Raw genomic sequence first — 230,686 nt, forward strand, 5'->3', positions numbered from 1 at the left:
TTGGCGTCGATGTACTGGGGCTTTATTCGCAAAAGCTCGACGGTGGCAAAGGCACCCGTGGCACCCAGCTGTTGCCGGTCCATGATGATGGGCGTCCGGCTGATGATTTTGGTCGGCTGGGGGTTGCCGCCAAGGCCAAGGTTTCAAAAACCGTGGTAAAAGTAGGCGAATTCGTCAGTGCACTGCCGATTCTGCGCTCCGACGACGGTCGTTCGTTGCCACAGACCTTCAGTGGTGCGCAGATTACCTCCCAGGAAATCGGCGGGCTGACCTTGTATGGCGGTCAGATCAGGCAGAACAGCCCACGCAATGACGCCAGCATGGAAGACATGTCCATGAACGGCAAAGCGGCGTTCACTTCCGACCGATTCAACTACGGCGGCGGTGAGTACACCTTCAACGAGAAGCGCACTACGGTCGGGCTCTGGTACGACGAGCTCCAGGACATCTACCAGCAACAGTACTTCAGCCTCAGCCACAGCCAGCCTGTAGGTGACTGGACGCTCGGCGCCAACATGGGCTACTTCATTGGCAAGGAAGACGGTGCCAGCCTGGCCGGTGACATGGACAACAAGACCGCTTTCGGTCTGTTCTCTGCAAAACTGGGCGGCAACACGTTTTATGTCGGCTTGCAAAAGCTCACCGGAGATACCGCGTGGATGCGCGTCAACGGTGCCAGCGGCGGGACCTTGGCCAACGACAGTTACAACTCCAGTTTCGATAACGCGCAGGAACAGTCCTGGCAGGTTCGTCACGACTTCAACTTCGCAACAGTCGGTGTCCCCGGGCTGACGATGATGAACCGCTACTTGAGTGGCGATAACGTGCATATCGGTGCAATCACCGATGGCAAGGAATGGGGTCGCGAATCGGAGTTGGCCTATGTCGTTCAGTCCGGCGCCTTGAAGAACCTGAGTGTGAAGTGGCGCAACTCCAGCATTCGTCGGGACTTCAGCACCAATGAATTCGATGAAAACCGGATTTTCGTCAGCTACCCGATTTCGTTGTTGTAACGCCAGCCTTGTAAACCGGCTGCGACTCATCTGAATGGATGCGTACGCAGCCACGATTGTGCACCATGGACGCCAGTCCATTGCGAACCTCCCTTTCCTGGCCAACGGGCAGGGAGGATTCGTACTTGTGCGGCCAGTCGATCCACCTCTGACTTCGGTCGATCCCCCTACCCGCCCCCCACAGAAAATCTGCCCCGGCTGCACGCCTGGAAAATCTGTGTTTAACACACCGTTATTGTCATGGAATGAAAAGTATTTGTCGCTGAAAGCATGGCCATCTGCCATGTTTTTCGCGTAGAAACGATCGCCAGCAGTGTCGGTGACCACCTGATTGACGCGAGCCACGGTGTCATACAAGTACATGGGGAGGCTGTAGCACAGCGTACTTGTTGGATGCCTTGCGCCATGGTTCCGAATTACATGCTCTGACTCATACTAATAATTCCAAGAGGAATCGCACTCTATGCGTGTGAATTTGCCCGTAACCGAGCATGAAAGAATATTTCCCGCCGACCAACGATTGATCTCCACCACTGACCTCGATAGCCGCATCACTTATTGCAATGACGCCTTTGTTGCCATCAGTGGTTTCACCTACGACGAATTGATCGGCCAGCCCCATAACATGGTTCGCCACCCCGATATGCCACCGGGGGTCTTCATTCACATGTGGCACACCATCAAGCAAGGCAAACCCTGGATGGGCATTGTCAAAAATCGCGCGAAAAATGGTGACTTCTATTGGGTCAGTGCCTACGTCACGCCCATCTATGAAAACGGTCGCATGAGTGGTTACGAGTCGGTTCGCTCGGTACCCAGCCGCGACCAGGTGCGTCGCGCAGCAGCACTTTATGCAAGGATGCGCGCCGGTAAGCCGATCGTTTCGCTGAGCGCGCGCATTCTTCGCCCGTTGCAACACGGCTGGCCATTATTGATGGCAGCCGGTATTTCTCTGTCGGCCTATCAGTGGCTGCCAAAAACAGCGGCCCAGGGGGCCCTGGTGGCGAGTCTGTTTTTCGCCTGGTATTTGATCGAGTCCCGACAACGTAGAGCCATCGAGCGCACTCTGGCCGAACATCCGAAAGCGTTTTCCGACCCGTTGGTCGCGCTCACTTATAGCGACAACCACGGTCCCCAGGGGCGACTGGATATGGCCATGCGAAGTGAGGAAGCTCGCTTGCAGACCGCCTTGAGCCGACTTGTCGATGCCGGGATCAATGTAAAGGCCAAGGCCGCACAGTCATCGGAACTCTCAGGTTCCCAAGCCCAGGCCCTTGATCGCCAGCGCAGTGAGACGGATCAGTCTGCCGCTGCCATCTCGCAGATGGCGGCAACGAACCAGCAAGTCACGCAGAACGTGGTGAGTACTGCCCATGCCGCGTCCGAAGCCGACCAGTTGACTCGCGACGGCAGTGAACTGGCCCGGCAAAGTCTGCTCGCCATGGCAACGATGAAAGACGCGGTCAACGAAATCGGCGAGGCGGTCAACGCATTGGCCAGCGAGACGCAGTCGATCGGCAGTGTCGTGGACGTCATCACCTCGATTGCCGAACAAACCAACCTGCTGGCGCTCAACGCGGCGATCGAGGCGGCCCGGGCAGGCGAGCAAGGTCGGGGATTTGCCGTGGTTGCCGATGAGGTACGCTCACTGGCACAACGCACGCGCACATCCACCGAGCAGATCCACGGCATCATCGCCTCGCTGCATGTCGGTGCCGAGCGGGCAGTCACGACCGCCAGCCGGGGTGAGCAGATCTCCCGCGACAGCATGCAGCGTGTCGAGGCGGTGCAGTCAGCCCTGGTGGGAATCAGCCAGGCCGTGAGCCGCATCACCGACATGAGCCAGCAAATGGCGTCGGCTTCCGAAGAGCAAAGCCACGTGACTGAAGATATCAATCAACAGATCACGCGAATTGCGCAACTGTGTGACGACAGCGCCGCACAGGCCAAGCAAGGCGCCGCCATCAGCCAGGATCTGGAAGCCATGGCCGAGTACCTGCACAGCCTCGCCGAACGCTTTAACCGCTAGCCATCAGCGCCTGTTGCCCCGTCGGGCAACAGGCATCTATCGGCCACGGCATATCCACCGCCTGCCTCCTCCATTGGGACCTTTGCGTTGCACGAGTCGCAGCAGCGCTGACGCTTGCCTGCGTGGCAACACACTCATCCGTGCAATGGATTGCGGAACGCAATTGCGCGCGCTGGTGTCAGCTGTATTAAGACACCCCTGTGTCGCAAGCCAATCGAAACGGAGAGGTGATGCCATGAACAATATTATCTACATCGTCGGTGCTGTAGTGATTGTCCTGTTTATCCTGTCATTTATCGGTTTTGCATAAACCCGGCTTTGAGCACCTGCGCTCCGACATTTCAACCGCCCCACGTTTCAACCGCCCAAGGCTTCGCCTGGGGGTTGTGCGCCGCCGATATCGTCGATGACGCGGTGTATTCGGCGATGGGCGCGGCGATCCTCAAGGCTGAACAGGCGGCTTATCGGCGCCTGTCTGCTGGTGGGTAGGCCCCGTGTTGACGGCGCCGGCCTTCTGCAATCGCCGCACAATTATTCCAACAGCTCGGTGATCCACATGGCCTGCCGGGCGATCTCTTGCACCTTATCCTCGGGCACGGCCTGCCGCGCCCGGGCAAAGTGCGTCAGGGTCCGTTGCTTCACGCGCAACATGCGCTGCCACTTGGCCAGGAACGCCGGGCTGCGTGCCTGCATCTGCAGGGGGCCGAAGTACAACTGCTCGGCGCTGTACACCACCGGGCCGGTACGTTCGGCAACGATGATTTCGTAGTAGAAACGGTTTTCCTGCAGCAGTTCCTCAAAGAGGATGCAGTAGCCGTTTTCCATCAACCATTGGCGCAGTGGCTGCTCGCCGCCGTTGGGCTGCAGGACCAGGCGCTCCTGGCCGCTCAGGTGTGACTTGCCGCTGTCGAGTATGTCGCGGATGGTCTCGCCGCCCATGCCACAGATGCTGATCGCGGTGACCCCGTCTGACGGTTCGATCGCCGCCAGCCCATTGGCCAGGCGCACGGTGATGTGCTTCTCCAGGCCGTTCTCGCGCACGGTGCGCTGCGCCGCGCTGAATGGCGTCAACGCCACCTCGCCGGCCACCGCAGACACGATGGCGCCACGACGCAACATCGCCACTGGCAGGTAACCGTGATCCGAGCCGATATCGGCCAGGCGCGCCCCCGCCGGCACATGCGCGGCGACGCGCTCCAGGCGCATGGACAATGTCTGTTCGTTCAACTGCTGCCCCTTTTCAACGCGAACGTCCGCCAGCGTTGGCCGGATCGGGGGCGATTGTGTCGAGCAATGCCGTTTATTTCAAATTTATGCGACCCGGCCCCCAGGCAATTGTCCAGACCTCAACCGTGAGTCTGCGCAGTGGGATCCGGCATCGGCATGACTGGCACATCCGCCAGACTCGCATCGATGTACGCCAAATCCATCGGCTCGGGCGTTGCAGTACCTGGGTACAAGGGGCTATCCGGTGGCGGCTGGTCATGTGGCGATTGCGCCGGTTCCGGAGTGCTGAGGTGCGCCGAATCCACACCGCCAAGTTGCAGATACACCTCGACTGTCGGTAATACCGGGGCACCTGCATATTCGGCCAATTTGCTGTCGCCAGGCACCTCGCCCCCAGCCGCCAAAGAATCAGTCTCGGTATGGGCAAATTGCAGGTAGTGATCCAGCGGCGATGGCTGGGTCGTTGTAGCGTTCGCCAAATCACCAGCGCTTGTTTGCTGTACCGTCACGTCCGTAGTTGGCTCCGCTGCCTTGGCGTCGAGTGCGTATGCCGAGAGCGCGACAGCCAAATTGGCCAGAGGGACCTCCATGCTTGTTGTATCGTCGCCATCGGCCGCACTCAGGATGCCGGGGTCGGGTACAGCGTCGACGCCGTTCAGGGTGATAGTCACATTGTGCGTGGTGCCATCGGCACTACTGACCGTGAAGGACTCGGTCAGTTGTTCGCCTTCGGCCAATTGCTGCACGGCAACCTGGTTGTTGTCGGCGCTGTAGTGCCAGGCGCCACTGGCGTCGATGGTCAGCGAACCGTAAGCACCCACTAGCGCGTCCGCACCGGTATGCGCTACGAACGACGCTTCGTTGTTGTCGGGGTCGCTGATGGTGAGCTGCCCTGCGGTTTCCAGTTGGCCGCTCGCACTCTGATCCTCGGTGACGCTGCCACTGTCCACCCCGGCAATCACTGCCTCCTGGTTGGTGCCGGTCAGGGTGATGGTCAGCGTCTGCGTGGCGCTGCCGCCGTGGTTGTCAGTGACGGTCAGCGCGATACTCAGGGTTTGCGTCTCCCCCGCCACCAGCCTTTGGTACGTCGGGTGGCCCGGATCGAAATGGTAGGTGCCATCGGGGCTGATGCTGAAACCGTCGACCGTGGCATCGCTGCTGTAGGTCAACGTATCGCCGGTATCCAGGTCCGTCGCCCTGGCATGGCCGGTGATGGCTGCGTCGCCTTCGGCAGCTGTCTCGCCCACGAGCACACTCATCACCGGCAGGTCGTTACTGCCGGTCAGCGTGATGACCAGGTTCTGCGTCGCTTTCGCGCCCTGGCTGTCGGTAACGGTCATCGGAATGATCAGTACCTGGGTCGCGCCTTCGGCGAGGTGCTGCCAGGCCGCATCGGACGGGTCGAAGCTGTAACTGCCATCGGCGTTCAAGGTAAAACCTGCGACGCTCGAGGTGCTGCTGTAGAGCAGCGTGTCGCCCGTGTCGGTATCACTGCCGAGCAACTGGCCAGTGACCTTGGCTCCGTCTTCCACCGCGTTCTGCGCGGTGAGCGCGCTCAGCACCGGCACATCGTTGGTGCCGTGCACCGTCACGCTGATCTGGTACGGCGTACCGTCGGCGCTGGTCAGGTTGACATGATCGGTCAGGGTCGCGCCCTGGCCCAGGTGTTGAATGGCTTGCTGGGCATTGTCCGCCGAGTAGCGCCAGGTGCCGTCACTGTTCAGCTCCAGGGTGCCATAGGCGCCCTGTACGGTCTGCGCGGTGAGAATGCCTTCGCCGGTGTCGACGTCGGTCAGGCGGATCTGCCCGGAAACCACCAGTTGGCCCGCGCTGACATTCTGGTCCTCGGTGAGGTCGCCAGTGCGTTGTCCGCTGATGATGGCGGCATCGTTGGTGCCGTGGACGTCGATGGTAATGACCTGCGTGACTTCGCCACCGTGTTGGTCCCTGCCGTGAGCGGTGAAAGTCTCACTAACGACTTGCCCCTCCTGGAGCGCCTGCACCTGGGGCGAGTTGCCATTGAGCACGTAGCTCCAGGTGCCATTGGCGGACATCGTAAAACGGCCATAGGCGCCAGCGGTGTTCATGCCGGTCCACTGCGTGGTGTCACCGCTATCCACGTCGGTGGTGGTCAATTGGCCATGGGCTTCGACGGTGGTGTCTTCCGTGGTGCTGCCACGCACGTCGCCGGCCACCACGGGCAGGTCGTTACTTCCGTAGATGGTAATGACCACATCTTTGCCCACCGAGACGCCGCTGCCGTCGATTGCCGTGACATGGAAGGTCTCGGTGAGGCTGGCACCGGCATTGAGTGCCTTGACGGTTGGATTGAGCCCATCGAGTGTGTAGACCCAGCGGCCATCGCTTGCGATCTCGAAATGGCCGAGTGCGCTGTCCACAGCCTGCGGTTCGATCGTCGCGACATCGCCGGCATCCGGATCGCTCGCGATCAGCTTGCCAGTGGCCTGCACTTGGCTGCGATCGGTAACGGAACCACTGATAGCGCCGTTGATCACCGGCGCATCGTTAACCCCGCTCACCACCAGATGGATCCGCTCCAGGGCGATATGGCCGTTACTGTCTCTGACCTGCACGGTGAAGGTGTCTGTGAGCTGCTGGCCCGCAGCGAGGCTTTTCAGTGCGGTGTTGGCAGCGGCCTGGTCCAGCTGGTAGTGCCAGCTGCCGTCCGCTTCGATCGACAACGTGCCGGCCTGGCCGTGCGCGCTCGACACCATGCTGAAGCTGAAGGTATCGCCAATATCCGGATCGTCGATCGATATCTTGCCGCTCAGCACTTCCTTGGCACCGGGCTGGGCGATGCCTTCAATGACACTGGGGACCATCGGGCCATCGGCCGTGCCATGCACCGTAACGAGGACTTCATGGGACACTGTCGCGCCTTGACCGTCGGTGGCATTGACCAGGAAACGCTCGACGACGGACTCGCCGGCATTGAGGTATTGCGCCTTGGCATTGTCGAGGTGGTAGGTCCAGTCGCCTTTGTCGTCGATGCTGAAGTCGCCGAGCAGGCCTGTGCCCTGCTGAACGCTCCAGGTCGCACTGTCGCCGGTATTGAGGTCTCGCGCCGCGAGACTGCCAACGGCGGTGAGTTGCTGGTCCTCGATCGTCGTGCCCGTATCCACTCCAACGATGTGTGGCGTGTCGTTGGTGCCATTGATCGTCACAGTGAACTGTGTCTGCACCTTGTTGCCACTGGCGTCGACGCCGTGGACGTTGAAATACTCCTGGACGGACTGTCCGAGATTGAGCGCCTGAACCTGCAGCGCGTCGTTATGCAGGTTATAGACCCACGATCCGTCGGGCCCCAGGGTAAGGACACCGAAGGTGCCGTTGACGGGCGTTACTTGCCAGGTGACCGGGCTGCCTTCGGGCGATGCGCCGACCAATTGGCCAGAACGTACGATGGAAACATCTTCGGTCACACTGACACTGACCGACGGCAGGGTCAGCGGCGGCGTACCGCCACCACCGCCGCCAGCGCCTGTGTCTGGATCGGGCGGCGCGTTGGCGGGCTGGGTGCCGACCACGGTGACATTGACGAAGCACTCTGCGCTGGCGCCGTGGTTGTCGGTCAGTTGCACACGAAAGCTGTCAATCCTCTGCTCTCCAGGCTGCAACGCCTTGGTGTCGGCGTCGTTGATGTCGAGCGTGTAGGTCCAGCGGCCGTAATCATCGAGTGTCAACGTACCGTACACACCGTGCCCCTCACTGAGGCTCCAGGTGGTGCTGTCGATCTGGTCCGGGTCTTGGCCGACCAGCCGTCCGGATGCGGTTTGCGAGATGAACTCGAACACCACGCCGGTGGCGACGCCACTGATGAGCGGCGCATCGTTGGTACCATGCACCGTGACCGTAACCGGCCGGTAAGTGACACCGCCGTTCTGGTCGAGCGCCGCGATAGTGAAGGTTTCAGTGGCTGTCTGTCCCTGGGCCAGGGCCTGAACGTACGCCTGGGAGTTGTACAGCTGGTAGATCCACTGCCCATCGGTATTCAGCGAGAACTGACCGTAGGCGCCGGCGTACTGATTCTCCTCGAAGCTCGTCTGGTCGCCGCTGTCCACATCCCGGGCAATGAGGCTCCCGGTGACGCTGTCCATCTGGTCTTCAGTGATGTCTGCGCTGTCGACGCCACTGATAACCGGAGCATCATTGTGGCCGCGAACCCTGATGGTGATGTCCTTGAAGTCAGTCAAACCATGCGAGTCAGTGACCTGGACGCGGAACGTCTCGGTTGCGCTTGCGCCCTCACCCAAGGCATCGACAGTGGCCGAGCCCGCGTCGAGCTGATAAGTCCAGACGCCCTGCGCGTTGAGGATCAGCGTACCGAGCTGTCCATGGGGGTCGCCAACCACTGCCCAGTTCGCGGTATCGCCGCTGTCCACATCCCCTGGCAGCAACTGCCCACTGACACGGGTGGCGATGTCCTCGGTCACTTCGCCGCTGCTGGTCCCGCCGATGTGCGGGCCGTCATTGGTGCCGTGTACCTGCACCTGGATAGTGGCGGAACTGCGCTCGCCAGCCGCATCAGTGATATTGACGACGAAGCGCTCAACGACTGTCGCGCCCTGGGCCAGCCTGTCTGCTTTGGTGTGATCGAGCGTATAGGTCCAATGCCCGCTCTGATCGAGCGACAGCGTGCCGTAGCTGCCCACGCTCTGTCCGATAAAACCGTCGATCGACCAGGACAGGGGGTCGCCAATGTCCGTGTCCCCACTGGCAATGGTACCTTGGGCTGTGGTCGCGCCGATCTGGTCTTCGGTCACGTCCCCTGTGAGCGCTGGTGAATTGGGGTCGATGGCCGGGCCGTCATTGGTGCCGGTGACCTGGATAGTGACCTGTTGATCGGCATAACCACCGTGGTTGTCGCTGACGCGCACAATGAAACTGTCTTGTGGCGAGTCGCCGGCCTTGATCGACTGAGAACGCGCTTCATCAAGGCGGTAGGTCCAACGCCCGCTCTGGTCGATGCTGAGCGCGCCATAGATGCCTTGCGGGGTGAGCACCTGCCAAGCCCCCAGCTTGTCGCCCGTGTCGATGTCGCTGAATGACAGCGCACCGCTGGCGCTCATGGTCCTGTCTTCGACCACGCTACCCTGGTGGGCGCCGCTGATGCCCGGATTATCGTTGCTGCCGTTGACCTCGATCGAGATCACCTGATTGACCGGCTTGCCAGCCCCATCGACGCCGCGCACGGTAAAGGTCTCGGTGTGTCGCTCGCCAGCTGCCAAGGCCTGGGTCGCGGCGCGTGAGTTGTCGAGGCTGTAGTTCCAGATGCCGGTCGAAGTGTCGAACGTCAAGGCGCCGTAGGTCCCGTTACCATCGACCAGTGACCAGCTGAAGGTATCGCCGGTATCCGCGTCGGCATGGGTCAGGGTGCCGCCAACCACGCTCTGAGGGTCATCTTCGGTCACCGCTGCGGCGCTGCTGCCACTGATCACTGGCAGGTCATTGGCCCCGGTGATGACAATGTCCACGGTCTGCTGAGAGATGGCGCCGTGGTTGTCGGTGACGGTGGCAACGAAGCTGTCATGCACCTTCTGACCGGCCGCCAGGGCTTGGGTTGCCGTGCGGCTATTGTCCAGGGTGTAGACCCAGTTGCCGGTTAACGCATCGAGCGCCAAGCTGCCGTAGTTACCTGCGTTTGACGCCAGGCTCCAGGACAGCTGTGCGTCGGTGTCGACATCACTGGCCACCAGGCGCCCGGTGGCGCTGGATTTGGCGGCATCTTCAGTGACCGCACCTGTAATAACGGAACTGCCGCCGATCTGCGGCGCATCGTTGGTGCCCAGCAAGGTGATCGTGACCTGGTGCGCCGTGCCATCAACGCTGCGCACGGAGAAAGTGTCCGTTGCCGTCGCGCCTTCGCTCAGTTTCTGGATTGCCGCCTGATTGTTGTTGGCGCTGTAGTGCCAGGCGCCGCTGGCATCGATCGTCAGGCTGCCATAGGTGCCCACGAGGGCGCCGGCGCCACTGCGCGGCGTGAACACCGCCTCGCCATTGTCCACGTCGCTGATGGTGAGCTGACCACCGGTTTCCAGCCTGCCGGCGGTGCCCTGATCTTCGGTGACGCTACCGCTGTCCACCCCGGCGATTACCGCGCCCTGGTTGGTGCCCGTCAGGGTAATGGACAGGATTTTCGTCGCCGTGCCGCCGTGGTTGTCGGTCACCGTCACCGCAATGTTCAGCACCTGCTGCGCACCGGCGTTCAGGCTTTGATAGGTCGCGTGGGACGGGTCGAAACGGTAGCTGCCATCCGGCTCGATGCTGAAACCGTCAACCGTCGCTGACGTGCCATAGGTGAGCGTATCGCCAGTGTCGATGTCGGTGGCAAACACCTTGCCGTTGATCGCGGCGCCGCCTTCGGTGGCCACGCGCGCGACCGGCACGCTCATTACCGGCAGGTCGTTGGTGCCGGTAATGGTAATCACCAGGTTCTGCGTGGCCGTGGCGCCGTGGTTATCGGTGACCGTCACCGGGATAGTCAGGACCCGCTGTGCACCTTCGGCCAGTTGCTGGTAAGCCGCATCGCCGGGATTGAAGCTGTAACTGCCGTTGGCATTGAGCGTGAAGCCCGCAGGGACAGAGGTTGCGCTGTAGCTCAGGGTATCGCCGCTGTCGATATCACTCGCCGTCAGTTGCCCCGTCACCTTGGCACCGTCTTCCACCGCGTTTCGCGCACTGATTGCGTTGAGCACCGGTGCATCGTTGGTACCGTTCAACGTGATCGTTACGCTATGCGTGGTGCCGTCGACGCTGCTAATGGTGAAGTGCTCGGTCAGCGTGGCGCCCTGCCCCAATTGCTGCAACGCCTGCTGTCCGGTGTCGGCGCTGTAGTGCCAGGCGCCGCTGGCGTCGATACTCAAGCTGCCGTAGCTGCCGGTCAGTGCCGTGGCGCCGGAGTGCTCGGTAAATACCGCCTGGTCGCTGTCCGGATCACTGATGGTCAACTGGCCGACAGCCTCCAACAGCTGGGTGCCGGGAGATACCTGGTCTTCGGTGACGCCACCGGTGTCCACGCCGGCAATGATGGCGCCCTGATTGGTGCCGGTCAGGGTGAAAGTCAGTATCTGCGTCGCCGTGCCGCCGTGGCCGTCGGTGACCGTCACCGGGATGTTCAGGGTCTGTGTCTCACCGGCATTCAAGTGCTGGTACGCGGCGTTCGCCGGGTCGAACGAATAGGCGCCATCCGCGTTCAGGGTGAACCCCGGGACCTGCGCCAAAGTGCTGAAACCGAGGGTATCGCCGCTGTCGACATCACGGGCATCGAGCTGGCCGTGTTCCACCGCACCGCCTTCCATCACGTTCCGTGGCGGGACATTCTGCAGCAGTGGATAGTCGTTGGTACCCTGCACGCTGATGACGACATCCTGGCGAGCGGACGCGCCATGCTCGTCGGTGACCAGCACGCTGAAGCGCTCGCTGGCCTGTTGTCCCTGCGCCAGGGCCTGGGTGGCCGCACGGCTGTTGTCCAGGGTGTAGATCCACTCGCCGCTGGCCCCGTCAAGGGACAAGGTGCCGTAGGTGCCAGACCCCGCCTCCAGACTCCAGCTGAGCCGGCTGCCGATATCGATGTCACTGGCGATCAGTACACCGCCCAGTGTGTTCGATGTGGCGTCTTCGCTGATCGCACCGCCAGTGATCGAACTCTGGCTGATCACCGGCGCATCGTTGGTACCGTTCAAGGTGATGTCGATGCTGTGCCGGGTGCCGTCGACGCTGGTAATGGTGAAGTGATCGGTCAGCGTGTCGCCCTGCCCCATCTGCTGGACCGCCACCTGGTTGTTGTCCGCCGCGTAATGCCAGGCGCCTGAAGCATCAATCGTCAGCACGCCATAGGCACCATTGATCCCTTCGTCGCCACTGTGGGCGACAAAGCAGGCCTCGCCGTGATCCGGATCGGTGATGCTCAACTGCCCTGCGGTTTCCAGCAGTTGAGAGTCACCGCTACCCTGGTCTTCAGTAACGCCACCGACATCCACACCAGCGATGAGCGCACTCTGATCGGTACCGGTCAGGGTGATGGTGAGGATTTGCGTCGCCGTGCCGCCGTGGTTGTCGGTCACCGTCAACGGGATGCTCAGAATCTGCGTCTGACCGGCATTGAGGCTTTGATAGGCTGCGTGACTCGGGTCGAAATGGTAGGTGCCGTCCGGGTCGATGCTGAAACCGTCGACTGTGACCCCAGTGCTGTAAGTCAGCACGTCACCGGTGTCGATGTCGGTGGCGACAATCTGCTCGGTGATCGCGCCGCCGCCTTCGATGGCTGTGCATGGGGTGAGCAGACTCATCACCGGCAAGTCGTTGCTGCCGGTAATCGTAATCACCAGGTTTTGCGTGGCCGCGGCGCCATGGGAGTCGGTCACCGTCACCGGGATCGAGAGAATCTGTCGTGCCCCTTCGGCCAAGTGCTGGTAAGCCGCATCGCCGGGGTCAAAGCTGTAGCTGCCGTCGGCATTGAGGCTGAAACCTGCGACTGTCGAAGACGTGCCGTAGCTGAGCGTGTCGCCGATATCCACGTCGGTGCCGACAAGCTGCCCGAAGACCTTCGCACCATCCTCGTCAGTACTTTGTTTGGCGATGGCGCTCAATAGCGGCACATCGTTGGTACCCATCAACGTCACGCTGATCTGGTGCGTGGTGCCCTCGACGGTGGTAACGATGAAGTGTTCGGTCAGGGACGCACCCTGCCCCAATTGCTGCACCGCCGCCTGAGCGTTGTCTGCGCTGTAGTGCCAGGCACCACTGGCATCGATAGTCAGACTGCCGTAGTTGCCGGTTAACGCCGCTGTGTCGGCATGGCTCACAAAGTAAGCTTCGTTCTGGTCCGGATCGACGACGACCAGTTGGCCACCGGTCTCCAGCAGGTGTGTGCCGGCGCTGACGCCGTCCTCGGTAACGAGTCCGCTGTCGATGCCGGTGATCACCGCGACCTGATTGGTGCCGGTCAGGCTGAACACCAGTTGCTCGATGGCCGTGGCGCCATGGTTGTCGGTTACGGTGACCGCAATTGTGAGGGTTTGCTGTGCGCCCTCGGCGAGGTGCTGATAGGCAGCATGCCCCGGATCCATGCTGTAGCTGCCGTCCGGGTTGAGGATGAAACCGGCGACCTGGGCGCTGGTGCTGTAGGTGTGGGTGTCGGCGGTGTCGATGTCGGTAGCAATAAGCTGGCCGTGCACGACGGCGTCACCTTCGGTGAGGCTCTGCGCCGGGACCTGCAGCAGTACAGGGGCGTCATTGGTGCCGCGCACACTGATTTCGATTGGCTGTTGCACCACTGCGCCATGCTCGTCGGTGAGCAGCGCAATGAAGTGTTCAGTGACCTGCTGCCCCTCTGCCAGGTTCTGGGTGGCGAGACGACTGTTGTCCAGGGTGTAAGTCCATTGCCCGCTGAGCGGGTCGATGGCCAACGAACCATAGGTACCCTCGGTTGGCGCCAGGCTCCAGTTGAGCCGGCTACCTGAATCGACGTCACTGGCGCTCAGCACACCGACCAGGGTGTTCGCCGAGTCGTCCTCTGAAATTGCGCCGCTGGTGATCGAGTCGTGACCGATCTGCGGCGCATCGTTGGAGCCGGTCAGGGTGATATCGATGCTCTGCCGGGTGCCGTCGATGCTGGTAATCGTGAAGTGTTCGGTCAGCGTGTCGCCTTGCCCCAGTTGCCGGATCACTGTCTGGTCGGGATCTGCCACGTAATGCCAGGCACCGCTCGCGTCAATGGTCAGCACGCCGTATTCACCGCTCAGGGCATCGCCACCACCGTGGGGTGAGAACCGGTTTTCGCCGAGGTCCGGATCACTGATCGTCAGTTGACCACCCGTTTCAAGCAGGTGTGTACCGCCGCTGGTGTTGTCCTCGGTGACGGTGCCGCTGATCACGCCGCTGATGACGGCGCCCTGGTTGGTCCCTGTCAAAATGATGCGCAGATCTTGCGTGGCCGAACCACCGTGTTCGTCGGTGACAGTCAGTGGGATAACCAGCGTTTGCTGAACACCGGCGGGCAACGACTGATAAGTGCTGTGGCCCGGGTCAAAGCGGTAATTGCCTTGCGCGTCGATGGTGAAACCGTCGACGTGGGCTGTGGTGCCGTAGGTCAGCGTGTGGCCGGCATCCACATCAGTTGCGCTGAGGCGGCCGGTCAACGGCGCGCCACCTTCACTGGCTGCGCGGGTAACAAGAGTGTCGAGTACTGGCAGGTCATTTCTGCCGGTGAGGTTAATCAACAAATTCTGCGTGGCGACGCCACCATGGCCGTCGCTGACCGTCACCGGGATGATCAGTTGCTGCGTGGCACCTTCTGCGAGGGAGCGATAGACGGCATTGCTCGGGTCGAAACGATAGCTGCCGTCCGCTGCCAGGGTGAAGCCCGGCACATTGGCAGTGGTACTGAAAGTGAGGTGGTCGAGCGTGTCGACATCGGTCGCGGGGATTTTCCCGTGCACAATCTCACCATCTTGCGTCGCCTGAAGCGCGTCGATGCGTGCGATGACCGGGGCATCATTGAGCCCGACGATGGTGATGGTCAGGCGCGCGGTGGAGGTCGCACCGTGTTCGTCGACCACACTGGCGAGGAAATACTCGCTGGCCACCTGGCCCTCGGCGAGCGCCTGAGTCGACGCGCGGTCGTTGTCGAGTTGATACTGCCACTGGCCGGTGCCAGCATCGAGCGTCAACTCGCCGTATTGGCCGTGCACGGTGTCGACCTGCCAATGCAGCCGGGCGTCCAGGTCCGCGTCCCGGGCCTCGAGCTGGCCACTGGCAAACGTTTGCAAGTCTTCGCGATTGCTGCCGGTGAGTACCGAGCCTGGGGTAATTTCGGGGCGGTCGTTCGTACCTCGCAAGTCAATCCTGATCAGCAGATCGACGGGCGCCATAGCGCCCGAACTGGCGCGCACCACAAACTCCTCGATGACATGCTGCCCTTCGTTGAGCCCCTGAAACGCCGCGCTGTTGGTGTTTGGGATGTAATGCCAGCTGCCATCGGGCGCAACCTGCAATGTCCCATAAACGCCGTCCGGCGCCATCGCGCGCCAGAGGGTGACCACGCCCCTCTCACCACCGCTTGCACTGAGCTGGCCGCTGATCTGCTGTTCGTAGTCCTCGATCACGTTGCCGGCCAGATCGCCAACAGCGAAAAAAGGCACCGATCCATCATTGCCCGCGACCTCTTCGGCGGGCAGCAATGGCGGCACTTGGACGCTGCCGGCAACTGCGTCGGCAGCCGCCAATCCCGACGACCCACCGCCGCGCAGAGCCCTGGCACCGTCAGCGACTGGCACCAGGGTGGCAACCGGCAGCGCTGCAGAGCCATGATCGGCTGCCACAAAAATCCCGGCAGGCTTGTCGTTGCCCGGCAACGACCCATAGTCACCGGCATCAGCAGTGGCGCCAGTCTCGCTGGCTGCAGGCGCATGGGGTACCGGCACCAGGTCAGGACCGGGCCACATCTGCTCGACAACGGCCTCTTGACTGGCCGGCACACCGGCATGCTGTGGCCCCGGGGCGCCACCAGCGGTGGGCTGTTGGCCAGGCAGTGCTTGCCCTTGCTTGTCTTCGGTCCAGCCCAGGGGGTTGCGTTGGTCAACCTGAGTCTGCGTGCCCAGTGGCTGCTCACGCGCACCCAGGCGCCTGGCGGCTTCGTCCTGGCTCATCCGCGGATGTGCGCCCAACGTCGAACCTTCATTATTAATGGTCATGGTCGATTACCTGTGCACCTGGGCCTAGCGTTCGTGGAATGCCATGTCGGCACCGATGAATACGGGCTTGGCAAGGTACTGGAACACCGACTTTCGCCCCGTGACGATATCCGCCTCGCCCGTCATACCGGGGATCAGTCGCCGGTCTGTGTCTTTGCCGACATGGTCCTGATCGAGCTGGATATCCACCTTGTAGTAAGTCGCGCCGTTCTGCTCCTGGCGAAAAGCCGATGGGGAGATGCGTTTGACCTCGCCCGTCACTGAGCCGAACCGGCTGAAATCGAAAGCATCGACCTTTACCAGTGTGGTTTGCCCAATACGCACGAACCCGATATCGCGCGGTGAGACCAGGACTTCCATCACCACACCCCCTTCGCTTGGCACCAGCTCCGCCACCGTACCGCCGGGTGCAATCACAGCGCCGGCGCGGGTATCGGGCAGTTGCTTGATGAACCCGGCCACCGGCGCCACCACTTCGGTACGCCCTTGGCGGTCTTCCAGCGCAACCAACTCGGCATCCAGTTCATGAATCTTCTCGATCATTTCGCTGCGCTTGGCCCCAGCCTTCTGTTTGATCTCGTCCAGCACCTGCTGGTGTTCCGCCTGGGCAACAGCGATGGTCTTGTTCAGCTCGGAGATACGCGATCGCAATTGCGCCAGATTGCGCTCGAGCTCCGCCGCATGCCCCTGCGCCTCGGCCATGCGCACAGCAGAAATAGCCCCCCTGGCGTAGCCATCCTCGTAGCGGGCCTGGACGTTTAGAGCCAGGTCCAATTGATTGCGCATCGCAGGCAACTCGCTCTGTGCGCCAAGCAGTGCCGCCTTCTGCTGTTCGAAGACTGTTCGTTTGGCATCGGCGAGCGAGGTGTTGAGTGCCAGTTCGTTGGCGTAACGCTTGATCGCCTCATCCACCAGACCCTGCTGATCGGCGAAACCTGAAAATTTCGGCTGACGTGCCTCAATGACAGCCCCCCACAGTTCAAGATCGATCTGCAAGGCGGCGCGACGCACACTGGCCTGGGCGCGATCCTTCTGCACATCGGTGGTGGCAAACCGGGCGATGACCTGCCCTGCCTTGACCTGCTCGCCCGACTCGACCAGCAACTCGGTAAGAATGCCGCCTTCCTTCGATTGCAGCAGTTGAATGCGCGACACCGGTTGAACCTCCCCGCGCGCCTTGGCCAGCTCATCCACCTGTGCGACCAGCGTCCAGAGCAGGAACAGCAACACAAGGGCAACAATGGCCAGCAGCATGCGCCGCAAATGCCGGGAACTGCGGCCATCGTTGAGCAGGTTGGCTATGTTGGCACCGGCACGGTCGTCGGCCCCGGTGATGGCAATGATCTTGGGCAGTGAATCGATCTTAAACATGAACCGGTCCTTTTAAGCTGTCTTGCGCCACACCTTTGGGGTTCTGAAGGGCGACTGGTCCGACATGAATCAATTTGCCCTGTTCGAGAATCACGATCAGGTCCGCGGTTTCGATCAGGTCCGCACGGTGGGTAGCGATTACCACGGTGCTGGTGCCGCGCAAGTCGTCGAGCAGACGCTTGAACATGTCATCGAGCACGGGATCGCCGTCACGCAGCGGGTCATCCAGCAACAGCAGGGGCGGATCGCCCAGCACGGCTTCGACCATGCCCACCACGTGGCGTATACGCAGGGCATCGGGGTCTTCGCGCCAGGGATCAAGCTGCATGTTCAGTGCCTCTTGCTCGCCGGTGCAGCCGAGCAAACGCCACCAGGTTTCGCCCGCAACCCGGGCAAAGCAGGCCACGATCCGTGCATCACAGGTAGCTGGATGAGACAACTGGAGGAAGTCACGCACTGACAACGGCAGGTTCTGCAGGGTCTGTGCATGAAAGCCGACCCAGACCCGGTAATCCGCCGGGTCGAACTGGCGGATATCACGTCCGTCGAGCACCACGCGGCCACTTTGAGGCATGCGCACCCCGGACAGACACTGCAATAAAGTGCTCTTGCCAGCGCCGTTGGGCCCGACCACCACCACACGCTGGCCCGGCTGCAACTCGAAGCTGACGCCGTTAAGCGCAGGCTCCTGCTCCACGCTATAGCGATAAAACAAATGGTCCACGGCGATGCGAGGCGCCAGCGGCTCGATCGGCGAATACATCTGCGGGTGCTGCGCCTCGCCAGCGGACTGCATAAGCCGGTCCAGCTGCAAGCGCGATTCCTTGATCTGACTCATGCGCAGACTCAGCGAAAAGAATTGCTGGGCCGGGGTGGTGACGTGCCAGACCAGCATCATCGTGGCGATCAACCCGCCAGCCGTCATGCCCTGGGCCAGGACCAGAGCGATGCCGGCGGCCATGGTGCCCAGCACAATGAACATGCTCAGCGCCTGACCAATGCTTTGCATCAACGCCTGGGCCAGGGCCAGATCACGATTGGCTTGCGCTGCCTGGCTGGACATGTCGCGCATGCGTCGCAGCCAGTGGTGGTTGCCACTGATGCCCTGAAGGGAGCGAAGCCGCTGGATGCCGCTGGCATACTCCTCCAGCAGCCGGTTGCCGACGCGCCCGGCGTGCACCGCTTTGCGCTGCAAATAAGGCTGTACTAACCACGCAGCGAGCAAGAACAGCAGCAGTCCGATGATCGGCACACACACGATCCAACCGCCCAACAGGGCAATCACCACGATGAACACCAACACGAATGGATAGTCGACCAGCGCCACACCGCCAGCGCCGCTCAGGTACTGGCGCACGCCTTCGAGCGAACGCATGCGGGCGAGGTTGTTGTTCAGGCCCAGTCGCGACGAATACTCCAATGGCAAACCGAGGGTCTTGCGAAACGCCGCGGTGCCAATGCTGGCACCTGCCCATGCACCCATGCGTGCGAGCAGTGTCGCGCGTCCCAGGCGCAGCCCCCAACCACAGATGACGGCAATGATCGCCCCCAACCCCAGTGTGGTCAGGGTGCCGGTGGCGCCACTGGGAATTACGGAGTTGTAGACGGTCATGGTGAACAAGGACACCGACAATGCCAGGACGTTAGTGACCAGACTGATCAGCCCGATACCGAACAGTTCGCCCTGAGCCTTGGCCATCAGTCCCGCAAACCAGTCGGGCTGCGGTGCATCGATGGGTATGAACCCCGCTTTGCGCTGGATCAGCAAAAATTCGCTGTCGCTCGACGGCTGCCAATCATGGACCGGGCTTTCCCCGTCATGCCACCAGTCCTGGTTATCCAGACGGCCAAGATAGAGCATGCAACGCTCATCGGTAATTGCCAGAGTGCCTGTTGGAAGGCTTTCCATCAGGTTGTGGCGCTTGCCATGGGGCAGGTAATCGGAACGGAAACCGATGTCCACCAACAGCGTGCGCAGGTCTTCAACGGTAAACCCGGCACCTTGGGCTGGGAGGCTGGGCACCAGATTGCGCGGCGCACCAAACCAGTCCAGCGTCACCAGCAGTGCGGGCAGGCAGCGAGCGATCGCCGAGGCACCCAGTCGTGCCTCGCCCAGCAGCGTGGCGATGCGTTGCATGCGCGCACGCTCACTCCAGAACATATCGAGTCTGTCGGCGGTATCCGTCGGGTCACAAGCGAAGTTTTCAGTTTGCATGCGGGTCGCTCCTGCCTATGCGGATGCTGCGATCGCAGGCACCAATCATGATCGGCTTGTTGCTGGCCACAAGAATCGTGGGGCGTGCGGCCATGTTTTGCAGCAGCATGGCCAGGCGTTTTTGTCCGTCCAGATCAAGACCGCTGCCTGCATGATCGAGCAGCAAAATCCTGGGCTGGCGCACAAGCGCCCGGATCAGCGCAATGCGCTGGTAAAAACCTTCATCGAACTGTTCGGCGCCCAAGGTACCTATTTCCGTCAACGCGCCACTGCGCAGACGGCCGAGAAATGGCAACAGGCCCAACGCTTCGGCATATTCACGGGCCAGTTCGTTGTAGCGCGGATCGAACAGGGTCAGATTGTTGAGTATCGATCCCGCCACCAAAGCAGGATGACGCGGTACCAGGCTGACACTCTGGCGCAGGTTGGCGGCCGAATACTCACGCACCGAATGACCGTCCAGGCGCACTTCCAACCCCTGTTGCAACCCTGTGCCAGCCACCATCGCCAGCAATTTTGACGCCAGCGCCGCGTCGGCAGCATCCAGATGAACCAGCTCGCCCGAGGCAATGTTGATGGTCAAATCGGGATTGCTATCCCTGAGCAGTTCAATGCACCCCTGGGTCACGATGAGCGATGCCGTGGGCTGGTCGGGTGCCTGCCGATAACGCGCTGCATCGCCGACCGGCAGCTCCAGCAAGCGATGGACTTTGGCCTGCGCTTCCCGTGCTTGCGCCTGGCGCGCGAAGTAGCCTAAGCCGAGCATCGCCGGCCCGATGGAGCGACCGGCGAGCAATGTACAGGCAGTCAGTGCGCCGGTGCTCAGTTCGCCATTCATCACGTCGATCGAGCCAAAGATCACGATGAGTACGGTAGACAGCTGGCCCAACAGCGCAGCGTTCTCGCGGACCCAGGCGATGAGCATTTCCAGGCGTGCCGATGCGGCCATGTACCGTGCATTGATCCCTGTGTAGTTGCGACTCAGCCCGGGCTCGGCGCCGCGCGACTTGACCTCGGGCAGCCCGGCGAAGGACGCCCACAACAGGTTGCGGCGACGGATGTCGGCCGCCTCGGCGCGGCTCAGGGTGCGTTCGGTGGCAGTCTTGACCAGCAGGGTCATGCCCACGGCGACCCCGAACAACCCCAGCGGAATGAAGGCCAGCCAGCCACCGATGTACGCCACCAGGCCTATATAAATAGCGATGAACGGCACTTCGTACAGCGCCACCGCGGCATTGCCGGAAGACAAATCGCGCACCTGCGCGACCGAACGTATGCCATCAATCACGCTGGCGGTGCCCATGCCCTCAACGACGTTGATATCCGCCTTGAGCAGTCTGTCAAAAATGCGCGTGGTCGTTTCGCTCTCGTATTGCGCGGCGATGTGCGCAAACAGCGCCGTGCGGCCGTAACGCAAGATAGCTTCGAGGATGATGGCGATACCGACACCAACCACCAGGAACACCGCCGTGCCGTAAGACTGGCTTGGCAGAATGCGGTCGTAGATCTGCAGCAATGCCAGGGGCAAGGCCAGGGCAAGCAGATGGATAACCAGTGAGACTGCCGCTGCATCCAGTCGATGAACGCGAGGGCGATCGTCGGCCACCGGCACGGTTGGACCTGGGGTCGAACAGTTCAACTGGACATCCTCGTGACGGAGTCAAAGAAGGGGCGGTAGGCAGCCGGAGGGGCAAAGGTTGTGCCGCGCGAGCACGACGGGGGGGGGCGGACATAATCGTCGCTTTTGCCGAGTGACAGCAGTAACGCATGCCAATTACATGGGTGTTCTGAAATGCTTTGTGCTGTTCTGCCGGGCGCTGAAAATCTTTGAAAACTTCTGACAAACCCGCTGTAAGCGGCGTGCAGTGCGTGCTGATTGATGTTTCTACCCGCTCATTGAGCCGGTTGGGCACCTTGAGGAGCGCGACTGCCTGCTGCGGGTTCTCGAGTTCCTTGATCAGGCGCAATGACCGCTGCCGATCATGATGGTAAAAGCGTCAGCTGGAGAGTCATGAACACTGCCCACGCTGGAAATCAATCCGGGCTAGACTCATTACCACCTGCCGCGTCGGAGACATCATGAACTTCATTCTCTGGGTCATTCTCGCTACAAACGGCGCTCAGCCGGCCCCGGCAATCGACCATGCCGAGTACACGAATCTGGAGGCCTGTCAGCATGCGGCCGATCAGATCAGGGAATCACTGGCCGGGGTTCAGTTCCAGGTTCACACCATCTGCACCACCTCGGAAAAGACAAAATAAGGTGCGCGGGAACCTTGTCATTTTTGCGACACGGCAAATACCTGCCCCGGTGCTGCGGTCAAACTTTCCCGAACCACTGGTCTACGCTTGCCGGAACATTCCCGGGCAGGAAGAACCATGAGCAACTTCCCCATTGTTGCCACCGTCCTCTCGATGATTCTCGGACTTTCCGTCATTCGCCTTCTTCTTGGGATGCTGACTGTTTTCGCCCCTCTGTGGGAGTGGGCTTGCTCGCGAATGCGGTGTGCCATTCAAAACAGATGGTGACTGACCCGCCCCCTTCGCGAGCAAGCCCGCTCCCACATTTGGAATGCATTTCCCTGTGGGAGCGGGCTTGCTCGCGAAGACGCCCCCCCCAACGCCGAAAAATGCCCTGAAAAAGCCACTAACTCCACGAGGTTTCGATAGGCATGGATTGAAATCCATTTCCCGATCGCGCTGGCCGCGCCCTTCAGCGCCGGTGCCCAGGCTCAGCCACAGCTCAGCGTCTACAACTGGACCGACTACATTGGCGAAACCACACTCGCCGACTTCCAGGCCACGATGGGGATCAAGGTGATCTACGACGTCTTCGACTCCATCGAAACCCTGGAAGGCAAACTACTCGCCGGTCGCAGCGGGTCTGGGCCATTGCCTAAGCTGATATGATTGACGAATAAACAGCCTGGGTAGAAAGACATGAACCGTCGTAAAAAAATCAAACAGCTATTAAAGGCTCACGCCAAAAAGGCCAGCGCCAAACTGGCACCGCAAAGCAAGACCAGGTACATCAGTAAAGCTGACCGCTTGAAGCTCGCTGCCGAGTCCAGCCCTGACTCGACCGGTTCCCCGCAAAGCTGATCCACTTCACTCAATCACTCCTGCATACACCGATCGATCAACATTGCCACCCGACAGAATCACCCCGACCCTTTTCCCTACCATTGCTTCACGCTCCTGGATAAGCGCCGCAAGAGCCGCCGCACCCGCCCCTTCAGCCAGGTTGTGGGTGTCGGTGTAATACACACGCATGGCCTGGGCGATCTCTGCTTCGCTGACAGAAACGATGCGTGCCGCAGCCGCACCGTAGATGGCAAAGGCCTCGGGAATCGGTCTACGCACCGCAAGGCCGTCGGCGAAGGTGTTTGCCGTCGCGGTTTCGAGGATTTCGCCCGCTTCAAACGACAACCTGGCCGCTGCGGCCTCTGTGGAAACCACGCCCACCACCCGGGTTGTCAGGCCCAACGCGTCGCGCGCGGCGATCACCGCACAAATGCCCGAGCCACAACCGATCGGCACGTAGACGGTGTCCAGATCCGGCGCGGCCTGGAACAGCTCCAGCGCATAGGTCGCCACACCTTTGACCAATTCGACATGGAACGGCGGCACCAGGTACAGGCCATGTACTTGCGCCAGGCGCGCGGCCTCTTCCCGGGCCTCGTCAAAATCGCGGCCATACTCGACCACTTCGCCGCCAAAACCGCGCATGGCGTTGTTCTTTTCCGGCGAATTGCCCTGGGGCACCACGATCAACGCCCTCAAACCAAGCTTGCCGGCCGCCAGCGCCAGGCTCTGGCCATGGTTGCCGCGGGTAGCGGTGACAATGCCCTTGACGCCCGGGTGCTCGCGTTTGAGCCAGTGCATGAAGGTAATGCCACCGCGTACCTTGAAGGCCCCGGTAGGGGTATGGTTTTCGTGCTTGACCCATACGGTGCAGCCTAATCGCTCGGCCAGCAGTGGCCAGGCGTACTGGGCAGTAGCGGGCATGACCTGGTAGACATGGCGGGCCGCTTGTTCGATTTCGTCGCGAGTCAGTGTCTGCATCAGTGGACTTCCCAATGTTTTGCCCAGTCTAGACACAGGCACAGCACATCGGCTTTCAGAAAACTGACCTGACTTTTAGGCTCGCTCTTCATTACTATGCTGTTAATGATCCGTCAAAATCGCCCCCTGCTCCCGCTCCCCGCCGAACCGGTCCGTCGTATCGAGGCCGGTCCATGGGCCATCGAGTTGCTGCCCGGCGCCGCCTACGCAACCCGATATGTCGCGGCGCAATCGGCGATTGGCTTTGCCTTCGACAGCCAGCGCGGTGTGCACGCCATTGGCAGCGACCGGGTGCAGCCGTTTGACGCCTTGCCCAATGGCCTGGCATTCGTTCCCGCAGGTTGTGACGTGTTGTCCGAGTCCGCCAGGGGCGGTGAGTACCTGCGGGTCTTGCGCACTGATGGCAGCGCTTTGCCCGGGGACCGTGCCTTCAACAATCGCATTGACCCGCATGCAATCGCCCTCGCGCTGCGAATGCGCAGCGCGCTGCTACGAGCCTCGGTGACGGACGATTGGGAGGCTTGGGCGCTGGCCCTGGCTGAACGGGTGACGAGTCACCAAGCGTTCTCCGCACCGCCCCAAGACGCCATGACCGCTGGCCGTATGCGTTTGCTCGATGAGTTCATTGACGCGGGCCTGGACGGGCCCCTGGGAATTCAGGCAATGGCGGGGCTGCTTGGACTGTCCGAAGGCTATTTCATACGCGCATTCAAGCACGCAACGGGTAAAAGCCCACACAGCTACCTGATCGACCGACGCCTGGCCAAGGCCCGTGCACTGATGTGCGATTCGACAATGCCCTTGGTGGCGATCGCCAACGCCTGCGGTTTCAATTCCCAGGCGCACATGTCGACCACTTTCAGGCAACGCCTTGGCCTGAGCCCTGCTCAGCTGCGCGGGCTCATGTCATAACGCGGCGCCGCACACTAGAAGTAACTGCCTGGATAATTGAGATCAATTGAGTCGCAATCTTGTACTAGAGTGTTACCGTGGGCGCTTTATTGGGCTAGGAGATGCTAAAGGCTTAATTATGCGCATAAAATTCCCCGGCATTGCTGCCCTTGGCGTTTACCTTGCCTTGGCTTGCCTCTTTGCGGGCGCATGGATCACCCACCCTGCACCCATGCATTCTTCCTTTGCCCGGATCACTCCGGTAAAGACACTGGCAGAAACCGATGCAAAGCCCATTTATACCAGCCGATTCGCCTCCTCCGGGCTGGTGGACTTCGTCCATTCCTCGTCGGTAACGGCCATGCCTGACGGTAGCCTGATGGCGGTCTGGTTCGCCGGCAGTCGCGAAGGCGCAGCCGATGTACAGGTGCGCTCCGCCCGCTTCAACGTCAGCACCGGCGAGTGGGGGGAGGAACAGGTCATGGCGACCCGGGATTCGACCCAGCAAAGCACTCGTAGATACATCCGAAAACTTGGCAACCCGGTCGTCGCATTAGCGCCGGACAATCGCCTGTGGCTGTTCTTCGTCTCCGTATCCATGGGCGGCTGGGCGGGTAGCGCGGTCAATGTGATGGTTTCAGATGACTTTGGTGCGCATTGGTCAGCGCCGCGCCAATTGATCACCTCACCCTTTTTGAACATCAGCACCCTGGTGCGTTCGGCACCGGTGTTTCATGTCGACGGCTCCATCGGCTTGCCTGTCTATCACGAATTTCTGGGCAAATTTGCCGAGTACCTGTATTTGAGCCCGGACGGTGAAGTAATCGATAAATACCGCATCAGCCACGGCAAAAACTCATTGCAACCGGCGATCGTTCCGCTGGATGGTCAGCGCGGTATCGCCTTGTTGCGCTATGCGGGCGACACCCACCATAGAGTCCTGGCGAGCCGCACCGAGGATGCCGGACAAAACTGGAGTGAACCTTATCCGGTCGTGCCCTCGAACCCGAACTCTTCGTTGGCGGCCGTGGCAACGCCCGGTCACGGCTTGCTGGTAGCGCTCAATGACCTGCAGGAGGGCCGCTTCAAGCTGAGCCTGTATCTCACCGATGCAAAAATGATCGATTGGCGCTTCTTGCACGATCTGGACAAATCACCGGATCCTGAAGGCGATCCGTTTTCACCCCTCGCCTACAAGGAAATCATCGGGATTGAGTTCCGCGGTTCCAGCGGCAAGCTGCGCCAACCCCTGGAGGCGCAATTCCTCGCCAACCTCGATAACCGAGTCTGTAAAAATGACGGGTGTGAATTCGAATACGAATACCCGTACTTCATCCGCAGTCCCGACGGGATGTATCACTTGGTTTACTCCTGGAACAACACTTTCATCAAGCACGTTACCTTTAACGATGCCTGGCTGTCCGAGCGTCTCAAATGATCAACCTATGGCAAGCCCACGCCACTTTCGCGATGATCATCTTCCTGCTATTGCCCTCGTTCGGGCTGAACAGGGGCTGGCGCATCACGCTGCTGCTTGCGTTGCTGGCGGCCAGCTTCATACCGCTGGGCGGGTTGTCGCTGGCCGCTTACCTGCGCAGCCACATTGATGACCTTGCGATCACCTCAATGGTGTTCATGGGATGGGGGTGTTTGCGCCGTCTGGGGATGCTGCCCCCGGCGCTGCGTGATCGAACAGGCGTATTGATCCTCTTTGCGGTGATGGCCCTGGTGCTCTACCCCGCTACCCTGGGCTTGAGTGAGCTGGACCCTTACCGGCGTGGTTACAGCCCGCGCCCGCTGTTGTTTATCGTCGCACTGCTCACATTTGTCCTGTTTTACCTGCGCAACTACCTGGCCGTTGTGATGTTGACCTGTGCGACCCTGGCCTTCATCGTCGGGATCAAACCTTCCCACAACTATTGGGATTACCTGGTTGACCCGTTGCTGGGCCTGTATTGCTGCCTGGCACTGCTGATGCTGGCCGCGCGCCGGGCGTATAAAAGGTTGATCACGCGGCGCGAGCCGATGATGACCAAGTCCGTTTGAAACTCACCGAAACTGTTTAATAAGGAAAGATGATGGGTTGGCTGAAATCGAGACGTCTGCATTACTGGCTGGGTGCAACAGCGATCGTGTTTGTTCTGTTTGCACTGCTGCGAGTGGTGTTCTTTTTCGGCTTTTCCGGTTTCGACGCCAAAGCCCTGGGCGACGAAAACGTCCTGCAAACCCTGGGCATCGGTTTTCGTTTCGACTTGCGCCTGGCCATTCTGGTCATGCTGCCAGTGGCGTTGCTGGCCTGGATCCCCCGCTGGAACCTGATTGGCAGCCGCCTCCTTCGCGGCGTCGCCCGCCTGTATCTGGTCGCCATCCTCAGCGCCGTGCTGCTTGTCTACATCATCGACTTTGGCCATTACGCCTACCTCGGCGTGAGGATCAACGCCACGGTGTTGCGCTTTATCGAGGATGCGCAAATATCCCGTGACATGGTCTGGCAAACCTACCCGGTCATCTGGATTTCCCTGGGCTGGCTGGCAACTGTCGCGATCGTGACACTGGCCTTGGTGCGTCTGGAGCGCATCACCCTGGATCGCCCCCGCCAAGCCATTCACCCCCTCTCCGCGACCTGGGGTGGTGCGTTGATGGTCGTGCTGGTGCTGCTGGGTATTCTGGGTCGAGTCGAACACTTGAACTTTGAAAACCCGGTACCGCTGCGCTGGAGCGATGCCTTTTTCTCGGGCAATAACCAGATCGCGGCACTGGGCCTGAACCCGGTGATATTCCTCTACGACACCGTCAAGGTCGGCCAGTCGCGCTATGACGAAGCACTGGTACGCGAACATTACGCGGTCATGGCCAACTATCTGGGTGTCGACCAGCCTGATCCGCAAACCCTCAACTTTGTCCGCCACCAGGGGCCGCAACCCTACAAAATTTCCGCATCGCGGCCACCCAACGTGATGTTCATCATGCTCGAGTCGCTGGGCACCAGCGCCGTCGGCGCCTATGGCAACCCGATCAACCCAACGCCCAATATCGATCGCCTGGCCACCCAAAGCTGGTTCTTCAAGCACTTCTACGTACCGGTGACGGGAACCGCAAAAACCGTCTGGGCCAGCATTAGCGGAGTGCCTGACGTTACCCGACAGGAAACCGCGACGCGTAATCCGCTGATCACCCGACAAAACACGCTGGTCAATGCCTTCACCGGCTACGAGAAGATCTACACCATTGGCGGCAACTCCGGTTGGGCCAACATGAATGCCCTGATCCGGCAAAGCATCGACGGCGTTCGCCTGTTCGACGAGCGGGACTGGAAATCCCCGGTAGTGGATGTCTGGGGGATCTCGGATCTGGACCTGTTCAAGGAAACCGACCAGATCCTGCAAGCGCTGCCCAAGGACAAACCGTTTTTCGCCTATGTACAAACAGCCGGCAACCATCGCCCCTTCACAATTCCAGCGACCAATGACGGATTCGAGGTCAAGCACCCTACCCTGGAGCAAGTCCAGGCGGCAGGCTCGCGCAGTGTCGAGCAATACAATGCCGTGCGTCTGCTGGACTTCAACATCGGACGCCTGATGGAAATCGCCAAGGCCGGCGGCTGGTACGACAACACCATTTTCGTGATGTTTGGCGACCACAACACCCGTATCGCCCAAATCCCTTTCCTGCCGCCGGCCTATGAGTTATTGGGACTGGAAAGCAACGCGGTGCCAATGATCATCCACGCACCCGGCCTGATCGGGACGCGCAAGGTCGAGCAAGCCGTTGGCCTGGTGGATTTGCTGCCGACCGTGGCAGGCATGGCCGGCCTTGAGTTTCGCAACAGCGGCATGGGCCGTGATATCCAGCAGCCCGCGCCCGAAGGCGAACGCGTGGTGCCATTGGTGTTACGTGAAGGCACGTTCCCGCTGATTGCCGGCGTGACGCAACACTACATGGTGCAGATGGAGCACGACGGCAGTGCGCCAAGTCTCCATGACCTGGCCTCCCAGACGCCACTGGACAACGTCGCCGAGCAAAACCCCGAGGAGTTCAAGCGCCTGTCACAACTGACCCGCGCCATGCATGAAACCTCTCGATTGATGCTGTACCAGAATGTGCGCAAGTAATGGCTTTGCCGCGCCTCGGCTTGGAGAAGCCTCGCCCTGTTCAGTATTCGAACGATTAAACGATAATCAAAAAACCGCTTAGCCATGGGGACGCCAAAATGGATCAGATTCTCTCTCTTCTCTCCGATACCATTCCCAAAGCCCAGACCCTGGAGCAACTTACGCGTCCCCTGCTGACCCTTCTCAGCCAGGTCACCGGCATGGAGTCGACCTACCTGACGACCATTGATACCGATGAGGGTGTGCAGCGTATCGAGTTCGCACGCAACGTCGGTGACATGGTGATCCCGGAAGGGTTGGTCGTGCCCTGGACAGATACGCTGTGCAAGCGGGCGCTGGAAGAGAATCGCATGTATTCGGATAACGTTGCCGAATGTTGGGGCGACTCGGAAGCTGCCGCGGCCTTGGGCATCAGAACTTACGTGAGCGCGCCCATCAGGTCCCAGGATGGACAAGTGCTGGGGACTGTATGTGCCGCCAGTTCAAATCAGGTGGCCCGCTCTGCTGAAGTGGAACCCTTGCTGATGCTGCTGTCCGGGTTGCTGGGATATTCCCTTGAACGTGGGCTGCTTGTTGAGCGGCTTCAGGCGGCCAACGCCGAGTTGACCAAGCTGGCCCTGACAGATCCACTCACCGGCCTGTCCAACCGCCGTGCCATTCTGAACGATGCCGAGCGCATGTTCGCCCTCGCCCAGCGGGAGAACAAGTACATCCTGATGGGGGTCATCGATCTGGATGGGTTCAAGATAATCAACGACACCCGCGGCCACTTGGCAGGAGACGAGCTACTACGCGGTGTGGCCGCCCAACTGCAGCATGGCCTTAGAACCAGCGACGTCATCGGACGCACTGGCGGTGATGAATTCATCGTGATCGCCCTGGGCACACCCGCTGACCACTCGGAACTGGAAAGTGACCGGCGACATGCCGCCGAACTGCTACAGGAGCGCCTGTCCAAAGCGACGATAGGGCGATATGAGCTGGGCCATGGTCTTGGTGATATTGAATATACCGGCGCGAGTGTCGGGGTCGTGGCAGTGATACCGGGCAACATGACGGTGGACGAGGCCACAAAGCTGGCAGACCGCGAGATGTATAACGTCAAACAGCAGCGAAACCGTCAACGGAAGTAGCAAAGCCGAAGGTCATTTGTCATCAGTGAAACCTGGATAAAGGACGCCAATTGCACGTTATGGCCAAGTATTAAGGCTGCTTGTACAGGTGGGGGCTATAATTTTGAAATATCGCCATCCCATTGTTCTGTGATCCCTATGCCGGAAGATTACGAGTCGAAACCCGGTTCTGAAGTTCTCTTCGACGAAGCTGAATGTGGCGTGCTGCTTACCGCAGAAAATGGCCAGATCGCCCAGGTCAACCTGACTTTCTGCCGCTGGTTAGGCTACCGGCGAGAAGAGTTGCTCGGCCGGCACATTCAGGACCTGATGAGCATGGAGGGAAGGACATTTCATAAGACGTACTGGGCGCCCCTGATGCAGATACAGGGCGTGGTTGCTGACGTAAAGTTCGATCTGACCCACTACAACGGACATTCCATGGCGATGATGCTCAGCGCCATCGCGTGTGAGCATTCTCAAGGCATATTTCATGAGATGACGTTGTTCAAAGCCGCGGACAGGCAAAGATACGAACGCGAGCTGCTCAATGCCCGAATGCTTGCCGAAAGACATCTGGCCAAGCACCTCAAGGACCAGCGCGTACTGGATCTGACCCAGGATAAATTGCGCATCACCTATGCGGCGGCTGAGGACAGAGCCCTGTTCGCCGAGCAACTCATCGGGATTGTCAGCCATGACCTGCGCAACCCCTTGTCGGCCATAAAAATGGCGACGGAACTGTTGGGTCGCCGGGAGCTGGATGCCAAGCAAGTGCAAATACTGGGACACATCAGCCATTCGGCCGATCGCGCTCAGCGTCTGGTTGCCGACCTGCTGGATTTTACCTTGACGCAGGTTGGCCGAGGTATTGCCGTCGTACCCAAACCAGTCGATTTACACGAATTGGTGGCTGACTGCCTGGAGGAGTTGAGCCTGGCTTTTCCCGGGCATAAGTTGACCCATCTGCGCCATGGGCAAGGCGCCTTTACTGCCGACAGTGATCGACTCTACCAGCTCATTGGCAACCTGGTCGCCAACGCATTTGCCTACGGCGCCAGCGAGAGTGAAGTCACCGTGTCCACTGCCTTTGAAGATCAAGCGCTGGTTATCACCGTGCACAATTTCGGCACGCCGATACCCAAGGTATTACTCAGGGATTTGTTTGAGCCGATGATCCGTGGCAGTCATGACAATGCAGAACTCAGAAGTGTCGGGTTGGGCCTGTTCATTGTTTGGGAGATCGCAAGAGCGCACCACGGTGATGTGGTCGTAGACTCTTCTCTCGCAGCCGGTACAACGTTCACGGCAACCTTTCCTCGCACCCTTGACTGACGTTGTACGCAGTTTATGCCTTCTGTATTTCGCCGACGCCTGCCAAGGCGTCGAACGCATCGCTATCCAGCGGCCGGCTGAGGAAATAGCCCTGACCTTCGTCACAGGAAACCGTTTTGAGCAAACTCAATTGTTCGGCCGTTTCAATGCCTTCTGCCGTCACCGTCAGCGCCAAGGCGCGCCCCAAGCCCACGATAGCCTGGATGATGGCCCTGTCGTCCTCGCTTTGATCGAGCCGGCTCAAAAAGCTGCGGTCTATTTTCAGGCCATCGAAAGGAAACGCGCGCAGATAGCTCAACGAGGAGTATCCCGTTCCGAAATCATCCATGGCGATGCGTACGCCGAGGCGTTTGAGGGTACGCATCAGATCCAGGGCGCCAGTGGCGTCTTCGAGCATCACGCTTTCAATAACTTCCAGCTCTACCCGGGCGGGGTCGATGGCCGAGTCCACCAGTGCTTTCTGAATACGCTCGACCAGATCGCCGCGCTTGAATTCGGTAGGTGACAGGTTGACCGACACGAACAGGTTTTGCGGCCAGCGCGAAGCGCAATCGCAGGCGGTATTGATCACCCAGTTGCTCAAGGAAAGTATCAGCCCGGATTCTTCGGCAATCGGGATAAAAGTGTCGGGAGGTATCAGGCCCCGCTCAGGGTGCTGCCAGCGTACCAGCGCTTCGGCACCCACCATGCGACCGTCAGCGATACGGTAGCGCGGCTGGAAGTGCAGGCGCAGCTGTCCGTCCTTGATCGCGAAACGCAGGTCGTTTTCCAGGCGGCGGCGCTCGATGATCCTGGTGTTCATATCGCCTGCATAGAAGCGCCAGGTGTTACGGCCGGCCGACTTGGCCTCGTACAGTGCAATATCGGCATAGCGCAGTAATTCCGCCGCCTCGCAAGCATCATTCGGCGCCATCGCGATGCCAATGCTTGCGCTGACAAACACTTGCTGCTGATCAATCTCTATCGGCCGTTCAACCGACTCGATCAGGCGACGGCACAGTGCCTCGACCTCATCCTGGGAACTCACGTCTGTGAGTATCAGGACAAACTCGTCCCCGCCAACCCGGGCCACAAGGTCGCCGTGACGCACGCACTCGGCCAGGCGACTCGACACTTCATTGAGCACCAGATCCCCCGCGGCATGTCCGAGCAAATCATTGACCGGTTTAAAACGATCGAGGTCCAGGCAGAGCATGACCAGAGGTTGTTCCGGCGTCGGCAAGGCCTTGAGTTTACCGTCGAGAAACTCCTGCAGACGTGTTCTGTTGGGCAGTCCGGTCAGGGCATCATGCTGGGAGAGAAATTCAATACGCCGACGGGCTTCGACTTCCTCGGTGACATCCGTTGCGGTACCTCGAAAGCCTGTGTCTGACATATTCCTGGCCGAGATACGCGTGATTCGTTCGCGGCCTGCGCTATCAATGTAGCGGCACTGCAGGCTGATATCCTGGCGGCGATTGGGAATGCTCAGCCACTGAGTTAATGACCCAGGTTCCGTGCCTAGCAAATCATCGATTGGCGCCCCTATCCAGGCGATCCTGGAGAGCCCGGTCACATCGTCAAATCGATCGGATAAATAGGTGAAACGACCCTGGGCATCTATTTCCCATACCCAGTCCGAGATGGCTTCAACGACGTCTCGAAAGCGCGCTTCGCTGATGGCCAGGGCGTCCTGACTGCGATGCAGCGATGTGTAACTGGCGTCCAGGGCAAGCGCGCTGGCGGTTGTGCGGCGCAAGATGGCCCAGGTCATCAGGCACACCAGCAGCGCGGCGATGCCAATCAACGGCAAGCCTACCCCCAGCAACCGCAGCCCGGGGCGGGAAGGACTCCAACGCAGACTGCCGGCTGCTCCGTTCTCACCCAGGGGCAGGAAATACGTCGCATCCCTTTCCTCAGGCGTGCCAACGTGCAGGCCGTCTACACCGAAATCCTGGCCCATCACCTGGAGTTTGGCGCTGTCGAGAAAGTCTACGAAAATCAGCACCGACGCTGGCCTGGCATCAGCCTCCACTGTCGGGTCGGTTCCGGGGGTAATGGCTGCAGCCGCCACCAGGGCGGGTACACCTGCAATATCGATGAAGGCGGTTATCGGTGTTTCTGCTTGCTCTCCTTCCCGAGCCTTCTCGAGAATCGGTGCAATGGACTGTTTGAGCCAGTCTGCGGCTGCAACACTGCTCAACTTGCCCTCGACCACCGAGTACACGGTGCGATTGTCATCGCTGACGACAAACACTCCCCGAAATCCAAAGTCAGGATAGAGCGAAGGCCCCAGGTTCTGTCGTACATAGGCCCAGTCAGGGTCAACCTGAACATGCAGGTACTTGTAGGTTTCACCCCAGAACGCGTAATCCTTGACGGTCGCGCGCACTGATTTTTCCAACGATTGCACAGCCTTTTTTGTGTAGAAGGCGCTTTCGACCTGTTCGGTATGGTCCAGGTCATTGGCCAGATAAACCAGTGAGCCGCTGGCTAGCACGAACACGCCAGCCAGTAACCCGAGAAACTTGAAGAGTGAGGCCCTTGCCAGCGACACACTTGAACGATTGGAGAGGGAGTTTTCAATAGAGGCGAAACTGTTCGGCATAATTTCCCGCAAGTCGTTGTGGCGAGTCGGATGTACAGCATGCAATCGGCTGCGTTAGCGGAAACATGAATAAGTTCATTTTTCCCTGACCGTGCATAACCCTCTGGCAAAGGTTAGACGAGGATTGCGCTTCCCACTCTAGGCATGAGAGAAATTTATGCTGGATATGAACAGTGACTGAAAGCGATTACAAACGGAGTGCTCTAACTGACGGCTGCAACTTGTGCGCAAGTATCAGAAGACGGGAGATGAAACGAGCTGTGCACCGTAATGGCGCCCTACCTTTGCCCGATTTTCTCCGGTAGTGCCTGACCTGCTGGGCAAGACAGGCACCAGATCTTCGGGAGGTCCGATTACGAAGCACCTGAAGAAGATCGAACTGAACTCAGGCCTGGGTCAGGCCTGAGTTCAGTTTTTTGTACTTTGCCATCAGCTGTTATGGATAGCTGGTACGACTTTTAGAGACTGGCGTTCCGGCTTTGCTCAACCCCTTGGAGTTGTGATCTCCTGGCGTCGAGGCAGCAATAGCACTGGCTTTGCTCACGCCGCGAGTATCTTTGGAGTGTGCGATGCCCGAAGTCGTTGTGCCATGGCCGCGGTCACTGTTGCGTTCACTGCCGTAGTGATTCCCGCTTTCACCATGATCGCGAACGGCCTTGCCCGCATGATCACTGCTCAGTCCGTTGCCTCGACCGTTACTGTCAGCCTTGCCGGAGTGGCCTGAACCGCTATGGCCGCCGCCTGCGCCGCTGCCGTGGCCACCGCCAACGCCACCGCCGTGACCGCCCCCACCGCCGCCGCCACCACCACCACCACCACCACCACCATCCTTGGCAGAGGCAGAGCTCATGATGGACAGATCAGCAGGTAGTAGTGGAGCGGCTGCAAGCATCAGGGTGCACGACAATACTGCAACGAAACTCTTGTTATATAAAAGCATGATAGCTTCCATGGGTTGATATCTCATACCATAAGACTCACCAAGTCCCGGCTAGTTCAGGTCTGGCGACAGATGGAATGCAATGCACCCTGCCCCGATAAACAAGTTGCAAAAGAGGCAAACAAGGATGGTGTTTAATAGTTGAGCTGTTCGCATTCGCAATTCAAATATTAATCAAAGGCACCATTGAGAACTTCGTAAATGAGCCCGGTGGCCAGCGCTACCAGTATCAGGTCGGTGCCCGCCTGCTGCCATTCGTAGCCCTCATAACGAGGCAAGGTGCCGATCAGGCGACCGTCCAGTTTTTTCGCGATACCTGGTGGAAGAGGTTTGCCTCGCGCGAGGTTTTTTTGAATACCCGGTGGCAATGCCGGGCCGGGGCTCCAGTAGTCCCGATGGGTGCCGACAATCCCCAGGATGCTGCCGTGATTGATGCTGGGACCATGACTCCAATCACTGTCCCCGGAGTTCTTGCCGCTGTTGCCCTGACCGCCCTGATTGCCATGAGCCTGGCTGTTGTGCGGATGCGCCTTGCCGTTTCCCTGGCCCTTTCCATTACCTTGATCAGCTAATGCAGTCGCTGAACCACAGACTAGCGCAAGGCTTGTAACAGCTGCGATCAATGCGCGAGATTTGAACATGGGTCGTTCCTTCATCGTGGTGAGTGATTACTATGCATTTTAGACGCAAGCGATGATATCGGCTGGATATCCCCCACCCGCTACCTCTCATGGACTGGAGCGTGGTCAGACGGCAAAGTGATCGCGGGCATCTGAGCAGGAGCGCTTTTGTTACTTGCGCCTGGCTGCTCTCAGCTCATCCAATAGCAACACACCGGCCCCTGCCATAATGGCGATGTCAGCAATATTGAACACACCGGTGTGCAAGGGTCCGAGGTTGAGGATCAGGTAGTCGACCACGTGCCCCTCACGAAACACCCGATCGATCAGATTGGATGCACCACCCAGCGCAATCAAATAGACGGCTGCCGCCCTGACAGGAACCGTCGCCCAACGTGCCAACGCCCACCCGGTAGCCCAGACAACAACGACGGCCACGCCGACAATAAAGATCATCTGTTTAACCCCGGGTGCCAACCCCGCACCCAGGCTCAGAAAGGCGCCCGGGTTCAAGCTCAAGGCGATATCCAGCCAGGCGAAGCTGCCGCCAATCCTGAAACTGTCAGATTGCAGGGAAACCAGTGCCTGTACCTTTACCCACTGCTCCACAGCAATGAATCCCAGGCCAAGCAGAACCGCAAAAAGCCGACTTCTCATTACCGCTTCCATGAACAGTCCTTTTATCCATTCATAACCAGTACGCAACGGTGGCCGCCTTGTTCGGCAGCGGCGGCAAAATAGCCCAGCCTGCTTGCCAGGTCTACCGCCAGAAGTTTTGCCAGCCACGCAGGTTTTGGTCAATCGCAACGTCGGCCGGCACCTGCACACAAAAAAAGACAAATCGCCATGTGTTTCCTTGGTATTTTCCTGCGTCGCACTTTTCACTGCCCGTTCCCGTACGTTTGGAGTCCTTGATGCCCTCGCCTAAATCCCTGCCCGCTGCTCTGCTGGGCCTGGCCCTTGTTTATCCGGCCATGGCTGGCGCTGAAGGCCTGGAGCTGGGGCAAGTGCTGATTGGTGCAGAGGATCTGAGCGACGAAGACCAGCAGATCGAGGACGCCAGAGCCCGGCTTGCGCAGGTGCCTGGTGGCACCAATGTGGTCGACATGCGCCGTCCCTTGCAGGGTCGCGTGGCCAGCAACCAGGATGTGCTGGCTTACCAGCCCGGCGTTTACGCCCAGTCGGCGGGTAATGAGGGCGTGAAAATCTCGATCCGCGGTTCGGGTATCAACCGGGCCCCGGGTGCCCATGCCTCGGGCCTGTACACCATGCTCGACGGTCTGCCGCTGACTGGCCCGGGCGGTACGCCCTATGAGTTGCTGGAGCCGCTGTGGCTCGAGCGCGTGGAAGTGCTGCGCGGCGCCAACGGTTTTGACAGGGGCGCCCTGAGTTTGGGTGGAGCCATCGACTACATCAGCCACACGGGCTACGACTCGGCAAAGTTGCAAGTGCGCTACGCGATGGGCAGCCACGGCTATCAGCAGCGCCAGATCAGCTCCGGGCAGGTGCTGGGCGACTTCGATTATTACCTGGCCATGACCGATGCAAATTCCGATGGCTACCAGGACCACACCGCCAGTGAGAGCCAGGGGGTGATCGCCAACTTCGGCTATCGTTTCAACCCGAACCTTGAGACACGCTTCTACCTGCGCCATCGCCAGACCGACAATGACCTCGCCGGACGGGTGACCAAGCGCTCAATCGAACACGACCCAAAGGCGGCCAACCCCGCCTACGTGGCGCGGGACGACAGCCGCGACCAGCCCGGCAGCACTTTTATCGGCAACAAGACCACCTACTACGTCGATGACGATTCCAGTATCCAGACCGGCCTTGTCTACCATGACTACCCAATGGATTTACGCGAAGGTCCCAACCGTCTGAAGGTGGCGTACACAGACGTCAGCGGCACCTTCGACTACAAACGGCGCGACACGCTCTGGGGTTTGCAAAGCCAGAGCTCTGCGGGCCTGCGAGTGACGAAACACCTGCCCAATTCCGGCGCCAGCGAGTTCGTGCGCATCCCCACCGGCAATACCGCAGGCTATGCGCCGGGCACGCTCATGCGCAACTTCACCTACCAGGGCTCGGACACGGTCCTGCATGTAGGCAATGACCTGGAGATCGCCGACGACCTGTGGCTGACCACTGGCCTGGCGGCTATCTACACCCGCCGTGAAAGTGATGTGACCTATCCGCAGAGTGGCGGCAAGACCAGCCTGCACGACTGGGACTACGCCCCGCGCGTAGGCCTGCGCTACCAACTGACACCAGACCTGCAATTGTTCGGCAATCTCAGTCGTTCGGTGGAGGCGCCGCACCCCTGGTCGCTGATCTACAGCTCCCACCTGCGCTTCCCCGCAGGCAGCGGACCCGCCACGGGCGCCCAGCGCCAACCGGTTGAACTGCAAAACCAGACGGCTACCACTCTGGAGCTTGGCGGCCGGGGCGACAGCACGCTGGGACAATGGAGCCTGGCCTGGTACTACGCCCAAGTGCGGCACGAATTGCTCTCGGTATTGCCAGACGCCAACGCCACGACGCCCTATGAGCTCAACGCCAGCCCCACCGTGCACCAAGGTGTGGAAGCCAGCCTGCTGAGCAGCCTGTGGTCGGCGGGTGATGGCGGCCAACTGAGCCTGCGTCAGAGCTACACCTTCAGCGACTTCCACTACCGTGACGACGAGCGCTTTGGCGACAACCGCCTGCCCGGCCTGCCGATGCATTACTACCAGGGCGAACTGCGTTACGACTGGCCCCAGGGCTTCTTCGCCGGGATCAATACGCAGTGGGTCTCCAAAGTGGCCGTCGATTACGCCAACAGCTACTACGCCGACCCCTACGCGATATTCGGCGCGACCTTGGGCTATAACGCACCCAAGGGTGACTGGCAGACCTGGCTGGACATGCGCAACCTGACGGACAAGCACTACGCTGCCACGGTCACGCCAGGCTACGACGATAAAGGGCTGGACGCGGCAAGGTCGACACCGGGTGAGGGGCTGGCCATGTATGTCGGGGTGTCTTGGAGCCTGCGTTGAAGCGCGCCGGGGTCAGCCAGGACTCGTAGAGCGGCACTGGCAATCCATTGGCCGAGCACTATCGTTGACCTGTATGGTCTATGGGATCACTACCGGCAAACGACAGGGTTCGTCTCATGAGCAAAGCGTCCTACAGTCCTCCCAGGGTCTGGAAACATATCGCTGCGTCTGGCGGCCAGTTCGCCAGCATCAACCGGCCAACGGCCGGACCGACCCACGACAAATCATTGCCGCTGGGCACGCATCCGTTGCAGCTTTATTCCCTGGCCACTCCCAACGGCGTGAAGGTGACCATCCTGCTGGAGGAGCTGTTGGCGCTTGGTCATAGGGGAGCGGAATACGACGCCTGGCTGATCCGCATCAGCGAGGGAGAACAGTTCTCCAGCGGCTTTGTCGAGATCAATCCGAACTCGAAGATCCCGGCATTGCTGGACCGCAGTACGGAACCGGCCACCCGCGTATTCGAGTCCGGCTCGATCCTGCTGTATCTGGCGGAAAAATTCGCGGCGTTTCTTCCCACCGATCTGGCAGGACGCACCGAAACCCTGAACTGGCTGTTCTGGCAAATGGGCGCGGCGCCTTATCTGGGTGGCGGCTTCGGGCATTTTTATGCCTATGCGCCAGAGAAGCTCGAGTACCCGATCAACCGCTTCACCATGGAAACCAAGCGTCAGCTGGACGTCCTCGATCGACGCCTGGCCGAGAGTCCGTACCTGGCCGGTGACAGCTATACCATCGCCGACATCGCAGTCTGGCCCTGGTACGGCCAACTGGTGCGAGACAACGTGTACTCGGCAGCCGAGTTTCTTTCAGCACACCAATACACCCACGTGCAGCGCTGGGCAGAAGAAATCGCCAAGCGGCCTGCGGTGATTCGCGGGCAGCGAGTCAACCGGACCTGGGGCGATGAGGCGAGCCAGGTGCCGGAACGGCATCGGGCCGAGGATCTGGAGGGATAACCGAGTACCCCCCTTTCCAACACGTAGCTGGAAGGGGGTGGTTTCGCTCAGGACGTTGCTATATGTGATTCACTTGCGCCGTCTGCAATACTGACGACAGAGGGTAAACCTGCGCCTTGGCATAATGATTCAAAACACATTGAACGGAATCATTGTAACCATGCGGAATTCCTTGACACTGCCATCGATCTCATTAGGCGTGGCGCGATGCGCTACATAACCTGCCTGAAAAGTACTGCTTTTCAGTGCGCCACTCTGAACAGTGTATGAAGTCAAAAGGCCTGACTCCTGATGCTTTTCACCGTCCAGTTTTCTCGCATTGTAGCTGCTGCCCTGATAGTGAGTACCATCAATGCCCCAGCCACGCACGTTATACAAATAAAGTGTGAAGCCCGGCAGACCGTAGGGGGCAGTGTCCAGGAGATAGGCAAGCTGCACAGACTTTTCATTAGGCCCGTTATAATTGGACAAGAATGAGTTGGCCAGCGCCGTGCCCTTGCTTTCATGGATATAATCAAAGTATTCGTTACCATTGATCTGCTGCCACGCAAATAGCAAACCATGGGCACCGTGACTCATCTTCAACGACAAACTGTAAGCATCATTGTCGATGGGGCCCATTTTCGCCGAGCCCTGATCTGTGGTCTTGTAGTAGTTAAACGATGTATTCAAAGCCAGTGTGGCGCGATCTCCAGCACTGTGCGCAACGCCGAAATAGTATTGATTCCAGAAATCTTCAACCTGGGTCGAATAAACGCTGGTTTTAAGACTTTTGGTTGGCGTGTAAGTAGCCCCCGCAATGTAGGCCTCGTCGCTCGACACACCGCGATTACCGTATTCGGATACGATTTTCGTGGTGCTTTGCTCCGAGCGCGGAGACACCTTATCAAACGCACCCAGATCGAAACTCAAATTATTGAATTCAGCACTGTTCAGATTCACACCTTCGAAACTCGAAGGCAGTGCTCTGTTGGTGTTGTTGGCAATCATCGGCGTCAGCATATCCTGGCGGCCAACAGTCAACGTCGAGTTCGATACTCGCGCCTTGACGTTTGCCAGTCCCAGTTTACTCCACTGATCCACCGCATTGCCGTCACTGTCGGTCAGCGTACGATTGCCACCACCTGCAATGCGCCCCTTGCCCTGTTCCAGAGCAATGGCGTTGTAGACAGCCATTTCAACGCCAAGACCAAACGCACCTTGAGTAAACCCGGAGCGATAGTCCAGGATCGTGCCCTGCACCCAGGTATCACGACGATCCGTCGTCTGCGGTGGACTACCATTTTTCTTGATGAAAAAGGTAGTTTCACGGTCGGTTTGTTCCTTGGACAGGAAATTTTTGGTTGAGCCCGACAACGACTGCCCGGCAATAAGGCCGGTGGCTTCGTCCTGGGCACTGCTGGATTTGAGCTGGGTGGCGATAAAATCCTGGTTGGCATTTTCAGCCAGGGCCGCTGGTGCCGCTACGAGGAAGAGCAAAGGTAAAACGGTACGCTGTATATAAATCATTTTTACCACCTAACGTTTTTATTATTAGATCAGGAATCAGGAAGTACAATTTTTTCAATAAAACCAATTACGCCCGACACCCTGCAACTGGCACCAGGTTTTCCAGAAGACAAAACAAACATGCCAGATCAATGAGTTGAGCAATCTGTAACCCACAGCAAACCCATGCCTGTATGCAGACAAAAAACAGACAAACATGGAACTGCATCGTATTTGTTGTTCAACTACTCATGTCGAATTACTTTCGAACATCTATATTTTTTGACTCAGGCAGGAACAGCATGGCAAGCAAACTCACAACACTTATTGCAGCCAAATACCATGCCGGCGCCATTGGGCTGTTGGTCACGGCAATCAGCCAGGTCACGATAAACTGAGTGGTGCCGCCAAATATGGCTGTGCCCAGTGCATAAACCAGAGACAAACCCGTACTGCGCACTGCGATCGGCAACAATTCCGGAATTTGCACAAGCCCGGCGGTAGCGAACATTGCAGTCAGAGCGGCAATGACGGTATTTACCGTAAAGAGCGTGACCAAATCAGGCGCATTCACCAGCCACATGAAGAGAGGAACAATGGCAAGCGTCAAAATAACCCGGGGAATGAAGTTGGTAATCCTTCTACCAAGGCGGTCGCTGAGCAAACCGCCCAACAGTGCAAAAACAAATGTAACCACACCGCCAACCAGAACACTTCCTTGGGCGATCGGCGCCGACAGCTTGAGGACTTGCACAGCGTAACTGACCATGTAGTTGCCGATCTGCGACGCAACGCCAATAGACGCGAACAACAGAATACCCAGCACCAGTACTTTTTTATGATCGCGCAGCACGACGCCAACGATTTCAGTGCTGGTGCGCTCTTGCGCAGCCTCATGGGTTTCCGGTAACTCTCTACGCATGTAGATAACGATAGGAATCAGTACAAGGCTAAGGAGGAATGGGACGCGCCATCCCCAGGATTGCAGCTGTTCTGCACTCAACCACAGGGACAGGGTAACGCCCAGAACCCCACCCACTGCAACAGCGATCCCCTGACTTGCTATCTGCCAGCTGGAATAAAACCCACGGCGATGAGGCGGAGCTGCCTCAATCAGAAGCGACGTCGCAGGCCCCACTTCACCGCCAAGCGCCAAACCCTGTATCAAGCGACAAATAACGACAATGATCGGTGCGGCAACCCCGATCGACTGATAACTGGGGGTCATCGCCAGACCAATCGTACCAATCGTAATCAGTGCCACAGTGAGAATCATGGCAGGTTTACGCCCTGCCCGATCGGCGTATGCGCCAATCAGAATGCCGCCCAATGGGCGTGCAAAGAAACCAACGCCAAAAGTTGCAACAGCGGCCATCAAGCTGCCGTACTCGCCAGCTACCGGAAAAAACGCTTTGCCGATGTAAACAGCAAAATAGGCATAAATGACAAAATCATAAAACTCAAGAGCATTGCCAGCGACAGCCGCCGCAATCGCTTTTTTATTGATGCTTGCATGACCCACGGCGGTGTCAGTGCCTGAACAGCTCGCGTTGACCGTTTGGGATATTGTTGGATTATTCATATTATAATCATCAGGATAGTTAAAGTTTACAATCAACTGGCACTCTGACTGACGCAGTCAAAATTCTAGACTGCGAGTCCATTAAGGGCCTGTACGACTGCCTGTTCCGCCTGCTGCCAAACCTTTAGCTGCCACTCGGACTCGTCCGGGTAGAAGGTGTCCTTGAGATGACTTGCTATCGCTGATCCCTGTGCTGTCATGCGCATTTCATGACGGTGAGCCCAATGATCGGCCCGAAGTGCAGTAATCACTCGTTCCAGAGGGTAGGTTCCGTACTCAAGACAAATGCCGATGTGTTTGGCGTTCATACACTCTTGAACGATTGCGGTCTGTATCGGGCCACTCATCGGTACACTGGTGGAAGTGCCTGTGTGTACATTGGTCAGTTCGCCCCACCAATCCTGTGCCATGCTGAAAATGCCATGATCATGACCGGCGAATATTTTTTCACCGTAACCATAGGGCCCGAGCCCGGTATGAATATCAATTGAAGCAATTACCTTTGTTTGCCCGGTGTACTTGCGCAGGATTTCTCTAAAGGTATCGTTGCTCCAGGTGGGCGCCTTGCCACCAAACCACATGCCATTTTCAGATGTGTATTGTCCTATGGACATGGCCTTTTGCAGGGCCTTGTCACCATGTTCCAGGCGATAGGTCTCTAATACTTCATCGCTCTCGGGCGGCCACTTGTGCGGAAGCAGGGCGTCATGAATCTGTTCGTAACCCGGGTTCTGCGGCAGGTTGGAACCAAAGTCGATAAAATTTCGATTCAGGTCGACGTTTTCCTGCGTTACGCGGCGCAGGTGCGAGAATCCAAACGGATTGATAGCGTGTACATACAGCACAGCCGTATCGTCAGGTTTTGGCAGTTCCAGCCTCAGCAAACCGGTTTGCACGGCCGAGCCGGTAAACCCTTCGACACCATGAACGCCACTGATGACCATAAGCATTCTGGAGGCGTCCAGCGGACCATCGACCACCACATCGGTGGCGAGCGCCTCACCCTCTGCACCTTTGAGTTGCAGTTCATAACTTTCGACCGCCAGGCCTCTAGAATGCGCAGCGCTCAGGAATTTTTCCCGCGATTGCGCGTAGGTCCGACTGAATAGTTGAGTTATTGTTTTGGTGTTCATTGGAATCTCGTTTTTCACTGACTTGCCTTGCACGATTGCGCGCGAATAATTGCTCGCTGTCGGCATGCAGCCCCAAAGGCCTCGAATATCCCTCGAGCCAGGTCGCTGTCCTCTACTCGCATCTCCGGATGCCACTGCACAGCCAAAGCAAAACCGGGTGCGCCTTCTACCGAGAAAGCTTCAATCAACCCGTCCGGGGCAATCGCTTCAACCTTCAATCCTTGGCCTAATCTCTCTACGCCCTGGTGGTGCAGCGAATTCACCAGCACGTATTTTTCGGCACTTAGCACTGACAAAATTCCGCCAGAGATGATCTCGATCGAATGACAGTCCTCATACCAATCCTTGATGGGTCGGGTCTGATCACCCTCCCGATGGTCGATGGCCCCGGGTCTCTCGTGAACCGCGGCATTCAAGGTTCCCCCCCAGGCCACGTTCATTTCCTGAAACCCGCGGCAAATCCCCAGCACCGGGACACCCTCTGCAACGAGCATTTTGATCAGGGGTAAAACCGTCGCATCGCGGTCCAGGTCAAGCATTGCCCCCGGCGCAATCGATGTCTGTCCATATTGATGCGGGGAAACATTCGACGGGCTTCCCGTCAGCACGACGCCATCTACATGGGCGATCAAACTGGCGATATCGATTGCCGCTTCGTCAGCAGGCAGCGCCAGGGCCATCCCACCGGATACCGATACCACCGCATCCACGTAGCCGTGCAATAGGGCATGTGCTTGATGACCGTAACGCTCCACGCGGTCGGCGGCGATAGCTACCAGTGGCTTGACTGGCGAGAGGGGCAATGCGTTGGTCATGAATTTGTACTTGTATTTGTGTGTATGACCCGAGTGTAGGAGTCAGCTTTATTTAGGTAAATTGCAATTATCCGCTTAATATCTTGCAGATATTGCAACTGGAGATCTCACACATGAACACCCGGCAGCTTCACCATTTTGTGGCGGTTATGGATACCGGGTCGCTCAGCGCTGCTGCCGAGGCTGTCCACTTGAGCCTCCCGGCGCTGTCGCGCAGCCTCAAAGCTCTGGAAGACGAGCTCCGTGTATCGCTTTTTGATAGAAGTAACCGGCGCTTGCGCCCGACTCCTTACGCACTCGAGTACCTGGATCGAGCGCGCCGCATCGTCTTTGACGAGCGCGAGGGTGCGCGGGCATTGAGTCTCATGAAGAACGGTGCCTATGGGCCACTGGCGTTGGGGCTCGGATCCTCCCTGGCGGTAGACCTGCTCGCGCCCTTGATCAACGAATTGATTTCCAATGGCCCTAATCTGAGGGTTCAGGCTCAGGTCGAAAGCACCGATGTGTTGCTGGATTCACTGCGCAGGGAAAAACTTGATTTCTTCGTTGGCGACGTCAGCGCGGCGGCGAGTTCGGCGGATCTGTTGGCCGAGCCATTATATAAATGCACTTACGGCTGGTTTGTAAGGCATGATCATCCGCTTGCCGGAAAAAGGAAAATTACAATCAGCGAACTGGAACATTACCCAATCATTGGATCTGGTTACATTAGCGGTACCTTGGCCTACAAGATTTCTCAGCTGTATGGCTGGCAACTACCTCTTGAAAAAAACTTCTCCGTCAATATAAACAATCTGGAAACTATCCATAAACTCCTCTCCTCCTCCAACATGATCTCGCCCTCAACCTACAACGCAATGCTGCAACCACTGAAGAGCAAAGCCGTTGTAGCCCTTGACGTGTACCCAAAACTTGATCTGGACATGACGCTGGGAATCGTACGATTGGCGCTGCGTACCCTGGTGCCTTCAACAGAACAGGCTTTTGGGATAATAAGAAATTATTTTGTCGAGATAGAAAAGGAAGTAGCTGAATACGCTTTGTAGTTGCCGGCTTTGACCGTATTTTACTGCCGCACATGTCACAGGCATCAATCGGCCAGAAGCGAACAGTTCGATAATATGTCGAGTGCCGGCAGTTACATCTGGATAACTGCCGTTCAGCAGAAGCCTTCATCAGGCCGACGCATCACTCAATGCGGCGCGTTCGGCCACGTAGCGCAAAGTGTCGAAATTGATATTGGCACCGGAGTCGATGGCGACCAGGGTTTGCCCCCGGACACCAGAACGCGCTACGTACTTCCTGATTCCGGCCACGGCCAGGGCGCCAGAAGGCTCGGTGATGGAGCGGGTATCGTCGTAGATGTTCTTTGTCGCAGTGCAAAGCTCATCGTTACTGACGGTTATCACCTCGTCTACGCAGAAGCGACACACTTCGAAACCATGGGCGCCGATCTGCGCCACCGCCACGCCATCGGCGAAGGTGCCTACGTCAGGCAGCACCACGCGTTCATCGGCCTGTAAAGCTGCGTACAGGCAAGCGGAGTGTTGCGACTCGACACCAATGATTCGCACCTCTGGCCGCAGGTATTTGACGTAGGCCGCAATGCCCGCGATCAAACCGCCACCGCCCACCGGGACAAAAATCGCATCCAGCGCCCCTTGATGCTGACGCAGGATTTCCATGGCGACAGTGCCCTGCCCGGCTATGACTTCCTGATCGTCGAAGGGTGAAACAAAGTTCCTGCCGGTTTGCTCTGCCAGTTTCAGCGCATAGGCCAGGGCGAACGGAAAGCTGTCACCGTGCAACAGGGCCTGGGCGCCGCGGCTGCGTACGCCCAGCACCTTCAACTCCGGCGTGTTGCCCGGCATGACGATTGTGGCGTCGATGCCCAACTCCCGTGCTGCCAGCGCCACACCCTGGGCATGATTGCCGGCGGAAGCGGTGATCACGCCGAGTTTTTTCTGCTCGGCATTCAAGTTCACCAGTTTGTTATAGGCGCCACGAATCTTGAAGGAGAACGTTGGTTGCAGGTCTTCGCGCTTGAGCAGGATCTGATTGCCCAAGGCCTGGGACAACGCCGGTGCCGCTTGCAGCGGTGTACACACGGCCAGCTCGTAGACCGGCGCGGCAAGAATCTTCTTAACGTAATACTCAAGCAGGTTTTGTTGGGCGGGCGTGAACATGATCGTCTCCTGACATTGATCAGTGCCCCGAGACAGAAAATGAAAACCCGCCTCGAGGGCGGGTTGGGTGCTGCAGTCGTGAGCTAGCCCGCCAAGTGAGGAATGGCGGTAATAATGCTTGGCTGGCAGCGCAATACGGTGAAAGTCATGCCCGAAAATTAGCCGGGCGACGGGCGCAAGTCAATGGCTTGCAGGAGCCGTCGAGTGAAACGAGGCTGAGATCTTTTGATTTTGATCGGTCCCACCCATGGGAACGATGTGCGTGTTCGATATCGTTACCTGATGCCGCTACGGGTGCCAAGCAGCCGTGCACGGCAGTGCTGCATGCCTTTGGCAATCTGCTTTTCGACGGTGCTTTCGTTGATATCGAGCTGCGTGGCGATCTCGCGCAGGGTGAATCCTTCGCAACGCGATAGCAGGAATACCGCGCGGTATTTCTCCGGTAGATCCCCCAGCGCATCAGCCAGTATTTCCAATTCCTGACGGATGCCGGCAGCCTTGTCCGGTGGTGCCAACGGGCACTCTAACTCTTCCTCCAGGACGCAATCACCGAAGTGACGGATATAGGTCTGGTCATGGCGCTGCTTGTCGAGCAACAGATTGGCGGCCGTACGATAGAGATAAGCGAGGGGTCTTTCGGGCTGCTTGGTCGAATGCCTGGCCGCGCGCAGCCAGGTTTCCTGGACGATATCCGACGCCGTCACCGCTGAGCCGGCCTTGCGCTGGATATACCCCTTGATGTCCTCGTAATGGAGCTCGACCAGTTGGGTCAGGGAGAGACGTTCATGTAGGGCCATTATCGGTTAAAGGTCGCGCCAGAGAAGGTTGCCGACACTATCACGCTCGATAGTGATTCTCAATTACGAAATCACTGCTCGCACACATCGCGTTTTAAGGCGGAGATCACCGATTTTCACAACAAAACACATTTTGTAAACAAGTGTTTAACAAACTATAACATTTGCGTATGATATCGATTCTCAAATAACACCAAATCCCAAATGTGAGTTCGTATGCCCGTCCCTACTCTCCTGTGTTCAAAAAGCTCCGACATGCCGCGCGCACCAATGACAGTGCGTCCCTTGGCTCTCGCAGTGCATATGCTGGCGGCTGGCATCGCCTTCGCTGCGCCCGGAGCGCACGCGGCGCAGCCGAACGAGAAGACCGAGACGGGAAGCTCGGTGACCCTGGCCCCGATCGCTGTTACGGAAGTCACCACGGGTGAACGCCTTGGCGTCACCGAAGACACCAACTCATACACCACCGATTCGGCGCGCACCGCCACGCCGTTGAACATGTCACTGCGAGAGACGCCGCAATCAGTCAGCGTCATCACCCAACAGCGCATTCAGGACCAGGACCTGCACACGATTCTCGACGTGGTCAACAATGCCACCGGTGTGTCGGTCAACCGCTACGAAACCAGCCGTGCGCAGTTCAACGCCCGTGGCTTCGAACTCAACTCGCTGATGATCGATGGCGTTCCCACCATCTATGAACAACCATGGAGCTCGGGAGAAATTTTCAGCAGCCTGGCCATGTACGACCGCGTTGAAGTGGTGCGTGGCGCCAACGGTCTGATGACCGGTGCTGGCGATCCTTCGGCGTCTATCAACATGGTGCGCAAGCGCGCCAACAGCACTGACCTCAAGGGTTCGGTAGAACTGAGCGCTGGCACCTGGGACACCTTTGGCGTAGAGACCGATGTGTCTACGGCGCTGAACCAGGAAGGCACTGTGCGCGGGCGATTTGTCGCAGAGACCAACCAGGGCGATACCTGGATCGACATGAACTCGAACAAGCGCCAGACCCTCTACGGCACAATGGATATCGACCTGACTCCCGACACCACCCTGTGGTTCGGTTTGAGCCACCAGGAAAGCAACGCCGAGTCGCCAATGTGGGGTGGTCTGCCAGTCTGGTACGCTGATGGCAGCCGCACCAACTGGAGCCGCTCGAAGACCACCTCCGCCGACTGGAGCAAGTGGGATACCTCCTACGACACGTACTTCGTCAATCTTGATCACACCTTTGCCAACAACTGGCAAATGAACCTGAGCTACAACCGTGGCGAGCGACACGGTGACTCTTCCCTGCTGTACCTGTCCGGCAACCCGGGCCGCAACGGTAGCGCGCCGATGTCTTCGTTCCCGGCGACCTACAAGACCGAGACCACCCAGGACGACTACGGTATCCGCTTCAATGGTCCGTTCTCGCTGTTGGGTCGTGAGCACGAACTGGCTTTCGGTTATGTGGACAGCAAGCAGGAGTTCGACGCCGATTCACGCGACGCGCAATCAGGTTTTGGCGGCGTGGCCGATTTCGATGGCTACAACGGCAATTTCCCTGAACCGATCTGGGGTGCAAGAACCGACTATGGCTACAGCGAGACCCGTCAGAAGGGGCTTTATGCAGCAACCCGCCTGAACGTGACCGACGAATTGAAAGTGATTCTCGGCGCGCGTGAGAGCTGGTACGAGAAGACCGCTGATGACATTTTCTCGGAAGTGAGCAAGACCGATGTCGATCACGAGCTGACTCCTTATGCCGGCGTGGTCTACGACCTCACCGAAAATCTTTCGGCCTATGCCAGCTACACGGAAATCTTCCTGCCGCAGTCGGTACGCGACGCCAGTGGCCAGCAATTGGAGCCGATCGTTGGCGAGAGCAGTGAAATCGGCTTGAAGGGTGAGTACTTCGATGGTCGTCTGAACGCCTCTGCTGCGATTTTCCAGATCAAACAGGACAATCTGGGCCAGAACACCGGCGTACTGATCGATCCTTCGAACCCTGTCGGCGGCTTCGCCTACGAGGCAAGTGAAGGCGCGACCAGCAAGGGTTTTGAGCTGGAAGTTTCCGGAGAGCTCGCGCCAAACTGGAATGCATCGGTGGGTTACACCCAGTTCAACGCCGAAGATGCCGCAGGCGACGACGTCAACACCCTGTACCCGACCAAGCTGCTGCGCACGTTTACCACCTACCGTCTGCCAGGCGCTTTCAACAAGCTGACCATTGGCGGCGGGGTTAACTGGCAAGACTCGATCTACACCTACGCCATCAACCCGGCGGGCAACTCCGAGAAGATCCAGCAGGACGCCTATGCGCTGGTCAACCTGATGGCTCGTTACGAGATCACCGAAAACCTTTCGGCCCAGGTCAATGCCGACAACATCACCGACGAGAAGTACTTCGACATCTTCGATGCCTACGGTGCCCTGACATACGGCGCACCGCGCAGCATTACTGCTTCGGCGAAGTACCGTTTCTAAGGCATTCGTCGGGGTAGCCCTGCTACCCCCGGGTGACACGATGCAAAGCACAACACCGGCCTGGCGCCGGTGTTGTGCTTTTTGCCTGCAGACATCCGTGGCACTTGGCGCCTCACCAATCCAGAAACTTCAATAACCACAGCGTACCCATCCCGATCGCAAGTGTCAGCAAAGTATTGCGAGTCTTCCAGGCGACCCAGGCAGCAATAAGGGCGGCGGGGATCTGAGGGTTATCCAGCACGAATTCACCATGCCCGCCGGGGTAGACCACGGCCGGTAGCACCAGGGCGGCCAATACACTCGCCGGCACGTAAAGCAGGGCGCGACTGAGCAGCGTCGGGATTCGCAGCCGGCCATACAGCTCGACAAAGGAAAGGCGCATGGCAAAGGTTCCAAGGCCAACCGCCAGGAAAAGCCCCCACAAGGCTAAATCACTCATTGCGTGTCCCTCTCGACGTCATCTGTCAGCGCCTCGCTCATGTTTTTTTGGCGAATAGTCTCAATCAACAGACCCGCCATGACCCCACCAATGGAAGCGCTTACCAACCCGAGGTTATAGGGCATATCCACGGCAAACACGGCGAGCAAACCACCGACCAGAGCAGCGCCCAGACTCGCAGCGCTGCGTATGCCGGGAACCAGAAGCGCCAGAAAAGACAGCGGAATGGCAAAGCTCAATGACCAGGTTTCGGGGATACTTGCACCCAGGTAAACGCCCGCCAATACCGATAATTGCCATGACAGCCACATGGCAACGGCTGTGCCGGCGTAATAGTAGTGTGCGTATTGCCCCAACTCGCCCGAGGAAAGCTTGAGACTGCACAATGCGTAGGACTGGTCCGACAGCATATAGGACACCGGCCACGTCCAGCGTCGGGGTAAATGGTGCAGATGAGGGGCCAATGACGCGCTGTACATGATGAAGCGCAAGTTGATAACCAGGGCCGTGACCACAATGGCCATGGGCACTGCCCCCATGTTCAGCAGTTGCAGTGCGACCATCTGTGCGGACCCTGAATAGAACAGCAGCGTCATGCCCATGGTCGTGGCTGGCGACATGCCCAGATTGATCGCCATCACCCCCGTCAGCAAACCGAACGGAATGACACCGGGAATCAAAGGAATGAGCGCCCGGACACCTCGCGTAAACGCGTCCCTTGCTGTTCGGTCAGGCATTGCGACTCCTGGTTATGGGGTTTGCGCGGCATGAAACCCGGTTGATCTCAGATAAAACCACGCCAGGCACTCACCCCGAACTTTGGATAAAGTATCGATGTGAGTGTACACAAGGCGCATTGTGCCAAGGCTTTACCCTTCGGACACGTCAATCAGGAAAAAGGTGAGCGGTTGAGTCCTGCGAACATCAGCAGGGCAAAGGTTCGCAAGACCCGCATGTTCTATCCTTGGTTGCATCCTTCAACCGCCGGATTAGCAAATGCCCGACCCTGAGTCCACCCTCCTCCAAAGCTGGCACCTCAACGCCCATGCCTGGATCGAAGCCATCCGCAGCGCCAGCATCGAAAGCCGGCACAAGGTCACCGACCAGGCAATCCTGCTGGCGGTGTTGGGCCGGCAACCGCAGCGCGTGCTCGATCTGGGCTGCGGCGAAGGATGGCTGCTGCGTGCACTGAGTGAACGCGGCGTCGAGGTGGTTGGAGTGGATGGCGATGCCGCCCTGGTCGAGGCGGCACGGGCGGCGGGATCTGCACCGGTGCATCTGGCCAGCTATCAAACGTTGGTGGAAGCGAGCGTGGATATCGGCAGGGATTACGACCTGATCTGCGCCAATTTCGCCCTGCTGCACCAGGACATCATCCCGCTGCTCGCCGCCCTGCACGCCCTGCTCGCCCCGGGTGGTGCGCTGGTGATCCAGACGCTGCACCCTTGGGCTGCGGCGGCGGGCGACTATCAGGACGGCTGGCGCGAGGAAACCTTTGCCGGGTTAAAGGGGCAGTGGCAACCCATGCCGTGGTACTTGCGGACATTATCCAGTTGGCTCAATGCCCTGGACATGGGCGGTTTTCAGTTGGTCTGGCTGCAGGAGCCACAGCATCCGCAGAGTCCTGTGCCGCAATCGTTGCTCTTGGTGGCCGAACGGCGGAACTGAATATCGGCTATCTGCAATGCTCTGCCAGGCGTTTCTTGCAGACTGCACGCCACTGTTTTTGCCCGACGCACGCAAGTCATTGAATTTTCAGCACTGGCTCCGATTTCGGCGCTGGCATGGGAAATGCGACTGCATTGAGGAATGCACAACGTCGACCCGCCCGGGTCGTCACTCCGTCAAGAGCAGAGGCCACACCACCATGAATGCCATCGAACTTCTCAAAGCCGACCATGTAAAGGTAAAGAGCATCCTCGCCCAGTTGAGCGAGTCGACGGATCGTGCGATCAAGAAGCGCACCGAGCTCCTGGAAAAACTTGAAATGGAAATTTCAATTCATACCCGGCTGGAAGAGGAGATTCTGTATCCGGCGTTCAAGGAGGCTGGCAGCAAGGAACAGGACATCATGTACTTTGAAGCCAAGGAAGAACACCGCACCGTGGACTCGCTGGTGTTGCCGGACCTGAAGCTGACCGATCCGTCCACGCCGGAGTTCGCGGGTCGCGTCAAGGTGGTCAAAGAGTTGCTGGAACACCATATCGAAGAGGAGGAAACCGAAATGTTTCCTCAGGCGAAGAAGCTGTTGGGCAAAGCCAGGCTTGATGACCTCGGCAGTCAGATGGAGGCCATGAGAGCCAGTGTCAAAAAGGATCGGGCAGCGGGCAACATGGCCGCTTGACCCGTGGTATTTCTGTAGGAGCGAGCAAGCTCGCGATGGTCGATAACGATAACGCGTGTCTACTGGTTAACCACGGCGTTCTTGAGCCCATCGCGAGCATGCTCGCTCCTGCAAGGCCGGGGGTCAGGTGACCATTTTAGCGCCGCCGGCAGTCGCTCCATTCGGGCAACCGGCGCCTCGCGCAACTGCTACTGTCAAATCCCGGCTCACGACATCGCCAGCACCGCGTGTTGATTCCATCCCCTTGTTTCGACTTTCGATTTGCTCAATCGCGAGTCACTTCTATATTGAGGGGGTGCTCTGAATTTCCTGCCTCCTGTCGAGCCTGGCCCATGGCAAATACTGATCAACTGATCATCTGCGAGCACTGCGATTGCGTGTATGAAAAAGTGACGCTCGCCAAACATCAGAAAACCCTGTGTACACGCTGCGGCGGCGTGCTACAGCGCTATAACGGCCTGACGGTGGAACAACGCCTGGCGTTGACCTTCGCGGCGTTGATGCTGTGGATTTTCGCCAATTTCTATCCGGTCATGAGCATCAGCCTCAAAGGCATGAAAAACAGCGCCACCCTGTGGGACTCGGTGCTCGCCCTGACTCTGGGGCCGATCACCTTCATCGCTTTGGTGGCAGCGATCGCGATGATCATTGCGCCGATCTTCCAGCTTTTGCTGTTGATCTGGGTCCTGGGTTTTGCCCTTACCTTCCGGCGAGCGCCCGGGTTCAAATTCTGCATGCGCTGGCTGGAATCCCTCAGGCCCTGGAGCATGCTCGAGGTTTGTCTGTTGGGGGCGATGGTCGCGGTGATCAAACTCGCTGGCCTGCTGGACGTACTGCCAGGCATTGGTCTGTTTGCCCTGGCGGTGCTCAGCCTGATGATGATCCGCATCGCCGGGCGCGACATCCGTGAACTGTGGGACATCGTATGAGCAGGCCTCCAGTCGCCGGCGAACTTAACCTGTGCCTGTGCCACAGTTGCGGGCTGGCCTGCGACATGACCCTGGACCCTCACGAATGCGAGCGCTGCGGCGCACCGCTGCATCGGCGCAAACCCAATTCTTTGATCCGTACCTGGGCCTACATGATCACGGCGCTGGTGTTCTACATTCCGGCCAACCTGTTGCCGGTGATGAACACCGAGATGGTCGGCAACGGGGCGGACAGCACGATCATGAGCGGCGTGCTGGAGTTCTGGGCCGCAGGCGCCTGGGACATCGCCCTGATCATTTTCATCGCGAGCATCGCGGTACCGGGCATCAAGTTTGTCGCCCTCACCCTGCTGCTGGTGAACGTGCAGCGTGAAAGCCGCTGGGCGCGCAAGGAGCGATCGGCGCTGTACCGTTTCGTCGAGGTCATCGGTTACTGGTCGATGCTCGACGTCATCGTCGTCGCATTGGTGGCTTCACTGGTGAAATTTCAAGCCCTGGCCGACATCGAACCGCGTCTGGGCATTCTGTTTTTTGGTCTGGTAGTGGTGTTCACAATGCTGGCGGCAATGAGTTTCGACCCAAGATTGATCTGGGATGCAAAGCGCAAAGAGTCACTAAACGAGGAGGTCAAGGATGCAGTCGAAAGCCACTGACGGGTTACAACCCCCTGGACAGGCACCGATCAAGACCAGTCGTTTCAGCGTATCGCTCGTCTGGATCGTACCGATCGTCGCGGTCCTGGTGGGGATTTCGCTGGTGGTTCACAGCATGTTGCAGGAAGGACCGACCATCACCGTCACGTTCAAGACCGGTAGCGGCCTGACCGCCAACAAGACCGAGGTCAAGTACCGCAATGTGGTGATCGGCCATGTCTCGGATGTGGAACTGAGCAGTGACCAGAAAAGCGTCAATGCCACCATCAAACTGGCCAAACAGGCAGAAACCTTCACTCGCTCGGACTCGCAGTTCTGGGTGGTAAGGCCACGCATTGGCGCTGGCGGTGTATCGGGCATCGATACGCTGCTGTCTGGTGACTATATTGGCGCCGACATCGGCCAGGCCAATGGCCGGGCAAAAAACTTCAAGGGCCTGGAGAATCCGCCAGCCATCACCTACGGCGAGCCCGGAAAGCGTTTTATCTTGCACACTCAGGACCTCGGGTCACTGGATATCGGCTCCCCGGTTTACTACCGCAAGATTCCAGTCGGCCAAGTGGTGGCCTACGCCCTGGACCCGGACGGTAAAGGTGTGAACATCGACCTGTTCATCCATGCGCCCAACGATCAGTACGTCACCGAAAACACCCGGTTCTGGAACGCCAGCGGCATTGACGTAAGCGTCGGCGCCAACGGTTTTGCAGTCAAGACCGAATCCCTGTCCTCTGTGCTGGTGGGCGGCATTGCGTTCCGCGCGCCTGAATACAGCCCTGGCGACAAGGCTGCGGCCGAGGAATACACCTACGAACTCTTCGAAGACCAGCAAACCGCCCTCGCCCCGCCCAACGGCAAGCCCCAGTACCTGGCCTTGCGTTTCGAACAGGCGTTGCGCGGGCTCAAGATTGATGCACCGGTGGAGTTCCTCGGCGTGGAAATCGGCAAGGTGGTGTCGATCAATCTGGATTTCGATGCGAAAAAGCGCAGTTTCCCGCTCAATGTCGGCATCGTGATTTACCCGCAGCGCCTGGGCAAAGCCCACACCGAAATGCTCAAGGCCCTCAATCATGACCCCAATGACGAAGCGGCGGGTGTACGCGTATTCGGCACCTTCATCGAAAACGGTCTACGCGCCCAGGCCCGCACCGGCAACCTGTTGACCGGCCAGTTGTACATTGCCCTGGACTTCTTCCCGAAAGCCGACAAAGTCGCCTTCGATCCGGCCGCGCGCCCGGTCACCATTCCGACGGTGCCCGGTAATCTTGAACAATTGCAGGAAAAGCTCGAGGCCATGGTCACCAAACTCAATCAGCTGCCGATCGAGCGCATTGCCGGCAACCTCGACAGCAACCTGGTGGAATTGCGCAAAGGCCTGGTGCAGTTCAACGCCAAGACCCTGCCCGGTGTGAACACCACCCTGCAGGACGTCAGCAAGACCCTGCAAACCGCCGATACAACGCTGAAATCGGCCGGCTCGACCCTGGCCGAGGATTCACCGCAAAGGGAAAAACTGAGTCAGACCCTGGATGAACTGGGACGTACATCGCGCTCCTTGCGTGACCTGGCGGATTATCTGGGCCGGCATCCGGAATCGCTGATTCGCGGCCGTCCCGATCATGCCGCGCCCATGGACCTGAAAGGGCCACCGAGCAAATGACCAAAGGAGCTACCCCCATGGCTTTTCCGCTAAAGATCACACTGGTCGCTGCGCTGGCTTTGCTCGCCGCTTGCCGCAGCGATCCTATCGAGTTCCATACCCTGACCCCGGTGCAACTCGGCACGAGCGCAAGAACCACCTCGGAGATTGAAATCGAGGTACTCACCGTACCGCCACAGGTCGATCGTCCACAGATCGTTGTGCGCGAAGGCAACACGGGCATGGCCATTCTTGAAACCCAGTGGTGGGGTGCCAGCCTGGTGGACGAACTGCGCAGCGCCCTGGCGGACCAGATGGTCAACAACAATCCTCAGCGCAAGGTGTCAGTACTGGTGGAAGTGCTGCGGTTTGATTCGATTCCCGGGCAATACGGCCTGATTGACGTGAAGTGGCGCCTGCGTGGTGTCAATCAAGGTGACAGTGGCTTAATCACTTGCCGCAGTACCTTGCAGACGCCTTCCGGACCGTCCATCGATGAACTGGTGGCGGCGCAGCAGACCAACGTCAAGCGCCTGGCCGCGCTGATCAGCCAGGCCTCAGCCAGAACACAAGGGGGTTGCCCGGCGGCCTGACCTGCGGGACGGTCATTCCCTCATCGTTCAATGGCGGCTTGCCCCGTCATTGAGCGAACGTCCCAGACACGTCAATTGCTCACGGTAATTAACCAATAATTTGACGTTTTTTTCTCATTTGGCCCTCTACATTCGCGCACCTCAAACATGCAAATGATTCCTATTGTTCTACACTGATCGACGACCTTTCCCGTCGATTCCGTCGAATCTGCGTGCGCGATCCTAACAATACCGGAGCTGCACAATGAGTCCCCAGATCCCTTCGTTGCTGAAAAAAGCCTTGCTGGTCACAGCCCTGCTGAGCGCGGGCCCGGCGTACGCGGCCGACTCCGTTGGCATCGTGGTCTATAACGCACAACACGAAAGCCTGACGAAATCCTGGGTCGAGGGTTTCACCGAGGAGACCGGCATCCCGGTCACCTTGCGCAATGGCGACGACACCGAAATGGGTAACCAGCTCGTGCAGGAAGGCGCCGAGTCCCCGGCCGATGTGTTCCTGACCGAAAACTCCCCGGCCATGGTGCTGGTCGACAACGCGGGTTTGTTCGCCCCGGTCGACGCCGCCACCCTGGAGCAGGTCGATAACGCCTACCGCCCGGCCCACGGCAAATGGGTAGGTATTGCTGCCCGCTCTACCGTATTCGTCTACAACCCGAGCAAACTGGCAGAAGCCGATTTGCCGAAATCGATCATGGACCTGGCCGAGCCAAACTGGAAAGGTCGCTGGGCGGCGTCGCCGGGCGGTGCGGACTTCCAGGCGATCGTCGCGGCCATACTCGAGCAAAAAGGTGAAGCGGCGACCCTCCAATGGCTCAAGGCAATGAAAAACAACTTCACTGCATACCGAGGCAACAGCTCGGTGCTCAAAGCGGTGAATGCCGGGCAGATCGACAGCGGCGTGATTTATCACTATTACGCCTTCGTCGATCAGGCCAAGACCGGCGAAAACAGCAAAAACACAGCCTTGCACTACTTCAAGAACAAGGACCCTGGCGCTTTTGTCAGCATCTCCGGTGGCGGCGTGCTGGACTCAAGCAAGCACAAGGAACAAGCCCAGGCGTTCCTCAAGTACATCACCGGCAAGGATGGCCAGGCGGTGCTCAAGAACGGCAAATCGTTCGAATACGCCGTGGGCAAGAACGCAGAATCGAACCCTAAACTCATGCCCCTGCAGCAACTCGATGTGCCCAAAGTCGATGCCTCGAAACTCGACAGCAAGAAGGCCGTAGAGCTGATGACACAAGCCGGACTGCTCTAATTGATACCTGAAAGCCTGCCAGCGGACGTCGCCGAGGCGACGTCCGCAAACCTGCGTCGACGGTCCCGCGGAGTGTTCGCCGGACGCGGCGGTGCGTGGGTGATCGGTTTATCCGTGCTGGTTTCGTTGCTGGCATTGCTGCCAATCGCCTACGTCATCGGGGTCTCCCTGCAGACTGGCTGGTCGAGCGTGGTGACGCTGGTGTTCCGGCCACGGGTCGGCGAACTGCTGGTTAACACCGTGTTGCTGGTGCTGCTGACGATCCCCCTGTGCGTGGCACTGGGCGTGACGCTGGCATGGCTCACGGAGCGCACGAACCTGCCGGGCAGGCGCTGGTGGTCCTTGCTGGCGACCGCGCCACTGGCCGTACCCGCCTTCGTGCACAGCTATGCCTGGGTCAGTCTGGTGCCACCGATTCACGGGCTGTTTGCCGGGGTGCTGGTCTCGGTCATCGCCTATTTCCCGTTTCTGTACCTGCCAGTGGCGGCGACCCTGCGCCGCCTCGATCCAGCCATCGAAGACGTCGGCGAATCCCTTGGGCTAAAACCCTGGGCGGTGTTTTTCCGTGTGGTGCTCCCGCAACTGCGCCTGGCCATCTGCGGTGGAGCCTTGCTGGTCGGCCTGCATCTGCTGGCGGAGTACGGCCTGTATGCGATGATTCGTTTCGACACCTTTACCACGGCGATCTTCGACCAGTTCAAGTCGACTTTCAACGGGCCCGCCGCGCACATGCTGGCCAGTGTTCTGGCGCTGTGTTGCCTGGCGATGCTGACCCTGGAATCGGCGGCCCGAGGTTCTGCGCGCTATGCCCGGGTCGGTTCGGGAAGTGCCCGGGAGCAACGGGTGCTGCGCCTCAAGACAACGTCGACGGTGCTCGCACTGGCCCTGTTGATCCTGACCTGCCTCCTCGCCCTGGGTGTTCCGTTGATTACCCTGGGCAACTGGCTGATCGCCGGTGGCGTACAAGTCTGGGACATGGCTGAATTGCTGCCGGCCCTGGAACAGACCTTGCTGCTCGCAGTTGCCGGCGCGGCACTGACAACCTGCGCGGCGATCCCGATTGCCTGGCTGTCGATTCGCTACCCCGGCCGTATGCAACGGATGCTGGAAAGCTGCAACTACATCACAAGCTCCCTGCCGGGGATTGTCGTCGCGCTGGCCCTGGTGACGGTCACCATCCATTTCGCCCGACCGATCTACCAGACCACGATCACCGTCTTGCTCGCCTATCTGCTGATGTTTCTGCCCCGGGCCCTGGTGAGTCTGCGCGCAGGCATCGCCCAGGCGCCGGTGGAGCTGGAAAACATCGCCCGCAGTCTTGGTCGCTCACCCTCCCGGGCACTGTGGCTGATCACCTTGCGCCTTGCAGCACCCGGGGCCGCTGCCGGCGCGGCGCTGGTGTTCCTGGCCATCACCAACGAATTGACGGCCACCCTGCTGCTCGCCCCCAACGGCACGCGCACACTGGCCACCGGGTTCTGGGCGATGACCAGCGAAATCGACTACGCCGCCGCTGCACCCTATGCCTTGCTGATGATTGTGCTGTCACTTCCGCTGACCGCAATCCTGTATCACCAATCGAAAAAAACGGCCGGCCGATGAGTACACTTGAACTGCATGCCCTCAACAAATCCTATGGCTCCTATCGCGCCCTGGACAACGTCAGCCTGTCGGTGCCCAGCGGCAGCCGCACGGTTGTCGTCGGCCCTTCCGGCTCGGGCAAGACCACGTTGCTGCGGATGATTGCCGGTTTCGAATTACCCGACACCGGGCGCCTTTCGCTCAATGGCCAGACCCTGGTCGACAACACCCACGAAGTACCGGCGCATCAACGCCTGATTGGCTACGTGCCGCAAGACGGCGCGCTGTTCCCGCACATGACCGTGGCCGCCAACATTGGCTTCGGCCTGTCGATAAAGGGCACGGAAAAACAGCAGCGCGTCGCTGAGTTGATGGACAGCGTGGCACTGGATTCGAAGATGGCCGAGCGCTGGCCCCACGAACTGTCCGGCGGCCAGCAGCAACGCGTGGCGCTGGCGCGCGCCTTGGCGCAACAGCCACGTTTGATGTTGCTGGATGAGCCGTTTTCGGCCCTCGATACGGGGTTGCGCGCCGCGATGCGCAAAATGGTCGCACGACTGCTCGAAGACACCGGCGTCACGACCATTCTGGTGACCCATGACCAGAGTGAAGCCTTGTCATTCGCCGATCAGTTGGCGGTGATGCGCCATGGCCGGCTGGTCCAGTCGGGGCACCCCCTGGATTTGTATCGTTACCCCGAGGATGAGCAAACCGCGCTGTTCCTCGGTGACGCCGTGGTCATGCCCGCGCGGATCGAGGCCGGCTGGGCCCATTGCGACCTGGGGCGGATACCGGTCAACAACCATCGCAACAACAGCTCGGCACAGATAATGCTGCGGCCCGAACAGTTGCAACTGATCAGTATTCTGCCCAATGACGTGGACGCTGGCGGATGCAGAGCTGTCGTCACCGAGCGCGACTTCAGCGGCAACACCTGCACCCTGACGGTGGAACTGCAGACTTCGGCCAGCGATGAACTCCCCGGTCGATCACTGCTGGTACGCAGTTCGGGCATGTACGCACCACCGGCCGGCAGTGCGGTTCAGGTCTCGACCATCGGCCATGCCCATGTCCTGAACGAAGCCTGAGCTAGCAAGTTCAAAGATCGAAACGATCGACCGCCCGCCGCCGCTCATTGTCATCGCGCACATCGTAGTTGGCCGTGGTCTGGATATTGCTGTGATGCGCCAGTTTCTGCGCAATCGACAAGTCATGCTCCTCGATCACGCGGGTAATGAATGAACGCCGGAAATCGTGGGGCATGATTTTCACTCCGACCTGCGTCCCCCGTTGCCGGGCAATGTAGTAGATGGCGTGTTTGGTGATGCGCTCGCGGGTGATATGACTGCCGCGCCGGATTCGGTTGAACAGGAACGGATCGTCCACCTCCCCTTCCTTCAACTGCGAGCGACGCAGCTCCAGCCATGCGGCCAGTTTCTCAAAGGCCCAGGCCGGGGCATATTTGATCAGCTGCTTATTGCCTTTGGCGGTGACCTGCAGGCTGCGCTCGGCGAAATTGACCTGACTCAGTTCAAGGTTGACCGACTCCGACTTGCGCATCCCCGAGCCGTACAGAATCGCGATGATCGCCGCGTCGCGCAGCCCCTGTGGCCGTGGATCGGCCGCACACACGGCCATCAACTCCTGGATCAGCGTGCGGCGCAGATTGCGCCCCTGGGACAGCCGCGTGCCGGCAATGCCCTTGACCGTACGCATTTTCAGCAAATGCTCCTGACTGATCAGGCTCATGCGCCAGGCCTCGTTCATCACCCCGCGCACTGCGTTGACGTACAGCGAGGAGGTGTTGGGCGCGTAGCCGTCCGTACGCAAGGTCGCCACCAGTGCGATGACATCCTCGGGCTGCAGGTGATGCCAGGGGATTTCCTCGATGTCGCTGTCTTCGAAACCGAGACGGTCGGCGGCATCTTGCAGCACATAGCGCATGGTCAACTGGCTTGAGGGCGCCAGTCGCGCCAGGTACAGGGTCAGCGGACTGGTGATGGAATTACGTTTATCAGCAGTAGACAAGTCAATCAAACGGAACAGCCTTGAGAGATAACGACAGAAAGAAAAAATTGATAATTAGAACATTTTTCGGATACAGCTAAAAACTACTGCAGGACTTTTCCCGCTCAATGGCAGGAAATGAACAGCTTGCCAACCTGCTTTCCCCCGGCCGATGTGCGGCGATAACGCATTGCCTTTGTGGCCATCGACGCAGTGCGATGCGCTCTGGATTGCCTTGACTGTCACATTAAAGGCAGCATGATCACTCCGACGACCCAGCCTGCCTGTGAATAAGGACATTCGTTCCAGTGGCCACCTATTCCCTCGTTATTCGCCGGTTACTGATCTGCTCTCTGACCATTGTTGTCAGCCGCGCCATCACCAGCCCGCTGCTCACGATCTTCGTCAGCGACAAGCTTGGCCTGGACCAACAAGACGTCGGCCTGCTGCTTGGCATAGCGGTGTTCATCGCCACGCTGCTCGCCCTTTATGGCGGCTACATCATTGATCGCTTCGAAAAACGTCGGTTGCTGATCCTCGCCATGCTCTCCAGCGCCATCGGCCTGATATTGCTGACGTTTGCCACCAACCTCTACCTGACCACTCTCACCCTGATCGTCACCGAGACTGCCTCAGCGTTGTTCCTCATCGGTTCCAAGGCGATCCTCAGTGAAAACCTGCCCGTGGGTCAGCGTGCCAAGGCGTTTTCCCTGAGCTACACCCTGACCAACATCGGCTACGCTGTCGGCCCGATGCTCGGTGTGGTGATCGCCGGTACCTATACCGCTGCGCCGTTCCTGATTGCAGCGGGCATCGCGTTTTTCAGCATTTTCCTGATGACCGGGATTCCCGGGGATACGCCGCAGGCTCCTGTCATCGGTCGGGCTCAAAGCTTCCTTAAAACCCTGATCACCCTGAAAAACGACCGCACGCTGATCATGTTCACCTGTGGTTGCCTGCTCAGCACCGTGGTCCATGGTCGTTTTACTTTCTACTTGTCGCAATACCTGTTGGTGACCAGCAATCCCGGGCACACCATGCAGATCATGGCCGCTCTGCTGGCTTGCAACGCCTTCAGCGTGATCCTGCTGCAATACCAGATCGGGCGTTTCCTCAAGCGAGAACAGCTGCGTCACTGGATAGTCGCGGGTACTGCACTGTTCATTGTCGGCCTGATTGGCTTCAGCCTGGCAGACAGCCTGATCTCCTGGTGTGTGGCGATGTTCATTTTTACCCTCGGGGAAATCATCATCTACCCGGCCGAATTCCTCTTCGTCGACACCCTGGCTCCGGAAGAACTGCGTGGCAGTTACTACGGCGCACAAAACCTGGCGGCGCTAGGCGGCGCATTGAGCCCGGTGATTTGCGGCTTCCTGTTGATGCACACACCCGCTCCAACGATGTTTTATGCCCTGAGCGCCCTGGCGGCGGTGGGCGGTCTGTTGTGCTTCATGAGCGGGCGTCGCGCTTCGTTAAAGCAAAATTAATGCACTGAAACTTCATTAATATGAATTTGTCAGCATATGAGCTGAACGGCACACTATCGCCCGTTCCTCCCCCAATGGCAGGAACAACTTCAAGGGCTTTCCGGGATTCCCGGCCAAGCCCTTTTTTTACCTCGTTTTTTTGGAGCTTTTTGCAAATGTTTTCCCGCTGGTTACCTGCCACCATCAATACCCGCCCGAGCGAATGGAGTCGTGCCGCCATCGGCATGGCAGTGGGGACACTGCTCAGTGTCTGGGTCTGCAGTCTGGTGTTCGGTATCGATGTGGCACAACACTTGATTGGCCCGCTGGGGGCATCAGCAGTACTGCTATTTGCCGTGTCGTCCGGCGCCCTGGCCCAGCCCTGGTCTATTCTCGGCGGCTACCTGAGTGCCGCGCTGGTTTCCCTGTTGATGGCCCATCTGTTGGGCCGCACGCTCGGCAGCGCCTGCCTGGCAGCGGGTTTGGCCGTGGTCCTGATGTGCTGGCTGCGCTGTCTGCATCCGCCAGCCGGCGCCTTGGCCCTGACGCTGGTGCTGGCCGATCCGGCCACCATCGCCATGGACTGGAAAGCCCTGGGACCAGTCATGCTTGGCGCGGCGACGATGTTGCTGTGCGCCCTTGCCTACAACAACCTGACGCGGGTTCGCTACCCCAAGCGTGCCAGTGAACCGGTGGCCCTTATTCCTGCCGATCACCCGCCTGTCGACAGCCAGGCAATCACCACCGAGGATCTCAAACGCGCACTGGCGGACATGGAGGCTTTCTTTGACGTCACCCCCGAAGACCTCGAACAACTGATACACGCCAGCGAGTTGCATGCCAGGCGCCGTAGCGTCAGCGAGGTACTGGCGCCACGGCTCTGAGCAAACGCGCGCCGAGTCTTTTTTGCGGTAGGCAGACGGTTCTGGCATCCTGCGCCTCCATTTTCCGACCCGGCCAGCCTTTTGGCACGCAGACCACCATGACCGCCTCTGAAAAAGTCCTAAGCCCGCACAATAATGACCTGATCTACGGCCTCCATGACCGCCCACACCTGAGCGCGACCATCTTCGCCGCCCTGCAGCACGTATTGGCGAGTTTTGTCGGCATCATCACGCCGACGCTGATCATGGGCAGCGCCCTTGGGCTGCAAAGTGAAGTGCCTTACCTGATCAGCATGGCGTTGTTCGTCTCCGGCCTGGGCACCTTTGTTCAAGCGCGGCGCTTCGGCCCGGTCGGGTCGGGATTGCTGTGCCTGCAGGGCACCAGCTTCTCGTTCATCAGCGTCATCCTCAGCGCCGGTTTCATGGTCAAGGCCCGGGGCGGTGGTACCGATGAGATTCTCTCGACCATCTTTGGCGTGTGTTTCTTCGCTGCATTCATCGAAGTGGTGTTGAGTCAGTTCATCGGCAAGCTGCGGATGCTGATCACTCCGGTCGTCACCGGCACTATCATCACCCTGATGGGGCTGTCGCTGATCAAAGTCGCCATGACCGATATCGCTGGCGGCTTTGGCGCGCCTGACCTGGGTGCCGCCAGCCACTTGGGGCTGGCCGCACTGGTGCTGGGGACGATCGTCGTCTTGAACCGGGTGGATGTGCCGTTCCTGCGCCTGGGCGCCATTGTAATTGGCCTGACCCTCGGTTATTTCGTCGCCTGGCTGATAGGACACGTCGATTTCAACAGCCTGCCCGCCGTTCCGCTGATGAGCGTACCTGTGCCGTTCAAGTACGGCTTCTCCTTCGATTGGCTGGCATTCATCCCGGTGGCGGTGATTTTCCTGGTGTCGCCGCTGGAAGCCGCCGGTGACCTGACGGCCAACTCGATGATTTCCCGGCAACCGGTCAAAGGCCCGATCTACATTCGCCGGATCAAGTCCGGCCTGCTCGCCGACGGGCTCAATTCGGCCATGGCCGCCGTCTTCAACAGCATGCCGATGGTGACCTTTGCCCAGAACAATGGGGTGATCCAGCTGACGGGCGTGGCCAGCCGCTATGTGGCGTTTTTCATTGCCGGCCTGCTGGTGCTGCTCGGATTGTTCCCGATGATCGGCGCGCTGCTGCAACTGATGCCCAAACCCGTGCTGGGCGGTGCCGAGTTGGTGATGTTCGGCACCGTCGCCGTGGCCGGCATCAAGATCCTCGCCGAGGCCGGGCTGCACCGGCGCAATATGCTGATCGTAGCGATCTCCATCGGCATGGGCCTGGGCGTGGCCGCGGTGCCCGAGGTCTTGCGCGAGCTGCCCAAGGCGCTGCACAACATTTTCGAGTCGCCCATCACCGTTGGCGCGCTGTGCGCTATCGTTCTTAATATCTTCCTGCCTGAAGAATTCATCGAGCTGGAAGAAGACGATTTCGATCCGGAAGCCTCGATTCTGCAAGTCATGGAGAATCCGGAGGTACCGGCCAAGGGTGGATCCTCGACGCCGGCAGGTCTCACACAGTCAAACCGCTAGACTGGCTCAGGGTTGCGCCGTCGGCGGTCCAGCCCTTTACCAGACGAGAGCATACCCATGCGTAGCGTCCACGCGGTGTTGATTTCCTTCCTGTTGCTCTTGCTGGGTGCCTGTACCACATACCCCTATTCATATCCCCATCGCGATCCGGTGAAGGTCAGCGTTGTTGGCCTCGAACCGCTGCGGGGCGAGGGTATGGAGATGCGATATACGGTACACATCCGCGTGCTGAACCCCAATCGAGCGGCCATCAACTTCCACGGCGTGGCACTGGACATGGACATCAACGGCCATCCATTTGCCTCAGGGGTCACGGACGGGTACGGTTCGGTTGAAGGTTATTCCGATACGGTGGTGAGTGTTCCGGTGAGCGTTTCGGCGTTTTCGGTGATCCGCCAGACCTACGGCTTGGGCCAGATGCAATCGCTGAACAACATGCCCTACATTCTGCGCGGAAAACTGGGCGGTGGCTGGTTCAGCACCACGCGCTTCATCGATAGTGGCAATCTAAACCTGCCGGGGCCTACTACCGGCAGCCGTTAACAGAGCCTGCTCAAGGAACGTTTCCCCCTATGGAAGACACACCCACGCTTGTCACCGGGCGCCTGATCCTGCGGCCATTGAAACTGGCAGACGCCGATGCTATCCAGCAGCAGTTCCCGCACTGGGAAGTGGTGCGCTACCTCAACGCTTTCGTGCCCTGGCCCTACCCGGCTGATGGCGCGCTGACCTATCTGCGCGACAATGCCCTGCCGGCGGTTGCCCGGGGTGAAGAATGGCATTGGTCGATCCGCCTGAAATCAGCACCCGGGCAACTGATCGGCAACATCAGCCTGATGAACGAACAGGACAACAACCGTGGCTTCTGGCTGGGACCAAAATGGCAGGGCCAGGGGTTGATCAGCGAAGCCAGCGCCGCGGTCACCGAGTTCTGGTTCAACACCCTGGGTCGATCCGTGTTGCGGGTGCCGAAAGCCGCACCGAACATCGGTTCGCGCAAGCTCTCCGAACGCACCGGCATGCGCTTGATTCGCAGCGACTCAGGCAGGTTTGTCGCCGGGCAGTTCACCCGGGAGGTCTGGGAAATCACCCGCGAGGAGTGGCTGCAGCGCCGCTGAGATTACTCAACTTCATTGAGGATCAGGCTGCGGTAATGCCCCGGATTGGAACCGGACCACTTGCGAAAGGCTTTGTAAAACGAGCTGACATCGGCAAAGCCCAGGCGCGTGGCGATCTCGGCGAAGCTGATGCTCGGCTCTGCCAGCCAGACGATGGCCAACTCCTTGCGCACGCTGTCCTTGAGCCCCTGATAGGTCTGGCCCTCTTCGGCCAGGCGGCGGCGCAAAGTCGAGGCCGACATGCACAGACGCTGCGCCAGCGCTTCGGTTTCCGGCCAATGTTCGCCGGGTAATTGCCGCAGGTCATGCTTGATGCGGCTGGCCAGGCTCTGCGAATCGCGGTATTTGACCAGTATGTTGGCCGGTGCATAAGCGAGGAACCGCTTGAGCTCTTCAGCGCTGCGCTTGATCGGCAGGTCCAGGCAGTCGGCCGAGAAAATCATCCGCGTGCGTGGGCGGTCGAAACGCAGGTTCTCGGAGAACATCACCTGGTAGTCATCGCAAAAATCCGGCCGCGGGCAGCGCAATTCAATGGCCAGGATCGGAATCCGCCGTCCCGCCAGCCAGCAGGCAACACCGTGCACGATCATCCAGTAGGTGAAATAGCTGAAGGCCCGGCGCGGTTCATGGTCGTCTTCGAGCAGGACGATTTCTGCCAGGCTCTGCTGGCGCACCAGCAGCGCCGGCATGCGCTCGAACATCAACGACAGGAACCCCAAAGCACAGTTCAGGCCAGCCGCCAGGCTCGGCTGGGCCATGGCGTAACGACACAGATAAGCAAAACTGCCGGATTTGAGCTTGCGCGGGTCCATGCCAAAAAATTCATCGTCCCCCCGCCGCGCCAGCAGTCGCCACAAACGCGCATAAGCGCTGGCCGGTACGCGGGCGTCGGCACTGCCCAGCAACTGCGGATCGATGCCGACCTTGCTCAACACCTCTTCAGTGGCAACGCCCGGGGCGCAGCTTTGCAACAGCGCTTCACGCACCAAGTGGATGGAGATGGTGTCTTTTTCCGACATTGAGCGAGGCGAACCCTATTGTTTGAGTGGCTGGCATATTAGCGCAGGCTGCGATCTTTTGATCTGTTCAGCTTAGGTTCAGGAAATAGCAATCAATGCCATATAGGAATTAGTGTCATTATGTTACAACTTAGCTCCCTATCTAAATCCGAGACGCCGCTGAATGCTTGTTCCTTTTCTGATCATGCTGCGCGAAGGCATCGAAGCGGCGCTGATCGTCGGCATCATCGCCAGCTACCTTAAACAAACCGGCCGCGGCCAATGGATGCCCGCCGTCTGGATTGGCGTATTCCTTGCCGCAGCCCTGGCCCTGTTGGTGGGCGGTGGCCTGGAACTGGTCAGCGCCGAATTCCCGCAAAAGCAGCAAGAACTGTTTGAAGGCGTCATCGGTCTGCTGGCGGTCGGCATCCTCAGTTCCATGGTGTTCTGGATGCGCAAGGTCGCCCGCTCGATCAAGCATTCGCTGCACGTCTCCCTTGACCACGCTTTGAGCGGCTCCAAGCACCAGGTGACCGCGCTGATCGCCATGGTGTTTTTCGCCGTGGCCCGGGAAGGCCTGGAAACAGTGTTCTTCCTGCTCGCCGTGTTCCAGCAGAGCGAAGGCCCGGCGGCACCAGTCGGCGCCCTGCTCGGCCTGGTTCTGGCAATCATCGTTGGCGTGCTCATCTACAGCACCAGCATGCGCCTGAACCTCAGTGAGTTTTTCCGCTGGACCGGGCTGTTCATCCTCGTGGTCGCCGCCGGAATCCTCGCCAACTCTGTGCAGGCTTTGCATGAAGCCGGGCTGTGGAATCACCTGCAAACGGTACTTTTCGACATCAGCGCCACGCTGCCGATGGATGGCCCCCTGGGCTCGGTGCTGGCCGGCATGTTCGGTTATCAGGATGCGCCCACCGTCAGCACCCTTGGCGCCTGGCTGTTGTATCTGTTGGTGGCGCTGGTGTTGTTTTTTTACCCGGTCGCCACTCCCGTCAAACAGTCTTCCAGCATTTCCAGTCAGTAAGGGCACCCATGCCAAATCAAACCCCACCCTCTCCCCGCGTCCTGCGCTGGGCGGTGGCCGGTTCGGTGATCGTGATGATCGCCGCCGGCGGCCTGTTCTACTACGCCTCGACCATCGCTGCCGCCAAGCGCCAGGCCAACCACGATGAAGTACTGGTGACCATCCATCCGCACAGCTGTGAACCCAATGCCCTGACGGTCCCGGCCGGTCGCGCCAGTTTCCGCATCGTCAATCGCTCTGAGCGTGCCGTCGAATGGGAGATCCTCGACGGTGTGCTGGTGGTGGAGGAACGGGAAAACATCGCCCCCGGCCTGAGCCAGGTGATCAATGCCAACCTGTTACCCGGCGACTACGCAATCACCTGCGGCCTGCTGAGCAACCCGCGCGGCACCTTGCACGTCACACCCACCGCCGCCTCCGATGCGGCCGCCAAGGCCAGGCCATCGATGGTGGCTTTTGTCGGGCCACTGTCGGAATTTCGCGTGTACCTGAGCACCCAGGGCAGCGCCTTGATCAAGGCCGTCAGCGCCCTTGAACAGGCGATCGAGGCCGGCGACCTCAGCCAGGCGCAAGCCTTGTACCTGCCGGCCCGCGCCGCCTATCAACGGCTCGCCCCGGCCGCGCAACGTCTGGCACAGCTGGATAATGCGATCAATGCGCGCGCCGACTATTTCGAAAAGCGCGAGCAAGACCCGGGCTTCAGCGGCTTCCACCGCATTGAATACGCCCTGTTCCAGCAGCGCAATCTCGACGGTCTGGCGCCGGTCGCCCAGGGCCTGTTGACGGATGTCACCCGCCTCAAGCAGCAACTGCTGGCCCAGTCGCTGCCGCCGGAGCAACTGGTCAGCATCGTCCTGCGCAATCTCAACAACCTCGCTGATGTTCGCGCCAGCAGCGGTGAAGAAGAACGCTACAGCCACAGCGACCTGAACGGCTTCGCCGCCAACCTTGAAGCGTCGCGCAAAGTCGTCGATCTGTTACGTCCGCTGCTGGTGAAGTCCGCCGCCGACCTGCTGCTCCAAATCGACAGTGCCCTCAACGCTTTTGATACCGAACTCAATGGTTTCAAGGTCAACGACGGCTATGCCAGTTACGACAGTGTCAGTGCCGGGCAACGCCAGCAGATCGCCGACAAGGCCAAGGCACTGGCCGCCGCACTCGATGCAATCGATCCCGCCCTTGGCCTTTGCGGCCTGTAAACAGAAGACCCTTTTTCGATGAATGATTCAGAGCAATTCAATCTCCAGCGCCGTCGTGTATTGATGGGCATGGGGGCCGCCGGTGTTGCCCTGGCAGGTACGGCACTGAGCTGTCCGGCCATGGCCGCAAGCCCGGCGCAAGTCACCGAAGCGCCTAGCAGCGACAAGACCGAAGACCGCCACGCTTTTCATGGCAAGCACCAGAGCGGCATCGTCACGCCCCGCCCGGCGTCGGGCATGCTGGTGGCGTTTGATGTGCTTGCCAGCGATCGCGAAGATCTCGAGCGGCTGTTTCGTACACTCAACGAGCGCATCGCGTTCCTGATGAAGGGTGGCCCGGTGGCCGAGGTCGACCCGAAACTGCCGCCTGTGGACTCGGGCATCCTCGGTCCGGTGGTGACCCCGGACAACCTGACCATTACCGTTTCGGTGGGCCATTCATTGTTCGATGAGCGCTTTGGCCTGGCCGACGCCAAGCCGCGCCGGCTGACGCGCATGGTTGGCTTTCCCAACGATGCGCTGGAGGCAGACTGCTGCCACGGCGACCTCAGCCTGCAGTTCTGCGCCAACACAACTGACACCAATATCCATGCCTTGCGCGATATCGTGAAGAACCTGCCGGACCTGCTGCTGGTGCGCTGGAAACAGGAAGGCAGCGTGCCGCCCCAGGCCCCGGCCAAACCCGGCCTGCCGGCCCAGAGCGCGCGCAACTTCCTCGGCTTTCGCGACGGCTCGGCCAACCCCGATTCCAACGACGCCAAAGCCATGGACAGCCTTGTCTGGGTGCAGTCCGGCAGCGACGAACCGGCATGGGCAGCCAACGGCAGTTACCAGGCAGTGCGGATCATCCGTAACTTCGTCGAACGCTGGGACCGCACACCGCTACAGGAACAGGAAAGCATTCTCGGCAGGGTCAAAAGCACCGGCGCGCCCATGGGTGGCTCCCACGAAAGCGAAGTGCCGGACTATCACAAAGACCCCGAAGGCAAGCTGACCCGACTCGACGCCCACATCCGCCTGGCCAATCCGCGTACCGCCGCGACCCAGGCCAACCTGATCCTGCGCCGGCCGTTCAACTACTCCAACGGTGTGAACAAGAACGGCCAGCTCGACATGGGCCTGCTGTTCATCTGCTACCAGGCCGACCTGGAAAAAGGCTTCATCACCGTGCAGACCCGACTCAATGGCGAACCACTTGAGGAATACCTCAAACCAGTCGGTGGCGGGTACTTCTTTACCTTGCCCGGTGTTACTGGCGAGCAGGATTTCATCGGTCGCTCGCTGCTTGAATCTACACACCCGAAGACCACCGCCTGATCGGCACCACCCGCACGGAACCCTGCAATGAAAAAGTCCCCCCTCGCGTTAATCCTGACCCTCGGCTTGCTCAACACCTCGCTTTCAGCTTTCGCTGCGACAGCGCCCATGGACCTGGTGGGACCGGTTTCGGACTACAAGATTTACGTCACCGAACAACTGGACGAACTGGCCAGCCATACCCGGCAGTTCACCGATGCGGTGAAAAAAGGCGACCTGGTCACCGCGCAAAGACTCTATGCGCCAACCCGGGTGTACTACGAGTCGATTGAGCCGATCGCCGAATTGTTCAGTGACCTGGATGCGTCTATCGATTCGCGCGTTGACGACCACGAGCAGGGTGTGGAGGCCAAAGACTTCACGGGTTTTCACCGCATCGAGTACTCGCTGTTCTCGCAAAAGAGCACCCAGGGCCTGGATGGATTGGCGGATGGCCTGAGCAAGGACATCCTGGATCTGCAGTCGCGCGTCGCCGGCCTGACCTTCCCGCCGGAGAAAGTCGTGGGCGGTGCCGCCGCTTTGCTTGAAGAAGTGGCGGCCACCAAGATCTCTGGCGAAGAAGATCGCTACAGCCACACCGACCTCTACGATTTCCAGGGCAACATCGACGGCGCGAAGAAAATCGTCGACCTGTTCCGTGCGCAGATCGAGCAGCAGGACCCGGCGTTTGTGGCCAAGGTCGACAAGAACTTTGCCACCGTGGACAAGATCCTGGCCAGGTACAAAACCCAGGACGGCGGTTTCGAAACCTACGACAAAGTGAAGGACAACGACCGCAAGGCTCTGGTGGGGCCGGTTAATACGCTGGCTGAGGATTTGTCGACGTTGCGTGGCAAGCTGGGGCTGAACTGAAGCCTCTAGCGCCTGCAAGGGCCTCATCGCTGGCAAGCCAGCTCCCACAGGGGGGTTGTAGTCGTACGCAGATTTACTGTGGGAGCTAGCCTGCTGGCGATGAGGCCGGCACACCTGACATCACTGGCGACTGACACGCCGCCATCGCCGGCAGGCCAGCTCCCACAGGGGAGTTTTTAGTCGTACGCAGATTTACTGTAGGAGCCGGCTTGCTAGCGATGGCGTTAGTGAAATGACCATCGCTGGCAAGTCAGAACCCATTACAGGATGCGGTAGAGCAACCGCTCGATGCGCACCCGGCTGACGCGCTTTAGGAACTTGGCCACGCCTTCCGGATATTCGGCGAGGGTTTGCAGATCCTGGAAGCGCTCGATGCGCCGGGTGTGCTGGAAGATTTCCGCCAGTTCCTTGCTGCGCGGCGCCTGCAGTTCACTTTTCGGATCATCGATCAACAAGGCGTTTTCCAGATCGAGACGGAACGCCCGCGGATTGAGGTTGTTGCCGGTCAGCAAGGTGTAGCGCTGGTCGACCCACATACCTTTGAGGTGATAGGTGTTGTCGCCATCACGCCACAGGTGCAGGTTCAACTGGCCGCTGTCGATGTTGCGTTGATGCCGTTTGGCGAACCGGCGCAGACTGATTTCGTACAAGTACGGCAGCGCCGAGATGACCTTGAACGGCTCGCTCGGCGGAATGTAGAAGTCGTTGGCGGTCTTGTCGCCAACCACGATGTCAATCTTCACGCCTCGCGCCAGCGCCCGGTTGATTTCCCGGGTCACGGCCAATGGCAGGTTGAAATACGGCGTGCAGATGGTCAATTGATCCCGGGCGCCGGCAATCAATTCGCCAATGACCCGGCTCAACGGGTTGTTCTTGCCAACCCCGAGCAACGGGCTGACCGACAGCCCCGCCTTGTCCGTGGTGCCTGCAGTGGTGTCGTACGCGGCGTGTTTGAGGCGGCTGCGCAGGTCGCCGATATCGTTGCGCAGACTGCGGGTGGTCGGCAGGTTCGGCAGGTCGAGGCGATGCACGGCCTTGGAAGCGACCAGACCGTGCTGCACCAGGTGGTGCATCGAATCGGCCAGGTCGCGGTTGTGCAGCAAGTGATAACGGTCGTAACGGTACTTGTCGAACTTGTGCAGATAGACGTTGTTCAGACTCGCCCCGCTATAAATAACGCAGTCATCGATCACGAAGCCCTTGAGGTGCAATACGCCGAACAGCTCGCGGGTTTGTATCGGCACGCCGTACACCGGCACTACGCTTGCGTGGGTGCGGGTCATTTCCTGATACCAGGCGGAGTTGCCTGGCTGCTTGCCGGCACCGATCAGGCCGCGCTGGGCGCGCAACCAGTCAACGGCCACCACCACGTCCAGTTCAGGACGCGCCAGTTTGGCCGCGTGCAGGGCATCGAGAATTTCCTGGCCGGCCTCGTCCTGTTGCAGGTACAGGGCAACGATATAGATGCGCCGGGTTGCACTGGCGATCTTTTCCAGCAGGCAACGACGGAATTCGGCTGCGCCGCAAAGGATGCTGACGCTATCGGCGGTCAGCGGAAAACTGCGCAGTTTTGGCAGCAGAGAGCGTTTGAAAAGCGACGGCATAGGGCTCGCAATGGGTCGAATCCGAAGAACCCAAGAGCTTACACCATCGACGGGGTCGGGTCTTGTCACTGTCTGTGAAGCCGCTTTCGCGAGCAAGCCCGCTCCCACCTTTGAATCACATTTCCCTGTGGGAGCGGGCTTGCTCGCGAAAGCGGCTTCACAGGCAACAAAATACCCCTAGACACAGGAGAACGATCGTTCTACTATCAATTACATGAACAAAACCACCAGCAACGACACCCAAGACATCATTCTGGATGTCACCGAAAAGTTGATCTACAAAAATGGCATCGCCGCCACCGGAATGGATCTTCTGGTGAAAACCGCCGGCGTCTCCAGAAAAAGTATTTATCGCTACTTCGACAACAAGGAAGACCTGGTCGTCGCCGCCCTGCAACGCCGCGACCGACGCTGGATGCAGTGGTACAGAAACGAAGTCGGCCAGGCCCATACCCCGGGCGACCGACTGCTCAACCTGTTTACCGTGCTCACCCGCTGGTTTGCCTCTGACGGCTTTCGCGGCTGCGCATTCATCAATACCAGTGGCGAGACCGGCGACGCGCAAGACCCGGTGCGTCTGGTCGCCAAAGAACATAAACAGAAGCTGCTCGACTATGTGTGCGAGCTGTGTACCGAACATGGCGCTCAAGATCCGGAAATGCTGGCCAAGCAGCTGCTGATCCTGATCGACGGTGCCATTACCGTGGCGCTTGTAATGGGTGATCACAGTGCCGCCGATAATGCGCAATGCATGGCGCGAAAGTTATTGGACCTGTAATAGCTTCATCAAGCCCGACAATATGTTTTAACGTCAACTTGATACGGAGACTTGAAATGTCTAACGCCGAAGTTCGTCCGCCATTGCCGCCGTTCACCCGTGAATCGGCTATCGAGAAAGTACGTCTGGCCGAAGATGGCTGGAACTCCCGTGACCCGCAGCGCGTGTCCCTGGCCTACACCCTGGACACCCAATGGCGAAACCGCGCCGAGTTCGCCTATAACCGGGAAGAAGCCAAGGGTTTCCTGACCCGCAAGTGGGCCAAGGAGCTGGATTATCGCCTGATCAAGGAGCTGTGGGCGTTCACCGACAACCGCATCGCCGTACGCTATGCCTATGAATGGCACGACGATTCGGGCAACTGGTTCCGTTCCTACGGCAATGAAAACTGGGAATTCAACGAAGACGGCCTGATGGCCCACCGCTTCGCCTGCATCAACGACATGCCAATCAAGGAAAGCGAACGCAAGTTCCACTGGCCTTTGGGACGTCGTCCTGACGATCATCCGGGGCTGTCGGATCTGGGCCTGTAAACACCGATAAAACTGTGGGAGCGGGCTTGCTCGCGAAGGGGCCGTCAGATTCAACATCAACGTTGACTGACACATTGCTTTCGCGAGCAAGCCCGCTCCCACATTGGTTTTGTGATGTTCAGGTGGGTAATATGTCACCCCTTCCCCGCAGCCTTCATGCTCCCGCCGAATAAGCCGATCCCATGCCTTTCGAACTCAGCGTTGACCTCTCTACCCTGGCCATTCTGGCCCTTGTTGCTTTTGTTGCCGGTTTCATCGATGCCATTGCCGGTGGCGGTGGTCTGTTGACCACCCCGGCGTTGCTCACCGCCGGCCTGCCGCCGCACCTGGTGCTGGGCACTAACAAGCTCAGTTCGACCTTCGGCTCGGCGGTTGCCAGTTTCACCTTCTACCGTCGCAAGCTGTTCCACCCCGGACAATGGGTGCACGCCATCGTCGGCACTCTGGTCGGCGCGCTGACCGGTGCCGTGGTCGCCCATTACCTGCCGGCGGAATGGCTGAACAAGATGCTGCCGGTGATCGTGTTTGCCTGTGGCGTCTATCTGCTGTTTGGCGGCACGCCGAAGGCGCCGCTCGACAGCGAGGCACCCATCAAGAAGAAATGGCAATCGACCCAGGGCTTCAGCCTGGGTTTCTATGATGGCGTGGCCGGCCCCGGTACAGGGGCGTTCTGGACGGTCAGCAGCCTACTGCTCTACCCCATCGACCTGGTGAAGGCCAGCGGCGTGGCGCGCAGCATGAACTTCGTCAGCAACGCGGCGGCGCTGTCGGTGTTCATTTTTTCCGGTCAGGTGGACTGGGTCATCGGCCTGTGCATGGGTTCGTCCTTGATGGTCGGCGCCTTCTTCGGCGCGCGCACCGCCATCAGTGGCGGTGCCAAATTCATTCGTCCGGTGTTCATTACCGTGGTGCTGGGCCTGACCGTACGGCTAGCCTGGCAACACTGGTTCAGCGTGACCTAAACGTCGCGCCACATAGACGTCGATCAGGTAGCGGGCAATCGAGCGTGACGCCGGCAACGGCGGCAGCTCGTGCACGTTGAACCACTGGGCGTCTTCGATTTCGTCTTCCTGGCACTTGATTTCGCCCCCGGCGTATTCGGCATGAAAACCGAGCATCATCGAATGCGGGAACGGCCAGCACTGGCTGCCCATGTACTGGATGTTCCTGACCTCGATGCTCACCTCTTCGCGAACCTCGCGAATCAGGCAATCCTCGGCCGACTCGCCCGGCTCGGCAAAGCCTGCCAGGGTGCTGTAGACACCTGGAACGAAGCGCGGCGAGCGCCCCAGCAGGATCTCGTCACCACGGGTCACCAGCACGATCATGCTCGGTGAGATTCGCGGGTAATAGCGCAGATCACAGGGCTGGCAATACATCGCCCGTTCACGCACTACCTGGTGAGTCGCCTGCCCGCAGTTGCCGCAGAAGCGGTGCTCGCGGGCCCAGGTGCCAATCTGTGCGGCGTAACCGAGTACCTTGTAGAGCGTGGGATCGCCTTCGAGCATGAATGCCCGCAAGCCCTTCCAGTTGCAGCCCGGCACTTCACTGTGACTGCGCAGCTCCAGCAGATACACCGGCTCGCCATCCAGATGACCGATGCCATGTTCGGCGATGATCGACAGATCCTGGCGCTTGAGCCATTCCCGGGGAAACAGCGCGCCGTTGTCATCGAACAGAAAGCCTTCGGGACTGCGCGCGACGGCCCAGCCACCAGGTTGATCGGTATCCAGTACTGCAGTGGTCCAGCGAGAAATCATTTTTAATCAATCCAGAAATTCAGGTTTCTGTTTGCTCATATGGGCGGCCATGGCCACGCGCAGATCGGTCGATTGCAACATGGCGGCGTTCCAGGTGGCGACGTATTCGAGGCCGTCATCGATGCGATGGTCGCGCATGTAGCTGATCATCTCTTTGGTGCCGGTGACGGCAATCGGCGACTTGCCGGCGATTTCGCGGGCAATGCCCATCACGCCGTCAAGCAGGCTGGCGCTGTCGCTGTACACGCGATTGACCAGGCCCATGCCCCGCGCTTCATCGGCGCCGAAGGTGCGACCAGTGTAAGCCAGCTCACGCAGCATGCCGTCACCGATGATCCTGGGCAAGCGTTGCAGCGTGCCAACGTCGGCGGCCATGCCGATGTCGATTTCCTTGATCGAGAACTGGGCGTCTTCGGCGGCGTAACGCATGTCGCACGCGGCAATCAGGTCGATGGCGCCGCCCAGGCAATATCCCTGGATCGCCGCAAGCACCGGTTTGCGGCAGTTATCGACCGCATTGAACGACGCTTGCAGGTTGAGGATCTTGCGCCGCAGCAGGCGTGCATTGCGGCCCACGTCCTTGCCCAGTTCATTGGCCACGCCGGCCAGCATCATCAGGTCTATGCCCGACGAGAAGTGTTTGCCGGCACCGCTCAGCACCACGACACGCACTTCATCGGTGTCATCGATCCACTGGAATATGTCGACGATCTCGCTCCAGAACGCCGCGTTCATCGAATTGATCTTCTCCGGACGATTGATCTGCACATGGGCGATTTTTTCGACCAATTCGACGTTGAACGCGCTGTATTGAGACATGCCTGTGATCCTTTAGCGGGCAAAAAAGAGGACAGAACTATAACAAGGCACCAAGGTGGGGAGTAAGGCAGTGGTTCGGCCAAATGCGGGACTCGCCTATCGCGCACCACAACGGTGCGCACGCTTTCAAGCCCTCGCACATTCATATGACCAAATGGTTAAATTTTGAGGCATAAACGCATAAAAACATGCCCTTCGTCGGTGCGCTTGCCTCTCTATCAGGCACGTCCGTGCCGCTTTAAACCGATTGTCGAACAATTTTGCCATCAAGCCTGTACCGCTCTAACTTCTGGCCTAGACTCATTTTCTCGAGATGAAACCGGTCGGTCACAAACTGGAAAAATAGTCGAAACTTTTACCTATACCGGTCGGTCATCTGACAAGAAGGTGCTTTGCGACTGGTGCAATCTTTGCAACGGCTCATTCACACATCCTGCTTCAGCGCGTTGGGCAGCGCTTGCTCACTGATGCGCGGCGCGTTTGCGCCCGGCCACGGGATTGGCCATGGAACACCGTTCGCCAGACCTAGAACTAGATCACAACACGGGAGATTCATATGATCAGTACGGCTTTGGAATTAAAGGGAGAGCGTGCTCATCAGGTCGGCGAAACGAGCGCCTTGACTGTCGCCACCAGTCAACCTGTCAACGTGCCAGGCTCCAAGACGCTGACGCCAGTGGTCAACCAGAATCCCAACCGCAAGAAAGTGCTGTTTGTCACTTCGGAGATCGCTGACCTGGTGAAAACCGGCGGCCTGGGCGACGTGTCTGCAGCGCTGCCCCGTGCCATGGCCCATCTGCATGATGTGCGGGTGCTGATTCCAGGCTATCCGCAAGTGCTCAACAGTGAAAACCCGATTCACATCGTCGGCGAACTCGGTGGGCACGCCGCTGTGCCCGCGTGCAAGATCGGGCGCATGGACATGCCCGACGGTCTGGTCATTTACGTACTGATCTGCCCCGAGCTTTATGAGCGCGAAGGCTCGCCCTACGGTGCCAACAACGGTCGTGACTGGCCGGACAATCATATTCGCTTCGCCCGCCTGGGCCTTGCTGCTGCCGACATGGCCGCCAATCTTGCACAAATCCACTGGTGCCCGGACCTGGTGCACGCCCATGACTGGCCGGCGGGGCTGGCGCCCGCCTACATGCACTGGCGAGGGCAGCGGACCCCTACGCTGTTCACCATCCATAACCTGGCGTACCAGGGCGTGACCAGTCTTGGCTCATGCCCTGAGCTGGGCATCCCCCATCATGCGCTCCAGCAGGAAGGCATGGAGTTCTACGGCAAGATGTCGTTCCTCAAGGCCGGCATGGCCTATGCGAGCCACATCACCACGGTCAGTGCGACCTACGCCCAGGAGATCACCACCCCGGACTTCGGCTGCGGCCTGGACGGCTTTCTGGCTTCCAAGACTCAGCAAGGCCTGCTCAGCGGCATCCCCAACGGCATCGATGAAAGCTGGGATTCGGCCACCGACCCCCATCTGTTCTGCCCGTTCAAAATCGGCGAATGGGAAGGCAAGGCAGCCAATGCCGCCCACGTACGTGAACTGTTCGGCCTGGACGCCTGCGAGGGCCCACTGTTCGCCGTGGTCTCGCGCCTGGTCTACCAAAAGGGCCTGGACCTGACCGAAGCGGTCTCTGAATACATCGTCAAATCCGGGGGCCAGATCGCGATCATCGGTCGGGGCGAACCGGAAGAAGAACAGGCCATGCGTGAACTGGCCGTGCGTTTCCCCGGGCAGATCGGCGTACGCATCGGCTTTAACGAAACCGATGCCCGACGCATGTTTGCCGGCAGCGATTTCCTGCTGATGCCTTCGCGCTACGAGCCTTGCGGCCTGAGCCAGATGTACGCCCAGCGCTTCGGTTCGCTGCCAGTGGCACGCAACACCGGCGGGCTGGCCGACACCATTGAAAACGGCGTGACCGGTTTCCTCTTTGACGAGTCGACGGTGCAGAGCTACCAGGAAGCCGTGAGCCGTGCACTCAAGGTGTTCGCCTTCCCCGACCTGCTCAACGCCATGCGTTGCCGGGCCATGGCCGCGCCGTTCAACTGGTGCAAGGCGGTCGAGCCCTACGCCGAACTTTATGAACAGCTGGTGGCTAAAGCCCTGGGTAAATCGGGCAAACAGTAAGGGACTTTTTAGATGCCGTTACGGAGCTTTGAGACCTGGCCCCACGGCGCACTCATGCTGGACGATCAGCACACGCAATTTGCGTTGTGGGCGCCAGATGCGTTTTACGTCAGCGTCGAACTGGAAAATGGACGATCCGTGGCACTGCTGCCTCAGGACGATGGCTGGTTTGTCAGCGACGTCCGATGCCCGGCAGGCATGCGATATCGCTACTGCATCGACGGCGAACTGGAGGTCCCCGATCCGGCCTCCCGCGCCCAGGCCGGGGGTATCGACCAACCCAGTATCGTCGTCGATCCATTGGCTTATCAGTGGCGCCACAGCGGGTGGTATGGACGGCCCTGGCACGAAGCGGTGATCTACGAACTGCATGTGGGGGCGCTCGGTGGCTTCAGCGCGGTCGAGCAGCATTTGGCGCATCTGGTAGACCTGGGTATTACCGCGATCGAACTGATGCCGGTGGCGCAATTCCCCGGCGACCGCAACTGGGGCTATGACGGCGTCCTGGCCTTCGCGCCCCAGGCGTCTTATGGTTCTCCAGAACAGCTCAAGCATTTGATCGATACTGCCCACGGCTACGGCCTGGCGGTGATTCTCGACGTGGTCTACAACCACTTCGGGCCCGACGGCAATTACCTGCACCATTACGCCAAGGGCTTCTTCCGCGAAGACCGGCACACACCTTGGGGCGCGGCTATCGACTTGCGCCGCCGCGAGGTGCGCAACTTCTTTATCGAAAACGCCTTGATGTGGGTATTGGAATACCGCTTCGACGGCTTGCGCCTGGACGCGGTTCACGCCATAGAAGACCCGGACTTCCTCCAGGAACTGGCCGGACGGGTGCGCCGGCAGATCGCGCCGCAGCGGCATGTGTGGCTGATGGTGGAAAACGAACACAACCAGGCCAGCCTGCTCGAGCAAGGCTATGACGCCCAGTGGAACGACGACGGCCACAACGCCCTGCACGTGCTGCTGACCGGCGAAACCGACGCTTACTATGCCGATTATGCGCAAAACCCAACCGAACAACTGGCGCGCTGCCTGAATCAGGGCTTCGTGTTCCAGGGCCATATCAACCGCCACGGCGTCGCCCGCGGCGAGCCCAGCGGGCACTTGCCGCCGAGCGCCTTTATCCTGTTTCTGCAAAACCATGATCAGATTGGCAACCGCGCCTTTGGCGAGCGCCTGCATCAGTTGGCGCACCCGCAAGCGTTGCGGGCAGCCACCGCGCTGCTGATGTTGGCGCCGATGATTCCCTTGATGTTCATGGGCGACGAGTTCGCAGCCGAGCAGCCCTTCCTGTTTTTTACCAGCCACCACGGTGAACTGGCGCAGCTGGTACGCGATGGTCGGCGCAACGAGTTCGCCGCATTCAGCGCCTTTGCCGACCCGCAGCGGCGTGAGCAGATTCCCGACCCTAACGCCCAGGCAACCTTTGAAGCATCACGCCCTGGGCTGCCGGCGACCGGCCATGGGCCGATGCACGAACTGTATCGCCAGTTGTTGCAGCTGCGCCATCGCCACATCGTCCCGCGCTTGCCGGGTGCACAGGCGCTGCAATCCGCCGTATTGGGCCCGGGCGCCGTCAGCGCAACCTGGCGGCTGGGCGATGGCAGTCAGTTGCGAATTGACCTGAACCTCAGCGAGAAGGCCGTGGTCCACTCCCCACAGGCCGGTGCCGAGCTACTCTTCGAAGAGCCGCCGCAATCGGCCGGTCTGCTTGATCAGGGCACCCTTGCTGCGTATTGCGCGATCGTCAGCCTGACGATCGCAGCCCCTTTGCTACCCCTGGATGGAGAGCGCCCATGAGTGATGCGCAACTGGAAACACTGGCCAGCCGAGCCGGACTTGCGGTCGACTGGATCGACGCCAACGGACGGCCGCAAAAAGTCGCACCCTCGGTATTGCGCGCCGTTCTGACCGGGCTCGGCCACCCCGCCGGCAGCGCTCAGGAAATCGACGCCAGCCTGCTGGAGTTGCAGGCGGCGCAGCAGACTCTGCACCTGCCGCCACTGATTACCGCCGACTTTGGCGTTGGTCTGAACCTGGCGCGCTACTTTGCCCCGCACACCCCGTGTGAAATTCAGCTTGAGGATGGCGCGTGGCTGCACCTGAAACTGGACGCCAACGCGGTATTGCCCGGCCTGATTCCGGTCGGCTACCAGCACGTCAGGATCGACGGGCAATCCTTCACGCTGGCCGTCGCACCTGAGCGTTGTTTCAGTGTGGGCGATGCCGTGGACAGCCCGATTCCCCGCGCCTGGGGCCTGAGCGTGCAGCTGTACGCCTTGCGCCGCCCCGGTGATGGCGGTTTCGGCGATACCCAGGCCCTGGAAGACCTGGCCCGGGTGGCCGGCGAACGCGGCGCCGAGGCATTGGCGATCAGCCCGTTGCACGCGATGTTTTCCAGCGACACCCGGCGCTACAGCCCCTACTCACCGTCCAGCCGCTTGTTTCTCAATAGCCTGTACTGCGCACCGGGGGCGATTCTTGGCGAGCGCGCGATGCGCAGCGCCATAGATGCTACCGGTCTGGCGGCCGAGTTGAAGGATCTGGAACAACGTCCACTGATCGACTGGCCGGCCGCTGCCGAAGCCAAGCATCGACTGTTGCAGGCGCTGTACGAAGGCTTTGTCCAGGGCGAACACCCATTGCACCCGGACTTCAGCAGCTTCCGTCATGCCGGCGGCGAAGCCCTGGAGAACCACTGCCGCTTCGAAGCCATCCAGGAAACCCGCGCGGCGCGCGGAGAGAGCCTCGACTGGCGGCAGTGGCCGGACCAGTGGCGCGACCCGCGCAGTGCCGCCCTCGCCGAATTCGCCGAAGAGAATGCCACGCGCATCGGTTTCCATGCGTTCTGCCAGTGGTTGATCACTCGCTGCCTGGAACGCGCGCAAACCGCCGCCCGCAGCAGCGGCATGAGCATCGGCCTGATCGCTGACCTCGCGGTGGGTGCCGATGGCGCCGGCAGCCAGGCCTGGAGCCGCCAGGACGAACTGCTCGCGTCCCTCACCGTGGGTGCGCCGCCGGACATACTCAACCGTAGCGGACAGGGCTGGGGGATTTCTGCGTTCGCGCCCGAAGGCCTCGTGCGTCACGGCTTCCGCGCTTTCATCGAGATGCTGCGGGCCAACTTCGCCCACTCCGGGGGCTTGCGCATTGACCATGTCATGGGGCTGCAACGGCTGTGGGTGATTCCCAACGGTTCGCCACCGGCCGACGGCGCCTACCTCTATTACCCGGTGGACGATCTGTTGCGCCTGCTGACGCTGGAGTCCCATCGCCATCAGGCCATCGTGCTCGGCGAAGACCTCGGCACCGTGCCCGAAGGCCTGCGGGAAAAACTCATCGCCCGTTCAATGCTCGGCATGCGCGTGTTGTTGTTCGAACAGGACAACACCCACTTCAAGCCAATCCTCGACTGGCCGGACAACGCCCTGGCGACCACCAGCACCCATGACCTGCCGACTCTGAACGGCTGGTGGCACGGTCGCGATATCGACTGGTACGCCCGCCTTGGCCTGGTCGATGCCAGCGGCGAAATCGAATGGCGACAACACCGCGAACGCGAGCGTGAAGGCCTGCGCCGGGCGTTGAGCCAGGACCCGCAGAATTTCCGTGAAGAGTCCCATGATGAAACCGATCAGGTCCTCGACGCCAGCGTAAGATTTCTCGGCCATACCCGGGCGCCTCTGGTGCTGCTGCCGCTCGAAGATGCCCTGGGCATCGAACAACAGGCCAACCTGCCGGGCACTGTCGATATCCACCCCAACTGGTCACGACGGCTATCGGGCGACAGTGAAGCACTGCTCGATGGTGTGGACGCCGCCCGGCGCCTGGAGCTGCTCGCCTGTGCGCGACTTCAAGCCGTCGAGCGTGATCGATGACCGAAGCGTTCAGCCCATCACTGCGGGCCACCCTGCGCCTGCAATTTCACAAGGACTTCACCCTGGATGATGCGGTACCGCTGGTGCCGTACTTCGCCCGCCTTGGCATCAGCCATGTCTATGCCTCGCCGCTGCTGAGCGCCCGCGCCGGCTCCATGCATGGTTACGACGTGGTCGACCCGACCACGATCAACCCGCAACTGGGCGGCGAAGAGGCGCTTGGGCGTCTGGTCAGCGCGCTGCGCAGGCACAACATGGGGTTGATCCTCGACATTGTCTCCAACCACATGGCGGTGGGCGGCGGCGATAACCCCTGGTGGCTCGACCTGCTGGAGTGGGGACGCCTGAGCCCCTACGGCGAGTTTTTCGATATCCAGTGGCACTCACCCGACCCGTTGATGGAAGGCCAACTGCTGCTGCCGTTCCTGGGTAGCGACTATGGCATCGCGCTGCAGGAAGGCACCCTGCCCTTGCGTTTCGATGCTCAGCTGGGCGCGTTTCATGTCGAGCACTATGAACATCGTTTCCCGATTTGCCCCAGTGATTATGGCGAACTGCTCAAGATTGACGCACCGCTCAACGTACTGCACGGCGAACAACTCAAAGCCCTGGCTGATCGCTTCAGTACCCTGAGCTATCAGACTGACGCGCACAGCCTGGCACAACCACTTAAAGCGCAGCTGCGTGAACTCGCCAGCGATCCGGCCATTGCCTCTGCCATTGAGCGGCACCTGAACAACTACGACTCGCTAACTGCCGAAGGTTTTCCACGCCTGCATAATCTGCTGGAGCGCCAGAGTTATCGCCTGGCCAGTTGGCGCACGGCGGCGGACGACATCAACTGGCGACGCTTCTTCGATGTCAACGAATTGGGCGGATTGCGCGTGGAGCGCCCGGCGGTGTTCGAAGCGACCCATGCCAGGATCTTCCAGCTGGTGGCCGAAGGACTGGTCGACGGTTTGCGCATCGACCACATCGACGGTCTCGCCGACCCGCGCGGTTATTGCCGCAAGTTAAGGCGCCGGGTCGATAGCCTGACGCCCGGTCGGCACCTGCCCATCTTCGTCGAAAAGATCCTCGGCGAAGGCGAAACCCTGCACCGCGACTGGTCGGTTGACGGCAGCACTGGTTACGAATTCATGAACCAGGTGTCGTTGCTGCAACACGACCCCGAGGGCGCGCAGGTGCTGGGTGCGCTGTGGCAGCACCACAGTCAGCGGCCCGCCGACTTCACACAGGAAGCCCAACTGGCACGCCAGCAAATCCTCAACGGCTCCCTGGCCGGCGACTTCGAAAGTGTTGCCCAGGCGTTGTTGCAGGTGGCCCGGGATGACCTGATGACCCGCGATTTGACCCTGGGTGCGATTCGCCGGGCACTGCAAGCGTTGATCGTGCATTTCCCGGTGTACCGCACTTACATCAGCCCCTTGGGCCGCTCGCCCCAGGACGAAGGATTTTTCCAGCAGGCCATGGACGGTGCACGGCAGATCCTGGGCGAAGCCGACTGGCCGGTGCTCGATTGCCTGGCCAACTGGCTCGGTGGCGAACCCTGGCGTCAATGCGCTGCGGGACGCCAGCGCAAGCGCCTGAAACATGCCTGCGTGCGCTTTCAACAGTTGACCTCTCCGGCAGCGGCCAAGGCGGTGGAAGACACTGCGTTTTATCGCTCGGCCGTGTTGCTGTCACGCAACGACGTTGGGTTCAGCACCGAGCAGTTCAGCACCCCGGTGGCGGACTTCCATCGGGCCTGCCTCGATCGTCTTGCAAGCTTCCCGGACAACTTGCTCGCCACCGCCACCCACGACCACAAACGTGGCGAAGACACGCGCGCACGGCTGGCGGTGCTGAGCGAACGCAGTGCCTGGTATGCCGATCAGGTCGAGCTGTGGCGCGCCCTTGCCCGCCCATTGCGCAATGACGAGCAAATGCCGTCGGCCGGCGATGAGTTGATTCTCTATCAAGCCCTGCTCGGCAGCTGGCCGTTGACACTGAAAGTCGACGATCAGACGGCCTTGCAGGAGTACGCCAAACGCCTCTGGCAATGGCAACGCAAAGCCCTGCGCGAAGCCAAACTGCAAAGCAGCTGGAGTGCCCCCAATGAAGCCTACGAGCAGGCAACCGAGGACTTTATCCAGCGCCTGCTACTGAGCCCCGAGGGTGACCTGCTGCGCACTGCCATCGCCAAGGCGGTGCGTGCGATCGCCGCGCCAGGCGCGCTCAACGGGTTGGCGCAAACCTTGCTGCGAATGACCGTGCCGGGGGTACCGGACCTGTATCAAGGCAATGACTTCTGGGACTTCAGCCTGGTCGATCCGGACAATCGCCGGGCAGTGGATTACGCCAGTCGTGAACAGGCCCTGCAGCAGGCGGTTGAACTGCCTGACCTGTTGGCGAACTGGCACGACGGGCGCATCAAGCAAATCTTGATCGCCCGCACCCTGAACCTGCGTGCCGCGAACGCCGGGCTGTTCAGGCATGGCACTTATCGGGCCCTGGAAGTGCTCGGCAGCCAGGCCCATCGAGTACTGGGTTTTGTACGGGAATACGAGGCAAAGCGTGCCATCGTCCTTGTGCCGATACGCTGCGCCGGACTGCTGGAAAACAGTGCCGGGCCACAGGTTGGCGCGCCGCTGTGGGGCGATACCCGGGTCATATTGCCGTTCACCCGGCCTGGGGAAAATCTGAAGGGATTTTTTTCAGACGTTGCAGTCACAGAACACAGGGAGCTGATGATCAGCGCCGCGCTGGGGGACTTCCCGGTCAATCTCATTATCCAAACTACCCACACTTGAGTTCAGTTCAGGAGCATTGCGATGAGTACCGACGATAAACGCATCCGCGAATTCGCTTATCAGATCTGGGAATCGGAAGGCAAACCCGAAGGCCAGGAAGCCCGCCACTGGGAGATGGCGTGCAAACTGGCGGAAGCCGAAGCCCTTGCACCGAGCAAATCGCCAAAGGCCACGACCGTCAAGGGCACCGCTGCCAAACCCGCAGCGGGCAAGTCCAACAGCAAGCTCAACGGCAAGCTTGACGGCACCCCCGCCGCGTCCACCGCCAAGGCCAAAGCCAAACCGGCTGCGGCTTCGAAAGTGATTCCACCGGGGGAAAAAGTGGCAGAGAAAAAGCCCCGCACCGCGAAAAAGCCTCCGGCGTCCTGACGCTTCAGCGGATTGTCTTGACTGTATTCATGGCGCGTTCAAGCGCCAGCGTGGGCCCGTGCGCCCGAATAAATACTGCTGGGAGCACTTATGACCCATCCAAAAAAAACCGCACCCGCGCCTAAATCCGAACCCTCGCGAATCCGCGAGGGCCTGCCATTCCCGCTAGGGGCGACCTGGGATGGTCTGGGCGTCAATTTCGCGCTGTTTTCCGCCCACGCCACCAAGGTCGAACTCTGCGTGTTCGACGACACCGGCGAGGTGGAACTCGAGCGCATCGAACTGCCCGAATACACCGACGAGATTTATCACGGTTATCTTCCCGACGCCCATCCGGGGTTGATCTACGGCTATCGGGTCTACGGCCCGTATGACCCGGCCAACGGCCATCGCTTCAATCATAACAAGCTGCTGATCGACCCCTACGCCAAGCAACTGGTGGGCAAGTTGAAGTGGTCCGAAGCCTTGTTCGGCTACACCATCGGCCACCCCGATGCCGACCTCAGTTTCGATGAGCGCGACAGTGCCCCGTTCGTGCCCAAATGCAAGGTGATCGACCCGGCGCACACCTGGGGCCACGACCATCGTGTCAGCGTGCCCTGGGACAAAACCATCATCTATGAAACCCACGTGCGCGGCTTCACCATGCGCCATCCTTCTGTCCCCGAAAACGTGCGTGGCACCTTTGCCGGGTTGATGGTCGAGGATGTGGTAGAGCATATCCGCAAGCTGGGGGTGTCGACCGTGGAGCTGCTGCCGATCCACGCCTTCGTCAACGATCAGCATCTGCTGCACAAGGGCATGACCAATTACTGGGGCTACAACAGCATCGCCTTCTTCGCCCCCGACCCGCGCTACCTGGCCAGCGGCAAGATTGCCGAGTTCAAGGAAATGGTTGCGCACCTGCACGAAGCCAATCTGGAAGTTATCCTGGATGTGGTCTACAACCACACCGCCGAGGGCAACGAACAAGGCCCGACCCTGTCCATGCGTGGCATCGACAATGCTTCGTACTACCGCCTGATGCCCGACGACAAACGCTTCTACATCAACGATTCCGGGACCGGCAACACCCTGGACCTGAGCCACCCGTGCGTGCTGCAAATGGTCACCGATTCGCTGCGCTACTGGGCCACGGAAATGCACGTGGACGGTTTTCGTTTCGACCTGGCGACGATTCTGGGGCGCTATCACGACGGTTTCGATGAACGCCACAGCTTCCTCGTCGCCTGCCGCCAGGACCCGGTGCTGCGCCAGGTAAAAATGATCGCAGAACCTTGGGATTGCGGCCCTGGCGGTTATCAGGTCGGTGGTTTTCCGCCGGGCTGGGTTGAATGGAACGACAAATTTCGCGACACCGTGCGCGCGTTCTGGAAAGGCGACGACGGCCAACTGGCGGACTTCGCCAGCCGCATGACCGCCTCCGGCGAGATGTTCAACCAACGGGGTCGGCGTCCCTATTCATCGATGAACTTCGTCACCGCCCATGACGGTTTCACCCTCAACGACCTGGTGTCGTACAACGACAAGCACAACGAAGCCAACGACGAAAACAATCAGGACGGCAGCAACAATAACCTGTCGTGGAACCACGGCGTCGAAGGCCCCACAGACGACCCCGAGATCAACGCGCTGCGTCACCGCCAGATGCGCAACTTCTTCGCGACCCTTCTGCTGGCACAGGGCACACCGATGCTGGTGGCCGGCGATGAGTTCGCCCGCACCCAGGATGGCAACAACAATGCCTATTGCCAGGACAGCGAAATCGGTTGGGTCAACTGGGACCTCAGCGAAGATGGCAAGGCCCTGCTCAAGTTCGTCAAACGCCTGATCAAACTGCGCCTGACCTATCCGATCCTGCGACGCGGGCGCTTTCTGGTAGGCAATTACAACGAGGACATTGGCGTCAAGGACGTGACATGGCTGGCGGCGGACGGCAGCGAAATGACCACCGAACACTGGCATGACGCGCACAATCGCTGCCTGGGCATGCTGCTCGACGGCCGCGCGCAGGAAACCGGTATCCGCCGCAAAGGTGGCGACGCCACGCTGATGCTGGTGGTCAACGCCCACCACGACGTAGTCAACTTCGAGCTGCCGCAAGTGCCGGATGGCGGGTTCTGGACATGCATGATCGACACCCATCAACCGTCGATCCGCGGCCAGGAACGCTTCGAGTTCGGTCACCAATACTCGGTCACTGGCCGGTCATTGCTGCTGTTCGAATTACAGCATGAGGAAGAGGAATAAACAGGGCTCTTCAACCAATCACAGTGCCTGTAGGAGCCGGCTTGCTGGCGATGCGGTCTTGAACTTTGTGTTGCCCGTTCGGGCGTCATCGCTGGCAAGCCTGCTCCTGCAAGTCTTGTGTCGTGTGATGTGGCATCTGTGTGGACCGGCTTGCGGCAACGCCTACACTTATCGAGACAAAACTGAACTGCCCACCGGGGCATCAGTCGCATGCATAGGCAAGCGTGAAACAGAGGAGTGAATGTGGCCAGCAATTCGAAGTCTCAGGCGGCCGAGGCCGCGCCATTGAACTCCCCGCCAGCGGTTCACCTGCTACGCGTTCTGACGGTCAATACCCACAAAGGCTTCACTGCGTTCAACCGCCGCTTCATCCTTCCGGAGCTGCGGGAAGCGGTGCGCAGTACCTCGGCCGATCTGGTGTTTCTGCAGGAAGTCGTCGGCGAACATGAGCGCCACTCTTCGCGCTACGACGATTGGCCGCAAACCTCGCAATACGAGTTCCTCGCCGACAGCATGTGGAGCGATTTCGCCTATGGCCGCAACGCCGTCTACCCGGACGGTCATCATGGTAACGCGCTGTTGTCGAAATACCCGATCCGCGAATACCGCAACCTCGACGTCTCCATTACCGGCCCGGAACGCCGGGGCCTGCTGCACTGCGTGCTGGATGTACCGGGTCACGCAGAGGTCCATGCGATCTGCGTGCACCTGAGCCTGCTTGAGAGCCATCGCCAGTTGCAGCTGCAGTTGCTCTGTCAACTGCTGGAATCCTTGCCCGATGACGCACCGGTGATCATTGCCGGTGATTTCAACGACTGGAAACTGCAAGGTAACGCCGCCCTCGCCCGCCGCGATTACCTGCACGAAGCCTTCGAGCGTCATCATGGGCGCCCCGCCAAAACCTATCCCGCGCGCTTTCCGCTGTTGCGTCTGGACCGGATTTACCTGCGCAACGCCCGCAGTCATGCCCCGCAAATCCTCGGAAACAAGCCGTGGACGCACCTGTCTGACCATTTGCCCCTGACGGTGGAAGTTCATCTCTGATCGAATATCAATCGACTGTTTCAGGCGCACCTCCCACACCCGACCTGTAATTTCTGACAGTTGTTGAACCCTGCTCAAGTTGCTACGTTGGTTTCGAGCCTGAATCGACTATCGAAAAAGGCTTGCGACTCACTTGTAGCCTGCGTTGCTGAAGTTTGTTGTCCGGGTTCATGTTGTCCCGTTGATGTTGTCTCGCAACTGGTGCTGCCGAGGGCGGCCGCTCACTCTCGCCAAGATGACGGAAAGCGGCGCCGAACCATTCGCGGAGACAAACATGGAAATTTCGTCCGACCTGCCCAAGTACCGCTACATCACCTGCCTGTTTTCAATCTGGTTATGTGCCAGCTGGTCTCAGCCAAGCCAGGCGGCCTGTACCCTCACCCCCGGCGCCGGCAATGACAGTTTCACCTGTGACAGCGGCACCAGCGGGCCGCTCACCGATCTGTTCGGCAATAACAGCCTGACCCTCACAGGCACCGGCACCATCAATGGCAATGTAGCCTTCGGTGCCGGCGCCGACCGCGTGACCATCGGCTCGGGCACTCTGGATGGCACCCTCGATCAGGGTGACGGCAACGACACTCTCACCATCGACGGCGGGCAGGTCACCGGGGCGGTCAATCAGGGCAATGGCGTCGACGATTTCGTCATGAACGGCGGCACCATCAAGTCCCTGGCCCAGGGAGACGGTCGCGATACCTTCCAGATGACTGGTGGCACTATCGTTGGCGCCTTCGAGGACGGCGACGTCGCTCAAATGACCGGCGGCAGCATTGGTCGGGTCGACATGAAACTCGACAACAATATTTTCGACCTCAAAGCCGGGCGGATCCTCGGCAACCTGGTCACCGGTTTCGGCACCGACACCATTATCATTTCCGGGGGCCAGATTGGTGGCAATGTCAGTGTCAGCGGTGGCAATGACAGCATCACCGTGACTGGCGGCGAAATCGCCGGCGAGATCCGTGCCAGCGCCGGCGATGACACCCTGGTGTGGAGCGGTGACGGGACCATCCTCTCCGCCATCCTCATGGGTGCGGGTAATGATCGCGCAACCCTGAGCCATCTCGACAACAGCGTCCTGGCCCACACGCCAAGCGTCGATGGTGGCAGCGACAACGACCAGTTGACCTTCGACAATACGACCTCCTCCGGCGTCGAGCGCTACATCAACTGGGAAACGGTCAATCTCAACAACGGCTCGCACCTGGACCTCGACGGGGCCTTGCAACTGGGTGACAACAGCAGCGGCACCGGTGTACTCAACATTGACGGCAGTAGTACGCTGACGTCCGCCAACGGCAGTCTGACTCCGTTCACTGCCGGACAGCTCGCCACCTTGAACAACGGCGGGACCATCGACCTCGCCAGAGCCACCTCCGGCACCAGCGACACCTTCACCGTTCACGGCAATTACGTGGGCAACAATGGCAAGTTGCTCCTGCAAGCCAGCTTGGGCGATGACAGCTCTCCGAGCGACAAGCTGGTGGTCAGCGACGGGACATTGACCGGCAACACCCTGATTACCGTGAACAACGTCGGAGGTCTGGGGGCCCTGACCCAGCAAAACGGCATACAGGTAGTAGAGGCGCAGGGCCAGGCCGTGAGCGACAGTAAGGCCTTCGCGCTCAAAGGCCCGCTGTCGGTGGGAGCCTACCAGTACTACCTGTTCAAGGGCGGCGTGACCGCCGGCAGCGAAAACAGCTGGTACCTGCGCTCCTCCGTGGTCGCGCCACCCGTGGTCGCCGTGCCCAATCCGAACCCGGCATTGCCGCCGATCCTGGTACCGATAGTGACTGTCCCCGTGGCGGCGCCAATCGTGGTGGATACCGGAGGTACGGGAGATCAAGAGGCTATAGCCATTCAAGCGCCGGTGCTGCCTGCGGCGCAACCGGGTGCTGCGCCGATTCCCCTGTACCGACCGGAAGTCCCGGTCTGGTCGGTGATGCCGCCAGCCGCTGCACAACTGGCCCTCAACGCCCTCGGCACTTTCCATGACCGCCAGGGCGACCAGCGCCTGCTCACCGAAACCGGCGCCTTTAGTGCTGGTTGGGGCCGGATCTATGGCAAGAACCTTGACCAGACATGGGCCGGCACCGTCAACCCGCGAGTCGACGGATCGATCAAGGGCTTTCAGGTCGGTAACGATGTGTACAGTTCGCAATGGGCCGGCGGACAAACCCAGCGCAGCGGTGTTTTCGTCGGTCACAGCCGTCTCAAAGGCGACGTCTTTGGTTTCAACGAGGGTTTCGAAGGCAAGCATGCCGGCAAGATGGATCTTGAAGGCGACTACCTTGGTGGGTACTGGACCCTGATTGATCCTCGTGGTGCCTACCTGGACCTCGTGGCGATGTACACCTGGCTCGACGGCGACAATCGCTCCGAGCGCGGCCTGAAGATCGACAACGAAGGCAAGGTGGTAACGCTTTCAGCAGAAGCCGGTCACCCATTCCCGGTGGCCGCCAACTGGGTAGTCGAACCCCAGGTGCAGGCGATCTATCAGAAGGTCGAGCTCGACAGCCAGGACGATGGCATTTCCCATGTCTCGTTCGACTCCGACAGCGCTTGGACCGGACGTGTCGGCGCGCGCCTGAAGGGGCGTTACGAAGTCAGTGGCCGGCCGGTGGAACCCTATCTGCGCGCCAATCTCTGGCACACTTTTTCCGCAACCGATACCACCACATTTGATCACCGGGACAAGATCGACAGCCAACAACGCAGCTCATCGGCCGATCTCGGCGCCGGTGTGGTAGTGCGTCTTTCGGATGCGGTCAGCCTGTACACAGGTCTCGACTACACCAGTAATATCGACAGCAACCAGCAGCGTGGAACGTTCGTCAACATGGGCCTCAGGGGCCGCTGGTAATGCTGATGAAAAGCTCTGGCGCGCGGCTTGTGTGACCGTCGGCTTGCTGCTGCGCCGCTCCTGCAAAGACCCGATGGTCCCTGTAGGAGCGGCGGTGCGGCCCGGTTCAACCCTGCGGGTGCAAAATCAACACGGCCAACGGTGGCAGGTTCAGCACCAGCGACATCGCCTGCCCATGACTGGCAATGGCCTCGGTGGAGGTGCCGCCACTGTTGCCATAATTGGAGCCGGCATAGGTGGCCGAATCACTGTTGAGCAACTCCTTCCAGTGCCCGGCAAGCGGTACGCCAACGCGATAAGCCTCTCGCGGCACCGGCGTGAAGTTCGCCACCACCAGCACCGGCTCGCCCTCTTTGCTCCAGCGCAGCCAGGCATAAACGCTGTTGATCGCATCGTCACCGATCAACCACTGGAAGCCTTGTGGCACATCATCCTGCTCATGCAGCGCCGGTACTTCGCGGTACAGACGGTTGAGGTCACCGACCAGTTTCTGCACGCCCTTGTGCTCTGGATACTGCAGCAAATACCAGTCCAGCTGTTGATCGTGATTCCACTCTCGCCATTGGCCGAACTCGCAGCCCATGAACAGCAGCTTCTTGCCCGGATGGGTCCACATGAAACTCAGGTAGGCGCGCAAGTTGGCAAATTTCTGCCAGCGGTCGCCGGGCATCTTGTCGATCAGCGAGTGCTTGCCGTGCACCACCTCATCGTGGGAAATCGGCAGGATGAAACGCTCGGACCAGGCATACACCAGTCCGAAACTCAGTTCGTTGTGGTGATGGGCGCGATACATGGGGTCCTGCTGGATGTAATGCAGCGAATCGTGCATCCAGCCCATGTTCCATTTGTAGGCAAAGCCCAAGCCGCCCTGCTGGGTGCTCTGGCTCACGCCCGGCCATGCCGTGGACTCTTCGGCGATCACCAGCGCGCCCGGCGCCTCCAGGGCCACCACGTCGTTGAGGTGGCGCAGGAAGTCGATGGCTTCCAGGTTCTCCCTGCCGCCATGCCGATTCGGCACCCACTCGCCGGCCTTGCGCGAGTAGTCGCGGTACAGCATCGACGCCACCGCATCGACCCGCAGGCCATCGATGTGGAAATGTTTGAGCCAGTGCAACGCCGACGCCAGCATGTAGCCGTGTACTTCGGTGCGCCCCAGATTGTAGATCAGCGTGTCCCAGTCTTGATGGAAGCCTTCCTGGGGATTGCCATACTCGTACAGCGCGGTGCCGTCGAACTGCGCCAGGCCGTGGGTATCCGTCGGAAAATGCGCCGGCACCCAATCAAGAATCACGCCGATTTCAGCCTGATGGCAAGCGTTGACGAATGCGCCAAACTGGTCCGGCGAGCCATAGCGCGCACTCGGGGCGAATTGCGACAGCAACTGGTAACCCCAGGACCCGCCGAACGGATGCTCCATGATCGGCATCAGTTCGATGTGGGTAAAACCCAGGTCCTTGACGTACGGGATCAGCCGTTCGGCGAGTTCTGGCCAGCTGTACTGGCGGGCAACTTCACCCAGATCGTCCAGCTCGCATTGCCAGGAGCCTGCATGTAATTCATAGATCGACAGCGGCGCGCTCGAGCACTGACGTTCGCCCCGGGACTGCATCCACGCCTGGTCCTGCCAGTCGACTTGCAGCGGCGACGCGACTTTCGACGCGGTATCCGGAGGCAAAGAAGTGGCTAGCGCCACCGGGTCGGCCTTCAGCGGCAGAATGCCGTGGGCGCCAAGAATTTCATACTTGTATGCCTCGCCGGCCTGCAGGCGCGGGATGAACAACTCCCAGACCCCGGCTGGATGACGCAGGCGCATCGGATGACGGCGTCCGTCCCAGACATTGAAGTCGCCGACCACTGACACCCGCCGTGCATTGGGTGCCCACACTGCGAAACGCACGCCATCGACGCCATCCACGTTTTTGAGCTGGGCACCGAGGCACGAACTCAAGTCGCGGTGATTGCCTTCGGCGAACAGATACATATCCATTTCGCCCAGCAGCGGCCCGAAGCTATACGGGTCCTCGGCCAGTTGCTCACCACCGGCCCAACGGGCGCGCAGCAAATACGGCTGCGCCCGGTCGAAATGGCCGACAAACAATCCCGGTGTCTGCGTGTCCTCAAGGTCGCCGAGTTCTTCGCCGGAGTCCCTGGCGACAACCTGCACACTCAGGGCACCCGGCAGATAAGCCCGGATAAATTGCCCACCAGCGCCGTCGTCGTGGGGGCCGAGGATGGCAAAGGGATCTGTATGTTCGGCGCGCACCAGCGCATCGATATCACGCGCCTTGGGTAGCAGCGCTTCCTTGTGCTGACCCTGTTCCTTGTTCGTGACACTCATGACTACTCTCCACCAAGACCGGAAAAGGGTTCAAGTCCACTTAATAATCCATATAAACCGTGCAAGGGCACGGGCAGCCAGGTGGGGCGATTTTCCGCCTCATAGGCCACTTCATACGCCGCCTTCTCCAGACCGAACAACGCCAGCGCGGCATCTTCGCCTCCACGATCTTGCCACGCATGGTCAAGGCTGGCTGCCGCCAGCCGATAAGCGTCGACAAATGCCTGTCGCGCTTCACTCAGATAACGATCGGTGACCCGCAAGCGGGCGGCGTCGGCCAACGCCGTGTTGTCGACGTTATGCACGTTGATCGCCATGGCCGCAGCGTAGTCGAAGGAGCGCAGCACGCCGCTGACATCTTTGTACGGGCTGTGTTTGCCCCGCCGTTCGTGCAACGGCCGTGCAGGCTCGCCTTCGAAGTCGATGAGGTAGGCATCGCCCTTGATCACCAGCACCTGGCCCAGATGCAGGTCGCCGTGCACCCGAATCCTCAAGCCACCGACGGTGTGTTTTCCCAGTTCCAGGACGTGGGCGAGGATGGCTTTTTTATTGTCCAGCAACTGGCTGACCAGAGTCCTGTCCCCCGGGTTCAGTTCGTGTTGATGCTGCTTGAGCAGTTTCAGCGCGTGTTCGATCTGTCCGGCGACGTCCTTGGCCGAGGCCAATGCTTCTTTGTGCGAAGTGACCTGCGGCGCGAAGTCCGGGTTGCCACTGCCGGAGGCCAGGACCTGATGCATTTCACCCAGGCGCTGCCCGAGCATGCCAGCGAAATCTTTCAGTTCACCCAGCGCGTTGTAGTGTTGCTCCTGTTCGGACATGGCATCGGCAAGCTCATCACGCAACGCCCGTTCGAGGTTGTTCTGCGTCCACTCCCAGGCATCGCCCTGATTATTCAGATAGCCCTGGGCAATCATCAGCAAATTGTCATCGCCTGCCGCGTCCCGACGCACCACAGCGCCCAGTAGCGGTGAGATATTGTGGAAGCCGGCTTCGGTCAGAAAAGCACTCATTTCCAGTTCAGGGTGCACGCCTGAGGCGACCTTGCGGATCAGCTTCAGCACCAGGCTGTTGCCGATCACCACCGAGCTGTTGGACTGCTCGGCGGACAGGTAGCGCACCGGCGACTCTGCGTTGAGCCCGAGTTTGTCCAGTTCAGCGGTGGCCACGAAACGAATGTCGCCATCGTTCGTTTGCAACACCGTACCGTTCTGGATGCCTTGGAGCACCGCGTGCACAAAGGTTTCCAGGCTGAACGCATCGGTGATCAAGCCGACCTGACGCCCGCGCCGGACCCGGGACAACGCCAGTTGCTGCGGCAGCGCGGCGCCGACCTGATCTTCCGGGAGGAAGCCGAACGGTAGTTGGTAGCGACTGGTCTGACCGCCACTGCTGACTTCGATTTCACTGAACAGCACCGGATGCTGCGCGTCACCGAAGCGCACGCCATAGGCCAGATCGACCCGATCGATGGCGGTGTCCTTGCCGGCGAACCAGCGGCGATTCTGCAGCCAGTTCGGCAGGATGCCCTGCTCCAGGGTGTCGCGAGATGGGCTTTCGAGCAATTCTTCCATGCGCTTTTTCAGCACCAGCGTGGTGAAGTCCGGCAGGCTTTGCGCCGGTTCCACGTGCCAGCTCGGCATCTGGTTTTCCGCCGCGAGACCGAACCAGTAGAAACCATAAGGCGCCAGGGTCAGGAGGAAATTCAATTGGCCGATGGGCGGGAACGCATTGCCACCGAGCATTTCCACCGGAACCATGCCGACGTAGGCCGACAGATCGAGCTCGGCGGCCTGGGCGCTGCGCGATACGTTGGCCACGCACAGAATGACCTCGGTTTTGCCGTCCGCGCCGGTGTACTCACGGGTATAGGCGAGGATTCTGCGGTTGCTCGGCGATAGCATCTTCAGAGTGCCACGGCCGAAGGCCTTCGATTGTTTACGCACGGCGAGCAGACGCCGGGTCCAGTTCAACAGCGAGTGAGGATCGCCGGCCTGGGTTTCGACGTTGACCGACAGGTAGCCGTATTGCGGGTCCATGATCGGCGGCAGCACCAGGCTGGCCGGGTCGGCGCGGGAGAAACCGCCATTGCGGTCGATCGACCATTGCATCGGCGTGCGCACACCGTCGCGGTCGCCGAGGTAGATGTTATCGCCCATGCCGATTTCATCGCCGTAATACAGGGTCGGCGTGCCGGGCATCGACAGCAGCAGGCTGTTGAGCAGTTCCACCCGACGCCGGTCGCGCTCCAGCAACGGCGCAAGTCTGCGGCGAATCCCCAGGTTGATCCGCGCACGGCGGTCCGCGGCGTAGTAATTCCACAGGTAATCGCGCTCTTTGTCGGTGACCATTTCCAGGGTCAGTTCATCATGATTGCGCAGGAAGATCGCCCACTGGCAATTGGCGGGAATATCCGGTGTCTGGCGCAGGATATCGGTGATCGGGAAGCGATCTTCCTGCGCCAGGGCCATGTACATGCGCGGCATCAACGGAAAATGAAAGGCCATGTGGCATTCGTCGCCATTCAAGCCCTTTTTATCGGTGTCGCCGAAGTACAGCTGGGTATCCTCGGGCCATTGGTTGGCCTCGGCCAGCAACATGCGGTCTGGGTAATTGGCGTCGATTTCAGCGCGGATCTGCTTCAGGACGACATGGGTTTCCGGCAGGTTCTCGTTGTTGGTGCCGTCGCGCTCAATCAGGTACGGGATGGCGTCCAGGCGCAGGCCGTCGATGCCCATGTCTAGCCAATAGCGCATGACCGACAGCACCGCTTTCATGACTTGCGGGTTATCGAAGTTCAGGTCCGGCTGGTGCGAGTAGAAACGATGCCAGAAGTATTGGCCGGCGACCGGGTCCCATGTCCAGTTGGACTTTTCGGTGTCGAGAAAGATGATGCGGGTGCCGTCGTATTTCTGGTCGTCATCGGACCAGACGTAGAAGTCCCGGGCGGCCGAACCCGGTTTGGCCTTGCGCGCACGCTGGAACCAGGGGTGCTGGTCGGAGGTGTGATTGATGACCAGCTCGGTGATCACCCGCAGCCCGCGTTTATGCGCCTCGGCGATGAAGCGCTTGGCATCGGCCATGGTCCCGTAGTCACTGTGCACGCCGCGATACTCGGCAATGTCATAGCCGTCATCGCGCCGTGGCGAGGGGTAGAATGGCAACAGCCAGATGGTGTTGACACCCAGATCGGCAATGTAATCAAGTTTGGCGATCAGGCCGGGAAAGTCGCCGATACCGTCGTTGTTTGAGTCGAAAAATGACTTGACGTGAACCTGGTAGATCACCGCATCCTTGTACCAGAGCGGATCCTTGATGAACGTGGCTGCCTTGGGTTTCTTCGCCATTTGAAACTCCTGCTGAATTCGGTAAGTCGCAGCGCCTGGCGCAACGATTTTCCTGTAGGAGCGGGCCTGCTCGCGATAGCGGTGGTTCAGGCAATATCCATGTTGAATATTTGATCGCTATCGCGAGCAGGCGCGCTCCCACAGGTTTGAGGTCTAGGCGGTAATCCTCCAGATTCCGAACGGCTGATAAGCCGGGTCGATCCGCATGAACTGGTACTTGCCATGCCAGGTCCAGCGATGGCCATTCATCAGGTCTTCGCCCTGGGTGCTGGCGTCGTCAGGCAAGCCCATTTCCCATAACGGCAACTCGAAGTTGGCTTCCTGCACGTTGTACGGGTCGAGGCTCACCGCCACTAAAATGAAATTGCTGCCATCGGCGCTGCGTTTGCCGAAATACAGAATGTTGTCGTTCCAGGCGTTGTAGACCTTCAAGCCCAGATGAGTGTGCAACGCCGGGTTCTGCCGGCGGATGCGATTGAGTTGGGCGATTTCGGCAATGATGTTGCCCGGAGCGTTGAAGTCCCGGGGGCGGATTTCGTACTTCTCCGAATCAAGGTATTCCTCCTTGCCCGGCACCGGCGCCGATTCGCACAGCTCGAAACCGGAGTACATGCCCCACAGCCCCGACCCCATGGTCGCCAGCGCCGCACGAATGAGAAAACCGGGACGCCCGGATTCGTGCAGGAACCCCGGGTTGATATCCGGCGTATTGACGAAAAAATTCGGCCGGTAGCATTCGCGCCACGGCGACGCGTTGAGCTCGGTGAAATAGGTCGCCAGTTCGGTCTTGGTGTTGCGCCAGGTGAAGTAGGTGTAGCTCTGGGAGTAACCGACCTTGCCGAGGCGCGCCATCATCGCCGGAGTGGTAAAGGCTTCGGCGAGGAAGATCACCTCGGGGTACAAAGCCCGCACATCGGCGATCAGCCATTGCCAAAACGGCAACGGCTTGGTGTGGGGGTTGTCGACGCGAAAAATCTTCACGCCCTCCAGCACCCAGCCGACCACGATGTCGCGCAGTTCAACCCACAGACTGGGAATCGCCTCGGCCGCATAAAAGTCGACGTTGACGATGTCCTGGTACTTCTTCGGCGGGTTCTCAGCGTATTTGATTGTGCCGTCGGGCCGCCAATTGAACCAACCGGGATGCTGCTTGAGCCAGGGGTGATCCTGGGAACACTGAATGGCAAAATCCAGGGCGATTTCCAGCCCATGGGCCGCGGCTGCCGCCACCAGGCGCCGGAAGTCTTCGCGGCTACCGAGTTGCGCATGAATCGCCTCGTGCCCACCCTCTTCGCTGCCAATGGCATAGGGGCTGCCCGGATCATCAGGGCCGGCGGTCAAGGAGTTGTTGGGGCCTTTGCGATAGCTGCGCCCGATAGGATGGATCGGCGGAAAATACAGCACATCGAAACCCATGTCCTGAATCATCGCCAGGCGCGAATGCACGTCATTGAAAGTGCCGTGTCGCGCCGGGTCATCGGTGATTGAGCGGGGGAACAACTCATACCAACTGGCGAACTCGGCCAATTGGCGCTCGACGTCCACCGGGAACTCGGGACTGAGGCTCAAATAAGCCCGGTGATCGGCCTGGGCCATCAGGTCTGCGCTACGCTGGTGCAAAAACAGGGCGACCTGCTCGGTTTCGAGCAGGCCGGACAATTCATGATGTAACGCTGCCAGTTGTTCGCTCAACTGCCCTTCAGCGCGTTCGGCGGCTTGTTGCACCTGTTGCCGGCCCTCCTGCAATTCCAGGCTGACCGGCACAGCGGCAGTGTGTTTTTTCTCCAACTCATAACGGAAACTGGCGAACTGGTCGATCCAGGCTTCGATGCAGTACAGATATCGGCCTTGGCTTTGGACCCTGAACTGCCCCTGCCAGCCATTGTTGCCCAGATCGCTCAGTCTTTCGCTGTGCCAGATTTCCTCGCCTTCGGCACGCCAGCGCACCCGCACCGCCAACTTGTCGTGGCCGTCGGCAAAGACCTTGGCCGTCACCACCACGTCCTGCCCAGCCACCGCCTTCACGGCAAACTGCCCGGCATCGAGGGTCGGCATGATGTTTTCAATGACAATGCGCGGTAACAACAGCGCCTGGGACAGCGGTATATGCGGGTTGTAGCTCAACTCATCAGGTTTTTCAGCCGTCATCGAGCATCTCTCCTGTACGCCCAAAGGACGCTCTTGTGTCTGGTCGTCAGTCCCCGCCGGAGTGCACCGTAATGGACTCACTTAGGTTCCGAGCGGCTGGCGCCGGGAAAAGTTCAGCGCAAATTGCCGGAATCAAATCCTTGCCGTTGTGGTCAACCAACTTAAGCACGACTCACGCCATGTGCCACTGGAGGCTCGAATCATGACCAATCCATTCCCGGCCGAAACACCCGACCCGAACATCGACGACCCGGTGATCCCCCCCACCGATCCGCAACCGGTCCCGGAGCAGGACCCTCCAGGCACCGTCCCGCCGCCCAGGGAAGAGCCACCGACAACGATGCCGCCAGTGATTGTTGCGCCCAATTAAAGACAGTTGATCGATGACTCCCAGTAGGAACCGCCGCAAGCTTGAGTAGCTTTCGGTAGTTCCTACACCTGCCCCTGTAGGAATTAATTCCACTTTCAATATCCGTGCGACCTTTCCTAACGTTTTGTAGTACCAATCTGGTACTGCACTTTTCACCCTTTTGCCTCTTACGAAAATATGTTGCATGAGTTTACATAGGCCAGCACCCGCCCTGAGCGTACAGCCATGATTTTTTTAGCTTGATGAAAAGTCGGACAGAGAGCGCACTTACATATGCGCCCAATGAGTATTTGACTGAAGGTTGGGCTGACCTTGAAAATATACAACTACGAGCTTTTATACTTCCAAGCGAAGTTAAACCCTGCTGAGAAAATCGAAAAAAGTTCGATCCTGAAAAACCTGGAAGATCATGCACACCACAGACAATTCGATTTCAATAAAAATGAGCTTTCAAAAAGCCTCCCACTTTCTCGCGAACAAGCTTCCACGCATTCGACTACTGAATCACTGGAGCAACAAAAAATCCATCAGTGCGAGATTTGCAATGAGAACCCCTAAAGCGCCGTTATTTTTTCCGCGTTCGATACGACTTATAAAAGAATGCACAAAGGATCCCGCGACTGTTGTCTGGGCTCTGGCATTACCCTGCGCTTTGTTCTGCTTGTTGACGATCTTCGCGCAAGACACAAGCCGCCTACAAAGTGATTACGCCTTGGAGACAGGCTGGTTTTATGCCTACATCTCATTAAGCCTTGCACTCTCCGGATATTCATCTGATGTTGTGAAATGTCGAGAAAGCGTATTCATACGCTGCTTCCTTTGCAGTAAAAAATTAAAAGCTTCGTTTATCATCAGCCATTTTGTGGCCTACTCGATAATATCAATCCTTTATTGCCTGATTTTTTACCTGACCACAAAGCTGCCTTTCGGGGCCTTCGAACTCGGAGAGTTATCAAGTATCGTGGCACGCTCATACATTTGCTTTCTGATGTTTTGCGGTATCGGCTTACTGATCACATTTCTCCCCATAAGCACAGGGCATTTTCGAGAACTGTCCGCCATCATAATATTATGCTTGGTTCTAACCGGGGTCATGGCAGACGCCGACACCAACAACATCACAGACTTTATAAGCTGGACGAACCCTCTAAGCTTCGCAAAACATTTAATGACCGACGACCCGGCTAAAAGCATGTCTATCGCATGCTGTATTAGCTTATTCTTTATCTGCACACTGGCAACGACAATCAAACTACTAACCGCACATTCACAATACAATCGCTACCATTGACCAGTGATGGTTTAGCCCGTATAGGAGCTGTCGAGGGCTGTTCCTACACGGGCGGATTTTTGTCGAGCATCTTCACGATCCTCGGCATCACACTGAAAACCCCCAACGCCAACAATGTACTGAGCACCGCCGTCGCTTCCCTGCCCAACCCCGCCGAAACACCGATAGCGGCGGTCATCCACAGGCCGGCGGCGGTGGTCAGGCCCTGCACGTGGCCTTCGTCGCCCTCGTTGTTTTTCAGGATGGTGCCGGCGCAAAGGAAGCCGATGCCGGCGATGACGCCCTGGATCACCCGGCTCATGGCGTCGGCCTGGGAGCCGGACATCTGCGGGACCAACACAAACAATGCGGCACCGATCGCTACCAGCATGTGGGTACGAACCCCGGCAGCCTTGCCTTTGTGTTCACGCTCGAAACCGAGAATTCCGCCGAGCAACGCAGCAGTCAACAGGCGCACGGTAACCCGGGTCAGCTGTGAGGCATCGCCGATGTCGGCGAACTCCGCTTGCAGGGTTGCCCATACTTCATGCCACCAGGCGTTCATGTTGTTGTCCTTGTATGGAGGGCCTTGGAGAGTGATCGCAGTGACCATTAATCGGCTGCATAGAACGATGACCCGCGCTGACGCCCTAATGTTTCAGGCCCCTGTAAAAAAAGGATCACGCCATGACCGTGCGCATCGAAAACCAGACCTGTTTCCTGACCACTGAAAATGGCGAAGAGATTCGCCTGTGCCCCGATGTGACCATCATCACCGACGGAGAAAAAGCCATGTCGGCGGTGGATCTCAGCGGCCAGCGCATCTACATCACCGAAGCTGAAGCCGACGCATTGACCGTAGCAGGCGCAGTGGATGGCCGCCGGCACTTGAAGGAAACGGATGGTGATTCGGTGGTTTGACGGACCTTGATCAACAACCGACGCAGACGTCTGATACAGGCGTCTGTACTTGCAAGTAAAAGGTGCTTCAACTTGCTGCAGGCAAGCGTTCAAAGGCCATCTGATCCGCTTTTTATTGCTTTACCTGAGTCTGTTATGCAAACAGATCACCGCCCATAGTGCTCATGCCTGATGGAGGCTGATGAGCGAAAGACCATGAGCGAGAGAATCCCCGTCCGAACCGTTGAAACCTATGAGCCTTCACGCACGAAAAAGAAGGCCGCAACCAGCGACAACCTGATCCACACCCGCAGTTTCACCGGCCTGTACCGTAACTTGCGCATCAGCGGCGCGAGTCTGCTGTTTTTGCTGTTTTTCGGCACGGTATGGCTCGATTGGGGTGGCCGTCAGGCTGTGCTATGGGATCTTGGCGAAAGCAAATTCCACATATTTGGTGCGACCTTCTGGCCGCAGGATTTCATTCTGCTGTCGGCGCTGTTGATCATCGCCGCGTTCGGCCTGTTCGCGATCACGGTGTTTGCCGGCCGAGTCTGGTGCGGCTACACCTGCCCGCAGAGTTCGTGGACCTGGATTTTCATGTGGTGCGAGAAAGTCACCGAAGGCGAACGCAATCAGCGAATCAAACTGCAAGCAGCGCCCTGGGGCCTGAACAAGCTGATGCGCCGCTCGGCCAAACACACGCTGTGGCTGGCTATCAGCTTGCTGACCGGCCTGACCTTCGTTGGCTATTTCACACCGATCCGCCCGCTCGCCGAAGAGTTGCTGACCCTGCAGATGAGCGGCGCAAGCCTGTTCTGGGTGCTGTTTTTTACCGGCGCCACCTATATCAATGCCGGCTGGCTGCGCGAAGCGGTGTGCATGCACATGTGCCCCTATGCACGGTTCCAGAGCGTGATGTTCGACAAAGACACCCTGACCATTTCCTACGACGTGGCCCGTGGCGAAAACCGAGGCCCGCGCAAACGCGAAGTCAAACCCGCCGAAGTCGGCCTCGGCGATTGCATCGACTGCCAACTGTGCGTGCAGGTCTGCCCGACCGGCATCGACATCCGCGACGGCTTGCAAATGGAATGCATAGGTTGTGCGGCGTGCATCGACGCCTGCGACTCGATCATGGACAAGATGGGCTATGCCCGCGGGCTGATCAGCTACACCTCCGAGCATCAGTTGCAAGGTGGCAAGACCCACCTGCTGCGTCCGCGTTTGATTGGCTATGGCGCCGTGTTGCTGGTGATGATCGCTGCACTGGTGGTCGCACTGGTCGAGCGCCCGATGGTGTCGCTGGACGTCAGCAAGGACCGCGGCCTGTTCCGGGAAAACAGCCAGGGGCAGATCGAGAATATCTATAGCCTGAAGGTGATCAACAAGACACAGCAGCGCCAGGATTATCGGCTGACACTGGTCGATGGCGACGGCTTTGAGTTGCAGGGCAAAACCGGGTTTAGCCTGGCTCCCGGGGAGATTGTCGATGTGCCGGTGTCGGTAGCCATGACCACGGAACGGCCGAGAAGCAGCTCGCAAAGTATCAGTTTCAAGGTTATCGACAGCGACGAACCGCAGATTTACAGCGTGGCGAAGAGTCGGTTTGTTTCCCCGGTGAATCGTTGAGGCTAAAATCCACCCCCTCATCGGAACGCCGCCCGCCCATCCCTCTCCCCCAGAGGGGGCGAGGGGAAAGGGAGCCGATCTTCAGCGTTTTCAAAAGCTTTGTTCGCCTGAATAGTTCAGGTCGCCGTACTCCTGACAAACACCACGATCAGTCCCCTCTACCCCTGGGAGAGGGTTAGGATGAGGGCTTTTTAAACCCCAGTTCGCCCGGATAATTCAGGTCGCCGTATTCCTGACAAACACCACGATCAGTCCCCTCTACCCCTGGGAGAGGGTTAGGGTGAGGGCTTTTTAAACCCCAGTTCGCCCGGATAATTCAGGTCGCCGTATTCCTGACAAACACCACGATCAGTCCCCTCTCCCTCTGGGAGAGGGTTAGGGTGAGGGCTTTTTAAACCTCAGTTCGCCCGGATAATTCAGGTCGCCCTATTCCTGACACACCACGATCAGTCCCCTCTCCCTCTGGGAGAGGGTTAGGGTGAGGGCAGTTCCCCCTGACACACCACAAACACAACTGGCAACAAGGCCCCCGATGAAACGCTACGAAAAATTCGCCGACGACATCGCTGAACTGATCCGCTGCGGCGTCCTGGGCCCAGGCCAGCGCGTACCATCGGTGCGCTACGCCAGCCAGACTTACGGCGTCAGCCCTTCCACCGTATTCCAGGCCTACTACCTGCTGGAGCGCCGCGGCCTGATCCGTGCGCGCCCGCGTTCCGGCTATTTCGTCAACGCCCATGCCCCAACGCCGTTTTCCGAGCCGGTGATCAGCAGTCAGGTCAGCGAAACCACTGAAGTCGACGTCAGCGAACTGGTGTTCTCGGTGCTCGATTCGATCAAGGACCCCAATACCGTGCCCTTCGGTTCGGCCTTCCCCAGCCCGACCCTGTTTCCGCTGCAACGGCTGTCACGCTCGCTGGCCAGTGCCACGCGGGATATGGACCCGCGCATGGTGGTCACCGACATGTCCCCGGGAAACCCGCACTTGCGCCGACAGATCGCCCTGCGCTACATGGTCGGCGGCCTGATGCTGCCCATGGAAGAACTGCTGATCACCAACGGCGCCCTGGAGGCACTCAACCTGTGCCTGCAAGCGGTGACTCAACCCGGTGATCTGGTGGCAATCGAAGCCCCGGCTTTCTACGCCTGCCTGCAAATCCTCGAGCGCTTGAAACTCAAGGCCGTGGAAATCCCGGTACACCCGCGCGACGGCATCGACCTCGGCATGCTCGCGCAAACCCTGGAGCGGCACCCAATCAAAGCCTGCTGGTGCATGACCAGCTTTCAGAACCCCATGGGCGCGACCATGCCCGAGGCGAAGAAACAGGAACTGGTTGAGCTCTTGCGCAGCCACCAGGTGCCACTGATCGAAGACGACGTCTATGCCGAGTTGTATTACGGCCAGCAGGCGCCCAAACCGGCCAAGGCGTTTGATACCCAAGGATTGGTGATGCACTGTGGTTCGTTCGCCAAAAGCCTGGCCCCGGGTTACCGCATTGGCTGGGTTGCGGCCGGGCGCTTTGCGCAAAAGATCGAACGGCTCAAGCTCATGACTTCGCTGTGCGCTTCGATGCCGGCCCAGGCTGCCATCGCCGATTATCTGCAGCACGGTGGATATGACCGACATCTGCGCAAACTGCGTCAAGCGCTGGAAGATCAGCAAACCGCCATGCTTGCCGCCATCGCCCGCTACTTCCCGGCACAGACGCGGGTTAGCCAGCCAGCAGGCGGGTACTTTTTGTGGCTGGAGTTGCCGCCGCAGATGGATTCGCTGAAGTTGTTTCAGATGGCCCTGGCACAGGGCATCAGTATTGCGCCGGGGCCAATCTTTTCGCCGGCGCAGCGTTTCAGCAATTGCATCCGGTTGAATTATGGCAGCCCGTGGGATGAGGCTGCCGAGAAGGCGATGGAGACCTTGGGCAGGATAGTCAGGTCTTTCTGAAGGCTTGGTGTTGTCTGTCTACCGCCCACCGCCCAGATCAACAAAAGTCCCCGTCGCATAAGATGCCTTGTCCGACAGCAACCACACAATCGCCTCGGCCACTTCATCCGGACGCCCACCCCGCGCCATCGGGATCGCCGACTCCAGTTTGCTGACCCGGTCAGGATCACCGCTCAGTGCATGGAAATCGGTATAGATGTAACCGGGACGCACCGCGTTGACCCGAATCCCCTCGCCCGCCACTTCCTTGGACAGGCCGATAGTGAAGGTGTCCAGTGCGCCCTTGGATGCGGCATAGTCGACGTACTCGTTCGGCGCGCCCAGGCGGGCGGCCACCGAGGACACGTTGACGATGCTGCCGCCCTGCCCGCCGTGCTTGGGCGACATGCGCAGGATCGCATGCTTGGCGCAAAGCATCGGCGCAAGAATGTTGGTCTTGAGGATTTTGAGAATGCGAAATTCCGACATTTCGTCGACCCGGGACTTCTGCCCGACAGTTCCGGCGTTGTTCACCAACGCCGTGACCCGCCCCAACTCACTGTCCACGCGATTGAACAAAGCGATGACTTCGTCTTCGATACTGACATCCGCCCGCACGGCTATGGCCTGGGCGCCAAGGCCACGCACTTGCTCCAGCACACTAAGGGCCGCCTGTTCGTCGGCCAGATAGTTGATGCAGATCCGGTAGCCCTGCGCAGCAGCCAGTAGCGCGGTGGCGGCTCCGATACCACGGCTGCCGCCGGTGATGACGATGACTTTATCCATGTGAGTTTTCTCCCCAATCAACGCTTAAGCGGTACGGGGGAAGAATAACCGCCATTTCAGGTTTTTGCATGGCGCTAGCAATGTCATCTGCTGACGCCATCACGGGCAAGCCTCGGTGCTACAGGCCATGTAAAACCTGAAGCGAGCCTGATCGTGATGGACTCAAGACCACCGCGGCGAACCAGACACCCCGCGACATCGTTAACCACCATCGCGAGCATGCGCGCTCCTGCATGGGAATGCGGTCACCTGTAGCGAGGCTTGGCCGCGATGAAAGATTACGCGCAGGTTCAAACCGCCTCCAACTGCTCCCCACGATGAATTGCCACCATGAACCGCTCAGCCGGCAGCGGATGTCCCAGCAGGCAACCCTGCAGCGATTCGCAGCCGAGCCGGGTCAGCAAATCCTGCTGCGATCCGGTTTCCACTCCTTCGGCGGCGATGCGCAACCCCAGGGACTGGCCGAGGGCGACAATGGCCGAGACAATGGCGGCGTCCTCACTGTCGCGCTCCAGGTCAAGGACCAGGCTGCGGTCGATCTTCAGTTCGTTGACCGGCAGGCGCTTGAGGTATTTAAGGCTCGAATAACCGGAGCCAAAGTCATTGATGCACAGGTCAATACCCATTTGCGACAGTTCCTGCAGCACCACCATGCTTGCATCGGCATCGCTCATGGCGGTGGTCTCAGTGATTTGCAGGGTCAGGCAATTGGGCGGCAACTGATGGGTGGCCAGCGCTTTGGCAACACTTTGAACCAGACCTGCGTGGCAAAATTCGATAGCCGAAAGATTCACCGCAATGCGCCACCCGGTGTGTCCCAGCAGGTACCACTGGCGCATCTGCTGGCAAGCTTCATTGAGCATCCACTCGCCGATCGAAATGATCAGGCCGGGCTTTTGCGCCAGGTCGATGAATTTGTCCGCCAGCAGCAAGCCCTGGGTCGGGTGCTCCCAGCGCAACAGTGCCTCGCCACCCACCGGGCGGCCACTGGAGGCATCGAACCTGGGCTGGTAATGCAGGCGCAATTGTTGCTGTTCCACGGCATGACTCAGGTCTTGCTGCAATTGCGGCTGGTCGCACCCAAGACTGTTCATCGAAGCGTCAAAAAAGCTGTAGCCGTTTTTACCTGCGCCTTTGGCTTGATACATCGCCGCATCGGCATTGGTCAGCAATTCGTGGGCGGTCTGGCCATTGCCCGGATAGAGCGCGATCCCGATGCTGGCGGATATCTGCAAATCATGTTCGTTGACCCGGAACGAACGAGCGATCAAACCGACCTGTCGAGCGGCGAGAATCAAGGCGTCATTCTGTCTGGCCAGTCGCACCAGTAGCACGAACTCATCGCCACCGATACGCGCCAGGGTGTCGTTGCTGCGCAGATCCTCGCGCAGGCGCAGGGCGACTTCGCGCAGCAATAGATCACCCATGTGGTGCCCGAAGGCATCATTAACCGGTTTGAAGCCATCCAGGTCGATGAACATCAGTGCAATGCAGCCGCCCTCCTCCTGCACTCGCGCCATCGCCTGATCGATTCGCTCAGCGAGCAACATACGATTTGGCAGACCGGTCAAGGTGTCATGCGAGGCCAGTTGGGTCAGTTCACGGTTTGCCACGGTCAGCGACTGCGCAAGGCTCGCGGTACGGGCCAGTCGCGCATCGAGGATCGAAGTCAGCAAGGCAATGCTCAATACCGCCAATGTGGTGATCAGCACCAGGTTATCCAGGCCCTTGCCATTCAGGCCGGTGGCGGCCGCCCCGCAAAAGCTGCCGTCGGCAAAGCGCGCCGCGGCCATGCCGGTGTAGTGCATGCCGACGATGGCGATACCCATGATCACCGCCGCACCGGCACGGATCACACGCACGTAAGGTGCGTGCTGGCGCAGGCGAAAGGCGATCCACAGCGCCGCACCCGAGGCGCCCACCGCGATGATCAGCGATGCGCCGAACAGCGTCGGGTCGTAATCAATGCCCGGTTGCATGCGCATCGCGGCCATGCCGGTGTAATGCATGGCACAGATACCGGCCCCCATGACCAGTGCACCGAATGACAGTTGCCAGGCGGGCAGTCGCGGCTGGCTGACCAGCCATAGGGCGAAACCGCAGGAAAGAACGCCGATCAACAACGACAGCAGCGTAATGGGGATGTCGTAGCCCAGTTGGATCGGGAGCTTGAACGCGAGCATGCCGATAAAGTGCATCGACCAAACCCCGACGCCCATGGCAATCGCGCCGCCCACCGTCCATAAGTGCGCGGCCCGGCCCTTGGCAGTGGCGATACGCCCGGACAGATCAAGTGCGGTGTATGACGCCAGGATCGCTACACAGAGGGAAATGATAACCAGTGTGGGTGAATAGTTACCGATGAGCATGAGTCTTCTCGCGATTGCCGCCGGGAATGAATGCCATTCACGGCCTGAAAACTACCTAGGTTGTACAGATTACGCAAATGAACGTACCGACAAAACTAGCAAACTGCCATCATTTCGATAAAACGTTTGTTTTAAGGTAGAGGGTTAAGTTGGGAATGGCGCGGCCGTGTGTACGAATCGTGCAAAAGGTGACTCTTGCGCAGGGGCTGCCGGGCGTTTGACTGAGGTGAAGGAACGTTGCGATACGCCCCCTCGCCACCGACCGGGCCCTCCTGGCGGAGTGTGTTCATTGGCTGTCGCGGTCCTCAAGCTGCCCGTCCCAGCCACCACCCAAGGCTGCAATCAACTGGACGCTGGCAATCAACCGGCTCTGCTGCAGGTCCAGCGCACTGCGTTCGTTGTTCAACGCCGTCGCCTGGGTCACCACCACATCGAGGTATGCAATCAGACCGGCCTTGTACTGGTTGCGGGTCAGGCGCAAGGACTCACGGGCCGCGTCCAGCGCCTGCTGGCGCACGACAGCCTCGTCCTGCAGTACCTTGAGCTGCACCAGGTAGTTTTCCACTTCTCGAAAACCATCGAGCACCGTCTGGCGATACTTGGCCACGGTTTCGTCATAGGCAGCTTCGCTGCGGTCGACTTCCGCCGAGCGCTGGCCGCCATCGAACAGGGTCATGGCCAGTAGCGGCCCGACCGACCAGAAACGGTTCGGCACGCTGAACAGATTGTTCGAGGTGCTGCTGCTGTAGCCACCGTTCATGCTCAGGGTAAGGTCCGGGTAGTACGCAGCCTTGGCTACGCCGATGTTGGCGTTGGCGGCAATCACCGAGCGCTCCGCCGAAGCAATGTCCGGGCGTCGTTCGAGCAATTGCGATGGCAGCGCCAGAGGCACTTGCGGCAATTGCGGGATGTCCTGGGTTTGCCCCAGGCCGAATTCGGCTGGCGGTACGCCGATCAGCACCGCAATGGCATTCTCGAACTGTGCGCGTTGCCAGATCAGGTCGATCATGTCGGCCTCGGTGCTCTTGAGCTGGGTCTGCGCCTGGGCCACCGCATCCTTGCCGGAAACGCCGGCGCGATACTGGTTTTCGGTCATTTTCAGCGAGCGCTGATAGGCCTCAACGGTGGCCTCGAGCAAGCGTTTCTGCTCATCAATCACCCGTAATTGCAGGTAGTTCTGCACCAGCTCCGATTGCTGGCTCAGACGCATGGCCGCAAGGTCGGCAAAACTGGCCTCGGCATTGGCGGTGTCGGCTTCCAGGCCCCGGCGCAACTTACCCCAGATATCCGCTTCCCAGCTCACTCCGGCCTGTGCCGTGTAAGTATCACGGATGCCACTGGAGGAACTGCTGAGGCTGGAGCTGCTGCTGCCGGTCCCCTGGCTGGAGCGGTTCTTTCCGACAGTCAGATCCACTGTCGGGAAAAACGCGCCACGGGCGCTGCGCACCAGGGCCTGAGCCTGGCGATACTGGGCTTCGGACTGAGCCACGGTCTGGTTCGAGCTATTGAGTCGTTCGATCAGGCCATTGAGTTGCCGATCGCCATACAGCTCCCACCACGCGCCGCGAGCGAGGGCGTCGCTCGGGCTGGCCTGACGCCAGCCTGGCGCGGCCTTGTACTGTGCCGGCGCGGCGGCTTGCGGACGCTGGTAGTCCGGGCCGATGGCGCAGGCACTGAGCAACGCTACACACAGCGACAAGCTCAGCAACCGCGAGCCTCGGGCGGTGATCAGCGGTGCAGCCAGGTTGAACAGCGAGCGGTCAGTCATAGCGGAGTTTCCAGAGCAGCATCGGTACGCACACCACGCCAGTGGTTGAAGCGATGGCGCAGTTTGTCGAGATAGAGGTAAACCACCGGGGTGGTGTAGAGGGTCAGCACCTGGCTGAAGATCAACCCGCCGATGATGGTCAGGCCCAGGGGCTGGCGCATTTCCGCCCCTTCGGCACGGCTGAGCAACAACGGCACGGCCCCCAGAATCGCCGCCAGCGTGGTCATCAGGATAGGACGCAGACGTTGCAGGCAGGCACTGCGAATCGACTCCAGTGGCGCCATGGCTTGCTGGCGCTCAAGTTGCAGCGCAAGGTCGATCATCAGAATGGCGTTTTTCTTTACCACGCCGATCAGCAGGAACAGCCCCAGTAACGAGATCAGGCTGAATTCGCCACCCAATACATAGATCGATAGCAACGCGCCGACCCCGGCGGACGGCAAGGTCGACAGAATCGTCAATGGATGGATGTAGCTTTCATACAGCACACCCAGCACCAGGTACACCGCCACCAGCGCCCCGAGGATCATCCACGGCTGGCTCTTCTGGGCCGCGGCGAAGGCATCGGCAGTGCCGGCCATTTTCGCGATCACGTCCTCCGGCAAACCCACCTTGGCAATCGCCCGCTCAATGGCTGCACTGCCCTGCTCCACCGTCACCCCTTCGGCCATGTCGAAAGCAATGCTTTCCGAGGCGAACTGGCCTTCGTGGCTGACCCGATCGTCTTCCAGGCTGTTCTCATAATGGGCGATGGTCGACAGCGGAATTCGCGCACCGTCGGCGGTAATCACCTGGACCTGTTTGAGGGTGATCGGGTCCTGGGCGTACTTCGGATTGACCTCCATCACCACCTGATACTGGTTGAGACTGTCGTAGATGGTGGAGATCTGCCTCTGGCTGTAGGCGTTGTTCAACACCGAGGTAACCATGTCCATGTCGACCCCCAGGCGCTTGGCCTGATCGCGATCGACGATCAGGGTAACCTGCTGCGCGCCCCGGCCTTCGCGAGCGTCGATCGCCGTCAGCTCCGGCAAGGCCTTGAGAGCGGTGACGACTTTCGGATACCACTCGCGCAACGCCCCCAGGTCACCGCTTTGCAGGATATAGCTGTACTGCGAGGAGGTCTGTTCGCGGCCGCCACCGAACTGCAAGTCCTGGTCGGCCATCAGCATCAGTTGCGCGCCAGGGACCTTGGGCATTTCCTTGCGCAGGCGTTCGATGACTTTTTGCGCGGAAATGCTGCGTTCCTTGATCGGCTTGAGCCGCACCAGCATGAAGGCGTTGTTGGTGCCGTTGCTGCCGCCGATGAAACCGGCGACGCTTTCCACCGCGTCATCCTTGAGTGCCGCGCGGCGGAAGATTTCCATTTTCGGCTGCATCACGCTGAACGACAGACCATCATCGCCGCGCACGAAACCGATCAGTTGCCCGGTGTCTTGCTGAGGCAAAAATGTTTTAGGAACAATGATATACAGCGCGATATTAACGCCAATAGTCACGAACAAACTGAGCAACGTCAGGCGCCGATGACGCAAGACCCAGTCGAGGCTGGTAGCATATTTACCGACCATCCAGTCGTTGGCCCGCCGGCTCCAGCGTTGCAGTCGATTCTCCTGCCCTGGCACATGCGGCTTGAGCCAGCGCGCGCAGAGCATCGGCGTCAAGGTCAGCGAGACCACCAGCGACACCACGATGGAAGCGGCCAGGGTGATGGAAAACTCACGGAACAGGCTCTCGATGATGCCGCCCATGAACAGGATCGACAGGAACACCGCCACCAGCGAGACGTTCATCGACAGCAAGGTGAAACCAACTTCCTGCGCCCCAAGGTACGCCGCCTTCATCGGCCGCACGCCTTCGTCGATATGCCGGGAAATGTTCTCCAGCACCACGATGGCATCATCCACCACCAGCCCGGTGGCCAGGATCAGCGCCATCAACGACAGGTTGTTCAGGGAAAAACCGTAGAGGTACATGACCGCGAACGTACCCACCAGCGATACCGGCACCGCCAGGGTCGGGATCAGCGACGCCCGGAAGTTACCGAGAAACAGGAACACCACCAGGATCACCAGGGCCACGGCAATCAGCAGGGTCATTTCCGCTTCGTGCAGCGTCGCCTTGATCACCGGTGAACGGTCCATGGCCAGGTTCAGTTTGACGCTGGCCGGCAGCACCGCCTGCAACGCCGGCAACTGGGCCTTGATCTCGTTGACCGTCTCGATGATGTTGGCGCCGGCCTGCCGGTTGATCACCAGCAGCACCGCTGCGTCATCGTTGAAAAAACCGCTGTTGTAGCGGTCCTCCACGCCATCGCTGACCTTGGCTACATCCTTCAGGCGCAAGGCCGCGCCGCCGTTGTAGTGGATGATCAGCGATTCGTAGTCTTTGGCTTTTTCCAGTTGGTCGTTGGCCTGGACCTGCCACAGGCGCTGATCATCCTCGACCGAACCCTTGGGCCGGCGCACGTTGGCATTGGCGATGGTGTTACGTACATCATCCAGAGCCACGCCGTACTGATTGAGCGCCTGGGGTTCGAGCTCGATGCGCACCGCGGGCAAGGAGCTGCCGCCGATCTGCACTTCACCGACGCCCTGCACCTGGGACAGGCTCTGGGACAGGATGGTCGAGGCAAGGTCATAGAGCTGGCCCTTTTCCAGCACATCCGAGGTCAGCGACAGCACCATGATCGGCGCCTGGGACGGGTTGACCTTCTTGTAGGTCGGCATGCTGCGCATGCCGCTGGGCAGCAGCGTGCGCGAGGCGTTGATGGCCGCCTGGACTTCCCGCGCCGCGCCGTTGATATCACGATCGAGGTCAAATTGCAGGATCACCCGGGTCGAGCCCTGGCTGGAGCGGCTGCTCATGGTGTTGACCCCGGCGATGGCGCCGAAGGAGCGTTCAAGCGGAGTGGCCACGGTCGAAGCCATGACCTCGGGGCTAGCGCCAGGCAGGCTGGCCTGGACCACGATCACCGGGAAGTCGATTTGCGGCAGTGGCGACACCGGCAACAGGCCGAAGCTGACGCCGCCCAGCAACATGATCGCCAGGCTCAGCAGCATGGTGGCGACCGGGCGCTTGATGAAGGGGCCGGAGAGGTTCATGGCTGTTCTACCGCTTCCATTGACTCAGGCTTGCGGCCCCAGCGCCGCCCCAGGCGGTCGAAGTACAGGTAGATCACCGGCGTGGTGAACAGGGTCAAGACCTGGCTCAGCAACAAGCCACCGACCATCACCAGCCCCAACGGCTGGCGCAACTCGGCACCGGAACCGGTGGCCAGCATCAGCGGCACCGCACCGAACAACGCCGCCAGGGTGGTCATCAGGATCGGCCGGAAGCGCAGCAATGCAGCCTGATAGATCGCCGTCTGCGGGTCCATGCCCTGGTTGCGCTCGGCGTCGAGGGCGAAGTCGATCATCATGATCGCGTTCTTCTTGACGATGCCGATCAGCAGGATGATGCCGATGATCGCGATCATGCCCAGGTCATTGCCACTGAGAATCAGCGCCAGCAAAGCGCCGACCGCGGCCGACGGCAGGGTCGAGAGAATGGTGATCGGATGGATGTAGCTCTCGTACAGCACGCCCAGCACGATGTACATGGTCACCACCGCCGCCAGAATCAGCAGCAAGGTACTCGAGAGCGACGCCTGGAAAGCCTCGGCCGCGCCCTGGAACCGGGTCTGTACGCCAAGCGGCATGCCGATGTCCTGCTGCACCTGCTCGATGACCTCTACCGCATGCCCCAGCGCCACGCCGGGCGCCAGGTTGAAGGACATCATCACCGCTGGAAACTGGCCGATGTGGGTGATCGCCAGTTGCGCCTGGCGCTCCTCAATGTGCGCCAGGCTGGACAAGCGCACCTGGCCGCCATCGGTGGTCTTGACGTGAATCTGATCCAGCGCCTGCGGCCCCAGCTTCTCTCCGGACTGCGATTGCAGGACCACGCGGTACTGGCTGGCCTGGGTGTAGATCGTGGAAATCTGCCGCTGGCCGAAAGCGTCGTACAGCGCATCGGTGATGTTCGACACCGATACACCGACCCGCGAGGCGGCGTCGCGGTCGATCACCAGATAGACCTGCAGGCCTTTGTCCTGCAGGTCGCTGGCAACGTCGGTCAGCTCCGGCCGGTCTTTGAGGGCGTCTACCAGGCGCCCGCTCCACAGGCTCAACAGGTGCGAGTCTGGTGACGACATGCTGAACTGGTACTGCGTACGGCTGACCCGGTCTTCAATGGTCAGGTCCTGTACCGGTTGCATGAACAGGCGGATGCCGACCAGCTTGTCGACCTCCGGCTGCAGGCGCGCGATGATTTCAGTCGCGCTCAGGTCCCGATCACCGTGAGACTTGAGGTTGATCAGCATGCGACCGCTGTTGAGCGTCGAGTTATCGCCGTCCACGCCAATGTAGGACGACAGGCTTTCGACCGCCGGATCAGCCAGGATCACCTTGGCCAGTTGCTGCTGACGCTCGCTCATGGCCGCGAAGGAAATCGATTGGGGGGCCTCGGAAATCCCCTGGATCACCCCGGTGTCCTGCACCGGAAAGAAGCCTTTAGGCACAATCAGGTACAGAAACACCGTCAGCGCCAGGGTGCCGATGGCCACCATCAGGGTCAGCGGTTGATGCTTGAGCACCCACTGCAACTTGCGCCCGTACGCGGCAATCATCCAGTCGATGGCTGCACCGCTGGCCCGATAGAAACGGCCCTGCTCTTCTTCCTTGGGCTCACGCTTGAGCAGCCGTGCGCACATCATTGGCGTCAGGGTCAGGGAGACCACCAGGGAAATCAGGATCGCCACTGCCAGGGTGATGGCGAACTCGCGGAACAACCGCCCTACCACGTCCGCCATGAACAGCAGCGGGATCAGCACGGCGATCAGTGACAGGGTCAGGGAAATCAGAGTGAAGCCGATCTGTTTGGCGCCCTTGAGTGCCGCATTCAACGGGCTGTCACCTTCTTCGATGAAGCGGGAAATGTTCTCCAGCATGACGATCGCATCATCCACCACGAAGCCGGTGGCGATGGTCAGGGCCATCAGGGTCAGGTTGTTCACCGAGAACCCGGCCAGGTACATCACGCCGAAGGTACCGATCAGCGACAGTGGCACGGCCACCGAAGGAATGATCGTGGCGCTGGCCCGGCGCAGGAACAGGAACGTCACCATGACCACCAGCGCGATGGCGATCAGCAGTTCGTGCTGCACGTCCTTGACCGAAGCGCGGATGGTCTGGGTGCGGTCGGTCAACACAACGACGTCGAGACCGGCCGGCAGGTTGTCGGTGATGCTCGGCAGCAGGGCCTTGATCCGGTCCACCACCTCTATGACGTTGGCGCCGGGCTGACGCTGGATGTTCAACAGTACGGCCTGGTTTTCGTTGGCCCACGCGGCCAGACGCTCGTTCTCCGCCCCGTCGACGATTTGCGCCACGTCCTTGAGCCGCAACGGCGCACCGTTGGCATAGGCCAGGATCAGGTTGGCATAGTCCTTGGGCGAGGTCAGTTGGTCGTTGGCATCGAGCATCGAGACTCGGGTCGGGCCGTCGAAATTGCCTTTGGGCTGATTGACGTTGGAGGCGCCGATCAGGGTGCGCACGTCCGACAGGTTCAGGCCGTTCGCCGCCAGGGCTTCGGGGTTGACCTTGATGCGCACGGCCTGACGCTGGCCGCCGGCAATGCTGACCATGCCGACGCCGCTGATCTGGGCGATTTTCTGCGCCATGCGGGTGTCAACCAAATCATTGAGCTTGGGCAGCAGCATGGTCTTGGAGGTTATCGCCAGGGTCAGCACCGGGGTGTCTGCCGGGTTGACCTTGTTGTACACCGGCGGTGCCGGCAGATCCTTGGGCAGCAGGTTGGTCGCTGCGTTGATCGCGGCCTGCACTTGCTGTTCGGCGACATCCATGTTGATGTCGAGGCTGAACCGCAACGTCAGCACCGACGCCCCGCCGGAGCTGGTGGAGGCCATTTGCGTCAGGCCAGGCATTTGCCCGAACTGCCGCTCGAGCGGAGCCGTCACGGCGCTGGTCATGACATCCGGGCTGGCGCCGGGATAAAGGGTCATGACGCGAATGGTCGGGTAATCGACCTGAGGCAAGGCCGATACCGGCAGCAGGCGATAGGCGATCACACCGGCCAGGATAATGGCCAGCATGCTCAGGGTAGTGGCTACCGGGCGAAGGATGAACAGCCGCGAGAGATTCATGCGCCGCCCTTTTTCGCCCTGTCGCGGGCCGCCGGCTCAAGCGCGTCGACCGCCGATTTGCCTTGCAGATTCCCGGTTGGCGTAGAGGGCACGTCCTGGCTGTCGTTGACCACTTCAACTTCGCTGCCGTCTTTAAGGCGGTCCGTGCCTTCGAGAACGACCCGGTCGCCTGGCTGCAGGCCTTCGGTGACCACCGTATTTTCACCGTCGCTGGCGCCGACCTTCAGTTGGCGGATCTTGACCTTCTTGTCACCATCCAGGGCATAGACGAAGGTGCCATTGGTGCCGAACTGAATGGCAGCGGAAGGCGCGAGTACGACATCCTTGAGGGTGTCGGCCAGCAGGCGAACGTTGACGAACTGATTGGGAAACAACGACTGGTCGCGGTTCTCGTAACGGGCCTTGAATTTAAGGGTGCCGGTGGTGACATCGATCTGGTTGTCCAGACTTTGCAACACACCGGTGGCCTGCAGCCTTGTATCGCCACGATCCCAGGCTTCGGCGGGCAACTTGGCGCCACTACGGTAGCGGGCGAGTACGGTTTCAAGGCTGTTTTCCGGCAGGGTGAAGGCGACGCTGATCGGTTGGGTCTGGGTGATGATCGCCAGTGCCGTGGTGTCATTGGCCGCCACCAGGTTGCCGACGTCCAGCTGCCGCAGGCCTACACGCCCGGCAATCGGCGCGCGGATCCTGGTGAATTCCAGATTGAGCCGGGCGTCGTTGACCGCCGCCTGATTGGTCTTGACCGTGCCCTGGAACTGACCGACCAGCGCCTCTGCGGTGTCCAGGGTCTGCTTGGCAATGCTGTCTTCGCGGTACAGGCCGCGATAGCGATCAACGTCGACCTGGGCGTTTTTCAGTTGCGCCTGATTCTGCAACAGGGTGCCTTCAGCCTGGAGCAAGGCGTTCTGGTACGGACGCGGGTCGATCTCGGCCAGCAAATCGCCAGCTTTGACCATCTGCCCTTCTTCAAAGTGGATCTTCATCAATTCGCCACCGACGCGGCTGCGCACATTGATGGTGTTGAGCGCCGTGACCGTGCCCAGCGCCTTGTAATACAGGGGGAAGTCACCCTTGACCGCTGGCGCCACACGCACCGGCACCGGCCCTGAAGCGCCGCCGAACCCCGGACGCATCCCTCCCGACTTGCCGGTGTGCCCGGCGACGGCTTTTTGCCCGCTGCTTTCTTTTTGGGCCGCGCCGGTGGGCCAGAACTTCCAGCACAGGGCTGCGATGACCAACAGGACCAGCAGGCCGAACAGCCAGCGACGGGGACTACGGGAAGCGGAGGATTGCATTGAGTGATCAACCATTGGGCGCGTGGGCTTCTTTTACATGAGGCTGAACGATAAGCACTGGCGAGTCTTAAGCAAAGCGCCTTTACCGGCAATTTACCTTCAGCTTACGTAGCAGGAGTTTTATCTAAGACACTGAAGCACAAATGAAAACGGCCTGGACAGGGCCAGGCCGTTAACAATTGTAATCAATTACTTGAGAACAGCGAGCGCCGCTTCGTAGTTCGGTTCCTGACCGATTTCGCTGACCAGTTCGCTGTGCAGCACGTTGTCGTTTTCGTCCAGAACCACGACAGCACGGGCGGTCAGGCCTTTGAGCGGGCCGTCGGCGATGGCTACGCCGTAGTTTTCGATGAACTCGGCACCGCGCAGGGTCGACAGGTTCTGCACATTTTCCAGGCCTTCAGCACCGCAGAAACGGGCCTGGGCGAATGGCAGGTCGGCAGAGATGCACAGCACGACGGTATTGGCCACGTCGCCAGCCTGGGCGTTGAACTTGCGAACCGAAGTGGCGCAGGTCGGAGTGTCAACGCTTGGGAAGATGTTCAGTACTTTGCGCTTGCCGGCAAAGTCCTGCAGGGTGACGTCGGACAGATTGCCGGCAACCAGGGAAAAGGCTGGCGCCTTGGAGCCGGCTTGTGGCAGTTGGCCGTTGACTTGAACCGGATTGCCTTTAAGGGTGACTTGAGCCATGAACGGAGTCCTTCTGAACGTTGGTGTGGAGAATTTTGACGAGGCCGAAGTTAACCACGAAATGGTCTGACGACCTACGGTCAAACATGATTTGTGATGTGTCGAAGCGTAAAACTGGATACACCTTCGCAATCGGTCTGTCCGATGTGTATGTATGTGTGTGCGTATGACTGTCCGTGTTGGAGCTACCATCGACCAGCCTACCCCTGCGCTGGCCCGCCATCCGTTGTTCATGACGAAAGGCACACAGCGCCCATTAGGATCGGTAGCACCCGGGGATGAAATTCGTCAGCAGCGTTGTCGATTTGGCACCGTCCCGTTCGACTAGAAGCGAATTAGCCACATTCACCGGAGAAAAAACCATGCGATTCATGATCATCATCAAAGCCAGCCAGGACTCTGAAGCCGGCGTCATGCCCAGTCAGGAACTGCTGACCGCCATGGGCCACTACAACGAGGAACTGGTCAAGGCCGGCATCCTCCTTGCGGGCGAAGGCCTGCACCCGAGCAGCAAAGGTGCCCGCGTGCGTTTTTCAGGTGACAAACGCACTGTGACCGACGGCCCGTTCATCGAAACCAAAGAGTTGATCGCCGGCTTCTGGCTATGGCAGGTCAAATCGAAAGAAGAAGCCATCGAATGGGTCAAACGCTGCCCCAACCCGATGCCCGGCACCGAGGCCGAGATCGAAATTCGCCAGGTATTCGAAGCCGAAGATTTCGGGGCTGAGTTCACCCCTGAACTTCGCGAGCAGGAAGAGAGGGTGTGGGAGCAGGCCAAGAAAAACTGAGCATTCTGAGTCCGGTCCACCCATGGAAGCTCGATCTCGTCCGCGTGCCAGAGGAGGCGAAGCCGGGCTGGGGGAATATTGAAATGTGAGGGGTGTCGGTGAGGTCGGCCCCCTCGCCCCTCTCCCGAAAAGGTGCGGGACGAGGTCGCGTTTGATCTCACATCCGGTCGCGCGGAATCAGACCCTGCAACTGCTGCGCTAGAAAACCCGCATCAAACGGGAAGATATCCGGGTCTTTCAGTCCATTGGTCTTGCGCCATTGCCAACTGCTCGCCGGTGGCTGGCAAACCAGCGAAACGCTGCCAAAGCGCGCCGCCGTCAGCCCCATCACTGCCAATGTGATCTGCCCACCCGCCCCCATCACATCCGGCACGAACTCCACCGGTTTGCCGGCAATCAAAATGGACAGCTTCTCGGTCCTGAAGGGGGAAGTATCGAGCGCAATGCTCGGCCCTGAAGCCACATATACTTCGCGATTCACTTCCAGCAGGTTGGGCGCCAGCACCGGTTCCAGCCAATGCCCGATCTGATCGAAAAGCTCACTGATACGCGTCGCCCACACGGTTGACTGCGATTCAAACAGTTGTTTTTTGTGCGCTTCGCTTTCTGCGTAGTGGCGTAGCATTTCACCCAGTTGCTGTACATCGTCCATTGCGGTGTTCCTTTGATTGGAGCAGTACTGCGGATATTGAGCATGGCAGATGCGCGCGGCCGGCGTACGACTAAAAGGGTGAGTGGTACTCTGTTGATCAAATCCGCACACTTCACTCCGGCCCTGCTCGACACCACCGCACTGCAGGCGCAGTCGGCGGTGCCGTTCCCTGGGCGAATGACTCAACCGGACGTGGGCGTAAACCGCAGACGCGCCATGCTCAAGGTGTCCACCAGCACACCGTCGCGCACGGCGTAATCACGAAGCAGACCCTCTTCCCTGAAACCGAATTTGCGGTACAGCGCGATGGCCGCTTCATTGTCGGCGTACACCGCAAGCTCGACCCGGTGCAGATTCATCCAGTTGTCGGCGATATCCAGGGCTGTCGCCAGTAACTTCGAACCAACCCCCTTGCCCTGCCACTCCACCGCCACGCCCATACCGAAGCTGCCGGCGTGGCTGCGGCGGATGCGCGAAAACTGCTCAAGGCCAATGTTGCCGATTACTGCGCCCTGGTGCAGGGCCACCACTTTCACCAGCCGTTCGTTATCCGGCTCCAGGCGCTTGCGCCAGAGCTCGGTGGACTGAAAGGGCATCTGCAGGGTTTGCCGGGCGATGCGCGGATCGTTGTAAAGCGCAGCGAGGCCTTCGATGTGGGATTCGTTGAAGCGTTCGAGAGTGATGACCGGATCGGTAGCTGGCATGAGTGATTCAATCCTTGATACAGACATGGCCCTTCACTGTATAACGCCTGGGTGAATTTGTGGGAGGTTGCCCGCGATGAGGGCATTACATTCAACATTGATGTCACCAGACACACCGCCATCGCTGGCAGGCCAACTCCCACAGGCGATCACCGTCAGGCACAAACCCCGGCACCGCCATAAATCACTGTGGGAGCGGGCTTGCTCGCGAAGGGGGCCGATCAATCACTGCAAGACCTTCAGACAAAAAAACCCCGCATCTCTCGATACGGGGCTTTTTCATTCAGCGCCTGATCAGGCAGCCGGCTCCAGTTCGACACTGGAAGCGACAGGCGCTACCGCCTGGCCGCTCAACGCCAGGTCGAGCAGTTCACGGTTGGCCACCGCATACATGGCGTAGTCCGTACCGCTGGCGGCACGGATTTCCACCAGCATGGCGCGCCAGCGTTCGATCATGCTTTCGTGCTGCGCCATCCACGACGCCAGGCGTGTTTCCACATCCTGAGTGCCGTCGCCCTGTTGCAGGACCGAGATGGTGATCGCCCGTTGCTGCCAGTCGACGTCATCGCGGAACGCTTCACGGGCCAGGGCCTGCCAGTTGTTTTCAACCGGCAGAGCGCTGATCTGTTGCAGGTACCAGGTGATGTCCAGAGCACTGCCCACGGCGAAGTAAGCCTTCGCGACGTCGGCAGGGTTCTGGCCGGTCACATCGGAAGCCTCGATGATCGGCAGCAGCGTATACAAGTGCGAAGTGCCAGCCACCATGCGTGCGAGCAACTCCGGTACACCGGCTGCGACATACGCCTGATAGCGGGTCTGCCAGTTCTCGCGGATCTCGCCACTGAGCAGCTCATCAAGCTTGAGGCCCAACTCTTTCAGATGCGGGCCAAAATGTGCAACGTCACGAGCAGCATTCTGCTCGTTGCGGCGGGCACGCAGGAACCAGCGCGTGGCGCGACGGCCCAGGCGCATCAGCTCGTCCATCAGCTCCAGTTGCACATCAGCGCTGACCTGGTAGTCCAGCGCTTCAATCTGACGGAACCAGTGCGGGAGATGGAAAATGTCGCGCACGATCACGTAGGCACCGGCCACGTTCGCCGGGCTCATGCCTGTCGACTCTTTGAGTCGTTGAACGAAGGTGATGCCCATGTGGTTGACCAGATCGTTGGCGATCTGGGTGCTGACGATTTCGCGCTTGAGACGGTGACGACGCATGGCGGCGGAGAACTTGCTCACCAGGGTCGGCGGGAAAGCGGTTTCCATGTCGCGGGTCAGGTAGTCGTCGTCCGGCACCAGGGAGCCCAGCAGTTGCTCCTTGAGATCGATCTTGCTGTAGGAAATCAGCACCGACAGCTCGGCACGGGTCAGGCCGTGGCCTTCTACGATGCGCTCGTTGATCGCCTCTTCATTGGGCAGAAACTCGATGGCGCGATCCAGCTTGCCGCGACCTTCCAGATCGTTCATCAGACGCTTGTATTCGGCAATCCGCGGCAATGCGCGACGGGCCGCCAGGGACAGAGCCTGGGTCTGCTTGTAGTTGTTGCCCAGCACCAGAGAGCCGACTTCGTCGGTCATGCTCGCCAGCAACTCGTTGCGTTGCTTAGCGGTCATGTCGCCGGCCTGGACCACTTCGTTGAGCAGGATCTTGATGTTCACTTCGTGGTCGGAGCAGTCCACGCCACCGGCGTTGTCGATGAAGTCGGTGTTGGAGCCTCCGCCATTGAGGCCGAATTCGACGCGACCCAGTTGGGTCATGCCCAGGTTACCGCCCTCGCCCACCACTTTGCAGCGCAGTTCGTTGCCGTTCACGCGCAGTGCATCGTTGGCCTTGTCGCCCACATCGGCGTGGCTTTCGCTGCTGGCCTTGACGTAGGTACCGATACCGCCGTTCCACAACAGATCCACCGGCGCCTTGAGCAAGGCGTTGAGCAGTTCGGTCGGGGTCAGCTTGTCGGCCTGGATGTCGAAGCGCTCTTTCATCTGCGGGCTGATCGCGATGCTCTTCGCGCTGCGCGAGAAGATACCGCCGCCTTCGGACATGATGCTGGTGTCGTAATCGGACCAGGCCGAACGCGGCAGGTCGAACAGGCGCTGACGCTCGGCGAAGCTGTTGGCAGGCTCAGGATTCGGATCGATGAAGATGTGCAGGTGGTTGAACGCGGCAACCAGTTGCAGTTTGTCGGACATCAACAGCCCGTTACCGAACACGTCACCGGCCATGTCACCAACGCCGACCACGGTGATGCTGTCTTCCTGGACATTGATGCCGCGCTCGCGGAAGTGGCGTTGTACGCCAACCCACGCGCCCTTGGCGGTGATGCCCATCTTCTTGTGGTCGTAACCGGCCGAACCGCCGGAGGCGAACGCATCACCCAGCCAGAAGCCGTAGTCGATGGCGATGCCGTTGGCGATGTCGGAGAAGGTCGCAGTGCCTTTGTCCGCCGCGACCACCAGGTACGGGTCATCATCGTCATGGCGCACGACGTTGGCCGGAGGCACCAGCGCGCCGTCCTTCAGGTTGTCGGTGATATCCAGCAGGCCGGAAATGAAGATGCGGTAGCAGGCGATGCCCTCGGCCGCGATCTCGTCACGGCTGCCACCCAGCGGCAGGCGACGCGGCAGGAAGCCGCCCTTGGCACCCACCGGCACGATCACCGAGTTTTTCACTTGCTGGGCTTTTACCAGGCCGAGGACTTCAGTACGGAAGTCTTCTTCACGGTCGGACCAGCGCAGGCCACCACGGGCCACGTTGCCAAAGCGCAGGTGCACGCCTTCGACGCGCGGCGAATAGACGAAGATTTCGAACTTCGGCACCGGCTTGGGCAGCTCGGGAATCAAGTGCGGGTTGAACTTGAAGCTGAAGTACGACTTGTTATGGCCGTTGGCGTCGGTCTGGTAGAAGTTGGTGCGCAGGGTCGCCTTGATCAGGTCCAGGTAGCGACGCAGGATGCGGTCTTCATTGAGCACCTGGACGTCGTCCAGTGCGGAAAGAATCGCGTGTTCCAGACGTTGCTGCTTGTCTTCCAGGTCGTCGCCCGACAGCTTGCGCGCCAGGTAGAAACGGGTCTTGAACAGCCGGGTCAACTCGCGAGCGATGTCGGTATGGTTGTTCAGGGTGGCGGCAATGTAGCCCAGGTCGAAGCCCAGACGAATCTGCTTCATGTAACGGGCGTAGGCACGCAGCAGCGCCACGTCGCGCCAAGGCAGGCCGGCAGTCAGTACCAAGCGGTTGAATGCATCGTTCTCGGCATCGCCACGCACAATGTGGACGAACGCGTCCTGCAAGGTGTCGTTGAGTTGCTGGATATCGAGTTCCAGGCCTTCGGCGGCGGTGAACGCGAAATCGTGAATCCAGAATTCGCGGCCATTGGTGTGGCGCAGGCGATACGGGAACTCACCCAGCACGCGCAGGCCGAGGTTTTCCAGGATCGGCAGCACGTCGGACAGCGCCAGAGGGGTGTCTGCGTGGTACAGCTTGCAGTGCAGCATGCGCTGGCCCGAAACCTGGCCCAGTGGCTGATAGAAGCTCATCACCAGTGGATTTTTTTCGCTCAGGCTCAGCAGGTGTTGCATGTCGACCACAGCCGAGTGCGCAGCGAAGCGCTCGCGATAACCGGCCGGGAAGCCTTTCGGGAAGTCGGCCAGCACGTTGGTGCCATTGGCCTCACCGAAACTCTCGACCGTCAGGCTGGCGTAATCGTCCTGCCAGCTACGGCAGGCTTGTACGACTTCTTTTTCCAGCAACAGCGGGTCGATGTCGATGCGGTTTTTCGGGTCGACGCGCAGGATCAACTGTACGCGGGCCAGCACGGACTCGGAGAAGAAGGTCCAGAACTCGCAATCCGAGGCTTTCAGGCGATCCATCAGCACTTGCTGGATCTTCTGGCGCACTTCGGTGGAATAGATGTCACGCGGCACGTAGGCCAGGCAGTAGCAGAAACGGCCGTACGGGTCTTTGCGCAGGAATACGCGGATCTTGTTGCGTTCCTGGATCTGCACGATCGACATCACGGTGCTGAACAGCTCGTCAACCGGGGTCTGGAACAGATCGTCGCGGGGCAGCACTTCGAGTACCTGCGCCAGCTCCTTGCCCAGGTGGGCCTTGGACTGGAAGCCGGAGCGGCGCTCGATTTCCTCGACCTTGCGGCGGATGAACGGGATGACCCGCACGCTCTCGCCATACACCGAGGAGGTGTAAAGGCCCATGAAACGGCATTCCTTGATGACGTTGCCGTCGGCGTCGATTTCACGGATCGATACGTAATCGGGGTAAGCCGGGCGGTGCACGCGGCTTGGGTGCGCGGCCTTGGCGAACGACAGCAGGGTCGGCTCGCGCAGGTAGTTCACGGCGTAGTCTTCGATGCGCAGGTCATCGTAGGTCAGGCCGGCGCGCAGCAGTTTGGTCAGGCCGAGGAAGGAGTCCTGGTCGTAGACGATATGGCCACCATCGGCCTCATCGCGCACCACGAACTCTTCATAGCCCAGGAAGGTGAAGTGGTTACCCACCAGCCATTCCAGGAAACTCTTGATTTCGTTCTTTTCGTCGGCATCGACGGCGAACTGGCTGTTGTCCAGTTTGCTCAGGATTTCCTCGACCTTGGCTTTCATCGGCTCGAAATCGCCAACGGCCACGCGCACTTCACCGAGCACCTGCTCCAGTTCCTTGCTCAGGACATTGAGCTCGGCGGTGTTGGCGCAACGGTCGATTTCCAGGTACATCAACGACTCTTGCTGAACGTCGTCGCCCTGGGTGCCTTTTGGCAGGATTTCCAGCAACTCGCCTTTGCTGCCGCGACGCACGCTCAGCACAGTGGTTTGCAGGGTATGAATGCTGTAGCCGCGACGGTTCAGCTCGGTACGCACCGAGTCCACCAGGAATGGCAGGTCGTGGTGCAGCACTTCGACGGCGGTGTGGGTCGACTGCCAGCCGTGGCGCTCGTAATCCGGGTTGTAGACCCGCACTTGTGGCTGTGCGTGATCGAAGCGTTCAAGTAGACGCCATGCAGAAAGGGTGCAGCCAGCAAGGTCTGACAACCGACGCTGGGTCAGCTCGTCAAGGGAAATGATGCCGAAGAATTGTTCAGCGAACAGCGCCACTTGTGGCAGTGCCTGTTCACTGATGTGCTGCGCCAGTGCCGCTTGCAGTTGGTGCTGGAAGTCGGCTTTGCTGGCTGCGGTGAAGAACGCCATCTGTGGTACTCCGCTTGGGCTTGTTATTGATGGAAGCTTCGCGTGCAAAACCCCTTGCGGGGCGGGTCCGTCACCCGGCTCCTGATTCTCGGGCAGAGGAAACAGGGTGACAGGTGGGTGAAGCTGAACAAGACACTCGGGTCACATTCACTTTACCTGGATGGGCATCTGCAAAAACGACTGGCCGCGTGCAGCACAATGTCTTTACAGGTGTTCATCCGTTGCGCAGCTTAACGAGAGCGGCAAGGCCCATGCTTGCGGTGCTGCGACATATTCGGTCAACGGTACGCAGCTTCAGGTGCGGGCATCGATTAACACTAGCAGTCGCACAGAAAAATGACGGCTTTACATCAGGTTTTACGGCACGTACGTACTAGAAATGACCAGTAACACTCTCACTGGTCACGACAGCCTCATAGACAGCCGAACGAGCAGAAATTCCTGCGGGCTGGCAGAATTGTCCTTCACTGCGTCCAACACGCTCGCCGAGCCAGGAAACTCCCATGAAAATGAAAACCGCCCTCTTGATCGTCAACCCGTGCGACGACGAAGAAGACAACATGGCCATGCTCTGCTGCCACAGCGAAAAGGGCGAAATGTTCCTGATGAGTCGCTATCCGGATGAAGATGAACTGGAGATCACCCTCGATGGCGAGCCTTCGACCTTGGATGGTGTGAAAGTCACCCTGAGCGCTACCCTTTTGAAGATCGAAATTGCTGCGACGGATGCCGATGTGCTCAATGGCGACGATGTGCTGGAGATCACCTTCAACCCTGACATGGTGGAAATGGCCGAAGTTGAAGAAACCTTGCAGAACATTCTCAAAGGCACCGGCACTTATATCAGCCAGCTCTAAATCCCGGCGTTTGAGCGGACGCCTTCGCGAGCAAGCCCGCTCCCACATTTGATCATTCTTACTGGAAGAACAGGGTCAACTGTGGGAGCGGGCTTGCTCGCGAATAGGCCCGAGAGAGCACCGCCACCCTGTCACCCGTAGAACATTCCTACAGCCATTACCCATCATTTCCCGCACTTTGCGCAAAATGCCGTTAGTCGCCGCCCCCTGCGATGGATTAAAGTAACGCCCCCAGCCCTGGCGTATTTCGAACGTCCTCGGCCACCCTTTTGCAGGAACAGTCATCGATGGAACATCGTGAAGCGCTGCTAGCGCTGCGAACCTTTCTTTCAACGCAGATTCTCGGCCAGGAAAAGCTCATCGAGCGCTTGCTCATCGCCCTGCTCGCCGACGGCCACATGCTGGTCGAGGGCGCCCCTGGCCTGGCCAAGACCAAGGCCATCAAAGAACTCGCCGAAGGCATCGAAGCCCAGTTCCATCGCATCCAGTTCACCCCCGACCTGTTGCCGGCCGACATCACCGGCACAGAAATCTACCGTCCGGAAACCGGCAGTTTCGTGTTCCAGCAGGGCCCGATCTTCCACAACCTGGTACTCGCGGACGAAATCAACCGTGCCCCGGCCAAGGTTCAGTCGGCTTTGCTCGAAGCCATGGGCGAGCGGCAGGTCAGTGTCGGGCGCAGCACCTATGAGCTGTCGCCGCTGTTTTTGGTGATGGCCACGCAAAACCCCATCGAGCAGGAAGGTACCTATCCGCTGCCGGAAGCCCAGCTCGACCGCTTCCTGATGCACGTGAAAATCGGTTTCCCGGACGCGGCGGTTGAACGCAAGATCCTGCAACAGGCCCGCGGCGAAGCCCTCAACGGTGAAGCCAAGCCTGAGCGCAGGGTTACCCAGCAGACGATCTTCGCCGCACGCAAGGAAATCCTCGGTTTGTACATGGCCGACGCCGTGGAGGAATACCTGGTGCAACTGGTCATGGCTACCCGCACGCCGGCCAAGTTCGACCCGGAGATGGCCGAGTGGATCGCCTACGGCGCCAGTCCTCGCGGCTCCATCGCCCTCGACCGCTGCGCCCGGGCCCACGCCTGGCTGGCCGGTCGCGACTTCGTCAGCCCGGAAGACATCCAGGCGGTGCTGTTTGACGTCTTGCGTCACCGCATCATTCTTTCCTTTGAAGCCGAAGCCGCCGGCATCGATCAGGACCGGGTCGTCCAGCGGATTCTCGACGTCGTAGCCGTCGCTTGACCCCGATGAACGCCAGCCTGCCGCCCGAGCCGGGCATCCGCGTCAGCCTCGCCGATCTGATCGAGATGCGTCATCGCGTGCGCGAAGTACAACTGTTCGCAGGACCAGGCCAGCGCAGCCCGCTGATCGGCCTGCACCACTCCAAGCTGCGTGGCCGTGGCGTGGACTTCGACCAGGTGCGGGTCTATCAGGCCGGTGACGATGTGCGCACCATCGACTGGCGCGTCACCGCCCGGACCCAGGAGCCCCACACCAAGCTGTTCCATGAAGAACGCGAGCGGCCGATTTTCATCATGGTCGAACAAAGCCGCCGGCTGTTTTTCGGCTCGGGCCTGATGTTCAAATCGGTGCTGGCCGCACAGGCGGCCAGCCTGATCGGCTGGGCAGCCCTGGGTCATAACGATCGGGTTGGCGGGCTGGTTTACGGTGACAACGAGCATTACGAAATCAAACCCCGGCGCAGCAAACAAAGCCTGCTGCAGTTGCTCAACCGCCTGGTGCGGGTCAACCAGTCGCTGCACAGCGAAAGCGTGCCGGACCGCGACGCCTTTGGCATCGCCCTGCGCCGTGCGCGGGAGGTATCACGTCCGGGCAGCCTGGTGATCGTCATCTGCGACGAACGCGCGCTGTCGGACAGTGCCGAGCAACAGCTGAGCCTGTTGTCGCGCCATTGCGACCTGTTGCTGCTGCCACTGTCCGATCCGCTGGATCACGCCCTGCCCGCCGCCGGCTTGTTGCGCTTCGCCGAGCGCGGCGCACAGCTTGAGCTCGATACGCTCAACTTCGAACTGCGCCAGACTTACCGCGCCCAGGCCGAACAGCGCATCGCTCGCTGGGAACTGCTCGCGCAAAAGCTGCGGGTGCTGCTGATGCCCTTGAGTACCCAGAGCGAAATGGTCGAGCAATTGCGCGAATACCTGAACCCACAGAAGCCGGGGAAAGGACGATGAACGGACTCGAACAACTGCAGCCTTTGATCTCCCCTCCCCCCATCGGTTTCTGGCCGCCGGCACCGGGCTGGTGGTTGCTGCTGTTGTTACTGCCACTGATCGGTTTCGGTTTGTGGAAGTTGCGGCATTTCATTTCCTTCAATCGCCCCGTGGTCCGCACCGAACAACCCCTGGACCCGGTGCGCCTCGCCGCACTGGCGGAACTGAAGGCGATGCCCAAGCCCTATGACGGCGCACCGGCCGGTGCCTGGTTGCAGCAAGTGAACGGGTTGCTCAAGCGCCTGTGCCGCAACCATTACCCCTACAGCCAGAGCCATACCCTCAACGGCCGCAAATGGCTGGCGTTCCTCGACAACCGCTGCCCGGCGGCCGGCCTGACCCGCTGGATGGTGCTGGTCGAAGGTGCCTACAAACCAGAATGCAAACTCGACGACAAGGCCATCGCCGGCCTGACCCAGGCCGTCGACACATGGATTCGCAAGCATGTTTGAATTCGCCTGGCCGTGGGTTTTTATCCTATTGCCATTGCCGTGGCTGATGCGCCTGGTGCTGCCGGTGGCCGACAGTGGCGAACCGGCACTCAAAGTCAGCTTTCTCAGTGATCTGGAAGGCCTGGCACGCCGCCGCGCCCGTGCCAACCTGCCAGCCTGGCGCCAGCAGGCGCCGTTCATCCTGCTGTGGTTGCTGTTACTGGCGGCGACGGCACGCCCGCAATGGCTGGGTGAACCTGTGCCGATTGCCGCCAGTGGGCGCGACCTGCTGGTAGCGGTGGACGTCTCGGGGTCCATGGATTTTCCCGACATGCAATGGCAAGACGAGGACGTCAGTCGCCTGACACTGGTCCAGTTGTTGCTCGGCGACTTCCTTGAAAGCCGTGAAGGTGATCGGGTTGGCCTGATCCTGTTCGGCAGCCAGGCATACGTCCAGGCGCCGCTGACCTTCGACCGGCGCACCGTGAGGGTTTGGCTCGATGAAGCGCGCATCGGCATCGCCGGCAAAAACACTGCCATTGGCGACGCCATCGGCCTGGCCCTCAAACGCCTGCGTCTGCGGCCGGCCCAGAGTCGAGTGCTGATTCTGGTCACTGACGGCGCCAACAACGGTGGCGAAATCGATCCGCTCACGGCAGCGCGGCTGGCCGCCAGGGAAGGTGTGAAAATCTACCCGATCGGCATCGGCGCCGACCCGGAAGAAAGCGGCACCCTGGGTTTGCTTGGCCTCAATCCCAGCCTGGACCTCGATGAACCTTCGCTGATAGAGATCGCCGAGGCCACCGGCGGCCAGTATTTCCGCGCCCGTGATGGCAAGGAGCTGCAAGCGATCAAGGACACCCTCGATCAACTTGAGCCCGTGGCCCAGCAACCAACCCAGGCGCGCCCGGCGCAGGCGCTGTATCAATGGCCGCTGGCCCTGGCCTTGCTGCTGAGCATACTGTTGGTAGCCCGGGCGCTCTGGCCGGATCACCCCCTGCAACGTCTGTTTAACAAGGACCTGTTTTTGCAAACGCAATTGCTGCCGGACTGGCGCCAGCGTCTCAAACGCCTGCGTCTTCGGAGGCGACGATGAGTGCGCTGTGGCCGTACTGGTTCCGTCCCTGGTGGCTATTGTTGCTGCCACTGCTTGGCTGGTTGTTCTGGCAACTTTGGCATCGGCAAAAGCGCGCCGGGCGCTGGCAGATGATTCTGCCACCGGCCTTTCATGCCGCGCTGCTCAGTGGCGGCAGTGGCCGCGAAAGCAAGCTGCCCTGGATCGCCCTCGGTGTCGCGTGGATGTTGGCCATGGGTGCGCTGCTGGGCCCGAGCTGGCAGCGGGTTGAACAAACCAGCCAGAAACCTGCCGACCCCATGGTGGTGCTGCTGGAACTGACCCCGGAAATGCTCGCCACCGACGTGATGCCCAACCGCCTTGAGCAGGCTCGGCGCAAGCTCTTCGACCTGCTGCAAGTGCGCAGCGACGCGCAGACCGCTATCGTCGTCTACGCCGGTAGCGCGCACACGCTGGTGCCGTTGTCCGATGACCTGGCAACCAGCCGCAATCTGCTGGAGGCGCTCAAACCGTCGTTGATGCCCCAGGCCGGACATCGCGCCGATCTGGCGGTGACCAAGGCGCTGGCGTTGCTGGACCAGGCTGCGCTGGGTGACGGTCGAATCCTGCTGATCGGCTCATCCTTGACCGAGCAGGAACGCCAGGGGATTCGCCGCGCCTTGGCAGGCAAATCCACGCAGTTCCTGATGCTCGGCATCGGCACCGCCGAAGGGTCGCCGATCACCCAGGAAGACGGCAGCTTCCTCAAGGACGAACAGGGAGCGATTCTGGTACCTCGTCTGGACGAACCTGGCCTGAAAGCATTTGCCAATGACCTGGACGGTCGCTATCGCCACGCGCGCCTGAGTGATGCCGATCTGCGCGCCCTGGGCGTGCTCGACGGCCCAAGCAACTTGCGCAACGACGGCCAGACCTTGCGCCTCGACACCTGGGCCGACCAAGGCTATTGGCTGCTACTGCCATTGTTGCTGCTGGCTGCCTGCGCCGGCCGTCGCGGCTGGCTGCTGTGCCTGCCGCTGTTGCTGGTATTGCCGCAACCGGCCCACGCCTTCGACTTCCAGGACTTGTGGTTGCGTCCCGACCAAAGGGGCCTGCATTTGCTCAAGAAAAAACGCCCGGCCGAAGCGGCGCAACATTTCCAGAATCATCAGTGGCAAGGGGTGGCCCTCTACGAAGCCGGTGATTACGCCGGGGCCGCCGAGCGGTTCGCGGAAGGCAACGACGCCCACGCCCACTACAATCGAGGCAATGCCCTGGCCAGAAGTGGCGAGCTGGAAGCGGCCGTCGACGCGTATGAACAGGCACTGGAGCAGCAACCGGACCTGCGTCCGGCATTGACCAACAAGGCCTTGGTGGAAAGTCTGCTCAAGCAAAAAGCCAGTGCCCCGCCCGAGCCGGAGCCGACCCCGGGCGCCCAGCCCGAAATCGAAACGCAGGCGCCCCCGCCGGGCGCCACCAGCGAGCCGTCCAGCAGCAACGAAACGGCATCCGAAAGCCCGCAGGCCGAGCCAGGCGACCAGCAACCGCCGGATACACCTCCCGGGCCCGGCGCCAACGAAGTCCCTGGCAGCGAGTTGGGCGACGAGCAACACACCAGGCCGCCCATGCGTCCTGCCACTGACAGCATCGAAGGCGAACAGCGCCAAGCGCTGGAACAGTGGCTGCGGCAGATCCCGGACGACCCCGCAGAATTGCTCAGGCGCAAATTCTGGTACGAACAGCAGCAACATCAGGATCAGGAAGACATTCGATGACCCGCTTCACCGCCTCATTATTCGCCCTGCTCCCGGCCCTGTTGCTCTGCACCCTGCAGGCACAGGCAGCGGAGCTGGTCGCCAGTGTCGATCGCAGCCGCCTGAATTCCGGCGAGACGGTCGAGTTGACCCTGGAATCCAGCGACGTGACGCAGTTTGGCAAACCTGACATGACAGCGCTGGAGCCGCTGTTCGAAGTGCGCGGCACGCGCCAGGTCAACCAGTTGAACACCCTCAGTGGCGACAATCGCGCGACCACGCGCTGGATCATTACCTTGCTGCCCCGGCAGAACGGCAGTGTGGTGATCCCGCCCCTGCAATTGGGTGAGATACAGAGCCAGCCGATCACCCTGCAAGTGGTCGAGAGCGAAACACCGGACAACCCGAACAAACGCGCTGCGGTATTCATCGACGCCAGCCTCGATCAGAGCAGCGTGTACGTGCAGGCACAGGCCATCCTGACCTTGCGCATTTACCATTCGGTGTCGCTGTACGACGACAGCAGCCTGCCTCCCCTGCAGATTCCCGACGCGCGCATCGAACAACTGGGCGAGTCACGCACCTACGAGAAGGATATTGACGATGTGCGCCATGGCGTCATTGAAATGCGTTACGCGATCTACCCGCAACACAGCGGCGAACTGATCATTCCGGCACAGGTCTTCAATGCCGCGCTGGTCGAGGCGCAACCTGCACCGAACGCCGCCAGCCAGGGGCCCAAGTCCGGCAAGCTGATGCGCATCAGCTCCACCGAGCTGCTGTTGACGGTCATGGCCAAGCCCCTCACCTACCCGGCCGATGCCCCTTGGCTGCCCGCCCGCAGCCTGACGCTGAGCGAGAGCTGGAACCCGGAGCCCGACCACGCCCAGGTCGGCGATTCGCTGACGCGCAGCCTGACGGTAAAAGCCGAAGGCCTGGCCAGCACGCAACTGCCGCCGCTGCCGGGCACCGAGGTCGCCGGTCTGCGGCGTTATCCGGATCAGCCGGTAGTGGGCCACCAGAACAGCGAACGCGGCCTGGTCGGTAGCCGTGAGGACCGCGAGGCCTTGGTGCCGACCCGCACCGGCGCCATTGAGCTGCCGGCCGTCGAAGTGGTCTGGTGGAATACCTTTGAAGACCATCTGGAACACAGCAGCCTGCCGGCGCGCACGCTGCACGTAGCCGCCAATCCGAGCCTGGTGGTCGACACTCCGGCGGGTGCGGCACCGGTCGAGGCCAGCGTTGACAGCGCTACCCTCTGGCGCTGGCAACTGAGCACCCTGGTTCTGGCCTGTACCACCCTGCTCGGCTTCGGCCTGTGGTGGCGGGGTCGCTGGCAACCGGCGGTGCTGCGCACGGCACAAACCGGACCGAGCCCGCGTACTGTACTGGACGATCTAAAGCGTGCCTGCCAGGCCAACGACTCCCACGCTACCCGCCAGGCCCTCGATGCCTGGGCCCGGCAACAACCGGAAACCCTGGCTGACATGGCTGCGCGCTTCGTGCCGCTGTCCGACGCCCTCGACGGCCTCAACGGCGCGCTGTACAGCGCAACCGGCCAGCACTGGCAAGGCGACGAGTTGTGGCGGGCGATCAAGGCGATACCGATTGCCGAACGGGTTCAGGACCCGGTCGGCGACAGTGGCCTGCCGCCGCTTTACCCCAAGTAAATATCGCAGCGCCAGACCGCGATCCCGGGCTGTCAGCGGTTCACATCGACCACCACCCGCCCGCGCAACTGGCCAGCGAGCAAGCGCGGAGCGGCGTCGATGGCCTCGCTCAAACCGATTTCATGGCTGATCAGCGACAACAGGTCGAAATCCAGATCCTCGGCCAGGCGATTCCACGCCTCGATCCGTTTAGCCTTCGGCTGAGTCACGCTGTTGATGCCGGCCAGGGTCACGCCGCGCAAAATGAAGGGTGCGACGGAAGCCGGAAAGTCCATGCCTTGGGCCAGGCCACAGGCAGCGACGGTGCCATTGGCTTTGGTGCTGGCACAGGCGTTGGCCAATGTGTGGCTGCCGACTGAATCGATAACAGCTGCCCAACGCTCCTTGGCCAGGGGTTTGCCTGGACCGGACAAGCTCGCGCGGTCGATGATTTCGCTGGCACCCAGTCGCTTCAGGTAATCGTGTTCCGACGTACGCCCGGTGGACGCGACCACTCGGTAGCCCAGGCGGCTCAGCAGCGCGATGGCGAAACTGCCGACACCACCGTTGGCGCCAGTCACCAGTACTTCGCCCTGTTCCGGCGTCACACCGTTATGCTCCAGCGCCAGAATGCACAACATCGCCGTGTAACCCGCAGTGCCGACGGCCATCGCCTGCGCGGCGGTGAACGCCTTGGGTAGCGGGATCAGCCAGTCGCCGTTCAGGCGGGCTTTCTGCGCCAGGCCACCCCAGTGCCCTTCACCCACGCCCCAGCCATTGAGCAGGACACTGTCACCGACCTTGTAATCCGGATGCTCGCTGCTTTCGACAGTCCCTGCCAGATCAATCCCCGGCACCATCGGAAACTTGCGCACCACCGGACTGCTGCCGGTAATTGCCAGGCCATCCTTGAAGTTCAACGTACTGTACGTCACGCGAACCGTGACATCGCCCTCGGGCAGTTGATCGTCATCGATCTCTTGTACGGTGGCCTGGTAACCGCTGTCGTCTTTGTCGACCAGAATGCCTTTGAACATCACTGCCTCTCAATGGAATCAATCAGGGGGTGGTGCAATTGAAATAACACAAAAGCAACATTTTTCCGCCATCGACTTTAAGCCAATCGGTCGAACCGACGGATGTTTTTCCCGGTTCTAAAAAAGCCAGCTTAGGCGAAAAACCGACTGGCCTTGCGCCGGTCGATGCGTTACAAATCCTGCTCCAGCGTCCCCTGCCCGGTTTTACCGTCGGAGAACATCGCACATGAACCAATGGCCAGACACCCGCATTCTTGACCTGCTCGGGATCGAGCTGCCGATTATCCAGGCGCCCATGGCCGGCGCCACAAACTCGGCCATGGTGATTGCCGCGAGCAACGCCGGCGGCCTGGGTTCGATGCCAGCGGCGATGCTCGGCAGCGAGCAGTTGCGCGAGGAGTTGAAGACCATTCGCCAACACACCCGGCACCCGATCAACGTCAACTTCTTCTGCCACCCATCGCCACCGGCGGACGAGCAGCGGGCACAGGACTGGAAAAATCTGCTGCAACCCTACTATCAGGAACTGGGCGCCGATTTCGATGCACCAACGCCGGTCTCCAATCGCGCGCCCTTCGATGATGCGGCCTGCGCGATAGTCGAGGAGTTCCGTCCCGAAGTCGTGAGCTTCCACTTTGGTCTGCCGGACAAAGCCCTGCTGGATCGGGTAAAAGCCACGGGGGCGAAAGTGCTGTCGTCCGCCACCACCGTCGAAGAAGCGCTATGGCTGGAGCAGCACGGATGTGATGCGATCATCGCCATGGGGTATGAGGCCGGTGGGCATCGCGGGATGTTTCTCAGTGATGGCCTGAGCATCCAGGTCGGCACCTTCGCGTTAGTGCCGCAAATCGTCGATGCGGTGAAAGTGCCAGTGATTGCCGCTGGCGGCATCGCCGATGCACGCGGTGTTGCAGCGGCATTCATGCTCGGGGCGTCGGCGGTGCAAGTCGGCACGGCGTACCTGTTCACGCCTGAGGCCAAGGTCAGCGCCTCGCACCATAAAGCCTTGCGCACGGCTCGTGAAAGCGAGACAGCGCTCACCAACATTTTCACCGGTCGCCCGGCCCGGGGGATTCTCAATCGGGTGATGCGCGAACTCGGCCCCATGAGCGCCAAGGCCCCGGCCTTCCCGCTCGCCGGCGGTGCACTGATGCCTCTGAGGGCCAAGGGCGAGGCCGATTTCAGCAATCTGTGGGCCGGACAGGCATTTACCCTCGGCGCTGAACTGACTTCGGCAGAACTGACCCGGCATCTGGCCGATGAAGGCCTGGCCAGATTGCTCCGTCGTTAAGTGATCCCCGCTGTAGCAGTTGCCGTGGGCTGCGGCAGCTGCCGTGAAGTTGCTCATCAACGAAGATTCCACGTTCCGTTTGCAGCTTATTCGCTATATATTCTTGTACATAGCGATCCCTCCCCAATTGCTGCAATTGTCTACGACGGAGCCGTTTCATGACCATTCGTGCCTCACGTTTTGCCCCTGCCTGTCTGGCGAGCCTTATCGCCGTATTCGCTTTCGGCTCTGCCCAGGCCGACGAAGTCCAGGTCGCGGTAGCGGCTAACTTCAGCGCGCCAATCCAGGCCATCGCAGCCGACTTCGAAAAAGACACCGGGCACAAACTGGTCACCTCCTTCGGGGCAACCGGGCAGTTCTACACCCAGATCAAGAATGGCGCGCCATTCGAGGTGTTCCTCTCGGCGGATGACACCACCACGCAAAAGCTCGAAGCCGAAGGCGACGCGGTCAAGGGTTCGCGCTTCACCTACGCCATCGGCACCCTGGCCCTGTGGTCGGCCAAGGAAGGCTACGTCGACGCCAAGGGCGAGGTACTGAAAAACAATGAGTACCAGCACCTGTCCATCGCCAACCCGAAAGCCGCGCCGTATGGCCTTGCAGCCACTCAGGTACTGGCCAAACAGGGGTTGACCGACAAGGTCAAGGACAAGATCGTCGAAGGCCAGAACATCACCCAGGCCTACCAGTTCGTCTCCACCGGCAACGCTGAACTGGGCTTCGTCGCCTTGTCGCAGATCTACAAGGACGGCAAGATCACCAGCGGTTCGGCCTGGATCGTTCCGGCCAGCCTGCACGACCCGATCAAACAGGACGCGGTGATCCTCAACAAGGGTAAGGACAACCCGGCTGCCAAGGCTCTGGTTGAGTACCTCAAGGGTCCGAAAGCCACCGCTGTCATCAAGTCCTACGGTTACCAGATCTAAATGTCCCTCTCGAGTGCCGATTTTTCCGCCATCTGGCTGACCCTGAAACTGGCGTCCCTGACCACCGTCATCCTGCTGCTGATCGGCACTCCGATTGCGTTGTGGCTGTCGCACACGCGCTCCTGGTTGCGCGGCCCGGTCGGGGCGATTGTCGCCCTGCCCCTGGTGCTGCCGCCCACGGTGATTGGCTTCTATCTACTGCTGGCGCTGGGCCCTCACGGGTTCATCGGCCAGTTCACCCAGTCACTTGGGTTTGGCACCCTGACTTTCAGTTTTGCCGGGCTGGTCATCGGCTCGGTGTTGTACTCGATGCCGTTTGTGGTCCAGCCGCTGCAGAACGCCTTTTCCGCGATCGGTACCCGCCCCCTGGAAGTGGCGGCAACCTTGCGCGCCAATCCATGGGACACATTTTTCAGCGTAACCCTGCCCTTGGCCCGCCCCGGTTTCATTACTGCAGCCATTCTCGGTTTCGCCCACACCGTCGGTGAATTCGGTGTGGTGCTGATGATCGGCGGCAACATTCCCGACAAGACCCGCGTGGTTTCAGTGCAGATCTACGATCACGTCGAAGCCATGGAATACGCCCAGGCCCACTGGCTGGCCGGGGCGATGCTGGTGTTCTCGTTCATTGTCTTGCTGGCGCTGTACTCCAGCCGTAAAACCAAAGCAGGCTGGAGCTGACCGATGATTGATGTGCGTCTGAAACTGGATTATTCAGGCTTCGCCCTGGAGGTCGACCTGCAGCTGCCGGGCCGTGGCGTCACCGCGCTTTACGGCCACTCGGGTTCGGGCAAGACCACCTGCCTGCGTTGTATCGCCGGCCTCGAACAGGCCAGCCAGGGTTTCGTCCAGGTCAACGGAGAAGTCTGGCAAGACAGCGCCAGGAAGATATTCGTCGCGCCGCATAAACGCGCCCTCGGCTACGTGTTCCAGGAAGCCAGCCTGTTCCCGCATCTGTCGGTGCTGGCCAACCTGGAGTTCGGCCTCAAGCGTATCCCCAGGCACCAGCGCCGGGTGGATATGGCCCATGCCACCGAGCTTTTGGGCATCAGTCAGTTGCTCGACCGCCACCCACAACATCTGTCTGGCGGTGAGCGCCAGCGCGTTGGCATCGCCCGGGCCTTGCTCACCAGCCCGCAGCTGCTGTTGATGGACGAACCACTGGCCGCCCTGGATGCCCGGCGTAAAGGTGAAATACTGCCTTACCTGCAACGGTTGCACGATGAACTGGAGATCCCGGTGCTCTACGTCAGCCATTCCCAGGATGAAGTGGCGCGCCTGGCCGACCATATCGTCCTGCTCCGCGACGGCAAGGCCTTGGCCAGCGGCCCTATCGGCCAGACCCTGGCCCGTCTCGACTTGCCGCTGGCTCAGGGGGACGATGCCGGCGTGGTGATCGAGGGGCACGTCAGTGCCTACGACGCCAACTACCAACTGCTGAGCCTGCAATTGCCCGATTGCGCGCTGAGCATTCGCGTGCCGCACACCCGGATGGAAGTAGGCCAGTCGTTGCGCTGCAAGGTGCAGGCGCGAGATGTCAGCCTGAGCCTGCACAGCGTCGAGCAGAGCAGCATTCTCAATCGCTTGCCGGTCACGGTGATCAGCGAAATGAATGCCGATAACGCCGCCCATGTCCTGATTCGCCTCGACGCCGCAGGTACGCCACTGCTGGCGCGCATCACCCGCTATTCCCGCGACCAGCTGGGCCTGCATCCCGGCCAGTCCCTTTGGGCACAGATCAAGGCGGTGGCGGTACTGGCGTAAATCCGTTGGCACCACTGCATCGGCGCGGGGTCAATGCCTGTAACGGCCCCTGATTCCCTGCCAAGGACATTCGCCATGCCCGATGCGCTGCCCCCTGACCTGCACTATGTCGATGACACCCAGCCGGGCATCAGCCGCAAAAAACTGCGCGGCAAGTTCTGCTATTTCTACCCCACAGGCCAGCGCATCAGCGACCCCGACGAAATCAAGCGCATCAACGCCCTCGCGGTGCCGCCGGCTTACACCGATGTGTGGATCTGTACCGATCCGCGCGGGCATCTGCAGGCTACAGGCCGCGATGCCCGGGGGCGCAAGCAATACCGCTACCACTCACGCTGGCGGGAAGTGCGTGACGCCGATAAATACATGCGCCTGCGCGATTTCGGGCTGGCCTTGCCGAGAGTGCGCAAACAACTGGAAGCCCTGCTGGCGGCACCGGGTTTCAGCCGCGATAAAGTCATGGCCACGGTCATTACCTTGCTCGATGCCACGCTGATCCGCATCGGTAACAGTCAATATGCCCGGGATAACCGCTCCTATGGGCTGACCACCTTGCGCAGCCGCCATGTGGAAATCAATGGCAGCGCCATCCTGTTCCAGTTCCGCGGCAAAAGCGGCGTTGAACACCAGATCACCGTGAAGGACCGGCGGCTGGCGCGGATCATCAAACGCTGCCAGGAGATCCCCGGACAAAACCTCTTCCAGTACCTGGATGAAAACGGTGAACGGCACACCGTCAGCTCATCCGACATCAACAGCTACCTGCAAACCCTCACCGGCGCCGATTTCACCGCCAAGGATTATCGCACCTGGGCTGGCAGTGTTCTGGCTCTGGCCATGCTGCGCAAGCTGCGCTGGGAAGCTGAATCTGAAGCAAAACGGCATGTGGTGGAAATGGTCAAGGACGTCGCCAGGCAACTGGGCAACACCCCGGCGGTCTGCCGCAAATGCTACATCCACCCGGCCGTGCTCGATGGCTTCCTGCTCGGGTCACTCCACCAGTTGCCCCGGCCGCGTGCCCGCAAGGGGCTCAAGGCTGAGGAAGTGGGGCTGGCAATGTTCCTGGAGGGCATGCTCGCGGCCTCGGACCCGACGAATTGAACTGTGTATTTTTTGCACGATCAGTAATGGCTTCTATAGTTGATCTGAACAGGAACCCGCTGCGGAGACGCCATGGAAGACATTTTCGTCGTCAAGCGTTGCAACAAGATCATTATCCATGGTCGCAGGACCGGCGAATCCGGTCATCTGCCACCGGACGCGGCTGTCTGGTACCGCATTTGCGATACCCGCACCCAGGGTTTCATCGGTGACGGCTATGACCTTGAAGAAGACGCCCAGTCTGTCTGCCGGCAACTGAACGCCAAGTCACAGGTGTCAGCCCGCCAAAGCTGACGAGCTGTTGCCGGTCTATACTGCAAATGCTGCTTTCCTTCTGTAGGAGCGAGCACGCTCGCGATGGAGGTGAGAGCGACGCGGGCATTCAGGGTTCCCGCGTTATCGTTGACGTCCATCGCGAGCATGCTCGCTCCTACAGAACAGAACAGAACAGCAATAAGCCCCCGGGCTATTTGATGCCACACCCAGGTTTCTTAAACGGAGGTGTTTCCCATGTCCGAAAAAGAGTCCATCACCACTCTGCTCACCCTGCTTGACTCCCGTCAGGCCCGCCTCGCAGCGGCCTGCAAGGAAATCGCCGACTGGGTCGATCACCAAGGCGGGCATCCAACCGCCCTGAGAATTCGTGATCGCCTGAACGACATCGAAAAAGATACGCCGCTCATCCGGCATACGCTGTCATCGCTGAAACCGGTCGACCGGCCGCTGCCCCGGTTCAGATGATTGCTGCCTGGACGATGGTGTCAGCACACGACCTGATTCAGGTCACATGAATGGCGACGTCAGGGTCGCCCTGCTTCTGGTTGCCTGATCGACTTTCGCATATTCCCCACCCGGCCTGGCGCCGGGATTTTTCGTTGGAGTAATCCAATCGAACGTCAGCGCCCGCGTGAGGTCAACCGATCACACGTCGCACAGGAGACGTTTCGATGGTCACTCACTTCAAAGTCAGCGGACACTTGGCCTGCGGTCACAAAGGCAGCAATCTCACATCGACCCAGGAACTCAATCGGGTGAAGTGCAGAAGCTGCCGCAACACCGATGCCTACAAAGAGGCACGCAAAGCAGAACGCAGTGCTACCCGTCGTGCGGCCCGCAAAGCCAAAGCCGTCCACACCGCCAACGACTGGCGAACCGCCTGGATCGAACGCCTGACCGCCATTTCCGGCCTGAACAGGTTGCCTCGGGGTTTCAGCGGTCAACCCTTCGTCTAACCGTATGCATGGCAGGACTCAACTGGAGAGGAAAATCATGAACACTGCAATTCTCCTCGTCATCGCCAGCCTGAGCCCTGCCTTGGCGATGGCTCAAGGTTGCGACGTCATCACCCGCTCCCAAAGCCCCTCGGTGCCGGTAATCGAAAGCCACACCTGTTATGAATACGAAGGCATGCCGGTGGATGCGATCGACTGGTCCTGCAGCAACGAAAGCAAGGAAATGCTCAGCAACACCAAGAAACCCGTCGAACAGTGCGCCGACCACTACCAGGCCACCTGCCTCGCCACCTTGACCCAGGAGTCCCTGGCCAACCCTCAATCGACAAGCAAGGACAAGAACAGCAAGTCCCTCAACATCCCGGACAATGCCCAGGTCACCACCTATTACTACAACGCTGAAAATCTCGCGCAGTCGAAAATCGATTGTGAAACAGGCGGTGGTAGCTGGAAGGCGAAATAGCCGTCTTACGATGGGCTGGGGTCACGCGGATTGATGTCCGACGCACTGCATTGGCGACAAACAACTTCCTCGGCTAGGGTCACTTTCGTATTGAACTGCGGCCCCCTATTGGCACGAGCATCAAGGAGGAATCAATGTCATCCATTCGTAGAGCCGAACAAACCTACCGCCAGTGGTCCAGCCCGATCCTGCTTGAGCTCAAGGAACGAGAGCATCAACTGGAACCGTCGGATCGCCAGGCGCTGCAGAATATTCTGCTGGAGAGAAGGCTCATCAACATCGGTAGCCTTTGCGGCAGTGAGCGGCGAAAGGCTGACTCAAGCCTCTGACAAGCAGCCCAGGCAGTTGCTTTGACGATTGCTGCGTGGAATTGCGGATGCCAGGCGCAGGCTGAGGTTACCCGTATACGGACTCTGCACAGCGCCAACCAGTAAAAAAACGAATGACGTTATAGCAAACTGCCAGTCGGATATTTGCATCGGCTGTGAGCTGTGGTGTAATCGCCGCCTTTCCCGCAGGGCACCCCTGCAAGACACTGCCCTGGAGTGCTTGATGCGCGCCGCTCACATCCAAAACCTTACAGGACTGCGGGGGTTCGCAGCCCTGTCTGTCCTGTTGTTGCACATCCGATATGGCGACCTGGCTAACGCCTATGGCTATTTCGCCTTTCTGTTCCAGACCCGAGGCCTTGGGGTCGACGTGTTTTTCGTCCTGTCCGGTTTCATCCTGGCCTACGTCCACGGGAAAGACTTCGACCACGGTCTCCAGCCCAGGGAAGCCATGAGCTTCTGGGTAGCCAGGCTCGCGCGGATCTACCCAGTCCACGTTTTCATGCTGGTCATCACGGCGTTCATCCTGCCGATGCATCTTCTCTATGACTGGTCGCCAGTAGATACAAAGTACACCTTCTACGCCAACCTGTTCCTGGTGCATTCCTGGGGTGTAACGCCCGACCTGACCTTCAACCAGCCTTCCTGGTCTATCAGCTGTGAGTGGGCAGCGTATCTGATATTCCCCTTTCTGGCTTACTTCACGCGAAAGTGGGGAAAGATCTCTTTCACGCTGCTGTTGATCGGCCTTGCACTCTACGCGCCCTACTTGCAACCGAAGATGCTTGCCAACGGCATCTGGACCATCAAGTGCATCACTTATTTCGTTGCCGGCTACTGTGCCTACCAGGTATGCCACGACCTGCCGGACTCCAAATACTGGCGAATTACCGCACTGGCGATTGCCCCACTGATCTTGCTCTTGTTCCTGACAACGAGCATTCAGTACTACTTTGACCAGGTGTTCCCGCTCCTGGTAATCGTGATGGTTGCGAGCCTGTTCCGGGCCGGGCCGATTTGGCTCTACTCCAATCCTGTTTCCGTTTACCTCGGTAAGATCAGTTACAGCCTCTACATGTGTCACATCATGGTGCTGTTTGTTGAGCGCAAAATGTTTGGCATGATGGATCTGAAGTATGAGATCCCTCTGATCCTGGCATTCTCGATGGCTATCTATCACGGCATTGAGGAACCGGCGCGCAAGGTTATCCGAATGGTATCGGACGCGCGGCGCCTGGAGCGCCAGAAAAAACTGTTCACCGAGAGCTACACGCAGACATTAACGACAGAGCGCAAGGCACTGTCGGAATAAATAAAGGCCCGCCTGATCAGCGGGCCTTTTTTGTACTGGTCACCACACAGTGGTACGGGCATCGACACCTTCCTATTCGACACGGCCTTGACTAGCCGCTGATTGCGCTCAATCGGCCGATCAGCGGCGACGAGCCAATCGGCTGACGGCCGGCTCTTGAGCACCCTTTTGGCCGCGTGGTTACTAATTTTTGATAATTATTAACTTGGCAGCGCTTGCGAACCGACCGCTAATACGCCCTGCAATAGGGCTTTCAGGGACTGTCGATGACAGTTTCTGCGACCACGGCAGATTGTCCATTTTCTGTTGAACGAACCTTTTTATCCGTTGAGGTGTCTCTTTTCGCCCAAGCCATTGCGGGACCTTGCAGCAGCTGCTACAAACTAGAGAATCATTCCCAACCCTCCATGGTTCCAACGAGGGCTGCTGCGCCCCATGCCGATGCCCCTGACGGCGGACTGGATGTCCGGTCGAGAACAAGCGGCGATGGAAAATCAAGATACGTTTGCGTCTTTCACAAGATCAACATCATCGGATTTTTAACTAAGCGTTTGGAGGATATGTGTCGGGACGACAGAAAAATAACAGTGTCACGGACGAAAGCTATTGGGATGGTGTGTGGTCACCTGCTCAATCCTCTTTGGCGCCCCTGAACAACTCGGATTTCTATTACGGTAAAAGCGGCCTTTTCGCCAGGCTGATCCAGGACAGGCTGGGGTCGATCGAGGGAAATAGTATTCTTGAGTTGGGCGGTGGCGGTGAAAACAAACGCCTCTTGTCCATGAGTAAATGGATGGGCGCAGACGTCACGGCACTCGATTTTTCGGATGAAGGACTGAAAGTCGTCAAGGAGCTTTTTGAGATCAATCAATGCTCAGGAAACTTCATCAACGGCGATATCTGCAACTGGGAATCTGACCAGCAGTATGACGCTGTCGTGCATTGGGGCGTACTGGAGCACTTCATTGATCCAAAGCCCATGCTTGAAAAATCATTCTCTGCACTAAAAGATAATGGCACGTTACTTTTCTCGATGCCTAACATGGAGGCTATTGGCGCACATCTGTGGAAAAGCTGGTGCCCCGATAACTGGTCGAAACATGTTTTACACTCCAGAGAACTCATCGAACAAACGTTGCAAGACATAGGCTTTTCCAGGATCAAAAGCTTCCACTACGGTGTCCCTTGCTTGAAAGCCGCGCAGTGGGAAGTAGCATCCCTGGCACAACACCCCATCAATGCATTGCAAAAAGTCTGCAGCGCATCAGCACGCTTGATGCCTATCTTTCACAAATATGGAAACAAGCATATTTCGATGGAGAGAGGATTCATCGCGCTCAAGTAATCGGTGCCTGGCCAACGAGTCAATGCACTATTGAGAATCAACTAATGCAGGCATTGACCTGACATAGCCACCGGCCTGGAAACTCAGGCCGCAGTTGAGATATGCAGCAAAAGAAATTCGCTTTATCTCGTGCTGCTCGCAGAGTGCCATGTTTGCGTGACCGGTTCCTTCTAATAGACAGATCAACCTCAACAGATGACCTTATGAAAGACCCCATTCGTTACGCCGACTATTTGCATAGGGTCGGAGCCCGTCGCCGCGAAATTCCCATGCGTGAACTGGTATCGGCCCCGGTACGCGATGCCGATGGCCGCTGGCAGGCCGCCCCGCACAAAGCTGCGAAATTGCGTGCAGGCGAGGTCGTCGCCATCCTCAAGCCGTATCTCAGCGTGCGGCTAATGGAGCAGGTTCGCGCCGTGGTGCCGCTGGCCCTTTACCTGGTGCTGTTCCAGATCATCATCCTGCGCCAGTTGGTGGAGGACTCGCTGCTTGTCGCCGGTGGCCTGTTTGCCGTGATCGTCGGACTGATGCTGTTCATGGAAGGCTTGAAGCTCGGCCTGATGCCATTCGGCGAAGTCATCGGCAGCAACCTTCCACGCAAGTTATCCCTGCCCGTGGTGTTACTGGTGACCCTGCTGCTGGGCATCGGGGTGACTTTCGCTGAACCGGCCATCGGCGCGCTGCGTGCCGCCGGGCAGAACGTTTCCGCAGAGCGCGCGCCTTATCTCTGGGCGATACTCAACCAGTGGACCAGTGAGCTGGTCCTGGTGGTCGGGGCCAGCGTCGGCCTTGCCGCAGTCATCGGGACGCTGCGCTTTCTCTACGGCTGGAGCCTGAAGCCGCTGATCTACATGTCCCTGGCCCCTGTTCTGCTGCTGACGGTGTACATGAGCAGTGATCCTGAGCTTGCAAAAATCATTGGCCTGGCCTGGGATGCCGGCGCGGTCACCACCGGGCCGGTCACTGTACCGCTGGTGCTGGCGCTGGGCATCGGCATTGCAGCTGCCGCAGGCAAAGGCGGTTCAGGGCTGTCCGGGTTCGGCATTGTCACACTGGCCTCACTGTTTCCCGTCATCGGGGTCATGCTGCTGGGTCTGTACGTGTCCGCTATTTCCTCGCCGGCGGAGATCATCGCTGCAGCCCAGAGCGCAACCGGCGCCGGACAACTGGCAGCAGACTGGCACAGGGTCAGCCCCGGACTGGAGATCGTTTCGGGGGTGCGGGCCATCGTGCCTCTGGTGATATTCCTGCTGATAGTGCTCAAACTGCTGCTGCGCCAGAGTCTGCCGCGGCGCAACGAGATCTTCCTCGGTATCGGCCTGACCGTGGTGGGCATGTGCGTGTTCAACCTCGGGCTGACCTACGGCCTGTCGAAACTGGGAGGCAGTGCGGGCTCGCTGATCCCGGCGGCATTCATGCAGACTCCCGGCGTGGACGACTCCCCTCTTTACATGTACGAGGTGGGGCTGGTGCTGGCCCTGGTTTTCGCCTGGGTGCTCGGGTACGGCGCAACCGTCGCCGAACCCGCGCTGAATGCGCTCGGCGTCACCGCCGAGACCCTCACCAACGGGTTTATCCGCAAGCGCAGCCTGATACGCGCAGTATCGATAGGCGTCGCCTGCGGTATTGCCGTGGGCGTGGCCAAGCTGGTGTTCGACCTGCCACTGGTGTGGCTGGTAATACCGCCCTACCTGCTTGCTGCGGTGCTCACGGTCTTTTCGAGCGAAGAGTTCGTCAATGTGGCCTGGGATAGCGCCGGCGTTACCACGGGACCGATCACCGTGCCGCTCGTTCTGGCCATGGGCCTGGGGCTGGGCAATGCCACCAACGCGGTCGAGGGTTTTGGCATTCTTTGCATGGCCTCGGTCGGCCCTGTCATCAGCGTCATGCTCCTCGGGCAGTGGGCGCGCTTGCAGTTGTGGAGACAGGCAAAGGCCACCACGCAACAGCCGGCGAATCAATTATTGAGCAGCGGAGAAGCTGGATGAAAGCTGAAGGGATTACCTACCTGACTGACGTTGCACTGATCACCTGCATTGTCGCCGTCGGGCGCGCAGACGTTGTGATACGTGCTGCACAAGGCATGGGCGCGCCAGGCGCCATCGTCTACCACGCCAACGGCATTGGCCCCCGTGAGCGGCTTGGCCTGCTCAGCATCGCCATCGATGCAGAGAAAGAAGTGGTCAGCCTGCTGGTGGCTGCCGAGTACCAGGATGCGGTTCTCGAGGCCATCTACCACGCCGCCGACCTGGGTGTTCCCGGCGCCGGCATGATCTATGCGACACCGGTGGAAAAAGTGGCCACCTACATCCCCCGTGAAACGCTGGAACAAGGGAAAGCCTCGTGAGCATGGCGAACGCGGCAATACCGGGCGGGGCGGCAAAACTCATCACCTGCATATTGCCCGACGACGGCACGGAACGCAGGCTGTTGCTCCTGCTGCAAGAGGCGCATGGCATTACCCGCGCGGACAGCGTCAGCTGCCGTGGCGTGGCCGTATTGCAGGCCGCCAAGGCACGCGGCAACGAAGTGCCGGAGGCGGTGCTCTCCCGGGTGGTCAACGTGGTGGTGGATGAAGCCGAAGCCGAAGCGGTGTTCGACTTCATCTGTGTACATGCCGGACTGACTGAACCTGGCAGAGGCGTGATGTACATGGTTGCGCTGAACTTCGCCACGCCAATGACGATGCCTGCGGCCGCCTTCCCTGCCGTTTAAGATCAACGCAAGTCAACACGCCCTCGAAGCAGCTCCATCATGGAGCTGCCAAACCGGATTGAGCTGCGCGGTTCGACAAGCCGACAGAAGCGCTGCAGAGCAGAACGCCGACTGCGATCACCCAAGCGCCCGTTTCGAGCGACGCAAGCGTAGCCAAACCACCCCGAGCAACAGCAACGGCACCCCAAGGCTGAGCCACGACAAAAGGTCATAGACCTCATCGCCGATCAATGCCGATATCAGGCCAAACAGACTCAATAGCGCCACGAGCAGTGGCCAGCGGAAGATCATCCAGAGCCCGCGCCTCATGCCCTGCCCTCCGTCTCAAGGTCGCTGGTCTGAAGTTCGGCCAGGCGTTTTTCCAGCGGTACCTTGCGTCGTCCCAGCCAGAGGTACAGACCGCTACCCAGGACGACGATGGTGATGATGTCGAGCAGTGTCCAGATGATCTTCAACGGCAAGCCGCCATAGTCGCCGAAGTGCAACGGTTGCGAGACCAGCAAGGTTTTCACGTACAGAGGCATCTCGCGCATATCGGTCAGCTCACCGGTGCTGGCATCCACCAGGGCGGGCTTGAGCAAACGTGCTGTCAGTGGCGTAGTCCCACGCATGAACACCGCGTAATGATGCTGGCTGCTGAACTGGGTACCGGGAAATGCGATGAAACTCGGCTCCATGCCCGGCGCCGCGTTACGCGCAGTTTGCAGCGCGTTGTGCAACGAGCCGAGACCCTTGAGCGGCGGTGCGTCAACGTAGGGCGCGGTCATCTCCGCCAGTTGGCCACTCTGCCACATGCCAAGTATCGGCAGCGCCAGCGTATTGATGACACCGGTGGCGCCAACCACCAGGACCCAGGCCAGGGTGACGACCCCGAGCACATTGTGCAGGTCCAGCCATTTCAGTCGTGAACTGCGCCCGCTACGCACGGTGGCAAAGTCCAGCTTGCGCATGAACGGTGTGTACACCACCACGCCGGAAACCAGCGAGGCCACCAGCAGCAACCCCATCAAACCGAGGAACAGATAGCCAGGCAGACCGAGGAACAAATCGGTATGCAGGCGAAACATCAGAGTCATGAAGCCATCGTCCGGTGGCTCTGGCGCAAACAACTCGCCGGTGCGCGTATCGAACGGCTGAACGTGAGCTTCAAGCGGCGGTGGCACCAGGGTCGGTGCAGTGATCACCGCACCCAGGGGGTCTTGCGGATCGAAACTGACGAATCGCACGACCTCACCCGGCCGTGCCGCCAGTGCACCGGCGATAACCTTGTCGTAGTCGATCTGTGGTGAATCGGCGGTAAGCGGACGCAGTTCCGGGTGCGGCTCGAAATAGTGCTCGATCTCTTCATGAAAGATCAGCGGCAACCCCGTCAGACACAGCAACAACAGAAAGACAGTGGAGATCAGGCTGGTCCACTTGTGGACCAGGTACCATTTACGCAAGGCTCGGGCAGTCATATTCGGTTCTTTCCTGAAAATTCCACGATTGCCGAGAGTTGCAACGTACGGCCGGCGTGCGGGCACACAAGACAATTGGCATAGCGCCAGTCTGGCTGTTTACGCTGGCCGCATATTTGGGAATGCGTCGCATTATATCCGGGCGTTTTATCCACTACAAGCCATGGGCCATCATCGCCAGGCCAGACCACTACGAAAGTTTCCAATCCAGAGGTAGATTCCCAGCGCCGGGCCATACTGACGGGTTCAGTGGTAGTGGCCGCAAGTTTGTTGGTACCGCTATCCAGCTTTAGCGAATGGACGCAAGCCGCTGATACGCACTCTGCAACCCAACACACATCCGATCATCAGGAGATGCACGCCATGAACTTCATTACCACCAAAGACGGCACCCGGATTTTTTACAAGGATTGGGGCCCGAAAGATGCGACGCCCATTGTGTTTCACCACGGCTGGCCATTGAGCGCAGACGACTGGGACAACCAGATGATGTTTTTTCTGCTCAAAGGCTACCGCGTGATCGCCCACGACCGCCGGGGTCATGGGCGTTCGACCCAAACCTGGGTGGGCAACGAAATGGACACCTACACCGCCGACGTCATCGAGCTGACCGATGAACTCGACCTTAAAGGTGCGATCCATGTCGGCCATTCGACCGGTGGCGGAGAAGTGGCGCGTTACACTGCACGGGCCAAACCAGGTCGGGTTGCCAAAGCGGTCCTGATCAGCGCAGTACCGCCGATTATGGTGAAGTCAGAGAAGAACCCCGGCGGCTTACCGCTGGAAGTGTTCGACGGCTTCCGGGCGGCGCTGGTCGCCAGCCGCGCGCAGTTTTACGTGGACGTGCCGTCGGGGCCGTTCTACGGATTCAATCGACCGGGCGCCAAGGTTTCCCAAGGTGCAATCGACAACTGGTGGCGGCAAGGCATGATGGGCGGTGCAAAAGCTCACTACGATTGCATCAAGGCGTTTTCCGAGACCGACTTCACCGAAGATCTGAAGGCGATTGAGGTGCCGACACTGGTGATGCATGGCGATGACGACCAGATAGTGCCGTATGCCGACTCTGCGCCGCTTTCGGCCAAACTATTGAAGCACTCCACGCTCAAGACGTACGCGGGTTTTCCTCATGGAATGCCAACAACTCATGCGGATCAGATCAACGCTGATCTGTTGGCATTCATCCGCGGTTGAGCACTCACGGCACGACGGCGCGCTGAGCGCCGTCGGTGTCGGTGTCCAAGGAAATTCAGTAGCTGCCTTGCCTCGGGCCCTCCGCCGCCAGCTTCTGCGCTTCTTCAATCAGCAGAGGCGCGCCCACCGCCATGCTGTGGATGCCCAGCACCGAGGTCAGCTGCAACACTGCAAGCACTTCCTCTACGCTGACGCCAAGCTCCAGGGCCTTGCGGATGTGACGGCGTACGCCCGGAGCGTACAAATGAGTGCAAGAGGCGTCGACAGCGATCGAGATCAATTCGACAGTCTTGGGGTCCAGCACCTCTTTATGCATGGGGTGCACGGCCATGGAGAGGAATTTCTCGATCCACTCGGCATCCAGTTCGGCCATGGTGCTCCAGGCTGGATTCCAGTTGCCGGCTTCGCGCATGGCATCGCAGGTTGGCGTGGTCGGCTTGGGCTGATTCAGCGGCATGGACAGTTCCTTTATTATTGTTCGTCGTTGAACCCACTGTAAGGTCACTTTGCTGATTCTGGTTGACCGATCGGGACATGAACTTGACATTTCGGGACATCGGCCTGCTAAGCTGGTCACTGTTTCGCAATGGAAATCACCTATGAGCGGTCTTGTTCGCAGTGCCAGCCTGACCAACTACGTGGAAGTGGCGCGCTCGTTTGATGTTGACCATCTGCAGCAGTTGCGCCTCGCCGGCCTCCATCCACGATGCCTGCTCGAACCGGATTTGAAGATCCCTACCGACGCCGTAGCGCAACTGCTGGAAAGTTCTGCGCGCGAGGCCGGTGTCGACGATTTTGGTTTGCGCATGGCGCAAACTCGCAAGCTCTCCAATCTGGGCCCGCTGGCACTGCTATGGCGCGACGAGCCAACCATCCGCTCGGCCTTGCACGCGTTTCGCGACTTCCTCTACCTGCACAATCAGGGGCTGGTAATGAATATCGAGGAAAGCGGCGGCGTCGTGGTCTTGCGCATGGAGCAAGTCACAGTGGGCAACGTGTCGGTCCGTCAGACCACGGAGTTATCCATTGCGGTGACCCACCGCCTGCTGAAAACCTTGCTGGGTAATCACTGGCATCCATCCATGGTTTGCTTCCGTCACGCTGCGCCGCTCGACGACAGCCGACACCGGCGAGTGTTCGCCACTTCGGTCCAGTTCAACAGCCTGATGGATGGCATCGTTTGTCGCAGTACTGACTTCGACACGGCACTGCCAAGCGCCGATCCGGACATGGCGCGTTATGTTCATCAGTATCTGGACAGCATCCGCGAAGAATCCAGGACCGCGTTACTTGAACAGGTGCGCCAGATGATCTGGATGCTCTTGCCCACGGGCCGTTGCTCGGTAGAGCAGGTTGCGGCCAACCTGGGCTTTGACAGGCGTACGCTGCATCGCAAGCTGGCACTGGAAGGTGAAACATTTTCTACCCTGTTGGACCAGGTACGTGCCGAGTTGGCAATGCGCCACCTGGCACATTCCAACCACCCTTTGGGCGAGATTGCCGGTGTCCTGGGGTTTTCAGAACTCAGTGCCTTCTCTCGCTGGTTCAGTCGGCACTTCGATTGCAGTCCCTCCAACTGGAGAGCGCGTCAGGCCAGTTGCAGACCTGGATCGCGCCCCAGGCAAGGCCCGCCTGGTTTCCCGTAGATCCGCACAGGGATGGACCGCTTATCGGCCGGGAGTCACCCTGCACCGATCTGGACTGCTGCCATGTGGACCTGTTCATCGCAATTATTTTCGAGATTGCCGAGGCCGTAGCTCATGGCCGCGCAAATCGCCAGTGCGCTCGCCCTGGCTGCCTGCGCGAAGATCGAGCAGATAACACTGACACAGATGCAGAACAATCATGACAGTAGCGTAGGCGCAGTACTCGGCGGCCTTGGCGGAGTCGGAGTCGGAGTCGGCAGCCTGATCGGTCGCGGCACCGGGCGCCCTCATCATTTACGACTCGCGCAGGGTTCAACGGTGTAATGAGCCCCCATTAGCCTCCTGGCTAATTTCGACCCTCGGACGATACACAAACATCACGTCAATACCGACCTCGACGGCATCGCTGGCTCGCCGATCAACCTGCGCCGCGAGCAAATTGGAACCGTGTCTATCGGCTTGAACAAAATCCGTCCAGCGAAGACGCCATGAACGCCTCGGCCGCAGGTGTTGGAGACGTGGACCACAGCACATAGACACAGCGCCCAGGTGCATCGCTCACAGGGATCGCTACCATTTCGCGTAACCCTTGCGCGATGGTGGCTGGTACCAAGCCAATGGCCAGACCACGGCGGACGAATTTTTTCACCAGGTCCATGCTATCGACCTCGAACTGCACACGGTGATGGAGGCGCTGCGCCATGAACGCTTCGTCTGTCTGGCGCCGTGCACTGGTGCCGGAAGGAAAATCCACCAGAGGTTCCTCCACCAGGTCGGTCAGCGACACTAAAGTGCTCTTCGCCAAGGGGTGACTCTGCGGCACCACGACGACCAATTCCTCTTCAGCCAGCAAGCGCCATTGCACTCCTTCCAGGCGTTCTCCCGGCCAAAACCCGACAAAGGCGATATCCAGGCGGCGTTGCCGCACATCGTCAAGAAGCGTTTCGCTCTGGGCCACCCTCAAGCGGATGTCCACCTGATCGAATCGCTGATGGAACTGCCCTAAGCATTCGACCAGATCGAGGGAGGTCAGTGACGAAATTGTTCCTATCGATAAGGCGCCACGCACCTCTCCACACGCTGCTGCCACGTCATGGGCCACTCGCTGTGCGGCATCGAGGGCAATTCGTGCACTGCGCACAAACGCTTCGCCGGCGGGCGTAAGGCTGACGCGCCGCGACGTTCGCTCAAACAGCTTCGCTCCCAGTTGCCCCTCCAGGCGTGCCACCTGATGGCTCAGGGCCGACTGCACGGTGTGGCAGCGTTCGGCGGCCAGGGTAAAGCTGCCTTCCTCGGCCACGGCCAGCGCATATTCCATTTGCTTAAGGTTCATGAGTATCTTGTTTTACGATCAATCGGATCTCAACAATACATTGGTGTCATACATACGCGCTATTGATACTGGCCGCCTCACTATTCCAAGGAGGTTTGTATGTCGCAGACTCGCCCGCTACTCAGTCGCGGATTGACGTTCCTGATGGCGACCGCTACCGGTCTGGCCGTGGCCAGCAATTACTACGCCCAACCTTTGCTGCACACTATTGCCGCAGAGTTTGGCCTGGAAACCCGCGATGCCGGACTCATCGTCATCGCCGCTCAACTGAGCTATGGCGCAGGCTTGTTTTTCCTGGTGCCGCTGGGCGATCTACTGGAGCAACGGCGCCTGGTTGTACTCATGACAATCCTCAGCGCCCTGGGCCTGCTGCTCAGTTGGGCGGCACCGAGTGTTGGCTGGCTGATTCTGGGCACCACCCTGACAGGGCTGTTTTCAGTGGCGGCACAGGTTCTGGTGCCCATGGCTGCCAGCATGGCCGAGCCCGAACGTCGTGGGCGCGTAGTCGGGACCATGATGAGCGGTCTATTGCTCGGCATTTTGCTGGCGCGCACGGTAGCGGGCGGTCTCTCGACCTTGGGTGGGTGGCGGAGCATCTACCTGGTGGCGAGTGCCTTGATGCTGATATGCGCAATCACCCTATGGAAGGCATTGCCACCGCGTCGCCAAACGGTCCAGATGAGCTACCTGCAATTGCTTGGGTCGGTACTGCAATTATTCATCGATGAACCGGTGCTGCGCTTGCGAGCCGGATTGGGGATGCTCAGCTTTTGTCTGTTTGCGTTGTTCTGGACACCCTTGACGTTTCTTTTGGCGAATGCACCCTATGAGTATTCCGATGCCACGATTGGCCTGTTCGGGTTGGTGGGAGCAGCCGGAGCATTGGGGGCCTCGCTAGGGGGACGCCTGGCGGATCAAGGTAAAGGACTACTCACCACATTCGTTGGTTTGGTGGTGTTGCTGTTGGCTTGGGTGCCTTTGTTGTGGGCCAAAGAATCGTTGATTGCGTTGTTGGTTGGCGTAGTGGTTTTGGATCTGGCGGTGCAATTGGTGCATGTCAGTAATCAGAACGCTGTCTATGCACTGCAACCACAAGCCCGCAATCGCCTGAATGCAGGCTACATCACTTGCTATTTTCTCGGCGGGGCAATGGGTTCGATGCTCGGCGCTCAGCTCTACCAGGCACAGGGTTGGAACGGGGTCGTCATCGCCGGGATTGCCATCAGCCTGTTGGCGTTAGCGGTGGGAAGTATCGGCCTGATGCGCCAGCGCAGGGTGCACCTGCCAACAGCTGCAGACTCAGGTATATAGGGAGACCGCGCGTGAGATAAAGGGGTGACGGGTGACAGCTTTTACACCCGTTGCAGAAGTCGGCGCCGGTTTTCCTATGCCCCTAATGTGAAGAGCCCAGGTCTTGTGCCACATCCAGTTCAAGGCGCCACACAAGAGCCTTGCCATCCACACTGGATTCGGTCTGCACCTTGCCTTGCAGTTCCAACACCAGGCGCTGGATGCTGGCATACGCCAACAGGGCCGATGGGGCGTCCTCGGCCGGTTCATGCCAAGGCGACAATTCAAGACTCAGGCGTAGAAAGCCACGGGGCAAAATGTGCGTCGTCAGAATCATGGAGATTTCGGGGGGCGGTGTTCCCTGCAGCAGATAGGCAAACAGGTTTTCCAGCAATTGACGGTAATGTCGGACATCGATCCAGGCGCTTTTCAAGCCCCGCAGGCCCGGCCCCAGATTCAACTGACAACCCTTTGATTCAAGCTGCGGGTGAATGGGCCCAAGCAGCTCTTCAGTCAGTGCTCCCAGGTTGCGGGCCTCATGCTGTGTCTCCTGATGGTGGGCATCGAGCATTATCCAGTCGTCGAGCCTGGTCAGGGACTGGCGCATACTGTCGACGTGCCGGCTCAGCGTGTCCAAAATGCGTTCAGAGTGGTCGAGCTCTGGCAACAGAATTTCCCTTAGGCTTTTATTCATCGCCTCAGTTTGCGCCTTGAACTCCTGGCTTACCGCCATCAGCGTGGAACTTTTCAGGTGACTTTCGTAACGAGCCTCGGCACCTTCGTGACGCAATTTGGTGAGCAGCCTGTCGCGTTCCGTCAGGTCGCGCATGCCACCGAACATGGCGACAAGTTCACCGGCCTCGTTACGGAATGGCGTACACCAGATATACATAACGTTCGATACCCCGTCATTCTCGAACACGACTTCGGCCATGAACGACTCCTGGCGGATGACGGCTTCGCGCATGCGCATGTGTGAATTCTGGCGCATCTGCGCCGGCAGCCATTTTGCCTGCGCAAGCGTGGTGCCTCGAATGTTCTCGAAGCTTTCACCTGTGTACGCAAGGTAACGGCGATTACTCATCAGTAGCCGTCCTTCCAGATCGCGCACGAACATTGGGTATGGCGCCGAATCGAGCAACGCACGCAACAAGTCGTATTCACGCAGCAGTTGCGGATCCAGGTAGGGCTCGTGCCCAACGCCGGGGTCTTCACCGGCGACCAGGCCAAACGTACGGGCCACTTCCAGCAACTGGAAATCATTGCTGACCTTGAGCTTCTGATGCAGGCGCGCTTTGTAGGTACTCACTGTTTTGTAGCTGAGGCTCAATTGCTCGGCGATGTCTTTATTGTTGAGCCCTTGACTGAGCATCTGCAAAACCGTGAGTTCGCGTCCTGACAATTGCTCCAGTTCGCTCTCACCCTCCCCGCGCACGCTTTGGGCGTCCTGACGGGAAACTTCACGCGGAAAATAACGGCGCCCATGGCTGAGCGCCACAAGGGCACTTTCCAGCTCTGTCACGGCGTCGGCTTTGCTGACATAGGCATCCGCCCCGGCTTGTAGCGAGCGCGTGGCATAGAGACTGGCCTCCTGGACGCTATAGACCAGCAACTTGATGTCTTCGTGGCTGGCCCTCAGTCGGCGCAGCAGGTCCAGACCGCCCAGACCCGGGACCAACAACTCGATGATCACCATTTCCGGGTGCAACTGGCGGCATTGCATCAGCGCATCCTGGCCATTGTCGACTTCGCCCAGCACGGTGTGGCCTGCACGCTCAAGCAACGCCCGCAGACCATTGCGAACGATGGGGAGCGGGTCCACGAGCAGCACGGTGCCCATGCTTTTTTCCCTATGAGTCGATTCCTGTGCCCAAGCATAGACCAGGGCAACAATAGAGAGTCACTCCTACAACCACGTTAAAACGTCTCCGACATCCCCGGCCATCCCCGACGAGCAGACTGCTGGCATCTACTTTCCAGCGCCCGCGAGGCTGCCATGACTACTCACAACGACAAACCAGCCACTCACCCTACCTTTCAACATACCCCCCTGGGGCGTGCCATCAGCCTGCTTTTGGCCGGTGTATTCACCTTCTGCGTGACAGAAGCCGAAGCCGAGGAGAATTCAGTTGTGCCATGCGCCGACGACTTTTTCCCACCCTCCTCAGCCGCTGCCATCGCCGCCCCTTCGTACCTTTTGATCGCCATGCGCGCCAGTGAGCAGGCCCCGCTGGTTTTCACCCGGCAGTTACTGGGCACACCCGCCCCGCTGGTCGTTACCAGCGCCGATGGTATTGGCATTGCCGACGCTGGCAGCCATGACGACGCCACCGTCAACCTGAGTGCAACCCGCACCATTGGCGTGTTGGCGCAAGCGGCGAGCAGCGTCGGTTTCGAGCGCGGCACCGTCAACAGCATCGCCCTGACCGCCGCCAATGCCAATGAGCAAACAGCCCTGCAGGCACACGACGGCGGCCAGTTGAGCGGCACGGGAGTGACCGTCAATCTGGCTCCGAAGACTGCAAAAGGGGCCATCATCACTGCGAACAACTTGACCGGTGTCAGTGCGCAGGCGGGTGGTCAGGTATCGTTGCGCGACAGCGAAATCACCCTCGGCGGAGGCGTCAACGGTCTGAACAATCAAGGGCTGGTCGCCACGGGCACCGGCAGCCACATCGACTTCCTCGGCGGTTCGGTCAACACCCAATCGAAGGGCTCGATCGCAGCGCTCGCCCAAGACGGCGGCAAAATCACCCTAGGCCAAGGCAGCACCCTCACAACCAGTGGTGCCAACAGCCCAACCACCGGCAGCCATGGCCTGAAGGCGCAAGGCGCGGGTAGCCAGATCAGCGCCCGCCAGGTCAGCGTCACTATCAGTGGTGCCCGGGCCAATGCTGTGCGTGCCGAGAGCGGTGCGCGTATTGACCTCGACGCTGCCACGCTCGATACCGGTAGCGCAGTGTATGGCCATGGCCTGCTGGCGACGGGTGAGAACAGTCAGATTTCCCTCGACAACGGATCCGTCACGACCGCCGGTAAAGGCGCTGTCGGTGCCTGGGCGCAGGACGGCGCCCGAATCCAGCTGGGGCAAGGCACGCAAATCAGCACCAGTGGCGCGTCCGTCAACAATGCTTCGGCGCCGCAGGATGAGAAAACCCTCAGTATCAGCCACGGGTTGCTGGCCAGCGGCAGTGATAGCCGGATCGATGCCACCGACGTTACGGTGCGCAGCAATGCCGTCTCTGCCAGCGGTGCCCGCGCCGAAGCGGGTGCAAACATCCAGCTTGAACGCAGCGAACTTATCAGTACCGGTGCCGCCACCAGCACCTCCAGCACCGCTGTGCTGCACGCCCAGAGCGGTGCCAGCATCTTGGCCGATGGCGTCCACGCCAGCGCAACCGGCAACTACATCGGCGGTGCACGCGCCGATGGCAATGGCAGCAAGGTCACGTTGAACCAAGGCAGCGTGGCGCTCAAAGGCGCTGGCAGCGCCGCTGATTTCTCCTCCGCTGCCCGCGCCATGAATGGCGGCGCCGTGAGCATCGAAGGCACCGGGTTGTCGACTCAGGGAACCTTCAGTCACGGCGTCAGCGTCGAAGGCAACGACTCCCGGGCCACCGTTACCGGTAGCCGCATCGCCGTCGGTGGTGCCCGCGCCCATGGCGTTTATGTCAACGAGGGTGCCAGCGCCGAAGTGAGCAGCAGCGACATCCGTCTCGATCCTGCGGCAACCGCAGTCGGCCCCTGGGGGCTCGGCGCATTGGTTGAAGGCCAAGGCTCGCGCCTGCTGCTGAACGACAGCGAAGTGCGTACCACACAAAAAACCAGCTATGGCGTACGCGCCCTCGACGGTGCCGACCTGGAACTCAACAATGGCCTGATCGACACACAAGGCAACTATTCGGCCGGGCTTAGCGCAGGCAGCTCGACGGTGGTTGCCCGCAACCTGAGCGTCCGTACCTCGGGCGATGACAATGCCATGGGTGTCGTGGCGGACGCCGGCTCGACCATCAACCTGTACGGTGGATCGGTGACCACCAGTGGCAACGGCTCACCGGTGCAATCGAACCTGACCTTCCCCCATGCCTTGACCTCACGTAACGAGGGGGCCCAGCTCAATGCCTATGGCACCAGCGTGCAGACGCTTGGCAATCAGGCCTATGGCGCTGCGGTGGATGATGGCGGCAGCATGCTGCTGGAGGGGCTGACGGTAAAAACCGCCGGACAATACTCGACTGGCCTTTACGCCGGCATCGGTACACTCAAACCCGGCCAGGTGAGCCTGAGCGCCCGCAATGTCAGCGTCGAAACCCTGGGTCAGCAAGCCGCCGGCGCACTGGTCAGCCGTCAGTACCAGTCCCCGACGGCCACCCTCGAATTGATCGACTCCACACTCACCACCCGTGGTCAGTTGTCCCATGGCCTGCAAGCCGAATCCGGGGCACAGCTTCGCGCCAGCAACAGCGCCGTCAGCACCCATGGCGAAAGCGCTCTGGGCGTGCTGGCCAACAACCAGGCCGGCGTGCAACTCGACCAGGTCGGGGTTAACACCCACGGTGACCTGGCCCATGCTCTGGTGGCCAAAAACGCTGCCGTGCTGGACGTCACCCACAGCACCATCAATGCCGGTGGCGGCCAGGCTGCGGCGCTCTACAGCCAAGGCACAGACACACTTCCAGGCCAGGCAAACGTGGACAACAGCGTGCTGCACAACCGGGAGGGCGCAACCGTAGCCGTCGCTGGCGTGGCCGATCTCAAGCTGCGCGACAGCGTCGTGGGTGGCAGCGGTCAGTGGTTGAATGTCGACAGCGCACTGGACAGCGATGGCAGTCAGGTACCGGACATGGGCACAGGCCTGTGGCAAGGTGTCGGCCGCTCGCTGGCCAGCGCAGGCAACGCCAATATCGATGTGGCAGGCTCAATACTCAACGGCTCGGCCCGTACGGCCGGCGATAGCCATTCCACTGTCAATTTGCGCGATAGCAGCCTGTGGAACCTGACCGGAGATTCGAATCTGGGCACCCTGCGCAATGAATCCAGTCTGATCGACTTCAGCGCACCAGTGGGCGGCAAATTCAAGAATCTGACGGTCAACGCCTATCATGGCGCCAACGGCACCTTCGCGCTCAACACCTACCTTTACACCGACGACTCCCCTTCCGACAAGCTGGTAGTGGACGGCGGCAAGGCCGATGGCAACAGCAATCTACTCATCAAGAATGCCGGGGGCCCCGGTGCCGTGACCCAGGGTAATGGCATCCTCGTGGTCGATGCAGTCAACGGTGCAACCACCACAACCGACGCGTTCCGCCTGCTCAACAAGGTCAAGGCCGGCCCTTACGAATACAACCTGCACCGTGCCAGCCTTGATGGCAGCAACACCCAAGCCTGGTATTTGCGTTCGACCCGGGACGTTGGCCCGGTTGATCCTGTTGATCCTGTTGATCCTGTTGATCCTGTTGATCCTGTTGATCCTGTTGATCCTGTTGATCCTGTTGATCCTGTTGATCCGGTAGTGCCAGTGGAACCGGTCAAGCCTGTTGACCCAGTCGTACCTGTGACGCCGGTCAAGCCTGTTGAACCAGTCGTGCCTGTGACGCCGGTCAAGCCTGTTGATCCAGTGGTGCCTGTGACGCCGGTCAAGCCTGTTGATCCAGTGGTGCCAGTGGTACCGGTCAAGCCTGTTGATCCAGTCGTGCCGGTGGTGCCGGTTAAACCTGTTGAACCAGTGTCGCCAGTAGTGCCGGTCAAGCCTGTTGACCCAGTCGTGCCTGTGACGCCGGTCAAGCCTGTTGAACCCGTCGTGCCAGTGGTGCCATTTGACCCGCAGACTTCAGAAACCCCGAGTACTCCGTCCAATCCGGAGGTACCGGTGGTGCAACCGCAGCAACCGCTCGCGCCAATGCGCCCGCAAGTACCCAACTACCGTGCGGAAACCTCGCTGTACCGCGCGCTGCCCGGGATGCTCCTGAACTACAGCCGTGCCATGGTTGATACCCTGCATGAGCGCGTCGGCGAAGAACGCCGGATGAGCACCGATGCGCTGCCCGTGGAAGCAGTCGACAGCTACGGCCCAAGCCTGGGCTGGGGGCGGTTGATCCACCGCAAGGGCAACGACGAACTGGGCGATAACGCACGCTCCGACTACCGGATTCAGGCGTTCCAGGTCGGTGCCGATCTGTACCGTAACGAAGACGTCGATGGCAGTACTGACCAGGCAGGCCTGTCGCTGAACATCGGCCGCATCAGCGCCAGCATTGAACACAGCGACGGTACCAACGCTGGCGACGATCTGCTGCGCGCCTACGGTGTCGGTGGCTATTGGACACACTTCGGCCCTGAAGGCTGGTACCTGGACGGCGTACTTCAGTTCAACCGCTTCGACATCAAGGCAACCCCCATTGACATGGATGCGTTCAAGACCCGCGGCCACGGGGTCACCGCTTCCCTGGAAGGTGGCTACCCGTTCCATGCCAACAAAGACAAAAACCTGCACATCGAGCCACAAGCCCAGGTGATCGTCAGCAAGGTCCGGATCGACGACAACCATGACGAGGCCGCCAAGGTGCGCTTCGAAGATGTGGACTCCCTGACCGGCCGCCTTGGTGTACGTATCGACAAAGACTGGTTCCGCGAGGACGCCAAAGGCAAGCTACATCGCACCAACGGATGGGTTCGCCCAAGCGTCTGGCACGAGTTCAAAGGCAAGACAAAGACCGAGTTTTCTTCCACCGACGGCTATGTTCCCTTCGCCACCGACATGAGCGGGACATGGGGTGAGCTTAATCTGGGCGTCGACTACCAGGTTGATGAACGCACCACCGTCACCGGTTCGGTTGGCTATCAGAAAGCATTTGGCGAGGACAGCCGAAGCTATGAAGGCATACTCGGGATCAAGGTGAAGTTCTGAATAAAAACGCCCGGTTCGATCGGGCGTTTTCCAATCATCAGCAAGCGCGACAAGGGGCGTTAAACTTCAGTTCGGAACTGGTCCGGGACGTTTTCCCCTTGTCATAGGCAGAAGTCGGTCGATTTCTGCCTTTTCCTTTGAGGAGAATCTGGCACGCGACGCTGGATTTGCGCCGGTTATCCCGCTGGCGCGAGCCAATGCAGGTTTGCCGGGCTGCCCGCTTGGCGGCGTTTGGACCGAGGCCAAACTCAAGCGTAATTCAAGCTCATCTGCGCGCTTACCCCGGCCAGCTTTCGCGTCAGGAAGTGCTTTGAGTTCAATAGTGAAGGCAGATCTTGCCAAAGTGACTGGCGCTAAGCTGGTGGGCAAAGGCCTCGGCAATCTGCTCCAGTGGATAGCGGCTGTCGATGACGGGGCGCCAGCTGAAGTTTTCCAGTGCTCGCACCATATCCTGCTGCTGCTCGCGACTGCCGACGATCAAGCCACGCAGAGTTTGTTGCTTGCGCATCAACTCCAGAGTTGGAACGCTGCCGCAAATACCGGTGAGTACGCCTATCAGCGCGATGTGGCCGCCGGGTGCGCAGGCGCGTATGGATTGGGGCAATGTGCCTGGACCACCCACTTCGACCACTATGTCGGCACCACGCCCCTCTGTGGCGTCCAGCACGGAGTCTCCCCACTCTGGTTGGCTTTTGTAATTGATGACTTGGTCGGCCCCCAGCGCCAGTAGGCGCTCCCTCTTGGTTTCGGACGAGGTCGTGGCAATTACCCGGGCGCCCATGGATTTGGCCATCTGCAACGCCAGGATGGAAACGCCACCGGTTCCCAGCACCAGCACCGTATCGCCCGCCTGAATGCGCCCGTCGACCACCAGCGCACGCCAGGCGGTCAGGCCTGCCGTGGTCAGAGTGGCGGCTTCTTCGTGGGTGTAGCCCTTGGGCGCAAGGGTGAACGCATCAGTAGCCATGTTGACTACTTCGCGGGCAAAGCCGTCGACGCCATCGCCAGGCACCGTCTGAAAGGTGGTGGGCACGACCCGCCCCGATTTCCAGGAGGGGAAGAAGCACGACAGCACGTGGTCGCCAACGGCGAACTCGGTCACTCCTTCGCCAACAGCGGTGACGACTCCGGCACCATCGGACATGGGGATGCGTCCATTCTCTGCGCGGGCATGGCCGGTGACGACGCCGAGGTCGTGATAATTGAGCGAGCTGGCATGAATCCGCACCTGAATCTCACCCTCTTGGGGCGCACCCGGGGCAGGCATGTCGACCAGGCGCATATTATCCAGACCAGCGGGGTGTTGCAGTTGAATGACTTTCATGATGGTCCTAGAGTTAGTCTTGCGCTAAAGCACGCATGCTGTTCATACCGATGACGAAGTGCAACTTCAGGTCGTTCTTTGCGCACAGTACGTGTTGATGCCTCTTTATAACAATACCGCCGACCTAGCGCCCATCCCTTCATATCCCATTTCCTGATGCTACGCATTTGATCCGGGGGCAATCGGTACACGACGACGCCTTCCTGCACGAAGCCTGCGTTCAGCTTGAAGCGCACTTTGCAATAGGCCACGCCACTGCTGGTCGAAACCGGCGGCGCGTTGGCCATCAGAGGTCTGGATATTGGTGAACTTCATGGCTGGATCTTCATTTGCAAAATGGGCAGGCGTTAACCTACAGCGACGGCCCCTTCGAGCCCGCTGCGGGGTCAGTGTTAACGATGAACGCGTGATTACTTGGGCGCGTACTGCATCTCGTCGCCACCGAATGACCAGTCTTCACGGTTGACATCTCCGAGCCGGCCGCCCGAAGGGTTTGCCGGGCGCTTTATCACGACCCTTGCTGGGCGGCATCGTTCAAGGCCAACTGGATCGCTTGCCCGGCCAAGCCCTTGAGCGTCTTGTCCAGGTGTTTGCCGAACGGCACCATGCCCACACCGGCAACGTATGCATTCATCTTCATGTCGAGGTTCTCAGATCCGTGAAATCAGGGTGCCGCCCTTGATGGCGAGCATTTCGTTGCAAGCGTCCTCGATCATCGAGGCGCGGGCATCGCGCAGCAGCTTTTCCACCGGGTACTCGCGAGTGACGCCGTTGCCGCCGAACAGCTGGATCGCTTGCGAGGTCACGTCGAAGGCGGTCTGCGTCGCGGTGATCTTGACGGCGATGGAACCTTGCAGCGCCGGGCGTGGCGCCAACTGGTTGAACAGCACGATGATCTGCTGCGCCTCTACCGGTTGATCGTACTTTTTCTTCTCGGCGTAATTACCACCCACCGCCCCGGCGAGAGCGCCGGCGACCATGGCGACATCACGCCCGGTACCACGGCCAATCAGGCTGCCGATCCCCAGGCCACCCAGGCCACCGAGGACTGCGCCGACGCCACTGTCGTGATTGGTCTGCATTTGTGTCAGTGAAATCTGCTCGATTTTTCCTGAGCGAATTTCAATTTCACCAGCGCCGCCGTCGGTTGAACTGACGGCCGAGCAGGCACTGATCAGTACAGCCGCCAGCTAAGTTGGGGAATCGAAGCGATGAATAAAGTCGCATGTCAGCAATCCTCTGCTGGAGGGTGTCGAGCGGCCGTCGTGGCGGCTACGCCAAGGTTCAACTGCGAATGAACGCCCAAAGATCGACATTCAATTTATCGATTGCGGCCTTGAAGTCCTGGGCAGTAATTTTCTGGCTTTCATTTTCCAGGCGGACGCCAAAGGCTTTGCGTACCACCCTGGCGACGGTTTGGTTGGTTTTCGCATTCGCTGAACTCGGCTTCGATGGGCATTAGAATCGCCAGGTCATATTCCCGGTCAGCGCTTGAATCCATGCATTGTCAAACTCACCGGAAGTTCGATTGCCAGACACGGATTTGGTCTGGTCCACCGACATGTCACCGATCCAGATCATGGCCCAACTGACGTTGACGTCCGTGTCTTTGTCCAGAGCATAGGTGGCGCCTGTCGCAATGCGCCAGGATTCGTCCATGGGCACGGTGAACGTTCGATTGCCGTCCGACACGGCGCTGCTGTCGTAAGCCACGCCGACGTTCCACAGCAGTTGCGGCGTGGCCTGGTATTGCGCGCCAAGGGAGAGGTGCCAGGTGTCCTTGAAGTCGGCATCGACAGTGGTCGAACGGGCGTTGCCCGCTGTGGTGTCGACCTGGGCGGCAATCTCGCCGAACTCTGACCAGTCCTGCCAGTTGACCGAAGCCAGCAAAGCCCATTGCCTGTCCATTTGTTGGAACAGGCTAAGGGTGACGGTTTGCGGTACCGTCATGTCCAGTTTGGTCTTGTCGCCATCCAGGCGATCCAGCGCCGGGCCATTGCCGTTGATGTCCAGGCCGTCCTCGAAATCCAGATCGACTTTGCTGGTATACGTCAGGCCGATACGGGTTGCGGATTGCGGGGCATAGATCACGCCCACGTTCGCACCGAAGCCCCAATCCTGGTCTTTGTACTTAAATTGTCCGTCACTGCGATCGGTGAAACCGAACGGCGCCCGGTCGATGGCGGTCTGTGCTTGCAGCATGCCGTACATGGCCTTGACGCCCACGCCGACCGACCATTGCTCGTTGAAGCGATACGCAACGCTCGGTACCAAAGACACTCCACCCAGACTGGCGTTCTGGGAGAAGTAGCGGCCAGACCATTCGTTGTCGTAATTGACCGCCAGGCCGAAGTCGGCGTACTGGCCGAAGCCGACGCTCCAGTGCTCGTCCAGTTCATGACTGACGAAAAAACCGGCACCGGGAATTGGGTCCAGGACGTTGCCACTGCTGCTGCCCGCGACGTTGGTATCCTCGTTACGATCGAATTTCAGGTGGCCGTACAACACCTGCAAGCCCGCGGTTATTTGCGTGCCCGGCAGGTAGCTCATGCCCGCCGGATTGGAGGCAATCGTCGAGGCGCCCTGCGCCCGGGCAGCGGCACCGGCGTTGGCCAGGCCGGCATTATCGGTGCCGATTTCGTAGAGCATGATGCCGCCCGCCTGCACCTGATGGCAGAACAGAATAAGCACAGCTGGAATCGCAGATTTTCTTAGCTGCATGGACTTATCTCGACAAGAAAGCTTCCTCGAACACCCAAATTAGTTCAGTTCATGAAAGTCTGGACTACGCTGGACGGAGCCGGTGACAGACCACTAAGTGGTAGTTCATGTTTGGGAAATCGCAAAGGTGTGCGAATGAATAAAGCGCTTCAATTCATGCCCGTCATGGCATTGGCAACTATTTGGCCCCACCTCGGGTTCTCCGCCGACAGCCAGGCGGAATTGGCCAAGCAATCGCTAAACCCGGTGGCGGCACTCTACAGCGTGCCCATTCAATACAACTGGAACCAGAAGCTCGGGCCCAGCGGCGAGGGTTATCAAAGCGTCACCAATATCCAGCCTGTGTTGCCTTTTAGCATCAACGAGAAATGGAACCTGATTTCCCGAACAATCCTGCCGGTCATTGACCAACATGGCCTGGTACCCGGCGGGCAAGCCGACAAATCCGGTATCGGTGATATCACTCAGAGCTTCTTCTTTTCACCCAAGGAACCCACCGCCAGCGGCTGGATCCTGGGGGCCGGCCCGGTGATTTTGGTGCCGACCGGCAGTGATGACCTGCTGAGCGCTGAACAATGGGGTGCCGGGCCTACGGTGGTGGCGCTTAAACAAAGCCATGGGTGGACTCGCGGTATTCTGGCCAACCACATCTGGTCGGTGGAAAGCAGCCCACCCGACGAGAAGGACAAGATCAACCAAGAGCGAGCAAGCGCAACTGCAGCAGTTGTTGCCGGGAGCGGTCAGCGCGACGCAACTGGCCACGCAGCTGCGCACGACCATCAGCCTGACCAGCAAGGAACGCAATGTGTTGAAACTGGTGGCCGAGGGCAAGTCAAACAAGGAAATGGCAAAACTGCTCGGCATAACCCCCGAGACCATCAAGAGCCATATGAAAAACATTTTCGCCAAGCTCAACGTCGACAGCCGCGCGCAGGCCGCCGTGGCGGCCAAGGCGAGCGGCTTTATCTAGTACCCCGTGTCGGCTGTACTCAGCAGTAGCGCAAGGAGCTTAGCTCGGCCCGCTGTTTCATTTGGGTCCAGCCTATTTAGCTGGAAGCTGATTTTTGAGGGCGACACGAAAAACGGTGGGAGTAACCACTATTTTCCGGTCCCTCGGTTATTCCCGAGGTTAGGAACATCGTCGGAACACGCATTTTTCAACAAACGAAGGTGCCCATGACTGTCGTATCGATGTAGGGCGGTCATACACCGTGCAGCAACTGGCCGTCGGTCACGGCGTCACCTCTCCTTCTGGCCAAATGGCATTTACGAAGCTTTGGGCTTCTGCATAGGTACACGGCTCGCCGACCATCGAGAAAAATCGGAAACCTGGAAGTGTGACCTGCCAATGAGCCTTACAAGCTTGTAAGACTTGTCCTTCGGCATGGCTGCTTTGAGAGCGGAATCGCTCAGGGGCGTGACTTTCAGGGCCATGGAACACCATTTTGGGGGCATGCGAGATGGCCGAACGGCCATGCCCCCAAATCTGCCCCCAAAACTTTGGGCACGCTAGGGCAATTTCGAAAACCATAGAAAACAAAAAGCCCGCTCTAGGCGGGCCTTTTGTTGGCTTTCGGGGGATTTTGATATCACCTGAAAATGATCGTTGGTGCCCGAAGCCGGAATCGAACCGGCACGCCCTTACGAGCGGGGGATTTTAAGTCCCATGCGTCTACCAGTTTCGCCATTCGGGCGGTAGCGCGGTGAAGTCGTCTGAATTCAGTCGATTAGCAACTGGTAGTCCTGACGCTTGTGCAGCAGAGGTGGGAATATATACATACCACCCCGGTGAAGCAAGTTCGCAAAGATCCTTTTCAAGACTAATTCTTGCAAGGCATTGCAAATAAAAAGCTCCGTAAATCATGGATCTACGGAGCTTGTTTATTAGTGGAGGCCGAGGCCGGAACGATCCGACACAGGTTGCTATGCAGCCCACCAACAAAGTCAAGCAGATCAGTAGGTTAGCATACCGTACATTGCGCAAGCTACTGATTTTAAAAGGCCTGCTGCCCACGTGGTCGCGTTCGACAGGTTGAATCCTCAGCCACTGCCACCCTCTAGTGGCGCGGAGAGTATCAAGGGGATTCACTAAGTACCAACATGCAAGATGCTGGATTTAGCGCTCTCCCCCGCGAGTCAAAGCATGAAGTCCGCCGTCGTCAGACTGCTGGTGCCGACGATCTGGATGGCGAACTCGGCGGCGCTGTCCACATCGGTATTGCCATACAGCACGCCCCCTGCAACCTTCAACTGCCCGGCTGTGCTGAAGGCGGCTGTACTGCCGATGACCGAGTTGAAGGCGTCATTGGCGAGCGTCGCCGTGTTGGCATCCAGTGTCGACAGATCGATCTTGTCGGCTCCTCGGGTGAAGTCGGTGATGGTGTCCCAGGTGGAGCTGGTCAGCCCCGTTTCGGCGAGGGCGTTGAAATCGAAGATATCGTTTCCGATACCACCGGTTAGAACATCCTTGCCTGTACTGCCGATCAAGGTGTCGTTCCCGCCCTCGCCCAGCAGAGTGTCATTGCCAACACCACCGCTAAGCAGGTTGGCGACGGCGTTTCCCGTGAGCTTATCGTTGTAGTTGGAGCCGGTGAGGTTTTCGATGCCCAGCAGGATATCGGAACCTGATCCACCGGTATTCTGGGCCGTGGTCACAGCCAGGCTGGCGGTGACTGCGCTGCCCGAATAGACGTAGGAGGCCGTATCGACGCCGGTGCTGCCATCGAGCACGTTGCTGCCAGCCCCGGAATAGAGGGTGTTGTCGAGGCTGTTGCCCGTAAGGATCCCGGCCCCGGTCGTGACGACGCGACCATGCTCGACATTGGCGCCAAGCGTGTAGACGCTCAAAGAGCTGTAGACCGTGTCGCTGCCGCCAATGCTGGCCGTCGCATTGATTTCGGTAACGACGTCGCCAGTGTTGTCTACGTAGTAGGTGTCTGAACCATCACCGCCCGTCATCCGGTCGAGGCCTGCGCCACCGTTCAAAACGTCATTGCCGGCGCCACCATTGAGCAGGTTGGCGGCGGCGTCACCCGTGAGCTTGTCGTTGTAGTTAGAGCCGGTGAGGTTTTCGATGGCTACCAGGGTGTCGGAGCCTGATCCGCCAGTGGCCTGGGCTGTGGTCACGGCCAGGCTGACGGTGACCGCGCTGCCGGCATAGGCGTAGGACGCCGTGTCGATGCCGGTGCTGCCATTGAGGACGTTGTTACCGGCCGCGGCAAAGAGGGTGTTGTTGAGGCTGTTGCCCGTGAGGGCGGCAACCCCGGTGGCGAGAAGGCGACCGTTCTCGACATTGGCGCCCAGGGTATAGGCGTCGAGATAGGTGTAGACCGTGTCGCTGCCACCGGTGCTGACTGTCGCATTGGTTTCAATCACGACGTCGCCGGCGCTGCTGACATAGTAGGTATCAGAACCCTCACCGCCCGTCATCCTGTCGAGGCCTGCGCCGCCATTCAATACGTCATTGCCGGCGCCACCATTGAGCAGGTTGCCGGCGGCATTACCTGTGAGGTTGTCGTTGTAGTTGGAGCCGTTGAGGTTTTCGATGGCGATCAGGGTGTCGGAGCCTGATCCGCCGGTGGCCTGGGCCGTGGTCACCGCCAGGCTGACGGTGACTGCGCTGCCGGCATAGAGGTAGGAGGCGGTGTCAGCGCCAGTACTGCCATTGAGGACGTTGTTGCCAGTTGCGGCATAGAGGGTGTTGTTGAGGCTGTTGCCCGCAATCGCGGCGACCCCGGTGGCAAGGATGCGACCGTCCTCCACATTGGCACCGAGGGTGTAGGTGCCTAGATAGCTGTAGACCGTGTCGATGCCGCCAGTGCTGGCGGTGGCATTGGTTTCAATCACGACGTCGTCGGCGCTGCTGACGTAGTAGGTGTCTGCACCCTCACCGCCCGTCATCCTGTCGAGCCCTGCGCCGCCATTCAAAACGTCGTTGCCGGCGCCACCGTTCAGCAGGTTGGCGGCAGCGTTGCCCGTGAGCTTGTCGTCGTAGTTGGAGCCTGTAAGGTTTTCGATGGCAATCAGGGTGTCTGTGCCTGATCCTGCGGTTGCCTGGGCCGTGGTCACGGCCAGGCTGACGGTGACGGCGCTGGCGGCATAAACGTAGGCGGCCGTGTCGACGCCGGTACTGCCATTGAGCACATTGTTGCCAGCTCCGGCATAAAGGGTGTTGCCGAGGCTGTTGCCCGTCAGGGCGGCGACCCCGGCGGCGAGGATGCGACCGTTCTCGACATTGGCGCCGAGAGTGTAGGCGCCAAGAGAGCTATGCACCGTATCGCTTCCACCGCTGCTGAGCGTCACGTCGGTTTCGCGAACGACATCGCCGGCATTGTCAACGAAGTAGGTGTCGTTACCGCGTCCGCCGATCAACGTGTCCGCACCCGACCTGCCGCTGAGCACATTGGCCCCATTATCGCCATACAGAACATCATTGAAACTGCTGCCGATGATGTTCTCGATATTCAACAACTGGTCGGCAAAGTCCGCGGGGGTTCGTGCAATGTTGTTGATGACGTCCCCGCCGGTGTCCGAAGCATGCCTGTTGTCAAGCAGGGCAATGACTCCCGTTGCATACCCCAAGCCGCCTTCCAGGTCGACGATCACGCTCGATTGGGCATTGGCATAACTGACGAAATCGTTGCCGGTGCCACCGTCGAGGGTTTCGCCGAGGTAGAACCAATAATCAAAGCCGCCGGTCAGATTGCCATATTCATCGTATGTCTTCTCGTACTCTATCGACTCCAGCGTCGCCGAATATCCGCCTTCAGCCATCAGGGTATCGTTGCCGCCTTCTCCCTTGACGAGATCACTGCCGGCGTTGCCATCCAGGGTATTGTCTTGCGCGTTACCGATCAGGGTGTCGTTGAAGCGACTTCCAATCACCGCCTCGAAGCCGCCCAGGGTGTCCACGCCAGAGCCGCCGGTGTCTTGCGCTAGGGTGACGGCCAGATTGATGGTGACTGCGCCCGCATCTTCATATGAAACGGTATCGAAGCCTGTGCTGCCGTGGAGACCATTGTCGCCGCTACCCGCGTAGAGCACGTTGTCGAGCGCGTTGCCGGCCATTTTGGTGACCCCGGTCGAGAGCGTGCGGCCACTCTCGATATTGGCACCGAGCACGTACCTGTCGAGGGAGGTCGCGACCAGATCAACGCCGCCTGTGCTGGTTTCGCTGACCACATCGCCGACATTGTCGACGTAATAGGTGTCATCTCCATCACCGCCCCGCATGGTGTCGATACCCGTGCTTCCGTCCAGGATATCGTCGCCCCCGTAGCCCATCAGGGTATTCTTGCCGCTGTTGCCGGTCAGCCGGTTGTTCAGGTCGTTACCGTCGCCGTTGATATTTTTGCTGCCGGTGAGCTCCAGGTTTTCCAGGGTGCTGCCCAGGGTGTAGCTGTCCAGGCTGGACTTGACCAGATCGGTACCGCCGCTGTCTACGATTTGGTCCTGGTCTACGTGATAGTTGTAAAAATAGCTGTCGCCGACGCCCTTTGGGGTGGCTAATGCCCCCGCAGACTCAAAGGAAACCCAATGGGTGGCCTCACTGCTGCCACGGGACCGGTAGCTGGCTTCGCCCCAATACAGTCCTTCGCCAAACAAGATAGCGTTGATTGGCGGTGGAGTAGAACCCCATACATACATGAGGTCCATGACGCCGGTAATCAAAAGCCCGGATACATCGGTAAAGCCGGGCTTCAGCTCGGGGATCTTGTCGAGAATATAAGTGTCATCCCCGCTGCCGCCGTCCAGCGTGTCCAGCCCTACACCGCCGTCCAGAATGTCATCCCCCGCCAGGCCAAAAATACTGTCGGCCTCACTTGTCCCGACCACAACATCGTTGTTCGTAGTGCCGCTTATCACGCCCATGTTTTTTCCTTTAATCAGGGCAGCAAGTGGCATCCCACGCGGCCATATTGTTCGTTGTCATCAATGACAGGCGGGTAATACCACCAGGCATCTCATCGAAATTTGTCGAAGCCGCGCAGGTCAGCGTGCAAATAGAGTGGTGCCCATTATATGTAGCCATTTGCCATCTCGCTTGCCCAATCGTCGTCTCGTATGAGATCTGTTGCAACAATAGATTTGCGCAATGCCAGGCAAATTACTGCCATCAAGGCCGCTTTGCTGGCGGGGATACGTCGGACCGGTATTGATGGAGGCAGTGGCCTACGCTTTTGGCACGCTGATTAAGCCAGAGAGATGGAAAGCAGTCCGCCAGTTGCGGAACACTTCACTTTTTCGAAGCCAATAAAAAACCCCGTAGACGTTAATCTACGGGGTTGTTTATTAGTGGAGGCCGAGGTCGGAATCGAACCGGCGTAGGCGGATTTGCAATCCGCTGCATAACCATTTTGCTACTCGGCCTCAAAACATTTGCTGTCAGGTAGCACAACATCAAATGCGTACAAACTTGGAGCGGGAAACGAGACTCGAACTCGCGACCCCGACCTTGGCAAGGTCGTGCTCTACCAACTGAGCTATTCCCGCTTGGTGTGGCGCATTCTATAGATTCCAGAAGCCCCGTCAACCCCTTGATTCAAAAAAGTTTTATTTCTTTTCAACGTCGGTCTTCAGATGCGGCCAGGCAGCGCGCAAGTATTGGACCATCGACCACAAGGTCAGGCCTGCGGACACCATCAGCAGGGTGTAACCCAACAGGACCCAGAAGCTGAAGTCCGACGGATTGGCCAGCAGGATCACCAGCGCCAGCATTTGCGCGGCGGTTTTCCATTTGCCCAGGTTCGATACGGCGACGTGGGCGCGGGCGCCGAGTTCGGCCATCCACTCACGCAACGCCGAGACGACGATTTCGCGACCGATGATCACGGCGGCAGGCAGCGTGAGCCACAAGTTGCCATGTTCCTGGACGAGCAATACCAATGCGACGGCAACCATCAGCTTGTCGGCCACCGGGTCCAGGAAGGCCCCGAACGGCGTGCTCTGCTCCAGGCGGCGGGCGAGGTATCCATCCAGCCAGTCTGTTGCGGCAGCAAAGGCGAAGACCGAGGCGGATGCCAGGTAGCTCCATTGGTAAGGCAGGTAGAACAGTAAAATGAAGATCGGTATGAGCAGGACGCGTAGAACGGTAATCAGATTAGGGATATTCATCGGCACAACTGGCTACGAGGTGAGGGAGCATTCTACTCGCTGTGCAGATTTGCATAAATCAACTCTGCGAGCTTTTTACTGATCCCGGGGGCTTTGGCGATTTCTTCGATGCTGGCACGAGACAGCTCCTGCAATCCACCAAAATGTTTCAACAAATCGCGCCGACGGGTCGGCCCGACCCCGGCGACGCCTTCCAGTGTAGACGTGCGCCGGGTTTTGCCACGCCGGGCGCGGTGGCCGGTGATGGCGAAACGGTGGGCTTCGTCGCGAATCTGCTGGATCAGGTGCAGCGCGGGGGAATCGCCGCGCAGGGTAAATTCGTGGGCAGCGTCGTTGAGGTACAAGGTTTCGAAACCGGCCTTGCGCGTCGCGCCCTTGGCCACGCCCAACAGGATCAGGTCGGGCACAGCCAGTTCGTTGAGCACGTCGCGGGCCATCGACAACTGGCCCTTGCCACCGTCCACCAGCAAGATATCCGGCAGCTTGCCCTCCCCGTCTTTCAGTTTGCTGAAGCGGCGGGTCAAGGCCTGGTGCATCGCCGCATAGTCGTCGCCGGCGGTCACGCCTTCGATGTTATAGCGGCGGTAATCTGATTTGATCGGGCCTTCGGGGCCGAACACCACGCAGGACGCCACAGTCGCTTCACCGCTGGAATGGCTGATGTCGTAGCATTCCAGGCGTTGTGGCGGCTCCTCGAGCTTGAGCACTTCTGCCAGCGCATCAAACCGCGCGGTAATGTGTTGTCGATTCGCCAGGCGTGCGCCCAGGGCCTGTTCGGCATTGGTCACCGCCAGTTGCTGCCAGCGCGCCCGAGTGCCTCGTACCCTGTGGCTGATGGTCAGTTCACGACCGCGCAGCTCATCGATGGCCGCAATCAGCGTCGGAAAATCCTCGTGAACCACGTTGACGATCAACTCGCTGGGCAAGTCGCGTTCCGGGCTGCTGATGAAATACTGGCCAAGAAACGCCGCCATGACCTCGGATACGTCTTCTTCAATACCGACCTGCGGGAAAAAGTTCTTGCTGCCCAGTACCCGCCCGCCGCGCACGCTGATCAGGTGAACGCAGGCGCCCCCCGGGTTGACGAAGGCCGCGATGACATCGACATCACCCGTGCCGCCTTCCATGCTCTGCTGGTCCTGGACTCGTCGCAACAAGGCGATCTGGTCACGCAGTTCGGCGGCTCGCTCGAATTCGAGGTTGATCGCGGCTTCTTCCATGGCCGCAGACAATTCGTCGGTCAGCGCATTGCTGCGCCCTTCGAGGAACATCACCGAGTGCCGTACGTCCTGGGCGTACACCCCGGGCTCGACCAGGCCGACGCAAGGCGCCTTGCACCGTTTGATCTGGTATTGCAGGCAAGGTCGCGTGCGGTTCTTGTAGTAGCTGTCTTCACACTGGCGAACGAAAAAAGTCTTTTGCAGCAGGCTCAGGCTTTCCCGGATCGCCCCGGCGCTGGGGTAAGGACCGAAATATTTGCCCTTGGCCTTCTTCGCCCCGCGATGGATGCTCAGGCGCGGGAAGTCGCCGTCCGACAGATAGACGTAGGGATAGGATTTGTCGTCGCGAAGCAGGATGTTGTAAGGCGGACGCCATTCCTTGATCAGCGTCTGCTCAAGCAGCAAGGCTTCGGTTTCGTTGGCCGTGATGGTCGTTTCGACCTGGGCGATACGCGCCACCAGCGCAGCAGTCTTGGGCGCAAGCCCGGTCTTGCGGAAGTAGCTCGACAGGCGATTCTTGAGGTTCTTGGCCTTGCCGACGTAGAGCAACCGCGCCTCGCTGTCGAACATGCGATACACGCCGGGGCGTCCGCTGACGGTTGACAGGAAGGCGCCAGGATCAAAGGTATCGGTCATTTTCAGAGGCTGGCGTCGACCATGCCATGACGAACCGCCAGCAGCGTCAACTCCACATCACTGCTGATCGAAAGCTTTTCGAAGATGCGGTAACGGTAGGTATTCACTGTTTTCGGGGACAGGCACAATTTATCGGAAATGATCTGCACCTTCTGGCAGCCGACTATCATCAGTGCGATCTGGATTTCGCGCTCCGACAAGGCATCGAAGGGCGAGTCGTTGGTCGGCTGGAAGGACTTGATCGCCAGTTGCTGGGCAATTTGCGGGCTGATGTAGCGTTGCCCGGCAAATACCAGACGAATGGCCTGGACCATCTCGGACAAACCGGCACCCTTGGTCAGGTAGCCCGCGGCACCGGCTTGCAACAGCCGTGTAGGAAACGGGTCTTCCTCGCACACGGTAACCGCAACGACCTTGATATCCGGGTGGCTGCGCAACATTTTGCGAGTGGCCTCGAGACCGCCGATACCGGGCATCTTGACGTCCATCAAGACCACATCAGGTTTCAGTTCGCGTGCCTTGAGCAGGGACTCCTCTCCCGACTCGGCCTGGCCGACTACTTGCAGGCCATCGATGTCAGCCAGCATTCGTGTAATGCCTGTACGAACGAGATCATGGTCATCGACTACTAGCACCCTAATCAAGCAGACACCTCGCGAAATGGTCTTATTGAATTGCGAGACACCTTAGCAAAAAGCAACTGGCAGACCTAGCAGAAAGCGCTGGTTCAAGAGTTTCAATTCATCTTCAAAGGCTTGCCGCAAGCGTGTCTCAGCACTGCAAGCGATCAAGATCGACCTGCATTCTCAGGAAACACTCGTCCCTGCCCACCACGCGCAAGCCCTTTCGCTGATACAGGGCGTGCGCCGGATTGTTGGTGAAAACCGTCAGGCGCAACGCCGGCCGCCGCTCCCCGCGCGCAACGGTTAACACCTGATCAATCGCCCATGAGCCGGCACCCTGCCCCCGGAAAGCTTCAGTGATGTGCAATTCGCGAATGTACAGGGCTGCAGCGTCACGACTCAGGCTGACGTAACCCAGCAAGTCCTCGCCGCGGGTGATCATGCGGTTGTCGCGACCTGCCCAGGCCACGTCGAACGCTGCGTCCTGCCACAGCAAATCGTGGTGGATGTAGTAGCGCAACATGTTCCGGCAGGTCAGGTCGCGGGCGAAATCCAGATCCTCTGGAGTTGCCGGGCGCCATTCAAACTCCATCGAAGCACCATGGCAGGCAGGGAAAGGCCAAAGTGTGTCACAACTTGAGTCGTGCCCGGATGATAGAAATAGCCTTTGTGGATCGATAGCATTTTCTGATTGAATCCGCGTACCGGCCTCTAGTAAGCTCGGCTCATCCATCGGAGACAGACCATGCTCAACACCCTCTTACAGCTTCGTACCGTCAGCGCCCCGCGCTCGGTTGCGGCTGCCCGGGTGAATGACGCTTGTGCTCCGGTCAGCTTTTATTTTGGGTATTGGTTTAGCCACTGGCGCGCCTGATACCCACACGGCGCCCACTTTAAACGGGTCGCCACCAGAGAATTCTCAACCCCCGGTCGGCTTCCCGACCGGGGGTTTTGTTTTTTCAGCCCCGCAAATTTTTAGCGACACACCAGACAACTTGAGGATTCAAAAATGAACTACGCCACTTATTACCGTTACGACAGTTTTACCGCCTGGCGATTTAGCAGCCTCCGCTCGGGACAGCCTGCCGCCTCCGATCGGTCACCCACAGGTGGCAAGCACACACACGCAGCCAATCCGGCCAATTGTCGAACACCCCAGTAGGGCCGAGCGCGCGGGCATCAACCCGCCGCCAGCCCAGGAAGCCTTGAATATGAACTCGTCCGCCTGCGCACTGCCGCTGTCCACCCTGAGCCCTGCCAATGAAGCGCTGACCCTGCGTCTGCCAAGCTCGTTGCAGCTCAAACAGCAATTGCCCCTCTGCAACGCCTTGACCCAGCAAGTCAGCGCCCACCGCCAGGCGGTTCGCGCGATCCTCAACGGTGAAGACTCTCGCCTTCTGGTCATCGTTGGCCCTTGCTCAATCCACGATCCGCAGTCAGCCCTGGAATACGCCGGCAACCTCGCCCGCCTGGCCGCCGAGGTCAGCGACGAAATGCTGCTGGTGATGCGCGCCTACGTCGAGAAACCCCGTACCACTGTCGGCTGGAAAGGCCTGGCCTACGATCCGCACCTGGACGGCAGCGACGACATGGCCGCAGGCCTCACGCTGTCGCGCGAACTGATACGCGAAATGCTCCGCCTCGGCCTGCCCGTTGCGACTGAACTGCTGCAACCGATGGCGGCCGGCTACTTCGACGACCTGTTGAGCTGGGTGGCCATTGGTGCCCGCACCACCGAGTCGCAGATCCATCGGGAAATGGCCAGCGGCCTGGACATGCCGGTAGGGTTCAAGAACGGAACCGATGGCGGCGTCGGCGTGGCCAGCGACGCCATGCGCTCCGCGGCCCACCCCCATCGTCATTTCGGTGTCGACAGCCAGGGCCACCCGGCAATTATTCATACCCCTGGCAATGCGGATACGCACCTGGTACTGCGCGGCGGTCATCGCGGGCCCAACTACGACCGCAACAGCGTCGCCCAGGTGAAGAGTGACCTGACCCGACTGAAGATCCCGGCGCGGATCATGGTCGATTGCAGTCACGCCAACAGCGGCAAGGACCCGCTGCGTCAACCGGCAGTGTTCAACGATGTACTCGAACAACGCCTGCAAGGCGATCGCTCGCTGATGGGTGTGATGATCGAAAGCCACTTGTTCGAGGGTTGCCAAGCGCTGGGCTCGACGTTGCAGTACGGCGTCTCGGTGACGGATGGCTGCCTGGGCTGGACCGACACGGAACAACTGTTGCGTCAGGCTGCACAAAGGCTGCGGACAGACAGGGCTTAACCACTGTGAAAGGTGCCGAAACACTGCGACGAAGAACGCGACACAATCCGGGCATTCGTACTGCCCCTATGCCGTTTTCTTCAGACCGGGGCGGACCTTTCATACATCCCGCCACCGCCCAGTGTTTTAGAGTGAGGCGCAATTTCACTCACCAGAACGTCTGCGCAAAGGTACGAATATGCAAAGGAATGCAAACACCTGCTACCCGATACTGCTGGTTCATGGATTATTGGGCTTCGATCGGATCGGCAAATTCGAGCTCTTTCATGACATCAGGCAAGCCCTGAGAAATGCGGGGGCGAGAGTATTCGTCCCGCACTTGTCGGCCACCCATAGCAACGAGATACGCGGTGATCAGTTGCTGGGGCAGATCGAACGGGTGTTGCAAGGAACGGGCTCCAGCAAAGTCAACCTGATCGGCCATAGCCAGGGTGCACTGGCCGCGCGTTATGCCGCAGCGATGGATCCGGCCGCGATTGCCTCGGTGACCTCGGTCAGTGGGCCAAACCATGGCTCGGAGCTGGCCGATTTCCTGCGCAAGGCACTCACGCCAGGACGTCTGCCGGAAAAGGTCGCCGACAAAGCCGTGACGCTGTTCGCCGATTTCCTCGCGGCGCTCAGCGACGATCATTACATGCCGCAGAGCGCTATCGCCGCCCTGAACGCCCTGACCACCGAGGGTGTGGGGGCTTTCAACGACAAGTACCCTCAGGGGCTACCGCAAAACTGGGGCGGCATGGGCCAGGAATTGGTCAATGGTGTTCGTTATTACTCATGGAGCGGTGTCCTGCAGGAACGCATCCTCGACGAAGGGCTCAACGCGCTCAACCCGTTCCACGCCATATGCCGGTCCTTTTCCCGCTTCTTCACCACCGAGGCCGACCAGAACGACGGCATGGTCGGGCGTTACAGCTCCCACCTGGGCACCGTCATCCGCTCCGACTATGCGCTGGATCACCTGGACAGCATCGCCCAGCCAGCCGGCCGGCTTCGTTCTGGCATCGACCCGGTTGAACTCTATGTACGCCACGCCGAACGCCTGATCAATGCCGGGTTATAAGAAGTGTCCCGCCGCGAATCCCGCGCACCAGGGAACTTTGAGGAGAAATAGATCACTGAATCCGGTAGGCTCAGCACTTTACCGAACATTGAAAGGAGTATTTTTCCATGGCTAAAGCCTCTGCCCGTCACATCCTTGTTGCCAGCGAAGCCAAGTGCAACGAACTCAAGGCCCAAATCGAGGGCGGTGCCGATTTCGGCGAAGTTGCCAAGGCAAACTCCACTTGCCCATCCAGCCGTCAGGGTGGTGACCTGGGTTCGTTCGGTCCTGGCCAGATGGTCAAGGAATTCGACACCGTAGTCTTCAGCGCGCCGCTCAATGTCGTGCAAGGCCCGGTCAAGACCCAGTTCGGTTATCACCTGCTGGAAGTGACCAGCCGTCAGGACTGATCGATTCGCGCAATTTGCATGCAACGGCCCGCCTTTTGGCGGGCCGTTGTGTTTCGCACACGTAATAGGCTGGCGAGGGACGCGCCGCTAGCGTACAAATTGTCGTTAACGACCACCCGGCTCTAAGGCTGACAATGCGACTGGCTTTCCCGACCCTGTTGTTCACTGCCGTGGCCCTGCTATTGAGTGCCGCTGGTGTGAATGCCGCACCACAACATGCAATGACCGTGTACGGCGAACCGGCCAAATACCCTGCCGGTTTCAGTCATTTCGACTACACCAATGCCCAGGCCCCCAAGGGTGGCGCCATGCGTCGTTCGGCGATCGAAATCGGGCACTTCGACCATATACTGCCCTACATCGACAAGGGTATCGGCGTCTCACAGATCGACGGCCTGCTCTACTCCCCCCTGGCCCAGCGCTCGCTCGATGAACCTTATACCGTGTACGGCCTGGTGGCGCAGACAATGGAGCGTTCCGAGGACGGCCTGTCCTTGCGTTTCCAGCTCAACCCAAACGCGCGTTTTGCCGATGGCAAACCGATCACTGCCCAAGACGTGCGCTATACCTTCGACTTGCTGATGACCCAGGGCAGCCTGCGTTATCGCACCCAGTTCGCCGACGTCAAAAGCGTCGAAGTGGAAGCGCCGCTGACCGTTCGCTTCGATTTCAAAAACAATCAAAACCGCACCCTGGCGCTGGACATCGCGACCTTGCCAGTGCTTCCCCAGCACTGGTGGAGCACCCGCGACTTCGCCGATGGCGGCGGTTACGAGCCCCCCCTGGGCAGCGGTCCATATAAAGTGAGCAAGGTCGACTCCGGGCGCAGCATCACCTTCGAACGCAACCCTGACTGGTGGGGCAAGGACTTGCCGGTCAGTCGCGGCCTGTACAACTTCGATCTGTTCAGCATCGAGTACTTCGGCGATACCGACGTGGCACGCCAGGTACTGCGCGGTGGTGCCTACGACTACAACCGCGAGTTTTCCGCCACCGGATACTCCATCGGCTACGAAAGCCCGGCCCTGAGCGACGGCCGCCTGCAAAAGGCCCATCTGGCGACCCAGGCGCCGCAGCCGTCCCAGGGTTTTGTGTTCAATCTGCAAAAACCGATGTTCCAGGATCGCCGGGTGCGTCAGGCGCTGGTGATGCTCTGGGATTTCGAATGGAGCAACCGGCAGATGATGCGCAACCTGTACATCCGCCAGCAGAGCTTCTTTTCCAACACGGACCTTGCCGCCCGACAATTGCCGGATGCCGGCGAGCTGGCGATTCTCGAACCCTTGCGCGGGCAGATTCCCGACGAAGTTTTCACCCAGGTGTTCGAGGCACCGAAAACCGATGGCAGCGGCCTGATTCGCGACAAGCAATTGCAAGCTCTGGACTTGCTCGAACAGGCCGGCTGGAAACCGGACGGTGATCATCTGGTCAACGCCAACGGTGAGCCACTGAGCTTTACCTTCCTGGTCAGCCAGAACGGTCTGGACCGTTTGCTGCTGCCTTATAAGCGCACTCTGAAACAGATCGGCATCGACCTGAACATCCGCCGCATCGATTCGTCCCAGTACGTCAACCGCCTGATGAGCCGCGACTACGACATGATCGTCACCGGCTACCCGGTCACCACCTCTGCGGGGGGCGAGTTGTTCAACTATTTCGGCTCGGTGGCGGCGACCGATCCGGGCTCCAACAACTACATGGTGTTGAGCAACCCTGCGGTGGACAGCCTGATCAAAGGCCTGGTGCGGGCCGATACCCAGCCTGAAATGCTGCGCTATGCCCACGCGCTGGACCGGGTGCTGCAATGGAACTACTACTGGATTCCCAACTATTACCCACCGGGCACCTCCACAGTATGGTGGAACCGCTTCGGCATCCCGGACGTGCAGGCGAGCAATGACGAAGCCATCGAAAGCTGGTGGGAAATGAGCCGCACACCACTGACCAACCAGCAAATGACCGCCGAGCGCATCCGCCGAGGCAGACCCGGAGGGCCGCACTGATGTGGGCTTACATATTGCGGCGCCTGCTGTTGATCATCCCGACGCTGGTGATCATCCTGCTGGTCAACTTCGTCATCGTCCAGGCCGCGCCGGGCGGGCCGGTGGAACAGGCCATCGCCCACCTGCAAGGCATAGGCGGTGCCGCGGTCGGCGGAGGTTCCAGTGAAGCCATGAGCGGCACTTCCCGGGCCAGTCGCGGCCTGGATCCAAAGCTGATCAAAGACATCGAAAAACAGTACGGTTTCGACAAACCGGCCCACGAGCGCCTGTGGCTGATGCTCACCAGTTACGCACGCCTGGACTTTGGCAAAAGCTTCTTCCGGGGCGCCACGGTCACTGACCTGATCCTGGAAAAAATGCCGGTCACCATTTCCCTCGGGTTATGGGCGACGCTGATCACCTACCTGGTGTCGATTCCCCTGGGCATCCGCAAGGCTGTGCACCATGGCAGCCATTTCGATATCTGGAGCAGCACCGCGATCATCATCGGCTATGCCATGCCGGCATTCCTGTTCGCCATGTTCCTGATCGTGGTGTTTGCCGGCGGCACCTCATTGAACTGGTTCCCGGTGCGCGGGCTGGTCTCGGACAATTTCGAATCGCTGTCGACCCTGGGCAAGGTCGCCGATTACTTCTGGCATCTGGTCCTGCCGGTGACGGCGCTGGTGATCGGCGGTTTCGCCACACTCACCATCCTGACGAAGAACTCGTTCCTCAATGAAATTACCCGTCAATACGTGGTCACCGCCCGCGCCAAGGGCTTGAGCGAGCGACGGGTGCTGTACGGTCACGTGTTCCGCAACGCCATGCTGCTGGTGGTATCGGGCATCCCCCAGGCCTTTATCAGCGTGTTCTTTGCCGGCTCGCTGCTGATCGAAGTGATCTTCTCCCTCGATGGTCTGGGGCGCATGAGTTACGAAGCCGCGGTGTCGCGGGACTATCCGGTGGTGTTCGGCTCACTGTTCATCTTCACCCTGTTCGGCCTGCTGATAAAACTGGTCGGCGACCTCTGTTACACCCTGGTCGACCCGCGAATCGATTTCGCCGCGAGGAATGCCTGATGCTCAAGCTTTCTCCGCTGGCCCGCCGCCGCTTCGAGCGCTTCAAGAAAAACCGTCGTGGCTGGTGGTCGCTGTGGTTGTTTATCGGTCTGTTCATGCTGACCCTGGGCGGCGAACTGATCGCCAACGACAAACCGCTGATGGTCAGTTATCAGGGCCAGTGGTACTTCCCGGCCCTCAAGCGCTATACCGAACAGGAGTTCGGCGGGCAGTTGCCGTTTCAGGCCGATTACCGCAGCGACTACGTACAGCAGCTGATCAAGAAAGACGGCGGCTGGCTGCTGTTTCCGCCGATCCCGTTCAGCGACGACACGCCGAACTATGACCTGAACAAACCGGCACCCAGCCCGCCCTCCAGCGTGAATTGGCTGGGCACCGACGACCAGGCGCGCGATGTATTGGCCCGGGTGATTTTCGGCGCCCGGGTGTCGATCCTGTTTGCCTTGATGCTGACCCTTGTCAGTGCCCTGATCGGCATCGCCGCCGGCGCCCTGCAAGGCTACTACGGTGGCTGGGTCGATCTGCTCGGTCAGCGCCTGCTCGAGGTCTGGTCGGGTTTGCCGGTGCTGTACCTGCTGATCATCCTCTCCGGATTCGTCGAACCGAATTTCTGGTGGCTGCTGGGGATCATGGCGCTGTTTTCATGGCTGGCGCTGGTGGACGTGGTGCGCGCCGAGTTCCTGCGCGGGCGCAACCTGGAATACGTCAAAGCCGCTCGCGCATTGGGCCTGACCGACCGCAAAGTCATCGTGCGGCACATTCTGCCCAATGCCATGAATGCGACCTTGAGTTACCTGCCGTTCATTCTGACCGGGGCCATCTCGACCCTGACGGCGCTGGACTTTCTCGGCTTCGGCATGCCCGCCGGCAGCGCTTCGCTGGGCGAACTGATCGGCCAGGGCAAGCAGAACCTGCAAGCGCCCTGGCTGGGGCTAACCGCATTCTTCACCCTGGCGCTGATTCTTTCCCTACTGGTGTTTATCGGCGAGGCGTTGCGCGATGCGTTCGACCCTCGCTCCTGAAGACATGGCCATGCAACGGACATTGATATGCTTAACCTGATCGAAATCCGTGACCTCAGCGTCGCCTTCAGCGGCCAGACCGTGGTGCGCAACCTGAACCTGGATATCAGCCCCGGCGAATGCCTGGCGCTGGTCGGCGAGTCGGGCTCGGGCAAGTCGGTCACCGCCCACTCGATCCTGCAATTGCTCCCCGAATGCGGCACCGAGACGACCGGCAGCATCCGTTATCGCGGCCAGGAGCTGGTGGGGGCCGAGGGCAAAAAACTGCGTCAGTTACGCGGCAATCGCATTGCGATGATTTTCCAGGAGCCGATGACCTCGCTCAATCCGCTGCACAGCATCGAAAAGCAGATTGGCGAGACGTTGCTGGTGCATAAAGGCCTGGCCGGTAAAGCGGCGCGGGCACGAATTCTCGAACTGCTGCATCTGGTGGGCATTCAGAAAGCCGAGGAACGACTCAAGGCCTATCCGCATCAATTGTCCGGGGGCCAGCGTCAGCGGGTGATGATTGCCATGGCCCTGGCTTGCGAGCCGGAGTTGCTGATCGCCGACGAGCCGACCACCGCACTGGATGTGACGGTGCAGCGCAAGATCCTGTTGCTGCTCAAATCCCTGCAACATCGGCTGGGCATGTCGCTGCTGCTGATCAGCCACGACCTCAACCTGGTGCGCAGCATCGCCCAGCGGGTGTGCGTGATGAAGGCCGGGGAAATTGTCGAGCAGGCGCCTTGTGAAACGCTCTTCAACGAGCCGAAACACCCTTACAGCTGCGAGCTGTTGAACGCCGAACCGGAAGGTGAAGCCCCGCCCCGAGACCAGCGCGAAAACGTGCTGGAGGTGGATAATTTGCAGGTGCAGTTCGCCGTCAGTGGCGGCCTGTTCCAGCGCAAGACGTACCTCAAAGCCGTGGACGGCATCAGCCTGAACATCCAGCGCGGCAAAACCCTGGGCATTGTCGGCGAATCCGGTTCGGGCAAGTCCACTCTGGGTCAGGCGATCCTGCGTCTGCTCGATTCCGAAGGCAGCATTCGCTTCCAGGGCGAGGCGCTGGACGGCTTGACGCAAAAGCAGCTGAGGCCGTGGCGCAAGAAGATGCAGGTGGTTTTTCAGGACCCTTTCGGCAGCCTCAGCCCCAGAATGTCCGTGGCGCAGATCATCAGCGAAGGCCTGCAAGTGCATCGTCAGCTGAGCGCCGAGCAATGTAATGCTGAAGTTAAACGGGCACTGACGGAGGTCGGCCTCGACCCGCAGAGCCGTCATCGCTACCCTCACGAATTTTCCGGCGGCCAACGCCAACGCATCGCCATTGCCCGGGCACTGGTGCTCAAGCCCGAATTGATCCTGCTCGATGAGCCGACCTCGGCGCTGGACCGCACCGTGCAAAAACAAGTGGTCGCCCTGCTCCGCCAGCTTCAGGAAAAATACGGTTTGACTTACCTGTTCATCAGCCATGACCTTGCGGTGGTGCGCGCCCTGGCTCACGACATGATCGTGATCAAGGATGGCAAAGTGGTGGAAAGCGGCGCCAGCCATGACGTGTTCGATGCGCCGCAGCATCCGTATACCAAGGAGCTGTTGGCGGCGGCGCTTTTGGGGCATGCATGATTCAGTGCCAGGCTTCAGACCGCGTCGCGACAATCGCGAGCAGGCTCACTCCCACAGGGGACCGCATTCCCTGTGAGCTGCCGCAGGCTGCGATCTTTTGATCTTGATCCCAAAAATGGACGCTACAGATGAACACCACCGAAAACCTCAAGGACTACCAGCGCGTGCGCCTGCTGGCGATCCGCTCGCTGTTCGAGATCATCGAGCAATCCAGCGAAGGCACGGTGATTGTCGACCGCGACGCCAACATCGTCTGGATGAACGAGCGCTATGCCCGCCGTTTCGGCCTGGAATCGGCGGAAATTGCCATCGGTAAACCCTGCGAAAGCGTTATTCCCGGCAGTCTGTTGCGCGAAGTGGTGCGCACTGGTCGGCCGATATTGCTCGACATGCAGGACACCTCAAAAGAACCGCTGGTGGTCATGCGCCTGCCAATTCACGACGACACCGGCGTGGTGATCGGCGCCATCGGCTTTGCCCTGTTCGATGAATTGCGCAGCCTTTCACCCATGCTCAAGCGCTACATGAGCATGCAGGAAGAACTGGCCTCCACCCGCTCGCTGTTACGCGCGCGGCAGACCAAGTACAACTTCGCCCACTTCATCGGCACCAGCGCAGCCAGCCTCGAAGTCAAGCGCCGTGCCCGACGCAGTGCCAGCACCGAATCGCCAGTGTTGCTGCTGGGCGAAACCGGCACGGGCAAGGAGTTGCTGGCCCAGGCCATCCACAATGCCTCGCCGCGAGCGCACAAGGCCTTCGTCAGCATCAACAGTGCGGCGATTCCCGAGTCGTTGCTGGAGGCCGAGTTCTTCGGCACGGCCCCTGGCGCCTTTACCGGAGCCGATCGCAAGGGCCGCGCCGGCAAGTTGCAGATCGCCCAGGGCGGCACTTTGTTCCTTGATGAAATCGGCGACATGCCGCTGCCCCTGCAAAGCAAACTGCTGCGGGTGCTGCAGGAAAAAGAGTTCGAACCGGTCGGCTCCAACGAAATGATTCAAAGCGATGTGCGAGTGATCGCCGCGACGTCCACGGACCTCGAAGCGGCCATCAAGCGCGGCGAGTTTCGCGCCGATCTGTATTACCGCCTCAATGTGTTGCCGATTCAGGTCCCGCCCCTGCGCGACCGCCTCGACGACGTGCCGGCGCTCAGTGAAGCGATCCTTGAGGAACTGCGCAGCCAGCACGAACTGCACCACGAAGCGCTGGCGCTGCTGACTCAGCACGCCTGGCCAGGGAACATCCGCGAACTGCGCAACGTACTGGAGCGAGCCGCCCTGCTTAGCGATGACTTGCGCCTGACAACTGCGGATATCCGTGCGGCCATTGGCACCTTCACCCCGGTGGAGCGTGTGGCGCCCTTGACCCTTGAGCCGCTGGCCCATGAAACGTTCAGCGCGGCGCGGGAGCGTTTCGATCGGCATTTGATTGAGACCACCCTCGCACAATGCGGCGGCAAGGTGATTGAGGCGGCGGCCCGGCTGGGGCTTGGGCGGTCGACGCTTTACAAGAAGATGGCGGCCTTGGGGATTGCCGAGTCTCAATAGTGAGATATCTATCTCTTTTTGTAGACACCGTTATTTTTGCGCTTGCGCGCATCGCCAGCAAGCCGGCTCCTACGGGTTGTAGGCGCACCAACGTACCGTGGAACACCGCTCACTTGTAGCAGCTGGCTTGCCAGCGATCATTCCAGCCGCGCAACAAATTCTCCAGAACGAGACGAATTCGCCACCCGCCGCCCCACAAACAAAATATATCGTTATATTTCAACAACTTAAGCACATGGCACAAATCTCGCTATACGCCTCTCCTACAACAGATCCACCCTACAAAAATAACAACCCAGGAGACACACCATGAGTGTGATCATTGCCTTGGCAGCCCTCGCGCTGCTGATGCTGGCTGCTTACCGTGGCTACAGCGTTATCCTTTTTGCCCCCATTGCCGCCCTCGGCGCTGTCCTGCTCACCGACCCTTCCGCCGTTGCCCCCGTCTTCACCGGCGTGTTCATGGAGAAAATGGTCGGCTTCATCAAACTCTATTTCCCCGTATTCCTGCTCGGTGCCGTATTCGGCAAGCTGATCGAGCTGTCGGGCTTCTCCCGCTCGATCGTTGCTGCCGCGATCCGCCTGCTTGGCACCCGCCAGGCGATGCTGGTGATCGTGCTGGTCTGCGCGCTGCTGACCTATGGCGGCGTTTCGCTGTTCGTGGTGGTGTTCGCGGTTTATCCCTTCGCCGCTGAGATGTTCCGCCAGAGCAATATTCCCAAACGCCTGATTCCGGCGACCATTGCCCTGGGCGCATTCTCCTTCACCATGGACGCCCTGCCCGGCACTCCGCAGATCCAGAACATCATCCCCAGCACCTTCTTCAACACCACCGCCTGGGCCGCGCCCTGGCTGGGTGTGATCGGCACCATCTTCGTGTTCTGCGCCGGCATGCTGTTTCTGCAGCGCCAGCGCAACAAGGCGCAACGCACCGGCGAAGGTTACGGCACTGATTTGCGCAACGAGCCGGAAACCGCTGCCGACATCAAGCTGCCCAATCCATGGATCGCCCTCTCGCCGCTGCTGGCGGTGGGCATCATGAACCTGTTGTTCACCCACTGGATTCCACAGTGGTACGGCAAGACCCACAGCCTGCAGCTGCCGGGCATGGCCGCTCCGGTCACCACCGAAATCGCCAAACTCACGGCGATCTGGGCGGTACAAGCCGCGCTGCTGGTGGGCATCCTGATGGTGCTGGCATTCGGTTTCCAGGCCATTCGCAGCAAGCTCGCCGAGGGCAGCAAGAGTGCGGTCAGCGGCGCACTGCTGGCAGCGATGAACACCGCGTCGGAATACGGTTTCGGTGCCGTGATCGCTTCGTTGCCGGGCTTCCTGGTACTGGCCGACTGGCTCAAGAACATTCCCGATCCGCTGGTCAATGAAGCGATTACCGTGACCCTGCTGGCCGGTATCACCGGCTCCGCGTCGGGGGGCATGAGCATTGCGCTGGCGGCGATGTCCGAGCAGTTCATCAGCGCCGCCCACGCCGCGAACATTCCCCTGGAAGTGCTGCACCGGGTCGCCGCGATGGCCAGTGGCGGCATGGACACCCTGCCGCACAACGGCGCGGTGATCACCTTGCTGGCGGTCACCGGGCTGACCCACCGCGAGGCCTATAAAGACATTTTCTGTATTACGCTGATCAAGACACTCGCGGTTTTCGTGGTGATCGGCACCTTCTACGCCACTGGCATTGTGTGAGGTATTCATGACGACTTTATCGGGCAAGACCGCACTGGTCACCGGCTCCACCAGCGGCATCGGCCTGGGTATCGCGCTCAGCCTGGCCAAGGCCGGGGCCAACCTGATCCTCAATGGTTTCGGCGACCCGTGCGAGGTCATCGCCCAGGTGCAACAGTTCGGCGGCAAGGTCGGCCATCACCCGGCCGACGTCAGCGACCCGGCACAGATTGCCCAGATGATCGCCTATGCCGAGCGCGAGTTCGGCGGCGTGGATATTCTGGTCAACAACGCGGGCATTCAGCACGTGGCAGCGGTCGAGGAGTTTCCGGAGGAGCGCTGGGATTCGATCATCGCCATCAACCTGTCGTCGGTGTTCCACAGCACCCGCCTGAGCCTGCCGGGCATGCGCGCCAAGGGCTGGGGCCGGGTGATCAACATCGCATCCGTGCATGGCCTGGTCGGCTCGGTGGGCAAGGCGGCGTACGTGGCCGCCAAGCACGGGGTGATCGGTTTGACCAAAGTGGTGGGCCTGGAAACCGCCACCAGCAATGTCACCTGCAACGCGATTTGCCCGGGCTGGGTGCTCACGCCATTGGTGCAAAAGCAGATCGATGACCGCGCTGCGACCGGAATTGATCCGCAGCAGGCACAGCATGATTTGCTCGCTGAAAAGCAGCCATCGCTGGAATTCGTGACGCCACCGCAACTGGGTGAACTGGTGCTGTTCCTGTGCAGCGAGGCCGGCAGCCAAGTGCGTGGGGCGGCGTGGAATGTCGACGGCGGGTGGTTGGCGCAGTAAGCGCCTGCAAGCCCCTTGTGGCGAGGGGGCTTGTCGGACCGCCGCACCGCCCCGTTCGGCTGCGAAGCAGTCGCAAACTCTATGCTCGCGGTATACCCAGAAAATGGGGGCGCAGGGCCTGGGGTGGCTTCGCCACCCAGCGGGGGCAAGCCCCCTCGCCACAAAAGCACCCATGTATGCGATAAAAAGAGGCAAACCATGTCCGACATCCTCTGGCAACCCGACGCCAAGCGCATCGCCAAGACTCGCATGGAGGCCTTTCGGCGCTTCATCAATCAGCGGCATGCTCTGAAAATCGATGACTACCCTGCCCTGCACCAATGGTCCATCGACCAGCGTGAAGATTTCTGGCAGGCCATCGTCGACTTCTTCGACATCCGCTTCCACGATCAACCGGACGCGGTGCTGCGCGAAGGCCCACAGATGCCCAGCGCCCAGTGGTTCCCCGGCGCAACCCTGAACTTTGCCGAACACCTGCTGCGCCGTCGCGACGATGCAGTGGCGGTGGTGGCTGTCGGCGAAAACGGCCAGCGCGAACAGTTGACCTGGGCTGAACTCGCGGAGCATGTGGCCGGCTTTCAGAACGGTCTGAAGGCCGCCGGTGTCGGTATTGGCGACCGGGTCGCCGCGTGCATGCCCAACACCTGGCAAACCCTGGTGGCCATGCTCGCCACCACCAGCCTCGGTGCAATCTGGTCCTGTTCTTCACCGGACTTCGGCACCCAGGGAGTGGTTGACCGGTTCGGCCAGATCGAACCGAACGTGCTGGTCACCTGCGCCGGTTACCATTACGCCGGCAAGGAGATCGACCAGACTGCCAAGATCACCGAGATTCTCGAGCGCCTGCCATCATTGCAACAGCTGGTTGTCGTGCCCTACGCGCGAGCGCAGGCGCACATCGAAGATTTCCGCACGCAGGCCAACGTGACGCTGTGGGACGACTTTTACGACCCCGGCGGCGAGCCGGACTTTGTCCCGGTGCCATTCACCCATCCGCTGTACATCCTCTACTCCAGCGGCACCACCGGGGTGCCCAAGTGCATCATCCACAGCACCGGCGGCGTGCTCCTGCAACACGTCAAGGAGCACGGCCTGCATTGCGATCTCGGCCCCGGCGATCGCCTGTTCTACTACACCACCTGCGGCTGGATGATGTGGAACTGGCTGGTCTCGGCCCTGGCCGTGGGCAGCGCCGTGGTGCTGTACGATGGCTCGCCGTTCCATCCCGATAACTCGCGCTTGCTGGAGCTGATCGACGACGAGCGCATCAGTGTCTTCGGGACCAGCCCCAAATACCTCGCCACCCTGGAAAGCAGCGGTGTCAGGCCCAGGTCCAGCCACGATCTGGACAGCCTGAAAACCCTGCTCTGCACCGGTTCTGCCCTGGCACCGAAAAGCTACGACTACGTCTACCGCGACTTCAAACCCGACGTGCGCCTGGCATCGATGTCGGGTGGTACCGATATCGTTTCCTGCTTCGTCAACGGCAACCCCTGGCTACCGGTGCGTCGTGGAGAAATCATGGGCAAGAGCCTGGGCATGGCGGTGGAAGTCTGGAATGACGAGGGTCAGCCGGTGATTGGCGAAAAAGGCGAGTTGGTCTGTACCCGCCACTTCCCGGCGATGCCCGTCGGCCTGTGGAATGATCCTGACGGGAAGAAACTGCTGGCCTCGTATTTCAGCCAGTTCCCCGGCGTATGGGCCCAGGGCGATTATGCCGAGCAGTTGCCCCACGGCGCGATGATGATCCACGGACGCTCGGACGCGGTACTCAATCCCGGCGGCGTGCGCATCGGCACCGCGGAAATCTATCGTCAGGTAGAGAAAGTCCCGCAGGTACTCGACAGTGTCGCCATCGGCCAGCAGTGGCAGGAAGACGTGCGCGTGGTGCTGTTCGTGCGATTGCACGATGGCGTCGAACTGGACGAGGAGCTGCAGCAGCAGATTCGCCAGATGATCCGCGCCAACACCACACCGCGCCATGTGCCGGCGAAGATTGTCGCGGTCACGGACATTCCCCGGACGATCAGCGGCAAGGTGGTTGAACTGGCGGTGCGTAACGTCGTGCACGGGCAGAAAGTGAAAAACACCGATGCACTGGCCAACCCCGAAGCCCTGGAGCAATTTCGTGACCGTCCTGAACTGAAAACCTGAGGTTGCGCCCCCCCTGTGGGAGCGGGCTTGCTCGCGAAGGCGGTGTGTCAGTCGGCATCATTGAGAACTGATACTCCACCTTCGCGAGCAAGCCCGCTCCCACAGGGTGCCTGCAACGTGAACCGCTCACCCCACCGAATCCTCCAGCATCGCCCAGCTGTGCAAGAATAGGCACAGCCATGCCGACTTATGCGCAGGACTTCTCGATGAATGCAACACCGACCGCCAGCGATGCCCAGGCCCTGATTGCCCGACTGGACTGGGAAAACAGTCCGCTGGGCGCTGCCAGCAACTGGCCACAGAGCCTGCGAACCGCCGTGGATATCGTGATTCACTCACCGATGCCGATGCTGTTGCTGTGGGGCCCGCAGCTGACGCAGATCTACAACGACGGTTTCGCCCTGCTGGCCGGCAGTAAACATCCGCAGGCTTTCGGGCAACCGACGCACGAGATCTGGCCTGAGCTGAAGGACTTCACCGATCCGATTTACCACGCGGTGCTGCAAGGTCAGGTGCGCACCTACAGCGAACAGCGCTTCACCCTGCAAGGCGAAGCCCAGGAATCCGACCTCTGGCTGGACCTGACCTACAGCCCCATTCGTGACGAAAATACCGAGGTCGCGGGAATTCTGGTCACGGCCATCCAAACCAACGAACGCCGACGCATCGCTCTGGAGCTCGAACAACGTTCGGCCGCCAGCCTCAAGGCCCAGCGCGAAACCGAAGAACGCTTGCAACTGGCCCTCGCCGCCACTGACGCGGTCGGTACCTGGGATTGGGACATCAGCGAGGACCGCTTCATCGCCGACGCGCATTTCGCCCAGTTACATGGCATCGATCCGGCCAAGGCCAATCATCTGCCAATCAGCGAATACCTTAATGGCGTGCACCCCGAGGACCGCGCCCTGATCACCCGCAGCATCAGGCACTGCATCACCCAGGGCAGCGAGTACGCCGAAGAATATCGCCTGCTGCAAGCGGATGGGGAGCTGCGCTGGGTGTTTGCCCGTGGCCGTTGCTACAAGGATCACCATGACCGCCCGATCCGCTTCCTCGGTGCAGCCCTTGATCTTACCGAGCGCAAACAAACCGAACAGGCCCTGCGCCAGAGCCAGACCGAGCTGCAGCTGATCATCAACGCCATGCCAATCCTGATCAGCTACGTCGACCGCGAGGAACGCTTTCGCCTGAACAATGCCGCTTACCTCGACTGGTACGGCCTGACGCCTCAGGAGCTCTATGGCCGGACCATTGTTGAAGTGCTCGGAAAAGAAGCCTACGCGCTGCGTGCGTCCTACGTCGCCGAAGCACTGTCCGGCAGACCCTGCAGCTTCAGCATTAGCACCCCACATCGCGACGGCAGCATCCGCCAGGCCCTGATGAATTATCTGCCGCGCCACGGGGCGGATGGCACGGTCAACGGTTTCTACATCTTCGTGATCGACGAAACCGAGCGCAAACAGACCGAGGAAGCTCTGCGTAACCTCAATGAAACCCTGGAAGAACGGGTGGCTGCCCGCACCCGGCAACTGGCGCAAGCCAACGAACGCCTGCAAAACGAGATGTGCGAGCGCGAACGCGCCGAAGAAGCGCTGCGCCATGCGCAGAAAATGGAAGCGGTCGGCCAGCTCACCGGCGGCATTGCCCACGACTTCAACAACATGCTCACCGGCATCATCGGCAGCCTTGACCTGATGCAGCGCTACATTGCCGAAGGCCGTGTCGACGAAATTACCCGCTTCACCGAGGCGGCCGTGTCCTCGGCCAACCGCGCCGCCGCCCTCACCCATCGCCTGCTGGCGTTCTCCCGGCGCCAGTCGCTCAATCGCAAGCCGCTCAACGCCAATGAGCTGATCCATTCGCTGGAAGATTTGCTCAGCCGCACCACGGGCGACCATATCGAACTCAAATTGCAACTGACCGAGAACGTCTGGCGGGTCAACACCGATGTCAGTCAATTGGAAAATGCCTTGCTCAACCTGGTGATCAACGCACGCGATGCCATGCCCGACGGCGGCGAACTGTTGATCGAAACGGCCAACGTGTATCTCGATGGCAGCGACATCACCACGCTGGAACAGGTCAACGCCGGGGACTACCTGATGATTGCCGTCAGCGACAACGGCATCGGCATGACACCGTCGGTATTGTCCAAGGCATTCGATCCCTTTTTCACCACCAAACCCATTGGCCAGGGCACCGGCCTGGGGTTGTCGATGATCTACGGTTTCGCCCAGCAGTCGGGCGGCCATGTCACCCTGTCCAGCCTGCCAGACCGAGGCACCTGTGTGCGCCTGTATCTGCCGCGTCTGGACGGCACCGAACAGGTGGTGGAGCGGCAGCCGCTGGTGGGCGAAGCACCGCCAGTCATTGCCGGGGAAACCGTGGTGCTGGTGGAAGACGATTCAGCGGTGCGCATGCTGGTGCTCGATCTGTTGAACGAGCTCGGTTACCGCGCCTACGAAGCCGAAGACGCCAGTGCCGCCCTGCCCATGCTCGAGTCCGACTTGCGGGTGGACCTGCTGGTGACCGACGTCGGCCTGCCGGGGATGAATGGCCGGCAACTGGCGGAAATCGCCCGCCAGCATCGTCCCGAATTGAAAGTGCTGTTCATGACCGGCTACGCGGAAATCGCCGCCGAACGCCAGGGCTTCCTCGAGCACGGCATGGACATGGTGTCCAAACCATTTACCATCGACCTGCTGGCCAACAAGATTCGCACGATGATCGGCCATGCCCGCTGACTTGAGGCATAATCGCGCGCCCCGTTGTCACCGCCGTTGCAAGGTAACCGCCCCATGAAAGCTCAAGCCCGCCATATTCTGGTGAAAACCTCGGAAGAAGCCGAGCAACTCAAGCAGCGCATCGCCAAAGGCGAAGCCTTTGATGTGCTGGCGAAAAAATACTCCACCTGCCCGTCCGGCAAACGTGGTGGCGACCTTGGTGAGGTCAGGCCCGGCCAGATGGTCGGCGTGATCGATGCGGTGATCTTCAAGAAACCGCTGCGGGTGGTGCATGGGCCGATCAAGAGCAAGTTTGGTTATCACCTGGTGCAGGTGTTTTACCGGGATTGATGGGCTGGCTTGAAAGCCCCCTTCGCGAGCAAGCCCGCTCCCACATTGGATTTTGTGAGTCGGCAAAATATGCCACCACCCCCCATCCCTGTGGGAGCGGGCTTGCTCGCGAACCGATGGCGTAGCCAGCGGCCATCCACCACTATTTCACAATCAACGCCCCCGACACCTGAATCACCCGACTCGCCAACCGATGCCCGGCCTCAGCCGCCTCCACCGGGCTTGCGCCCTTGAGCCTTGAAGCCAGGTACGCCGCGCTGAACGAATCCCCCGCTGCCGTCGTGTCCACCACCCGCTCAACCTTTTGCGCCGGCACTTCGAACGACTCGCCAGCACAACGAATCAGGCACGCATCGGCGCCCCGCTTGAGTACCACTTCAGGCGTGCCGATCTGTTGGTAAGCGGCAAACACGGCATCGCAGTCGGCAAAATCGAACAGTGCCTGCTCGTCGTCGACGGTCAACAACGCCAGGTCGACATAGGGCAATACGCTGCGATAAGCCGCGCGCGCCTCTTCGGCCGAGGCCCACAAGCGTGGCCGGTAATTGTTGTCGAAGACAATCCGCGCATCGCGCTGTCGAGCTTCTATCAGGGTTTTCAGCAACTTCTCCCGTCCCTGCGCGCCAAGCACTGCCAGGGTGATCCCGCTGAAATACAACAGATCGTAATCGGGCAGCGCCGCGAGGATCGGCGCAGCCGCTGCGGTGGTGAAGCAATCGCGCACGGCCGCTTCATTGCGCCAGTAAAGAAACCGCCGCTCGCCGGCTGCATCGGTCTGTATGCAATACAGCCCGGGCAAACGCCCGGGCAGACGCTGGACCATGCCCACACCGACGTTTTCCGCAGCCCAGCTTTGGCACATGGCATCGCTGAAACTGTCGTCACCCAGGGCGGTGACGTAATCCACGCTGCCGGCCGCCCCCAATTCGCGGGACAGGTACACCGCGGTGTTCAAGGTGTCGCCGCCGAAGCTCTGCTGCAGACTGCCGTCGGCACGGTGCTGCAACTCGATCATGCATTCGCCAATCAGGGCGATGCGCGGAGTGTTGGGGCCCAAGGTGCTGATGGTGTTCATGGGGTGGGGTCTCTGGTGTTGCGATGTTAACTATCAGGGCCCCTTCGCGAGCAGGCTCGCTCCCACAGGATTTGTGAGTTGCCATAAATAGCAGGCACACCCAAAACACTGTGGGAGCGAGCCTGCTCGCGATGGGCACGCTGCGGTCTCAACCCTTAGAAACAGGTTTCCATGGTTTCGAGGACGTTCAACTGCTCATCCACCAGACAACCAACACGCCACTTGTCAAACGTCAGGCACGGATGGGAAGTACCGAACGAAATGATATCGCCCACACGCAGATCCACTCCCGGCGCCACCGTCATGAACGCATGCTGGTCCATCACCGCTGTCACCTTGCATGCGCTCACATCGTCCCCGCTGGCCGGCACCACGCCCGCCTTGTAACGCAGCAGCGGCACCGGCAAACCGGCGTCATAGGCCACGTCGCGTTTGCCCAGGGCAATCACCGCGAACCCCGGTTCCGGCAGCGACTGCACATGCGCCCAGACTTCCAGCGCCGGTCGCAGGCCTTCGTGCAGGTCGCTGCGACGGTCGAGCACGCAGCACTGTGCTTCCTTGTAGATGCCATGGTCGTGGGCCACATAACTGCCAGGGCGCAGCACACTAAGGAAACGCCCAGCGACGTTCTGCGCTTCGAACTCTTCGGCAATCAGGTCATACCAGGCAGAACCTGAGGCCGTGATAATCGGCTTGGCGATTGCGAATGCGCCGCTGTCCTGCAACTGCACCGCCAGGCGCACCAGCGAGCCGGCGAAATCGCGGATACCGCTCACCGCGTGGTCACCGTGAATCACCCCTTCGTAACCCTCGATGCCGGTCAAAGCCAGCGCCGGTTGCGCGGCAATGGCCTGGGCCAGGTCGAGCACTTCCTGTTCGCTACGGCAACCGCACCGCCCACCGACCACGCCGTATTCGATCATCACGTTCAGGCGCACACCGCGCGAAGCGAAATACGCCCCAAGGTCGGCGACATTGTCCGGGTGATCGACCATGCAATAGAAGTCGAAGGCCGGGTCGGCCAGCAGGGCGGCGATCAGTGCCATGTTCGGTGTGCCGACCAGTTGGTTGGCCATCAATACCCGGCGCACGCCATGGGCATAGGCCGCGCGGGTTTGCGTGGCGCTGGCCAGGGTGATACCCCAGGCACCAGCGTCCAGTTGTCGACGGAACAATGCCGGAGTCATGCTGGTTTTGCCGTGGGGCGCCAGTTGCGCGCCGCTGTTGCTGACGAAGTCCTGCATCCAGCGAATGTTGTGCTCCAGTGCCTGGCGATGCAGCACCAGCGCTGGCAGGCTCACATCACGGACCAGGCTGGCGCCGTGGCTGGCCGCACCTTTTTCCACATTGGCAGTGTTTGGGGCAGAAGACATGTTTGAACTCCTCATCCACGCGGCTGCCGGCAGCCGCTGTTAATCGTTGATGCGCCGGGCCAGGCTGTTGGCGCTGTCGATCAGCACCCGGCGGTAGTCGGCGTAATTTTTCCTGGCGTCGGCCCTTGGCGCGACGATGCACAGGGTGGCGATGGCCACGCCGCCGGGGTCTTTGACCGGTGCGGCGAAGCAATGGGTAAAGGTGTCCGCGACGCTGTCGAAGGAGAAGAAGCCATCGCTGCCGGCCTGACGGATTTCCTCGAGGAACTGCGCGACCGGCAAGCGTTCGCCGCAGGGCAGAATGAAGTCGTCAGGGTCGATCAGGTCGATGATTGCCTGGTCGCTCAGATGCGCCAGCAACAGCCGGCCGGACGCGGTCCAGGGGATGGGCGCGTTTTCACCGATGTCCGACGAGATGCGGAAATGCCGCTCGCCCTCTTTCATCAACGCCACGGTGTATTTTCTTCCGTTGAGCAGGCACATCTGCGCGGTTTCGCGGGTCTGGCTGACGATCTCCTGCAAGGCGTGATCGGCCTCGCGGGTCAGGTCGAAATGACGCAAATGCGCCTGGCCGAGAAAGTACAGTTGACGCCCCAGGTAGACGTGACCGTCTTTGCCGACAGGCTCCAGGATCCGGCGTTCGAGCAACGAGGCAACCAACTCGTAGACGGTGGATTTGGGGCTGCCGATGCCGCTGGCGATTTCGTTGGGGCGCAGGGGCTGGCCGACTTCCTTGAGGAAATCGAGGATATCGAACGCCCGGTCCAGACCGCGAGCCCGGCGTTTGATGGTGTCTTCGGTCATTCCAGTGGGTTCCCATTCAACGTCGCCAGGATGGTACTGGCTGTTGTGGTTGTGTCAGTCAGATCCAGCCCTCAAGACCACCACAAATCTCAAGCCTTCTTCTTGTACGCAATACAGTCGATCTCAACCTTGCAATCGACCATCATGTTCGCCTGCACACAGGCCCGGGCCGGGGCGTGTTCGGGTTTGAAGTACTCGGAAAACACCTTGTTGAAACTGGTGAAGTCCCGCGGATCCTCCAGCCACACGCCAGTACGCACTACATCTTCCAGGCCATAACCGGCCTCGTTGAGAATCGCGATCAGATTCTTCATGGTCTGGTGGGTCTGCTCGACAATGCCGCCGGTAATGATCTCGCCATCCACCGCCGGCACCTGCCCGGAAACGTGCAGCCAGCCATCGGCTTCTACGGCGCGCGCGAAAGGGCGAGGCTGACCGCCAGCGGCGGTACTGCCGGTGCCGTAACGAGTAATGCTCATGAAGGATTCTCCTGATTGAATGGTAAACACTCCGGGGTAGCGATCATTCCGCTATAGCGGATCAAGGTATATAACAGCGGAAAGATAGCAGAGAGTCTGCCACAGGATCCTGATTGGACAACCCCCTATCGGACTGCTTTATTCAATATTCAAGTAATAGACGGTCTAAACAACCGCGGGCGTGAACGGCGTGTGCGGTCCACGGAGGCTTCATGTCATTCAAAGTCATGATGGTTTTCGGCACGCGCCCAGAGGCTATCAAGATGGCCCCCTTGGCGCGGGTCCTGCGCAACTGGCCAGGTATCAGCCTGAACATCTGCTCCACCGGCCAGCACCGCGAGATGCTCAAGCAGGTACTCGACTCGTTCGAACTGACAGTCGACGAAGACCTGCAGGTAATGACCCAGGGCCAGACTCTCAATGACCTCTCCTCACTCATGCTGGCCCAACTCGACAAGGCCTATGGCCGAGTACAGCCGGATATCGTGCTGGTCCACGGCGACACCACGACCAGCTTCATCGCTGCCCTCGCCGCCTTCTATCGCCAGTTGCCCATCGGCCACGTGGAGGCCGGATTGCGCACCGGCGACTTGCGAGCGCCCTGGCCGGAAGAGGCCAATCGACATCTGACAGGCGTCATTGCCGATCTGCATTTTGCGCCGACCACCAAATCCGAAGACAACCTGCTGCGCGAAGGCGTGCTCAAGGCCAACATCGAAGTCACCGGCAATACGGTGATCGATGCGTTGGTGTGGATGCGCAATCACCAACAGAAAACCCAATGGCACCCGGCGGCCGACTCGCCGCTGGCGGTGCTCGACGAAAACCGGCGCATGGTGCTGATCACCGGACATCGGCGGGAAAACTTCGGCGGCGGGTTCCGCAACATCTGCCTGGCCTTGGCCACCCTCGCCGAACGCTACCCCGACGTCCAGTTCGTCTACCCGGTGCACCTCAACCCTCAGGTGCAAAACGCGGTGTACAGCGTACTTTCGGACAAACCCAACATCTACCTGGTGGCGCCGCAGGATTACCAGCATTTCGTCTGGCTGATGGGCCGCGCACATTTCATCCTCAGCGACTCCGGAGGCATCCAGGAAGAAGCCCCGGCCATTGGCAAACCGCTCCTGGTTCTACGCGATGTCACTGAACGGCCCTCGGTACTCGAAGGCGGCACAGTGTTGCTGGTGGGCACCGACACTGCGCGGATCGTCAAGGAAGCAAGCCTGTTGTTCGACGACGACACCACGTTCCAGAGCATGAGCCGCATCCACAGTCCTTATGGGGACGGTCACGCCAGTGAACGCATTGCCAATCGCCTTGGCGTCTGGCTCAAGCACCGCGCGGTATCGGGAAAAGCCGTATGAGCCTGGGTTTTGTCGATTTCTTCGCGTATGTGCTGTTCGGACTCAAATACGTTGCAATCACCCTGGCCCTGTTGATGTTCATCCTCGGCCTCGATGACCTGTTCATCGACATCGTCTACTGGAGTCGCAAATTCATCCGGCGCTGGCGGATCTACGAAAAATTCCGCCGCGCGGATGAGGAGCGCCTCTACTCCATCGCTGAAAAACCGCTGGCAATCATGGTGCCGGCGTGGAACGAAGTCGGCGTGGTCGGTGAAATGGCGCGCCTGGCGGCCTCGACCATCGATTACGAAAACTATCAGATTTTCGTCGGCACCTACCCCAATGACGCCGAAACCCAGGCCGACGTCGATGCTGTCTGCCAGCACTACCCCAACGTGCATAAAGTGGTGTGCGCGCGGCCCGGCCCCACCAGCAAGGCCGACTGCCTGAACAACGTGATAGACGCGATCCTGCGCTTTGAAAGCGATGCGAAAATCCAGTTCGCCGGGTTCATCCTGCACGACGCCGAAGACGTGATTTCGCCCATGGAGTTGCGCCTGTTCAACTACCTGTTGCCAGGCAAGGACCTGATCCAGATTCCCGTCTACCCCTACGCACCGGAATGGAAAGGCTTCACCGCCGGGCACTATGTCGACGAGTTCGCCGAGAACCACGGCAAGGACGTCATCGTGCGCGAAGCGCTGACCGGCCAGGTGCCGAGCGCCGGCGTCGGCACCTGCTTCAGTCGCAAGGCCATCAGTGCCCTGCTCGAAGATGGCGATGGCATCGCCTTTGACGTGCAAAGCCTCACCGAGGACTACGACATCGGCTTTCGCCTCAAGCAGAAAGGCATGAAGTGCATCTTCGCCCGCTACTCGGTGACCGACCCGAACCTGGCGCTCGAACAGCCCTGGGTGTTCGGCATGAACCGCGCGTTCTCCCAGGTGATCTGCGTGCGCGAGCACTTCCCCCGGGACTTGCAGCACGCGATCAGGCAGAAGTCGCGCTGGATCGTCGGCATCGTCTTCCAGGGCACCAAGAACCTCGGCTGGAGTTCCAAGGGTCTGCTCAACTATTTCCTCTGGCGCGACCGGCGTGGCCTGATCGCTTACCTGTTGAGTTTCCTGGTCAATCTGCTGTTTGTGGTATTGCTGGCGATGTGGCTGATCACTGTGATTGCCCCGGACGCCTGGCGCTACCCCTCGATCCTCTCCGACAGCAGGCTGCTCGAGGTCCTGCTGTGGGCCAACGGTTTCCTGCTGCTCAATCGGCTGTTTCAGCGTGGCTGGTTCGTCACCCGCTATTACGGACTGGTCGAAGGGCTGCTGTCGGCGCCGCGCATGATGTGGAGCAACTTCGTCAACTTCTTCGCCAACCTGCGCGCACTGCGTCAGGTCATGGAAATGGGCGATTCGCGCCGCGTGGCCTGGGACAAGACCACCCATGAGTTTCCAGCCCTGACCCAGGCCCAGCGCACGCCGCTGGGCCATCGGCTGGTGGAACAAGGCCTGCTCAGCGAAGAACAGCTCGAAGCCGCGGTGACCAACCCGGTACGCCGGCGCCTGGGCCGGGAGCTTTTGCTGCGCGGTCACATCGACACCACGCAACTGGTGCAAACCCTGGCCGGACAACTGGACCTGGAATGGGCGCCACTCAATCCTTTCAAGCTCGACAAACACCTGATCGACGCCGTACCGCGCCGGATCGCCAGCCATTACGGCGTGCTGCCGGTGGCCGAAGAAGGCGACACTTTGGTACTGGCCTCCGAAGGCCCGGTGAGCCAGGTGTCCCAGGGCGCGATCAGCCGTCAGCTGAAACGCCCGGTACGTTGCCGCCTCGCCCCCCAGGGCCGGGTCACCCTGGGCATTCGTTACTGGTACCCCAGCCCCCGGCAAAACGAGGACGTGCGGCAAATGCTCGAGGTACTGGAACGGCATCAGGATGATGAAGCCTTGATCGAACGCATCAGTCACCATCAGGTCCTGCTTGGCACTCTCCTGCAAGTGCGCGGCATGGTCCCGCCGAGCTTGTTCAATCAGGCGTTGATCGACTTCGATGCCGAACAGATGTCCCTGGGCGAGCACCTGATTGCGCGCGGCATGATCACCCGGGAGGTGCTTGCACAGGCGTTGACTGAACAGGCCAGCGAACAGCAAGCCGCCTACCGCATTGCCCGGGAGGCCGCATGAAGCCAGGCTACCGTCACACTTTCCTGCTTGGCAGCCTGCTGCTGAGCCTGGGTACGACGGCGTGGGTGCAAGCCGGGCCGCTCAGCGATTTCGAGGCGTTTCGCAGCTACCCCTACATGGACCGCAGCTATCGCGAGGCAAAGAAAGGCAACTGGGCCGAAGTCGAGCGTCTGATGCGCCACCTGCTGGAGAAGGTGCCGAACAACGATGAGGCGCGGGCCCTGCTGGTGCAGGCCCTGGCCAAACAACGGCGCTACAGGGACGCCGTGCAGGCGTTGCCGGACAACCCGCAAAACAGCGACGCCCTGCTCAACCTGCGCCTGACCTGGATCGAACAGGACCCGCCCGGCAGCGATCAGGTGGAACAGTGGATCGCCACCAGCAATCTTACCCAGCGCGTGCGCCTGTGGCAGGCCTACAGCCTGAGCCTGGCCAAATTCGGTGGCGCAGGCCGGGCCCATGACTGGCTGGCACAGCTGGCGCCCAAAGGCGATGACAAGATTTTACACCTGGCCCGCGCCAATTGGTCCGAGCAGTTGCGTGACTGGAACGGCACCATCGAGGAACTCGCCCCGCTGGCCGCCAGCAAGCAATTGGATGCGCAAGGCTGGCAACGTCTGGCCAACGCCTATGTACAACGCCTCGACGAACAGCCCCTGCAGCAATTGCTGCAACAGGCACCAAACCCGCAATCGGCACGCAAGGCAAGGCTGGCCATGGTCGACCGGGCCATTGCCATGGGCCACTTCGAGCAGGCACAACGCTGGATGCAAACATTGCCGCCCGCCGACCTTGTGGATCCAGCCCAACGCCAGCGCCTGTGGGAGCTGGCGCGGCAAAACCGCGACAGTGCAACCGTGCAACGCTTGAGCGCTGACTTGCAACGACCCTGCCTGGAGACCGCCGAGTGGTTATCGCGTCACGACCCGCAGGCGGCGCTCACGCAGTTGCAAGGTTGTGCGCCCGAAGCCGACCCGCAGACCTGGCTGATCCTCGCCCAGCGCTTGCAAGCCGTCGATCTGTTGCAAACCACCCGCCTGCCGGAACCCTGGGATACCCAACGCCGCGAGCGCCTGCTCGACGCCTGGCAAGATCAGGGTCGCAGTGACAAAATCGTGGCCTGGCTGGCTGATCAACCGCAGACCGCCGATGTGGTCAGGCGTCGGGCGGAACTGCTCCAGGCTTCGGGGCACAATGCGCAAGCGATGGCGCTCTGGGAGCGGCATTACCAGCAGACGGGCAACCTCAATTCGCTCAACCAGGCCAGCTACCTGGCGTTGAACGCCGGTCAGCGTGAACACGCGCAACAGTTGCTCGAGAATGCTTATGACCGCCACGCCGGCAAGCTGCCGAGCGCGATGCTGCTGCGGCTCGCGGGCCTGTACGCCGCTTCGACACCCACCCCGGTGCAACAACAGCGCATGGTGTCACTGCTCAATCGAGTCGACCCCGCCACTCGCGGCCAACTGCTAGCGCAACTGGCAGAAAGCGGTCAGTGCGATGCAGTGCAACAGGCCGTCGGCAAAAACCCGCAAAGCGCCGGCGACTTCCACGCCCTCGGTCGTTGCGCCATGCCGGATCGTCCCGGTGAAGCGGTGGTGTATTACCAGACTGCGCAAGAGCTCGGCGACCGCAACAGCCGCCTGCCATTGGCCTACGCTCTGGATGCCGCCGGCGATGCCTCCGGCGCGCTGGCTATCTGGCGCAGCATTCCCGATGCCGAGCTCAGCGACAACGCCCGCCTCACCGCCAGTCGCAGTGCCCTGACTGCCGGCGACTATCAGACCGCTGAACGCTACTGGCAACAAAGCCGCACGCGGGGTGCCAACGAATGGGCCCTGGGCGCGGCGATTGCCGATGCCCGGGGCGATCATGGCCTGGCCTTGCAACGCCAACGCTCTGCCCTGCAAATAGCACCGGATGCCGGGCATTTCTACGCGGCATCGGTCACCGCACAGAAAGCCGGCGACCTGCAGCAAAGCAACGCATGGCTGGCCGAAGCGGTACGCCGCGAGCCGGACAATCCACGTTATCGCGCCGACTACGGCATGCGCCTGGCAGGAGCGCAAACCAAAGAAGAACGCGCCAGGGCCATCCCCTATCTGCAAAGCGCCACTCGCGCCTTCCCCGAAGATTATCGCCTCGGCGAAACCCTGGCCGTGCGCTATGACGAAGTCGCGGACAGCGCCTCGGCGCGCAAAGAACTGCGCCGTGTCATCGACCTTGAACAGAATCCGGTGGCGGCCGACGATGAGGACGGCAGCCTTGAAGCCCGGCGATATCGCCAGCGTCGCGCCCATGAAACCCTATCCCGTCGCGATTCGCGCACTGTGGCCAGCACCTGGTCCCCTGCCGGGGTCTCGACCAACGACTTCCTGCGCCCTGACGAAAGCACGGGCACTCGCCGCAGATCGACATCGCAGAACGTGCAAATGGCGATGTGGGACCACGCGCTGGGTGAGGAACCAAGCCGCGCCGGCAGTACCCTGTCGGTCTACGGTCGCGTACTGCTCGGTGGCCAGAGCCGGACGAGCTATGCCGAATCCATCGCGACCGGTGTTGGGTTGCGATACAAACCGTGGGGCACGGCCAACATCAACCTCTACGGCGAGATCTACAAACAGAGCCAGTTCGACGAACAGGACAACCACGGCCTGAGCCTCGGCGAAATGTTCAACCCCGACAAGCTGTCGGACCAGATCGACGACCACAAGGAGGACGGCCACACCACCACCGATTACCTGCTGCGTGCCACCGCGTCGTTCCTCGATCAGGGACGGTTTCGCAACGACTGGCGAGTGGATGAAAGTGACTGGGAAGAGCGCTTCCTCTACCTCGACGCGGCTTGGTGGACCAAGGCTGGAGACCATCAATGGTTGTCACGCTTTCAACAGGGCCACGCCTGGAAGCTGCCGTTCAACGGCGCGCAAACCCTGATGCCCTATGGCTTTCTCGAGTTCGCTACGCAGGACCCGAGTAACGACTGGCGCCAGGACCTGCGCACCGGCCTGGGTCTGCGCTGGCAATGGTGGTTCGACGACGACATCTACAACGCCTACCGCGCGCACCTGACGGTTCGCACCGAGTATCAGCAATCCCTGGGCGGTAACCTGTACGAAGGCGGCAACGGCGTGCTGCTGGGCGTGGAGTTGAATTTCTGATGAAGCGACTTCTTTTGGTTTTGAGCCTGCTGCTGGGCAGCGCAACGGTCGGCGCTGACGAGCGAATTTTCTATCAGCCGCTCAATGCCGACGCCAACCTGAGCCAGGCGCAATGGCAACGGATCTGGCAGGACACCGCCCGGCAAGGTACCCACACCGTGATCGTGCAATGGACGGCCTATGGGGATTCCGACTTCGGCGGCGCTAATGGCTGGCTCGCCAACAGCCTGAAACTGGCGCAGGCCCAAGGCCTGAAGCTGGTGCTGGGGTTGCGCATGGACCCGGCCTATTACCAACGCATCGACGAACTCGACAGCACTGGTCTGGCGACTTACTGGCAGGCGCAACTGGGGCAATCACTGGCTCGGCAACAGACGTTGCGCAAGGACTGGAAGCTCCCGGTAAGCGGCTGGTATCTGCCGATGGAACTCGATGACCTGCATTTCCTGGCTGTCGATCGCCGGCAGACCCTGCAACGCCAACTCAAGGACTTTGCCGCCAGGCTCGATGCGCCACTGCACATCAGCGCATTCAGCGCCGGCAAGCTGGCGCCGCGGGTCAATGGTCAGTGGCTGGGCGAGTTGGCGAGCAACGGGACACAGGTCTGGTGGCAGGACGGTGCCGGCACCGGGCGTTTGCCTTCCCTGGTAGGCGACGGATACGCCAGCGCACTGCCCTGCTCCATCGGCATCGTGCGTGAGGCGTTTCGCCAGGTCAGCACTGCGGGGCAGGCCTTCCGTGCCGAACCGGCGCCACCAAGGGCCGCGTCGGCTGCATGCCATCCCACCGCAGTTTTTTCCCTGCGCTACCGGCCGTGGGGCAAGGTGATTCTCGACAATCAGCGAACGTACAAGGTCAGCGATGTACAAAACCATTGAAGATGAAGTACTGCAAAACGCTGCACCTTCGGAGCTGAAAAAGGAGTTTCTCCAGCATGAATTCGAGCGGCTGCACAAGTTCTGCGTGCTGATCTATGTCGCCAGCGTTACTGTCTGGTTGCTCTATGACTTGATCCTCAGCCTTTTGGGGGAGCAGCGATTCACCTTGCGCTCGCTGCCGTTTATCGGTGCTTTCGCGGCCATGATCATCGTCCTGATGTTCATCCGCGAGGCCCGGCATTTCCATTGGTTGAACGTGCTGTTTGTACTCACCATCACACTCGGCACCCGCTTGCTGATCGAAGGAGTGGCTGTCGAACATCAAAGCGCATGGCTGTTGCTGGCGGCTTCTACCACGCTCTACAGCGCCTCGGTCCTGCCGCTGAGCCGCTGGTCATTCTTCACTGCGCAACTGATCACCTGGACCGTGCTCAATCCGTTCTACAACACCGGTATCGATGTGTCCAAACTCAAAGTCGTGATGACCATCAGCTACTGCGGTTTCCTTTGCGCCCTGACCCTCTACAGCTTCATCACCCTGCGCAGGGCCAAGCTCTACAACTACCTCATTTCCAAGCTGCTGTTGGAGCAGGCATACATCGACCCCCTTACCGAAATCCCCAATCGCCGCTCATTCATGACTCGTGCCGACGAACAGGTGCAGGTCGCGGTACGGGCGCACGATCACTACCTGGCGATGATCGATATCGACAACTTCAAAAAGGTCAACGACGTTTACGGCCACGACATTGGCGATGAAGTACTCAAGCGTGTCGCGGCGGATATCAAATCGGTCATGGCCAATTTTGAATACGCGCGACTGGGCGGCGAGGAGTTCGCGATTTACCTGGCCGGGGTGCGCCGCGAGGACGTCGAGTTATTGGCGGGAGAGCTTTGTCGAGTGGTCCGCGAACAACCGACGCAACACCCGGTAACCATCAGTATCGGCCTGGCGCGGGTAGACGATGAGGACACGCTCAACCAGGCGTTGGTCAAGGCGGATGAAGCCTTGTATGAGTCAAAAAATACGGGAAGACCGCTATACCTTTCATCAATCGGACCGCTATCGCAAGCAGGCTCGCTCACACAGGTGAGCGGCGCTGTCTGTCTGCGATGGATGTTTTTGAAGCTCACCTGCTAATGCTTGAGCGACGCCATTACCCGCTCGGCATTTTCACTGCACGCCATGCCCTCGGGGCGGGCCTGGACCATATCGATCCAATCCAGAAGCTGCGCCTTGCTATGGGCAAGGTGCCGCTGCATCTCTTCGATCTGCCCGATCTTGCGGTTGAGGCCGGCGATCAGTTCTTCTTGCTTGAACGCGCCCGTATCGTTATCCGGCAGTAAATGTTTGAGTTCTTCCAGGCTGAAGCCGGCCTGCTGCGCGCACTGGATGATTTGCAGGGTCTGCAATGCCTGCGACGGATAACGCCGATAGCCATTGGCCGAACGCGCAACCTGACGTATCAGGCCCTGGGCTTCGTAGTAACGAATGCGCGATGCGGTAAACCCGCTCATCTGCGCCAATTCACCAATTTTCATTTCAGCCTCGCTTGCCTGCTTGACATTAAAGTTAACTTTAAGCTTAGCCTCTGCTCTTCACTGATGAGGAGTCAAGCATGTCGCCCTTCAAAACGTTGAACTTGCCCAACGGTCAGACCATCGGCAATCGCATTGCCAAGGCCGCGCTGGAAGAGAACCTTGCGGCAGCGGACCAGGCACCCGACCGGGCATTGTTTCGCTTGTATCAAGCCTGGGCCGGGGGCGAAGCCGGGTTGTTGTTGACCGGCAACGTGATGGTCGATCGCCGCGCCATGACCGGTCCCGGTGGAGTTGCGCTGGAGGATGAGCAACACCTGCAACGTTTTCGCCAATGGGCGAGTATTGGCCGCGCCGGTGGCGCGCAGTTCTGGATGCAGCTCAACCACCCCGGGCGCCAGACCTTGGCCAACCTTGGCCAGCAAGCCTTGGCCCCGTCGGCGGTGGCGCTGGACCTGGGGCAATTCTCGAAGATGTTCGCCGAACCGAAACCCATGAGCGAAGGCGACATCGAAGAAGTGATTCGACGCTTCGCCACCAGCGCCGCACTGGCGGAAAAGGCCGGGTTCACCGGGGTGCAGGTTCACGCGGCCCACGGTTACCTGATCAGCCAGTTCCTCTCGCCACTGACCAATCGCCGCACTGATCGCTGGGGCGGCTCCCTGGAAAACCGTGCGCGTCTGCTGCTGGCGGTAGTCAGTGCCGTGCGCCAGGTGGTGTCGGCGCAATTTTGCGTGTCGGTAAAGCTCAACTCGGCGGATTTCCAGCGTGGCGGTTTCGAGGTAGACGATGCGCGGCAAGTCATCCAGTGGCTCAATGAGCAGCAGATAGATCTACTGGAACTCTCCGGCGGCAGTTACGAGGCGCCGGCCATGCAAGGCGAGGCACGGGACGGTCGAACCCTGGCCCGTGAAGCGTACTTTCTGGAAATGGCCAGCGACCTGGCGAGCGTTGCGCGCATGCCGGTGATGGTGACGGGCGGGATCCGGCGCCTGGCGATCGTCGAGCAGGTCCTGGACAGCGGCATCGCCATGGCGGGGATCGGCACCGCGCTGTCCCTGGAACCGCATCTGGTCAAACACTGGCGCGAAGGTCAGAACAGCCACCCGCAAACGTCGCCGATTCGCTGGAAACGCAAACCACTGGCAGCGCTGGCGACCTCAGCAGTGGTGAAATTTCAGTTGCACCGTTTGAGTCGCGGACGCACTACCCAGCCGCAGGTGTCGGCGATATGGGCATTGATTCTTGACCGGTTGTTCATCAGCAGGCGGACCCGCCAGTATCGGCAGGCGATGGGTAAGTAATTCAAACTGAAGACACCTGCACTGGCCCCTTCGCGAGCAAGCCCGTTCCCACACGATATCCGGTTGAAACACAGATGTTGTGTACACCGAGTAACCCTGTGGGAGCGGGGCTTGCCCGGGAAGGGACCGCTGCAGAAAAAGAAGAATTCAGGCAGGAAACAGTTCGTCTATATGCCGGTATTCGGACTGTAGCTGCTCAGCCAGAACCTTACTGCGCCCCAGCCGAATCGGGCCACGCTCGATGTCGATCAAAAGTCCGGGACACGCCAGTTCAGGCAGCACCGGCCAGTCCTTCAAGCGTCCATCGGTGACCAGCAACAACCGCTGCTGCTCCGCTGGAAAGCGTTTCTGTCGTATCGCCAGCCACCGCCCTGCCTCTGCCAACGCCGCCAGCAACGGCGTGCCACCGCCCGCACCAAGACCATCGAGCCAATGGCGCAACCCCGTGGAAGCCTTCAACCCTTGCACCTGCCACTTCGGCTCGGCACCACTGGCCGTCAGCAACGCCAGGCGCGCACGCTGGCGATACGCGTCGTCGAACAGTTGCGCGAGCAAGCCCTTGGCATCGCTAAGCGCCTGATGACGGCGGGTCGATGCAGAAGCATCAACGATCACCAGCCACAGTTCATGGGGCGAACGGGTGCGCAGTTGAAACAACAGGTCGTCATGCCGCTGCGGCCGACCATTGAGCAAGGTGCCCGGCCAATTGACCGTGCCGTTGCGTGTGGCGTGACGTTTGCCCTGTCTGCCGTGATCGAGCTGCCCGGCGCGGGGTCTGGCATTCGCCCCCGCGTCAGCACGGGGGCGAATGCCTAAGGCTTTTTTGGCCAGCTCGGTATTTCACGTCTGGCGCCGACCGGCAGCGCCTTGGCGGGCATTTCGCCCCACTGGCCCTGCCCTTCACCTGGATTGGGCTGCTGCGGTGCTGATGGCAGCGGGGCTTGGGCGTGTTGCGGCGCTGGATGTTCGCGACGCCTATGGCGCAAGGCGAACTCGGCGACCGCATCGATATCTTCCTCGGCGATAGCGCTCGCCCCACGCCACGCCGCGTGTGCCCGGGCGGCGCGCAGCCAGACCAGATCAGCGCGCAGGCCATCGACGCCGGCCGCAAAGCAGCGCTCGGTGATCCGCGCCAGTGTTTCGTCGTCCAGGGGAATGCTGGTCAGCGCACTGCGCGCCTTCTGGCAACGCTCGCGCAGGGCTTGCTGAGGGCTTTCCCATTCGGCGCAAAAGCCTTGTGGGTCGCTGTCGAAATCCAGCCGTCGACGGATGATCTGGCCGCGTTCGACCGGTGCGGTGTGTCCGCCGAGGGCGACATTCAGGCCAAAACGGTCGAGCAGTTGCGGACGCAGCTCACCCTCCTCCGGGTTCATGGTGCCGATCAGCACGAATTTCGCTGAATGCCGATGGGAAATACCGTCGCGCTCGACCAGGTTGGTGCCACTGGCTGCCACGTCGAGCAACAGGTCGACGAGGTGATCGGGCAACAGGTTGACTTCGTCAACGTAGAGCACGCCACCGTCAGCCTTGGCCAGTACGCCGGGGGAGAATTGTGCGCGCCCCTCGCTCAGGGCGGCATCGAGATCCAGGGTGCCAACCAGACGTTCTTCGGTGGCACCCAGGGGCAAGGTGACGAACTGACCGCTGGCCAGCAGGTCCGCGAGGCCCCGGGCCAGGGTTGATTTGGCCATGCCGCGAGGGCCTTCGATGAGCACGCCGCCGATTTTCGGGTCGATGGCGGTGAGGTACAGGGCGAGTTTCAGATCGTCGGCGCCGACCACGGCGGAGAGGGGGAAATGGGGGGTGTCGGTCATTTTGGGGGTCTCGGTCGTGGTCTTTGGGGTTCGGTGGTAGTGATGATTGTGGTGTGCCAGTTAGATTGCTGCCCTCACCCTAGCCCTCTCCCGGAGGGAGAGGGAACTGACCGAGGTGTTTAGTCGAGTTACATCGACCTGGGAGATCGAGTTGAACCCGGTACCTGAAAACACTGGAGATTGGTTCCCTTCCCCCCTTCCCATGGATGGAGGGGACTTAACGAGGTGTTTAGTCGAGTTACATCGACCTGGGAGATCGAGTTGAGCCCGGTACCTGAAAACACTGGCGATTGCTCCCTTTTCCCCCTCTCCCATGGATGGAGGGGACTTAACGAGGTGTTTAGTTGAGTTACATCGACCTGGGAGATCGAGTTGAACCCGGTATCTGAAAACACTGGCGATCGGCTCCCTTTCCCCCTCTCCCATGGATGGAGGGGACTTAACGAGGTGTTTAGTCGAGTTACATCGACCTGGGAGATCGAGTTGATCTCGGTATCTGAAAACACTGGAGATCGGCTCCCTTTCCCCCTCTCCCATGGAAGGAGGGGACTTAACGAGGTGTTTAGTCGAATTACATCGACCTGGGAAATCGAGTTGATCTCGGTATCTGAAAGCACTGGAGATCGGCTCCCTTTCCCCCTCTCCCCCTTGGGGAGAGGGCTGGGGTGAGGGGTGGCTTTTGAATGCACTACCCCTCTTCCTCTATATCCAGCAACAAATTCTCCAGCGCCTCCCGATAAGCCCCCGGCTCTTTCCACATCCCCCGCTGCTGCGCCTCCAGCATCCGCTCAGTCATATCACGCAATGCATGAGGATTGTGCTCACGGACAAACTCCCGGGTCGCCGGGTCCAGCAAATACGCGTCCGCCAACAACGCATACTGATGATCATCAATCAGCTGCGTGGTCGCATCGAACGCAAACAGATTGTCGACCGTTGCCGCCATTTCAAACGCGCCTTTGTAGCCATGGCGCTTGACCCCGTCGAGCCACTTCGGATTGGCCGCCCGGGAACGAATCACCCGGTTGAGCTCTTCCTTCAAGGTGCGAATCTTCGGCAAGTCCGGCTGGCTGTGATCGCCATGATAGCTGGCAGCCGCTTCACCCCGCAGGCTTTCGACCGCCGCGAGCATGCCGCCCTGGAACTGGTAGTAATCGTTGGAATCGAGCAAGTCGTGCTCGCGATTGTCCTGGTTTTGCAGCACCGCCTGCACCTGACTCAGCCGCTGGGCGAACTGATCGCGAGCGGCGGTGCCTTCGTCGGCGCCGCCATAAGCGTAGCCACCCCAGTTCAGGTAGACCTCGGCAAGGTCCTCGCGGCTCTGCCACAGGCGTCCGTCGATGGCGCCCTGCACACCCGCGCCATAGGCACCGGGCATTGCGCCGAAAATGCGCCAGCCGGCCTGGCGCCGTGCCGCATCCTGGTCCAGTCCTGTTTGCAGCAGTGCTTCACGTTCGCTGCGGACCTTGGCCGCCAGCGGGTTGAGGTCGTCCGGTTCATCGAGCTCGGCGACGGCTTGCACTGCCGCATCGAACAAGCGAATCAGATTGGCGAAGGCATCGCGAAAAAAACCCGAGACCCGCAAGGTCACATCCACCCGAGGGCGATCGAGCAGACTCAATGGCAGAATTTCAAAGTCATCGACCCGCTGGCTGCCGGTGGCCCACACCGGACGCACCCCCATCAGGGCCATGGCCTGGGCAATGTCGTCGCCGCCGGTGCGCATGGTCGCGGTGCCCCAGACCGACAGCCCGAGCTGACGCAGATGATCGCCGTGGTCTTGCAGGTGCCGTTCGAGAATCAGGTTGGCCGACTGGAACCCGATGCGCCACGCGGTGGTGGTCGGCAGGTTGCGCACGTCCACCGAGTAAAAGTTGCGTCCGGTGGGCAAGACGTCCAGACGACCACGACTCGGCGCACCGCTGGGGCCGGCCGGGACGAAGCGACCGCTCAAGGCGTCGAGCAGGCCGCACATTTCTGCCGGGCCGCAGGCGTCCAGGCGTGGCGCAACCACATCGCGCAGGTTGTCGAGGATGGCGGTGACTTCAGTCCACACGAAATCCTGTGGGAGCCGGCTTGCCCGCGAAAGAGGAGTGTCAGTCGACATTGATTTGCCGGATACACCGCCTTCGCGAGCAAGCCCGCTCCCACAGGGTACGGGTATACCTGCAGGGTGTTTCAATGTTTGGGAAATCAGCTGCGCGGCGAACAGTTCGAGGCGCTCGCGGGTGTCGCCGGTAATTCGCCAGGGTTCATCGCTAAGGGTTTGCAATTCAATTGGACGCGGCCCGTTCCAAGGCTCGGCCAACGCACAATCGAGTGGATCGAAAGCCAATTCAAACGCCTTGGCCAACGCCCGCAGCAGACTCGACTGCGCACCGCGTCCATCGCCACGAGGAATGCGCAGCAGTGCGAGCAAGGTGTCGATTCGCAAACGGCCGGTGGGTGACTCGCCAAACACATGCAGACCGTCGCGAATCTGCGACTCTTTCAAGTCGCACAAATAGGTGTCCAGGCGCGGCAACCAGATCGCCGCATCGGCATCGCTGTCGAGTTCCTCGTCCAGTTGCAGTTCACGGTCTATATGGCTGTCACGTACCAGTTGCAGGATGTCACGCTGCAACTCCCGGGCACGGCGCGGATCGAGCAACTGCGCTTCGTAGTATTCGTCGGCCAACAGTTCCAGGTCGCGCAGAGGCCCGTAGGTTTCGGCGCGGGTCAGCGGCGGCATCAGGTGGTCGATGATTACCGCCTGGGTACGGCGCTTGGCCTGGGCGCCCTCGCCCGGGTCGTTGACGATGAACGGATAGATGTTCGGCAGCGGACCGAGCAACGCCTCAGGCCAGCAGTTTTCCGAGAGCCCCACGCCCTTGCCCGGCAGCCATTCGAGATTGCCGTGCTTGCCGACGTGGATCACGGCATGGGCGCCGTAGGTGTTGCGCAGCCAGAAGTAGAACGCCAGGTAGCCATGGGGTGGTACCAGGTCCGGGTCGTGATACACCGCACTCGGATCGACCTGATAGCCCCGCGCCGGTTGGATACCGACGAAGGTCAGACCAAACCGCAGACCGGCAATCATCATGCGCCCGTCGCGACACATCGGATCATTGTCCGGCGTGCCCCAACGTTGCAGTACCGCATCACGATTGGCCTCGGGCAGAGCGTTGAACATCCGCCAGTATTCGTCCATGGCCAGGCTCTGCTGACAGGGACGCTGGTCGAGGGTGTCGAGGTCATTGCTGACGCCGCCAAGCAACTGCTGGATCAACGCCGTGCCGCTGTCCGGCAGTTCGGCCGGCAGCGGATAACCTTCGGTGTGCAGCGCGCGCAAGATGTTCAGCGCCGCCGCCGGGGTGTCGAGACCGACGCCATTGCCGATGCGACCGTCGCGCGTGGGATAGTTGGCGAGGATCAAGGCGATGCGTTTTTGCCCGTTGGACAGGCGCGCCAGATCTACCCAGCGCCGCGCCAGTTCTGCGACAAAATCCATGCGCTGCGGTTGTGGCCGGTAGCACACCACATCGCACTGACTGCGCTCGCTGCGCCACGCCAGGTCCTTGAAGCTGATCGGCCGACTGATGATGCGTCCGTCCAGTTCCGGCAAGGCGATGTGCATCGCCAGATCCCGGGGGCCAAGCCCCTGCTCGCTGGCGCGCCAGCCGGGCTCGTTGTCTTGGGCGCAGATGGCCTGGATCACCGGGATATTGCGGCGAAACGGTCGCAGATGCGGCGCTTCGGGACTGGATTGGGCAAAACCCGTTGTATTGAGAATCACCCCTGCTTCAGCTTCATCCAACAAGTCCTCGACCACCGTCAGGCAGGCGGGCTCTTTCAGGCTGGCCAGTGCAATCGGCAACGGGTTCAACCCCGCTGCCCGCAAGCGCTCGCAGAACACGTCGATAAAAGCGGTGTTGGCCGCCTGCAAATGCGAACGGTAAAACAGCACCGCCGCCACTGGCTGGCCGGCCTGCCAATCGGCTTGCCAATCACTGAGTCGTGCGGGACTTGTATGCGGGTGGTAGATCGCCGTGCGCGGCAGTACCTGAGGCTGCGACCATGAATAATCACGCGCAAGCCATCGATTGGCCAGGCAGCGAAACAGGTCCAGCGCATTGGCCATGCCACCCTGGCGCAGGAAATGCCAGAGCCGCTCGCGATCTTCAGGAAGCACCGTGCTCAGGTCGCTCAGCTCCGGGTCCGGACGGTCATCGCCCGGCACCAGGATCAACTGCACGCCGCGCTGTGACAGTTCGACCAGACGCTCGACACCGTAGCGCCAATAGGCGATGCCGCCATGCAGTGAAATCAGAATCACCTTGGCGTGGCGCAGCACTTGGTCGACATACAAGTCGACCGAGGCATGGTTCTGTACCTGCATCGGATTGGCCAGGCGCACGCTCGGGTAGTCGTCGGGCAACTGCTGCGCCGCTTCGGCGAGCAACGCCAGGCTGGAGTCGCCGCTGCACAGGATCACCAGTTCGGCGGGGGTTTGTCCAAGGTCGGCAATGTTGTCCTCCGACACGAAACCGCCGGGCTGGGTCCTGAGCAGGTGCATGGCTTACACGCTGAGTGCGGCGCGCAGTTGCGCTTCGAGTTGAGCGGCGTCGAGTTCCTGGCCGATCAGCACCAGACGGGTGACCCGCGCTTCTTCGGCGCCCCATTGGCGGTCGAAGTGCTTGTCGAAGCGAGTGCCCACGCCCTGAATCAGCAGGCGCATCGGTTTGTTCGGGATCGCGGCGAAGCCCTTGACTCGCAGGATGCCGTGCTGGACCACCAGTTGGGTCAGCGCATCCAGCAACAGGCTTTCGTCGGCTTGCGGCAGTTCAATGGAAATGGAGTCGAAAGCGTCGTGATCGTGGTCATCATGATCATCGCCATCGTGATGATGGTCATGGTGACTGTGACGGCTGTCGATGTGCTCTTCGGAGCCGGCGCCAAGGCCGATCAGCACGTCCAGCGGCAGGCGACCGCTGCTGGCTTCAATGATTTTTACCGCTGGCGGCAGTTCTTCGGCGACTTCCAGGCGCACGCGGGCCAGATCTTCAGGGCGGATGAGATCGGCCTTGTTGAGGATCACCAGGTCGGCGCTGGCCAGTTGATCGGCAAATAGCTCGTGCAGCGGCGATTCATGGTCCAGATTCGGATCGAGTTTTCGCTGGGCGTCGACCTGATCGGGGAATGCGGCGAAGGTGCCGGCGGCGACGGCCGGGCTGTCGACCACGGTGATGACCGCGTCTACCGTGCAGGCACTGCGAATTTCCGGCCACTGGAAGGCTTGCACCAGGGGTTTGGGCAAAGCCAGGCCCGAGGTCTCGATGAGGATATGGTCGAGGTCACCACGGCGGGCGACCAGTTCACGCATCACCGGGAAGAATTCTTCCTGAACGGTGCAGCACAGGCAGCCGTTGGCCAGCTCATAGACACGGCCGTTGGCTTCTTCTTCGGTGCAACCGATTGAGCACTGCTTGAGGATTTCACCATCGATACCCAGTTCGCCGAACTCGTTGACGATCACCGCGATACGGCGGCCCTGGGCATTGTCGAGCATGTGCCGCAGCAGTGTGGTTTTACCCGAGCCGAGGAAGCCGGTGACGATGGTGACGGGGAGTTTGGCCAGTGTTTTCATCGGATGCCCTTTGGCAAGGTGGCGGGCATACGGGACGACGACCGGCAACGCGCACGCGCGTGCCTGGAAGAATTCGCCACCGGATCACCCCGCCCGGTTGAAAGTCAGAATCTGTATCGAGGCAGGTCTCCTGGCTGACGGTGTGTCGGTCTTGGCGACCTGGCATTCGCTGCGCCTTCCCGCCGGCCTCATGGAGAGCCTGCAGTGGCGTGGCAACGAACATCACCGTTCACAGTTGCGGGGGCAGCCGCGGCATTGACCGCGTTCCCTTCTTAGCTTCGGCAAACGCCGAAGAACCTCGAAAGCGCAAGGCTACGCATCGTGCGGGGGCGGGTCAATGTTCACATTGGTTTTGCGGCGTCGCCTTCGCGAGCAAGCCCGCTCCACATTTGACGGTATTGCACTGACAGAACTGGGCCGAAGGTGGGAGCGGGCCTGCTCGCGAAGGGAGCGACACGGTTTGCGATGAGAACGTTTGCCAATTGACGCCCAACCCCCGCCCATGCTCTCCTACACGCTTGTTACGGGTGCCCTTCACAGGGTGAAACGGGAAACCGGTGAATCATGTGCTTTACTCCAAAGCCATGTCAGTCCGGTGCTGCCCCCGCAACGGTAAGCGAGTGAAGCGTCAGATCCACTGTGCCGATATGGCGTGGGAAGGTGATGCTTGCAGGTTCAGGCGATGCCTGCGCCCCTCGTGAGCCCGGAGACCGGCCCGCAACACAAAGTGACCAGTACGGTCTCTGAACAACAACCCGCGGTGGGCGGGCGCTGTTTGAACTTCTGCGCGCTCGCTCGTGCAGGGCTCTGCATGCGTTCTTGTTCCCGCTGACAGAACAAAGGGAAACGCCATGTCGATCATCAGCAGCACCGGCCACAGCACCGCCAGCACCACCACGACCCTGACCCAGCGTCTGACCGCCGCCGTCTGCGCGTCGATCCTGGGTGCATCCCTTGTTTACTTCGCCGGCTTCTCGCACATCGAAGCGGTGCACAACGCCGCTCACGATACCCGCCACAGCTCTGCCTTTCCGTGCCATTGAGAGCTGCCGACATGATCAAGCGTATCGCGCAAACCGCAGGTTTCACCGGGCTTCTGGCCGCCCTGCTGCTGACCCTCTTGCAAAGCTTCTGGGTGTCCCCGTTGATATTGCAGGCCGAGACCTACGAAATAACCGAGCCGGCCGCCGTTGAAGTCCATGAACACGCAGGTGGCGCCAACGCCGCCCACACCCACGACGCCGAAGCCTGGGAGCCGCAAGACGGCTGGCAGCGCGTGCTGTCGACCACTGGGGGAAATCTGGTGGTGGCCGTCGGCTTCGCCCTGATGCTGGCCGGCCTGTATACCTTGCGCGCTCCGACCAGGACTTCCCAGGGTCTGCTCTGGGGCCTGGCCGGCTATGCGACTTTCGTGCTCGCGCCAACCCTCGGCCTGCCACCGGAACTGCCGGGCACCGCGGCGGCCGACCTGGCGCAACGTCAGCTCTGGTGGATCGGCACCGCGGCTTGCACGGCTGTCGGTATCGCCCTGATCGTTTTCGGCCGTCACTGGCTGATGAAAGCCCTGGGTGTCGCCACTCTCGCCGTTCCCCATTTGATTGGTGCGCCGCAACCTGAAGTGCATTCGATGCTCGCTCCAGAGGCGCTGGAGACACAATTCAAAATCGCTTCGCAGTTGACCAACGTGGCGTTCTGGCTGGCCCTGGGCCTGATCAGCGCCTGGTTGTTCCGCCGCAAAAGCGATGGCCAATACCACGCATGAGTGACATCAGCGCAGCGCCGACCCTCGTGGTCGGCCTGGGCTGCCAGCGCGGCTGCCCGGTCAGTACGCTGCTGGCGCTACTGGAGCAGGCGCTGCAAGCACACCAGATCCAATTGCATGAAATAAAGGCCCTGGCCAGTATCGATCTCAAGCGCGAAGAGCCGGCCCTGAACGAGTTGGCCGCGCAGCTTGGGCTACCGGTGACCTACTTCAGCAGCGAACAACTTGCCGCCTATGAGCAACATCTCACTCATCAATCGCAAATCGCCTTCGAACGCACCGGCTGCTACGGCGTAGCGGAAAGCGCCGCCCTGGCATTGGCCGAACAACTGGCCCAGGCGCCGGCAAAGCTGCTGATTGCGCGACAAAAATATGCCCAGGCAACCCTGGCATTGGCTGGCGCGGCATAAAATCCCCGATAATCCCCACCTTCGATCATGAGCATTCTTCATCTGAAGCCTTGCCCAGCCGTTTTTTGCCACAGGAACCGAGCATGACCGTCTACTTCATTGGCGCAGGCCCCGGCGACCCCGAACTGATTACGGTCAAGGGCCAACGGCTGATTCGCAGCTGCCCGGTGATCATCTATGCCGGCTCGCTGGTGCCTGCTGCGGTATTGGCAGGTCATAGCGCCGAGCAGGTGGTCAACAGCGCTGAACTGCACCTGGAACAGATCATCGAGCTGATCAGGACCGCCCATGCCAATGGCCAGGACGTCGCGCGGGTGCATTCCGGCGACCCGAGCCTGTATGGCGCGATCGGCGAGCAGATCCGCTACCTGCGCGAACTGCATATTCCCTTCGAAATTGTCCCCGGCGTCACCGCCACGGCGGCCTGCGCGGCGCTGCTGGGTGCAGAGCTGACGCTGCCGGACGTATCCCAGAGCGTGATTCTTACCCGCTTCGCCGACAAAACCGCGATGCCTGCCGGCGAGGAACTGGGTAGCCTGGCACAGCACGGGGCGACCATGGCGATTCACCTGGGGGTCAATCACCTGGAGAAAATCCTGGTCCAATTGCTGCCGCATTACGGTGCCGATTGCCCGATTGCGGTGATTCACCGGGCGACCTGGCCGGATCAGGATTGGGTGGTGGGGACGCTGGCGGACATTGCCGCAAAGGTTGAGGCCAAGGGGTTTCGGCGCACCGCGTTGATCCTGGTGGGTCGGGTGCTGGGCAGTGATCATTTCAGCGAGTCGTCGCTGTATCGCGCCGGGCATGCGCATCTTTACAGACCTTGAGCACGCCTGCCCCAGTGGTGAGGGGGTTTGCCTGTAGTAAGGAGGCTTGGGGGGCTTACCTGTGGCGAGGGGGCTTGCCCCCGCTGGGGCGCGAAGCGGCCCCCGGCATTCATCCAGATAAACCTTGCATTGAGGTACTGCGACGGCTTCGCCGCCGAGCGGGGCGGTGCGGCGGTCCGACAAGCCCCCTCGCCACAGGCAAGCCCCTCAGCACAGGTTATCCATCACCCATAAAAAAACGGCGCTCACGGGGCGCCGTTTTTCATGCCGCAGCGAACACCTTAGTAGTAGGCGTTTTCTTTCTGCGTGTGGTCGGTCACGTCACGTACACCCTTCAACTCAGGAATACGTTCGAGCAAAGTACGCTCGATGCCTTCCTTGAGGGTCACGTCAGCCTGGCCGCAGCCTTGGCAACCGCCGCCGAACTGCAGGACGGCAATGCCGTCTTCAACCACATCGATCAGGCTGACCTGGCCGCCGTGGCTGGCCAGCCCCGGGTTGATCTCGGTCTGCAGGTAATAGTTGATCCGCTCGTTGACAGGGCTGTCGGCAGTGACCGTCGGCACCTTGGCGTTTGGCGCCTTGATGGTCAACTGGCCGCCCATGCGGTCGGTGGCGTAGTCGACTACCGCGTCGTCCAGGAAGGCTTCGCTGAACGAATCGATGTAGGCGGTGAAGCTTTTCAGCCCAAGCGCCGTGTCTTCCGGCTTCTCTTCCCCCGGCTTGCAGTAGGCAATACAGGTTTCGGCGTACTGGGTGCCGGGCTGAGTGATAAAGACGCGGATGCCGATACCCGGGGTGTTCTGCTTGGAGAGCAGATCAGCCAGATAATCGTGGGCGGCGTCGGTAATGGTAATAGCGGTCATGGAAACTCCTCGCAGGCTTGGGCGCAGTTTACGCCAATCAGCGCGCCGGACAAAGTCCCAGTATTTTTGTCAGGAAAGTGCCAGCGATGGCGCCCGACTCCCGCGCGCCCTCGTACTGCGGTTTTTTGGCGGTACATATATACCGCAGTCACCACCTTCGGCTTCGATAACGTCCTCGCTTGAGAATTCTTTATCAGGCGCCTCCCCTATGACCGCTTCCGCTGCCTTGATCGAAGCCCGACAGCAAACCCACCTGAAACAACTGCTTGAGCATCAACTCGCGCTAAAGCATCTGCTCGACCAACAGCCCGAAGCCGCCGGGGTGCTGGCAGACCTGCTCGATGCAAAAATCCAGCGTTCGTTTCTCGATCATCCCCCGCCCGTTACCCTGGAAGCAGTGAGCTACGAAGAACACATCAAACTCACCCTCCAATCAGGCTCGGAAACGGTTGTGCACTCAGGCACAGCGCAACGCCCGTTGTCCGCGCTGTTCAACGACAAGCCCTGGGGAGGAGAGAATTTTGACGCCCCAAACCGGTTTTACCGCTACTACGCCAAAGCCACTTACCAGGTGAATGATCCGTCTGCCCCGCACAAGTTACGCACCATCAACAGCACCATCGGCAGCACGCCAGCATTCGAAACCTTTATTGAAGAGCTGATCCGCAGGCCGGATCGCCACTATCAGCAGCAACTGGACCGTTTCTGGCGCGGGGCATACACGCCGGGCAACCCGATGACCCGTCGCCAATGGCTGGCCGATCAATTGGCCAAGGCCTTGCTGGCCGAAGCGGCATTGCGTGTGGAAGACGGCACACTCGACGAGTCATGCAAGACCCTGGTCGGGCAAATCGTCAGCCATCCATCCAGTCAATCACGCGCACATCTGCCGCAAACGCATAGGCCAGCCGCCTTCTCGCTGAGCCTTAAAGGCCGGAACGACGAGCCTGACATCCCTTTGGCCGGGGTATTCGTGCTCTCAAGCAAAACCCCTGTTGCCGATATCGATGCAAACACCGATATCGGTGCAGTCGCGCTTTTCACCCAGGGTGTGGGTATTGATTCATTTGTCTCACTGCAGGCTCTTGATCAATATTTGCGTACCAGATTCACCAATGCGGGTACCGGCGACAGCCTGATGACTCATATCACCTGGCAAGACCAGGCACGCGCCAACGGATACCAGGCGTCACCGCTGTTCAGTTACATTCAAGTTCACGAGAACCTTTTCGAGAATCGAGTGCACGCGTTGCTGGCCTTGCAGAAACAGGACATCGAGTACGGCTGGCGTCAATTGCCCCGGCATGAGGTCAACGGTAAGCAGGTCCATGAACTGTTCAACCGTCTGGCCACTATCGGCTCATTCCTGGATACCCGGGACCTGCTGATCGAACGCAGCCGACGTTTCATCGAGGCAAGTTTGCCATCCTGGTACCGGGAGGCCGGTCCAGCGGACCAACAAGCACTCAAACGGCTGGCAGAGTCCGAGCTGGCAGCCAATAAAATCCTGGCCACAAAGATCCGGGAAGCAGCCATACCGCTCCTGCGAGATTTTTCCCGCAAGGAGCTGGTCCGGCAACTGGCAATCGATTACCCGGACAAGGAAATTGACCCGGATAAAGTACCCGTCACCATGACCACCAGTATCAACCCCGCCAGCACGGGCGGCGGCGTCGGAGCTGATCAAGTCCCCTACTCCAGTGACCCGACAATCCGGCCTGAGTACACGATCACCCTGTCATTGACCGAATTTGCACTGAAAAACAGCAATCCGTGGGACTTCAGCTTCTACAAGTTGTTTACCGGTGAAAAAACCTCGATGTCTGCGTCCGGCAAGACCACGTCCGGCGCACCCATCCAGTTCGATGCAAGCTATCTGACATCCCTCGTCCAGACGCTGGATGTGAGCAAAGGCTACGACCAGTTACTGCAAACACGCCTGATGGAGAAAGGTTCATCCCTGCGCAAAACCTGGATCGATGCTCACCGAGCCAGCCTGGCGACTCATGCGCTGGCGGCCAGGCTGGACCCGAACTGTTTTCTCGAGGACAGGGAAAACCGTGGCTACCAATGGGTCAAGGCACTCATCGATGGCGATACCCCGGCCAGCCGAAAAACCGTTGGCGAACATAAAATCGTGGCGAGCTCGCTTCTGATTGCCAATTCCCCGGATGCCCGCAACGGCTACAACCTCAATGATGTATTGATGATCAGCGTGGACAATCGCCGAGCGCTGCCCAACGTCATCCTTTACACCCCTTGGGCACCGACAGGACACGCCATCAAGGAGTTTGCCGATAGTGCGACGATGCAGCAGTTCCTCAAGGATCAGTGGGACACATCGCCCGAATGGCGCCACTACTTCATGCAACGCCTGTCAACGCCCGGGCAGGCGGCACTGACCGAAAGCAAGGTCGCTCGCACCCTCTTGTTGAGCGAGCTGGTGCTCAATGCCCGAAGCCGAATCGGCAACCCCTTTGACACCCTTCATACCTTTGCCATTAACACCTCCCTGCACGACGCCTTGTACGAGCAGCAGGTCGTCACGCTGCGGCGTAACGCCGATCATCAATCCACCAGCAACGCCGAAGTCGAACGACAATCGTTGTGGAACAAAATCAGCTTCGGGCTGGACCTGTCGCTGAACCTGATCAGCTTTCTGCCCATCACCAGCGCCTTCAAAGCCGTCCGCAGCGTTACTCGAACGTTCCTGCTGCTCAATCAGATGGCGGCGTCAAAGTCTGCGGCCAGAGCCCTCTGGTCCATCACCGCAGCCAAGGGGCGACCCTTGCGGCTACCGGCATTCGGCGCGGTACCGGCATTCAGACCGGCCCCTGATCTGTCCGGAATAGAGGTGGCGGTCAACCCGCTGGATCTGGACCTGATCAAAGGCAATCTTTTTCAGAGCAAGACTTCGCCCCAACAATACGTCTTGATCGCCCGCAAGCACTACCTGTGCGATATAGCTCAGGGGCAGCGTTTCCTTTACCCCCAGGGTACGGGTTACAAAACCCTGCGCTACCCGCTGGTTCTGGATGAAACACTGGAAAACTGGCAAGCCGAACCCATGCTGCGATTATCAGGAGGCATGGGCCCTATCGAAAAAGGTCCGCTGCAGACCACTTACCTGGATTATGAATTGCCTCCGGCAGACCTAGCGGCGCTGCCGGCGCTCAATCTCTCCCTCGCCGGTTCCATGAGTCTTGGCATGCTACATCCGACCTTTGCGATGAATGCCCAGACAGCAGGCGTGTTGCACATCTTTGCCATTCAATCGAGATTGCGCCGACATGCCAGAAGCTACTTTCGAACCTTCCAGGCCCCTGCCAGACCGTTCATGCTACCGGGCCGGAATCTGTCGCCCGATCAACTGTTCCAATACCTGTTCGGCCAGCGCAATGGGCTGGTGTTCGGAGAAACGCATCACTATTCGCTGACACGTCAGTTTTTAATCAACAACATGGCGGAACTCAAACGCCAGGGTGTCCGGGGTTTTTATCTGGAAGTATTGAACACTGACCTGCATCAGGCCCTTCTGGATCAGTTCAACGCATCACCAACAGCTCATTTGCCTCAGGTGCTGAGAGACAGGCTTCAACTGGTTGATGACCTGAGCACCGTCCCGGACGCCTACAGCTACACGCGTCTGGTAGAAGAAGCGCATGCTCAAGCAATCCCGGTCATGGCCCTGGATACCACCGCAAGCTCATTGATCACTGCGCAGACTCTCATACCCTCCCACATCCTGCCGACGCTATCGGATCAACTTGATCGGGTGACGATGTTCAACTTCTTTGCCTGGAAAAAAATTTCATTTGACCAGTTGGCCCACGGCCCGCATCGCTGGGTCGCACTTGTCGGGCAAGGACACAGCAATACACTGCAGAGCATTCCCGGGCTGGTCGAATTGACCAATGCCTCCAGCGTCCGGGTGGACAGTCGTATTGCCACGCAACCGAGCATGCGAGTCAAAAGTGATCCGGGCATCGTTATCCATTCCCCTTCCGGAACTCACCAGGTCACTCACGGATGCGACCTGCTCGCCTGCCTGCCGTGCCCGACAAATGAACACGAGATCGCCTTTCGTGTGCATAGCCCCAATCAGTTCACGACGACCAGAACGCCTTCCGGCCAGATAGCCGTGCACTACGTGAACGCTCAGGGCGAGCGCATTGATGTACCGGTGTTCGCTGACGGCAGCCAGGCCTATGTCAACCACGCAGCATTCGGCGCGGTGAGCAACCGACGTTTCAGTGACCTTGATGCACTGACTGACGCGCTGATGGATGAATTGGCGATGATCGAGGTCTGAGCCCTGTACAGGCTCTGACCTCGCTTTTCTATCGCCTGCCTCGCAGTCAACGACCCGCTAGAGATTCTCGTAGCGATTCATGTCCAGTACGCCCTCTTCCACCGGCTCGGTCTCGTGGATGTAACGACTCAAGTCATGGAAGTACTGCCAGAACTGCGGATGACTGCGACGTATACCCCAGCGCTCGACGATTTTCTCGAAGTCACTCGCATCCCTGGCGCGCTCCATTGCATCCACGAACACGGGAACTTGCCCGGCCGAAATGTTGAACATGAAGTTGGGGTAGCTGCTGAGAACGCCCGGAAAAATCGTGACGGTGTCCAGCCCTGGCTGGTAGCGCAGCGACTCACCCAACAGAAACGCCACATTGCTGTGCGCACGGTTGCGCAAAAGGCTGTAGACCTCGCGTTTGCCGCTGCGAGTCTCGACGCGCAACATGGTCGCTTCCGGCAACAGGTCAATGACCTTCAGACCTGCCGCAGGGCGCGCGGTCAGGCGGCTCATTGCCTGCTCGGCAGCCTGCAACTCGGGATCAATGTTTGGGCGCGAGCAATAGGCGCCCTCGCAGCGATTGATCGGATCGGGCCGGGCATTGAGCTCGCCATACCGGGCCAGCAATTGCCGGGCAAAATCGCGCTTGGGATCTGCCGCGTCCAGTTTCAGCGCAGTTGGCGTGTCATCGTCAATAGCCTCGTAGTCCAGCCACATCTTGAATTTGCCACTGTTCTGATACCAGTCGTCGAGGTAGCCCTCGCGTGAATCGGCGGGCATCAAGCGCAGGAAGTTCTGTTCGGCCCCATTGCGGATCAGGTCGAAGTACAGGCGCGTCTGGGCTTGATGGGAGACGTTGCCGAACACGTCGTAGTTGACCGCCAACTGATAATAAGTGCGCTCCAGCAACGGGAAATCGAACAGCCACATCGTCTGCGGTACGTCGCCAATCAGGCCCTTGGTCACCGAGGCGCTGTCGAAATGGCGGAAAATGCTCAGCAGCGCGTTGTCGTTGCCGGCCCACAGGCTCGACCAGCTCGGTGCCGGCACCTCGGCGTAGCTGTCCCGGCGCAGCACTTCGTATTCGTTGCGTTTGTCGCGGTAGTCATGCCACAAGCTCAGGACACTGCCGACATCGTCGTTCTGTCCCGGCATCGCCAGCAAAGGCGTCGCCTGGCCACGATAGTTCGGATCGATAACGTATAGATCGTGCTCCGGCGCCTGGAACAGCGCCCAGAAGTTGTCGCGGATCACGTCCGTGGCAATCTGCCCACGACACACCGGACCACGGATAAAGGTGCGCACGAAGTACTCGGCGTTATCGAGCATGAACTGATAACGCGCCTGGGCCGGGATCGCTTCGAACGTCGCAAACGGGTTGGCCCGGCGCTCCGGTCCGTAACCCGGCAAGGCATCGACCTGCCAGTTGCCGCTGTAGAACAGGCTTTTCACCCGTGCCAGTTTCGCCGCGCTCAGCGGATAGCTGATGTGGGTCTTGTGCACGATCACGCCTTGCACCGGCCACAAGCGGTAATAAAACACGGTGCCCGGATCATCGTTCGGGCGACGGGTATTGATCAGGTCGATCGGCTGGCCGGTCGGTGTGCGCGAGCGCACCCACTGGAAGAAGTGTCCAGGCTCACCGTCCTTGAAAAACACGTGCGCGAGGAACCAGTGCTCATACAGCCAGCGCCCCACCAGGCTTTCCCGGGCGCCGGGCGAGTTCAGCAGGCTTTCCCATTGCACCACCTGCAACGCCTCTTTTGCGTTGGGGACCAGGGCGTGTTCATCGATCGGCGCACCGGAGGCCAGCCAGCGCTGCAGCGTCTGGTATTGCTGATCGGTCAGGCCGGTCACCGCCAGCGGCATGCCCTCTTTGGGATGGGTGGCGGCATAGCCGTCAAACTCGGCGGGCGTGGCGCACATATTATTGCGGCTCAGGCCCAGGACGATGTCCGCCGGTAGTTTGGCATTGGGCTGCAATGGGGTCTTATGCCCCAACTCAAGCATCCGCGCCATCAACCCGGCCTGGGTGGCCTGGGTGTCGAGCACCGGATAAAACCCCTTCTGTTGCCAGGCCTGCTTGCCCCAGGCGTCATAAAACAGCCGGGTCGGTGCAACTGCCTGCCTGCGGTCACCATCGTACACCGGGACTTTCGTCGCCCCCCGTGCCGCGCCCTCACCGCTGCCCAGATTGAGCTGGCAGGCAGCGTCGTTGCAGGCATGGCAGGCCACGCATTTTTCCGTAAAGATCGGCTGAATGTCGCGACTGTAGGAAATGGCAGAGGAAATCGCCGGGCCCTGCGCCGTTGCGCCCCAGCTTAAAAACAACAGCACAGTGCTGATGACGAAACGATACGACATGTCCCTGGTCCTGATCCTTTTGAAAACGCCGCGATTCTACCGGCCTGACGACCGTGCCAACATGAGCGATATTCATGCAAATCCCGAGGATGCTCTACAAGCGCACAAGTTTGCTATGATCCCGGCCCTTCGTCATGGTCTTACCGAGTAGTCCAAATGTCCGATCGCAGTGTTCGCCTTCAAGCTCTCAAGCACGCCCTCAAAGAGCGCATCCTGATACTCGATGGCGGCATGGGTACGATGATCCAGAGCTACAAGCTCGAGGAACAGGATTACCGTGGCAAACGCTTCGCTGACTGGCCCAGCGATGTCAAAGGCAACAACGACCTGTTGGTGCTGACGCGCCCGGATGTGATTGGCGGCATCGAGAAAGCCTACCTGGATGCCGGCGCTGACATTCTGGAAACCAACACCTTTAACGCCACCCGGATTTCCATGGCCGACTACGGCATGGAAGAACTGGCGTACGAACTGAACGTGGAAGGCGCGCGCCTGGCCCGCAAGGTCGCCGATGCGAAAACCCTCGAGAACCCGGACAAGCCACGCTTCGTCGCCGGCGTCCTGGGCCCGACCAGCCGCACCTGCTCGCTGTCGCCAGACGTGAACAACCCCGGCTATCGCAACGTGACCTTCGATGAACTGGTGGAAAACTACACCGAGGCCACCAAAGGCCTGATTGAAGGTGGCGCCGACCTGATCCTGATCGAAACCATTTTCGACACCCTCAACGCCAAAGCGGCGATCTTCGCCGTGCAAGGTGTGTTCGAGGAACTGGGCGTCGAATTGCCGATCATGATTTCCGGCACCATCACCGATGCTTCCGGTCGCACCCTGTCCGGCCAGACCACCGAAGCCTTCTGGAACTCCGTGGCCCACGCCAAGCCGATTTCTGTCGGCCTGAACTGCGCCCTTGGTGCCAGCGAGTTGCGCCCGTACCTCGAAGAGTTGTCGAACAAGGCCAACACCCACGTATCGGCACACCCGAACGCCGGTCTGCCGAACGAATTCGGCGAATACGACGAACTGCCGGCACAAACCGCCAAGGTCATCGAAGAGTTCGCCCAAAGCGGCTTCCTCAACATCGTCGGCGGTTGCTGCGGTACCACTCCGGGCCACATCGAAGCCATTGCCAAGGCCGTGGCCGGTTATGCACCGCGGGAAATCCCGGACATTCCCAAGGCTTGCCGCCTGTCGGGCCTGGAACCGTTCACCATCGATCGCAACTCGCTGTTCGTCAACGTCGGCGAACGCACCAACATCACTGGTTCCGCCAAATTCGCCCGCCTGATCCGTGAAGACAACTACACCGAAGCCCTGGAAGTCGCGCTGCAGCAGGTCGAGGCCGGCGCCCAGGTGATCGACATCAACATGGACGAAGGGATGCTCGATTCGAAGAAGGCCATGGTGACCTTCCTCAATCTGATTGCCGGCGAACCGGACATCTCTCGCGTGCCGATCATGATCGACTCCTCCAAGTGGGAAGTGATCGAAGCCGGCCTCAAATGCATCCAGGGCAAGGGCATCGTCAACTCGATCAGCATGAAGGAAGGCGTCGAGCAGTTCATTCACCACGCCAAACTGTGCAAGCGCTACGGCGCCGCCGTGGTGGTGATGGCCTTCGACGAAGCCGGCCAGGCCGACACCGAAGCGCGCAAGAAAGAAATCTGCAAGCGCTCCTACGACATTCTGGTCAACGAAGTGGACTTCCCGCCGGAAGACATCATCTTCGACCCGAACATCTTCGCCGTGGCCACCGGCATCGAAGAACACAACAACTACGCCGTCGATTTCATCAATGCCTGTGCCTACATCCGCGATGAACTGCCATACGCGCTGACCTCCGGCGGCGTGTCCAACGTGTCGTTCTCGTTCCGTGGCAACAACCCGGTGCGCGAGGCGATTCACTCGGTGTTCCTGCTGTACGCGATCCGTTCCGGCCTGACCATGGGCATCGTCAACGCCGGTCAACTGGAGATCTACGACCAGATCCCGGCAGAACTGCGCGACGCCGTGGAAGACGTGATTCTCAACCGCACCCCGGAAGGCACCGACGCCCTCCTCGCCATCGCCGACAAGTACAAAGGCGACGGCAGCGTCAAGGAAGCAGAGACCGAAGAGTGGCGCAACTGGGACGTCAACAAGCGGCTGGAGCACGCACTGGTCAAGGGCATCACCACCCACATCGTCGAAGACACCGAAGAATCCCGTCAGTCCTTCGCCCGCCCGATCGAAGTGATCGAAGGCCCGCTGATGTCCGGCATGAACATCGTCGGCGACCTGTTCGGCGCCGGCAAAATGTTCCTGCCGCAGGTGGTCAAGTCCGCCCGGGTGATGAAGCAGGCCGTGGCGCACCTGATCCCGTTCATCGAACTGGAAAAAGGCGACAAGCCAGAAGCCAAGGGCAAGATCCTCATGGCCACCGTCAAGGGCGACGTGCATGACATCGGCAAGAACATCGTCGGCGTCGTGCTCGGTTGCAACGGTTACGACATCGTCGACCTGGGCGTGATGGTGCCGGCGGAAAAGATCCTGCAGGTGGCCAAGGAGCAGAAGTGCGACATCATCGGCCTGTCCGGGCTGATCACGCCGTCCCTGGATGAGATGGTCCACGTCGCCCGGGAAATGCAGCGCCAGGACTTCCACCTGCCGCTGATGATCGGCGGCGCGACCACCTCCAAGGCGCACACGGCGGTGAAGATCGAACCCAAGTACAGCAATGACGCGGTGATCTACGTCACCGACGCCTCCCGCGCCGTCGGCGTGGCAACCCAGTTGCTGTCCAAGGAACTCAAGGCCGGTTTTGTCGAGAAAACCCGCCTGGACTACATCGACGTTCGCGAGCGCACCGCCAACCGCAGTGCCCGCACCGAACGCCTGAGCTATGGCGCGGCCATCGCCAAGAAGCCGCAGTTCGACTGGGCAGGCTACACGCCGGTCAAGCCGACCTTCACTGGCACCCGCGTGCTGGACAACATCGACCTTAACGTTCTGGCCGAGTACATCGACTGGACGCCGTTTTTCATATCCTGGGACCTGGCCGGCAAGTTCCCGCGCATTCTCCAGGACGAAGTGGTCGGTGAAGCCGCCACCTCGTTGTACAACGACGCAAGGGAAATGCTGCGCAAACTGATCGACGAAAAGCTGATCAGCGCCCGTGCGGTGTTCGGCTTCTGGCCGGCCAACCAGGTGCATGACGACGACATCGAACTCTACGGCGATGACGGCAAGCCAATGGCCAAGCTGCATCACCTGCGCCAGCAGATCATCAAGACCGACGGCAAGCCGAACTTCTCCCTGGCCGACTTCGTCGCGCCCAAGGACAGTGAGGTCACCGACTATGTGGGCGGCTTCATCACCACCGCCGGCATCGGCGCCGAAGAAGTGGCCAAGGCTTATCAGGATGCCGGCGACGACTACAACTCGATCATGGTCAAGGCCCTGGCCGACCGCCTGGCCGAGGCCTGCGCCGAGTGGCTGCACCAGCAGGTGCGTAAAGACTATTGGGGTTATGCCAAGGACGAAGCGCTCGACAACGAGGCGCTTATCAAGGAGCAATACAGCGGCATCCGCCCTGCCCCGGGCTACCCGGCGTGCCCCGATCACACCGAGAAGGCCCAGTTGTTCGCCCTGCTCGATCCAGAAGCCGAGGAAATGCGCGCAGGCCGCAGCGGCGTGTTCCTCACCGAACACTATGCGATGTTCCCGGCGGCAGCAGTCAGCGGCTGGTACTTCGCCCACCCGCAGGCGCAATACTTTGCCGTGGGCAAGGTCGACAAGGATCAGGTGCAAAGCTACACGTCGCGTAAAGGCCAGGAGTTGAGCGTGACCGAACGCTGGCTGGCGCCGAACCTGGGCTATGACAACTGATTGATTGCCCGAAACACCCGGGGGGGCCAGACACTGCCCCCCGGGGTCTTCAATCAACGGGATGACAGGTTCACGGCGTGAGCGTGGCGATCTTCGGACCTGATAGTTCGATCAACACCTGCATTTCCTTTTGCTTCATTTCAATGTCCAGCATCACCAAGGCGCTCTTATAGGCCTCATTGAATTGCGGATATTGACCCTCGAGCACCTCCAGCCGTTGGCTGCGCTCTTGTTCCAGTTCGATGAACCGCTCAGGGTTTTCGCTC

General features: G+C 60.0%; 165 protein-coding genes, 3 tRNA genes, 7 pseudogenes and 2 riboswitches (2 of these 177 cut by a window edge). Of the genes and pseudogenes, 106 read left to right on the top strand and 69 right to left on the bottom strand.

The window, feature by feature from the left end; genetic code table 11:
- The 4 genes and pseudogenes from KW839_RS00945 to KW839_RS00955 form a co-directional block, all read left to right on the top strand.
- Positions 1-1,013, top strand: the 3' portion of a protein-coding gene (locus tag KW839_RS00945) for an OprD family porin (protein ID WP_156465513.1). The gene continues 283 nt to the left of window position 1, outside the view; the window shows 1,013 of its 1,296 coding nt (coding positions 284-1,296); the start codon falls outside the window, past its left edge; its stop codon occupies positions 1,011-1,013.
- 463 nt (positions 1,014-1,476) lie between these two features.
- Positions 1,477-1,788 (top strand): annotated as a pseudogene (locus tag KW839_RS27995) (PAS domain-containing protein); the annotation flags it as partial.
- 279 nt (positions 1,789-2,067) lie between these two features.
- Positions 2,068-3,042, top strand: a pseudogene (locus tag KW839_RS28000) (methyl-accepting chemotaxis protein); the annotation flags it as partial.
- Between the two features lie 318 nt (positions 3,043-3,360).
- Positions 3,361-3,531: a hypothetical protein gene (locus tag KW839_RS00955; protein WP_218423097.1), complete on the top strand. Its 171-nt coding sequence runs from the start codon at positions 3,361-3,363 to the stop codon at positions 3,529-3,531.
- A gap of 42 nt (positions 3,532-3,573) precedes the next feature.
- Here the strand turns inward: KW839_RS00955 and KW839_RS00960 are convergent, their stop codons facing one another.
- From KW839_RS00960 to KW839_RS00980, 5 genes are all read right to left on the bottom strand, one after another.
- A complete protein-coding gene (locus KW839_RS00960) occupies positions 3,574-4,269 on the bottom strand; it encodes a class I SAM-dependent methyltransferase (protein ID WP_305733647.1) in 696 nt (231 codons plus the stop codon).
- A 119-nt stretch (positions 4,270-4,388) separates the two neighbouring features.
- Positions 4,389-15,983: a VCBS domain-containing protein gene (locus KW839_RS00965; RefSeq protein ID WP_218423098.1), complete on the bottom strand. Its 11,595-nt coding sequence runs from the start codon at positions 15,981-15,983 to the stop codon at positions 4,389-4,391.
- A gap of 24 nt (positions 15,984-16,007) precedes the next feature.
- Entirely contained in the window at positions 16,008-17,354 is a 1,347-nt protein-coding gene (locus KW839_RS00970) for an HlyD family type I secretion periplasmic adaptor subunit (protein ID WP_060542197.1), read from the bottom strand.
- Positions 17,347-19,569, bottom strand: a complete 2,223-nt coding sequence (locus KW839_RS00975) for an ATP-binding cassette domain-containing protein (RefSeq protein ID WP_218423099.1) — start codon at positions 19,567-19,569, stop codon at positions 17,347-17,349. The genes KW839_RS00970 and KW839_RS00975 overlap by 8 nt, the downstream gene beginning before the upstream one ends.
- Entirely contained in the window at positions 19,559-21,208 is a 1,650-nt protein-coding gene (locus KW839_RS00980; protein ID WP_218423100.1) for an ABC transporter transmembrane domain-containing protein, read from the bottom strand. Before KW839_RS00980 ends, KW839_RS00975 begins: the two co-directional genes overlap by 11 nt.
- A 440-nt stretch (positions 21,209-21,648) precedes the next feature.
- On the opposite strand from KW839_RS00980, the gene KW839_RS00985 reads away from it, so the two are divergent.
- The 3 genes and pseudogenes from KW839_RS00985 (at position 21,649) to KW839_RS00995 (ending at position 22,671) form a co-directional block, all read left to right on the top strand.
- The gene (locus KW839_RS00985) at positions 21,649-21,831 is read left to right on the top strand and encodes a hypothetical protein (RefSeq protein ID WP_060542200.1); all 183 of its coding nucleotides are present in this window, start codon (positions 21,649-21,651) and stop codon (positions 21,829-21,831) included.
- Between the two features lie 414 nt (positions 21,832-22,245).
- Positions 22,246-22,452 (top strand): annotated as a pseudogene (locus KW839_RS00990) (polyamine ABC transporter substrate-binding protein); the annotation flags it as partial.
- A gap of 57 nt (positions 22,453-22,509) precedes the next feature.
- Positions 22,510-22,671: a DUF2986 domain-containing protein gene (locus KW839_RS00995; protein WP_082457558.1), complete on the top strand. Its 162-nt coding sequence runs from the start codon at positions 22,510-22,512 to the stop codon at positions 22,669-22,671.
- A 6-nt stretch (positions 22,672-22,677) separates the two neighbouring features.
- Here KW839_RS00995 and KW839_RS01000 read toward each other — a convergent pair whose 3' ends face one another.
- Complete coding sequence (locus tag KW839_RS01000) at positions 22,678-23,634, bottom strand: threonine dehydratase (protein ID WP_218423101.1); 957 nt, start codon at positions 23,632-23,634, stop codon at positions 22,678-22,680.
- A gap of 96 nt (positions 23,635-23,730) precedes the next feature.
- On the opposite strand from KW839_RS01000, the gene KW839_RS01005 reads away from it, so the two are divergent.
- The 6 genes from KW839_RS01005 to KW839_RS01030 all read left to right on the top strand — a co-directional run bounded on the left by KW839_RS01005 (position 23,731) and on the right by KW839_RS01030 (position 31,084).
- Positions 23,731-24,546: a helix-turn-helix transcriptional regulator gene (locus tag KW839_RS01005; RefSeq protein ID WP_218423102.1), complete on the top strand. Its 816-nt coding sequence runs from the start codon at positions 23,731-23,733 to the stop codon at positions 24,544-24,546.
- 118 nt (positions 24,547-24,664) lie between these two features.
- Entirely contained in the window at positions 24,665-25,963 is a 1,299-nt protein-coding gene (locus KW839_RS01010; RefSeq protein WP_218423394.1) for an exo-alpha-sialidase, read from the top strand.
- Positions 25,960-26,571, top strand: a complete 612-nt coding sequence (locus KW839_RS01015; RefSeq protein ID WP_218423103.1) for a hypothetical protein — start codon at positions 25,960-25,962, stop codon at positions 26,569-26,571. Before KW839_RS01010 ends, KW839_RS01015 begins: the two co-directional genes overlap by 4 nt.
- A 32-nt stretch (positions 26,572-26,603) precedes the next feature.
- Positions 26,604-28,637, top strand: a complete 2,034-nt coding sequence (locus KW839_RS01020) for an LTA synthase family protein (RefSeq protein WP_218423104.1) — start codon at positions 26,604-26,606, stop codon at positions 28,635-28,637.
- Positions 28,638-28,735: 98 nt separating this feature from the next.
- Complete coding sequence (locus KW839_RS01025; protein ID WP_060542206.1) at positions 28,736-29,770, top strand: GGDEF domain-containing protein; 1,035 nt, start codon at positions 28,736-28,738, stop codon at positions 29,768-29,770.
- A 138-nt stretch (positions 29,771-29,908) separates the two neighbouring features.
- Complete coding sequence (locus tag KW839_RS01030; RefSeq protein WP_218423105.1) at positions 29,909-31,084, top strand: PAS domain-containing sensor histidine kinase; 1,176 nt, start codon at positions 29,909-29,911, stop codon at positions 31,082-31,084.
- A gap of 13 nt (positions 31,085-31,097) precedes the next feature.
- Here KW839_RS01030 and KW839_RS01035 read toward each other — a convergent pair whose 3' ends face one another.
- The 4 genes from KW839_RS01035 to KW839_RS01050 all read right to left on the bottom strand — a co-directional run bounded on the left by KW839_RS01035 (position 31,098) and on the right by KW839_RS01050 (position 35,900).
- Positions 31,098-33,671, bottom strand: a complete 2,574-nt coding sequence (locus KW839_RS01035; protein WP_218423106.1) for an EAL domain-containing protein — start codon at positions 33,669-33,671, stop codon at positions 31,098-31,100.
- 436 nt (positions 33,672-34,107) lie between these two features.
- Positions 34,108-34,611, bottom strand: coding sequence for a hypothetical protein (locus KW839_RS01040; RefSeq protein ID WP_218423107.1), 504 nt, complete (start codon positions 34,609-34,611; stop codon positions 34,108-34,110).
- Between the two features lie 170 nt (positions 34,612-34,781).
- The gene (locus KW839_RS01045; protein WP_060542209.1) at positions 34,782-35,252 is read right to left on the bottom strand and encodes an anti-virulence regulator CigR family protein; all 471 of its coding nucleotides are present in this window, start codon (positions 35,250-35,252) and stop codon (positions 34,782-34,784) included.
- A gap of 150 nt (positions 35,253-35,402) precedes the next feature.
- A complete protein-coding gene (locus KW839_RS01050; protein WP_218423395.1) occupies positions 35,403-35,900 on the bottom strand; it encodes a signal peptidase II in 498 nt (165 codons plus the stop codon).
- A gap of 245 nt (positions 35,901-36,145) precedes the next feature.
- Between KW839_RS01050 and KW839_RS01055 the strand changes: the two genes are divergently transcribed.
- Entirely contained in the window at positions 36,146-38,272 is a 2,127-nt protein-coding gene (locus KW839_RS01055) for a TonB-dependent receptor domain-containing protein (RefSeq protein WP_218423108.1), read from the top strand.
- Positions 38,273-38,388: 116 nt separating this feature from the next.
- A complete protein-coding gene (gene yghU, locus KW839_RS01060) occupies positions 38,389-39,231 on the top strand; it encodes a glutathione-dependent disulfide-bond oxidoreductase (protein ID WP_218423109.1) in 843 nt (280 codons plus the stop codon).
- Positions 39,232-39,360: 129 nt separating this feature from the next.
- Here yghU and KW839_RS01065 read toward each other — a convergent pair whose 3' ends face one another.
- The 4 genes from KW839_RS01065 to KW839_RS01080 all read right to left on the bottom strand — a co-directional run bounded on the left by KW839_RS01065 (position 39,361) and on the right by KW839_RS01080 (position 44,249).
- On the bottom strand, positions 39,361-40,740 hold the full coding sequence (locus KW839_RS01065; RefSeq protein ID WP_218423110.1) for an OprD family outer membrane porin: 1,380 nt from the start codon (positions 40,738-40,740) through the stop codon (positions 39,361-39,363).
- A gap of 238 nt (positions 40,741-40,978) precedes the next feature.
- Positions 40,979-42,301 carry an MFS transporter gene (locus KW839_RS01070; RefSeq protein WP_082457560.1) on the bottom strand — a complete coding sequence of 441 codons (1,323 nt, stop codon included), beginning with the start codon at positions 42,299-42,301 and terminating at the stop codon, positions 40,979-40,981.
- 65 nt (positions 42,302-42,366) lie between these two features.
- Complete coding sequence (locus KW839_RS01075) at positions 42,367-43,434, bottom strand: M14 family metallopeptidase (protein WP_060542215.1); 1,068 nt, start codon at positions 43,432-43,434, stop codon at positions 42,367-42,369.
- A 14-nt stretch (positions 43,435-43,448) separates the two neighbouring features.
- A complete protein-coding gene (locus KW839_RS01080) occupies positions 43,449-44,249 on the bottom strand; it encodes a gamma-glutamyl-gamma-aminobutyrate hydrolase family protein (RefSeq protein WP_218423111.1) in 801 nt (266 codons plus the stop codon).
- Positions 44,250-44,362: 113 nt separating this feature from the next.
- On the opposite strand from KW839_RS01080, the gene KW839_RS01085 reads away from it, so the two are divergent.
- A complete protein-coding gene (locus tag KW839_RS01085; protein ID WP_218423112.1) occupies positions 44,363-45,295 on the top strand; it encodes a LysR family transcriptional regulator in 933 nt (310 codons plus the stop codon).
- A gap of 129 nt (positions 45,296-45,424) precedes the next feature.
- Here the strand turns inward: KW839_RS01085 and ilvA are convergent, their stop codons facing one another.
- Together ilvA and KW839_RS01095 are read right to left on the bottom strand one after the other, a co-directional pair.
- Complete coding sequence (gene ilvA, locus KW839_RS01090; protein WP_218423396.1) at positions 45,425-46,438, bottom strand: threonine ammonia-lyase, biosynthetic; 1,014 nt, start codon at positions 46,436-46,438, stop codon at positions 45,425-45,427.
- A gap of 272 nt (positions 46,439-46,710) precedes the next feature.
- Positions 46,711-47,232 carry an RNA polymerase sigma factor gene (locus tag KW839_RS01095; protein WP_060542218.1) on the bottom strand — a complete coding sequence of 174 codons (522 nt, stop codon included), beginning with the start codon at positions 47,230-47,232 and terminating at the stop codon, positions 46,711-46,713.
- 255 nt (positions 47,233-47,487) lie between these two features.
- Between KW839_RS01095 and KW839_RS01100 the strand changes: the two genes are divergently transcribed.
- Positions 47,488-49,704 carry a TonB-dependent siderophore receptor gene (locus KW839_RS01100; RefSeq protein WP_256352448.1) on the top strand — a complete coding sequence of 739 codons (2,217 nt, stop codon included), beginning with the start codon at positions 47,488-47,490 and terminating at the stop codon, positions 49,702-49,704.
- A gap of 112 nt (positions 49,705-49,816) precedes the next feature.
- On the opposite strand, the gene KW839_RS01105 is transcribed toward KW839_RS01100, so the two are convergent.
- A complete protein-coding gene (locus tag KW839_RS01105) occupies positions 49,817-50,143 on the bottom strand; it encodes an AzlD domain-containing protein (protein ID WP_218423114.1) in 327 nt (108 codons plus the stop codon).
- The gene (locus KW839_RS01110; RefSeq protein WP_218423115.1) at positions 50,140-50,880 is read right to left on the bottom strand and encodes an AzlC family ABC transporter permease; all 741 of its coding nucleotides are present in this window, start codon (positions 50,878-50,880) and stop codon (positions 50,140-50,142) included. Before KW839_RS01110 ends, KW839_RS01105 begins: the two co-directional genes overlap by 4 nt.
- 259 nt (positions 50,881-51,139) lie before the next feature.
- On the opposite strand from KW839_RS01110, the gene KW839_RS01115 reads away from it, so the two are divergent.
- The 9 genes from KW839_RS01115 (at position 51,140) to KW839_RS01155 (ending at position 60,225) form a co-directional block, all read left to right on the top strand.
- On the top strand, positions 51,140-51,811 hold the full coding sequence (locus KW839_RS01115; protein WP_218423116.1) for a bifunctional 2-polyprenyl-6-hydroxyphenol methylase/3-demethylubiquinol 3-O-methyltransferase UbiG: 672 nt from the start codon (positions 51,140-51,142) through the stop codon (positions 51,809-51,811).
- Between the two features lie 199 nt (positions 51,812-52,010).
- The gene (locus tag KW839_RS01120) at positions 52,011-52,487 is read left to right on the top strand and encodes a hemerythrin domain-containing protein (RefSeq protein ID WP_060542223.1); all 477 of its coding nucleotides are present in this window, start codon (positions 52,011-52,013) and stop codon (positions 52,485-52,487) included.
- A 332-nt stretch (positions 52,488-52,819) separates the two neighbouring features.
- Entirely contained in the window at positions 52,820-53,416 is a 597-nt protein-coding gene (locus KW839_RS01125; RefSeq protein ID WP_060542224.1) for a paraquat-inducible protein A, read from the top strand.
- Positions 53,413-54,069, top strand: a complete 657-nt coding sequence (locus KW839_RS01130; protein ID WP_218423117.1) for a paraquat-inducible protein A — start codon at positions 53,413-53,415, stop codon at positions 54,067-54,069. Before KW839_RS01125 ends, KW839_RS01130 begins: the two co-directional genes overlap by 4 nt.
- On the top strand, positions 54,050-55,726 hold the full coding sequence (locus KW839_RS01135) for an intermembrane transport protein PqiB (RefSeq protein WP_060542226.1): 1,677 nt from the start codon (positions 54,050-54,052) through the stop codon (positions 55,724-55,726). The genes KW839_RS01130 and KW839_RS01135 overlap by 20 nt, the downstream gene beginning before the upstream one ends.
- Before the next feature lie 17 nt (positions 55,727-55,743).
- Positions 55,744-56,298, top strand: coding sequence for a membrane integrity-associated transporter subunit PqiC (locus KW839_RS01140; protein ID WP_218423118.1), 555 nt, complete (start codon positions 55,744-55,746; stop codon positions 56,296-56,298).
- Between the two features lie 244 nt (positions 56,299-56,542).
- Positions 56,543-57,556: an iron ABC transporter substrate-binding protein gene (locus KW839_RS01145; protein WP_218423119.1), complete on the top strand. Its 1,014-nt coding sequence runs from the start codon at positions 56,543-56,545 to the stop codon at positions 57,554-57,556.
- Between the two features lie 3 nt (positions 57,557-57,559).
- Positions 57,560-59,158, top strand: coding sequence for an iron ABC transporter permease (locus KW839_RS01150; RefSeq protein ID WP_218423397.1), 1,599 nt, complete (start codon positions 57,560-57,562; stop codon positions 59,156-59,158).
- A complete protein-coding gene (locus tag KW839_RS01155; protein ID WP_218423120.1) occupies positions 59,155-60,225 on the top strand; it encodes an ABC transporter ATP-binding protein in 1,071 nt (356 codons plus the stop codon). Before KW839_RS01150 ends, KW839_RS01155 begins: the two co-directional genes overlap by 4 nt.
- 10 nt (positions 60,226-60,235) lie before the next feature.
- On the opposite strand, the gene xerC is transcribed toward KW839_RS01155, so the two are convergent.
- Positions 60,236-61,174, bottom strand: coding sequence for a tyrosine recombinase XerC (xerC, locus tag KW839_RS01160; RefSeq protein WP_060542230.1), 939 nt, complete (start codon positions 61,172-61,174; stop codon positions 60,236-60,238).
- A gap of 278 nt (positions 61,175-61,452) precedes the next feature.
- Here xerC and KW839_RS01165 point away from each other — a divergent pair, with 278 nt between their 5' ends.
- The 5 genes from KW839_RS01165 to KW839_RS01185 all read left to right on the top strand — a co-directional run bounded on the left by KW839_RS01165 (position 61,453) and on the right by KW839_RS01185 (position 66,183).
- Complete coding sequence (locus KW839_RS01165) at positions 61,453-62,631, top strand: MFS transporter (protein ID WP_218423121.1); 1,179 nt, start codon at positions 61,453-61,455, stop codon at positions 62,629-62,631.
- 155 nt (positions 62,632-62,786) lie between these two features.
- Positions 62,787-63,494 (top strand): HPP family protein, encoded by a 708-nt coding sequence (locus KW839_RS01170; protein WP_218423122.1) that lies wholly within the window; start codon positions 62,787-62,789, stop codon positions 63,492-63,494.
- A gap of 98 nt (positions 63,495-63,592) precedes the next feature.
- Positions 63,593-65,065: a nucleobase:cation symporter-2 family protein gene (locus KW839_RS01175; protein WP_218423123.1), complete on the top strand. Its 1,473-nt coding sequence runs from the start codon at positions 63,593-63,595 to the stop codon at positions 65,063-65,065.
- Between the two features lie 57 nt (positions 65,066-65,122).
- Entirely contained in the window at positions 65,123-65,608 is a 486-nt protein-coding gene (locus KW839_RS01180) for an LEA type 2 family protein (RefSeq protein ID WP_060542234.1), read from the top strand.
- Positions 65,609-65,637: 29 nt separating this feature from the next.
- Positions 65,638-66,183: a GNAT family N-acetyltransferase gene (locus KW839_RS01185; RefSeq protein WP_218423124.1), complete on the top strand. Its 546-nt coding sequence runs from the start codon at positions 65,638-65,640 to the stop codon at positions 66,181-66,183.
- 2 nt (positions 66,184-66,185) lie between these two features.
- Here KW839_RS01185 and KW839_RS01190 read toward each other — a convergent pair whose 3' ends face one another.
- Entirely contained in the window at positions 66,186-67,202 is a 1,017-nt protein-coding gene (locus tag KW839_RS01190; protein WP_060542236.1) for an AraC family transcriptional regulator, read from the bottom strand.
- Positions 67,203-67,365: 163 nt separating this feature from the next.
- On the opposite strand from KW839_RS01190, the gene efeU reads away from it, so the two are divergent.
- From efeU to efeO (KW839_RS01210), 4 genes are read left to right on the top strand one after another with little or no spacing between them, the layout of a single operon-like run.
- Positions 67,366-68,205: an iron uptake transporter permease EfeU gene (gene efeU / locus KW839_RS01195; protein ID WP_218423125.1), complete on the top strand. Its 840-nt coding sequence runs from the start codon at positions 67,366-67,368 to the stop codon at positions 68,203-68,205.
- A gap of 8 nt (positions 68,206-68,213) precedes the next feature.
- Positions 68,214-69,404, top strand: coding sequence for an iron uptake system protein EfeO (gene efeO, locus KW839_RS01200; RefSeq protein ID WP_218423126.1), 1,191 nt, complete (start codon positions 68,214-68,216; stop codon positions 69,402-69,404).
- Between the two features lie 18 nt (positions 69,405-69,422).
- Entirely contained in the window at positions 69,423-70,721 is a 1,299-nt protein-coding gene (efeB, locus tag KW839_RS01205; protein ID WP_218423127.1) for an iron uptake transporter deferrochelatase/peroxidase subunit, read from the top strand.
- 27 nt (positions 70,722-70,748) lie between these two features.
- A complete protein-coding gene (efeO, locus tag KW839_RS01210) occupies positions 70,749-71,573 on the top strand; it encodes an iron uptake system protein EfeO (protein WP_060542240.1) in 825 nt (274 codons plus the stop codon).
- Between the two features lie 260 nt (positions 71,574-71,833).
- Here efeO (KW839_RS01210) and pssA read toward each other — a convergent pair whose 3' ends face one another.
- Positions 71,834-73,177, bottom strand: a complete 1,344-nt coding sequence (gene pssA, locus KW839_RS01215) for a CDP-diacylglycerol--serine O-phosphatidyltransferase (protein ID WP_060542241.1) — start codon at positions 73,175-73,177, stop codon at positions 71,834-71,836.
- A 214-nt stretch (positions 73,178-73,391) separates the two neighbouring features.
- Between pssA and KW839_RS01220 the strand changes: the two genes are divergently transcribed.
- From KW839_RS01220 to KW839_RS01230, 3 genes are all read left to right on the top strand, one after another.
- Positions 73,392-73,955: a TetR/AcrR family transcriptional regulator gene (locus KW839_RS01220; protein WP_218423128.1), complete on the top strand. Its 564-nt coding sequence runs from the start codon at positions 73,392-73,394 to the stop codon at positions 73,953-73,955.
- A gap of 56 nt (positions 73,956-74,011) precedes the next feature.
- Positions 74,012-74,488, top strand: a complete 477-nt coding sequence (locus KW839_RS01225) for a nuclear transport factor 2 family protein (protein WP_218423129.1) — start codon at positions 74,012-74,014, stop codon at positions 74,486-74,488.
- A 182-nt stretch (positions 74,489-74,670) separates the two neighbouring features.
- Entirely contained in the window at positions 74,671-75,450 is a 780-nt protein-coding gene (locus KW839_RS01230) for a TSUP family transporter (RefSeq protein ID WP_060542242.1), read from the top strand.
- On the opposite strand, the gene nudC is transcribed toward KW839_RS01230, so the two are convergent.
- Positions 75,418-76,248, bottom strand: a complete 831-nt coding sequence (gene nudC / locus KW839_RS01235) for an NAD(+) diphosphatase (RefSeq protein WP_060542243.1) — start codon at positions 76,246-76,248, stop codon at positions 75,418-75,420. The genes KW839_RS01230 and nudC overlap by 33 nt on opposite strands.
- Positions 76,249-76,254: 6 nt before the next feature.
- Positions 76,255-77,067, bottom strand: a complete 813-nt coding sequence (locus KW839_RS01240; RefSeq protein ID WP_060542244.1) for a crotonase/enoyl-CoA hydratase family protein — start codon at positions 77,065-77,067, stop codon at positions 76,255-76,257.
- 556 nt (positions 77,068-77,623) lie between these two features.
- Between KW839_RS01240 and glgA the strand changes: the two genes are divergently transcribed.
- The 8 genes from glgA to KW839_RS01280 all read left to right on the top strand — a co-directional run bounded on the left by glgA (position 77,624) and on the right by KW839_RS01280 (position 92,415).
- A complete protein-coding gene (glgA, locus tag KW839_RS01245) occupies positions 77,624-79,207 on the top strand; it encodes a glycogen synthase GlgA (RefSeq protein ID WP_218423130.1) in 1,584 nt (527 codons plus the stop codon).
- A gap of 12 nt (positions 79,208-79,219) precedes the next feature.
- Positions 79,220-81,016 (top strand): malto-oligosyltrehalose trehalohydrolase, encoded by a 1,797-nt coding sequence (treZ, locus tag KW839_RS01250; RefSeq protein WP_218423131.1) that lies wholly within the window; start codon positions 79,220-79,222, stop codon positions 81,014-81,016.
- Positions 81,013-83,094 (top strand): 4-alpha-glucanotransferase, encoded by a 2,082-nt coding sequence (gene malQ / locus KW839_RS01255; RefSeq protein WP_218423132.1) that lies wholly within the window; start codon positions 81,013-81,015, stop codon positions 83,092-83,094. The genes treZ and malQ overlap by 4 nt, the downstream gene beginning before the upstream one ends.
- On the top strand, positions 83,091-85,886 hold the full coding sequence (locus KW839_RS01260; RefSeq protein WP_218423133.1) for a malto-oligosyltrehalose synthase: 2,796 nt from the start codon (positions 83,091-83,093) through the stop codon (positions 85,884-85,886). The genes malQ and KW839_RS01260 overlap by 4 nt, the downstream gene beginning before the upstream one ends.
- A 21-nt stretch (positions 85,887-85,907) precedes the next feature.
- Positions 85,908-86,255 carry a DUF2934 domain-containing protein gene (locus KW839_RS01265; RefSeq protein WP_218423134.1) on the top strand — a complete coding sequence of 116 codons (348 nt, stop codon included), beginning with the start codon at positions 85,908-85,910 and terminating at the stop codon, positions 86,253-86,255.
- A 90-nt stretch (positions 86,256-86,345) separates the two neighbouring features.
- Positions 86,346-88,505 (top strand): glycogen debranching protein GlgX, encoded by a 2,160-nt coding sequence (glgX, locus tag KW839_RS01270; RefSeq protein WP_218423135.1) that lies wholly within the window; start codon positions 86,346-86,348, stop codon positions 88,503-88,505.
- A gap of 243 nt (positions 88,506-88,748) precedes the next feature.
- Positions 88,749-89,549 carry an endonuclease/exonuclease/phosphatase family protein gene (locus KW839_RS01275; protein WP_060542251.1) on the top strand — a complete coding sequence of 267 codons (801 nt, stop codon included), beginning with the start codon at positions 88,749-88,751 and terminating at the stop codon, positions 89,547-89,549.
- A gap of 274 nt (positions 89,550-89,823) precedes the next feature.
- Complete coding sequence (locus tag KW839_RS01280) at positions 89,824-92,415, top strand: autotransporter outer membrane beta-barrel domain-containing protein (RefSeq protein ID WP_218423136.1); 2,592 nt, start codon at positions 89,824-89,826, stop codon at positions 92,413-92,415.
- Positions 92,416-92,521: 106 nt separating this feature from the next.
- On the opposite strand, the gene glgB is transcribed toward KW839_RS01280, so the two are convergent.
- The 3 genes from glgB to KW839_RS01295 form a co-directional block, all read right to left on the bottom strand.
- Positions 92,522-94,753: a 1,4-alpha-glucan branching protein GlgB gene (gene glgB / locus KW839_RS01285; protein WP_218423137.1), complete on the bottom strand. Its 2,232-nt coding sequence runs from the start codon at positions 94,751-94,753 to the stop codon at positions 92,522-92,524.
- A gap of 2 nt (positions 94,754-94,755) precedes the next feature.
- Positions 94,756-98,097 (bottom strand): maltose alpha-D-glucosyltransferase, encoded by a 3,342-nt coding sequence (gene treS, locus KW839_RS01290; RefSeq protein WP_218423138.1) that lies wholly within the window; start codon positions 98,095-98,097, stop codon positions 94,756-94,758.
- A gap of 153 nt (positions 98,098-98,250) precedes the next feature.
- Positions 98,251-100,245, bottom strand: coding sequence for an alpha-1,4-glucan--maltose-1-phosphate maltosyltransferase (locus tag KW839_RS01295; RefSeq protein WP_218423139.1), 1,995 nt, complete (start codon positions 100,243-100,245; stop codon positions 98,251-98,253).
- Positions 100,246-100,447: 202 nt separating this feature from the next.
- On the opposite strand from KW839_RS01295, the gene KW839_RS01300 reads away from it, so the two are divergent.
- Both KW839_RS01300 and KW839_RS01305 read left to right on the top strand, forming a co-directional pair.
- Positions 100,448-100,615: a hypothetical protein gene (locus KW839_RS01300; RefSeq protein ID WP_218423140.1), complete on the top strand. Its 168-nt coding sequence runs from the start codon at positions 100,448-100,450 to the stop codon at positions 100,613-100,615.
- Between the two features lie 409 nt (positions 100,616-101,024).
- Positions 101,025-101,906: an ABC transporter permease gene (locus KW839_RS01305; protein WP_218423141.1), complete on the top strand. Its 882-nt coding sequence runs from the start codon at positions 101,025-101,027 to the stop codon at positions 101,904-101,906.
- A 43-nt stretch (positions 101,907-101,949) separates the two neighbouring features.
- On the opposite strand, the gene KW839_RS01310 is transcribed toward KW839_RS01305, so the two are convergent.
- A complete protein-coding gene (locus tag KW839_RS01310; RefSeq protein WP_218423142.1) occupies positions 101,950-102,450 on the bottom strand; it encodes an MgtC/SapB family protein in 501 nt (166 codons plus the stop codon).
- 122 nt (positions 102,451-102,572) lie between these two features.
- Here KW839_RS01310 and KW839_RS01315 point away from each other — a divergent pair, with 122 nt between their 5' ends.
- From KW839_RS01315 to mapR, 3 genes are all read left to right on the top strand, one after another.
- Complete coding sequence (locus KW839_RS01315) at positions 102,573-102,806, top strand: DUF3203 family protein (protein ID WP_218423143.1); 234 nt, start codon at positions 102,573-102,575, stop codon at positions 102,804-102,806.
- 195 nt (positions 102,807-103,001) lie between these two features.
- Positions 103,002-104,414, top strand: coding sequence for a cytochrome c oxidase accessory protein CcoG (gene ccoG, locus KW839_RS01320; RefSeq protein WP_218423144.1), 1,413 nt, complete (start codon positions 103,002-103,004; stop codon positions 104,412-104,414).
- A 532-nt stretch (positions 104,415-104,946) separates the two neighbouring features.
- Positions 104,947-106,356, top strand: a complete 1,410-nt coding sequence (gene mapR / locus KW839_RS01325) for a GntR family transcriptional regulator MpaR (RefSeq protein ID WP_218423145.1) — start codon at positions 104,947-104,949, stop codon at positions 106,354-106,356.
- 18 nt (positions 106,357-106,374) lie between these two features.
- Here mapR and KW839_RS01330 read toward each other — a convergent pair whose 3' ends face one another.
- From KW839_RS01330 to tpx, 7 genes are all read right to left on the bottom strand, one after another.
- Positions 106,375-107,121: an SDR family oxidoreductase gene (locus KW839_RS01330; protein ID WP_060542261.1), complete on the bottom strand. Its 747-nt coding sequence runs from the start codon at positions 107,119-107,121 to the stop codon at positions 106,375-106,377.
- Between the two features lie 290 nt (positions 107,122-107,411).
- Positions 107,412-109,490, bottom strand: a complete 2,079-nt coding sequence (locus KW839_RS01335) for a bifunctional diguanylate cyclase/phosphodiesterase (RefSeq protein ID WP_218423146.1) — start codon at positions 109,488-109,490, stop codon at positions 107,412-107,414.
- A 286-nt stretch (positions 109,491-109,776) separates the two neighbouring features.
- On the bottom strand, positions 109,777-111,258 hold the full coding sequence (locus KW839_RS01340; protein WP_218423147.1) for an efflux transporter outer membrane subunit: 1,482 nt from the start codon (positions 111,256-111,258) through the stop codon (positions 109,777-109,779).
- Positions 111,255-114,362: an efflux RND transporter permease subunit gene (locus tag KW839_RS01345; RefSeq protein ID WP_218423148.1), complete on the bottom strand. Its 3,108-nt coding sequence runs from the start codon at positions 114,360-114,362 to the stop codon at positions 111,255-111,257. Before KW839_RS01345 ends, KW839_RS01340 begins: the two co-directional genes overlap by 4 nt.
- Positions 114,359-117,463 carry an MdtB/MuxB family multidrug efflux RND transporter permease subunit gene (locus KW839_RS01350; RefSeq protein WP_218423149.1) on the bottom strand — a complete coding sequence of 1,035 codons (3,105 nt, stop codon included), beginning with the start codon at positions 117,461-117,463 and terminating at the stop codon, positions 114,359-114,361. Before KW839_RS01350 ends, KW839_RS01345 begins: the two co-directional genes overlap by 4 nt.
- On the bottom strand, positions 117,460-118,776 hold the full coding sequence (locus KW839_RS01355) for an MdtA/MuxA family multidrug efflux RND transporter periplasmic adaptor subunit (RefSeq protein ID WP_218423150.1): 1,317 nt from the start codon (positions 118,774-118,776) through the stop codon (positions 117,460-117,462). Before KW839_RS01355 ends, KW839_RS01350 begins: the two co-directional genes overlap by 4 nt.
- Positions 118,777-118,950: 174 nt before the next feature.
- Positions 118,951-119,451: a thiol peroxidase gene (gene tpx, locus KW839_RS01360; RefSeq protein ID WP_060542267.1), complete on the bottom strand. Its 501-nt coding sequence runs from the start codon at positions 119,449-119,451 to the stop codon at positions 118,951-118,953.
- A gap of 362 nt (positions 119,452-119,813) precedes the next feature.
- Here tpx and KW839_RS01365 point away from each other — a divergent pair, with 362 nt between their 5' ends.
- On the top strand, positions 119,814-120,239 hold the full coding sequence (locus KW839_RS01365) for a YciI family protein (protein WP_218423151.1): 426 nt from the start codon (positions 119,814-119,816) through the stop codon (positions 120,237-120,239).
- 157 nt (positions 120,240-120,396) lie between these two features.
- On the opposite strand, the gene KW839_RS01370 is transcribed toward KW839_RS01365, so the two are convergent.
- The 3 genes from KW839_RS01370 to KW839_RS01380 form a co-directional block, all read right to left on the bottom strand.
- Complete coding sequence (locus tag KW839_RS01370) at positions 120,397-120,891, bottom strand: hypothetical protein (RefSeq protein ID WP_218423152.1); 495 nt, start codon at positions 120,889-120,891, stop codon at positions 120,397-120,399.
- Positions 120,892-121,073: 182 nt separating this feature from the next.
- Complete coding sequence (locus tag KW839_RS01375; RefSeq protein ID WP_218423153.1) at positions 121,074-121,595, bottom strand: GNAT family N-acetyltransferase; 522 nt, start codon at positions 121,593-121,595, stop codon at positions 121,074-121,076.
- 294 nt (positions 121,596-121,889) lie between these two features.
- Positions 121,890-126,785 (bottom strand): NAD-glutamate dehydrogenase, encoded by a 4,896-nt coding sequence (locus tag KW839_RS01380; RefSeq protein ID WP_218423154.1) that lies wholly within the window; start codon positions 126,783-126,785, stop codon positions 121,890-121,892.
- A gap of 503 nt (positions 126,786-127,288) precedes the next feature.
- Here KW839_RS01380 and KW839_RS01385 point away from each other — a divergent pair.
- The 7 genes from KW839_RS01385 to KW839_RS01415 all read left to right on the top strand — a co-directional run bounded on the left by KW839_RS01385 (position 127,289) and on the right by KW839_RS01415 (position 134,787).
- Complete coding sequence (locus KW839_RS01385) at positions 127,289-127,642, top strand: hypothetical protein (RefSeq protein WP_060542273.1); 354 nt, start codon at positions 127,289-127,291, stop codon at positions 127,640-127,642.
- A 287-nt stretch (positions 127,643-127,929) separates the two neighbouring features.
- The gene (locus KW839_RS01390; RefSeq protein ID WP_060542274.1) at positions 127,930-128,889 is read left to right on the top strand and encodes a MoxR family ATPase; all 960 of its coding nucleotides are present in this window, start codon (positions 127,930-127,932) and stop codon (positions 128,887-128,889) included.
- Positions 128,890-128,894: 5 nt separating this feature from the next.
- Positions 128,895-129,839: a DUF58 domain-containing protein gene (locus KW839_RS01395; RefSeq protein ID WP_218423155.1), complete on the top strand. Its 945-nt coding sequence runs from the start codon at positions 128,895-128,897 to the stop codon at positions 129,837-129,839.
- A complete protein-coding gene (locus KW839_RS01400) occupies positions 129,836-130,330 on the top strand; it encodes a DUF4381 domain-containing protein (RefSeq protein ID WP_218423156.1) in 495 nt (164 codons plus the stop codon). Before KW839_RS01395 ends, KW839_RS01400 begins: the two co-directional genes overlap by 4 nt.
- The gene (locus KW839_RS01405; protein ID WP_218423157.1) at positions 130,323-131,405 is read left to right on the top strand and encodes a VWA domain-containing protein; all 1,083 of its coding nucleotides are present in this window, start codon (positions 130,323-130,325) and stop codon (positions 131,403-131,405) included. The genes KW839_RS01400 and KW839_RS01405 overlap by 8 nt, the downstream gene beginning before the upstream one ends.
- On the top strand, positions 131,402-133,138 hold the full coding sequence (locus KW839_RS01410; RefSeq protein WP_218423158.1) for a tetratricopeptide repeat protein: 1,737 nt from the start codon (positions 131,402-131,404) through the stop codon (positions 133,136-133,138). The genes KW839_RS01405 and KW839_RS01410 overlap by 4 nt, the downstream gene beginning before the upstream one ends.
- Positions 133,135-134,787 (top strand): BatD family protein, encoded by a 1,653-nt coding sequence (locus KW839_RS01415; protein WP_218423159.1) that lies wholly within the window; start codon positions 133,135-133,137, stop codon positions 134,785-134,787. Before KW839_RS01410 ends, KW839_RS01415 begins: the two co-directional genes overlap by 4 nt.
- Positions 134,788-134,819: 32 nt before the next feature.
- Here the strand turns inward: KW839_RS01415 and KW839_RS01420 are convergent, their stop codons facing one another.
- Positions 134,820-135,803, bottom strand: coding sequence for an MDR family oxidoreductase (locus tag KW839_RS01420; RefSeq protein ID WP_060542280.1), 984 nt, complete (start codon positions 135,801-135,803; stop codon positions 134,820-134,822).
- Positions 135,804-136,029: 226 nt separating this feature from the next.
- Between KW839_RS01420 and KW839_RS01425 the strand changes: the two genes are divergently transcribed.
- The 15 genes from KW839_RS01425 to KW839_RS01495 all read left to right on the top strand — a co-directional run bounded on the left by KW839_RS01425 (position 136,030) and on the right by KW839_RS01495 (position 148,281).
- A complete protein-coding gene (locus KW839_RS01425; RefSeq protein WP_218423160.1) occupies positions 136,030-137,094 on the top strand; it encodes a nitronate monooxygenase family protein in 1,065 nt (354 codons plus the stop codon).
- 158 nt (positions 137,095-137,252) lie between these two features.
- Entirely contained in the window at positions 137,253-138,020 is a 768-nt protein-coding gene (modA, locus tag KW839_RS01430) for a molybdate ABC transporter substrate-binding protein (protein ID WP_218423161.1), read from the top strand.
- The gene (gene modB, locus KW839_RS01435; RefSeq protein ID WP_218423162.1) at positions 138,021-138,701 is read left to right on the top strand and encodes a molybdate ABC transporter permease subunit; all 681 of its coding nucleotides are present in this window, start codon (positions 138,021-138,023) and stop codon (positions 138,699-138,701) included.
- Positions 138,702-138,704: 3 nt separating this feature from the next.
- Entirely contained in the window at positions 138,705-139,784 is a 1,080-nt protein-coding gene (gene modC, locus KW839_RS01440; RefSeq protein ID WP_218423163.1) for a molybdenum ABC transporter ATP-binding protein, read from the top strand.
- 75 nt (positions 139,785-139,859) lie between these two features.
- The gene (locus tag KW839_RS01445) at positions 139,860-140,885 is read left to right on the top strand and encodes a DNA topoisomerase IB (protein WP_218423164.1); all 1,026 of its coding nucleotides are present in this window, start codon (positions 139,860-139,862) and stop codon (positions 140,883-140,885) included.
- Between the two features lie 72 nt (positions 140,886-140,957).
- Positions 140,958-141,179, top strand: a complete 222-nt coding sequence (locus KW839_RS01450; protein WP_218423165.1) for a hypothetical protein — start codon at positions 140,958-140,960, stop codon at positions 141,177-141,179.
- 216 nt (positions 141,180-141,395) lie between these two features.
- The gene (locus tag KW839_RS01455; protein ID WP_057714650.1) at positions 141,396-141,626 is read left to right on the top strand and encodes a hypothetical protein; all 231 of its coding nucleotides are present in this window, start codon (positions 141,396-141,398) and stop codon (positions 141,624-141,626) included.
- Positions 141,627-141,832: 206 nt separating this feature from the next.
- A complete protein-coding gene (locus KW839_RS01460; protein ID WP_060540661.1) occupies positions 141,833-142,117 on the top strand; it encodes a hypothetical protein in 285 nt (94 codons plus the stop codon).
- Between the two features lie 37 nt (positions 142,118-142,154).
- Positions 142,155-142,580 (top strand): hypothetical protein, encoded by a 426-nt coding sequence (locus KW839_RS01465; protein WP_060540660.1) that lies wholly within the window; start codon positions 142,155-142,157, stop codon positions 142,578-142,580.
- 134 nt (positions 142,581-142,714) lie between these two features.
- The gene (locus KW839_RS01470; protein ID WP_218423166.1) at positions 142,715-142,909 is read left to right on the top strand and encodes a hypothetical protein; all 195 of its coding nucleotides are present in this window, start codon (positions 142,715-142,717) and stop codon (positions 142,907-142,909) included.
- A gap of 223 nt (positions 142,910-143,132) precedes the next feature.
- Positions 143,133-144,221, top strand: a complete 1,089-nt coding sequence (locus KW839_RS01475; RefSeq protein WP_218423167.1) for an acyltransferase — start codon at positions 143,133-143,135, stop codon at positions 144,219-144,221.
- A 562-nt stretch (positions 144,222-144,783) separates the two neighbouring features.
- Positions 144,784-145,566 (top strand): class I SAM-dependent methyltransferase, encoded by a 783-nt coding sequence (locus KW839_RS01480; protein ID WP_218423168.1) that lies wholly within the window; start codon positions 144,784-144,786, stop codon positions 145,564-145,566.
- 203 nt (positions 145,567-145,769) lie between these two features.
- Positions 145,770-147,554, top strand: a complete 1,785-nt coding sequence (locus tag KW839_RS01485) for a DUF1538 domain-containing protein (RefSeq protein WP_218423169.1) — start codon at positions 145,770-145,772, stop codon at positions 147,552-147,554.
- Positions 147,551-147,913 (top strand): P-II family nitrogen regulator, encoded by a 363-nt coding sequence (locus KW839_RS01490; RefSeq protein WP_060540657.1) that lies wholly within the window; start codon positions 147,551-147,553, stop codon positions 147,911-147,913. Before KW839_RS01485 ends, KW839_RS01490 begins: the two co-directional genes overlap by 4 nt.
- Positions 147,910-148,281: a hypothetical protein gene (locus tag KW839_RS01495; protein ID WP_060540656.1), complete on the top strand. Its 372-nt coding sequence runs from the start codon at positions 147,910-147,912 to the stop codon at positions 148,279-148,281. The genes KW839_RS01490 and KW839_RS01495 overlap by 4 nt, the downstream gene beginning before the upstream one ends.
- Positions 148,282-148,398: 117 nt before the next feature.
- Here KW839_RS01495 and KW839_RS01500 read toward each other — a convergent pair whose 3' ends face one another.
- Positions 148,399-148,590, bottom strand: coding sequence for a hypothetical protein (locus KW839_RS01500; RefSeq protein ID WP_060540655.1), 192 nt, complete (start codon positions 148,588-148,590; stop codon positions 148,399-148,401).
- Entirely contained in the window at positions 148,587-149,738 is a 1,152-nt protein-coding gene (locus KW839_RS01505; RefSeq protein WP_060540654.1) for a PepSY domain-containing protein, read from the bottom strand. Before KW839_RS01505 ends, KW839_RS01500 begins: the two co-directional genes overlap by 4 nt.
- A gap of 363 nt (positions 149,739-150,101) precedes the next feature.
- Here KW839_RS01505 and KW839_RS01510 point away from each other — a divergent pair, with 363 nt between their 5' ends.
- The gene (locus tag KW839_RS01510; RefSeq protein ID WP_218423170.1) at positions 150,102-150,932 is read left to right on the top strand and encodes an alpha/beta fold hydrolase; all 831 of its coding nucleotides are present in this window, start codon (positions 150,102-150,104) and stop codon (positions 150,930-150,932) included.
- 55 nt (positions 150,933-150,987) lie between these two features.
- Here KW839_RS01510 and KW839_RS01515 read toward each other — a convergent pair whose 3' ends face one another.
- On the bottom strand, positions 150,988-151,389 hold the full coding sequence (locus KW839_RS01515; protein WP_218423171.1) for a carboxymuconolactone decarboxylase family protein: 402 nt from the start codon (positions 151,387-151,389) through the stop codon (positions 150,988-150,990).
- Between the two features lie 142 nt (positions 151,390-151,531).
- Here KW839_RS01515 and KW839_RS01520 point away from each other — a divergent pair, with 142 nt between their 5' ends.
- Both KW839_RS01520 and KW839_RS01525 read left to right on the top strand, forming a co-directional pair.
- A complete protein-coding gene (locus KW839_RS01520; RefSeq protein ID WP_218423172.1) occupies positions 151,532-152,578 on the top strand; it encodes an AraC family transcriptional regulator in 1,047 nt (348 codons plus the stop codon).
- 114 nt (positions 152,579-152,692) lie between these two features.
- Positions 152,693-152,902, top strand: a complete 210-nt coding sequence (locus KW839_RS01525) for a hypothetical protein (RefSeq protein ID WP_218423415.1) — start codon at positions 152,693-152,695, stop codon at positions 152,900-152,902.
- Between the two features lie 127 nt (positions 152,903-153,029).
- Here the strand turns inward: KW839_RS01525 and KW839_RS01530 are convergent, their stop codons facing one another.
- The gene (locus KW839_RS01530) at positions 153,030-153,911 is read right to left on the bottom strand and encodes a LysR family transcriptional regulator (RefSeq protein WP_218423173.1); all 882 of its coding nucleotides are present in this window, start codon (positions 153,909-153,911) and stop codon (positions 153,030-153,032) included.
- Between the two features lie 99 nt (positions 153,912-154,010).
- Here KW839_RS01530 and KW839_RS01535 point away from each other — a divergent pair, with 99 nt between their 5' ends.
- Positions 154,011-155,222 (top strand): MFS transporter, encoded by a 1,212-nt coding sequence (locus KW839_RS01535; protein ID WP_060540648.1) that lies wholly within the window; start codon positions 154,011-154,013, stop codon positions 155,220-155,222.
- Positions 155,223-155,304: 82 nt separating this feature from the next.
- Here the strand turns inward: KW839_RS01535 and KW839_RS01540 are convergent, their stop codons facing one another.
- Positions 155,305-157,041: a LuxR C-terminal-related transcriptional regulator gene (locus tag KW839_RS01540; protein ID WP_218423174.1), complete on the bottom strand. Its 1,737-nt coding sequence runs from the start codon at positions 157,039-157,041 to the stop codon at positions 155,305-155,307.
- 156 nt (positions 157,042-157,197) lie between these two features.
- On the opposite strand from KW839_RS01540, the gene KW839_RS01545 reads away from it, so the two are divergent.
- The gene (locus KW839_RS01545; protein WP_218423175.1) at positions 157,198-162,111 is read left to right on the top strand and encodes an autotransporter outer membrane beta-barrel domain-containing protein; all 4,914 of its coding nucleotides are present in this window, start codon (positions 157,198-157,200) and stop codon (positions 162,109-162,111) included.
- Between the two features lie 316 nt (positions 162,112-162,427).
- On the opposite strand, the gene KW839_RS01550 is transcribed toward KW839_RS01545, so the two are convergent.
- The 6 genes and pseudogenes from KW839_RS01550 to KW839_RS01565 form a co-directional block, all read right to left on the bottom strand.
- Complete coding sequence (locus KW839_RS01550; RefSeq protein ID WP_060540645.1) at positions 162,428-163,435, bottom strand: NAD(P)-dependent alcohol dehydrogenase; 1,008 nt, start codon at positions 163,433-163,435, stop codon at positions 162,428-162,430.
- Between the two features lie 508 nt (positions 163,436-163,943).
- Positions 163,944-164,075: a hypothetical protein gene (locus tag KW839_RS27470; protein ID WP_256352454.1), complete on the bottom strand. Its 132-nt coding sequence runs from the start codon at positions 164,073-164,075 to the stop codon at positions 163,944-163,946.
- A gap of 10 nt (positions 164,076-164,085) precedes the next feature.
- Positions 164,086-164,325, bottom strand: coding sequence for an acyl-CoA dehydrogenase family protein (locus tag KW839_RS01555; protein ID WP_371318041.1), 240 nt, complete (start codon positions 164,323-164,325; stop codon positions 164,086-164,088).
- Positions 164,323-164,625 (bottom strand): annotated as a pseudogene (locus KW839_RS01560) (glycine zipper 2TM domain-containing protein); the annotation flags it as partial. The pseudogene KW839_RS01560 and the gene KW839_RS01555, both read right to left, overlap by 3 nt.
- Positions 164,626-164,719: 94 nt before the next feature.
- Positions 164,720-164,869, bottom strand: a pseudogene (locus KW839_RS27475) (DUF3313 domain-containing protein); the annotation flags it as partial.
- A gap of 24 nt (positions 164,870-164,893) precedes the next feature.
- Positions 164,894-166,156, bottom strand: a complete 1,263-nt coding sequence (locus KW839_RS01565; RefSeq protein ID WP_218423176.1) for an OmpP1/FadL family transporter — start codon at positions 166,154-166,156, stop codon at positions 164,894-164,896.
- Between the two features lie 156 nt (positions 166,157-166,312).
- Here KW839_RS01565 and KW839_RS28005 point away from each other — a divergent pair.
- Positions 166,313-166,855: pseudogene (locus KW839_RS28005) on the top strand (transporter); the annotation flags it as partial.
- Positions 166,773-167,126, top strand: coding sequence for a helix-turn-helix transcriptional regulator (locus KW839_RS28010; protein ID WP_218423398.1), 354 nt, complete (start codon positions 166,773-166,775; stop codon positions 167,124-167,126). The pseudogene KW839_RS28005 and the gene KW839_RS28010, both read left to right, overlap by 83 nt.
- A 637-nt stretch (positions 167,127-167,763) precedes the next feature.
- Here the strand turns inward: KW839_RS28010 and KW839_RS01580 are convergent.
- The 8 genes from KW839_RS01580 to KW839_RS01615 form a co-directional block, all read right to left on the bottom strand.
- Positions 167,764-167,850 (bottom strand) — tRNA-Leu (locus KW839_RS01580).
- A gap of 442 nt (positions 167,851-168,292) precedes the next feature.
- Positions 168,293-172,027 carry a M10 family metallopeptidase C-terminal domain-containing protein gene (locus tag KW839_RS01585; protein ID WP_218423177.1) on the bottom strand — a complete coding sequence of 1,245 codons (3,735 nt, stop codon included), beginning with the start codon at positions 172,025-172,027 and terminating at the stop codon, positions 168,293-168,295.
- A gap of 424 nt (positions 172,028-172,451) precedes the next feature.
- Positions 172,452-172,525: transfer RNA gene (locus KW839_RS01590), tRNA-Cys, on the bottom strand.
- A gap of 47 nt (positions 172,526-172,572) precedes the next feature.
- Positions 172,573-172,648 (bottom strand) — tRNA-Gly (locus KW839_RS01595).
- Between the two features lie 60 nt (positions 172,649-172,708).
- A complete protein-coding gene (gene pgsA, locus KW839_RS01600; protein ID WP_060540641.1) occupies positions 172,709-173,269 on the bottom strand; it encodes a CDP-diacylglycerol--glycerol-3-phosphate 3-phosphatidyltransferase in 561 nt (186 codons plus the stop codon).
- Between the two features lie 32 nt (positions 173,270-173,301).
- A complete protein-coding gene (gene uvrC / locus KW839_RS01605) occupies positions 173,302-175,125 on the bottom strand; it encodes an excinuclease ABC subunit UvrC (protein ID WP_218423178.1) in 1,824 nt (607 codons plus the stop codon).
- A gap of 2 nt (positions 175,126-175,127) precedes the next feature.
- Positions 175,128-175,769 carry a UvrY/SirA/GacA family response regulator transcription factor gene (uvrY, locus tag KW839_RS01610; protein ID WP_060540639.1) on the bottom strand — a complete coding sequence of 214 codons (642 nt, stop codon included), beginning with the start codon at positions 175,767-175,769 and terminating at the stop codon, positions 175,128-175,130.
- 127 nt (positions 175,770-175,896) lie between these two features.
- Positions 175,897-176,340: an N-acetyltransferase gene (locus tag KW839_RS01615; protein ID WP_060540638.1), complete on the bottom strand. Its 444-nt coding sequence runs from the start codon at positions 176,338-176,340 to the stop codon at positions 175,897-175,899.
- 619 nt (positions 176,341-176,959) lie between these two features.
- Here KW839_RS01615 and KW839_RS01620 point away from each other — a divergent pair.
- The 13 genes from KW839_RS01620 (at position 176,960) to KW839_RS01680 (ending at position 194,427) form a co-directional block, all read left to right on the top strand.
- Positions 176,960-178,033: a 3-deoxy-7-phosphoheptulonate synthase gene (locus tag KW839_RS01620; RefSeq protein ID WP_218423179.1), complete on the top strand. Its 1,074-nt coding sequence runs from the start codon at positions 176,960-176,962 to the stop codon at positions 178,031-178,033.
- A 178-nt stretch (positions 178,034-178,211) separates the two neighbouring features.
- Positions 178,212-179,093, top strand: a complete 882-nt coding sequence (locus tag KW839_RS01625) for a triacylglycerol lipase (RefSeq protein ID WP_218423180.1) — start codon at positions 178,212-178,214, stop codon at positions 179,091-179,093.
- 107 nt (positions 179,094-179,200) lie between these two features.
- Complete coding sequence (locus KW839_RS01630; RefSeq protein WP_060540635.1) at positions 179,201-179,482, top strand: peptidylprolyl isomerase; 282 nt, start codon at positions 179,201-179,203, stop codon at positions 179,480-179,482.
- 134 nt (positions 179,483-179,616) lie between these two features.
- Positions 179,617-181,485, top strand: a complete 1,869-nt coding sequence (locus KW839_RS01635; RefSeq protein ID WP_218423181.1) for an extracellular solute-binding protein — start codon at positions 179,617-179,619, stop codon at positions 181,483-181,485.
- The gene (locus KW839_RS01640; RefSeq protein ID WP_218423182.1) at positions 181,485-182,546 is read left to right on the top strand and encodes a microcin C ABC transporter permease YejB; all 1,062 of its coding nucleotides are present in this window, start codon (positions 181,485-181,487) and stop codon (positions 182,544-182,546) included. The genes KW839_RS01635 and KW839_RS01640 overlap by 1 nt, the downstream gene beginning before the upstream one ends.
- Entirely contained in the window at positions 182,546-183,568 is a 1,023-nt protein-coding gene (locus KW839_RS01645; RefSeq protein WP_060540632.1) for an ABC transporter permease, read from the top strand. The genes KW839_RS01640 and KW839_RS01645 overlap by 1 nt, the downstream gene beginning before the upstream one ends.
- Positions 183,569-183,595: 27 nt before the next feature.
- Entirely contained in the window at positions 183,596-185,173 is a 1,578-nt protein-coding gene (locus tag KW839_RS01650; RefSeq protein ID WP_218423183.1) for an ABC transporter ATP-binding protein, read from the top strand.
- A gap of 128 nt (positions 185,174-185,301) precedes the next feature.
- Positions 185,302-186,717, top strand: a complete 1,416-nt coding sequence (locus KW839_RS01655; protein ID WP_218423184.1) for a sigma-54-dependent Fis family transcriptional regulator — start codon at positions 185,302-185,304, stop codon at positions 186,715-186,717.
- Between the two features lie 309 nt (positions 186,718-187,026).
- A complete protein-coding gene (locus tag KW839_RS01660) occupies positions 187,027-188,418 on the top strand; it encodes a GntP family permease (RefSeq protein WP_060540629.1) in 1,392 nt (463 codons plus the stop codon).
- Between the two features lie 7 nt (positions 188,419-188,425).
- Complete coding sequence (gene hbdH, locus KW839_RS01665; protein WP_060540628.1) at positions 188,426-189,199, top strand: 3-hydroxybutyrate dehydrogenase; 774 nt, start codon at positions 188,426-188,428, stop codon at positions 189,197-189,199.
- Between the two features lie 198 nt (positions 189,200-189,397).
- Positions 189,398-191,353: an acetoacetate--CoA ligase gene (locus tag KW839_RS01670; protein WP_218423185.1), complete on the top strand. Its 1,956-nt coding sequence runs from the start codon at positions 189,398-189,400 to the stop codon at positions 191,351-191,353.
- Between the two features lie 206 nt (positions 191,354-191,559).
- Positions 191,560-194,097 (top strand): PAS domain-containing sensor histidine kinase, encoded by a 2,538-nt coding sequence (locus KW839_RS01675; RefSeq protein ID WP_218423186.1) that lies wholly within the window; start codon positions 191,560-191,562, stop codon positions 194,095-194,097.
- A 54-nt stretch (positions 194,098-194,151) separates the two neighbouring features.
- The gene (locus tag KW839_RS01680; protein ID WP_007898282.1) at positions 194,152-194,427 is read left to right on the top strand and encodes a peptidylprolyl isomerase; all 276 of its coding nucleotides are present in this window, start codon (positions 194,152-194,154) and stop codon (positions 194,425-194,427) included.
- A 142-nt stretch (positions 194,428-194,569) separates the two neighbouring features.
- On the opposite strand, the gene KW839_RS01685 is transcribed toward KW839_RS01680, so the two are convergent.
- The 4 genes from KW839_RS01685 to KW839_RS01700 form a co-directional block, all read right to left on the bottom strand.
- Positions 194,570-195,502, bottom strand: coding sequence for a sugar kinase (locus KW839_RS01685; protein ID WP_218423187.1), 933 nt, complete (start codon positions 195,500-195,502; stop codon positions 194,570-194,572).
- Positions 195,503-195,657: 155 nt separating this feature from the next.
- Positions 195,658-196,875 (bottom strand): amino acid deaminase, encoded by a 1,218-nt coding sequence (locus tag KW839_RS01690; protein WP_218423188.1) that lies wholly within the window; start codon positions 196,873-196,875, stop codon positions 195,658-195,660.
- A 39-nt stretch (positions 196,876-196,914) separates the two neighbouring features.
- Complete coding sequence (locus KW839_RS01695) at positions 196,915-197,679, bottom strand: IclR family transcriptional regulator (protein WP_218423189.1); 765 nt, start codon at positions 197,677-197,679, stop codon at positions 196,915-196,917.
- Positions 197,680-197,768: 89 nt separating this feature from the next.
- The gene (locus KW839_RS01700; RefSeq protein WP_218423190.1) at positions 197,769-198,158 is read right to left on the bottom strand and encodes a RidA family protein; all 390 of its coding nucleotides are present in this window, start codon (positions 198,156-198,158) and stop codon (positions 197,769-197,771) included.
- A gap of 212 nt (positions 198,159-198,370) precedes the next feature.
- Between KW839_RS01700 and wecB the strand changes: the two genes are divergently transcribed.
- The 5 genes and pseudogenes from wecB (at position 198,371) to KW839_RS01725 (ending at position 206,829) form a co-directional block, all read left to right on the top strand.
- A complete protein-coding gene (wecB, locus tag KW839_RS01705) occupies positions 198,371-199,525 on the top strand; it encodes a non-hydrolyzing UDP-N-acetylglucosamine 2-epimerase (RefSeq protein WP_218423191.1) in 1,155 nt (384 codons plus the stop codon).
- Positions 199,522-201,696 (top strand): cyclic di-3',5'-guanylate-activated glycosyltransferase NrfB, encoded by a 2,175-nt coding sequence (gene nrfB / locus KW839_RS01710; protein ID WP_218423192.1) that lies wholly within the window; start codon positions 199,522-199,524, stop codon positions 201,694-201,696. Before wecB ends, nrfB begins: the two co-directional genes overlap by 4 nt.
- A complete protein-coding gene (locus KW839_RS01715; protein WP_218423193.1) occupies positions 201,693-204,857 on the top strand; it encodes a phage receptor in 3,165 nt (1,054 codons plus the stop codon). Before nrfB ends, KW839_RS01715 begins: the two co-directional genes overlap by 4 nt.
- Entirely contained in the window at positions 204,857-205,735 is an 879-nt protein-coding gene (locus KW839_RS01720) for a DUF4434 family protein (RefSeq protein ID WP_218423194.1), read from the top strand. Before KW839_RS01715 ends, KW839_RS01720 begins: the two co-directional genes overlap by 1 nt.
- Positions 205,719-206,829, top strand: a pseudogene (locus tag KW839_RS01725) (GGDEF domain-containing protein). The gene KW839_RS01720 and the pseudogene KW839_RS01725 overlap by 17 nt, the downstream one beginning before the upstream one ends.
- Positions 206,830-206,872: 43 nt before the next feature.
- On the opposite strand, the gene KW839_RS01730 reads toward KW839_RS01725, so the two are convergent.
- Positions 206,873-207,277, bottom strand: a complete 405-nt coding sequence (locus KW839_RS01730) for a MerR family transcriptional regulator (RefSeq protein ID WP_218423195.1) — start codon at positions 207,275-207,277, stop codon at positions 206,873-206,875.
- A gap of 77 nt (positions 207,278-207,354) precedes the next feature.
- On the opposite strand from KW839_RS01730, the gene KW839_RS01735 reads away from it, so the two are divergent.
- The gene (locus tag KW839_RS01735) at positions 207,355-208,578 is read left to right on the top strand and encodes an NADH:flavin oxidoreductase/NADH oxidase family protein (RefSeq protein WP_218423196.1); all 1,224 of its coding nucleotides are present in this window, start codon (positions 207,355-207,357) and stop codon (positions 208,576-208,578) included.
- A gap of 147 nt (positions 208,579-208,725) precedes the next feature.
- Here the strand turns inward: KW839_RS01735 and KW839_RS01740 are convergent, their stop codons facing one another.
- The 4 genes from KW839_RS01740 to cobW all read right to left on the bottom strand — a co-directional run bounded on the left by KW839_RS01740 (position 208,726) and on the right by cobW (position 216,018).
- Positions 208,726-209,271, bottom strand: a complete 546-nt coding sequence (locus KW839_RS01740) for a VWA domain-containing protein (RefSeq protein ID WP_218423197.1) — start codon at positions 209,269-209,271, stop codon at positions 208,726-208,728.
- Positions 209,272-209,390: 119 nt separating this feature from the next.
- The gene (locus tag KW839_RS01745; RefSeq protein ID WP_218423198.1) at positions 209,391-210,392 is read right to left on the bottom strand and encodes an ATP-binding protein; all 1,002 of its coding nucleotides are present in this window, start codon (positions 210,390-210,392) and stop codon (positions 209,391-209,393) included.
- Positions 210,393-211,080: 688 nt separating this feature from the next.
- Positions 211,081-214,947, bottom strand: a complete 3,867-nt coding sequence (gene cobN, locus KW839_RS01750; RefSeq protein ID WP_218423199.1) for a cobaltochelatase subunit CobN — start codon at positions 214,945-214,947, stop codon at positions 211,081-211,083.
- A gap of 3 nt (positions 214,948-214,950) precedes the next feature.
- The gene (cobW, locus tag KW839_RS01755; protein WP_218423200.1) at positions 214,951-216,018 is read right to left on the bottom strand and encodes a cobalamin biosynthesis protein CobW; all 1,068 of its coding nucleotides are present in this window, start codon (positions 216,016-216,018) and stop codon (positions 214,951-214,953) included.
- 102 nt (positions 216,019-216,120) lie between these two features.
- Positions 216,121-216,334, bottom strand: a riboswitch (cobalamin riboswitch).
- Between the two features lie 192 nt (positions 216,335-216,526).
- Positions 216,527-216,752: riboswitch (cobalamin riboswitch) on the top strand.
- 117 nt (positions 216,753-216,869) lie between these two features.
- Between cobW and KW839_RS01760 the strand changes: the two genes are divergently transcribed.
- The 4 genes from KW839_RS01760 (at position 216,870) to cobM (ending at position 219,020) form a co-directional block, all read left to right on the top strand.
- A complete protein-coding gene (locus KW839_RS01760; RefSeq protein ID WP_060540617.1) occupies positions 216,870-217,061 on the top strand; it encodes a CbtB-domain containing protein in 192 nt (63 codons plus the stop codon).
- A gap of 11 nt (positions 217,062-217,072) precedes the next feature.
- Entirely contained in the window at positions 217,073-217,780 is a 708-nt protein-coding gene (locus tag KW839_RS01765) for a CbtA family protein (protein ID WP_060540616.1), read from the top strand.
- Positions 217,777-218,190, top strand: a complete 414-nt coding sequence (locus KW839_RS01770) for a cobalamin biosynthesis protein (protein WP_060540615.1) — start codon at positions 217,777-217,779, stop codon at positions 218,188-218,190. Before KW839_RS01765 ends, KW839_RS01770 begins: the two co-directional genes overlap by 4 nt.
- An 83-nt stretch (positions 218,191-218,273) precedes the next feature.
- Positions 218,274-219,020 (top strand): precorrin-4 C(11)-methyltransferase, encoded by a 747-nt coding sequence (cobM, locus tag KW839_RS01775; protein ID WP_218423201.1) that lies wholly within the window; start codon positions 218,274-218,276, stop codon positions 219,018-219,020.
- A gap of 281 nt (positions 219,021-219,301) precedes the next feature.
- On the opposite strand, the gene nfuA is transcribed toward cobM, so the two are convergent.
- Entirely contained in the window at positions 219,302-219,886 is a 585-nt protein-coding gene (nfuA, locus tag KW839_RS01780; RefSeq protein WP_060540613.1) for a Fe-S biogenesis protein NfuA, read from the bottom strand.
- Between the two features lie 208 nt (positions 219,887-220,094).
- On the opposite strand from nfuA, the gene KW839_RS01785 reads away from it, so the two are divergent.
- Positions 220,095-224,198 carry a membrane-targeted effector domain-containing toxin gene (locus tag KW839_RS01785; protein ID WP_218423202.1) on the top strand — a complete coding sequence of 1,368 codons (4,104 nt, stop codon included), beginning with the start codon at positions 220,095-220,097 and terminating at the stop codon, positions 224,196-224,198.
- Between the two features lie 57 nt (positions 224,199-224,255).
- On the opposite strand, the gene KW839_RS01790 is transcribed toward KW839_RS01785, so the two are convergent.
- Positions 224,256-226,553 carry a fatty acid cis/trans isomerase gene (locus tag KW839_RS01790; RefSeq protein WP_218423203.1) on the bottom strand — a complete coding sequence of 766 codons (2,298 nt, stop codon included), beginning with the start codon at positions 226,551-226,553 and terminating at the stop codon, positions 224,256-224,258.
- Between the two features lie 156 nt (positions 226,554-226,709).
- On the opposite strand from KW839_RS01790, the gene metH reads away from it, so the two are divergent.
- The gene (metH, locus tag KW839_RS01795; RefSeq protein ID WP_218423204.1) at positions 226,710-230,420 is read left to right on the top strand and encodes a methionine synthase; all 3,711 of its coding nucleotides are present in this window, start codon (positions 226,710-226,712) and stop codon (positions 230,418-230,420) included.
- Between the two features lie 70 nt (positions 230,421-230,490).
- On the opposite strand, the gene KW839_RS01800 is transcribed toward metH, so the two are convergent.
- A protein-coding gene (locus tag KW839_RS01800; RefSeq protein WP_218423205.1) for an NEL-type E3 ubiquitin ligase domain-containing protein crosses the window boundary here: on the bottom strand, positions 230,491-230,686 show its 3' end. The gene runs 6,860 nt beyond the window's last position; 196 of the gene's 7,056 nt are visible here — the last part of the coding sequence; its start codon lies off the right edge, out of view; it ends in the stop codon at positions 230,491-230,493.

The organism is Pseudomonas sp. PDM31, from assembly GCF_019218965.1.
Lineage (GTDB): Bacteria > Pseudomonadota > Gammaproteobacteria > Pseudomonadales > Pseudomonadaceae > Aquipseudomonas.

Excerpts from the sequence above, each read along its gene's own strand:
- KW839_RS00965 (WP_218423098.1), bottom strand. The coding sequence starts at position 15,983 with ATGACCATTAATAATGAAGGTTCGACGTTGGGCGCACATCCGCGGATG.
- KW839_RS00970 (WP_060542197.1), bottom strand. The coding sequence starts at position 17,354 with ATGTTTAAGATCGATTCACTGCCCAAGATCATTGCCATCACCGGGGCC.
- KW839_RS00975 (WP_218423099.1), bottom strand. The coding sequence starts at position 19,569 with ATGCAAACTGAAAACTTCGCTTGTGACCCGACGGATACCGCCGACAGA.
- KW839_RS00985 (WP_060542200.1), top strand. The coding sequence starts at position 21,649 with ATGAACTTCATTCTCTGGGTCATTCTCGCTACAAACGGCGCTCAGCCG.
- KW839_RS00995 (WP_082457558.1), top strand. The coding sequence starts at position 22,510 with ATGAACCGTCGTAAAAAAATCAAACAGCTATTAAAGGCTCACGCCAAA.
- KW839_RS01000 (WP_218423101.1), bottom strand. The coding sequence starts at position 23,634 with ATGCAGACACTGACTCGCGACGAAATCGAACAAGCGGCCCGCCATGTC.
- KW839_RS01005 (WP_218423102.1), top strand. The coding sequence starts at position 23,731 with ATGCTGTTAATGATCCGTCAAAATCGCCCCCTGCTCCCGCTCCCCGCC.
- KW839_RS01010 (WP_218423394.1), top strand. The coding sequence starts at position 24,665 with ATGCGCATAAAATTCCCCGGCATTGCTGCCCTTGGCGTTTACCTTGCC.
- KW839_RS01015 (WP_218423103.1), top strand. The coding sequence starts at position 25,960 with ATGATCAACCTATGGCAAGCCCACGCCACTTTCGCGATGATCATCTTC.
- KW839_RS01020 (WP_218423104.1), top strand. The coding sequence starts at position 26,604 with ATGGGTTGGCTGAAATCGAGACGTCTGCATTACTGGCTGGGTGCAACA.
- KW839_RS01025 (WP_060542206.1), top strand. The coding sequence starts at position 28,736 with ATGGATCAGATTCTCTCTCTTCTCTCCGATACCATTCCCAAAGCCCAG.
- KW839_RS01030 (WP_218423105.1), top strand. The coding sequence starts at position 29,909 with ATGCCGGAAGATTACGAGTCGAAACCCGGTTCTGAAGTTCTCTTCGAC.
- KW839_RS01035 (WP_218423106.1), bottom strand. The coding sequence starts at position 33,671 with ATGCCGAACAGTTTCGCCTCTATTGAAAACTCCCTCTCCAATCGTTCA.
- KW839_RS01040 (WP_218423107.1), bottom strand. The coding sequence starts at position 34,611 with ATGCTTTTATATAACAAGAGTTTCGTTGCAGTATTGTCGTGCACCCTG.
- KW839_RS01045 (WP_060542209.1), bottom strand. The coding sequence starts at position 35,252 with ATGTTCAAATCTCGCGCATTGATCGCAGCTGTTACAAGCCTTGCGCTA.
- KW839_RS01050 (WP_218423395.1), bottom strand. The coding sequence starts at position 35,900 with ATGGAAGCGGTAATGAGAAGTCGGCTTTTTGCGGTTCTGCTTGGCCTG.
- KW839_RS01055 (WP_218423108.1), top strand. The coding sequence starts at position 36,146 with ATGCCCTCGCCTAAATCCCTGCCCGCTGCTCTGCTGGGCCTGGCCCTT.
- yghU (WP_218423109.1), top strand. The coding sequence starts at position 38,389 with ATGAGCAAAGCGTCCTACAGTCCTCCCAGGGTCTGGAAACATATCGCT.
- KW839_RS01065 (WP_218423110.1), bottom strand. The coding sequence starts at position 40,740 with ATGATTTATATACAGCGTACCGTTTTACCTTTGCTCTTCCTCGTAGCG.
- KW839_RS01070 (WP_082457560.1), bottom strand. The coding sequence starts at position 42,301 with ATGAATAATCCAACAATATCCCAAACGGTCAACGCGAGCTGTTCAGGC.
- KW839_RS01075 (WP_060542215.1), bottom strand. The coding sequence starts at position 43,434 with ATGAACACCAAAACAATAACTCAACTATTCAGTCGGACCTACGCGCAA.
- KW839_RS01080 (WP_218423111.1), bottom strand. The coding sequence starts at position 44,249 with ATGACCAACGCATTGCCCCTCTCGCCAGTCAAGCCACTGGTAGCTATC.
- KW839_RS01085 (WP_218423112.1), top strand. The coding sequence starts at position 44,363 with ATGAACACCCGGCAGCTTCACCATTTTGTGGCGGTTATGGATACCGGG.
- KW839_RS01095 (WP_060542218.1), bottom strand. The coding sequence starts at position 47,232 with ATGGCCCTACATGAACGTCTCTCCCTGACCCAACTGGTCGAGCTCCAT.
- KW839_RS01100 (WP_256352448.1), top strand. The coding sequence starts at position 47,488 with ATGCCGCGCGCACCAATGACAGTGCGTCCCTTGGCTCTCGCAGTGCAT.
- KW839_RS01105 (WP_218423114.1), bottom strand. The coding sequence starts at position 50,143 with ATGAGTGATTTAGCCTTGTGGGGGCTTTTCCTGGCGGTTGGCCTTGGA.
- KW839_RS01110 (WP_218423115.1), bottom strand. The coding sequence starts at position 50,880 with ATGCCTGACCGAACAGCAAGGGACGCGTTTACGCGAGGTGTCCGGGCG.
- KW839_RS01115 (WP_218423116.1), top strand. The coding sequence starts at position 51,140 with ATGCCCGACCCTGAGTCCACCCTCCTCCAAAGCTGGCACCTCAACGCC.
- KW839_RS01120 (WP_060542223.1), top strand. The coding sequence starts at position 52,011 with ATGAATGCCATCGAACTTCTCAAAGCCGACCATGTAAAGGTAAAGAGC.
- KW839_RS01125 (WP_060542224.1), top strand. The coding sequence starts at position 52,820 with ATGGCAAATACTGATCAACTGATCATCTGCGAGCACTGCGATTGCGTG.
- KW839_RS01130 (WP_218423117.1), top strand. The coding sequence starts at position 53,413 with ATGAGCAGGCCTCCAGTCGCCGGCGAACTTAACCTGTGCCTGTGCCAC.
- KW839_RS01135 (WP_060542226.1), top strand. The coding sequence starts at position 54,050 with ATGCAGTCGAAAGCCACTGACGGGTTACAACCCCCTGGACAGGCACCG.
- KW839_RS01140 (WP_218423118.1), top strand. The coding sequence starts at position 55,744 with ATGGCTTTTCCGCTAAAGATCACACTGGTCGCTGCGCTGGCTTTGCTC.
- KW839_RS01145 (WP_218423119.1), top strand. The coding sequence starts at position 56,543 with ATGAGTCCCCAGATCCCTTCGTTGCTGAAAAAAGCCTTGCTGGTCACA.
- KW839_RS01155 (WP_218423120.1), top strand. The coding sequence starts at position 59,155 with ATGAGTACACTTGAACTGCATGCCCTCAACAAATCCTATGGCTCCTAT.
- KW839_RS01170 (WP_218423122.1), top strand. The coding sequence starts at position 62,787 with ATGTTTTCCCGCTGGTTACCTGCCACCATCAATACCCGCCCGAGCGAA.
- KW839_RS01175 (WP_218423123.1), top strand. The coding sequence starts at position 63,593 with ATGACCGCCTCTGAAAAAGTCCTAAGCCCGCACAATAATGACCTGATC.
- KW839_RS01180 (WP_060542234.1), top strand. The coding sequence starts at position 65,123 with ATGCGTAGCGTCCACGCGGTGTTGATTTCCTTCCTGTTGCTCTTGCTG.
- KW839_RS01185 (WP_218423124.1), top strand. The coding sequence starts at position 65,638 with ATGGAAGACACACCCACGCTTGTCACCGGGCGCCTGATCCTGCGGCCA.
- KW839_RS01190 (WP_060542236.1), bottom strand. The coding sequence starts at position 67,202 with ATGTCGGAAAAAGACACCATCTCCATCCACTTGGTGCGTGAAGCGCTG.
- efeU (WP_218423125.1), top strand. The coding sequence starts at position 67,366 with ATGCTTGTTCCTTTTCTGATCATGCTGCGCGAAGGCATCGAAGCGGCG.
- efeO (WP_218423126.1), top strand. The coding sequence starts at position 68,214 with ATGCCAAATCAAACCCCACCCTCTCCCCGCGTCCTGCGCTGGGCGGTG.
- efeB (WP_218423127.1), top strand. The coding sequence starts at position 69,423 with ATGAATGATTCAGAGCAATTCAATCTCCAGCGCCGTCGTGTATTGATG.
- efeO (WP_060542240.1), top strand. The coding sequence starts at position 70,749 with ATGAAAAAGTCCCCCCTCGCGTTAATCCTGACCCTCGGCTTGCTCAAC.
- pssA (WP_060542241.1), bottom strand. The coding sequence starts at position 73,177 with ATGCCGTCGCTTTTCAAACGCTCTCTGCTGCCAAAACTGCGCAGTTTT.
- KW839_RS01220 (WP_218423128.1), top strand. The coding sequence starts at position 73,392 with ATGAACAAAACCACCAGCAACGACACCCAAGACATCATTCTGGATGTC.
- KW839_RS01225 (WP_218423129.1), top strand. The coding sequence starts at position 74,012 with ATGTCTAACGCCGAAGTTCGTCCGCCATTGCCGCCGTTCACCCGTGAA.
- KW839_RS01230 (WP_060542242.1), top strand. The coding sequence starts at position 74,671 with ATGCCTTTCGAACTCAGCGTTGACCTCTCTACCCTGGCCATTCTGGCC.
- nudC (WP_060542243.1), bottom strand. The coding sequence starts at position 76,248 with ATGATTTCTCGCTGGACCACTGCAGTACTGGATACCGATCAACCTGGT.
- KW839_RS01240 (WP_060542244.1), bottom strand. The coding sequence starts at position 77,067 with ATGTCTCAATACAGCGCGTTCAACGTCGAATTGGTCGAAAAAATCGCC.
- glgA (WP_218423130.1), top strand. The coding sequence starts at position 77,624 with ATGATCAGTACGGCTTTGGAATTAAAGGGAGAGCGTGCTCATCAGGTC.
- treZ (WP_218423131.1), top strand. The coding sequence starts at position 79,220 with ATGCCGTTACGGAGCTTTGAGACCTGGCCCCACGGCGCACTCATGCTG.
- malQ (WP_218423132.1), top strand. The coding sequence starts at position 81,013 with ATGAGTGATGCGCAACTGGAAACACTGGCCAGCCGAGCCGGACTTGCG.
- KW839_RS01260 (WP_218423133.1), top strand. The coding sequence starts at position 83,091 with ATGACCGAAGCGTTCAGCCCATCACTGCGGGCCACCCTGCGCCTGCAA.
- KW839_RS01265 (WP_218423134.1), top strand. The coding sequence starts at position 85,908 with ATGAGTACCGACGATAAACGCATCCGCGAATTCGCTTATCAGATCTGG.
- glgX (WP_218423135.1), top strand. The coding sequence starts at position 86,346 with ATGACCCATCCAAAAAAAACCGCACCCGCGCCTAAATCCGAACCCTCG.
- KW839_RS01280 (WP_218423136.1), top strand. The coding sequence starts at position 89,824 with ATGGAAATTTCGTCCGACCTGCCCAAGTACCGCTACATCACCTGCCTG.
- glgB (WP_218423137.1), bottom strand. The coding sequence starts at position 94,753 with ATGAGTGTCACGAACAAGGAACAGGGTCAGCACAAGGAAGCGCTGCTA.
- treS (WP_218423138.1), bottom strand. The coding sequence starts at position 98,097 with ATGGCGAAGAAACCCAAGGCAGCCACGTTCATCAAGGATCCGCTCTGG.
- KW839_RS01295 (WP_218423139.1), bottom strand. The coding sequence starts at position 100,245 with ATGACGGCTGAAAAACCTGATGAGTTGAGCTACAACCCGCATATACCG.
- KW839_RS01300 (WP_218423140.1), top strand. The coding sequence starts at position 100,448 with ATGACCAATCCATTCCCGGCCGAAACACCCGACCCGAACATCGACGAC.
- KW839_RS01305 (WP_218423141.1), top strand. The coding sequence starts at position 101,025 with ATGCACACCACAGACAATTCGATTTCAATAAAAATGAGCTTTCAAAAA.
- KW839_RS01310 (WP_218423142.1), bottom strand. The coding sequence starts at position 102,450 with ATGAACGCCTGGTGGCATGAAGTATGGGCAACCCTGCAAGCGGAGTTC.
- KW839_RS01315 (WP_218423143.1), top strand. The coding sequence starts at position 102,573 with ATGACCGTGCGCATCGAAAACCAGACCTGTTTCCTGACCACTGAAAAT.
- ccoG (WP_218423144.1), top strand. The coding sequence starts at position 103,002 with ATGAGCGAGAGAATCCCCGTCCGAACCGTTGAAACCTATGAGCCTTCA.
- mapR (WP_218423145.1), top strand. The coding sequence starts at position 104,947 with ATGAAACGCTACGAAAAATTCGCCGACGACATCGCTGAACTGATCCGC.
- KW839_RS01330 (WP_060542261.1), bottom strand. The coding sequence starts at position 107,121 with ATGGATAAAGTCATCGTCATCACCGGCGGCAGCCGTGGTATCGGAGCC.
- KW839_RS01335 (WP_218423146.1), bottom strand. The coding sequence starts at position 109,490 with ATGCTCATCGGTAACTATTCACCCACACTGGTTATCATTTCCCTCTGT.
- KW839_RS01340 (WP_218423147.1), bottom strand. The coding sequence starts at position 111,258 with ATGACTGACCGCTCGCTGTTCAACCTGGCTGCACCGCTGATCACCGCC.
- KW839_RS01345 (WP_218423148.1), bottom strand. The coding sequence starts at position 114,362 with ATGAACCTCTCCGGCCCCTTCATCAAGCGCCCGGTCGCCACCATGCTG.
- KW839_RS01350 (WP_218423149.1), bottom strand. The coding sequence starts at position 117,463 with ATGAATCTCTCGCGGCTGTTCATCCTTCGCCCGGTAGCCACTACCCTG.
- KW839_RS01355 (WP_218423150.1), bottom strand. The coding sequence starts at position 118,776 with ATGGTTGATCACTCAATGCAATCCTCCGCTTCCCGTAGTCCCCGTCGC.
- tpx (WP_060542267.1), bottom strand. The coding sequence starts at position 119,451 with ATGGCTCAAGTCACCCTTAAAGGCAATCCGGTTCAAGTCAACGGCCAA.
- KW839_RS01365 (WP_218423151.1), top strand. The coding sequence starts at position 119,814 with ATGCGATTCATGATCATCATCAAAGCCAGCCAGGACTCTGAAGCCGGC.
- KW839_RS01370 (WP_218423152.1), bottom strand. The coding sequence starts at position 120,891 with ATGGACGATGTACAGCAACTGGGTGAAATGCTACGCCACTACGCAGAA.
- KW839_RS01375 (WP_218423153.1), bottom strand. The coding sequence starts at position 121,595 with ATGCCAGCTACCGATCCGGTCATCACTCTCGAACGCTTCAACGAATCC.
- KW839_RS01380 (WP_218423154.1), bottom strand. The coding sequence starts at position 126,785 with ATGGCGTTCTTCACCGCAGCCAGCAAAGCCGACTTCCAGCACCAACTG.
- KW839_RS01385 (WP_060542273.1), top strand. The coding sequence starts at position 127,289 with ATGAAAATGAAAACCGCCCTCTTGATCGTCAACCCGTGCGACGACGAA.
- KW839_RS01390 (WP_060542274.1), top strand. The coding sequence starts at position 127,930 with ATGGAACATCGTGAAGCGCTGCTAGCGCTGCGAACCTTTCTTTCAACG.
- KW839_RS01395 (WP_218423155.1), top strand. The coding sequence starts at position 128,895 with ATGAACGCCAGCCTGCCGCCCGAGCCGGGCATCCGCGTCAGCCTCGCC.
- KW839_RS01400 (WP_218423156.1), top strand. The coding sequence starts at position 129,836 with ATGAACGGACTCGAACAACTGCAGCCTTTGATCTCCCCTCCCCCCATC.
- KW839_RS01405 (WP_218423157.1), top strand. The coding sequence starts at position 130,323 with ATGTTTGAATTCGCCTGGCCGTGGGTTTTTATCCTATTGCCATTGCCG.
- KW839_RS01410 (WP_218423158.1), top strand. The coding sequence starts at position 131,402 with ATGAGTGCGCTGTGGCCGTACTGGTTCCGTCCCTGGTGGCTATTGTTG.
- KW839_RS01415 (WP_218423159.1), top strand. The coding sequence starts at position 133,135 with ATGACCCGCTTCACCGCCTCATTATTCGCCCTGCTCCCGGCCCTGTTG.
- KW839_RS01420 (WP_060542280.1), bottom strand. The coding sequence starts at position 135,803 with ATGTTCAAAGGCATTCTGGTCGACAAAGACGACAGCGGTTACCAGGCC.
- KW839_RS01425 (WP_218423160.1), top strand. The coding sequence starts at position 136,030 with ATGAACCAATGGCCAGACACCCGCATTCTTGACCTGCTCGGGATCGAG.
- modA (WP_218423161.1), top strand. The coding sequence starts at position 137,253 with ATGACCATTCGTGCCTCACGTTTTGCCCCTGCCTGTCTGGCGAGCCTT.
- modB (WP_218423162.1), top strand. The coding sequence starts at position 138,021 with ATGTCCCTCTCGAGTGCCGATTTTTCCGCCATCTGGCTGACCCTGAAA.
- modC (WP_218423163.1), top strand. The coding sequence starts at position 138,705 with ATGATTGATGTGCGTCTGAAACTGGATTATTCAGGCTTCGCCCTGGAG.
- KW839_RS01445 (WP_218423164.1), top strand. The coding sequence starts at position 139,860 with ATGCCCGATGCGCTGCCCCCTGACCTGCACTATGTCGATGACACCCAG.
- KW839_RS01450 (WP_218423165.1), top strand. The coding sequence starts at position 140,958 with ATGGAAGACATTTTCGTCGTCAAGCGTTGCAACAAGATCATTATCCAT.
- KW839_RS01455 (WP_057714650.1), top strand. The coding sequence starts at position 141,396 with ATGTCCGAAAAAGAGTCCATCACCACTCTGCTCACCCTGCTTGACTCC.
- KW839_RS01460 (WP_060540661.1), top strand. The coding sequence starts at position 141,833 with ATGGTCACTCACTTCAAAGTCAGCGGACACTTGGCCTGCGGTCACAAA.
- KW839_RS01465 (WP_060540660.1), top strand. The coding sequence starts at position 142,155 with ATGAACACTGCAATTCTCCTCGTCATCGCCAGCCTGAGCCCTGCCTTG.
- KW839_RS01470 (WP_218423166.1), top strand. The coding sequence starts at position 142,715 with ATGTCATCCATTCGTAGAGCCGAACAAACCTACCGCCAGTGGTCCAGC.
- KW839_RS01475 (WP_218423167.1), top strand. The coding sequence starts at position 143,133 with ATGCGCGCCGCTCACATCCAAAACCTTACAGGACTGCGGGGGTTCGCA.
- KW839_RS01485 (WP_218423169.1), top strand. The coding sequence starts at position 145,770 with ATGAAAGACCCCATTCGTTACGCCGACTATTTGCATAGGGTCGGAGCC.
- KW839_RS01490 (WP_060540657.1), top strand. The coding sequence starts at position 147,551 with ATGAAAGCTGAAGGGATTACCTACCTGACTGACGTTGCACTGATCACC.
- KW839_RS01500 (WP_060540655.1), bottom strand. The coding sequence starts at position 148,590 with ATGAGGCGCGGGCTCTGGATGATCTTCCGCTGGCCACTGCTCGTGGCG.
- KW839_RS01505 (WP_060540654.1), bottom strand. The coding sequence starts at position 149,738 with ATGACTGCCCGAGCCTTGCGTAAATGGTACCTGGTCCACAAGTGGACC.
- KW839_RS01510 (WP_218423170.1), top strand. The coding sequence starts at position 150,102 with ATGAACTTCATTACCACCAAAGACGGCACCCGGATTTTTTACAAGGAT.
- KW839_RS01515 (WP_218423171.1), bottom strand. The coding sequence starts at position 151,389 with ATGCCGCTGAATCAGCCCAAGCCGACCACGCCAACCTGCGATGCCATG.
- KW839_RS01520 (WP_218423172.1), top strand. The coding sequence starts at position 151,532 with ATGAGCGGTCTTGTTCGCAGTGCCAGCCTGACCAACTACGTGGAAGTG.
- KW839_RS01525 (WP_218423415.1), top strand. The coding sequence starts at position 152,693 with ATGGCCGCGCAAATCGCCAGTGCGCTCGCCCTGGCTGCCTGCGCGAAG.
- KW839_RS01530 (WP_218423173.1), bottom strand. The coding sequence starts at position 153,911 with ATGAACCTTAAGCAAATGGAATATGCGCTGGCCGTGGCCGAGGAAGGC.
- KW839_RS01535 (WP_060540648.1), top strand. The coding sequence starts at position 154,011 with ATGTCGCAGACTCGCCCGCTACTCAGTCGCGGATTGACGTTCCTGATG.
- KW839_RS01540 (WP_218423174.1), bottom strand. The coding sequence starts at position 157,041 with ATGGGCACCGTGCTGCTCGTGGACCCGCTCCCCATCGTTCGCAATGGT.
- KW839_RS01545 (WP_218423175.1), top strand. The coding sequence starts at position 157,198 with ATGACTACTCACAACGACAAACCAGCCACTCACCCTACCTTTCAACAT.
- KW839_RS01550 (WP_060540645.1), bottom strand. The coding sequence starts at position 163,435 with ATGAAAGTCATTCAACTGCAACACCCCGCTGGTCTGGATAATATGCGC.
- KW839_RS27470 (WP_256352454.1), bottom strand. The coding sequence starts at position 164,075 with ATGAAGATGAATGCATACGTTGCCGGTGTGGGCATGGTGCCGTTCGGC.
- KW839_RS01565 (WP_218423176.1), bottom strand. The coding sequence starts at position 166,156 with ATGCAGCTAAGAAAATCTGCGATTCCAGCTGTGCTTATTCTGTTCTGC.
- KW839_RS28010 (WP_218423398.1), top strand. The coding sequence starts at position 166,773 with ATGGGTGGACTCGCGGTATTCTGGCCAACCACATCTGGTCGGTGGAAA.
- KW839_RS01585 (WP_218423177.1), bottom strand. The coding sequence starts at position 172,027 with ATGGGCGTGATAAGCGGCACTACGAACAACGATGTTGTGGTCGGGACA.
- pgsA (WP_060540641.1), bottom strand. The coding sequence starts at position 173,269 with ATGAATATCCCTAATCTGATTACCGTTCTACGCGTCCTGCTCATACCG.
- uvrC (WP_218423178.1), bottom strand. The coding sequence starts at position 175,125 with ATGACCGATACCTTTGATCCTGGCGCCTTCCTGTCAACCGTCAGCGGA.
- KW839_RS01615 (WP_060540638.1), bottom strand. The coding sequence starts at position 176,340 with ATGGAGTTTGAATGGCGCCCGGCAACTCCAGAGGATCTGGATTTCGCC.
- KW839_RS01620 (WP_218423179.1), top strand. The coding sequence starts at position 176,960 with ATGAACTCGTCCGCCTGCGCACTGCCGCTGTCCACCCTGAGCCCTGCC.
- KW839_RS01625 (WP_218423180.1), top strand. The coding sequence starts at position 178,212 with ATGCAAAGGAATGCAAACACCTGCTACCCGATACTGCTGGTTCATGGA.
- KW839_RS01630 (WP_060540635.1), top strand. The coding sequence starts at position 179,201 with ATGGCTAAAGCCTCTGCCCGTCACATCCTTGTTGCCAGCGAAGCCAAG.
- KW839_RS01635 (WP_218423181.1), top strand. The coding sequence starts at position 179,617 with ATGCGACTGGCTTTCCCGACCCTGTTGTTCACTGCCGTGGCCCTGCTA.
- KW839_RS01640 (WP_218423182.1), top strand. The coding sequence starts at position 181,485 with ATGTGGGCTTACATATTGCGGCGCCTGCTGTTGATCATCCCGACGCTG.
- KW839_RS01645 (WP_060540632.1), top strand. The coding sequence starts at position 182,546 with ATGCTCAAGCTTTCTCCGCTGGCCCGCCGCCGCTTCGAGCGCTTCAAG.
- KW839_RS01650 (WP_218423183.1), top strand. The coding sequence starts at position 183,596 with ATGCTTAACCTGATCGAAATCCGTGACCTCAGCGTCGCCTTCAGCGGC.
- KW839_RS01655 (WP_218423184.1), top strand. The coding sequence starts at position 185,302 with ATGAACACCACCGAAAACCTCAAGGACTACCAGCGCGTGCGCCTGCTG.
- KW839_RS01660 (WP_060540629.1), top strand. The coding sequence starts at position 187,027 with ATGAGTGTGATCATTGCCTTGGCAGCCCTCGCGCTGCTGATGCTGGCT.
- hbdH (WP_060540628.1), top strand. The coding sequence starts at position 188,426 with ATGACGACTTTATCGGGCAAGACCGCACTGGTCACCGGCTCCACCAGC.
- KW839_RS01670 (WP_218423185.1), top strand. The coding sequence starts at position 189,398 with ATGTCCGACATCCTCTGGCAACCCGACGCCAAGCGCATCGCCAAGACT.
- KW839_RS01675 (WP_218423186.1), top strand. The coding sequence starts at position 191,560 with ATGAATGCAACACCGACCGCCAGCGATGCCCAGGCCCTGATTGCCCGA.
- KW839_RS01680 (WP_007898282.1), top strand. The coding sequence starts at position 194,152 with ATGAAAGCTCAAGCCCGCCATATTCTGGTGAAAACCTCGGAAGAAGCC.
- KW839_RS01685 (WP_218423187.1), bottom strand. The coding sequence starts at position 195,502 with ATGAACACCATCAGCACCTTGGGCCCCAACACTCCGCGCATCGCCCTG.
- KW839_RS01690 (WP_218423188.1), bottom strand. The coding sequence starts at position 196,875 with ATGTCTTCTGCCCCAAACACTGCCAATGTGGAAAAAGGTGCGGCCAGC.
- KW839_RS01695 (WP_218423189.1), bottom strand. The coding sequence starts at position 197,679 with ATGACCGAAGACACCATCAAACGCCGGGCTCGCGGTCTGGACCGGGCG.
- KW839_RS01700 (WP_218423190.1), bottom strand. The coding sequence starts at position 198,158 with ATGAGCATTACTCGTTACGGCACCGGCAGTACCGCCGCTGGCGGTCAG.
- wecB (WP_218423191.1), top strand. The coding sequence starts at position 198,371 with ATGTCATTCAAAGTCATGATGGTTTTCGGCACGCGCCCAGAGGCTATC.
- nrfB (WP_218423192.1), top strand. The coding sequence starts at position 199,522 with ATGAGCCTGGGTTTTGTCGATTTCTTCGCGTATGTGCTGTTCGGACTC.
- KW839_RS01715 (WP_218423193.1), top strand. The coding sequence starts at position 201,693 with ATGAAGCCAGGCTACCGTCACACTTTCCTGCTTGGCAGCCTGCTGCTG.
- KW839_RS01720 (WP_218423194.1), top strand. The coding sequence starts at position 204,857 with ATGAAGCGACTTCTTTTGGTTTTGAGCCTGCTGCTGGGCAGCGCAACG.
- KW839_RS01730 (WP_218423195.1), bottom strand. The coding sequence starts at position 207,277 with ATGAAAATTGGTGAATTGGCGCAGATGAGCGGGTTTACCGCATCGCGC.
- KW839_RS01735 (WP_218423196.1), top strand. The coding sequence starts at position 207,355 with ATGTCGCCCTTCAAAACGTTGAACTTGCCCAACGGTCAGACCATCGGC.
- KW839_RS01745 (WP_218423198.1), bottom strand. The coding sequence starts at position 210,392 with ATGACCGACACCCCCCATTTCCCCCTCTCCGCCGTGGTCGGCGCCGAC.
- cobN (WP_218423199.1), bottom strand. The coding sequence starts at position 214,947 with ATGCACCTGCTCAGGACCCAGCCCGGCGGTTTCGTGTCGGAGGACAAC.
- cobW (WP_218423200.1), bottom strand. The coding sequence starts at position 216,018 with ATGAAAACACTGGCCAAACTCCCCGTCACCATCGTCACCGGCTTCCTC.
- KW839_RS01760 (WP_060540617.1), top strand. The coding sequence starts at position 216,870 with ATGTCGATCATCAGCAGCACCGGCCACAGCACCGCCAGCACCACCACG.
- KW839_RS01765 (WP_060540616.1), top strand. The coding sequence starts at position 217,073 with ATGATCAAGCGTATCGCGCAAACCGCAGGTTTCACCGGGCTTCTGGCC.
- KW839_RS01770 (WP_060540615.1), top strand. The coding sequence starts at position 217,777 with ATGAGTGACATCAGCGCAGCGCCGACCCTCGTGGTCGGCCTGGGCTGC.
- cobM (WP_218423201.1), top strand. The coding sequence starts at position 218,274 with ATGACCGTCTACTTCATTGGCGCAGGCCCCGGCGACCCCGAACTGATT.
- nfuA (WP_060540613.1), bottom strand. The coding sequence starts at position 219,886 with ATGACCGCTATTACCATTACCGACGCCGCCCACGATTATCTGGCTGAT.
- KW839_RS01785 (WP_218423202.1), top strand. The coding sequence starts at position 220,095 with ATGACCGCTTCCGCTGCCTTGATCGAAGCCCGACAGCAAACCCACCTG.
- KW839_RS01790 (WP_218423203.1), bottom strand. The coding sequence starts at position 226,553 with ATGTCGTATCGTTTCGTCATCAGCACTGTGCTGTTGTTTTTAAGCTGG.
- metH (WP_218423204.1), top strand. The coding sequence starts at position 226,710 with ATGTCCGATCGCAGTGTTCGCCTTCAAGCTCTCAAGCACGCCCTCAAA.